The 230686-nt window shown below is 47.3% G+C and carries 242 protein-coding genes, 1 other RNA gene, 2 pseudogenes, 1 riboswitch and 2 other annotated features (1 of these 248 cut by a window edge); of the genes and pseudogenes, 55 read left to right on the plus strand and 190 right to left on the minus strand.

The genetic code is table 11. The features are described from left to right. Positions 1-221: 221 nt before the first annotated feature. Complete coding sequence (locus tag HP570_RS05540) at positions 222-902, plus strand: endonuclease/exonuclease/phosphatase family protein (RefSeq protein WP_173625140.1); 681 nt, start codon at positions 222-224, stop codon at positions 900-902. Here the strand turns inward: HP570_RS05540 and HP570_RS05545 are convergent. The 5 genes from HP570_RS05545 to HP570_RS05565 form a co-directional block, all read right to left on the minus strand. Further along, on the minus strand, positions 856-2340 hold the full coding sequence (locus HP570_RS05545; protein WP_173625141.1) for an alkaline phosphatase family protein: 1485 nt from the start codon (positions 2338-2340) through the stop codon (positions 856-858). The two genes, HP570_RS05540 and HP570_RS05545, sit on opposite strands and share 47 nt — an antisense overlap. Before the next feature lie 130 nt (positions 2341-2470). Further along, positions 2471-3967 (minus strand): S41 family peptidase, encoded by a 1497-nt coding sequence (locus HP570_RS05550; protein ID WP_173625142.1) that lies wholly within the window; start codon positions 3965-3967, stop codon positions 2471-2473. Next, positions 3964-5964, minus strand: a complete 2001-nt coding sequence (locus tag HP570_RS05555) for an S-layer homology domain-containing protein (RefSeq protein WP_012685788.1) — start codon at positions 5962-5964, stop codon at positions 3964-3966. Before HP570_RS05555 ends, HP570_RS05550 begins: the two co-directional genes overlap by 4 nt. A 56-nt stretch (positions 5965-6020) precedes the next feature. Then, positions 6021-7136 carry a Nif3-like dinuclear metal center hexameric protein gene (locus HP570_RS05560; RefSeq protein WP_173625143.1) on the minus strand — a complete coding sequence of 372 codons (1116 nt, stop codon included), beginning with the start codon at positions 7134-7136 and terminating at the stop codon, positions 6021-6023. Continuing rightward, positions 7112-7846, minus strand: a complete 735-nt coding sequence (locus HP570_RS05565; protein ID WP_173625144.1) for a tRNA (adenine(22)-N(1))-methyltransferase — start codon at positions 7844-7846, stop codon at positions 7112-7114. The genes HP570_RS05560 and HP570_RS05565 overlap by 25 nt, the downstream gene beginning before the upstream one ends. A gap of 382 nt (positions 7847-8228) precedes the next feature. On the opposite strand from HP570_RS05565, the gene HP570_RS05570 reads away from it, so the two are divergent. Further along, the gene (locus tag HP570_RS05570) at positions 8229-9509 is read left to right on the plus strand and encodes a S8 family peptidase (protein ID WP_173625145.1); all 1281 of its coding nucleotides are present in this window, start codon (positions 8229-8231) and stop codon (positions 9507-9509) included. A 78-nt stretch (positions 9510-9587) separates the two neighbouring features. Here HP570_RS05570 and HP570_RS05575 read toward each other — a convergent pair whose 3' ends face one another. The 25 genes from HP570_RS05575 to HP570_RS05695 all read right to left on the minus strand — a co-directional run bounded on the left by HP570_RS05575 (position 9588) and on the right by HP570_RS05695 (position 30824). Continuing rightward, complete coding sequence (locus HP570_RS05575) at positions 9588-10727, minus strand: acyl-CoA dehydrogenase (RefSeq protein ID WP_064202900.1); 1140 nt, start codon at positions 10725-10727, stop codon at positions 9588-9590. A 138-nt stretch (positions 10728-10865) separates the two neighbouring features. Continuing rightward, positions 10866-11030 (minus strand): hypothetical protein, encoded by a 165-nt coding sequence (locus tag HP570_RS05580; RefSeq protein ID WP_016742642.1) that lies wholly within the window; start codon positions 11028-11030, stop codon positions 10866-10868. Between the two features lie 75 nt (positions 11031-11105). Next, positions 11106-12020, minus strand: a complete 915-nt coding sequence (locus HP570_RS05585) for a hypothetical protein (protein ID WP_173625146.1) — start codon at positions 12018-12020, stop codon at positions 11106-11108. Positions 12021-12113: 93 nt separating this feature from the next. Continuing rightward, positions 12114-13244 (minus strand): RNA polymerase sigma factor RpoD, encoded by a 1131-nt coding sequence (rpoD, locus tag HP570_RS05590; RefSeq protein WP_012685780.1) that lies wholly within the window; start codon positions 13242-13244, stop codon positions 12114-12116. Between the two features lie 34 nt (positions 13245-13278). Beyond that, positions 13279-15153 (minus strand): DNA primase, encoded by a 1875-nt coding sequence (gene dnaG / locus HP570_RS05595; RefSeq protein WP_064202899.1) that lies wholly within the window; start codon positions 15151-15153, stop codon positions 13279-13281. Between the two features lie 202 nt (positions 15154-15355). Next, positions 15356-16192: a pyruvate, water dikinase regulatory protein gene (locus HP570_RS05600; protein ID WP_173625147.1), complete on the minus strand. Its 837-nt coding sequence runs from the start codon at positions 16190-16192 to the stop codon at positions 15356-15358. 11 nt (positions 16193-16203) lie between these two features. Further along, a complete protein-coding gene (gene ccpN / locus HP570_RS05605) occupies positions 16204-16848 on the minus strand; it encodes a transcriptional regulator CcpN (protein ID WP_012685777.1) in 645 nt (214 codons plus the stop codon). A 122-nt stretch (positions 16849-16970) separates the two neighbouring features. Then, positions 16971-19040 carry a glycine--tRNA ligase subunit beta gene (gene glyS, locus HP570_RS05610; protein WP_173625148.1) on the minus strand — a complete coding sequence of 690 codons (2070 nt, stop codon included), beginning with the start codon at positions 19038-19040 and terminating at the stop codon, positions 16971-16973. After that, complete coding sequence (gene glyQ, locus HP570_RS05615) at positions 19033-19959, minus strand: glycine--tRNA ligase subunit alpha (protein ID WP_012685775.1); 927 nt, start codon at positions 19957-19959, stop codon at positions 19033-19035. Before glyQ ends, glyS begins: the two co-directional genes overlap by 8 nt. Positions 19960-20284: 325 nt before the next feature. Then, the gene (gene recO, locus HP570_RS05620) at positions 20285-21058 is read right to left on the minus strand and encodes a DNA repair protein RecO (protein ID WP_012685774.1); all 774 of its coding nucleotides are present in this window, start codon (positions 21056-21058) and stop codon (positions 20285-20287) included. Then, complete coding sequence (locus tag HP570_RS05625) at positions 21049-21204, minus strand: YqzL family protein (protein ID WP_012685773.1); 156 nt, start codon at positions 21202-21204, stop codon at positions 21049-21051. The genes recO and HP570_RS05625 overlap by 10 nt, the downstream gene beginning before the upstream one ends. Positions 21205-21308: 104 nt before the next feature. Then, complete coding sequence (gene era / locus HP570_RS05630) at positions 21309-22226, minus strand: GTPase Era (RefSeq protein WP_012685772.1); 918 nt, start codon at positions 22224-22226, stop codon at positions 21309-21311. Further along, the gene (locus HP570_RS05635; protein ID WP_064202895.1) at positions 22219-22617 is read right to left on the minus strand and encodes a cytidine deaminase; all 399 of its coding nucleotides are present in this window, start codon (positions 22615-22617) and stop codon (positions 22219-22221) included. Before HP570_RS05635 ends, era begins: the two co-directional genes overlap by 8 nt. Before the next feature lie 123 nt (positions 22618-22740). After that, the gene (locus HP570_RS05640; protein WP_012685770.1) at positions 22741-23112 is read right to left on the minus strand and encodes a diacylglycerol kinase family protein; all 372 of its coding nucleotides are present in this window, start codon (positions 23110-23112) and stop codon (positions 22741-22743) included. 9 nt (positions 23113-23121) lie between these two features. Next, on the minus strand, positions 23122-23601 hold the full coding sequence (gene ybeY / locus HP570_RS05645) for an rRNA maturation RNase YbeY (RefSeq protein WP_007727608.1): 480 nt from the start codon (positions 23599-23601) through the stop codon (positions 23122-23124). Between the two features lie 33 nt (positions 23602-23634). After that, on the minus strand, positions 23635-24606 hold the full coding sequence (locus HP570_RS05650; RefSeq protein WP_064202893.1) for a PhoH family protein: 972 nt from the start codon (positions 24604-24606) through the stop codon (positions 23635-23637). A gap of 56 nt (positions 24607-24662) precedes the next feature. Then, complete coding sequence (yqfD, locus tag HP570_RS05655; RefSeq protein ID WP_064202892.1) at positions 24663-25847, minus strand: sporulation protein YqfD; 1185 nt, start codon at positions 25845-25847, stop codon at positions 24663-24665. 26 nt (positions 25848-25873) lie between these two features. Then, complete coding sequence (yqfC, locus tag HP570_RS05660) at positions 25874-26170, minus strand: sporulation protein YqfC (protein WP_007727617.1); 297 nt, start codon at positions 26168-26170, stop codon at positions 25874-25876. A gap of 206 nt (positions 26171-26376) precedes the next feature. Further along, entirely contained in the window at positions 26377-26547 is a 171-nt protein-coding gene (locus HP570_RS05665; protein ID WP_142495783.1) for a sigma-70 family RNA polymerase sigma factor, read from the minus strand. A 170-nt stretch (positions 26548-26717) separates the two neighbouring features. Continuing rightward, positions 26718-27218 (minus strand): hypothetical protein, encoded by a 501-nt coding sequence (locus tag HP570_RS05670; protein WP_173625149.1) that lies wholly within the window; start codon positions 27216-27218, stop codon positions 26718-26720. An 11-nt stretch (positions 27219-27229) separates the two neighbouring features. Further along, positions 27230-28234 carry a flotillin-like protein FloA gene (floA, locus tag HP570_RS05675; protein ID WP_012685765.1) on the minus strand — a complete coding sequence of 335 codons (1005 nt, stop codon included), beginning with the start codon at positions 28232-28234 and terminating at the stop codon, positions 27230-27232. A 7-nt stretch (positions 28235-28241) separates the two neighbouring features. Beyond that, complete coding sequence (locus HP570_RS05680; RefSeq protein ID WP_173625150.1) at positions 28242-29585, minus strand: NfeD family protein; 1344 nt, start codon at positions 29583-29585, stop codon at positions 28242-28244. 164 nt (positions 29586-29749) lie between these two features. Next, positions 29750-30196 carry a GatB/YqeY domain-containing protein gene (locus HP570_RS05685; RefSeq protein WP_017247738.1) on the minus strand — a complete coding sequence of 149 codons (447 nt, stop codon included), beginning with the start codon at positions 30194-30196 and terminating at the stop codon, positions 29750-29752. 17 nt (positions 30197-30213) lie between these two features. Continuing rightward, positions 30214-30387 carry a 30S ribosomal protein S21 gene (gene rpsU / locus HP570_RS05690; RefSeq protein ID WP_007727630.1) on the minus strand — a complete coding sequence of 58 codons (174 nt, stop codon included), beginning with the start codon at positions 30385-30387 and terminating at the stop codon, positions 30214-30216. A 113-nt stretch (positions 30388-30500) separates the two neighbouring features. After that, on the minus strand, positions 30501-30824 hold the full coding sequence (locus HP570_RS05695; protein ID WP_012685763.1) for a histidine triad nucleotide-binding protein: 324 nt from the start codon (positions 30822-30824) through the stop codon (positions 30501-30503). A gap of 154 nt (positions 30825-30978) precedes the next feature. On the opposite strand from HP570_RS05695, the gene HP570_RS05700 reads away from it, so the two are divergent. After that, positions 30979-32361 carry a UDP-N-acetylmuramoyl-tripeptide--D-alanyl-D-alanine ligase gene (locus HP570_RS05700; RefSeq protein WP_173625151.1) on the plus strand — a complete coding sequence of 461 codons (1383 nt, stop codon included), beginning with the start codon at positions 30979-30981 and terminating at the stop codon, positions 32359-32361. Between the two features lie 48 nt (positions 32362-32409). Here HP570_RS05700 and HP570_RS05705 read toward each other — a convergent pair whose 3' ends face one another. The 8 genes from HP570_RS05705 to HP570_RS05740 all read right to left on the minus strand — a co-directional run bounded on the left by HP570_RS05705 (position 32410) and on the right by HP570_RS05740 (position 42066). Next, positions 32410-33543, minus strand: a complete 1134-nt coding sequence (locus HP570_RS05705) for a TolB-like translocation protein (RefSeq protein WP_173625152.1) — start codon at positions 33541-33543, stop codon at positions 32410-32412. 111 nt (positions 33544-33654) lie between these two features. Further along, a complete protein-coding gene (locus HP570_RS05710) occupies positions 33655-34491 on the minus strand; it encodes a sugar phosphate isomerase/epimerase family protein (RefSeq protein WP_173625153.1) in 837 nt (278 codons plus the stop codon). A gap of 7 nt (positions 34492-34498) precedes the next feature. Next, positions 34499-35482, minus strand: a complete 984-nt coding sequence (locus HP570_RS05715) for a DUF6005 family protein (protein WP_012685759.1) — start codon at positions 35480-35482, stop codon at positions 34499-34501. Between the two features lie 32 nt (positions 35483-35514). After that, a complete protein-coding gene (asbD, locus tag HP570_RS05720; protein WP_016742623.1) occupies positions 35515-35781 on the minus strand; it encodes a petrobactin biosynthesis protein AsbD in 267 nt (88 codons plus the stop codon). Further along, a complete protein-coding gene (locus HP570_RS05725) occupies positions 35778-37022 on the minus strand; it encodes an AMP-binding protein (protein ID WP_173625154.1) in 1245 nt (414 codons plus the stop codon). The genes asbD and HP570_RS05725 overlap by 4 nt, the downstream gene beginning before the upstream one ends. Before the next feature lies 1 nt (position 37023). Further along, positions 37024-38892 (minus strand): IucA/IucC family protein, encoded by a 1869-nt coding sequence (locus tag HP570_RS05730; RefSeq protein ID WP_173625155.1) that lies wholly within the window; start codon positions 38890-38892, stop codon positions 37024-37026. A 25-nt stretch (positions 38893-38917) separates the two neighbouring features. Beyond that, the gene (locus HP570_RS05735) at positions 38918-40723 is read right to left on the minus strand and encodes an IucA/IucC family protein (protein WP_173625156.1); all 1806 of its coding nucleotides are present in this window, start codon (positions 40721-40723) and stop codon (positions 38918-38920) included. A 215-nt stretch (positions 40724-40938) separates the two neighbouring features. Next, on the minus strand, positions 40939-42066 hold the full coding sequence (locus HP570_RS05740) for a D-alanine--D-alanine ligase (RefSeq protein ID WP_173625692.1): 1128 nt from the start codon (positions 42064-42066) through the stop codon (positions 40939-40941). A gap of 234 nt (positions 42067-42300) precedes the next feature. Between HP570_RS05740 and HP570_RS05745 the strand changes: the two genes are divergently transcribed. Together HP570_RS05745 and HP570_RS05750 are read left to right on the plus strand one after the other, a co-directional pair. Beyond that, positions 42301-42792 (plus strand): hypothetical protein, encoded by a 492-nt coding sequence (locus HP570_RS05745; RefSeq protein ID WP_012685752.1) that lies wholly within the window; start codon positions 42301-42303, stop codon positions 42790-42792. Positions 42793-42892: 100 nt separating this feature from the next. Further along, entirely contained in the window at positions 42893-43081 is a 189-nt protein-coding gene (locus HP570_RS05750) for a DUF4177 domain-containing protein (RefSeq protein WP_016742618.1), read from the plus strand. A 64-nt stretch (positions 43082-43145) separates the two neighbouring features. Here the strand turns inward: HP570_RS05750 and HP570_RS05755 are convergent, their stop codons facing one another. Then, positions 43146-44441, minus strand: coding sequence for a class I SAM-dependent rRNA methyltransferase (locus HP570_RS05755; protein ID WP_173625157.1), 1296 nt, complete (start codon positions 44439-44441; stop codon positions 43146-43148). Between the two features lie 90 nt (positions 44442-44531). Between HP570_RS05755 and HP570_RS05760 the strand changes: the two genes are divergently transcribed. Then, on the plus strand, positions 44532-45515 hold the full coding sequence (locus HP570_RS05760) for a Na/Pi cotransporter family protein (protein ID WP_012685749.1): 984 nt from the start codon (positions 44532-44534) through the stop codon (positions 45513-45515). On the opposite strand, the gene HP570_RS05765 is transcribed toward HP570_RS05760, so the two are convergent. The 12 genes from HP570_RS05765 to hemW all read right to left on the minus strand — a co-directional run bounded on the left by HP570_RS05765 (position 45481) and on the right by hemW (position 57090). Then, positions 45481-46146 (minus strand): LrgB family protein, encoded by a 666-nt coding sequence (locus HP570_RS05765; protein WP_173625158.1) that lies wholly within the window; start codon positions 46144-46146, stop codon positions 45481-45483. The genes HP570_RS05760 and HP570_RS05765 overlap by 35 nt on opposite strands. Next, positions 46139-46534 (minus strand): CidA/LrgA family protein, encoded by a 396-nt coding sequence (locus HP570_RS05770; RefSeq protein ID WP_012685747.1) that lies wholly within the window; start codon positions 46532-46534, stop codon positions 46139-46141. The genes HP570_RS05765 and HP570_RS05770 overlap by 8 nt, the downstream gene beginning before the upstream one ends. 101 nt (positions 46535-46635) lie before the next feature. After that, entirely contained in the window at positions 46636-47301 is a 666-nt protein-coding gene (deoC, locus tag HP570_RS05775; RefSeq protein WP_173625159.1) for a deoxyribose-phosphate aldolase, read from the minus strand. A gap of 4 nt (positions 47302-47305) precedes the next feature. Continuing rightward, entirely contained in the window at positions 47306-47734 is a 429-nt protein-coding gene (locus tag HP570_RS05780) for an NUDIX hydrolase (protein ID WP_017247721.1), read from the minus strand. Then, entirely contained in the window at positions 47731-49089 is a 1359-nt protein-coding gene (mtaB, locus tag HP570_RS05785; protein WP_012685744.1) for a tRNA (N(6)-L-threonylcarbamoyladenosine(37)-C(2))-methylthiotransferase MtaB, read from the minus strand. The genes HP570_RS05780 and mtaB overlap by 4 nt, the downstream gene beginning before the upstream one ends. A gap of 102 nt (positions 49090-49191) precedes the next feature. After that, positions 49192-49950 (minus strand): 16S rRNA (uracil(1498)-N(3))-methyltransferase, encoded by a 759-nt coding sequence (locus tag HP570_RS05790; protein ID WP_173625160.1) that lies wholly within the window; start codon positions 49948-49950, stop codon positions 49192-49194. 18 nt (positions 49951-49968) lie between these two features. Beyond that, positions 49969-50910, minus strand: coding sequence for a 50S ribosomal protein L11 methyltransferase (gene prmA / locus HP570_RS05795; protein WP_064202878.1), 942 nt, complete (start codon positions 50908-50910; stop codon positions 49969-49971). 99 nt (positions 50911-51009) lie between these two features. Beyond that, the gene (dnaJ, locus tag HP570_RS05800) at positions 51010-52137 is read right to left on the minus strand and encodes a molecular chaperone DnaJ (protein WP_173625161.1); all 1128 of its coding nucleotides are present in this window, start codon (positions 52135-52137) and stop codon (positions 51010-51012) included. A gap of 150 nt (positions 52138-52287) precedes the next feature. Continuing rightward, the gene (gene dnaK / locus HP570_RS05805) at positions 52288-54117 is read right to left on the minus strand and encodes a molecular chaperone DnaK (RefSeq protein ID WP_173625162.1); all 1830 of its coding nucleotides are present in this window, start codon (positions 54115-54117) and stop codon (positions 52288-52290) included. Positions 54118-54168: 51 nt separating this feature from the next. Next, on the minus strand, positions 54169-54759 hold the full coding sequence (grpE, locus tag HP570_RS05810; RefSeq protein WP_142495768.1) for a nucleotide exchange factor GrpE: 591 nt from the start codon (positions 54757-54759) through the stop codon (positions 54169-54171). A gap of 9 nt (positions 54760-54768) precedes the next feature. After that, entirely contained in the window at positions 54769-55794 is a 1026-nt protein-coding gene (gene hrcA / locus HP570_RS05815; RefSeq protein ID WP_012685738.1) for a heat-inducible transcriptional repressor HrcA, read from the minus strand. 153 nt (positions 55795-55947) lie between these two features. Beyond that, the gene (hemW, locus tag HP570_RS05820) at positions 55948-57090 is read right to left on the minus strand and encodes a radical SAM family heme chaperone HemW (protein ID WP_173604613.1); all 1143 of its coding nucleotides are present in this window, start codon (positions 57088-57090) and stop codon (positions 55948-55950) included. 379 nt (positions 57091-57469) lie between these two features. On the opposite strand from hemW, the gene ycaC reads away from it, so the two are divergent. Then, positions 57470-58102 (plus strand): isochorismate family cysteine hydrolase YcaC, encoded by a 633-nt coding sequence (gene ycaC / locus HP570_RS05825; protein ID WP_064202875.1) that lies wholly within the window; start codon positions 57470-57472, stop codon positions 58100-58102. Between the two features lie 159 nt (positions 58103-58261). On the opposite strand, the gene HP570_RS05830 is transcribed toward ycaC, so the two are convergent. Then, positions 58262-58462 carry a hypothetical protein gene (locus HP570_RS05830; RefSeq protein ID WP_173625163.1) on the minus strand — a complete coding sequence of 67 codons (201 nt, stop codon included), beginning with the start codon at positions 58460-58462 and terminating at the stop codon, positions 58262-58264. Positions 58463-58669: 207 nt separating this feature from the next. Next, complete coding sequence (gene lepA, locus HP570_RS05835; protein ID WP_173625164.1) at positions 58670-60487, minus strand: translation elongation factor 4; 1818 nt, start codon at positions 60485-60487, stop codon at positions 58670-58672. A 191-nt stretch (positions 60488-60678) separates the two neighbouring features. Between lepA and HP570_RS05840 the strand changes: the two genes are divergently transcribed. Further along, a complete protein-coding gene (locus tag HP570_RS05840) occupies positions 60679-60924 on the plus strand; it encodes an HIT family protein (RefSeq protein ID WP_173625165.1) in 246 nt (81 codons plus the stop codon). 48 nt (positions 60925-60972) lie between these two features. Next, entirely contained in the window at positions 60973-61851 is an 879-nt protein-coding gene (locus tag HP570_RS05845) for a GNAT family N-acetyltransferase (protein ID WP_173625166.1), read from the plus strand. 54 nt (positions 61852-61905) lie between these two features. Here HP570_RS05845 and HP570_RS05850 read toward each other — a convergent pair whose 3' ends face one another. From HP570_RS05850 to HP570_RS05890, 9 genes are all read right to left on the minus strand, one after another. Then, positions 61906-62910 (minus strand): hypothetical protein, encoded by a 1005-nt coding sequence (locus tag HP570_RS05850; protein WP_173625167.1) that lies wholly within the window; start codon positions 62908-62910, stop codon positions 61906-61908. Then, complete coding sequence (locus HP570_RS05855; RefSeq protein WP_173625168.1) at positions 62880-63428, minus strand: sigma-70 family RNA polymerase sigma factor; 549 nt, start codon at positions 63426-63428, stop codon at positions 62880-62882. The genes HP570_RS05850 and HP570_RS05855 overlap by 31 nt, the downstream gene beginning before the upstream one ends. Positions 63429-63483: 55 nt before the next feature. Beyond that, entirely contained in the window at positions 63484-64497 is a 1014-nt protein-coding gene (locus tag HP570_RS05860; protein ID WP_173625169.1) for a methyltransferase domain-containing protein, read from the minus strand. A 6-nt stretch (positions 64498-64503) separates the two neighbouring features. Beyond that, a complete protein-coding gene (locus tag HP570_RS05865) occupies positions 64504-66678 on the minus strand; it encodes a CocE/NonD family hydrolase (RefSeq protein WP_173625170.1) in 2175 nt (724 codons plus the stop codon). Between the two features lie 24 nt (positions 66679-66702). Beyond that, positions 66703-67746, minus strand: a complete 1044-nt coding sequence (locus HP570_RS05870) for a dipeptidase (protein ID WP_173625171.1) — start codon at positions 67744-67746, stop codon at positions 66703-66705. 224 nt (positions 67747-67970) lie between these two features. Then, positions 67971-68783: a heme ABC transporter ATP-binding protein gene (locus HP570_RS05875; RefSeq protein WP_173625172.1), complete on the minus strand. Its 813-nt coding sequence runs from the start codon at positions 68781-68783 to the stop codon at positions 67971-67973. Next, positions 68780-69838: a FecCD family ABC transporter permease gene (locus tag HP570_RS05880; protein WP_231850610.1), complete on the minus strand. Its 1059-nt coding sequence runs from the start codon at positions 69836-69838 to the stop codon at positions 68780-68782. Before HP570_RS05880 ends, HP570_RS05875 begins: the two co-directional genes overlap by 4 nt. 24 nt (positions 69839-69862) lie before the next feature. Then, positions 69863-70882, minus strand: coding sequence for an ABC transporter substrate-binding protein (locus HP570_RS05885; RefSeq protein WP_173625173.1), 1020 nt, complete (start codon positions 70880-70882; stop codon positions 69863-69865). 170 nt (positions 70883-71052) lie between these two features. Then, a riboswitch (cobalamin riboswitch) is annotated at positions 71053-71252 on the minus strand. A 13-nt stretch (positions 71253-71265) separates the two neighbouring features. Then, the gene (locus HP570_RS05890; RefSeq protein ID WP_242466803.1) at positions 71266-72360 is read right to left on the minus strand and encodes a M24 family metallopeptidase; all 1095 of its coding nucleotides are present in this window, start codon (positions 72358-72360) and stop codon (positions 71266-71268) included. Between the two features lie 124 nt (positions 72361-72484). Here HP570_RS05890 and HP570_RS05895 point away from each other — a divergent pair, with 124 nt between their 5' ends. Next, positions 72485-73255, plus strand: coding sequence for an alpha/beta fold hydrolase (locus HP570_RS05895; RefSeq protein ID WP_173604623.1), 771 nt, complete (start codon positions 72485-72487; stop codon positions 73253-73255). A gap of 56 nt (positions 73256-73311) precedes the next feature. On the opposite strand, the gene HP570_RS05900 is transcribed toward HP570_RS05895, so the two are convergent. From HP570_RS05900 to gpr, 8 genes are all read right to left on the minus strand, one after another. Beyond that, complete coding sequence (locus HP570_RS05900) at positions 73312-74217, minus strand: ABC transporter permease (protein WP_173625174.1); 906 nt, start codon at positions 74215-74217, stop codon at positions 73312-73314. Positions 74218-74233: 16 nt separating this feature from the next. Then, a complete protein-coding gene (locus HP570_RS05905) occupies positions 74234-75244 on the minus strand; it encodes an ABC transporter permease (protein WP_041749357.1) in 1011 nt (336 codons plus the stop codon). 93 nt (positions 75245-75337) lie between these two features. Further along, a complete protein-coding gene (locus HP570_RS05910) occupies positions 75338-76993 on the minus strand; it encodes an ABC transporter substrate-binding protein (protein WP_173625175.1) in 1656 nt (551 codons plus the stop codon). Positions 76994-77121: 128 nt separating this feature from the next. Continuing rightward, entirely contained in the window at positions 77122-78093 is a 972-nt protein-coding gene (locus tag HP570_RS05915) for an ABC transporter ATP-binding protein (RefSeq protein ID WP_012685718.1), read from the minus strand. Positions 78094-78111: 18 nt separating this feature from the next. Further along, entirely contained in the window at positions 78112-79080 is a 969-nt protein-coding gene (locus tag HP570_RS05920; protein ID WP_173625176.1) for an ABC transporter ATP-binding protein, read from the minus strand. 313 nt (positions 79081-79393) lie between these two features. Then, entirely contained in the window at positions 79394-79702 is a 309-nt protein-coding gene (locus HP570_RS05925; RefSeq protein ID WP_007727739.1) for a YqxA family protein, read from the minus strand. A gap of 5 nt (positions 79703-79707) precedes the next feature. After that, a complete protein-coding gene (gene spoIIP, locus HP570_RS05930; RefSeq protein ID WP_012685716.1) occupies positions 79708-80886 on the minus strand; it encodes a stage II sporulation protein P in 1179 nt (392 codons plus the stop codon). Positions 80887-81031: 145 nt separating this feature from the next. After that, the gene (gene gpr / locus HP570_RS05935; protein WP_064200857.1) at positions 81032-82132 is read right to left on the minus strand and encodes a GPR endopeptidase; all 1101 of its coding nucleotides are present in this window, start codon (positions 82130-82132) and stop codon (positions 81032-81034) included. Positions 82133-82310: 178 nt separating this feature from the next. Between gpr and rpsT the strand changes: the two genes are divergently transcribed. Next, complete coding sequence (gene rpsT / locus HP570_RS05940) at positions 82311-82586, plus strand: 30S ribosomal protein S20 (RefSeq protein ID WP_012685714.1); 276 nt, start codon at positions 82311-82313, stop codon at positions 82584-82586. 64 nt (positions 82587-82650) lie between these two features. On the opposite strand, the gene holA is transcribed toward rpsT, so the two are convergent. From holA to HP570_RS05960, 4 genes are all read right to left on the minus strand, one after another. Beyond that, positions 82651-83688 (minus strand): DNA polymerase III subunit delta, encoded by a 1038-nt coding sequence (gene holA / locus HP570_RS05945; protein ID WP_173625177.1) that lies wholly within the window; start codon positions 83686-83688, stop codon positions 82651-82653. A gap of 241 nt (positions 83689-83929) precedes the next feature. Next, entirely contained in the window at positions 83930-84787 is an 858-nt protein-coding gene (locus tag HP570_RS05950) for an anti-sigma factor family protein (RefSeq protein WP_173625178.1), read from the minus strand. Then, positions 84787-85332 (minus strand): RNA polymerase sigma factor, encoded by a 546-nt coding sequence (locus HP570_RS05955; protein ID WP_012685711.1) that lies wholly within the window; start codon positions 85330-85332, stop codon positions 84787-84789. The genes HP570_RS05950 and HP570_RS05955 overlap by 1 nt, the downstream gene beginning before the upstream one ends. Before the next feature lie 53 nt (positions 85333-85385). After that, positions 85386-87788 carry a DNA internalization-related competence protein ComEC/Rec2 gene (locus tag HP570_RS05960; RefSeq protein WP_173625179.1) on the minus strand — a complete coding sequence of 801 codons (2403 nt, stop codon included), beginning with the start codon at positions 87786-87788 and terminating at the stop codon, positions 85386-85388. Between the two features lie 204 nt (positions 87789-87992). Between HP570_RS05960 and asnB the strand changes: the two genes are divergently transcribed. From asnB to comER, 3 genes are all read left to right on the plus strand, one after another. Next, on the plus strand, positions 87993-89921 hold the full coding sequence (gene asnB, locus HP570_RS05965) for an asparagine synthase (glutamine-hydrolyzing) (protein ID WP_173625180.1): 1929 nt from the start codon (positions 87993-87995) through the stop codon (positions 89919-89921). Positions 89922-90040: 119 nt separating this feature from the next. Then, positions 90041-90745: a ComEA family DNA-binding protein gene (locus HP570_RS05970; protein WP_173625181.1), complete on the plus strand. Its 705-nt coding sequence runs from the start codon at positions 90041-90043 to the stop codon at positions 90743-90745. Between the two features lie 66 nt (positions 90746-90811). Next, a complete protein-coding gene (gene comER, locus HP570_RS05975) occupies positions 90812-91645 on the plus strand; it encodes a late competence protein ComER (RefSeq protein WP_173625182.1) in 834 nt (277 codons plus the stop codon). A gap of 94 nt (positions 91646-91739) precedes the next feature. Here the strand turns inward: comER and leuS are convergent, their stop codons facing one another. The 9 genes from leuS to HP570_RS06020 all read right to left on the minus strand — a co-directional run bounded on the left by leuS (position 91740) and on the right by HP570_RS06020 (position 99692). Beyond that, a complete protein-coding gene (gene leuS, locus HP570_RS05980) occupies positions 91740-94157 on the minus strand; it encodes a leucine--tRNA ligase (protein WP_173625183.1) in 2418 nt (805 codons plus the stop codon). 67 nt (positions 94158-94224) lie between these two features. Beyond that, positions 94225-94469, minus strand: a binding site (T-box leader). A gap of 39 nt (positions 94470-94508) precedes the next feature. Next, positions 94509-95258 (minus strand): class I SAM-dependent DNA methyltransferase, encoded by a 750-nt coding sequence (locus HP570_RS05985; protein WP_012685705.1) that lies wholly within the window; start codon positions 95256-95258, stop codon positions 94509-94511. A gap of 6 nt (positions 95259-95264) precedes the next feature. Then, positions 95265-95621, minus strand: a complete 357-nt coding sequence (gene rsfS, locus HP570_RS05990) for a ribosome silencing factor (protein ID WP_012685704.1) — start codon at positions 95619-95621, stop codon at positions 95265-95267. Further along, positions 95621-96211: a bis(5'-nucleosyl)-tetraphosphatase (symmetrical) YqeK gene (gene yqeK, locus HP570_RS05995; RefSeq protein ID WP_007727774.1), complete on the minus strand. Its 591-nt coding sequence runs from the start codon at positions 96209-96211 to the stop codon at positions 95621-95623. Before yqeK ends, rsfS begins: the two co-directional genes overlap by 1 nt. Beyond that, positions 96195-96788, minus strand: coding sequence for a nicotinate-nucleotide adenylyltransferase (locus HP570_RS06000; protein ID WP_012685703.1), 594 nt, complete (start codon positions 96786-96788; stop codon positions 96195-96197). The genes yqeK and HP570_RS06000 overlap by 17 nt, the downstream gene beginning before the upstream one ends. 14 nt (positions 96789-96802) lie before the next feature. Beyond that, complete coding sequence (gene yhbY / locus HP570_RS06005; protein ID WP_007727776.1) at positions 96803-97093, minus strand: ribosome assembly RNA-binding protein YhbY; 291 nt, start codon at positions 97091-97093, stop codon at positions 96803-96805. Positions 97094-97122: 29 nt separating this feature from the next. Beyond that, entirely contained in the window at positions 97123-97974 is an 852-nt protein-coding gene (locus tag HP570_RS06010) for a shikimate dehydrogenase (RefSeq protein WP_173625184.1), read from the minus strand. A gap of 75 nt (positions 97975-98049) precedes the next feature. After that, on the minus strand, positions 98050-99171 hold the full coding sequence (yqeH, locus tag HP570_RS06015; protein ID WP_012685701.1) for a ribosome biogenesis GTPase YqeH: 1122 nt from the start codon (positions 99169-99171) through the stop codon (positions 98050-98052). Then, positions 99168-99692 carry a YqeG family HAD IIIA-type phosphatase gene (locus HP570_RS06020; protein WP_012685700.1) on the minus strand — a complete coding sequence of 175 codons (525 nt, stop codon included), beginning with the start codon at positions 99690-99692 and terminating at the stop codon, positions 99168-99170. The genes yqeH and HP570_RS06020 overlap by 4 nt, the downstream gene beginning before the upstream one ends. A gap of 213 nt (positions 99693-99905) precedes the next feature. On the opposite strand from HP570_RS06020, the gene HP570_RS06025 reads away from it, so the two are divergent. The 3 genes from HP570_RS06025 (at position 99906) to HP570_RS06035 (ending at position 102221) form a co-directional block, all read left to right on the plus strand. Next, positions 99906-100454, plus strand: a complete 549-nt coding sequence (locus tag HP570_RS06025) for a TetR/AcrR family transcriptional regulator (protein WP_173625694.1) — start codon at positions 99906-99908, stop codon at positions 100452-100454. A gap of 106 nt (positions 100455-100560) precedes the next feature. Further along, positions 100561-101778 (plus strand): MFS transporter, encoded by a 1218-nt coding sequence (locus tag HP570_RS06030; protein ID WP_173625185.1) that lies wholly within the window; start codon positions 100561-100563, stop codon positions 101776-101778. Beyond that, positions 101775-102221, plus strand: coding sequence for a GNAT family N-acetyltransferase (locus HP570_RS06035; protein ID WP_173625186.1), 447 nt, complete (start codon positions 101775-101777; stop codon positions 102219-102221). The genes HP570_RS06030 and HP570_RS06035 overlap by 4 nt, the downstream gene beginning before the upstream one ends. Before the next feature lie 54 nt (positions 102222-102275). Here HP570_RS06035 and HP570_RS06040 read toward each other — a convergent pair whose 3' ends face one another. From HP570_RS06040 to HP570_RS06065, 6 genes are all read right to left on the minus strand, one after another. Continuing rightward, positions 102276-102461 (minus strand): hypothetical protein, encoded by a 186-nt coding sequence (locus HP570_RS06040; RefSeq protein WP_007727789.1) that lies wholly within the window; start codon positions 102459-102461, stop codon positions 102276-102278. Positions 102462-102474: 13 nt separating this feature from the next. Continuing rightward, positions 102475-103527: a DNA polymerase IV gene (locus HP570_RS06045; protein ID WP_142495743.1), complete on the minus strand. Its 1053-nt coding sequence runs from the start codon at positions 103525-103527 to the stop codon at positions 102475-102477. Positions 103528-103600: 73 nt separating this feature from the next. Then, on the minus strand, positions 103601-104041 hold the full coding sequence (locus HP570_RS06050) for a peroxiredoxin (protein WP_173625187.1): 441 nt from the start codon (positions 104039-104041) through the stop codon (positions 103601-103603). 17 nt (positions 104042-104058) lie between these two features. Next, entirely contained in the window at positions 104059-104550 is a 492-nt protein-coding gene (locus tag HP570_RS06055) for a hypothetical protein (protein ID WP_173625188.1), read from the minus strand. Between the two features lie 176 nt (positions 104551-104726). After that, positions 104727-105464: a gamma-glutamyl-gamma-aminobutyrate hydrolase family protein gene (locus HP570_RS06060; protein WP_064200841.1), complete on the minus strand. Its 738-nt coding sequence runs from the start codon at positions 105462-105464 to the stop codon at positions 104727-104729. Positions 105465-105491: 27 nt separating this feature from the next. Next, the gene (locus HP570_RS06065) at positions 105492-107117 is read right to left on the minus strand and encodes a peptide ABC transporter substrate-binding protein (protein WP_173625189.1); all 1626 of its coding nucleotides are present in this window, start codon (positions 107115-107117) and stop codon (positions 105492-105494) included. A 110-nt stretch (positions 107118-107227) separates the two neighbouring features. On the opposite strand from HP570_RS06065, the gene HP570_RS06070 reads away from it, so the two are divergent. Further along, positions 107228-108040: a serine hydrolase gene (locus HP570_RS06070; RefSeq protein WP_173625190.1), complete on the plus strand. Its 813-nt coding sequence runs from the start codon at positions 107228-107230 to the stop codon at positions 108038-108040. A gap of 106 nt (positions 108041-108146) precedes the next feature. Here the strand turns inward: HP570_RS06070 and HP570_RS06075 are convergent, their stop codons facing one another. From HP570_RS06075 to HP570_RS06090, 4 genes are all read right to left on the minus strand, one after another. Next, positions 108147-109442, minus strand: a complete 1296-nt coding sequence (locus HP570_RS06075; RefSeq protein WP_012685689.1) for a phytoene desaturase family protein — start codon at positions 109440-109442, stop codon at positions 108147-108149. A gap of 280 nt (positions 109443-109722) precedes the next feature. Then, complete coding sequence (locus HP570_RS06080) at positions 109723-110853, minus strand: virulence factor (protein ID WP_173625191.1); 1131 nt, start codon at positions 110851-110853, stop codon at positions 109723-109725. Positions 110854-110955: 102 nt separating this feature from the next. After that, positions 110956-111816 (minus strand): GNAT family N-acetyltransferase, encoded by an 861-nt coding sequence (locus tag HP570_RS06085; RefSeq protein ID WP_173625192.1) that lies wholly within the window; start codon positions 111814-111816, stop codon positions 110956-110958. Between the two features lie 22 nt (positions 111817-111838). Next, positions 111839-112597 (minus strand): DUF4931 domain-containing protein, encoded by a 759-nt coding sequence (locus HP570_RS06090; protein ID WP_012685686.1) that lies wholly within the window; start codon positions 112595-112597, stop codon positions 111839-111841. A 200-nt stretch (positions 112598-112797) separates the two neighbouring features. Here HP570_RS06090 and HP570_RS06095 point away from each other — a divergent pair, with 200 nt between their 5' ends. Together HP570_RS06095 and HP570_RS06100 are read left to right on the plus strand one after the other, a co-directional pair. Then, entirely contained in the window at positions 112798-113043 is a 246-nt protein-coding gene (locus tag HP570_RS06095; protein ID WP_012685685.1) for a hypothetical protein, read from the plus strand. A 77-nt stretch (positions 113044-113120) separates the two neighbouring features. After that, a complete protein-coding gene (locus HP570_RS06100; RefSeq protein WP_012685684.1) occupies positions 113121-113492 on the plus strand; it encodes a L,D-transpeptidase in 372 nt (123 codons plus the stop codon). A gap of 44 nt (positions 113493-113536) precedes the next feature. Here the strand turns inward: HP570_RS06100 and HP570_RS06105 are convergent, their stop codons facing one another. From HP570_RS06105 to HP570_RS06120, 4 genes are all read right to left on the minus strand, one after another. Beyond that, positions 113537-113758, minus strand: a complete 222-nt coding sequence (locus tag HP570_RS06105) for a hypothetical protein (RefSeq protein WP_088906829.1) — start codon at positions 113756-113758, stop codon at positions 113537-113539. 90 nt (positions 113759-113848) lie between these two features. Next, positions 113849-115765, minus strand: a complete 1917-nt coding sequence (locus tag HP570_RS06110; RefSeq protein WP_173625193.1) for an ABC transporter ATP-binding protein — start codon at positions 115763-115765, stop codon at positions 113849-113851. Positions 115766-116029: 264 nt separating this feature from the next. Then, positions 116030-116752: an NAD-dependent deacylase gene (locus HP570_RS06115; RefSeq protein WP_173625695.1), complete on the minus strand. Its 723-nt coding sequence runs from the start codon at positions 116750-116752 to the stop codon at positions 116030-116032. A gap of 101 nt (positions 116753-116853) precedes the next feature. Continuing rightward, positions 116854-117609: a cupin domain-containing protein gene (locus HP570_RS06120; RefSeq protein ID WP_173625194.1), complete on the minus strand. Its 756-nt coding sequence runs from the start codon at positions 117607-117609 to the stop codon at positions 116854-116856. Positions 117610-117787: 178 nt separating this feature from the next. On the opposite strand from HP570_RS06120, the gene HP570_RS06125 reads away from it, so the two are divergent. The 6 genes from HP570_RS06125 to HP570_RS06150 all read left to right on the plus strand — a co-directional run bounded on the left by HP570_RS06125 (position 117788) and on the right by HP570_RS06150 (position 122118). Further along, complete coding sequence (locus HP570_RS06125; RefSeq protein ID WP_173625195.1) at positions 117788-118573, plus strand: metallophosphoesterase family protein; 786 nt, start codon at positions 117788-117790, stop codon at positions 118571-118573. Between the two features lie 169 nt (positions 118574-118742). After that, a complete protein-coding gene (locus HP570_RS06130; protein ID WP_012685678.1) occupies positions 118743-119171 on the plus strand; it encodes a disulfide oxidoreductase in 429 nt (142 codons plus the stop codon). Positions 119172-119174: 3 nt separating this feature from the next. After that, entirely contained in the window at positions 119175-119645 is a 471-nt protein-coding gene (locus HP570_RS06135) for a thioredoxin family protein (protein WP_012685677.1), read from the plus strand. Between the two features lie 174 nt (positions 119646-119819). After that, entirely contained in the window at positions 119820-120689 is an 870-nt protein-coding gene (gene ctaG, locus HP570_RS06140) for a cytochrome c oxidase assembly factor CtaG (protein ID WP_012685676.1), read from the plus strand. Between the two features lie 34 nt (positions 120690-120723). Beyond that, the gene (locus HP570_RS06145) at positions 120724-121335 is read left to right on the plus strand and encodes an SCO family protein (RefSeq protein ID WP_012685675.1); all 612 of its coding nucleotides are present in this window, start codon (positions 120724-120726) and stop codon (positions 121333-121335) included. A 6-nt stretch (positions 121336-121341) separates the two neighbouring features. Beyond that, positions 121342-122118: a FixH family protein gene (locus HP570_RS06150; protein WP_173625196.1), complete on the plus strand. Its 777-nt coding sequence runs from the start codon at positions 121342-121344 to the stop codon at positions 122116-122118. Here the strand turns inward: HP570_RS06150 and HP570_RS06155 are convergent. Both HP570_RS06155 and HP570_RS06160 read right to left on the minus strand, forming a co-directional pair. Beyond that, positions 122107-122379, minus strand: coding sequence for a hypothetical protein (locus tag HP570_RS06155; RefSeq protein WP_173604656.1), 273 nt, complete (start codon positions 122377-122379; stop codon positions 122107-122109). The genes HP570_RS06150 and HP570_RS06155 overlap by 12 nt on opposite strands. 272 nt (positions 122380-122651) lie before the next feature. Beyond that, complete coding sequence (locus tag HP570_RS06160; RefSeq protein WP_173625197.1) at positions 122652-123818, minus strand: UDP-N-acetylmuramoyl-tripeptide--D-alanyl-D-alanine ligase; 1167 nt, start codon at positions 123816-123818, stop codon at positions 122652-122654. A 154-nt stretch (positions 123819-123972) separates the two neighbouring features. On the opposite strand from HP570_RS06160, the gene HP570_RS06165 reads away from it, so the two are divergent. Further along, positions 123973-125040, plus strand: coding sequence for a CapA family protein (locus tag HP570_RS06165; RefSeq protein WP_254495096.1), 1068 nt, complete (start codon positions 123973-123975; stop codon positions 125038-125040). Positions 125041-125190: 150 nt separating this feature from the next. Next, positions 125191-126159 (plus strand): GNAT family N-acetyltransferase, encoded by a 969-nt coding sequence (locus HP570_RS06170; protein ID WP_173625199.1) that lies wholly within the window; start codon positions 125191-125193, stop codon positions 126157-126159. A gap of 68 nt (positions 126160-126227) precedes the next feature. On the opposite strand, the gene HP570_RS06175 is transcribed toward HP570_RS06170, so the two are convergent. The 5 genes from HP570_RS06175 to HP570_RS06195 form a co-directional block, all read right to left on the minus strand. Beyond that, positions 126228-126731, minus strand: a complete 504-nt coding sequence (locus HP570_RS06175) for a CarD family transcriptional regulator (protein WP_173625200.1) — start codon at positions 126729-126731, stop codon at positions 126228-126230. A gap of 102 nt (positions 126732-126833) precedes the next feature. Beyond that, positions 126834-127301, minus strand: a complete 468-nt coding sequence (locus HP570_RS06180) for a DMT family transporter (RefSeq protein WP_173625201.1) — start codon at positions 127299-127301, stop codon at positions 126834-126836. 21 nt (positions 127302-127322) lie between these two features. After that, complete coding sequence (locus HP570_RS06185; protein WP_173625202.1) at positions 127323-128021, minus strand: Crp/Fnr family transcriptional regulator; 699 nt, start codon at positions 128019-128021, stop codon at positions 127323-127325. A 23-nt stretch (positions 128022-128044) separates the two neighbouring features. Next, positions 128045-128470 carry a DMT family transporter gene (locus HP570_RS06190; RefSeq protein ID WP_173625203.1) on the minus strand — a complete coding sequence of 142 codons (426 nt, stop codon included), beginning with the start codon at positions 128468-128470 and terminating at the stop codon, positions 128045-128047. 139 nt (positions 128471-128609) lie between these two features. Next, positions 128610-129104 carry a DUF1648 domain-containing protein gene (locus HP570_RS06195; protein WP_173625204.1) on the minus strand — a complete coding sequence of 165 codons (495 nt, stop codon included), beginning with the start codon at positions 129102-129104 and terminating at the stop codon, positions 128610-128612. A 130-nt stretch (positions 129105-129234) separates the two neighbouring features. On the opposite strand from HP570_RS06195, the gene HP570_RS06200 reads away from it, so the two are divergent. Further along, positions 129235-130041, plus strand: a complete 807-nt coding sequence (locus HP570_RS06200) for a DUF2935 domain-containing protein (RefSeq protein WP_173625205.1) — start codon at positions 129235-129237, stop codon at positions 130039-130041. A gap of 208 nt (positions 130042-130249) precedes the next feature. Here the strand turns inward: HP570_RS06200 and HP570_RS29775 are convergent, their stop codons facing one another. Continuing rightward, a complete protein-coding gene (locus HP570_RS29775; RefSeq protein WP_041749352.1) occupies positions 130250-130372 on the minus strand; it encodes a hypothetical protein in 123 nt (40 codons plus the stop codon). A 167-nt stretch (positions 130373-130539) separates the two neighbouring features. Here HP570_RS29775 and HP570_RS06205 point away from each other — a divergent pair, with 167 nt between their 5' ends. From HP570_RS06205 to HP570_RS06215, 3 genes are all read left to right on the plus strand, one after another. Then, a complete protein-coding gene (locus tag HP570_RS06205; RefSeq protein WP_173625206.1) occupies positions 130540-131331 on the plus strand; it encodes a DUF2935 domain-containing protein in 792 nt (263 codons plus the stop codon). A 964-nt stretch (positions 131332-132295) separates the two neighbouring features. Continuing rightward, the gene (locus tag HP570_RS06210; RefSeq protein ID WP_155801080.1) at positions 132296-132448 is read left to right on the plus strand and encodes a hypothetical protein; all 153 of its coding nucleotides are present in this window, start codon (positions 132296-132298) and stop codon (positions 132446-132448) included. 166 nt (positions 132449-132614) lie between these two features. Continuing rightward, positions 132615-132860, plus strand: coding sequence for a hypothetical protein (locus tag HP570_RS06215; protein WP_173625207.1), 246 nt, complete (start codon positions 132615-132617; stop codon positions 132858-132860). A gap of 224 nt (positions 132861-133084) precedes the next feature. Here HP570_RS06215 and HP570_RS29780 read toward each other — a convergent pair whose 3' ends face one another. Beyond that, positions 133085-133213, minus strand: a complete 129-nt coding sequence (locus HP570_RS29780) for a hypothetical protein (protein WP_256436212.1) — start codon at positions 133211-133213, stop codon at positions 133085-133087. Positions 133214-133430: 217 nt separating this feature from the next. Between HP570_RS29780 and HP570_RS06220 the strand changes: the two genes are divergently transcribed. Both HP570_RS06220 and HP570_RS06225 read left to right on the plus strand, forming a co-directional pair. Next, positions 133431-134594, plus strand: coding sequence for a serine hydrolase domain-containing protein (locus HP570_RS06220; protein ID WP_173625208.1), 1164 nt, complete (start codon positions 133431-133433; stop codon positions 134592-134594). A gap of 214 nt (positions 134595-134808) precedes the next feature. Beyond that, positions 134809-135237, plus strand: a complete 429-nt coding sequence (locus HP570_RS06225) for a NucA/NucB deoxyribonuclease domain-containing protein (RefSeq protein WP_012685661.1) — start codon at positions 134809-134811, stop codon at positions 135235-135237. Positions 135238-135385: 148 nt separating this feature from the next. Here the strand turns inward: HP570_RS06225 and HP570_RS06230 are convergent, their stop codons facing one another. After that, a complete protein-coding gene (locus HP570_RS06230) occupies positions 135386-135982 on the minus strand; it encodes a hypothetical protein (protein WP_173625209.1) in 597 nt (198 codons plus the stop codon). 864 nt (positions 135983-136846) lie between these two features. Next, positions 136847-137173 (minus strand): hypothetical protein, encoded by a 327-nt coding sequence (locus HP570_RS06235; RefSeq protein WP_173625210.1) that lies wholly within the window; start codon positions 137171-137173, stop codon positions 136847-136849. A gap of 465 nt (positions 137174-137638) precedes the next feature. On the opposite strand from HP570_RS06235, the gene HP570_RS06240 reads away from it, so the two are divergent. Beyond that, positions 137639-138037, plus strand: coding sequence for a hypothetical protein (locus HP570_RS06240; protein ID WP_064200814.1), 399 nt, complete (start codon positions 137639-137641; stop codon positions 138035-138037). A gap of 488 nt (positions 138038-138525) precedes the next feature. Here HP570_RS06240 and HP570_RS06245 read toward each other — a convergent pair. The 6 genes and pseudogenes from HP570_RS06245 to HP570_RS06265 form a co-directional block, all read right to left on the minus strand. Next, positions 138526-138816: pseudogene (locus tag HP570_RS06245) on the minus strand (sigma factor-like helix-turn-helix DNA-binding protein); the annotation flags it as partial. 179 nt (positions 138817-138995) lie between these two features. Beyond that, positions 138996-139352, minus strand: coding sequence for a hypothetical protein (locus HP570_RS06250; protein ID WP_173625211.1), 357 nt, complete (start codon positions 139350-139352; stop codon positions 138996-138998). Between the two features lie 578 nt (positions 139353-139930). Further along, a complete protein-coding gene (locus tag HP570_RS06255; protein WP_254495098.1) occupies positions 139931-140113 on the minus strand; it encodes a hypothetical protein in 183 nt (60 codons plus the stop codon). Continuing rightward, entirely contained in the window at positions 140106-140411 is a 306-nt protein-coding gene (locus HP570_RS29480) for a hypothetical protein (RefSeq protein ID WP_254495101.1), read from the minus strand. Before HP570_RS29480 ends, HP570_RS06255 begins: the two co-directional genes overlap by 8 nt. 60 nt (positions 140412-140471) lie before the next feature. Further along, positions 140472-140984 (minus strand): phage terminase small subunit, encoded by a 513-nt coding sequence (terS, locus tag HP570_RS29485; protein ID WP_254495103.1) that lies wholly within the window; start codon positions 140982-140984, stop codon positions 140472-140474. A gap of 758 nt (positions 140985-141742) precedes the next feature. Continuing rightward, on the minus strand, positions 141743-141979 hold the full coding sequence (locus HP570_RS06265) for a hypothetical protein (RefSeq protein ID WP_012685659.1): 237 nt from the start codon (positions 141977-141979) through the stop codon (positions 141743-141745). A gap of 158 nt (positions 141980-142137) precedes the next feature. Here HP570_RS06265 and HP570_RS06270 point away from each other — a divergent pair, with 158 nt between their 5' ends. After that, complete coding sequence (locus HP570_RS06270; RefSeq protein ID WP_173625212.1) at positions 142138-142383, plus strand: hypothetical protein; 246 nt, start codon at positions 142138-142140, stop codon at positions 142381-142383. Here the strand turns inward: HP570_RS06270 and HP570_RS06275 are convergent. From HP570_RS06275 to HP570_RS06295, 6 genes are all read right to left on the minus strand, one after another. Continuing rightward, positions 142373-143668, minus strand: coding sequence for a site-specific DNA-methyltransferase (locus HP570_RS06275; RefSeq protein ID WP_173625213.1), 1296 nt, complete (start codon positions 143666-143668; stop codon positions 142373-142375). The two genes, HP570_RS06270 and HP570_RS06275, sit on opposite strands and share 11 nt — an antisense overlap. A 219-nt stretch (positions 143669-143887) precedes the next feature. Next, a complete protein-coding gene (locus tag HP570_RS29490) occupies positions 143888-144058 on the minus strand; it encodes a hypothetical protein (protein ID WP_254495105.1) in 171 nt (56 codons plus the stop codon). Further along, positions 144055-144381 carry a hypothetical protein gene (locus HP570_RS29495; RefSeq protein ID WP_254495107.1) on the minus strand — a complete coding sequence of 109 codons (327 nt, stop codon included), beginning with the start codon at positions 144379-144381 and terminating at the stop codon, positions 144055-144057. Before HP570_RS29495 ends, HP570_RS29490 begins: the two co-directional genes overlap by 4 nt. Before the next feature lie 49 nt (positions 144382-144430). Continuing rightward, complete coding sequence (locus tag HP570_RS06285) at positions 144431-145438, minus strand: YopX family protein (protein ID WP_173625214.1); 1008 nt, start codon at positions 145436-145438, stop codon at positions 144431-144433. A gap of 221 nt (positions 145439-145659) precedes the next feature. Next, on the minus strand, positions 145660-146544 hold the full coding sequence (locus HP570_RS06290; RefSeq protein ID WP_173625215.1) for a hypothetical protein: 885 nt from the start codon (positions 146542-146544) through the stop codon (positions 145660-145662). 291 nt (positions 146545-146835) lie between these two features. After that, positions 146836-147312: an ArpU family phage packaging/lysis transcriptional regulator gene (locus HP570_RS06295; RefSeq protein ID WP_173625216.1), complete on the minus strand. Its 477-nt coding sequence runs from the start codon at positions 147310-147312 to the stop codon at positions 146836-146838. A gap of 226 nt (positions 147313-147538) precedes the next feature. On the opposite strand from HP570_RS06295, the gene HP570_RS06300 reads away from it, so the two are divergent. Next, entirely contained in the window at positions 147539-147925 is a 387-nt protein-coding gene (locus HP570_RS06300; RefSeq protein ID WP_173625217.1) for a hypothetical protein, read from the plus strand. A gap of 216 nt (positions 147926-148141) precedes the next feature. On the opposite strand, the gene HP570_RS06305 is transcribed toward HP570_RS06300, so the two are convergent. Both HP570_RS06305 and HP570_RS06310 read right to left on the minus strand, forming a co-directional pair. After that, positions 148142-148573 carry a hypothetical protein gene (locus tag HP570_RS06305; protein WP_173625218.1) on the minus strand — a complete coding sequence of 144 codons (432 nt, stop codon included), beginning with the start codon at positions 148571-148573 and terminating at the stop codon, positions 148142-148144. 193 nt (positions 148574-148766) lie between these two features. Further along, complete coding sequence (locus HP570_RS06310) at positions 148767-148919, minus strand: hypothetical protein (protein WP_173625219.1); 153 nt, start codon at positions 148917-148919, stop codon at positions 148767-148769. 123 nt (positions 148920-149042) lie between these two features. On the opposite strand from HP570_RS06310, the gene HP570_RS06315 reads away from it, so the two are divergent. After that, complete coding sequence (locus HP570_RS06315; RefSeq protein WP_173625220.1) at positions 149043-149510, plus strand: hypothetical protein; 468 nt, start codon at positions 149043-149045, stop codon at positions 149508-149510. Positions 149511-149733: 223 nt separating this feature from the next. On the opposite strand, the gene HP570_RS06320 is transcribed toward HP570_RS06315, so the two are convergent. Further along, entirely contained in the window at positions 149734-149886 is a 153-nt protein-coding gene (locus tag HP570_RS06320) for a hypothetical protein (RefSeq protein WP_173625221.1), read from the minus strand. A 121-nt stretch (positions 149887-150007) separates the two neighbouring features. Between HP570_RS06320 and HP570_RS06325 the strand changes: the two genes are divergently transcribed. Beyond that, on the plus strand, positions 150008-150202 hold the full coding sequence (locus HP570_RS06325) for a tautomerase family protein (protein WP_012685646.1): 195 nt from the start codon (positions 150008-150010) through the stop codon (positions 150200-150202). A gap of 146 nt (positions 150203-150348) precedes the next feature. Here the strand turns inward: HP570_RS06325 and sigK are convergent, their stop codons facing one another. Continuing rightward, positions 150349-151059 (minus strand): RNA polymerase sporulation sigma factor SigK, encoded by a 711-nt coding sequence (sigK, locus tag HP570_RS06330; protein ID WP_047072702.1) that lies wholly within the window; start codon positions 151057-151059, stop codon positions 150349-150351. 171 nt (positions 151060-151230) lie between these two features. Here sigK and HP570_RS06335 point away from each other — a divergent pair, with 171 nt between their 5' ends. Then, positions 151231-151410: a hypothetical protein gene (locus HP570_RS06335; protein WP_254495109.1), complete on the plus strand. Its 180-nt coding sequence runs from the start codon at positions 151231-151233 to the stop codon at positions 151408-151410. A gap of 20 nt (positions 151411-151430) precedes the next feature. On the opposite strand, the gene HP570_RS06340 is transcribed toward HP570_RS06335, so the two are convergent. Genes HP570_RS06340 through HP570_RS06350 form a run of 3 tightly spaced genes read right to left on the minus strand, consistent with a single transcriptional unit; the run spans position 151431 to position 153709 of the window. Further along, positions 151431-151901, minus strand: a complete 471-nt coding sequence (locus HP570_RS06340) for an ankyrin repeat domain-containing protein (RefSeq protein ID WP_173625222.1) — start codon at positions 151899-151901, stop codon at positions 151431-151433. A 37-nt stretch (positions 151902-151938) separates the two neighbouring features. Continuing rightward, on the minus strand, positions 151939-152367 hold the full coding sequence (locus HP570_RS06345; protein ID WP_173625223.1) for an immunity 22 family protein: 429 nt from the start codon (positions 152365-152367) through the stop codon (positions 151939-151941). Positions 152368-152383: 16 nt separating this feature from the next. Continuing rightward, complete coding sequence (locus HP570_RS06350) at positions 152384-153709, minus strand: SMI1/KNR4 family protein (protein WP_173625224.1); 1326 nt, start codon at positions 153707-153709, stop codon at positions 152384-152386. A gap of 183 nt (positions 153710-153892) precedes the next feature. Between HP570_RS06350 and HP570_RS06355 the strand changes: the two genes are divergently transcribed. The 3 genes from HP570_RS06355 to HP570_RS06365 are packed head-to-tail and all read left to right on the plus strand — an operon-like array spanning position 153893 to position 158357. Continuing rightward, positions 153893-155593, plus strand: a complete 1701-nt coding sequence (locus tag HP570_RS06355) for a molecular chaperone HscC (RefSeq protein ID WP_173625225.1) — start codon at positions 153893-153895, stop codon at positions 155591-155593. Next, a complete protein-coding gene (locus HP570_RS06360; protein WP_173625226.1) occupies positions 155593-157617 on the plus strand; it encodes a J domain-containing protein in 2025 nt (674 codons plus the stop codon). The genes HP570_RS06355 and HP570_RS06360 overlap by 1 nt, the downstream gene beginning before the upstream one ends. Positions 157618-157637: 20 nt before the next feature. After that, entirely contained in the window at positions 157638-158357 is a 720-nt protein-coding gene (locus HP570_RS06365; protein ID WP_173625227.1) for a DUF1266 domain-containing protein, read from the plus strand. Between the two features lie 90 nt (positions 158358-158447). Here HP570_RS06365 and HP570_RS06370 read toward each other — a convergent pair whose 3' ends face one another. Together HP570_RS06370 and HP570_RS06375 are read right to left on the minus strand one after the other, a co-directional pair. Next, a complete protein-coding gene (locus tag HP570_RS06370; protein WP_016739260.1) occupies positions 158448-159014 on the minus strand; it encodes a GNAT family N-acetyltransferase in 567 nt (188 codons plus the stop codon). A 193-nt stretch (positions 159015-159207) separates the two neighbouring features. Next, positions 159208-160272, minus strand: coding sequence for an HD-GYP domain-containing protein (locus tag HP570_RS06375; protein WP_173625228.1), 1065 nt, complete (start codon positions 160270-160272; stop codon positions 159208-159210). A gap of 216 nt (positions 160273-160488) precedes the next feature. On the opposite strand from HP570_RS06375, the gene HP570_RS06380 reads away from it, so the two are divergent. Continuing rightward, positions 160489-160980 carry a Mov34/MPN/PAD-1 family protein gene (locus HP570_RS06380; protein ID WP_049684149.1) on the plus strand — a complete coding sequence of 164 codons (492 nt, stop codon included), beginning with the start codon at positions 160489-160491 and terminating at the stop codon, positions 160978-160980. On the opposite strand, the gene HP570_RS06385 is transcribed toward HP570_RS06380, so the two are convergent. From HP570_RS06385 to HP570_RS06425, 9 genes are all read right to left on the minus strand, one after another. Beyond that, on the minus strand, positions 160892-162718 hold the full coding sequence (locus HP570_RS06385; protein WP_173625229.1) for a peptidoglycan D,D-transpeptidase FtsI family protein: 1827 nt from the start codon (positions 162716-162718) through the stop codon (positions 160892-160894). The genes HP570_RS06380 and HP570_RS06385 overlap by 89 nt on opposite strands. Positions 162719-162824: 106 nt before the next feature. Then, entirely contained in the window at positions 162825-163469 is a 645-nt protein-coding gene (udk, locus tag HP570_RS06390) for a uridine kinase (RefSeq protein ID WP_012685622.1), read from the minus strand. 51 nt (positions 163470-163520) lie between these two features. Further along, complete coding sequence (locus tag HP570_RS06395; RefSeq protein WP_173625230.1) at positions 163521-164156, minus strand: O-methyltransferase; 636 nt, start codon at positions 164154-164156, stop codon at positions 163521-163523. A 105-nt stretch (positions 164157-164261) separates the two neighbouring features. Continuing rightward, positions 164262-165362: an endolytic transglycosylase MltG gene (gene mltG / locus HP570_RS06400; RefSeq protein WP_173625231.1), complete on the minus strand. Its 1101-nt coding sequence runs from the start codon at positions 165360-165362 to the stop codon at positions 164262-164264. Between the two features lie 147 nt (positions 165363-165509). After that, entirely contained in the window at positions 165510-165800 is a 291-nt protein-coding gene (locus HP570_RS06405; RefSeq protein ID WP_005832492.1) for a DUF1292 domain-containing protein, read from the minus strand. A gap of 5 nt (positions 165801-165805) precedes the next feature. Beyond that, entirely contained in the window at positions 165806-166222 is a 417-nt protein-coding gene (gene ruvX, locus HP570_RS06410; RefSeq protein ID WP_064200790.1) for a Holliday junction resolvase RuvX, read from the minus strand. Positions 166223-166231: 9 nt separating this feature from the next. Then, positions 166232-166492: an IreB family regulatory phosphoprotein gene (locus tag HP570_RS06415; RefSeq protein ID WP_007727936.1), complete on the minus strand. Its 261-nt coding sequence runs from the start codon at positions 166490-166492 to the stop codon at positions 166232-166234. 110 nt (positions 166493-166602) lie between these two features. Continuing rightward, complete coding sequence (gene alaS / locus HP570_RS06420) at positions 166603-169251, minus strand: alanine--tRNA ligase (RefSeq protein ID WP_012685617.1); 2649 nt, start codon at positions 169249-169251, stop codon at positions 166603-166605. 312 nt (positions 169252-169563) lie between these two features. After that, complete coding sequence (locus HP570_RS06425; RefSeq protein ID WP_012685616.1) at positions 169564-170628, minus strand: AI-2E family transporter; 1065 nt, start codon at positions 170626-170628, stop codon at positions 169564-169566. A gap of 378 nt (positions 170629-171006) precedes the next feature. Between HP570_RS06425 and HP570_RS06430 the strand changes: the two genes are divergently transcribed. After that, positions 171007-171693 (plus strand): TerC family protein, encoded by a 687-nt coding sequence (locus HP570_RS06430; RefSeq protein WP_173625232.1) that lies wholly within the window; start codon positions 171007-171009, stop codon positions 171691-171693. A 112-nt stretch (positions 171694-171805) separates the two neighbouring features. Here the strand turns inward: HP570_RS06430 and HP570_RS06435 are convergent, their stop codons facing one another. The 7 genes from HP570_RS06435 to cymR all read right to left on the minus strand — a co-directional run bounded on the left by HP570_RS06435 (position 171806) and on the right by cymR (position 178779). Continuing rightward, positions 171806-172000: a hypothetical protein gene (locus HP570_RS06435; protein WP_229088206.1), complete on the minus strand. Its 195-nt coding sequence runs from the start codon at positions 171998-172000 to the stop codon at positions 171806-171808. 27 nt (positions 172001-172027) lie between these two features. Beyond that, positions 172028-172234 carry a hypothetical protein gene (locus HP570_RS06440; RefSeq protein ID WP_012685613.1) on the minus strand — a complete coding sequence of 69 codons (207 nt, stop codon included), beginning with the start codon at positions 172232-172234 and terminating at the stop codon, positions 172028-172030. Between the two features lie 34 nt (positions 172235-172268). After that, positions 172269-172748 (minus strand): PRC-barrel domain-containing protein, encoded by a 480-nt coding sequence (locus tag HP570_RS06445; RefSeq protein WP_012685612.1) that lies wholly within the window; start codon positions 172746-172748, stop codon positions 172269-172271. 74 nt (positions 172749-172822) lie between these two features. After that, entirely contained in the window at positions 172823-175084 is a 2262-nt protein-coding gene (gene recD2, locus HP570_RS06450; RefSeq protein ID WP_173625233.1) for an SF1B family DNA helicase RecD2, read from the minus strand. Positions 175085-175165: 81 nt separating this feature from the next. Next, on the minus strand, positions 175166-176830 hold the full coding sequence (locus tag HP570_RS06455) for a methyl-accepting chemotaxis protein (protein WP_173625234.1): 1665 nt from the start codon (positions 176828-176830) through the stop codon (positions 175166-175168). A 172-nt stretch (positions 176831-177002) separates the two neighbouring features. Next, positions 177003-178148, minus strand: coding sequence for a cysteine desulfurase family protein (locus HP570_RS06460; RefSeq protein ID WP_173625235.1), 1146 nt, complete (start codon positions 178146-178148; stop codon positions 177003-177005). Positions 178149-178359: 211 nt separating this feature from the next. Continuing rightward, positions 178360-178779 (minus strand): cysteine metabolism transcriptional regulator CymR, encoded by a 420-nt coding sequence (cymR, locus tag HP570_RS06465; protein WP_173625236.1) that lies wholly within the window; start codon positions 178777-178779, stop codon positions 178360-178362. A gap of 97 nt (positions 178780-178876) precedes the next feature. Here cymR and HP570_RS06470 point away from each other — a divergent pair, with 97 nt between their 5' ends. Then, a complete protein-coding gene (locus tag HP570_RS06470) occupies positions 178877-179050 on the plus strand; it encodes a hypothetical protein (protein ID WP_016739245.1) in 174 nt (57 codons plus the stop codon). Between the two features lie 16 nt (positions 179051-179066). On the opposite strand, the gene HP570_RS06475 is transcribed toward HP570_RS06470, so the two are convergent. The 7 genes from HP570_RS06475 to HP570_RS06505 all read right to left on the minus strand — a co-directional run bounded on the left by HP570_RS06475 (position 179067) and on the right by HP570_RS06505 (position 186875). Next, positions 179067-180425: a replication-associated recombination protein A gene (locus HP570_RS06475; protein WP_173604921.1), complete on the minus strand. Its 1359-nt coding sequence runs from the start codon at positions 180423-180425 to the stop codon at positions 179067-179069. Positions 180426-180431: 6 nt separating this feature from the next. Continuing rightward, the gene (locus HP570_RS06480) at positions 180432-181187 is read right to left on the minus strand and encodes a tRNA threonylcarbamoyladenosine dehydratase (protein WP_064200784.1); all 756 of its coding nucleotides are present in this window, start codon (positions 181185-181187) and stop codon (positions 180432-180434) included. A gap of 69 nt (positions 181188-181256) precedes the next feature. Then, positions 181257-181438: non-coding RNA, 6S RNA (ssrS, locus tag HP570_RS06485), on the minus strand. A gap of 50 nt (positions 181439-181488) precedes the next feature. After that, positions 181489-183279, minus strand: coding sequence for an aspartate--tRNA ligase (aspS, locus tag HP570_RS06490; RefSeq protein ID WP_173604922.1), 1791 nt, complete (start codon positions 183277-183279; stop codon positions 181489-181491). A 24-nt stretch (positions 183280-183303) separates the two neighbouring features. Beyond that, on the minus strand, positions 183304-184578 hold the full coding sequence (gene hisS / locus HP570_RS06495; RefSeq protein WP_012685604.1) for a histidine--tRNA ligase: 1275 nt from the start codon (positions 184576-184578) through the stop codon (positions 183304-183306). A gap of 495 nt (positions 184579-185073) precedes the next feature. Further along, positions 185074-186597, minus strand: a complete 1524-nt coding sequence (locus tag HP570_RS06500; RefSeq protein ID WP_173625237.1) for a coproporphyrinogen III oxidase — start codon at positions 186595-186597, stop codon at positions 185074-185076. Positions 186598-186704: 107 nt separating this feature from the next. Further along, entirely contained in the window at positions 186705-186875 is a 171-nt protein-coding gene (locus HP570_RS06505) for a hypothetical protein (RefSeq protein ID WP_012685602.1), read from the minus strand. A gap of 206 nt (positions 186876-187081) precedes the next feature. On the opposite strand from HP570_RS06505, the gene HP570_RS06510 reads away from it, so the two are divergent. Beyond that, a complete protein-coding gene (locus tag HP570_RS06510; RefSeq protein ID WP_217366026.1) occupies positions 187082-188926 on the plus strand; it encodes an N-acetylmuramoyl-L-alanine amidase family protein in 1845 nt (614 codons plus the stop codon). 195 nt (positions 188927-189121) lie between these two features. Further along, a complete protein-coding gene (locus HP570_RS06515) occupies positions 189122-189664 on the plus strand; it encodes a DinB family protein (protein WP_202890437.1) in 543 nt (180 codons plus the stop codon). Between the two features lie 73 nt (positions 189665-189737). Here HP570_RS06515 and HP570_RS06520 read toward each other — a convergent pair whose 3' ends face one another. The 8 genes from HP570_RS06520 to HP570_RS06555 form a co-directional block, all read right to left on the minus strand. Next, complete coding sequence (locus HP570_RS06520; protein WP_173604925.1) at positions 189738-190298, minus strand: short-chain dehydrogenase; 561 nt, start codon at positions 190296-190298, stop codon at positions 189738-189740. Positions 190299-190320: 22 nt separating this feature from the next. After that, complete coding sequence (gene dtd, locus HP570_RS06525; protein ID WP_173604926.1) at positions 190321-190758, minus strand: D-aminoacyl-tRNA deacylase; 438 nt, start codon at positions 190756-190758, stop codon at positions 190321-190323. 51 nt (positions 190759-190809) lie between these two features. Further along, complete coding sequence (locus HP570_RS06530; protein WP_173625239.1) at positions 190810-192981, minus strand: RelA/SpoT family protein; 2172 nt, start codon at positions 192979-192981, stop codon at positions 190810-190812. Positions 192982-193364: 383 nt separating this feature from the next. Further along, a complete protein-coding gene (locus HP570_RS06535) occupies positions 193365-193877 on the minus strand; it encodes an adenine phosphoribosyltransferase (RefSeq protein ID WP_012685596.1) in 513 nt (170 codons plus the stop codon). Positions 193878-193889: 12 nt separating this feature from the next. Continuing rightward, entirely contained in the window at positions 193890-196238 is a 2349-nt protein-coding gene (gene recJ, locus HP570_RS06540) for a single-stranded-DNA-specific exonuclease RecJ (protein ID WP_173625240.1), read from the minus strand. 164 nt (positions 196239-196402) lie between these two features. Next, positions 196403-197326 carry a protein translocase subunit SecF gene (secF, locus tag HP570_RS06545; protein ID WP_173604928.1) on the minus strand — a complete coding sequence of 308 codons (924 nt, stop codon included), beginning with the start codon at positions 197324-197326 and terminating at the stop codon, positions 196403-196405. Beyond that, complete coding sequence (gene secD, locus HP570_RS06550; RefSeq protein WP_012685593.1) at positions 197316-198554, minus strand: protein translocase subunit SecD; 1239 nt, start codon at positions 198552-198554, stop codon at positions 197316-197318. The genes secF and secD overlap by 11 nt, the downstream gene beginning before the upstream one ends. A 185-nt stretch (positions 198555-198739) precedes the next feature. After that, positions 198740-198976, minus strand: coding sequence for a post-transcriptional regulator (locus HP570_RS06555; RefSeq protein ID WP_026133908.1), 237 nt, complete (start codon positions 198974-198976; stop codon positions 198740-198742). 88 nt (positions 198977-199064) lie between these two features. Here HP570_RS06555 and spoVB point away from each other — a divergent pair, with 88 nt between their 5' ends. Beyond that, positions 199065-200651: a stage V sporulation protein B gene (gene spoVB, locus HP570_RS06560; RefSeq protein WP_012685591.1), complete on the plus strand. Its 1587-nt coding sequence runs from the start codon at positions 199065-199067 to the stop codon at positions 200649-200651. Positions 200652-200660: 9 nt separating this feature from the next. On the opposite strand, the gene HP570_RS06565 is transcribed toward spoVB, so the two are convergent. Both HP570_RS06565 and corA read right to left on the minus strand, forming a co-directional pair. After that, a complete protein-coding gene (locus HP570_RS06565; protein ID WP_173625241.1) occupies positions 200661-201368 on the minus strand; it encodes a DUF421 domain-containing protein in 708 nt (235 codons plus the stop codon). A gap of 68 nt (positions 201369-201436) precedes the next feature. Beyond that, complete coding sequence (gene corA / locus HP570_RS06570) at positions 201437-202414, minus strand: magnesium/cobalt transporter CorA (RefSeq protein WP_007717563.1); 978 nt, start codon at positions 202412-202414, stop codon at positions 201437-201439. A 130-nt stretch (positions 202415-202544) separates the two neighbouring features. On the opposite strand from corA, the gene HP570_RS06575 reads away from it, so the two are divergent. Next, positions 202545-202952 carry a TIGR04086 family membrane protein gene (locus HP570_RS06575; protein WP_012685589.1) on the plus strand — a complete coding sequence of 136 codons (408 nt, stop codon included), beginning with the start codon at positions 202545-202547 and terminating at the stop codon, positions 202950-202952. A 49-nt stretch (positions 202953-203001) separates the two neighbouring features. Here the strand turns inward: HP570_RS06575 and yajC are convergent, their stop codons facing one another. The 9 genes from yajC to HP570_RS06620 form a co-directional block, all read right to left on the minus strand. Next, positions 203002-203322 (minus strand): preprotein translocase subunit YajC, encoded by a 321-nt coding sequence (gene yajC, locus HP570_RS06580; RefSeq protein WP_012685588.1) that lies wholly within the window; start codon positions 203320-203322, stop codon positions 203002-203004. An 18-nt stretch (positions 203323-203340) separates the two neighbouring features. Continuing rightward, complete coding sequence (tgt, locus tag HP570_RS06585; RefSeq protein ID WP_012685587.1) at positions 203341-204471, minus strand: tRNA guanosine(34) transglycosylase Tgt; 1131 nt, start codon at positions 204469-204471, stop codon at positions 203341-203343. Positions 204472-204588: 117 nt separating this feature from the next. Continuing rightward, positions 204589-205617: a tRNA preQ1(34) S-adenosylmethionine ribosyltransferase-isomerase QueA gene (gene queA, locus HP570_RS06590; RefSeq protein ID WP_173604930.1), complete on the minus strand. Its 1029-nt coding sequence runs from the start codon at positions 205615-205617 to the stop codon at positions 204589-204591. Between the two features lie 43 nt (positions 205618-205660). Further along, positions 205661-207595: a SpoIID/LytB domain-containing protein gene (locus tag HP570_RS06595; protein ID WP_173625242.1), complete on the minus strand. Its 1935-nt coding sequence runs from the start codon at positions 207593-207595 to the stop codon at positions 205661-205663. Positions 207596-207755: 160 nt separating this feature from the next. Next, positions 207756-207974, minus strand: coding sequence for a DUF2905 domain-containing protein (locus tag HP570_RS06600; RefSeq protein WP_012685583.1), 219 nt, complete (start codon positions 207972-207974; stop codon positions 207756-207758). Continuing rightward, entirely contained in the window at positions 207971-208969 is a 999-nt protein-coding gene (gene ruvB, locus HP570_RS06605; RefSeq protein ID WP_012685582.1) for a Holliday junction branch migration DNA helicase RuvB, read from the minus strand. The genes HP570_RS06600 and ruvB overlap by 4 nt, the downstream gene beginning before the upstream one ends. 4 nt (positions 208970-208973) lie before the next feature. Beyond that, positions 208974-209591: a Holliday junction branch migration protein RuvA gene (gene ruvA, locus HP570_RS06610; RefSeq protein WP_012685581.1), complete on the minus strand. Its 618-nt coding sequence runs from the start codon at positions 209589-209591 to the stop codon at positions 208974-208976. Then, positions 209588-210088: a crossover junction endodeoxyribonuclease RuvC gene (gene ruvC, locus HP570_RS06615; protein ID WP_012685580.1), complete on the minus strand. Its 501-nt coding sequence runs from the start codon at positions 210086-210088 to the stop codon at positions 209588-209590. Before ruvC ends, ruvA begins: the two co-directional genes overlap by 4 nt. A 146-nt stretch (positions 210089-210234) precedes the next feature. Next, entirely contained in the window at positions 210235-210426 is a 192-nt protein-coding gene (locus tag HP570_RS06620) for a hypothetical protein (RefSeq protein ID WP_007724527.1), read from the minus strand. Between the two features lie 132 nt (positions 210427-210558). Here HP570_RS06620 and HP570_RS06625 point away from each other — a divergent pair, with 132 nt between their 5' ends. After that, positions 210559-211644, plus strand: coding sequence for a hypothetical protein (locus HP570_RS06625; protein WP_173604984.1), 1086 nt, complete (start codon positions 210559-210561; stop codon positions 211642-211644). Between the two features lie 85 nt (positions 211645-211729). Here the strand turns inward: HP570_RS06625 and HP570_RS06630 are convergent, their stop codons facing one another. Beyond that, a complete protein-coding gene (locus HP570_RS06630; RefSeq protein WP_173604932.1) occupies positions 211730-212302 on the minus strand; it encodes a BofC C-terminal domain-containing protein in 573 nt (190 codons plus the stop codon). 215 nt (positions 212303-212517) lie between these two features. Here HP570_RS06630 and HP570_RS06635 point away from each other — a divergent pair, with 215 nt between their 5' ends. After that, complete coding sequence (locus tag HP570_RS06635; protein ID WP_012685577.1) at positions 212518-214506, plus strand: bifunctional 2',3'-cyclic-nucleotide 2'-phosphodiesterase/3'-nucleotidase; 1989 nt, start codon at positions 212518-212520, stop codon at positions 214504-214506. A 55-nt stretch (positions 214507-214561) separates the two neighbouring features. On the opposite strand, the gene HP570_RS06640 is transcribed toward HP570_RS06635, so the two are convergent. Both HP570_RS06640 and HP570_RS29500 read right to left on the minus strand, forming a co-directional pair. After that, positions 214562-215590, minus strand: coding sequence for a phosphotransferase (locus HP570_RS06640; RefSeq protein WP_012685576.1), 1029 nt, complete (start codon positions 215588-215590; stop codon positions 214562-214564). A gap of 183 nt (positions 215591-215773) precedes the next feature. Further along, positions 215774-216451, minus strand: coding sequence for a hypothetical protein (locus tag HP570_RS29500; protein ID WP_254495111.1), 678 nt, complete (start codon positions 216449-216451; stop codon positions 215774-215776). A gap of 147 nt (positions 216452-216598) precedes the next feature. On the opposite strand from HP570_RS29500, the gene HP570_RS29505 reads away from it, so the two are divergent. After that, a complete protein-coding gene (locus HP570_RS29505; RefSeq protein WP_254495113.1) occupies positions 216599-217018 on the plus strand; it encodes a hypothetical protein in 420 nt (139 codons plus the stop codon). Positions 217019-217143: 125 nt separating this feature from the next. Here HP570_RS29505 and HP570_RS29920 read toward each other — a convergent pair. From HP570_RS29920 to HP570_RS06670, 6 genes and pseudogenes are all read right to left on the minus strand, one after another. Continuing rightward, positions 217144-217266: pseudogene (locus HP570_RS29920) on the minus strand (LysM peptidoglycan-binding domain-containing protein); the annotation flags it as partial. Positions 217267-217345: 79 nt separating this feature from the next. Continuing rightward, positions 217346-218209 carry a prephenate dehydratase gene (gene pheA / locus HP570_RS06650; protein ID WP_012685574.1) on the minus strand — a complete coding sequence of 288 codons (864 nt, stop codon included), beginning with the start codon at positions 218207-218209 and terminating at the stop codon, positions 217346-217348. 22 nt (positions 218210-218231) lie between these two features. After that, entirely contained in the window at positions 218232-219161 is a 930-nt protein-coding gene (thrB, locus tag HP570_RS06655) for a homoserine kinase (RefSeq protein ID WP_173625244.1), read from the minus strand. Next, positions 219158-220240, minus strand: coding sequence for a threonine synthase (gene thrC / locus HP570_RS06660; protein WP_173625245.1), 1083 nt, complete (start codon positions 220238-220240; stop codon positions 219158-219160). The genes thrB and thrC overlap by 4 nt, the downstream gene beginning before the upstream one ends. Further along, the gene (locus HP570_RS06665; protein ID WP_087349661.1) at positions 220240-221541 is read right to left on the minus strand and encodes a homoserine dehydrogenase; all 1302 of its coding nucleotides are present in this window, start codon (positions 221539-221541) and stop codon (positions 220240-220242) included. Before HP570_RS06665 ends, thrC begins: the two co-directional genes overlap by 1 nt. Positions 221542-221577: 36 nt before the next feature. Further along, a complete protein-coding gene (locus HP570_RS06670; protein WP_012685570.1) occupies positions 221578-222021 on the minus strand; it encodes an ACT domain-containing protein in 444 nt (147 codons plus the stop codon). Positions 222022-222206: 185 nt separating this feature from the next. Between HP570_RS06670 and HP570_RS06675 the strand changes: the two genes are divergently transcribed. Continuing rightward, complete coding sequence (locus HP570_RS06675; RefSeq protein WP_007728640.1) at positions 222207-222359, plus strand: hypothetical protein; 153 nt, start codon at positions 222207-222209, stop codon at positions 222357-222359. Between the two features lie 51 nt (positions 222360-222410). Here the strand turns inward: HP570_RS06675 and HP570_RS06680 are convergent, their stop codons facing one another. The 9 genes from HP570_RS06680 to HP570_RS06720 all read right to left on the minus strand — a co-directional run bounded on the left by HP570_RS06680 (position 222411) and on the right by HP570_RS06720 (position 229633). Continuing rightward, positions 222411-223589 (minus strand): NAD(P)/FAD-dependent oxidoreductase, encoded by a 1179-nt coding sequence (locus HP570_RS06680; protein ID WP_064200763.1) that lies wholly within the window; start codon positions 223587-223589, stop codon positions 222411-222413. A gap of 42 nt (positions 223590-223631) precedes the next feature. Beyond that, a complete protein-coding gene (locus HP570_RS06685; protein WP_012685568.1) occupies positions 223632-224087 on the minus strand; it encodes a helical membrane plugin domain-containing protein in 456 nt (151 codons plus the stop codon). 289 nt (positions 224088-224376) lie between these two features. Continuing rightward, complete coding sequence (locus HP570_RS06690) at positions 224377-225042, minus strand: PilZ domain-containing protein (RefSeq protein ID WP_012685567.1); 666 nt, start codon at positions 225040-225042, stop codon at positions 224377-224379. Between the two features lie 8 nt (positions 225043-225050). Beyond that, entirely contained in the window at positions 225051-226328 is a 1278-nt protein-coding gene (gene obgE, locus HP570_RS06695) for a GTPase ObgE (RefSeq protein ID WP_012685566.1), read from the minus strand. 13 nt (positions 226329-226341) lie between these two features. Beyond that, positions 226342-226962, minus strand: a complete 621-nt coding sequence (locus HP570_RS06700) for a Spo0B C-terminal domain-containing protein (RefSeq protein ID WP_234127594.1) — start codon at positions 226960-226962, stop codon at positions 226342-226344. Positions 226963-227034: 72 nt separating this feature from the next. After that, on the minus strand, positions 227035-227328 hold the full coding sequence (gene rpmA / locus HP570_RS06705) for a 50S ribosomal protein L27 (protein WP_005832382.1): 294 nt from the start codon (positions 227326-227328) through the stop codon (positions 227035-227037). A gap of 7 nt (positions 227329-227335) precedes the next feature. Then, positions 227336-227686, minus strand: a complete 351-nt coding sequence (locus tag HP570_RS06710; RefSeq protein ID WP_012685564.1) for a ribosomal-processing cysteine protease Prp — start codon at positions 227684-227686, stop codon at positions 227336-227338. Positions 227687-227699: 13 nt separating this feature from the next. Beyond that, complete coding sequence (rplU, locus tag HP570_RS06715; RefSeq protein WP_007728661.1) at positions 227700-228011, minus strand: 50S ribosomal protein L21; 312 nt, start codon at positions 228009-228011, stop codon at positions 227700-227702. Between the two features lie 10 nt (positions 228012-228021). Next, positions 228022-228100, minus strand: a sequence feature (ribosomal protein L21 leader region). Positions 228101-228157: 57 nt separating this feature from the next. After that, a complete protein-coding gene (locus HP570_RS06720; protein WP_173625246.1) occupies positions 228158-229633 on the minus strand; it encodes an Rne/Rng family ribonuclease in 1476 nt (491 codons plus the stop codon). A gap of 107 nt (positions 229634-229740) precedes the next feature. On the opposite strand from HP570_RS06720, the gene aac(6')-35 reads away from it, so the two are divergent. Continuing rightward, positions 229741-230280, plus strand: coding sequence for an aminoglycoside 6'-N-acetyltransferase AAC(6')-35 (gene aac(6')-35 / locus HP570_RS06725; protein ID WP_173625247.1), 540 nt, complete (start codon positions 229741-229743; stop codon positions 230278-230280). Positions 230281-230290: 10 nt separating this feature from the next. Here aac(6')-35 and HP570_RS06730 read toward each other — a convergent pair whose 3' ends face one another. Continuing rightward, positions 230291-230686, minus strand: partial view of a M50 family metallopeptidase gene (locus HP570_RS06730; protein ID WP_012685560.1) — the final stretch only. It continues 441 nt past the right edge of the window; only the last 396 of its 837 coding nucleotides appear in the window; its start codon lies beyond the right edge, outside the window; the stop codon is at positions 230291-230293.

Consider the following 230686-nt stretch of genomic DNA (forward strand, 5'->3'; position numbering starts at 1 on the left):
ATCAAACTCTCCAATAAAGTTTGAAGATGAATCTGACTTCAAGTAAAACACAAGCTTATTTTCACAGATTAATTCTATTCCGGTTTTCAAGGAGCATTTCATACCATCTGTGCCTCAAGCAGAGGCGACGCTTTTTAATATAGCATAGACTAAAACCTAATGCAATAGGGAAAACTAAATAAGTTAAAAAAATGACGTCAAAACAAAGGAAGTGAACAAGGGTGCGTGTAGTCAGCTATAACATTCATAGCGGACGTGACCTCTGGTGGCGAAACCGGCTGAACGAAATGACTCTGACCTTAAAGGGCTTGCAACCAGACATCATCGGTCTTCAGGAAGTTCATCAAAACGGGAAGTATGGGTATCAAGCGAGCTACATCGCGGATCAATTACAATATCACCTGGCCTTTTCCCCTTCGATCTCGATAGGAGATGGGTATTACGGCAATGCGCTACTATCGAAGTACGCGCTTGAAAATGTCGAGGCTATTGTTTTACCAACCAGAAAAGAACAACGAACCCTCCTGTATGCATCCTTCCAAGGATTCGGACGTACGATTACACTTTGTGTTACACACTGCAGCTTAAATCAAGTAAGCAGACTGGCCCAGCTACAACTCATGTCGACATTGATACAGCAACACGCAAAAGCCCCATTACTCCTAATGGGGGATTTCAACGCGAGTAATGTGTCCTTTACTCCACACCTGATGGACTGCGCCCTTGTCTCAGGTCAGGAAAAAAAACCAACGCTTCCTGCCTTCCGCCGTCGCCTGGACTATATTTTTGTTTCTCATCACTGGAATATCGAGCACTACGAGCTGTTACCTGTCAATTGGTCCGATCATGTCCCGGTCATTGCGGATTTGAGGCTGACGGAATCCCCAGTTCACGGAGAATAAAGTCTTTGACATCTACCAGTCTTGCTGGGAGTGGAAACAACTCCGAAGCCCCTGCAATCACTAACGGAATCAGAGAATCTTGCTTATGCAGGGATCCATGGCTTCCTCCACCTAAATGGGTGGGTGCACATTCCGATAATAATTCATAGCTCTTGGCAGCGGTAACGACAACCACGTCGCCGGTCTGCGAGAACAATGCCCCGTATAGTCGAGAAAAAGCATCCGGATATGTATCAAAAGAAAGACACTCTCCATCATATTGCACATCCAGCACGGTAACATCTCCTTCAACGGACCAAGAAGAACCGTAGGCATCTTGATACTCCCCGTTTCGCCAAAAACACATTTCCTGTTGCGTTCCGCCCCGACGCACCTTTACCTTCGCGCCCTCTTTCCAAGCAATCAAATCAATTCTTTCTTCCACACTAACCGCTCCTACAATAGAAAGTGGATCCGTTCCATTCACTGGATATAAATAGGCCATACGCTCATTATTGCAAATGACTACTTCCAATTCTGATGTCACATCCGTACCAAGCGCATGGACCGAGAAATTCGCCAAAAGATGATCCAGCGGTATATTGTGATCTTCACTTTCTCCGATGACGGTCTGCCCATGATCACTAATCAAAATGCATACATTTCTCTCCAGCATTTGCTCCCATGATGCGAAGCTATCCAGCAAACGAGCCAATTGCTTGTCCACATCTGCCAAGTGCTGTACGGCATCCTCCGGGGACTTGTGGAGTTTATGATCATTCTCTGGCAGATAGACCAGCGTAAAATGCGGCTGATGACCACTGCGAATCACCTCAATCATCACATCGATTGCATAAGTATCATTAATTCCGTAGCCTTCTAAAGCGGATTGCGAGAAGCCCCAGGGGACGGTACGAAATAATGCCGGGCTCACCAGTGTCCCCATACTCATGATCGTTGGACCACTCACCTTTTCGCGCAGGGAAAAAGATGTAATTGTATCAAGCAAGGTTGGCATTTTCACTTTATGCTGCTTATGTCCGCGATGGGCGATCACATTGATGGAACCAGATAAAAGTTTGTTTTCTTCCAGTACCTCATGAATGGTTTTGACATCCTTGCTCAGATGACGTTCATTCAAATCAAAAAGGACGTTTTCGGCACAGCTTGAGATGCCTATTTTTCGGATAGAAGCGACCCCATTAATATAATTCACCATCTGTTTCTGCTCTGCATCATACCAAACTAAACCCGGTACTTTGTGCTGATCGGGGTAGACTCCCGTAATGAGAGAGCAATCTATCGAAGCCGTCATTGTAGGGAAAACGGTCACACAATCTGGTATGTACTGGCTATGCTCCATGAAAAACCGAAGCGCTGGTGCTTTATTGGCAGCAATGCATCGCTCCAGAACATCAGGCATCATAGAGTCGATCAGGAATAATATGACCTTTTTCATCCGGCTGCCACCCTTCTCTTCGTAATAGCAATAGTCATAGTCGCACCTGATAGTGTTCGATTTTGCATGACCGAGTATACGCCTGAAAAAGAAAAAGCCCCTGCTCGCCAAAAGCGTCAGGGGACCATGCTCACGAAGTAAATGTGAGAGTGTTGATACCATTTTTCGTTTGCTGTTTTAGTGCAGGGTGCTTCTTCAAATACGGAGCAAGTGCTACGTAATCTTTCTCGCCAATGGACGGATCACCCAGCAAATGCGAAAGTACAGCAGCTCGGATTTGCAGCCCTTGAGGCGTTTGTTTAAAGAGAGGATCTACCGTAGGGAAAGGAATTCCATTGATGACGGTATCGCCTTCTGCGTCACTCAGTTCCCACGTATTGACGTTCAATGAATGGAGAGCTTCTACTACTTGTGCTCCATAATCCTCCACAACCATATCCGGTTGCAGCCCTACGTGATTCACCACAGTATGCTTAGGGGTAAAATATTCATTCAATGTGAGCTTGAGTGCGTCGCCGTCTGACAAAGGAATAACTTGTTGGGCACTCCCTTTTCCAAATGTCTTGGTACCCACAAGTTTGGCGATGCCATGATCACGCAGCGCACCTGACAACAGCTCAGATGCAGAAGCGGTTCCGCCGTTTACCAAAATTCGCACTGGAATACCGATATCCTGCCCATTTCGTACCCACGTCTCTACCTCTACCCCATTGCGATTCGTGGTATACATGAGCAAGCCTTCTTCCATAAAGAGGCTCGCGATATCCCGCGCTGTGGACAAGTATCCCCCGCCATTATCCCGCAGGTCTAACACCAATCCGGACAACGGCTTTTGCACACGGGATAGTTCAGCAAGCTTATCCCTTACCTGGATGGCTCCTTCTGATCCGAATGTTTCAAGACTGATATAGCCAACTGCGCCCTTCGAAAACATCTGTCCTTCCGCTTCCGGCAAGGTCATCGAGGCACGCTTCAGCTTTATCTGGTGCTCCCGTTTGTCAGATGGACGATATACAGTAAGAACGGCTTCAGTCCCTTCGTTACCCCTCAAATAAGCATACGCTTCTTCAAAAGTCTTTCCGACCAGCGAGGTCTCATTGACTTTGATCAATTGATCGCCTCGTTGCAAGGGAGAAGCTGCTGCTGGAGAATTCGGAACGATTTCACGGATGATAATATGATCATTTTGCCGCCGGAGACGAAAACCAAATCCAACGAATTGATTCTCAACGTCAGATTGGAACAAACGCAATTCATCTTGCGTAAAAAATACGCTGTGCGGGTCGTCGAGTGTAGAGAGCATTCCATCAATCGCCCAAGTGTTCATCGTCGGCGTATCAAACCCGCCTTTTTTCTGCCATTCTACAAGCCTCAATTCCAACTCGTCCCAGGTGTCATCTTCTTCAGAAACTTTGAATTGAAGCTGTTTTTTCTGATTAGCCTGCTCACTGACCACCTCTAAAGCCCCTTTTACCAATTGTTTGGCTGCCGGTTTGCTCAAGTGGCTCTGCATAACGTGCTGGAATACTTCTTCTGTTTCTTCGAAAGGATACTCTGCCGCTTGCACAGGAAGAACAGTTGTGAGTAGCAGTACAGCTGCTACTGCCCATTGACTAAATCGTTTCATGGCGCCACCCCTTTTCGAACATCATCAGGTATCGAGAATGCAACATTGCTTGTAAAGTCGTAATTGTCGGTACCCGAATAGGCTACGTATCCGTCGCCCTCATAAATTTCTTCATAACGCCATGTATGTTTGACAATTTGGTCGCTAGCTCGATCAATATAATACTTGTTCATGAACAAGGGAACCTCTTTCACTTTTCCCTGTCCGAGCGTAACCTTCTTTGATTTCTCTACCAGCATGGAGCCCGGAATCCACTCTGTAATGACATCATACTTCCCGTATGATTGCTTGTAGTAGCGTGCATGAAGCTCCTTGGCACGATCAGCTACCTTGACAGCACCAACCCACTCGTGCAAAAAGTCCACTTTGTCCGTTCTACTCTTGTCCCATGTCTGCCGATCCGTATCGTACGAGTATTGCGTGTTTGTTTTCCCATCTGTATAGGAGAGCAGCTTGTCTGATATTAGTTTTTGCGGAGATTGATAAGAGCCGGATATCCTGCTTATTTGCTTTTCCTTGTTAACATCCTGCGTGTATGAGAACGTCAATCCACTCAACACCGCTTCACCCTTCACTTGATAGGTGTCGGCATTGTCCAACTTCCGCAAAGAGTACCCCAAATCAGAAATAATAGCTGGCTGATCTTTTAACGATGCAAACTCTTGACGCAACATTTTGTGCAACTGATTCATTCTGCTGTCTGACGCTTTCGGTTTCATCGCAGCAAGAACCTCTTCAGCTTCCTGCATACGTCCTTCCTGCAAATAATAGTAGGAAGTATTCAACAATGCCTCCGGGCTCCTGTCGGCAAATCGCTTGTATCGAGCCAGCGCCAGGTCTACCTGACCACTCCTGATTTCCAGTGCCCCCAAATACATGGCGAGCGATTCCCATTCTTTGGAATCCTGCTTCACTTTTTGTTCATAAGCACTAAGTCGGTCAAGCACTTTTTTGTATTGGCTTTGATCCTTGTTCCCTAGCTGCAAGGCGATATCGTACACATTGGCACTCAACAGCCCGAGTGTTTCCGGGAGAATGATTTTGTCTTCGAAGTAAGCGTCGATAGAAAGAAAAGCTTCCTCCAGATTGGTTTCAATCGGTGTTTCAGGATTCCAGCTCAGTAAATAGTGAACACCGACTTGATTGGGGAAGGAGTCATCCGCCAGCTTGCGTAACTGTTCAAATGTCTCTTCACTATCATTTCTACTGCGAATAGCGGCAGCCGCATCTACATAAATCTGTTCTTCTGTTGTTTTGGGATCTGCATAGGTTGCGAATAATGGCAATACCTCTTCGAGATCCGGGACCATGGGGAACTTTTTCCCGTCGTAATCCAGCAGAGGCATGATTCCATCCTGAAGGAAATAATTCACCATGCGATCAGCTGCGACCGCAGCATCTCCTCGCTTCACTCGTTCCGTTTTTTCTCCCTCTAGCCATCCCCACGAACGCACTTCTTCCCACGCATTTTTACTATCTGGAGACATGGTGAACATTTGCAATATCTTGGCAGCTTCTTCTTTGGTGATCGGCTGATTCGGCTTCATCATCTCACCGGGAAAAATGTACTGAATCGCATTTGGGCCGTACAGTCTATCCAAGATCGTGGAGATGCGCAATGTTGGTTTGTACATCCAGGTTAGACGGTCAACGTCTTTATACGGCAAATACGGTTCCTGAAAACCTTCTGCCCGCGCCCACTCCGAATGCTCGGATAAGAAAGTAAGCGGATAGATCTGATACTGCCCCCCGTAATAAAGCCGATCGATCATGACGAGAAATTCCGCACGTGTCATGTCACGATTTGGGTAAAACTTCGGAACATTTGGACCAGCCTCAAACAAACCGAGCTGCACGCCTTGAATGATTGCATTTCTCGCCCAGTGCTTGCTGATGTCATTGTATGGCAATAAGCCCCCAGCCGCTGAAGCGACGCCGGGGGTGAGTAAGCTTAATGTCAGTAATCCACAAGAAATTGTCCGGATTAGTTTTTGCACATAAAATCCTCCTACACTTCATCTGGCAGGCAACAAAAGGTTGGTCCTGCTACGTCTTAAACAAACTGGAACGGATCTGTGTGCACACGCGAAGGAATAACCTCTGTTTCGTAACCATTTGCCTGCAATTGTTCAAGCAAGATAGTCGCCAGCTTTTCCTTCATGATTTTTTCGATATTGTGACCAGCATCTACGATCGACAAGCCTTCTGCTTGCGCATCGTGTGCAGTGTGATAACCAATGTCTCCTGTTAAATAAACATCCGCGCCTTTAAAAATGGCTTTGGAAACAAAGGAGCTTCCGTCTCCACCTACTACCGCTACTTTTTTGACTGTCGCATCCAAGTCACCAACTACGCGTAGACCGTGGAGGGAAAATCGTTCTTTGACGAGCAAAGCAAACTCTCGGAGCGTCAGTGGTGCAGGCAGAGTACCGATTCGCCCAATTCCGTATGCAGTTCCGGACTGCTCCAAAGGAATGATGTCGTAAGCGACTTCTTCGTAGGGATGGGCAGCAAGCATTGCTTTAACCACAGCCGATTGCCTGGACGCAGGAACAATCATCTCGATGCGAACTTCCTCTGCTCTTTCCAATTGACCTGTCGAACCGATATGAGGATTCGTTCCTTCCCCTGGTAAAAAGGTTCCGGTGCCTTCTGTCTGAAAAGAACAGTGGCTATAGTTGCCTACATGCCCTGCACCCGCTTCAGCAAGCGCGGAAAATACTGCTTCCTTATGAGTAGCGGGCACGAATACGACGAGCTTCTTCCAAGCCTCTCTTGAAAGAACATCGAGTACATCTACATTCGTGAGTCCAACCGCTTCTGCGAGCCAATCGTTCATCCCCCCATACGCAACATCCAAATTGGTATGGGCTGTATATACCGCAATGTCATGCTTGATCAGCTTTTCGAAGACACGTCCTGCGGCGAGATCTGTCCTAAGGTGTTTCAGTGGTCGATATATAACGGCATGGTGAGCCACAATCAGGTCTACACCCTCTGCGATTGCTTCCTCCACCACAGATTCCAGTACGTCTAGTGCGATCATCACTTTTTTTACCTTTTTTTGCAAGGTGCCTACATGAAGGCCAATCTTGTCGCCTTCCATCGCCAACGATTTAGGTGCAAGACTTTCTACATATTGGATTACTGTTTGTCCGTGCGCAAGCATGCGATCACCTCATCGATCCATTTTACTTCTGCTTCGATTTCTTTGATTCGTTCTGCTGCTTCCGGCTTGTCCGAACGCTTTAATTGAACGATGATCTTTTGCCATTTTTCATGCTCATGTAGCCACTTCGCTTGTAATACCTCTGATTTTTCCACCCAAAGAAATGGACCAATGCGCAGGAGCTCTTGCTGCGTACGATCTTTGCCCGCATAAGGCAAGGTAGGATTGCCTCGTTCTGCGACGAGAATCTCATAAATCACGCCGTCTTCTTGCAATATGGATTCCGCGATTAACTGCCAACCATTCTCTATCATCCACAGGCGAACCGCTTCTTCCCCTACGTTTGGTTGCAGAATCAGGCGTTGCACACCTTCCAGTTTGTCTTTTCCTGCTTCCAAAATGGAAACGATCAATTGTCCGCCCATCCCAGCAATGCAGATCACATCTGCTTCCCCAGGTTGTAATACCGCGAGCCCGTTTCCTTTACGTACCGAAGCGCGATCTTTTACCTGCAATGTATGTATTTGTTTTTTTGCCGCTTGAAAAGGCCCTTCATTCAATTCGCCAGCGATCACGAAAGAAGCAATTCCTTTTACAAGCAAATAAGAAGCCAACAACGCATGATCCGACCCGATGTCGGCGACGCGGGCTCCTTCTGGACAATAGCGGGCAATTGTTTGTAGCCGCTTGGATATTGATACTGATGTCATCTGTATATTCACCTTCCGTTGCCTCTATTCTACCCTATTTGGCAGCAATTGCGAAATGCAAATTCCCTAACAGATGATCAGCAAAGAACGACAAAATCCTCACTGTTGCACCTAGCAGGGACAAGGTTATTAAGGAGGCCCTTGGGTAGTAGTCGAGAGGCTTACAGATTGCTATTACGTGGATGTAATGTTCGGAATAACAAGCAAAATTTTTAAATACGGCGTTGTTTTATCGTATTTTATGCAATTTGATTTAATTTTCACTGAATTGTGAACTTTATTTTAATAAATAAATATTTACAAAATTTTTACAGATATGTATATTAACGCCATGAACATCATGAACTAACACAAACTAACTATCTTTAAGGAGGAGAAAAGTTTGAAAAAAAGAACCGGCAAGTGGTGGGCAATGGGATTACTCTCTTCAGCGCTAGTGATGAGTGTCTTCACAGGTGTGGGGGCAGCAAGTAACGATTCGCTCAATGAATTTGATACTGAACGGGTATTAATTCAGTCAGATTCTGATGTGAGAACCGGTTATTTTGCTGGACCTTTGGAAGTACGCCATGATTTTGGTGAAGATGGCTTTACCCTCGATGTAAATAGTGATCAACTTGACCAACTGAAAAGCGATCCCAATGTAAAAATCACCGTATTACAAAAATTAAAGATCGCTGAGTATATAGAAGAAGATCAAGTAAGTGCGCTAGAGGTCTCTCCTGCGGCAGTCGTTCCGTGGGGAATTAAAGCAATCTATAAAAACCAATCCCTCTCCGCTACAACTGGCGGTGCAGATGTTCGTGTTGCAGTCCTGGATACTGGCGTGTATACGCAGCACTCGGACCTAACCGCGAACGCAGAGCAGTGCAACGATTTCACGCAATCTTCTTCGCCTGTTGTTACTGGTGCTTGCAATGATGCGCATGGTCATGGAACACACGTCGCCGGAACTGTTCTCGCTGACGGCGGCAATGGCGCAGGTATTTATGGTGTAGCACCAGATGCAAAGCTGTGGGCATATAAAGTACTGGATGACTCTGGATCCGGCTATGAGGATGACATTGCCTATGCTATTCGTTACGCTGCTGACCAATCCGCTCAATTAGGCGTGAAAACGATCATCTCTATGTCTCTTGGCTCTAGCGGTAAGAGTACCCTTATGGAAAGTGCCATCACGTATGCAAACCAAAAAGGTGTATTAGTCGTCGCAGCGGCTGGTAACTCCGGACCGACAGTGAATAGCATTGGCTACCCTGGAGCATTAGTGAATACAGTAGCCGTAGCAGCGTTGGAGAATGTTCAACAAAACGGAACCTACCGTGTAGCTGACTTCTCTTCTCGTGGCAAGAGCGGGCAAGCGGGAGACTACGTGATTCAAGAGCGTGATGTGGAAGTATCAGCACCAGGACGCGCTATTCAGTCTACATGGAATAACGGAGGTTATAATTCCATCAGCGGAACTTCCATGGCAACCCCACACATTTCCGGTTTGGCTGCGAAAATCTGGGCATCCAATCCATCTTGGAGCTCTCAAGATGTTCGTGTAGAATTGCAAAAACGCGCGAAAGGAAATGACATCAAAGGTGGCTCAAACGCTACTGTAGGGGACGATATCGCGAGTGGATTTGGTTTCCCAACTGTACAATCTGGCGATCAATAAAAAGCAATAAACAAAAAAAGAGCCATGGCTGTCAGTTTACGCTGGCAGTCATGCTCTTTCGTTATCAAATACGGAAGGCTAGCACCCGATTTCTCTTGCGATGACATTACGTAAAATCTCTGAAGTCCCCTCGCCGATCTCTAACAGTCGGGCATCGCGGAAAAATCGTTCTACCTGATACTCCCGCATATAACCATACCCACCGTGAATCTGAATAGCCTGATGTGTAGCAGACATGGCAATCTCCGAAGCATACAATTTTGCCATTGCTGCTTCTTTCGTAAATTTGCGACCATGATCTTTCAGCCACGCTGCTTTATACACCATCGTTCTCGCCAGCTCTATTTGCATCGCCATATCCGCCAGCTTGTGCTGGATCGCTTGAAAATGACTCAAGGAATTGCCAAAAGCCGTACGCTGCTTGGAGTATTGCAACGCCTTGTCGTAGGCAGCCTGTGCAATTCCTACTGCCATAGCTCCGATCCCGATTCGCCCACCATCAAGTGTAATGAGAAACTGCTTGAAGCCTTCTCCCCGCTTCCCAAGGACGTTTTCCTCTGGCACGCGGACATTTTCAAGAACGAGCTCCGTCGTATTGGAGCTGTGCAAACCGAGCTTTTCATAGTTCGCCAACACCTGAAAGCCAGGTGTATCTGTCGGAACGATAAAAGCAGTAATACCCCGTGAGCCCTGCTCTTTGTCAGTCACAGCTGTCAAGGCGAGAAACGAAGCATAGGAGGCATTGGTAATGAAGCATTTGGAGCCGTTAATCGTCCACTCCCCGTCTGCTAAGATCGCATTCGTCCTCGTACCACCTGCGTCAGACCCTGCATTTGGTTCCGTCAAGCCAAACGCGCCAAAGCTTTCGCCAGAACAAATTTTGCTTAAATAGTTTAGCTTTTGCTCTTCAGTTCCAAACAAAGCCAGTGGAGCGCCACCTAACGAGATATGCGCCGAATACGTGATTCCTGTAGAGCCACATGCACGACTTAGCTCTTCCACAACGATCGCAAAACTCGTGGAATCAGCTCCTGCACCCCCGTATTTCTCAGAGAAGGGGAGACCCATCAAGTTCAGTTCACTCATCTGCTTGAATATTCCGACAGGAAATTGTTTAGTTTGATCGCGTTCATCTGCTTCCGGTGCCACTACCTCATCAGCAAATTCGCGTATCATTTTTTTTAACATTTGTTGTTCTGAAGTCAAATCGAAGTTCATAATCGCTGCCCCCTTGAAAACGCTTTAGTAAAGAACCATCAAGAAATACACAATTTTGACTGAGCGTTTGTTCAGAATACTCTTACCATTATACACCACGATTTTGGATTCATGTGGAATTTCTCAAAAAAAACACGCCTATGATCGGCGTGCTCCTAATAAAATCGCTCCCAAAAAAGAGACAGATGCTGCTATGAATCCGATGCTATATGTATGTACACCCATAAATTTGGCTACTGTTTCTCCACCCAGAAAAAAAGCCGCCAGCAAAATACCGATTAAAACTTTCCACTTGTTGTTCATTTATTCACCCCGTTTGCTCTCTTCTGAAATTGTATCAGATAAGCATGCAGAGGAGAACGAGAAGTCTCGCATAGTCTACAGTCTCAACCACGCATACCAATATCCACGCGTGAAGAAGAACAAAATGGACGCGATGAACACCTTAATGAACAACAGCAATTGAATCATATCTCGCTTCGCCGCTGGAATATACAGAGCCTGTATCTCTGCACCAAAGAAAAAGGCAAGTCCACATACTGCAAATACTCCCGCCCATTTCGAATTGGCCTTATTCATCAAGAAGCCCATACCTGTGAGCAAGCACGCAAGCGGTACCCAGTACAACTCCGATGTCCACCATGTATAGTCTATCCCTACTCGATGAACGGTTGTAATGCCATACAAGATGGCCAAACCCAGTAACCCTGCATAGAGCAAATAAGCATAGCCGAAAACAATTGCGCTGATGCACAACAGCATGCAAACGAAGCCTAAATAAAACAGGATAAACGGCAAGCTACCATCCATTTTTTGGATACAATAAACGCCTCCCGCGATCAAAATCCCAAAGGACAAAGCCAGGAATAAATGCGTCAATGGCGGGGCCGATCTTCGATAAACGAGTCCCAGAATATAGAAAACGAGAGTGAAACAGGCAAAGATGGTAATTTGCATTGGGGTTTGAAAACGGTTAAAATGAAAAGCAAGTAAGATCAAACCAGCAATGACAAAGGCACCAAGGAGCCATGCCACTACCATTTTCCCCGTCACTGGAGAGACAGTTCTAGGTGCATATGTGTTTGTGACAGATGATGTTGAATTGACTTTTCCTGACAGCACACTCGGTGCCGTTCCCATTCGCTCATTCCCGCCTGCGGACGCCGGTGTATTTGGCCGATCCCCTTCTGTATACAGATTTAACAAGAAGATGCAGTAATGTTCAGGCAGTAAATGGTTGCGCCGCCAGTTTTCAATTTCGGCGATAATCGTGCGCTTGCGCTGGTCGTCCAACGCGGCCCCTCCTAACTACGACAAAAAGTGTATTCCTTCATGAATAAGAAAAGCCTACGTCGGCTAACGTAGGCCACATACTTCTTATATCGGTTATTCTAAGAAATCTTTTAAGCGTTTACTTCTACTCGGATGACGCAATTTGCGAAGAGCTTTTGCTTCGATCTGACGAATCCGTTCACGGGTTACACCAAACACTTTGCCTACTTCTTCTAACGTCCGTGTACGTCCGTCATCTAACCCGAAACGCAGACGCAGTACATTTTCTTCCCGGTCTGTTAATGTATCCAAAACGTCTTCCAACTGTTCTTTCAAAAGTTCATAGGCAGCTGCATCAGATGGCTCCAATGCATCCTGATCCTCAATGAAATCACCTAAGTGGGAATCGTCTTCTTCCCCAATTGGAGTCTCCAGAGATACTGGTTCTTGAGCAATCTTCATGATTTCCCGAACTTTTTCCGGAGTGAGATCCATTTTTTCAGCGATTTCTTCTGGCATAGGTTCACGACCTAGCTCTTGCAGAAGCTGACGGGAAACGCGGATTAATTTATTGATGGTTTCCACCATATGAACCGGAATCCGGATCGTTCTAGCTTGGTCTGCAATGGCACGGGTAATCGCTTGGCGAATCCACCAGGTCGCATACGTACTGAACTTGTAGCCTTTGCGATAGTCAAACTTTTCCACCGCTTTAATCAGACCCATGTTCCCTTCTTGAATCAAGTCGAGGAATAGCATGCCGCGTCCTACATAACGCTTCGCAATCGATACTACCAATCGCAAGTTCGCCTCAGCCAGACGTCTTTTGGCTTCCTCATCACCTTGTTCAATTCGCTGCGCTAGTTTAATCTCCTCTTCTGCGGAGAGCAGAGGAACTCGACCAATTTCCTTCAGATACATCCGTACAGGGTCATTGATCTTAATTCCAGGCGGAACGGAGAGATCGTCAAAATCAAATTCTTCGTTGTCCTCGTCTTTGATGATCATTTGATCGACTTCATCGTCGTCATCTTCATTCTCATTGTTGTTAATCTCAATGCCTTGATCACCTAGATATTCAAAAAACTCATCCATTTGATCAGAATCCTGCTCAAAACCTGCCAGACGAGCAGTAATCTCCTTATACGACAATGCGCCGCGTTTCTTGCCTAATTCGACCAACTGTTCCTTCACTTGTTCGATGGACGTTGCTTCCATGTCGGAAGTAATATTTTGCTTGTTCATCTACTTTCCCTCCTTCCCCGGGAATGATCTGAAGCTACCCTTCTTTTAAAGCATTTTCCAATTCAAGAATCTTCATCCCTGTAACGGCTGCTTGAAGTTCAAGTTGTTTGCGCGCATCCTCGCTGTCCGCTGCGGCCGCTTGGAGGTGTAAGCTCCGCTGCTCATCGCGCAATCGTTCCAACTCGGCACGCTTCGGGTAGTTATTCACTTGTTTGATGTAGTCACCGATCTCTAATTCAGATACGTCGTTGTTGCACTCCATCATGGCCAATCCCGAGGCTAATTGCTTTAACAAATCGTCTTGCACGTAATGTATAAACTTTCCAGGGTCTTCCGGGTTTCCCTCTGCATAGTAGGCGTACAGGTAGGCAGCCAGCGCATCGTGTTCATCCACCTGAAAGTGGGCACTGCATTCCTGCTGGACGCGGGCGGCTATTTCTTCGTTCCGCATCATGTAGTAAAGCAGCATGCGCTCAGCCGTGTGATAAGCGGGTGGCAGTGTTTTCGCGAGCGTAACTTTGCCATTATTTATACTATTATTCCATGCTGGCGTCACTTTATCCCTTTGGCGCTCACTTTTTTGCTGATTGTAGGCGCGTTTGGACTCCCATTTGAGATCACCGAGAGTAAGGGAGTATTCTTCAGCCAATTGCCGTTGATACATGTCCCGTTCCACCGGGCTGCCCAGTTCATTGATGATCTCGACCGCCTTCGCGATTAAGCGAGCTTTGTCCGTCTCATCTTTTATTACGAACTGACTGCGTAAATGTTTCAGACGGAAAGCCGTAATTGGCATCGCCTGTAACAATACCTGCTGGGAAAATGCTTCAGCCCCATGCTGGCGGATGTAATCATCCGGGTCCACTCCTTGTGGAAGCGGAGCTACTCGAACGATCAAACCGGCTTGCTGCAAAACGTGAATCGCTTTGCTCGTTGCTTCTTGTCCTGCAGCATCTCCGTCATAACAGAGTACGACTGACTCTGTATTGCGACGAAGAATTCTGGCCTGCTGCTCCGTCAAGGCTGTTCCCAAAGTGGCAATACCTTGCGTAAAACCCGCCTGCCATGCCGATATGACATCGACATATCCTTCAAACAACAGCGCCTCTTTTCTCTTTCTAATGATGGGGCGTGCACGATGAAGATTAAACAGCGTAGCACTTTTGTTGAACAAAAGGCTTTCCGGGCTATTCAGATACTTGGGTTGAGACTTTTGATTGGAATTGGGCTTCGATCCTTGCAGTAAGCGCCCACCAAATCCGATGGCGTTACCTTGGGAATCCTGAATCGGAAACATGATACGACCTCGAAAGCGATCAAAGATTTTTCCTGCATCGCTTCTAGCCAATAACCCTGCTTCCACCATCAATTCCTGTGAAAATCCCCGCTTTGTCAACTGCTGCGTCACGAAATCCCAGGAATCCGGGGCAAACCCGATTTGGTATTCGGCGATTGTCGCCTCAGACATTCCGCGCTTTGCGAGATACTTCATCGCTTCTGCGCCATAGGGGGTTTTCGTAAGCACGTAGTGGTAGAGGCGTGAAACGAACGTATGCGCTTCTTGCATCACATGCTTCATCCGTTTTTCAGGTGATTCCTCTACTTGCTGCGGCTGGGGCACAGCTATCCCGGCACGCTCCGCCAATTTGTGCAGTGCCTCTGGAAAAGTCAATTGCTCCAGTTTCATTAAAAAGGAAAAGATGTCCCCACCTGCTCCACAGCCAAAGCAATGAAAAAACTGTCGCTCTGCATTTACGTTGAAGGAAGGGCTCTTTTCAGAGTGAAACGGACATAGACCGAGAAAGGCACGACCGCTTTTTCTCAGTTGAACGTACTCTCCTACAACGTCTACGATGTCGACAGCGGCACGCACTTGATTTACAAATTCATCTGAAGTGGGACCAGTCATGTCTTTCCACCTTTATAAGGAGAATCGCACGTGAGAATATTTAGTTCGTCAAAATTCGTCAATTTCCTTCTTTGCATCGAACTTCTTTTCTTCTTTTCTACTTTTCCACATTTCTTAAGGCAATAAACGCTGAGAACTCACGTATGATAAGTACCTCAGCTAATTGAAATTCTACAAAAAACGTCAAAATCCTTCTTTCGGCCTATTTCCTTTCATTCCGGAGATTGTTTTTTCGAATCATCTCCAAAATGATGTTTGCCGTTTCTTCTACTGCCTTGTTGGAAACATCAATAACGGTACATCCGAGGCGCTCAATAATGCGCTTCGAATACGCCAGTTCTTCGGCAATCCGTTCGAGATTGGCGTAATTTGCTTGTGCTGTCAATCCCAGTGCCTTCAGACGCTCTGTCCGAATGCCGTTCAGTTGCTCCGGATTGATGGTAAGCCCAATACACCGTTCGACTGGCAGTTGGAACAATTCTTCCGGTGGCTCTACCTCCGGGACAAGCGGAACATTGGCAACCTTAAGTCGTTTGTTAGCCAAATACATGGAAAGAGGCGTCTTGGAAGTACGCGAAACGCCAATCAAAACCACATCTGCTCGCAACAGACCGCGTGGGTCCCGACCATCGTCGTATTTGACAGCAAATTCGATGGCATCTACTTTGCGGAAATACTCCTCATCCAGTCGGCGTACCAAACCCGGTTTTCCGGTTGGTGGCTCTTTCAACATGCCCTGCAATGTATTCATCAAAGGCCCCATAACATCAAGAGCCGGAATTCCGTGAAGAGCAGCTTGTTGTGTAATATACGCATTCAGCTCCGGAATGACCAGAGTGAAAACGATCATTGCCCGCGATTCTTTTGCCGAAGCAATGATTTCGTCAATCGATTCCTTGTCTTCTATATACGGATACTTTTGTACATCAAACAAAAAACGATCAAACTGACTAGCTCCTGCGCGAACGACAAGTTCGGCCGTTTCGCCGATGGAGTCTGAGACTACATAGATGAGCTGTCCTCGCTGATTACCTTGCATCGCTTCTCCTCCTACACTTTCGGTTCGCTACCCAATTCTACAAATGCTTTCGCGATCGTCGTCTTGGTGACGCGCCCCAACAGCTCCATTTGCTTCGGATCTTCCTCACTAGGCCTTACGACAGGCAGAGAATCGATCTGAAAATCAATCAGCTTTTTAGCGGCTGCGTACAAGGTCTCATCAGGTGCACATGTAATGATATTCGGCATTCTAGACATGATGATGCTGACCGGCACATCCTCCAGCGTCTTATTGCCTAAAGAAGCCCGCAGGAGGTCTTTTCGTGAGATCACGCCAGCCAAATATCCTTTTTGGTTGACGACGAATAACGTGCCAACATCCTCCAAAAAGAGGGTAACAATGGCGTCGTAAGCCGAGGCGGATTCGGATACCACGATCGGTACCGCCTTGTAGTCATTGACGAGAAGCTTGTGAAGCCGTTCACTTATGACTGAGCTTGCGGGTCTGCCGGCATAAAAATACCCGACCCGAGGTCTGGCTTCTAGATATCCTGACATCGTGAGGATGGATAAATCAGGGCGCAGCGTCGCGCGAGTCAAATTCAGTCGCTCCGCGATATGTTCTCCTGTTATCGGTCCGTCATCCTTCACTATCTGTAAGATGTGCTCTTGTCGTTTGGTAAGCTCGATGACCAATCACCCCGGTTCTGTCTTTACCTCTTCCTAGTATTACTCTATTCGACGGGATATTCCTTCTTTCACGCGGAAAAAAGGTGCCCCCGCCTGATTTTCAGACGAAGGCACCAGTGTTATTTGGTTTAGGCGAAAACAATTTTGGAAAAATCTGCGTAGCGATAAAGCACACGAGAAAGCTGCAAGAGAAGTCCAAGACGATTCGCACGAACAGCCTGATCTTCGGCCATGACCATGACTTTATCAAAGAATGCGTTAATCGGCTGGCGCAAGGTTGACAAGGTTGCGAGCACCTTCTCTTGATCCTTCAGACCCTCTACATCCTTCTGAACAGCTTGGAATGCCTGATACAAGGCCCGCTCCACATCTTCTGCGAACAAAGCTTCGCTGACTTGGTCTGCTTCCGCTTTTTGCGCCAGATTGTTCACCCGGTTAAACTGCTCCACAATCAGCTTGAATTCTTCTGTTTGTACCGCCCCCATCAGTGCTTTTGCTTTTGCCAGCACCTCTGGAACCAATGTCAGGTCGGCAGCAAGAACGGCGTCGATGACATCGTAACGAACGCCATGATCCTGCAAAACATTTTTCAGACGGAGTGCGAAGAAGTCTACGAGGTCTTTTTTCACGTCTTCTGCGGCTCTCTTGTTTACGCCTTGCGCTACATAGCCTTCCATCGCGGCATCCCACAGATCGGCAAGAGAAATTTGCCAATCGCGCTCCACCAAAATTGTAACGATCCCCGCTGCCATACGGCGCAGACCATACGGGTCCTGTGAGCCAGTAGGCACAATACCGATCGAGAAGCAGCCTACGATCGTGTCCATCTTGTCAGCCAGACTGACGATCGCGCCTTGAGCCGCAGCAGGCATTTTGTCCCCTGCAAACCGCGGGAGGTAATGCTCGAATACGCCACTTGCGACGACGTCGGACTCACCCGCTTTGCGCGCGTAATCTTCACCCATGATCCCTTGCAGTTCGGGGAACTCACCTACCATGTTGGTCACGAGGTCGAATTTTGCGATTTCTGCAATGCGGTCGACTTGCTTGGTTTCTTCCGCGCTCACGCCTAGCTTGCTTGCTATTTGCGCAGCTGTTTTGCGTACACGGCGAACTTTATCACCAATTGTTCCCAGCTCTTCATGGTAAACGATTGTCTCCAAGCGTTTCAGGCAGCTTTCAATGGACAGCTTTTGGTCCTCCACGTAGAAGAAACGAGCGTCAGACAAGCGTGCGCGAAGAACTTTTTCATTCCCTTTCGCTACGTTTTCCAGAGCGCGGCTGTCTCCGTTACGTACTGTCACAAAATGATTCAGCAATTGACCCTGTGCGTTTTCAACAGGGAAATAACGCTGGTGTTCACGCATGGAGGTAACCAAAACCTCACGTGGAATGGAAAGGAACTCTTGTTCGAACGTACCGTAAAGAGCGGTCGGGTATTCTACAAGATGAACTACCTCATCCAAAAGCCCTTCGTCCATTGGAATTGTCCAGCCATTTTCTTTCTCCAAGCGATGAATTTGTTCTACAATGGTTGCTCTGCGCTCGTCGGGCTTCACCATGACATATTGCTCAGCCAGCTTGCTCACGTATTCGCTTGGGTGATTCAAGGTAACCTCTGTTCCCAAGAAGCGGTGTCCACGAGAAACGCGTCCGCTTTTTACACCTGCAATCTCCAAATCAATCAATTCATCGCCGAACAAAGCTACCAGCCAACGAATCGGACGAACGTATTTCAACTCGCGTGCGCCCCACCGCATATTTTTCGGGAAGCTCATGCCGGTGATTACTTCAGCCAGTTGCGGCAAAAGCTCAGTAGTTGGTTTTCCCGCTTCGGATTTGCGAGCATGAACATACTCGATCCCGTTTACTTCTTTATAATACAGTTGGTCAGGCTCAACATTGTTGCTTCGTGCAAATCCGAGTGCTGCCTTGGACCAGTTGCCCGCTTCATCTTGTGCGATTTTGCGTGCAGGGCCTTTCGCTTCATCATTGCGGTCAGGCTGCTTTTCTGCCAATCCATTGATTAACAGGGCAAAGCGACGAGGTGTCTCCAATGCCGTAATTTGATCAAACGGCACGCGCTCAGCAGTCAGCCACTTTTCTACTTTTTCCTTGAATTGTGCCGCTGCCTGTGCGACAAAACGAGCAGGCATTTCTTCTAAACCAACCTCTACGAGTAGATCGCGCTTACTCATTTGTATCCTCTCCCTTCACCTGATTCACTTGATCCGCAGCGTCTGCGTTGCCTTTTTGCAAAAGCGGGAAACCGAGTCTCTCACGCTCTTTATAGTAGGTTTGTGCTACTTCACGAGACAGATTACGTACACGAGCGATGTAGCCTGTACGCTCCGTCACACTGATCGCTCCACGGGCATCCAGCAAGTTGAAGGTGTGGGAGCATTTTAGTACATAGTCATAAGCCGGGTAAACCAGTCGCTCCGCCATCAGTCTCTTTGCTTCCGCCTCATACGTATTGTAGAGAGAGAACAGCATGTCGACATCAGACAGCTCAAATGTGTATTTGGAATGCTCGTATTCTGGTTGCAGGAATACATCTCCGTACGTATACCCGTTGCACCATTCCAGATCGAACACATTTTCTTTTTCCTGAATATAGGAAGCCAAACGCTCCAGTCCGTAAGTCAGCTCGACTGCCACTGGTTTACATTCCAGACCGCCCACTTGCTGGAAGTACGTGAACTGTGTGATCTCCATTCCGTCCAGCCAAACTTCCCAACCTAAGCCCCAAGCGCCAAGACCAGGGTGCTCCCAGTTGTCCTCAACAAATCGGATATCATGCTCCAGTGGCTCGATCCCGAGTTCGCGCAAGCTCTCCAGGTACAGCTCCTGAATGTTGTCAGGCGATGGCTTCATGATTACTTGGAACTGGTGATGCTGATACAAACGGTTTGGGTTTTCCCCATATCGTCCGTCAGCCGGGCGACGGGAAGGCTCCACATATGCTACATTCCACGGCTCAGGTCCAATGGAACGAAGGAAGGTCATTGGGTTTAGCGTACCCGCCCCTTTTTCAACGTCATACGGCTGGACAATGAGACAGTTTTGCTTTGCCCAAAAGTTTTGCAGCGTCAAAATGATGTCTTGAAATGTCATTTTCATGCTTGATCCTCCTCTAAACTTCGTAGAACTTAGAACTTGGCTTTAAGTCGAAACTAAAAAAACCTCCCGCCTCTACACTGCCTGATGCGACAGTGTAGGGACGAGAGGATTCTCGCGGTTCCACCCTACTTGGCGAATGACTTCTTCGCCCACCTTACAATCAAATTGCTCCAGAACGCCCTTCATCAGCATGGTGACCGGGCTCCCACTATCCCCGATTCGCTACTCACAGCCAGTGGCCGACTACTCTTTTCCTTCACGGCAACATTCGGTATACAAGTTTGGTTCTTATCATAACGAAAACAAATTCGTATGTCAATTAGTCCTGATCTGATTGCGTCATTCTTTCCATACGCTCCAGTTGCTCCAGAAATGACCGACTTTTCAGCCTGAGATCCAGATACTCGTCCATGAAGCTCCGCAGTACATGCTTGAGCTGGTTGCGTGTAGCCGGTTTTACCTCAATGTCACCAAGCCGTTCCAAATCAAATACCTGGAACAGCCGTAACAGCTTCCAGGTCGAGGGTGTAACTGCCATCGCATACGGATCGGAAGGCAGGCAAACTGGGCACAACAGGCCGCCCTGCCCCACACTGATCGCATAGGGTTCGCGCTGTTCGCCACAGTTTGCACACGCTGTGAGCTGCGGGGAGATCCCCGCTACAATAAGCATCTTGGTCTCAAAAATCCGACACAGAATCTCAGCATCTCGTCCTTCATCCAAATGGCGGAACGTATGGAGAAGTAGCTGAAACAAATAGGGATTCGGCTCCCTTTCCTGCGTCAGTCGATCCAAAAGTTCTGCTATGTATGCGGCATAAGCCGTAGCAGTCAGGCTTTGCCGCATATCCCGGAACGAATCCAGCATATCTCCCTGAGAGAGATCAGGCATTCCCGTACCGGGTCCTGCCTTGCATAGATAATAACTATGCGAAAACAACTGGGAGACGGCGGCAAGACGGCTTTTGGTCTTTTTGGCACCACGGGCCATCACGCCTAATTTGCCGTTCTCCCGGGTAAACATTGTCACCACTTTACTGGACTCGCCATAGTCCACACTGCGAATGACAATCCCTTCCCATTTTACAAGCATGCCTGTGTGTCACCCAATTCTTCCTGGGCGAGATCAAACGAGGTCTCCTCGCTGGAAACATCTGTTTGATGGTGATCACGGTAGAGAAGGTAAGCATGGATGTCACCGGTTGAAGCGAAAACTCTCCAAGAAAAGTCACGAAGCAAGGAGCATCATCCTTTCCTATATCGGGTCTATCCACTTCCTTCTTAGAATCACCTTTGCCCGTTATTCTATGCCTTGGAAAAATTAACACATCGCGTTGGGAATATTATTGCTCGTCGTAAAAACCGAAGTTACGCAGCATCCGATCTTGGTTGCGCCAATCCTTTTTCACTTTGATCCAGAGCTCCAAAAATACTTGGTCCCCCATCAGTCGCTCGATATCCTTGCGCGCGCGTTGACCAATTTCTTTGAGCATTTGACCTTTTTGCCCGATCAAAATACCGCGCTGGGAATCCCGCTCTACATAAATGGCCGCGTAAATGTAAAGTGTCTTGCCATTTTCGCCTCGCTTCATTTCTTCAATGACGACAGCAATGGAGTGAGGTACTTCTTCTCTCGTCAAATGCAGAACTTTTTCCCGAATCAATTCAGCTGCTACAAAGCGTTCCGGATGGTCTGTCACCTGGTCAGCAGGGTAATACATCGGGCCTTCTTCCATTTCACCCAAAATAGCCTGCTGCAATGATGCTGTATTGTTACCTTCCAGAGCCGAGATCGGAACAATCTGCTTGAAATCATACAATTTGCGGTAATCGTCAATAATTGGCAACAATGCTTCCGGGTGTACTTTGTCAATTTTGTTGATGACCAAAAATACTGGCGTTTTGACCTGCTTCAACCGCTCGATGATGTAGTCGTCCCCGGCTCCGCGTTTTTCTGTTGCATCGACAACAAATAAAACGAGGTCTACTTCGTTTAATGTATTTTCGGCAACCGAAACCATGTAGTTTCCGAGTTTGGATTGAGGCTTGTGAATCCCCGGTGTATCCAAGAAAATAATTTGACCCTCTTCGGTCGTATGCACCGCTGTAATTTTGTTGCGTGTCGTTTGCGGTTTATTCGACATGATGGCAATTTTATGCCCTACAATATGATTCAACAGTGTTGATTTCCCAACATTTGGGCGTCCCACGATGGAGACAAAGCCAGATTTAAACGATTGCTTGGTCTTGCGATTATCCACGTAAATCCTCCTTGGTGAATGCGCCTGGAAGCAGGGCAGATACTGTCGTTTCCCAAATGTCGCCTTTGAGATTCGTCAAAAATACAGGCATGTCCGGTGGGCACAGCTCCGCGATGACTTGTCGGCAAGCCCCGCACGGTGACACAGCTTGTGGTGTATCGGCAGCGACAGCTAATGCTTTGTAAGTCCGATCACCTTCCGAATACGCTTTAAAAAGAGCTGTACGCTCTGCGCAGTTGCACAGCGAGTACGCTGCATTTTCGATATTGCCTCCCAAATAAACCTTGCCACTCTCAGCTAAAAGAGCTGCTCCGACCTGAAACTTGGAGTACGGTACATAAGCGAGCTTTCTGGCTTCGATTGCTTGTGCTAATAATGATTGTTTATCCATTTTCATCATTCCTCATATGATTGTTCTTTAACATCATTTCACAACAGAATCTGTCCAAAGAGACACGAAGAAACCAGACTGAAAGGTCAACTGGAATGACCCGTCCGGTATCACTAGTAAAAACTATCCCCATACTTTTTGCAACAGTGGCTGTCCAAATACGATGACTCCGATGATAAAAGACAGGATCGCCGCCACAAGCACAGCTCCTGCTCCCACATCTTTGGCAATCTTCGCCTTGGCATGCCATTCCGGGGAAGCTAAATCAACGACTGCTTCGATCGAAGTATTTACCAGCTCAAGGGAGAAGACCAGACCGATAGAAAAAAGGACCAGCAAAACATCGCTGCGGGGTATCTGCAGCCACCACGCTGCCGCCAGCACCACTATGGCTGCGGCTACGTGGATTTGCATGTTTCGCTGTGTCCGTACGGTATAGGAAATTCCTTGCAGAGCGTAGGTGAAGCTGCGAGTCAATCGTCGCCATTCCTTCAACGTAATCTCCTACCTCGTCAAGCCGATTTCTTCCAGTACCTTTTCTTGACGTGAAAACATTTCCTTCTCTTCTTCTGGCGTCCCATGATCATAGCCCAGAAGGTGAAGAAAACCATGAACCGTGAGAAATCCGAGTTCGCGTTCGAATGAATGACCATAGTCTTCGGCCTGCTCATGTGCTTTTGGCACCGAGATGATGATATCTCCAAGCATATTCGGAAACTCGCTGGCCTCATCCTCATCAATGAAGATTTCCATTTCCCCTTCACCTGGCTCGTTCATCGCAAAGGACAGAACATCCGTAGGCCGATCAACACCACGATAGTCGCGATTTAGCTCGTGGATGCGCTCGTTGTTCACCAGCGTGACAACTACTTCTCCTTGTACCTCTTCCAGCTTTGCCGCTGCTTCCAGACAACGGACAAGCAGGTTTTGCAAATTCTCATCGATCGGTTCGATTTCTTCATGAAGGATTTCTACAGATAACACAGGTAAACGATCTCCTTTTTGTGACGCCATTTATTAATAGCCGTGTTCTACTTCTTCCTTGGCATAAGCAGCGATGATTTTTTGTACCAGACTGTGACGAACGACGTCTCCCTCTTGGAAATGAATAAAGGCTACATCGGAAATCGGATTTAAGATGCGCTGTGCTTCGCGCAATCCGGATTTCTTGCCTTTTGGCAAATCCACCTGGGTCACATCACCCGTAATGACCATTTTGGAACCAAAGCCAAGCCTGGTCAAAAACATTTTCATTTGCTCGGGAGTCGTGTTCTGAGCTTCATCCAAAATAACGAAGGAATCTTCGAGCGTACGACCACGCATGTACGCCAAAGGAGCAACCTCAATAAGTCCTCGTTCCATCATTTTGGCGACTTGTTCATTGCCCAGCATGTCGTACAAGGCATCATAGAGCGGACGCAGGTAAGGGTCTACTTTTTCCTGCAAATCTCCTGGCAAAAATCCAAGGCTCTCCCCCGCTTCTACGGCCGGTCTGGTAAGAACGATCCGTTTGACACGCCCATTTTTCAACGCATTTACTGCTGTGACAACAGCCAAATACGTTTTTCCTGTACCAGCTGGTCCAATTCCAAACACAATGTCATGCTTCTTGATCGCAGACAAATAATGACGCTGGCCCAAAGTCTTTGCCCTAATTACTTTGCCACGTTGGGTACGAGCGACTTCTTCATCATACACATCGAGCAGTTGGGCACCTTCTCCCCGTTCAATCAACGACATCGCATAAGAGATGTCTCTCTCGGACAGGGCAATCCCTCTGCGAATCAACTGTAGCAGAATTTCAATTAACGCTGTCAGTTTGTCCACTTCCGGCTTATCCCCGCTAATAACCAATTCGCCTTCTCGGGTCATGATTTTGGCGGAACTTCTTTGCTCGATCAGTGTTAGGTACGCGTCATGTGGTCCGAACAACAGCAAGGCCTCAGATGCGTCTGAAAACGGGATTCTTACCTCATCTTGTACGTGCAACAGGCTTCCATCTCCTTGCAACGGTAATCAGCAATGCGTCATTTGCTTGCCATCCCTCACTGCCCAACGAAAGGCTGTTCAATGGCAATATCTTCAATGACGGAAAAATGAATGCTTACGTAAACTTTACCATTCTCTGTTGTGACGTGCAAAACTTTTTCGTCCTGAATGAACGCATCTTTTCCAGCTTTTTTCAAGATATCCTCCCTGGCGAATTTTTTAGCCAGCTCCGTCGCTTCCTCTACGCTCATTTCTGTTTGAACGGGTTCTGTTTGCGCGTACGTTACTGTCTTCCAGCCAAGTGGTGAGGTATATCCCGCATAGGAGGGCAGAAACCGTTGTTCTGCCATTTCGGCTTGTGCAAAGGACTGTTTTTCAAAGGGCCACACGTATACCGCATAGGGGCCTACGAGCAAGTATTGATGCTGCAGCTTTTCTCCCGTCAAACGGTGCATCGTTTGTTTTAGCGGGACGGATGTGTTACTTATATACCACACTTCCCCTTGCACCTTGCCTCGTGCTGATACGGCTTGTTGACGGTCGTCATTGCCGATGATCCCGGAAATAAGCACTTGGCCTTTTTCTACCAATTGATTGCTCACAACCTGACTGCGACCAACCTCCGGGAGAATTTTATGGACGACAGCCCTCTTTTTCGCTACAAGATGACGGGGACCAGTTGCAAGCGGCTTTACGGGAGCCTCTTTTTCAACCACTTGAAGCATGACCTTGGTTCCTTGAATCTCAATTCCAACCCAGGACGCTTCAGGCAGCAGACTCAACAGCTCTTTTTGCAAAACCAACGGTTCTTTTAGTTTGACCTTCCATGCCCCTTCTTTAATCCCCACTTGTTCAGCGGCTTGAATCACTCGTCGCGGATCAACCATTTTCGTCCCACTCACTTCCACACTCCAAACAAAAGAGGAGAGCATGTACAATCCGATGAAAAAAAGAGCAGCCCCAATTGCCAGTCCAGATCGTCTACGTATACGCAGCAGCCAGAAAGGTAGCCCATCTCTTGCCTCGACGTGACTGCGACAGCCTGTCTCTTTTAAAAGCGGCCGCAAACGAAAATAATCCCGAATCAAAATATCGCAGCGAGTCACCTCTTCTCCTACCCTGCGAATATTCCAGATTCGAATTCCATCCCGTACGGCCATATTCAGCATCCGCTCAAACCGTTTTCCCCGAACGGTAATGGTTACATGTCCATCCACCCACTCCTTGATTCCATACCTCATACGTGCCCCCCCTACCTCAACAAAGATTACGAGCTCTGTGGTCCCGTCTCCAAAAATTTCACGCCACCGATTCTGCCTTCTAACAGAACCTCCTCAGGTAAAATCGCTCGGATGACAAGCTGTTCACCTGAAACAATCATTTGACCGTTCGTCAACAACAGGCGAAGCTCTTTTTCGCTAAAATGCAAGACTCCTCGATGATTCTCTATATACATTTGCAAATGACCGATCATCGTGATGCGCGGGACTTCCAGGACTACATCTTGCGGCAGATCCAACACCCCTCCGGCCAACTGGCGCAGACGACGGCTCCAACGCTTCATGGATTAGCCCCCCTTCTCGTTCTATATATTGGCGAATATGACGATCTCAACTGTTTGCAGGTGCAAAACCATTCTTATCTATGCGTATGCGCGAGCATAAAGTGGCATTCATCAAAAACGGTCACAAAAAAAGAGCCCTCATCGCTCGCGATTTGGCAAGCAGGTGAGAACTCCCTTTTTGAAATACATGTAACAAAATCCATAGATTATTTGCCTTCTTTTGTAAGTGCCTTCCATTTTTTCATGACTCGTTTTACTTTCTCAGCTGAACAACCGCACGCGACCGCTGTTTCATACACTGATTTCTTTTCGAAGATGGCAAGCCGAATCACTTTTTGGCGAAACCGCCCCATTTGTTCGAAAATTTGTTGATTCATCGCTTGACCTCTACTCCTTCTTCTATTCGGAAGAATTTTCTTTACATTCAGGATAGTCAACCGGGATACGAGAAACAAGACAAGTTGTTCGAGATATTTCGACATGAAAACATTGCGTATCATGAAAAACAGGCGAACCGAGGTTCACCTGTTTTGACTTGCTGCTATTATCAAATCTTTCTTTGCCGAACCTGCTGGGCGTACGGAGCTTTAGAGCGCGGCTCTCCAAAAATGAGTGCCCATTTCATCCCATCACGCGGATTGCCGTGTTTCGCTTTGAGGGTACTCGCTCGTTCCGAATCAGCAACCTTCTTCGTTTCCGATTCCTTCACTGTGATGGTCGGACCCGTCGAAGCACGAGCTGGACTGGAAAATGCCCATTCCTGCTCAACTCCAACCCCTTCCATCGATTCTTGCTGAAGTGGCTCGTATTTAGAGGATGCTCGCACCGTCTCTCTGCCGTACTCTTCCGTTTCCATCGGGATTTCCGACGTGCTTACCGGGGTAAGCGGAGGCATTTTCTTGCCTTGAGACATCTTCTTCTTTCCGGTTTTGCCAAGGGCTTTATATCCTAAGTAACCAAGGATGACAAACCAGAACTTGCCAATGAGCGGGATGATCCACTCGACTAAATCCAGTAAATCTACGACGAGATCCATGAGATCTTCCATGGTAATCGCCCTTATTCTTTCTCGTCTGGCAAAGCAGGATCTTGTTTGTCACCTGCATGCCCAAAAGATTGACGCATTTGTGTATCAGCAGCAATGTTTTGCATGTTGTAATAATCCATTACGCCCATTTTGCCGCTTTTCAATGCTTCGGACAAAGCGAGTGGTACTTGTGCTTCTGCTTCTACTACTTTTGCCTTCATTTCTTGTACGCGCGCGATCATTTCTTGCTCTTGGGCTACCGCCATGGCACGACGCTCTTCCGCTTTCGCTTGGGCAATACGTTTATCTGCTTCTGCTTGGTCGGTTTGCAATTGTGCCCCGATGTTCTTCCCTACATCCACGTCCGCAATATCAATCGAGAGAATTTCAAAAGCAGTTCCGGCATCCAGACCTTTGTTCAATACCGTTTTGGAGATCAGATCCGGATTTTCCAATACGTCCTTATGTCCTTTTGACGAACCAATTGTCGATACGATCCCCTCACCAACACGGGCGATGATGGTTTCTTCACCAGCACCACCGACCAATCGATCAATGTTGGCACGAACCGTTACTTTTGCACGAGTGCGCAGCTCGATACCGTCTTTTGCCATAGCTGCAACCACAGGTGTTTCAATCACTTTCGGGTTAACGCTCATTTGTACTGCTTCCAATACATCACGACCAGCCAGATCAATGGCTGCAGCTCGTTCGAAGCCAAGTGGAATATCCGCGCGTTGTGCTGCTACGAGCGCATCTACTACACGGTCTACGTTACCGCCAGCGAGATAATGGCTCTCCAATTGGTTTGTATCCAGCTGCAAACCCGCTTTACGCGCTTTAATCAACGGATTCACGATACGAGATGGTACGACGCGACGCAAGCGCATAGCGACGAGGGTAATAATCCCGATATTTACACCGGAAGCCAGTGCAGAAATCCAGAGCATGACTGGTACGAACGAGAAGAAAACTGAGAGTACAACAATGGCTACTGCCACCATAAAAATAAGGGGAATCAAACCGCCTTCAAACATGAAGAGCTCACTCCTTTTGTTCTAGTTCGGCAACGACGATACGCGTGCCTTCTACTTGCACAACGGTGATGGCGGTACCTGCTTCAATGAACCCACCAACCGATACGGCATCCACACGTTTTCCTTCCACCTTGACGACCCCAGCCGGGCGCAATGGCGTTAGCGCGATGCCTGATTTTCCTTCCAGCTCACGCTGATCGCGCGGAGCTACGTAACCTTCCTCACTGCTTTGCGCCTCACCCAAGACAAACTTGTTGAATAAACCTTTGACCCCGTATTTCTTCACTAACATGAATGCTACAATTACCGTGACCAAAGCGGCTACACCCAAGGATGCGAGCCCTTGCTTCGTATCGTAGGCTGCCATTACGAGACCTGTCACAATGCTCAGGAAGCCAATCGCACCGACAATGCCGCCCGGAAGAAAAATTTCCAGAAGCATCAGTAAGATTCCGACGACAAACAGTCCGATGTGCAACCAGTTGGCAAATCCCGCTACATAATGACCGAAGAAATACAGACTAAAGGCGAAGAGCGAAATCGTCCCCGCAACCCCAAAGCCAGGAGCAAACAGTTCAACTACAATTCCTCCCAATCCAATGATGAGCAAAAGACTCATCACAATGGGACTCGTCACCCATCTAGCTACCAGCTCGCCACCGGTTGGCTCAATGGCCTGAAGGGAATCTGGCTGAATGCCAAGCTTTTTGAGCAGTTCTTCCTTATTGGACACCACATCATCCGCATAACCCAACCGCTTCGCTTGTTGGGCATCGAGAGAAAGCACCGTGCCTTTTGGCTTTAATCCCGGGAATTCTGTATCGATTTCCACCATCGCGCGAGCAACGTCAGGATTGCGATTATTCAGCTCAGCTGCCGCCTTCATTTTATTACTCCAACCGGAAATGAACTTGATATCTGCTGCATTCCCTGCCAAGTCAATCGGTGTGGCTGCCCCCATGCTACTACCCGGAGTCATAATAATTTCATTTGCATTCAGGGCGATGTAAGTTCCCGCTGAAAAAGCCTGGTTATCAATGTAGGCTATCACATGCATGGGAGCCTGACGGATCAACTGCCCAATCTGGTCGGCAGCATTCACTTCTCCACCTGGCGTATTGATATGCAAGATAACAAGATCTGCCTGTTGCTGCTGTGCGTCAGCAAATGCTCTGTGTAAAAAGCTCTCCAGCCCTCGCTCGATCGTGCTATCTACTGGAATCCAGACAGCTTTTTGATAGGTCTTGGCTGTTGTGGACGCGGGAGCAAAAAGCATCGTCATACCCATAATCAGGCAAAGAAGTGAAAAAAGCAATCGCACGCGGCTTTTTACTAGCCTTGTTGCACTCATTGCATGTACCTCCTTTCCTTCTATCAGCTTCAACTTGTGTGCAATAAGGTATACGAAGGAGGTTGGCAATCGTTTCATATTTCTTTCACATTTGGAAAAAAGAAAAACCCAACCTTAATAGGTTGAGTTTTTCTGTTCGTATCTATATGAGGTGTTACTCGCGTCTACGATGGTAGTTCCTCAGATACAATCTTTTGCACGAGGTTTCCGTCTGCTCTGCCTTTCACTTTCGGCATGATCGCACCCATCACTTTGCCCATCTCCTTTTTGGAGGAGGCATTGGTAGCTACGATACCTTCCCGAACGATATCACGAATTTCGTCTTCGCTAAGCTGAGCGGGTAAGTAAGCGGAGAGCACGTCGATCTCTTCGCGCGTTTTCGAGGCAAGTTCCACGCGGCCTGCCTTCTCAAATTCGTGGAGGGATTCACGGCGTTGTTTTAACTCACGAGTCAAGATGGTCAGCACTTCGTCTTCAGACAAAAGTCTGCCCTTGTTAATCTCTTCGTTCTTTAATGCGGCTTTCACCATGCGAATAACAGAGAGTTTTAGAGCAGCTCTGTCCTTCATTGCCTGCTTCATATCTTGATCGAGTCGCTCCATTACACTCATGATGAGCCCTCCGTCAATTAAAACTTGCGTTTGCGAGCTGCTTCGGATTTCTTCTTGCGCTTAATGCTAGGCTTCTCAAAGTGGCGACGTTTACGCAGTTCCGCCATCACCCCGGATTTTGCGCTTTCACGCTTGAAGCGGCGAAGTGCGCTATCCAAAGACTCGTTTTTCTTGACTCGAATTTCTGCCATTTGTCTTCCCTCCCTCCGCTAAAACCGTGGGACGCCTGAGTCGAACGTACGAACAGACTGTCACACTTCATTATAGGATAATTGACTAAAGAAGGTCAACCTTTAGTTCAATTTTATTCGTAAAAACCGGACAACAGGTGATAATGGATGTGGAAAACCTCTTGCCCACCCTCTTTGCCGCAGTTGTTAATCAAGCGAAATCCTGGCAGCTCCAGCTTTTTCGCCAGAAGTTGTGCTACATGGTGGATATGTCCGATCAGCGGCAGGTCCTCGGCGCTTACATCCATTAGCGTCGGAATTGGCTTACGCGGGATGATCAACAAGTGAACGCGTGCTTTTGGTGCAATATCGTGGATGACAATGACGTGCTCGTCCTCATACTCGATACGAGCAGGAATTTCACCGTCCATGATTTTGGTAAAAATACTTTTTTCCATGGGAGACTCCTTTCTTCCTCATGTATGTGGATAGTTATGTATGTAAGGATTGATCGTATCATATTCCCTCACTTTTGTCTTGCGGCGCTACTTAACGCATGGTAGCATGACTTCGAGGTTGAAACAGGATAACAAGAAAAAGGAGTTCGTGCAGATGAAACCAATTGCACTGGATCAGGCAGCAATCAACGCAGAAGGGATTTTGATCGCTGGTTCCCCAGGGCTTGCCTTGTCATCCGTTCACTTTGATACCCGCGAGCTGACTGCGGGATCTTTGTTTGTAGCGCTGACAGGCGGCGCACGGGATGGACATGATTTTTTGTTACAAGCAGCTGAGCAAGGAGCCGTAGCTGCTCTCGTTTCGAATCAGGAGAAGATTCCTGCGGACTTGCCAAACGATTTTGGGTTAATTCTCATCAATGATACACTGCGTGGCTTTCAAAAGCTGGCTGCCGCTTATCGGAAAAGCTTTTCGTTCCCTCGCATCGCCATTACCGGAAGTATCGGTAAAACAACCGTGAAAGACATCGTGGCACACGTACTTGCGAGCCGTTCGCCTGTATACAAGACATATAAAAACTTCAACAACCACATCGGTGTACCTTTGTCGTTATTGCAGATGGAAGAAAAACATCAAGCTGCTGTACTGGAGCTCGGGATGAACCACGCAGGGGAAATTGATTTGCTCGCTTCGCTGGTCCAGCCAGATATTAGCGTGATTACATTTATCGGAGAGTCCCATATTGAGTATTTTGGCACGCGTGAAAAAATCGCTCTCGCAAAGGCGGAACTGCTTCCTCATACCGCTCTTGACGGGCTTGTGCTGCTCAATAAGGACTCGGAGTATCTACGGTTGATAGCCCATCTGTATCCGGGTGAACTCATGTACTACTCTGTTAATGAGAAGGCGGATATTTGGGCAGAGCAAATCGAAACGGTTGAAGGTGGGACTCGTTTCAAAGTATACTTTGCCTCCGGAGAGCATTTCGAGGCATTCCTTCCGCTCCACGGCCGCCACAGTGTCCTGAATGCACTGCCTGCTGTCGCGATTGCCAAGAGGCTCGGAATGGATACGGAGCAAATCGCTTACGCCTTGTCCACCGTTCAGCTCTCCGCCATGCGATTTGAGCAAATCAACGGGAAGCACGGTACTGTGTATATCAGTGATGCGTACAATGCCAGCCCCGTCTCCATGGAGGCTGCCGTACGGACATTTGCTGAGCTATACCCTGAGCGCGCAAGAATCGTCGTGTTAGGTGACATGTACGAGCTTGGACCAGATAGTAGGGCTATGCACGCGGGCGTCGGAGCCTCGATTCAAGACATCGCTGAGCGCTTCGAACTACTCGTGACAATCGGTGAGGATTCACGCCATCTCCATGATGCTTATGCGGGGAACAAGCTGCATTTTGCTACCAAAGCAGAGGCACTGGCTGCTCTACTGCCGCTACGGGATGAAAAACATGCCTTTTTGTTCAAAGCTTCCAAAGGTATGTCCTTATGGACGCTTATCACTGATCTGGAAGGTCACGAATAATAGAAAGGGAAAGCCGCCTCTCGTATCATACGGGAGACGGCTTCTTTTTTATGATCGCAGTTCAATGACATTGTAGGAAGGCCCCAACTTTTCAGGCGAAAAATCGCTATAGTGGATCGATGCGAGATCAGCTACATAGTACGACTTCCCGTCCTTTGCCCAGCCGATGATGCGCTGATTGTCACTTAAGTCGTAATAGCCAGGCATTCCCTTGTCAGGAGAACCGAATGGATAGCTGCATTTCGTGACTTCTTTGCATGATTGCATGTACATATACGAGTCTTGAGAATTAGAAGTACGAGCGTGCTGTTCTACTGCCATCTGATGCCCTGCTGGCGACCAAACAATCTTGTCCAAGTAGCTCTCAGTGAAGATGGAATCCTTCAAATTGACCTTTTTCCCTGTCTGCAAATCCAGCATGTATTCCTCTGTATTGGTTCGCATATAACGGTACTTCATATCGTTGGAGTAAGAAGGGAATGCGGTCATATTGTGATCGTATTTCAGGCCAGTCGGTAAGTCTAATTCCTTGTATGCGGTTTGCGTTTTGTAAAACAGCTTTTTCGAATTCGGCACCCAGTAATACCTTTCTTCTTCTGTTCCACTCGGCCATTCATACTGGTCATTCTTTTTCATTTTGAGTGTAGGCAGATGCTGCAAGATCAGATGACCGCTTACTTTGGAATTGGAAGAGAGCATGTCCATACGGGTGAACACCATGTACTGTTCATCCGGTGAAACGGAAAAATCAAGGACGGGATACTGAGCTGCTGCCGGGACGAGTACCGTTTTTTTCCCATCTGGAAGACTGAGCTTTACGATACCGCCGTTTTCACGAACGTAGAGTGTGTCTTGCTTCGGCGACCATTTGCCATAGCCGGATAGCTGCGTCATCTTTTTGGTTTGCATATCGTACAGATACGGTATGGTTCGGTCTGCCTTCCCGTATCCGATTCGCTCCCCGTATACAAACCTGCCCGATGGCGACATGCTCGCCCGATGAATCAAGGTCATGTTCGTCACGGTTTTTGTCACTTTTCCATCTACCGGTACTTGATAGATGACGACTGGCTCTGGCTTGCGAGGGTCTGCCTTCGCAGGAGCAGAAGCATTGATTTGTCCAGGAACAAGTATGCCCAGCAAGGAAATCAGCAAGCATGAGAGCAATAGGTGTTTTTTCATCAAGGGTCCTCCCGAATAAGTAATCAATACGTAGACGCTCACTGGAAGCACTTGGTTTCCTTTTACACGAAAAAAGATCGGAAGCACCCCTGCGCCCCCGACCTTTTTCACTTACGCACGAACCATCATTGCCTTCCGCAACCACTCTACCTCTTCCGCTAATACACGCTGCGGACTCTGACCAAACCATTCAATCGATGCAAAATAATCCGTATCCGCAATCTTTTCTAAAATAGGCCCATAATCTACAACACCTTCACCGAGCAGTACCATTCCCTCACGATCGCCGTTAGGGGCATATACATTATGCGGAGCGAATACTGGTAAATGATTCGATGAAGAAATATTTTTCAAATGATAATGAGCTACCCACGATCTCAATTGCTCGTACGCATCGATCGGATCAGCACCGGATTCCCAGATATGAAGAAAATCAAGATTCACTTTTAGTGCAGGATGATTGACTTCCTGCAACAAGGCAAGTGTAGAACTCAGCGAATCTGTAAGCGTGTTCGGATGTGTTTCGACCAAAAGCTGAATCCCGTGCTCTTGACACATCTTACATAAAATTTGCAGATGATACACATAGCGTGCACGCTCTTCCCGCCCTACTTCTTGACTTGCCTTCTGTCCAGCAAACGTCCTGATTTGCTTCACATGTAACAGATTCGCCAGTGAAAGGAGTCTTTTTGCTTTTTCCAATGTACGCTGAAATCCAGATGAAGTAGCAATATCCAGATAATCGCTAAGCATGGAGATACTCATGCCTTGATCCCTGACCAGCCTTACCTGTTCCTCCATCTCTACTCGATCATGATCGTACAGATGCTGGGCGTGAGTCCCCCATAACTCGATTCCATCAAAATGATGACGATGAGCAAATTGAACAAGCTGTGCAAACGAAATCAACTGGTGGCGAAAAGTAATTGTGCACAATGAGAGTTTCATATGATCTTTACCTCCACCCTTTTTCGTCGACAGTGACGAGACTTTTATCCATTTGGGTCCACAGAACAAACTGACGTTCCAACTCTTTTTTCACTTCAAGCTCGATCAGATCAATCTCTTCAAGCGCCTCGATAATCGGAGGCAACAACGCCATATTCTTGGTCATCGCCATTTTGACAGACAAGTACTGAGCTGTCGTAAACCCTTGGTAGATGTCCTCCACTTTGTAGGCAATGCGCAAAAACTCATCACGATGGTATTGCAGGTAATCTTGCAGATAGAGAAATGCGTACTCGTAGCTGTATTTGCGGATTGCAATCACTTTCACTTGAGTCACTGCCGCAAGCAACATGTCCAAGTTGTATCCATTGCGTCCTTCTGCCATGTCTGTAATCAATTGCTTTAGCTCAAGGGTGAACGGGTTATGATCACGCTTGAGTGCGTCGTAGAAATAGTCGTGGATCATTTCATAGGTTGGTTCCTTAATTTCACTCGCATCCACCATAAAGCCGCCACCAAACGGATTTTCCAAGAAGGCTTTGATCACCGTCTCCTTCTTCACATTGCCCTCCCAACGAAAATCCGGGTCAAACATAAACCACTCATCCTCATTCTCCGTCTTTGAAATCATCAAAAAATGCGGGAATGGCTTCAACGCAAATTTATTATCTCGTTCTGGAACCAGCGACATGTCTATCTGAACAAGGACAAACTGATCCTCGGTACGCTTATCGATTAGCTCTAAGAACATGTCCAGATTGGAGGCTTTATCTTGGGAATGATCATACCATTCTGTTACTTTCGCTCGGAAAAGTCGCTCATATCCCTTGATAATCTCCTCATGGTTATCAATGTAATAGGTGACCACACCTTGATCTGTAATGGAGTACTCGGCATCCCATATGCCAAAATAATAGGGACGATAATCAATCTTTGTGCGGCGCTTAATCACTTCGCATAGGCAAGAAATGATGCAATGAACCTTAACCATTCTGTATCCCCCACTCGCTGTTTGTATAGACGCTAATTCGATACATGCTGCGGTTCTAACTGTTCAACAAAAGTAAGGAGCGATCCAACCGTTTGGAAGATTCGCGGATCTAACTCATGAGCAGGAACTACCAAGCGCAAATCTTCTTCGATATACACAATCAGTTGCAATAGCATAATCGAATCTATATGTAGATCCTCATTCAATCTCATAGACTCTTCTAGCGTGTGAATATGCGATAATTTTAATTTTTCGGTCATGATCGTATGGATTTGCTCGATTCTTTCTGATCGTGTCATTTACTGATCGTCTCCGTTTCTACTAATCGACGGCTGATTTTTCCTGTAGCTGTTTTAGGAATGCTCTTCACGCATTGGATTTCGAATGGGACTTTATAGCCTGGCAAACGATCCTGGCACCATTTCCTGATTTGTTCAGGCGTAGCTCCTCCCTCTGCAATAACCTGCGCCTTCACAATCTCTCCCATGACCGGATGATGTCCACGATACACGACCACTTCTTTTATCCCACTCATTTTCAAAACGACGTCCTCGACCTCTAAAGGAAATACCTTTAAGCCAGAGACGTTTATCACATCATCCATCCTTGATACAAATTGAATATGTCCTTCTCCTGTCCAGAAACCTAAATCCTGCGTCGCTATTTCGTTCTGTCCATTCCAAATCTTAATTTCACCGGGTTGTTCTTCATTTTCGCCTGTAGTCAATGTTACATGGGAAAGAGGAACTCCCAGATCTGTATGCGTTCGCATCTGTTTACTCATACTGACGCATCCCGCCTCGGAGCATCCATATTGTTGCATTAAGATGTCGCTCATGCCTTGCAGCTTGAGAAACAAGCCTTCTGGCATGGGAGCTCCTGATGTCATCAACCGGTGAAAGCGTACCTGCTCTCGCGTAAAGCTAGATAAGATGTGATAAAAGACTGGCAGACCATACACAACATGTTGGGGAGTATCTTGAATCACCTGTAAAGCAAACTTCGGATTTTTGTGCGTCACAATCGAAGGCTTACTCCCCCGCTCCAAAGCTGCCAAAACTCCACATATCAATCCATACGAATGTGTCACAGATGCCAGCACGATCGGGGTTAACGCTTCCTCTCCCTGAAATAACTGGTTGTAGGCATGAATTTCTGTTTGGATATCCTCCCAACTTCTCCCGATGAGCTTCGCGTCCCCCGTCGTGCCTGAGCTATATTGGTAAAGCGATGGTTTTTCGCTCTGTTGTTTATCCGTAATGGACAAGAAGTGCTTCGTCTCCTGATAAACAAGCCCATAGCATCTTGCCTTCACGGCCATCTGATAAGCTGTTTCCATTGGGGTTTCCCCATGAATTAACAACACGGAGGCATCATGCTCACGTAAATATTGAACAAGACTAATCACGTCAAGTGGGTCAGCTATGCAGACGGCGTACCTCTTTCCTTCTGGCTGTCGAAAATGATCCATACTTTCGAATCCTTGCTTATGTCTCTCCATTTCATGCACAGAAATCTCATTTTGATTCACAATGAACATGCTAGTAACCTCCCACAGCCATGGAATGAATCCTTTTCCTTGCCTCGAACAAAGGATTGGGAACTTCATGTAAATGATAGTTCTCGGTCGTTGTATATAGCTTTTTCTTGGTCAATTTCTCTACTTGCACGCTTGGAATAAACAGATCAAATCGCGTAAATCGCTCCGCCAATTCCGGGAATCTTTGTTGGTGCCCCTCCAATACCTGAACGACCATCTCCCAGAAGCGCTCTTCGGCATATCCGTAATGTTCTTCCAATAGCCGTGCGAGTTGCCCCAGATTGATCAGAAACAAGGTCTCTAACGTCAAATCTCTGACTGTTGAAGTTTCATTCATGTGAAACATCACATCGTCGGGCTTCGTTGCGTAATATTCATGCACTTCCGCGAAGTTTGGGCATTTGTCTGGCTCGCTCAAGAACGGTTGGCAAAAAATCAAATCTTCGTGAAAATCCTTCAATGCTACCCGAGTAGGAACACCATCCCGATGCACCAGGATCATATTCTGTGCGTGGGTTTCCATGGCAATTCCGTGTTTCACCAGAATATGAACGACTGGCAGTACACTGCTTTCCAATAATCGCACAAGCCAATTCTCTAGCCCTTGCTCACGAATCCAGCGATCAATGAACGGCACCTCATCCACCTCTACTGCCGCTAATGCGTTATAAGGAACCGCATCTTCTCCCGCTTCGAGATGAGGGATGAGACTTTCTCTCCACATGCACCCAATTACTCCGAAGGTAACCATTTCCACAAGTTCAGAAGCAGGGGGAGGATCGTATGCCACTGCCGCAAACTCCTGGAGCATGATCACCTTTTGCACGTCTCGTAAATACGCATCTTCGTCCGTAATCTCCTTGAGCCACCTCGAAACAATGGGTGCACTTGCCAGTGAGTGCGGGGTGAGATGACGTGCCGCTGAGGTATTCACCACGTTGATCGAGAGTTTCAGATACGGTTTATGCGGATTACTTTTGTTAGCAAAGGTGCGAATGGATTGTTGTGGACGATGACCATCAGAGCCTACGCCTAGCACAATGATCTCTTTGCGATGGATATCGTCCAGGAATCCAGGCACGATATGATTACGCCACTGCCAAGGATGGACAGGAACGAAGGCATACTGATCCGGATCGCATCCATGATTGACGATGATTTGTTGAAAGGCTTCTTTTTGGTCTCGACCTAATTCATCCAAAAGAAGGTCATCGAAATTTTTCCCTTGATCAATGGACACTTGAGAATATTGCTTATGTATCGCTAGCCATAGAAAATGAACTTCCTGCTTAAATTCAGGACCATAGGCAAAATGATCTACGTAGGTAAATCCAACACGTGATTTATAGCTAGGGTGGTAAGGGTGACCGTCCATCAAATCCCCTTCCAGCTCATCGTACGATTTGCCCTGCATCCGAATATCATTTTGCACCCGATAGTATTGAGCCAATGTATCCTTTAACAACGTTTGCTCCAGATCATTGGCAAATAGCTTCAGTCTTTGTTCATCTACCGTATTCATTCGGAAGACTTCCACTAAAAAACGAGTGAGGGATATCGCTTCTGATTCTTGCTGTGCGACTCCGCTTTGATCGAAAGCAACACGAGTAACGGGATCCTTCCCTAAACGTACCAGCCCAAAACTGGCACTCTTCCGCCCCCGGCAACGATAGCGAACAGGCAGATCTCCCTCATCAAGCCCATGTAGGGTATAAATCGTCTCATCACCCTCTTGGATGGACTCAGGAATCACAATTCCCTCATAGAACAAAGACTCGATGCATTGTCGAAACACCCTTCTTCTCACCTGCACGTACTGTGTCGAGTGAAGTGCCACTTCAATCGAGAAATCTTGTATTGTTAACTCCATACCTTATCCTCCAAGTCTCTTCAAGCTATCCAAAAGCATGCAGCCCTGCCTTTTCGGTCTGCTTTACCTTTGCTAAAGGATTATCTATGTAAACAAAAACAGATGATCTCTCTTCCGGTTGGGTTAATTCATCCAAATCATAGAAGCGCGTGAGCAAATTCGCCTTACACGGAAGCTGTTCGCGCGTAAGTAGATTCTCTAGAAACTTCGACGCCTCTCGATTCATAGGTAAAAACTCCGTCAAAACCTCATGCATCTCTGCCAATAAGATCCGTTCGTCAATTAAACCTTCCGTTCCAAATCCATTAATGAGTCCAAACATATGGTTAAAAATCATATAATAGGTGATTCGCTCATCGACAAGATGGTCTTTGTAAATGTTCCTACTCGCCTTGCCAACCCCAGGCAATTCTGTCTCTAATACTTCTTGCATCGATTCTGAGAAATAGTAGCCTTGATTATCACGATAAAAGAACTGATCGGGGTATCCGTCTTTGAGCGTGACAACACTATTCTGTTGATGAGCTTCCAGGCCGATTCCGTATTTCAGATATAGCCATACCATTGGTTTCAATGAAATGTCTACATACCGCTTAAACCATTCCAGACTAACTACATCCGGTGCCTTGCCTTCCTTTTGTGCTAGATGGTGGATGATCGTTGCCAACCGACTCTTGTAGCCAGGAAGTGGATCTTGCACAAGTGCCGCGATTTGCGTGACTTGTTCTGCATTCCTCCCCATAAAGGGATTATCACGCAGGATTACTTCAAATCCCGTTTCTCCCTCATGCTCCAACATGATCGTGATGTAAGCTGGATCAGAGATAAAGCCAAAGCCCGGATACTTGCGACTTACTTCCCCGATCCCTGTTTCAAAAAGTTGCTTCGCCTCTAAACCGATCTCCATTTCACTTAACTTGTTGATCCGTAATGAATTCGTAACTTTGATTGGGACGGACAGCTTGAGCATGTATTTCTTCTCAGGATGATAAACCGTTCGAAGAGAAGATGTCGCCATATACTCCTCACCCGCTGGCCCTAGGTATAGAAGCAACCCTTTCCGGATCAAGGATTGTACAGCTACCTTTTCGAGCAACCATTCTGCTTGGAGCGGATGAATCGGGACGATTGAAAATGATGGATCAACATCAGCTATCGAAGGAAACTCATCCTTCAGTAATTGCGTAGCGGATTCTTTTTGCCTAGATTTTTCATGAACAATCGATGGATGGGCTGCAAACAAGTGGAGTTGAAACTTCCCGCAACACTCCGGTGCATACAACGCTTGCTTGGCCTCAGGAATTCCTTGCTGACTCTTCGGCGTTGGATGGAACAAGTGACCGAACAAAAGCGCCTGCTCTGCTTCGATGAAGCTTTGTTCCACGCCATATAACATCTCGGTAGTACTTTGGCGCGTCCGAACAAATTTCTCAATGCTTTGGCAACTTTGAATCATCCGCAAGACTAATTCATCCGGAACTGCATTTTCCCCATGCTGGAGCGTTAGTTCTTTGATCAAAAGAACCGCTAATGTCAAATAGTCCGTCTGAACGAAACGAGTGCAGTCACCACTTCGGTAGCATGCTGGGTAATGAAACAAATGCCTGCCTGTCACGGAATGATATTTGACACTGACATAGAGGGAAATCCCCTGATGCGGGAGTTCACAATGAAGGTACATACCTGTTGAACTCGGCTTTATGATTTTCGTTAGCTGCTTCGTAATCTCGTCTTTTCGATTGATCCACTCGCCCCTACCTGTTTCTCGGAGATAACAATTGAGAAAGCTCTGCATCGTTGCATGCTCTGCGATATGCTTGACTACGAACATGTTACCTCTCCTCTTGCTTGATCCAATTTTTTATTCAAGCATTGCGACTTACATAACTGGTAAAACGTCCCATGTATAATGTAAACGATTATCATTCTCATTTCAAGTGATAATATTCATCGGATACAGTTAAAAGAGATACGCAGGCCGAAATTCGTTCCTCCATCCACACACAAAAAAAAGATGCCTATTCATCAGCATCTTTTTTCTCATGATTACTCCAACTCTTCCGCATCTACGACGTTGCGACCTTTATCCGCATGTCGCTCCATAGCGAGTTGTACCAGACTATCGATCAGCTCGCTGTAGCCCACACCCGCAGCTTGGAAGAGCATTGGATACATGCTAAACGGCGTAAAGCCTGGCATCGTATTCACTTCGTTGATATAGAGTTTGTCGTTTTTTTCATCCCAGAAAAAGTCTACACGGGAAAGGCCAGAGCCATCGAGTGCTTGGAATGCCTGCTTGGCTATTTCCGCAATTTGTTCGGATACATGCTCGGGAACGATGGCAGGAATGGAGAGCTCTGTTCCCGCCCCTTTGTACTTGGCTTCATAATCGTAAAATTCTTTAGCGGCAATGACTTCCCCAACGACAGATGTCATCAGTTCTTCATTCCCCAAAACGCCAATCTCCAACTCACGAACCTGAACGAACTCTTCCACGATCAATCTGCGGTCGAATTTGGCAGCTACATCTAATGCGTGCTTGAGTTCCTCACGATTTTTCGCTTTATTAATCCCTACGCTGGAGCCCATATTCGCTGGTTTGACGAAACACGGATAGCCGAGTTCACGCTCGATCCGATCCATGACAGCGTCCTGGCCTTTTTCCCATTGAGAGCGCAGCAAGCCTACATATTTCACTTGCGGTAGTCCAGCCTGTGCAAAGACGGTCTTCATCATCCATTTATCCATTCCGACAGCGGAAGCCATTACTCCGGTTCCCACGTACGGGATATTCGCCAATTCTAGCAGTCCTTGAATCGTCCCATCTTCGCCAAATGGTCCGTGAACCACAGGGAAAACAACATCCATTTGCTCATTCATGGCAAACAACGATCCTGACTTGCTTGTTACTGCCAGCTCTTGCCCTGTCTCTGTTGCCTCGTTACTATCTGGTGTTTTTGCCGATAAGCGCAACGCTTCGATCTTATCCGGCAGTTGACCTGCCAGTGTTTCTCCAGTCACCCAAGAGCCATCCAATTGAACGTACACAGGGGTTACCTCATATTTATTTGCATCTACAGCCTGCATAATGGACATGGCCGTACGCAATGAAACTTCATGCTCTGAGGATTTTCCTCCATAAATAATGCCCAGTCGAATCTTTTGATTTCCCATCTGTGTCATGCTCCTTTCCCCTCCGTACGATACCCGGAGAGTCTACCCAGTTTCTACTCTCTCCTATGCTATGCAAAAGCCCAACATCTGCTCTATTTACCGGGCCGAGCCCGTCATTTAGCATACACAAACCAAACGCCAAAAACAAGAGAAGCAAGTATCACCTGCTCACGTTTTTTCTCATACCATATAAATAAAATTCCTGTCATGGAGCTATTTTTTGGAGGGATTTCCATGAGAGATTATTTACTGTACTGCACGTACTGCTCTTCTTACACTTTATTGCACAGCTATGATAAGGACAGCGGTTCTTTTTTGGGGGAATATTCCCTGCTGCATAACAACTACACCCGTGACCCAATCGTCTTGAACAAATTTCTCCTCGCCCATCTCGGTCACACCATCCGTACCATTCCCTCTAAGACGGATGACTACCGCCATATCATCTGCAATGCCTCGCATTTTTTGGAGGATGATATTGACAAGTATGTGGAGGAAAGTCAACAGCGGGCTAAATTCAAGGAGCGTGATCGGAAAAGCGAACGGGAAATTGGTCAGGTACAGCTATATCTGGTCGAGCATCTCTTGACCCATGAACTTCAGAACTTAAGCCAGGCCCGCGCTTCTACCCCCGCCGAAGGACAAGTCTTTTTAGGCAAGGAGCTGGGGTTCAAGGAGGCACTCGATCTCGTCAGGCGTGTAAAAAATGACAAGCAATTGTCATGAGCACTTATTTCTTCATTCGAAATGATTCACATTCTTTGTGCAACTCTTTCCGCTCGTCGCGCGTATAAAAAGAGAGACGATACAAGCGGGGGGAAAGAACATGTTTGAATACAAATTCGTCCGAGTTGAGCTGTCCTCTTTTCGACGCCAACCAAAAGAAGATTATCAGACCGTTGTCCACGAGCACGCCAAGGAAGGCTGGCGTTTGGTGCAAATCTTTGCTCCAAGCATCGGGGGCGATGGTATCGCCAAATACTTCGAATTGATTTTTGAAAAACCAACTTCTTAAATCAGACTAAAAGCTGAAAAGAAAAACAGCGCCGTTTTAATGCGGACGCTGTTTTTCTTTTTCTCTATCGACGATCTCTTACTTCAAAGATGGCAAATTTCAAGTAATGAGCCTCATCAGCCCCACTGATTTGCGGGTGATCCTTGCCCGCTCCTCGCCATTCAATCAGGCGCAATATCTTTTTCGCATCGACCGCTGCCTCTTGAATCGTTTGCAGGAACAGCTCAGGCGACATATGGTACGAGCAAGATGCGGTAACGAGAAAGCCGCCCTGACGAACGAGCTTCATTCCGTTTAAGTTAATGTCTTTGTAACCGCGGCAAGCGCCTTTCACTGCTCCACGCGATTTCGCGAACGCTGGCGGGTCAAGAATAACTACATCCCAGCTCTTGCCTGCCTCTACATTTTCACGCAAGTAATCAAACGCATTCGCCACCACAAAATCAACACGATGCAAGAAGCCATTGAGTGTAATGTTTCGCTTCGCTGTTTCAATAGCGTGCTCGGAAATATCGAGGGCTGTTACTTTTTTCGCACCGTGCTTGCATGCGTTCAGGGTAAAGGAACCCGTATGTGTAAAGCATTCCAATACCTCCGCGCCATCCCAAAACGGATTTTTGACCACTTTCCCCCGCTTGTCTACAGGCACCTGCTTTGTCTCGCCGTCTACTTCCATGCTCGTCAGGGAAATGCCGTGCTTTTGGCCCCAGCCTTTCATCAATGGCGCGATGGAGGCGCGATTTTCCCGCTGATCATAGAAAAAGCCCGTCTTTTGCCCCTCTACGATATCCACATAGTATTTCAATCCGTTTTCTTCGATCAATACTTCACGCGGACACTCTCCGTACAGGACCTCTTTGCCCTGTGTGAGCCCTTCCAGTTCACGGACAGGTACATCATTGCGCAAATAAATACCAGTCGGAGCAAATACCTCTACCAGTGCATCCCGAATCCAATCGATGCGCTTCTCCATCCCCAATGAGAGGACTTGAACAACCAATGTATCCTCGTAGCGATCGACGATGAGGCCAGGCAAAAAGTCAGCTTCCCCGTAAATCACACGGCAAGCCCGTGGGTTGTCCACAAATCTCGTCCGGAATTCTGCCGCTTCCTTGATTTTCCGCAAGAAAAAGTCGTAGTCGATCTCTTCCTTTTGGTCGTAGCTCAAAATGCGCACGATCATTTGTGAAGCTGGGTTGATGTAGCCCTTTGCCAAGAAATGTCCTTTGTGATTGGTGACCTCGACGATTTCACCTGGTTCTACATCCCCTTGAATTTCTAATACCTCTGATTGAAAAATCCACGGATGTCCTACTTCTAGCCGCTTTTTCCGATGTTGATTCAATAGCACACGTGCCATGCAGCCATTCCTCCTCTTTGTCATGCTTGCCCTAGTACAGGCATAGCGTTATAGTAACTTGCTAAAAATGGACAGGGAGGAACGTATCTTGTGATAGTCTCCATCCTCGCCCCTTTTACCTTTGGGCTCACTTTTTTTCTTTTCGGTATGTATGCCATGCGCTCCGGCTTTCAAAACCTCGCCGGCAAAAAAATGGAAGAATGGATGGGGCGCTTTACTCGCACCCCACTCCATAGCTTCTGGATTGGTCTCTTCGCTACTTTTGTCTTGCAAAGCTCCAGTGCGGTAACCGTCCTGACGATTGGGCTGACGAACGCAGGTATCATCCAGTTCACACAAACCGTTGGCATCATTTTAGGTACCAATCTGGGCACGACCGTGACAACGGAGCTGGTTGCGCTCAAGCTCGAGTCTTTTGCCATCCCCATGCTTCTCATCGGAGTGGCCCTTTGGCTGATGCCGCGCCGAAACATTCGTTGCATTGGTCTTGTCGTCGCCGGCTTCGGACTGATCTTCCTCGGCATCGATACATTGAAAGTCATGGCGAAGCCTTTGGAGCAGTCTGAGACGTTTCGTTCGCTTTTTCTGGAGAGCAGCCATTCCATCTGGATCGGTTTGATTACCGGGGTCATTTTCACCGCGCTCATTCATAGCGGTTCCGCTACAACCGTGATCACGATGGGCCTTCTCAGTCATCAAATTCTTTCGATGGAAACGGCTCTCGCCATCGTATTGGGTGCGAACGTCGGAACTTGCTTTACTGCTGTCATCGCTGCGATTGGCACGAATACGGCATCCAAGCAGGTCGCATGGTGCCATACGCTCTTCAACGTCGCAGGCGCGATTGTTTTTTTACCGTTTCTTTCCCAGCTTGCCCTCGTCAGTGCCTTTTTAACGGATAGTCCTTCTATGCAAATCGCCCATTCACAGACGATCTTCAATCTCGTCTGCTCTCTAGTAGCGCTTCCATTCGTGCCGCAAATAGCCCGGTTTATTCAATGGCTGATCCCTGATAAGCGTCGTCCTACTGACCTCACCTTTAGAAAGAAAATGGTATCAAGTAGATGGAAGTAATGACGCCTGCCACGATCATTGCGACACTTGAGGCTGCCGTTTGAACAGGGGAAACGCGGTTCAAGCTAGCCGTACCAATGGCGTGTGCACTCGTACCGATAGCGATCCCGATTGCCCAATCATCAGTAATTTTTCCCCATTTGAGAACAGGACGGGCAATCATGACACCGACCATCCCTGTCAGCGCGGTAAAAAAGGCTGCAAGTGCAGGCTCCCCGCCTATGGAACGACTCAGCTCCAACGCAATGGGGGTGGTCACGGATTTGCTGAGCATGCTTTTGTATACGAGCTCATCTGAGTCCAGACACCAATGAACCCCCATAACGACGAAGATCGCAACAGCACAGCCTGCACATACACCAAGCAACACACCGCGCCAAATATGAGCAAATTCCTTGATCTGTTTCGCCAGCGGAATAGCGAGTGCCACTGTTGCAGGACCGAGCCAAAAGGAAATCCACGATCCTCCGGCAGCAAACGCCTCCCAATCACCGCTAAATGCCCACCACATAGTCCAGACCAAGATCACAGCCACCAAAAGAGGCTGCAATCGTTGGAATCGAGCGTTGATCATGGTTGCGCCTTTGTACCCTGCTATCGATACTAAAATAGCAAAAAATGGACTAAGCATCCAAAGTCCTCCCCTCTTGCGGCAAGGACGATTCTGATTTTTGTTTATGATGCTTCATATACCATTGCACAACCACGCCAGTCACAAGCATGACTAGTAATGGACCGAGAACCATCGATAGTATGATTGGCAATGGGTTTTGTGTGAATACGTTTAAATAGGAAGCAACTCCGACAATGATCGGTACGAAAAAGAGCAACATGTGTCTAATTAAAAATGTACCCGCTTGTTCCACCCAATCCATTCGTATCCATCCCATACACAGTCCCAGTGTTAATAGCAGCATTCCCACCAGGTTCCCGGGCAGGGGAATATGCAGCCATTTGCTCGCAGCTACGCCTACCCCATAAAAAGCCAGCAGGATGACGATTCCTTTAACAAATTTCATTTTGCTAATCTCCTCCCCGCTCCCTATCCTCTCTCTATAGGAACTTCAGCATGCAGGACGGAAAAAGCCCGGCCTTACCTCGGCCAGGCTTTTCTTTGATATTAGTATCCGCTGCCTGTTGTTTTTGCTCCTGTTACAATGGAAACACCGGAGCTCGTACCGATACGGCTCGCGCCTGCTTCGATCATCGCAACCGCTGTTTCGCCGTCACGAACGCCACCAGACGCTTTTACACCTACATTTGGTCCTACAGTTTTACGCATCAGGGCGATATCTTCAACCGTTGCTCCACCTGTTGAAAATCCTGTGGAGGTTTTTACGTAATCAGCGCCAGCCTCTACGGAGAGCTTGCACGCAACTACTTTTTCTTCTTCGGTCAAGAGGCAAGTTTCCAGAATCACTTTCAAGAGAATATCGCCAGCCGCTTGCTTCACAGCAGCGATGTCTTTTTTGACAGTTTCCAGGTCACCGGATTTCAGGGCACCTACGTTCAGTACCATATCTACCTCAGTCGCTCCGTTTGCAATCGCATCGCGGGTTTCGGCTGCTTTGGATTCGATCGTGCTCGCTCCCAGAGGGAAACCGATAACCGTGCACACTTTTACCTCAGAACCTGCCAAGAGTTCAGCAGAGCGTTTTACCCAATAAGGGTTTACACATACAGACATGAAGTCATGCTCTCTTGCTTCTTGGCACAGCTTGTCAATCATCTCTTGTGTAGCATCAGGCTTCAACAGCGTGTGGTCGATATATTTGTTCATGTTCATAGAACTACACCTCTATCCCTAATTGTTCGAATGCAAGGCGAAAAATGCTGTCATTGTTACGGTATCCCCGTTGCAGTTGCAAATCCCAGGCTTCCTTTGCAGAATGCCAATGGACATCATTGATTTCCTCTAGCTGCACGGTGATCTCCGTGTTGTAAGCTTCCACCAAATAATAATGGACTTCTTTGTCGATGGATTCGCCCGTCACTGGATGTGTATACACGTAGGTGATCATGTCGAGCTTGGATCCCAATCGTCCGGCTACACCTGTTTCTTCCAAAACTTCGCGCAGAGCCGTTTCTTCGATGGTCTCGCCCATCTCCTGCTTCCCTTTTGCGAGTGTTACTTTGCCATAGCGGTCTTCAATCAATAGGAGCATGTACTCTGTGTCTTGCTTCTGGTATACAACGCCCCCAGCCGATATCTCCCTCATATAGCTCGCTCCTTCAGGTAAGGCAGCGCCTCTGTTTCCACTACGCGAACAAAAGTCCCTTTGCAGTATTCCGAGCCTGGTTCATCCAGTCTGACCTTGCAAATCTTGCCGATCATACTCTCATCGCCAGGGAAGACGACGTTCAGGTAGTTGTCCGAATAGCCCATCAGAAGACCGCTATCAGGTGCTTCTTTAAACGGACGCTCTGGAATGACTTCCAGTACATCCCCTACGAATTTCTTGGAGTATGCCAAGGTCAGTTCCTGATTGAGCTCCAGAAGCTTCGCAACGCGCTCGTTCTTTTCCTCTTCAGGAATTTGATCCGTCATACGCGCTGCTGGTGTACCTGTACGCATGGAGTACGGGAATACGTGCATCTCGGCGAAACCGATTTTCTTCATAAACTCGTATCCGTTCCAGAATTGCTCTTCTGTCTCACCCGGGAAGCCTACGATGACGTCTGTCGTAATCGCTGCTCCTGGCAATGCTTCGCGTACTTTGACCATTCTTTCGTAAAACTCAGCAGTCGTATACTTACGGCGCATGCGCTTCAACACTTCGTCATCGCCCGCTTGCAGCGGTACATGCAGATGGCGTACGACACGATCGGAGTTGTTGATGACCTCGATCACTTCATCGGTGATTTGGCTTGCCTCGATCGAACTGATGCGGATGCGCTTGAGGCCTTCCACCTGATGAAGGTCAATCAACAGCTTGGCCAAATTGTAGTCTTCCAAATCTTCGCCGTATCCACCTGTATGAATCCCAGTCAAAACAATTTCCAGGTAGCCCGCTTCCACCAGCTTTTGGGCCTGTTCGACGACGCTCTCCGGTTTGCGGGAACGCATCAGACCGCGTGCCCAAGGAATAATACAAAACGTACAAAAGTTGTTGCAGCCCTCTTGAATCTTGAGGGAAGCACGTGTGCGATCTGTGAAGTTAGGAACATCCAGCTCTTCGAAGTCGCGAGCTTTCATAATGTTGCCTACGGCATTGATCGGCGTGCGTTCTGCGCGAATTTGATCCACGTACTCGATCAGCTTCTCGCGTCCTTGTGTACCAACTACGATATCTACACCGGGAATTTGCGCAATCTCACTTGGAGAGGTTTGCGCATAGCAGCCCGTTACGGCAACGATCGCCTCAGGATTCCGGCGAATCGCACGACGAATCACTTGGCGGCTCTTCTTATCTCCCGTATTCGTAACCGTACAAGTATTAATCACGTAAACATCTGCATCTTCTTGTTCAAAGTCGACTCTCTCATAGCCGTCAGCCTTGAACAATTGCCAGATGGCCTCTGTCTCATAGCTGTTTACTTTGCAGCCCAATGTATGAAAAGCAACGGTAGACATTGCCATTCCTCCTTTTGTGTGAAAAACGTCTCTCCGTTTTTCATAAAAGTGGATGTGACCGCTTGCGGTCAACGAAAACGGTCATAACCGTTTCGTTCCTGCTCATCCTTTGCGAAGTGATGAAGCCTTTCGTTCAAACTGATAGGAAGCACAGGCCAAAACGTACTGGCTTGCTGTTTCCGTGCGCAAAATACGCGGGCCAAGGGAAACTGTCAGGAACCCTTTGCTCTCTGCTTGGGCCACTTCCTCAGGAGAGAAGCCTCCCTCCGGTCCAACGAGGACGAGAAGTGAATCACTCTCAGTCATCTCTTCTAACACTTGATGAATCGTGGTACTGCCCTCTTTTTCATAAGCAATTGCGCAATGCGTATACGACTGGCCAGCTTCAAGTATCTCACGAAATGAAACAGGAGATAAAAGCTCTGGCAAAACAGCACGATGAGACTGTTCAGCAGCCTCTTTAACGATTTTGCGCCAACGCTCCAGTTTTTTCGCTTCTTTTTTGGCGTCCAGCTTTACAATGGTTCGCTCAGAAGAAAACGGGAAAAAGGAGTACGCCCCAAGTTCCGTCCCCTTTTGCAAAATCCACTCCAGCTTCTCGCCTTTTGGAAGCCCCTGACCAATTGTGACCCGGATCGGCAGTTCTCGCTCTTCTTCAAGCATTTCCATTACTTCTGCCCGTACTTCCTTGGCAGAAAGATAGACAAGCTTGGCCCGTGCTGACCTGCCCGCTCCATCAGAAACGATGATTTCTTCGCCTTCCCGAGCACGCATTACATTTACGATATGGTGTACGTCGTCTCCGACAATCGTTAGCTCATTCTCAGTAAAGGAATGTGGCTCGACAAAATATCGTTGCATCTCGTCAACCCCACTATTTTATCGTTTTTTTGCTACAATTGCTACCCAGTCATCGATGAAAATGGTTTCCACGATCTCAAGACCTGAAGCCGCCAACGCCGCTTTCACATCCGCTTCACGCGCAGCAATAATACCTGACGAGATAAAGGTCCCTCCTGGCTTCAACACGCGGAATACATCGTCAGTGAACCGCACGATGACCTCAGCCAAAATGTTAGCCACGACCACTTCCACCTGCTCCTCGATGCCGTCAAGCAAGTTGTTTTGTCTCACGTTGATATGCTCATGCACACCATTCAGTTCGGTATTGGCCTGTGCAGAGCGCACAGCGACTTCATCTAAGTCCATCGCCAGCACATCTTTTGCTCCGAGCTTGATGGCAGCAATACTCAAAATTGCTGTCCCTGTCCCAACATCATACACCTGATCGCCTTTTGCCATATACTTCTCGAGTGCACGCAGACAAAGAATGGTCGTTGGATGTGTACCTGTTCCAAATGCCATACCTGGGTCCATTTCGATAATGATCTCATCTGGATGCTTCGGCACGTACTCTTCCCATACTGGCTTGATGGTCATGCGATCGGATACATGAACCGGTTTGTAGTATTTTTTCCAGGCGTGGGCCCATTCATCTTCATGGACATCGTTTACAGCAATCGATGCCTTGCCGATATCCAAACCGTACTCGATCAACTGCGCCAGCTGCTCTTTCAATTCTTCTACAACGTCTAGCAGCTCGCTGCTGTCAACCGGCAGGTATGCTTTAACGAATACGCCCTCGGCCGGAAAATCATCAGGAGAAAGCTGGTAGATTTCGCCAAAGGGGGTATCCCACTCACGATAGAGCACCTCCGGGTCTTCAATTACGACACCATTGGCACCCAATTCATACAAGAGGCTTGACACCGCCTCCGTAGCCTCCGCTGTAGTATGGATACTGATTTCTGACCATTTCACGAATCTACCACTCCCCACATAAGCTCCCAATCGGGCTTTTCATTTAATCGACTTCGCTACATGAAACTTTAGGCAAAAAGCGGACAAAACCGCGACGGATTACTCGCCGCGGAATGCCCGTTTCATTTTTTCGAAAAAGCCTTCGTCTTCTCCTCCGTGCTGTCCTGGCTTTTCTCCAGACAGTTCGGCGAGCTCACGCAACAATTCCTTTTGTTTATCGCTCAGCTTGGTCGGCGTAATAACGCGCACTTTCACATGCTGATCACCGCGGCCGTTTCCACGCAAATGCGGAACACCTTTTCCACGCAAGCGGAAGAATGTTTCTGTTTGAGTACCTGCCGGGATCTTCAACTTCACGCGACCGTCGACAGTCGGCACTTCGATCTCATCTCCAAGTGCTGCCTGTGCGTAAGTAAGCGGAACCTCACAGTAAATATCATTTCCTTCACGCTCGAAAAACTCATGGGTCTTCACGCGCAATACGACGTATAAATCTCCAGGAGGTCCACCATTTGCACCCGGTTCTCCCTCGCCTGTTACGCGCAATTGTGCTCCATCGTCCACACCTGCTGGGATGTTGAGATGAATTTTGCGGCGTACCTTGACACGTCCACTTCCACGGCAAGTTGAACATTTTTCTTTGACAACTTTCCCTTTGCCTTCGCAGGTCGAGCAAACACGGCGGTTGACGATTCGGCCGAACGGCGTATTCGCCACCACTTCTTGCTGTCCTGTACCACTACAAGTCTTACATGTATCGACACCGGAACCAGGCTTCGCGCCAGAACCAAGGCATGTATCGCATTCTGCTTCTTTTGGAATTTCCACGTCGGTTTCTTTTCCAAAAATCGCGTCGATAAAGTCAATGCTGAGGCCAAATTGCAGATCAGATCCTTTGCGAGGCGCATTTGGATTCGCACGTCTGCCGTTGCCACCGAAGAACATGTCAAAGATATCTCCGAAGCCGCCCATGCCTGATCCGTCAAACCCTCCGCCACCGAAGCCCTGATTCGGGTCTTGGTGACCAAAACGGTCATACTGCGCACGCTTTTGTGGCTCGGACAGGATGTCGTACGCATCCTTAACTTCTTTGAACTTTTCTTCCGCGTCAGCCTCTTTATTTACATCCGGATGGTACTGACGTGCCAGCTTGCGATACGCTTTTTTGATTTCATCCGCGTCCGCATCCTTGGCTACGCCCAGAACCTCGTATAAATCACGTTTCATCTCCTACATCACTCCCATGACAGTCAACTGTTATCATAGCATGTGACAGACTTGAAAAAAAGTCAAAGTCAGCATTCCGTGACTTTGACTTTCATGGGTCACATCGTGGGAAGTGAGGGAAGAAATCTCTCCCCTCACAGTTCCAGCGTGTTACTTTTTATCGTCTACCACTTCGTAGTCAGCATCAACGACATTGTCTTTCTTCGGCTCTTGACCTTCAGCGCCGCCGCCTTGTGCTGCTTGCGCTTGAGCTGCCTGCTCATAGAGCTTCACCGAAATTTGTTGGATGATCTCGGACAGTTCATCTTTCGCTGTCTTGATCTCTTCGAAGTTGCTGCCTTCCAAAGCAGCTTTCACTTTATCTTTCGCAGCGTTAGCGCGATCGATTTCAGCTTGGTCGATCTTGCCTTCTACTTCTTTGAGTGTTTTCTCAGTCGTGAATACGAGTTGGTCTGCTTCGTTGCGAACTTCTACTTGCTCTTTGCGTTGTTTGTCCGCTTCTGCATTCAACTCAGCATCTTTTACCATGCGATCGATATCATCGTCGGACAGACCAGAGTTAGAAGTGATCGTGATACGTTGCTCTTTCCCTGTACCCAGGTCTTTTGCACGTACGTTTACGATACCGTTCGCGTCAATATCGAAGGATACTTCGATTTGCGGGATGCCGCGTGGCGCTGGCGGAATATCGGACAAGTTGAAGCGTCCGAGCGATTTGTTGTCGCCTGCCATTTGACGCTCCCCTTGGAGAACGTGAATTTCTACAGATGTTTGGTTGTCCGCAGCTGTAGAGAACACTTGGGATTTGCTTGTTGGGATCGTCGTGTTGCGATCGATCAGCTTGGTGAATACGCCACCCAGTGTTTCGATACCGAGGGACAGTGGAGTTACGTCGAGAAGAACGACGTCTTTCACGTCACCAGTCAGTACGCCCGCTTGAACAGCCGCGCCCAGTGCTACTACTTCGTCTGGGTTCACACCTTTATGTGGTTCTTTTCCTGTAAATTTCTTGATTGCTTCTTGTACCGCTGGGATACGAGTAGAACCACCAACCAGGATAACGCGATCCAGTTCGCTTGGAGTCAGACCAGCGTCTTTCAGCGCTTGACGAGTTGGGCCCATCGTACGCTCAACCAGCTCAGCAGACAACTCTTCGAACTTCGCACGAGTCAGGTTCATCTCCAAGTGCTTTGGACCTGTTGCATCTGCTGTAATGAACGGCAGGGAAATAGTCGTAGTCAATACGCCGGAGAGGTCTTTCTTCGCTTTTTCAGCAGCGTCTTTCAAACGTTGTTGAGCCATGCGATCCTTGGACAGGTCGATGCCATGCTCTTTTTTGAATTCGCTCACCAGGTAGTTCATCACAACATCGTCGAAGTCGTCTCCGCCCAGTTTGTTGTCACCGGACGTTGCTTTTACTTCGAAGAAGCCATCGGACAATTCGAGAATGGATACGTCAAAGGTACCGCCGCCCAAGTCAAATACGAGAACGGTTTGATCTTCTGTTTTCTCCATACCGTATGCAAGTGCAGCTGCGGTTGGTTCGTTCACGATACGCAGTACTTCCAAGCCAGCAATTTTACCAGCATCTTTTGTTGCTTGGCGTTGGCTGTCATTGAAGTAAGCTGGAACCGTAATCACTGCCTGCGTCACAGATTGACCAAGGTAGGCTTCAGCGTCTGCTTTCAGCTTTTGCAGGATCATAGCAGAGATTTGCTCAGGTGTGTACTGGTTGCCTTCCAGCGTTTCTTTATGGGAGCTACCCATGTGGCGCTTGATGGAGATTACGGTATTGTCTGGATTGGTGATCGCTTGGCGTTTTGCCGCTTCCCCAACGATGCGCTCGCCGTTTTTGAATGCTACTACGGATGGTGTGGTGCGGTTACCTTCCGCATTGGCAATAACGACTGGCTCGCCGCCTTCCATTACTGCTACACAAGAGTTGGTTGTTCCCAAGTCAATTCCGATTACGCGACTCATACAAAATGTCCTCCTAACACTATACGTCTAGTGAATTTTCGTTTTTTGAGATTACTCGTTCACTTGAACCATCGCCGGACGAACGACGCGGTCTTTGAACATATATCCTTTTTGCAGCTCGGCTACCACAACGCCTGATTCAAACTCAGGGTTTTGTGTTTGCATAACCGCCTGGTGGATGTGTGGGTCAAATGGTTTTCCTTGTGCCTCGATTGCAGCCAAGCCTTCTTTATCGAAAACTTGGACCATCTGACGGTATACCATGTTGACACCCTCCAAAAGGGATTCTACTGTCATGGATTCCTTGTCAGCGGCGAGTGCTCGCTCGAAGTTATCGAGGACTGGCAGAAGCTCTTCCACGATTTTCAGTGAAGCGTACTTAGCCAGATCTTCCTGCTCTTTGCGAACACGGCGGCGAAGGTTATCCATGTCAGCCATGGCACGCAGCATGCGGTTTTGGTGATCCTCAGCCTGAGCCTTCCAGTGAGCAGCCTCTTGCTCCCAGTTCATCTCAGTTGCTTCTGCTTGGTCTGCATCCTTTGCTACTTGTTCTTCCTCGAGAGTCGGGTCTTGCGTTACTTTTTCCTCGCTCAACGTCACTACCTCCTGGCGGCTTTTCCAGTCAAAAGACTGTGTTGCCATTCACTCCATTTATTTCTCAAACTGCGAAGTCAGCATGCGCGATAGGCCTTCCGCCAAATGATTGAGTACAGTAATGACCTTGCCGTATTCCATTCGCGTCGGCCCAAGTATCCCCACCATTCCAACTGGCTTGCCTCCAAGCGAATAAGAAGTGGTAATAATACTGCATTGCTTAATCGCGTCTAGCTGGTTTTCCTGTCCGATGCGTACCGTGAGACCATCACCCTGCATGCCGATCACATTCATTAATTGATCGTGCTGCTCTAATAGCTCGAGAATATCCTTGACTTTATCTACATCTCGGAATTCCGGCTGGTTCATGATCTTGGTCGCACCGCGTAAGTATACTCGTTCTTCTTCTTGTGTCAGCGAGTTGTTGAGGAGCTGAAGAATTTCTTCATACTGCTCCGTGTGACGTTGCATTTCACCGGAAATCTCTTGATAAAGACGTTGCCGAAGCTGCCATAGTGGCACGTCGGTCAGCTTTGCATTCAACAGATTGACGAGTTTCTCGATTTCCCCGGCTCCTATGCCTTCTGGAAGATCGATCAGCTTGTTCTCCACTCGCCCGGTATGTGTCACCACAATCGCGACAGCCTGTTCAGCATTGAGAGGAACGATTTGAATATGTTTTAACCGATGCTCAAAAATCTCTGGTCCCAAGACAATCGCCGTGTAGTTTGTCAGCTGAGAGAGAATTTGGGCAGTGTACTCTACCACTTGTTCTGCGTGGAGAATACGTTCGGCAAACAACTGTTTTAGTTTACCCAACTCCGTTTCCTCCAAAAGATGAGGCTGAATCAGGTTATCGACGTAGAAGCGGTATCCTTTTGTAGAAGGAACACGTCCCGCCGATGTGTGGGGCTGTTCTAAGTATCCCAGCTCCTCCAAGTCAGACATCTCGTTGCGTATCGTTGCCGAAGAGAATCCGATGTCGTCCCGTTTGGAAATGGTTCGGGAGCCAACAGGTTCGGCAGAATGAATGTAATTATCGACAATCGCATTTAAAATCATTTGTTGACGGTCTGATAACATGGATGTCGCTCGCCTCCTGTTGGATTGTTAGCACTCATGCTTATCGAGTGCTAAATCTATATACTAAGGTATCAATAGTAGAAGGATTTGTCAACGAACTTGAGCTAGTTCTATAGACAAAAAATCTCATTTTTCGCGAGTTTTACTTTTTCCTTAACGAAGAAAGCGTGCAAATACCTCATTTCCTAGCGGAAGCCCCTGTTTCGTCAGCTTCAAAAAGCCGCCCTTTTCTTCCAGCATCCCTTTGGCTACCTCTTCTTCTATTATTGTCCCAAAAACATCATGAACAGTTGCACCAAAACGGGACGCAAACGCCGAAAGGTCAACTCCTTCTCTCAAACGAAGTCCCAAAATCATTTGTTCCTCCATGGCATCCTCGCGCGGTACCTCGAATTGTTCTACACGCGGCAGCCCTTCCTTGCACTTCTGCAAGTAAATCGCAAGTGGGCCAGCATTCACGTGTCGGTGGCCGCACACATAACCGTGGGCACCTGCACCCAACCCATAGTATTCACGATTGAGCCAATAGGTTTTATTATGTTTGCTCTCAAAGCCCGGTTTTGCAAAATTGCTGATTTCATACTGCTTGTACCCATGCCGCTCCATCTCTTCTATTAATACCATGTACATCTCAAGCTCCGTCTCTTCAGATGGCAGTGGCAGCTGATCCTTTTGGTAAAGCGTGTGGAACAGCGTGTTCTCCTCCACCTTGAGACTGTACGCGGAGAAATGAGTGGTACCTAGCCCAAATGCCTTGTCCAATGTCTGACGGAAAATGTCGAGTGTCTGATCCGGCAATCCAAACATCAGGTCGATGCTGAAGTTGTCGAAGCCTACTTTTTTCGCATTATCGATACTGCGGTACACGGCTTCCTGATCGTGGATTCGTCCCAGTCGTTTTAAGAGCGCGTCGTCAAAGGACTGTACACCAAAGCTCAGCCGATTGACACCCAGCTCACGCATGATCCGCAGCTTTTCCACGTCTGTCGTTCCCGGATTCGCTTCCATCGAGAACTCGATATCATCCGTCCAGTACTTGCCCAATTGCTTTTGTACCATTTCCAAGAACGCGCGCATTTGAGCATGATCCAGAAACGTTGGCGTCCCTCCGCCGACAAAAATCGTTTTCACCTGCTCGATCGGCTGCTGGCTAAAGGTGATCTCCATTTCGCTTTTCAATGCGTCTAAGTAATCCCAAATGAGCTGCGGATTGTTCGTCACAAATGAGTTGAAGTCACAGTAGTAACATTTATTCGTACAAAAGGGAATGTGAATGTAAACCGATTGTGGCATCATGTCCCTTTCCCTCCTTTTAAAATTGGGTTGTTCTAAAGACGACTTTTTGACAACCTCTTTAATAGAAAAGACCTGACACAAGGTCAGGCCTACTTCTTATCATCCATGCGTAAAACAGCCATATACGCCTTTGATCGACCTCGTTATTTTATTGTAACACAGTAAATGAGAGAATCGACTGCAAACATTGATACAGCAAGCATTTGTAACAGCTTGATTATCATAGTGTATTTTTCTATATCGAGTCAAACATGATAGGGAAGCGCAGGAATAAAACAAAATCTATCTTTTTAAGCAGTTTGTTCAAATTCGTGAATGAAACGTTTCAATTCGAATAGACATGTTAGAGTTGTTACTTGTTTTTGAGGAGGATTCTTAAATGACTGATCTCTATTCCCGTATTTCTAAAAATGATGCTGCTGTTCTTCTGATTGATCATCAAACCGGCCTTATCTCTGGACTTGTGCGTGATTACGGGGTTGATGAATTCAAGAACAATGTTCTGGCTTTAGCAAAGACCGCGAAATTTTTCAATTTGCCTGTCATTCTTACCACGAGCTTCGAGAGTGGTCCAAACGGTCCATTGATCAGGGAACTCGTCGAACTCTTTCCAGACGCGCCTAAGATTGCTCGTCCAGGACAGATCAATGCGTGGGATAATGAGGATTTTGTAAAAGCGATCCAGGCAACTGGCAAGAAGCAACTTATCATTGCTGGTGTGGTTACCGATGTCTGCGTAAGCTTCCCCGCACTTTCCGCTCTTCATGCAGGGTATGAAGCATTTGTCGTCACCGACGCTTCTGGCACTTTCAGCAAACAGGTAGCGGAAGCCTCATTAATGCGCATGGCACATGCTGGCGCGCAGCTTATGAACTGGTTTAGTGTAGCGTGTGAGCTACAACGGGATTGGCGCAACGACGTCGAAGGTTTTGGTGCTTTACTAGCTGGTCACCTTCCCGGCTATCAAAATGTAATCGAAAGTTATCAAGCGCAGAACGAACTTGTCAAATAGAACCCACTTCGGGGTACCTCCATATTGTTGGCGGTACCCCTTGCTATTACTTGCGACCCTCATCCATTTGCATAATGTCCTTTCAAATACTTGATACTACAAACAAGTAAAGGAGGTAGTTCTGATTGTCACCAACCAATAATGATTCCCAACTTAATTCTAACTGTCCACCAGATTGTAACTTACCGAATCCAGAATTCCCGCCATCGAATGAAGTCCCTCATCCACCAACTCCTTGGCCACCACACAGCCTCGATCCTCATCCACCAACTCCTGTACCACTCCCCCCAACCAATCCACATCCATCAGCGATACCACCTGTAACCAATCATCCCCAACCACCACATCCTTGGTGACCACTCGATCCTCCACAGGGTCGAGTTTTCATGTCATCAGAACGGAATGTGCCAAAAAGAAAGACGACAGAAGCAGATTTAAAAATCCTGCCTATGTCGTCGCATTCTACATCTCATTTCATACCGTTAACCTTCGAGTAACTTATGTATGAAAAAAAATAAATCCCCCACCATTTCGCCCATTGGTGGCTTTTTGGTGGGGGGAGAGCTGCTACTTCTTATCATCCATGCGCAATACAGCCATAAATGCTTCTTGTGGTACCTCTACGGAACCAACAGACTTCATGCGCTTCTTTCCTTCTTTTTGCTTTTCGAGCAGTTTACGCTTACGCGAGATGTCCCCGCCGTAACATTTAGCAAGAACGTTTTTACGCAACGCACTGATCGTTTCACGAGCGACAACCTTGTGTCCGATGGTTGCTTGAATCGGCACCTCGAATTGCTGACGTGGAATCAATTCCTTCAGCTTTTCGCAAATGACTTTACCGCGAGCATAGGCCGTATCTTTGTGTACGATAAACGACAGAGCATCCACCACTTCGCTGTTGAGGAGAATATCCATTTTCACCAACTTAGAAGCTTTGTAGCCACCCAGCTCGTAGTCAAAGGATGCATATCCTTTTGTTCCGGACTTCAGCATGTCAAAGAAATCATAGACGATCTCGGACAATGGCATGTCGTACTTCAGCTGCACGCGGTTCTCACCCAGGTACTGCATGTCAAGAAACTCACCTCGTTTACCTTGGCACAGCTGCATAACATCACCAACGTATTCTTTCGGCACCATGACTGTAGCCGTAACGTAAGGCTCCTCGACCATTTCGATCTTTTGTGCTTCCGGCATTTTGGACGGGTTGTCGATTTCGAATACTTCGCCGTTCGTTTTGGTAATGCGATAAATAACGCTCGGCGCGGTCGTAATCAAATTAATGTTGAATTCCCGTTCGATCCGCTCCTGGATGATCTCCATGTGCAGAAGTCCCAAGAAACCACAACGGAAACCAAAGCCAAGTGCTTGGGAAGTCTCCGGCTCAAACTGCAGGGACGCATCGTTTAGCTGGAGCTTTTCCAATGCATCGCGCAGATCGTTGTACTCATTCGTTTCGATTGGGTACAAGCCGCAGAAAACCATTGGGTTGATCTTGCGGTAACCAGGTAGCGGTTCAGCTGCAGGGCGATTCGCATCTGTAATGGTATCCCCCACACTGGTGTCTCCCACAGTTTTAATGGAAGCAGCTACGTAGCCTACATCTCCAACCGTTAATTCTTCTACTTGTGTTTGGCGTGGTGTCGATGTACCGATTTCGGTTACTTCGAACGACTTGCCTGTCGCCATCATTTTGATTTTCATACCCTTTTTCAAGGTTCCGTTAATGACACGGATGGAGGCAATAACGCCACGATACGCATCAAAATAGGAGTCGAAAATCAAAGCCTGGAGAGGTGCATCCGGGTCTCCCTCTGGAGCAGGTACTTTTTGCACAACGGCTTCCAGTACGTCTTTAATCCCGATACCTGCTTTGGCAGAAGTCAGAACCGCATCGCTGGCATCCAGACCGATCACGTCTTCAACCTCTTGCTTCACGCGCTCAGGCTCTGCGCTCGGCAGGTCGATTTTGTTGATGACCGGGATGATCTCCAGGTTGCTGTCCAACGCTAAATACACGTTAGCCAATGTCTGGGCTTCGATCCCTTGTGCCGCATCCACGACGAGGATAGCTCCTTCACAGGCAGCCAAACTGCGGGATACTTCATACGTAAAGTCGACGTGTCCAGGGGTGTCAATCAGGTGGAGAATGTACTCCTCACCGTCATCTGCTTTATAGTTCAAACGCACGGCATTGAGCTTAATCGTAATCCCGCGCTCTTTTTCCAGCTCCATCGTGTCAAGAAACTGGGCTTCCATCTCACGTGCAGTCAAAGCACCGGTCAGCTCCAAAATGCGGTCTGCCAGCGTCGACTTTCCATGGTCAATGTGGGCGATGATGGAAAAATTTCGTATCCTTTTTTGTCTTTCACGACGATCCATGTGTTGTTCGTTCCCTCCCACGCGAATCCATTCAAACGTTCAGATTGCGCCTCGCAAAAAATACACTAACAGTAATTATAACAAACCGATGATATAAAGAGCAACCAAAGAGAATCAGGCATTTGCCTCCTTTTTCTCGTATCCAAACTTTCCCTGTGCTAAAGTGGTAAATAGTATGGAGGTGGCTAGGCATGAATGCACAGCAAGCCGACTGTTTGGGCTGTCGGTTGGCCCATAGAATCGTAGAATCGCATATCGTCTTTGAAAACGAATGGGTGGCGTGCCTATTGGATATCGATCCTTTTTCGGAAGGTCATGTACTCATTCTTCCGAAGCAGCATTTCGTAGATTGGACAGACTTGGATGAATGTACGATGCAAAAGGTATGCGAGGCAGTCACCTCTCTGTCCCACGCCCAAAAGTGGCGGCAGCATTGAACGATCTCTTCAGCGATATCGCCGTGAACACAAAGAAGGAAACGGAGAATGATCAAAGTGAACAGCGTTGACTTTTGCTTGCATTCCTTAACGATAGCGGATATTCCCGGACTGATTGCCTTATCTGATTCAGTAGGCTGGGATTACGACGAACCGGAAATTCGCACAATTCTGTCTATCGGAACCGCATTCGGTCACAAAGACGCGAATGGCACCCTACTTTCATGCGCGGCTATCATTCCGTACGATGACAAGCTTGCGAGCATCGGTATGGTGATTGTCCATCCCTCGTCGCAAGGCAAAGGGTATGGTCGCCAGCTCATGAAGGCGTGCATGGCATCTGTTTCTACGGATACATCGATCATGCTCATTGCGACTCCAGAAGGAGAGCCATTGTACAAAAATCTCGGGTTCCAGACGGTGGATCGTATTCGAAAGTTTATAGCTGAACGCTTTGTGCCTGAAGCACCTCCGCAAAACGAAGCGAATGACGAATTTGAAATTGCACCAATGGAGTTGGACAATTTCTCGAGCGTGCTTGAATTAGACAAAACAGCACTGGGTAGCAGTCGCACTCATTTTCTCGAGATACGCATGAGACAAGCAAGTACCTGTCTGGTAGCCAAGAATCCCTCCGGCAAGGTCATCGGATATGGATTCGCCGTTCAAGGCCCAGTCAATCTTATCGCGGGGCCGATCGTCGCAGAGAATGCTGGTATGGCTGAACACCTCCTGTACAAGCTGACACAGCATCATACCGGACGTGTGCGAATAGACGTACCGGAAGAACAAGTAGCGTTTCACACTTATTTGGAGCAAAACGGCTTCACACAGGCTTCCCATCCCCCAGTGATGGTTGCGAATGCGAATAGTCTACCTCGCCGTAACGGAACGTACTGGGCGATAGGTGCTCAAATATACGGATAGACATGAAAAGCGAAAAACGGACCTTGTTTTAGGCAAAGGTCCGTTTTGTCATTCTCAGTTTGTTTTTGATCGATTTTGAACTTGTTTCAGCACTTTTGGTGGAAACAGTTTTTGCAGGCTGCTCTGGTAGTTGCTGCCGTCCTCGGGCATTTGGAAATCAGTAACCCGATAAGCATTTCCATTGTAGACAATTTGAAAGACCATCGGTGCACTGAGCGCGGAAGAATGGCTACCCGTTATTTTCACCCAAGCGTATACGGTTCGCTTCGCAGCATCTGGCGCTTCCACTCCAAGCAGCTCAACGTTTATCTCTCGATATTTTCCCAGCCACCCCAGCTTGACGCTTTCCGTCTCCAAATACTGCTGAATGATAGGCCCAACCAACTGACGGTTCGCAGGTGCTATCCCTTTTTTCACCTCGACAAAAACTTGTCCGAAATGTTTGCCTCCTGATCTTGCTTCCAGCTTCCATTTCCCCGGTTCAGGCAACACAATCCCTGATGGAAAATGACCATCTGCATCGTATAAGGGGTCCATAGCCTCGTAGCTGCCCAATGACAGACGGGTCCCATCGGTGTTGTAAGCAGTTATCTCTACTTCTTGGGCGTAGTCCCCATTCAACAGCCATATCACTCGCTGCGTCTGCCCTTCGTAGAAACCATCCTGATCTGTCATGATGCGGACAGGCTTTTCTCCCAAATAAGAAAAGGACTGATTTTCGTAAGTGGAAGATAAAAAAGGTGACAGCTTCCACAAATCGGCTTCGACGATTTGGCCACCTGGCAACAAGGAAGGTATTTGTGTCTCTTGTTGTGGAGGTATTATCACATGCTGTGCAGATTGTCTCTCCTCCTGAATGGGGAGCCCAAACCACAAGAGCATGCCCATCGTCAGCACAACGCCCGGCAAGGCTAACTTCCTCCAGCTAGTCATCCACCCAGTCCCAGACCTCACCCGCTGCCGCACTCGCTCTTCCATCAATGCAGTGAACTGTACATCACGAAAAATGGTCTGATCTGCCCGTTCCTTTAAATCCGCGAGCCATCGGTTTTCGTCCATTCCCAGTCCCTCCCCTCTCCCATACTCTGCCGTAGTTGCTGTCTTGCCCTATGCAACCGAGTTCTGACTGTTCCCTCCGTTACTCCTAGCACCTCAGCCACCTCTCCGATGGATAAATCCGCATAGTAATGAAGGGCAATCACTTGACGATAGAGCGGAGAAAGCTGCAACACTTCCGCAACGAGCTGGTCCTTCTCGGCTTGATCGAGCACAAGACTCTCTGTAGAAAGCTCCCCATCCTGTCTCATCCACGAGCGGGGAAGGATATGGCGGAACGACCAAGAACGCAAATAACCTTTGCACTCATTAACCGCGATTCGATATAACCACGTATGCACACTGCTCTCCTGCCGAAAGCGTGGAAGATGCCGATACACCTTAACGAAGACATCTTGGGTAATATCCTCTGCCAAGCTGCGATCTTTGACCAGAAAAGTGACGAGTCGAAGCACGCGGGTCCCATATTCCCTCATGATTTGTTCAAAAGCAGCATCTGTCGTTGGCTGCAATTTTTTCAAGGGCGTGACCTCCTTCACTCGCATTCACTGGTTAGATGCAGCAGCAGACGTTTTGTTACAAAGTCGAGGAAGAAATTTTTTTCGCCAAAATTGTCCAGCGTGTAGCTCCACCCGGTGTTCCGACAGGCTCAGAGAACGGATACCCACCATGCTGCCAACGATCCATATCATAGCCCTCGTCCGCTTGACTCGGCTCGAAGTCTTGCTTGTGGAATACATTCTCTCTGCTATAGATAACGCGAAAGCCTGATCCTTCCAATAACAGCTCAAGCTCTGTAGGCAAAAGCAATGCCATCTCGCGTTCTACGCGATACCTCGGCTGCTCAATCTGATCAAGAAAAGTCTCATAAGTAAGCGTGTAGCGGAACTTTTGATCCAAGAGTGAGGTTTCCCCCTCCACCTTTTGATACACCATGCGATCCGGGAAAACGAATTTGCGTTGCATCGTTGCCCATTGATTTTTTACTGGCGGCAACAGTAAGTCAATTGCCACTGTTCCGTCCTCCGTTATGTAATCGTGGATGATCGAAAGCAATTGACGTTGCTTGTCTCTACAGGTGGCCTGCTGAAATATCCCTTCTGGAAGAAGCACATGCGTAAATTGCTGACCTAGCTCCAGCTCCCACATATTCTGTTCTACCAGCTCCAGCAGTTCTTCTTTCCCTTTTAATATGCGCCGTTTCTTTTTGGTGGCCAGCTCCAGCATATCTGGGCTCCAATCGACCCCGCAGACGGGCAAGTCATTCCGTGCCAGCTCAATGGCAATTCTCCCTGTTCCAACACCCATCTCCAGCACAGAAACCGGTGATTGCTCCGCTTCTCGCAGCAACCAGTTTCGATAAAAAGCGATGCTAGCCTTTCCGGCAAACTGATCGTAATACGTAGCTTCTACGTTCGTGTACTTCGTTTCAGGAAGCGGTAAGTGCCGTCCTTCCTCATTCATCTCACATTCCGTACACACAGAACCTGCTAAATGAGGAAAAGGCACTCCAGGCGGGACGCCATTTTTCGTATCACCTAGCCACTCGTCGTAACGGAACTTGCATTTTCTGCAACTGTAAATAGTCATAATGCTTTAATTACCTCCTGAAGATTCCTTACTTCCCCCAGACCGTAAGAGAGGGAGCTTGATATGACTCGGATACTGGCTGTCATGATAGACACGTTGCGAGGCGATGACCGTCTCGGTTTCCGTTGCCAGATCATTGCCTGTATTCGGATTCGGGAACGAGAAGTTCTCAGCACCAGAAGTAACCGAGACGCGAATGCGGTGACCCCTCTGGAAGACGTTGGCGATCTTGGTCATTCGAATTTCATAGCATTCGATTTGTCCTGGAACAAGTAGCTCGGGCTCTGTAAACGAGTGACGGTAGCGCGCGCATATAATCCCGTCCGATAAACGAATCGAATTGCCTTCCTCATCTACATCACACAGCCGCACCAGCCAATCTGTATCCCGCGCTGAGCTGGATGCATAGATAACGGCCGAGATTTCTCCCGCGATGACGACCTCCTCTTCCAATGGCTCCGATGTGTAGACAAGGACATCTGAGCGTTTTTCCACATCACGATAGTTTTCCGGTACGCTGTTTTCATTCTCGGACAAATCCAGCAGATACGGTGCTGCATCTAGCGGATCATAGCTGTACGTATCGACCGCCTGTTCATCTGGGATGGACAGGGTCAGTGTTCCATCTCCGGCGCTCGTATTGGCGTTTCCCCCACTACTCAGATACAGATTCGTCAGTGTCATCTCCGCTGGCGGCCAAGTCTGCGAGGTCTTCCATTCGTTTTCTCCCACCATGTAGTACTCGACACGCGGCTCTTGATCGACGCCATTTTCCACTCCTTTTAAATAGCGGTCAAACCAGCGGAGCTGTGTCACGTCCAGATCGTAACGGATGGCGTTGTTTCCGAAGGGCACATGATGGATTTCTCGCGTCGTATTCGCCTTGTGATACCACGGCCCCAAGATGAGTCTAGCGTGCTCTGGTACATTTCGTGAGACAACCTCCCACGATTCGCTCGTCCCCATCCCGTTGTCGTCATACCAACCTGATACGAGGAAAGCAGGCACCTTCACCTGATCCGCATGCCGTTTCCAGTCTGACATGGCCCAGAAATCGTCTCCGTCCGGATGCTCCATCCATTTTGTCCAAAACGGGATTTCTTTCCCTAGCACTTTTTGCGGGATTTCCTTGATCGGACGCACCTTGATGACCTCCCTCCAGTCATCCCGGGAAAGAGCTGCAACATTTCGCCGTTTCTCTGCCATCATGAAAATCCATGACAGACCACCAAGAATCGTTCCCCCTTTGCGCGGGATGTCCACATAAGGTGTTCCTACTGTCACGTAGCTGAAAATCGCCTTCAAATGTGGATTTCCGCTTGCAGCCGCAGCCCATTGCACATACCCCACATACGATCCTCCGAGCATCCCGATGCTGCCATCCGACCACCCCTGACTCGCGATCCAGTTGAGGCTGTCGTCTCCATCATTGCGCTCGTGAACGAGTGGAACCCACTCTCCCTCGGAATCCTCTCGTCCGCGTGTATCCTGAACAACCAGCGCATATCCGCGTGCTACAAAGGGTAAACGGCGAAAAACGCCATCCATCCGTCCATAGGGAGTGCGCATGAAGATCGTTGGAACTCGCTGTCCTTCCGCCAAGCCCGCAGGCAACCAAACCTCGGTCGCCAAACGAATGCCATCCCTCATCTCTACATCATGCCTACCCAAATGATGTACACCGTAGTTAACTTCAGACAGCAGAGGGTCCTGCCACATGGTAAGTGGCGTCAAATTCTCCCACCCTGTTTTCGCCAATACGACACTATCACCGCGACCTGTCAGCACAAATGCGATGACTTCGTTTTCACAAATGATCAGGTCAATTGGCTGCGCCGTTTCGCGTACTGCCCAGATCCACGCTTGCTTTTGCCCTGCGGGACCCGTTCCTTCGATGGATAGATGTCGTTTGTAGTGCCCTCCGTTTTCCAAAAATACGACTTGTTCGCTCTCCCAGTCGATTCGCTCCCATTCCAGCAGCTTTTGTGCCAGGATGAGGAGAGGCAACTCGTAGGCTGCTTCCCCATCAATCAGTTGTGCAAATAGACCTTCAGCCGCACCACCCTCATCCCACCCTGAGCTTCGATGCCAAACTTCCCCATCCTCAAAACGTATATCAGCTACCTTGATACCAGATTGATAATAGCCAAAAGAAACTAGTGTAAGACCAGTCTGTGCCATCCGGCATTCCTCCTGTTATCTGATCTACTTCCACACTTGCTGATACACTCTGAGGAAATTGCCACCCAAGATTCCTTCGATTTCTGTATCCGTGTACCTACGCTTCATCAGTTCACGCGTAATTTCAGGAAGAGACGCATGACCTTTTACTACGTCAAATGGCATTTCTTCGGTTTTGGCAATCTTGTCCAAGGGCAAATATTTCGTCAAATCATCGCACAGGTCTAGGCCTATACCAATGTGGCTTGCTCCGACAAGCTTTTTCATATAGTCAACATGATCTATCAGTCTCTCAATAGTTGCGTCAGTGCTGTTAGCCGCTGTGAACATGCTAAACGCATTCAACCCGACAATTCCGTCCTTTTCCGCAATCGCTTTGATCTGCTCATCTGTCAAATTACGCATCGTCGGTACGACTGTTCGGCTATTGGAATGAGAAGCAATCACTGGCTTTTCAGCGATTTCCATCACGTCCCAGAACCCTTCGTCATTCAAATGGCTCACATCGATGACGATGCCCAGCTTTTCCGCTTCTTCGATAAGACGCACACCGAAGTCGGTAATGCCGCCTTTTTTCCCTTCGCGCACCGGTGCAAAAAAGCTACCGTCCCCAACGAAATTGCGCCGACTCCAAACCAGCCCCATCATCCGTACTCCGAGCTCATAAAAGACACGCAAGAGACTCAAATCGTTATGCAGCGGCTCTGCCCCTTCCAACGACAGAATAAACGATACTTTTTGCTCCGCTCTTGCCCGTTGCAAATCATCCAGATTTTTGGCGAGGACGATGTGCGCGGGTGACTCTGCCGCCTCTGCATGCATAGCGCTGATCTGGCTGAGCGCCTTGCGCAGACTCATCTCCGGTACAAAAGCATCCTCGACGAACACGGCTGCCACGAGGGAATGCACGCCCCCCTGCTGAAACCGTGGCAAATACTCCGTCTCGATCATTTTGGTTCGACCGTATCCACGCTGAATCTCCACATCCATCAGCAGATCAAAATGCCCATCCAGAACGTGAACACCGTCATGAAATTTGCGCGCCTGTTCTCTCGTTACTTCCGTCATACGGGTCATCTCCCATCTTGTTCTATGGATTTTTCTTACCAACAAATTCGCGACGTATTGCACGGCTCCTTTGATCAATAAGAGAACCTTTTCATCTAACTGGTCAAATCCCGACAGTTGGAGCGAAGTTCTCTTCCGCTTTTACTGCCGTCGGCTTAACAAAAAAGGACGCCAACTAGGCATCCCCCCTTAATGAAAGTCAAAAAAACTCAACTTGCCCCCTGTCAGTTGGCTCCACTTATTACCTTCTTGATAGATGGCTTCACACGGATCGCTTCCGAGTAGAAATATACATGATTTTTTCCAGTAATAGGATGGGTCGTCACTTCTGTCTCTACTCCGAAAACATCCCGGATCAGAGTGGGTGTCAAGACCTCCTCTGGCGTCCCTGATGTAACGATTTCCCCGTCACAGATCACGTACAGACGATCACAGTACATCGCTGCAATATTGAGATCATGCAACGAGGACAACACCGTAATCCCGAGATTTTTGACCAGATCCATCACCTGCAACTGGTATCGAACATCCAAATGGTTCGTCGGTTCGTCAAGGACAAGGAACTGGGCTTGCTGCACCAAAGCTCTGGCAATTAACACCCGCTGCTTCTCCCCACCCGATAAACTGAAAAAGCTGCGATCGGCATATGTATGCATCCCTACACGCTGTAGTGCTTCTTCACAAATTTGATGGTCTTCTGCGTTATCAGACTGAAATAGTCGTTTATGCGGAGCACGCCCCATATTCACGATTTCGGTTACCGAAAAATCAAATTCAACAGAGGACTCCTGCCGTACTGCCGCCATTCGCTGAGCGTTTTGACGCGAGGTTAGCTTGTATACGTCGTCGCCATCCAGTGAGATCCATCCCGAACGCGGCTTCAGTACCCGATAAATACTTTTTAGCAATGTGGACTTCCCACTGCCATTCGGCCCGATCAGTCCCACGAATTCTCCGGAGCGTACCTCCAGACTGACGTTGCGCAGGATTCCCTTTTTCTCCAGTTCGACCGATATATTCTCAACCTGCAAATTCATCGTCCGCTACCTCCAAAGGAATAAGAACTCCGCAACATCAACCAGATAAAGAATGGACCACCACACAGCGCTGTCAAAATACCGATCGGCAGCTCTTCCGGTGCAAATGCGAGCCTGGCGACTACATCAACCCAGATGAGAAATATCGCGCCAAACAAAGCGCTGACAGGCAGGACACGTCTGTGATCTGATCCGACCATCACACGGACAATATGGGGCATCATTAATCCGACAAAACCGATTGATCCCGCGATGGACACGATCACCCCGGTGAGTAGTGCCGTGATCACCAGGAGAAGCTTGCGGAATTGTACCGTATTAACCCCCAGTGTCCCCGCTGACTCCTCGCCCATCAGCATCGCATTGAGCGAGCGGTATTGGGCCATTAAGACGATGAGACAGATGACGACAATCAATGTAGGAATCGTCAGGTACTCCCATTTGCCGCCAGCCAGACTGCCACTTAACCAAAACAGCACCGTCCCAATTCCATGCTCATTCGGCGCTGAAAACACAAGGAGACTGGTAATGGCCGACAAGATCGCAGATATCGCAATTCCAGCCATGAGCAGGCGTACCGTCGAGTTTTGTCCTCCAATACGGGATAGTGTAAAAATGAGAATGATGGACACGAGGGAGCCTGTAAAAGCGCCAAAGGTTAACGCATACTGCCCGTACATGCTGAATGCTCCGAAAATAATTACCGAAGTAGCTCCAACGGAAGCACCTGAAGATACGCCTAACACATACGGGTCCGCCAGGGAGTTGCGAACTAACGATTGGATCGCTACTCCCACGACAGACAGACCTGCGCCGACGATCGCCCCCAAGAGTACACGCGGAAAGCGAATATCCCAAATAATTGTTTGCTCCCCTTTGGACCAGTCCACCTCAATCCATTGGGTCAACATCGGAATTTTTGATAAGGCGATTTTCCATACCGTAGTCGGTTTAATCTCCACCGATCCCAGCGTAACTGCGAACGTAATCGAGAGGAAGAGTCCAACCAATAAAGTAATGATGATAGAAGGTAACTTGATCTGTTGCAGTGCTATTCCCTCCCTTAAAAGGGGCGTACTCTATTTGAATTTATCCGGGTAGAGTCCTTCCGCCAAAATTTTCAGAGCAATCGGTGCTCGAACGCCTTCAGAAGCCGCAGACAACGGCAATACAACCAGTCGTTGATTTTTAATCGCTGGAATATCTGCCAGTTCTTTTTTGGTCAAAAGGAAATTGCGTTTTTGCTCAACAGTTCTGTCCCCGTAGTCTATGACAATAATCACGTCCGGATTGCGACTCACTACTTGTTCCCAACTGACCTCTGCCCACCCCTTTTGAATATCGTCAAAAATGTTCTTGCCGCCAGCCGTCTTGATTAAGGACGTCATGTAATTGTTGGCTGCTGTGAATGGCTTATCTTCCCCGTTGTCGTACACGAACACTTTAAGTGGCTCGTCCACCTTGCCGATTTTGCTAATCGTTTGATCCATTTCACTCTTCATTTTATGGATCAAATCATTGGCTTTGTCCTCCACACGGAAAATGCGTCCGATGTTCGTAATATCCGCGAACACATCGTCGATCGTTGGACCAGGCTTGCTAGACGATTCTTGCAGGTACGATTTGATGCCGACCTTTTCCAAATCCTGCATCGATCCTACGCCCTTTTCGCCGAATCCGCTTTTCCATCCGGCGTACACGAAGTCTGGGTTCGCTGCCAGCAGCACTTCTTTCGTAGGATACTTGTCAGACAGTACCGGAATCTTGTCGTATTCTAGTTTTAACTCTGGAAGGATTTTATCGTCTAGGTAAGCGGTTCCGACCATTTTATCAGCCAGGCCCAATGCCAGCATGATTTCGGTTACGTGTTGGTTCAATGTCACGGCACGCTCAGGTGCTTTTGGATAGGTCATTTCGATACCATTATTGGTTAATGTTACAGGCTTGCTCTCTGCTGCAGGAGCAGCCGCTTGTTCTGTTTTGGCTGGAGCTTGTGTTGTCGTAGTGGAGCCACATGCCGAAACCATAAGCATGACGGCCGTCATGATGCCTAGTCCTAGTCCTTTCATCACTGTTTTTGTTTTGTTTGCCTTCACCATCTGTAATCCCCTTTTCTGTATGTAAATTATGAAATGAGACCAAATGTTCCCACAAAAAAGCACCCCCCATTTCAATCGGGAGGTGCATGACAAACGTAGATATAGCCATAACAGGCGCAAAGGCGCCCTTTCATAGACTGTTTCCACATCTGCCCCATCCTCGTGGGTCGATTGTAAATGATCGCATGGCAGGTCTCCTGGCTTACGGATCAACACACCCAGCTACCTTCCCATTTTTTGTCTCGCAAAAAACAGTGGCTATTCGCTAGGCGCTCCTCGTTACAGTGGCGGGACCGCGCCGGTTTCTCACCGGACTTCCCTTTTAAGCTGACGGCATATGCCATCCAGCACCATTCGATACGTATTCAATTTTTCCAACTTCTTCATTGGTTGATAGAAGTTAGTTTTTTCGGGAACTGCGTGAGTATTTCAACGCCTGTTTCCGTAACCAAGACATCGTCTTCAATTCGCACGCCGCCTACTCCTGGCAAATAGATGCCCGGCTCGATGGTAAAGACCATTCCTGGACGAAGCACTTCTTGGTTCTGGCTGTGAACAGACGGATATTCATGTACATCCATCCCTAGTCCATGCCCAAGGCGGTGCATGAAGTATTCTCCGTAGCCTTTTGCGGTGATAACATCGCGAGCGGTTTTATCCAAATGCGCAAAGGTCACACCCGGACGAATCTCAGCAATTGCCGCTTCGTTGGCAGCCAAAACTGTCTCGTAAATTTCTTGTAGCTGGGCACTGATCTCGCCAACAGCAAAGGTACGAGTAATATCGGATACATATCCGTTCGCAGCTACCCCGATATCAAACAAAAGCAAGTCGCCTTCTTGCACCTGGCGCGTTCCTGGCTTCCCATGTGGCAAAGCGGACTTCTCCCCTGCCAATACCATGGACGTAAAGGATGGACCTTCTGCGCCCAAGCGCTTCATCTGGAATTCCAGCTCAGCTACGATTTCTGTCTCGGTCATGCCTGTCTTGACTTTTTTCAGGGTCTCCCGCAAGGAATCTTCGACCAACTGAACAGCATGCTTCAGACGATCCACTTCATCCGGAGATTTGATCAAACGCATTTCACGCAGTGGCTCTTCCACGTCCACATAGCTCGACGCCAGAACAACTTGTCCAAGTGCTTCATAGCGCTCGACAGTCATATGACTTTTTTCAATGCCGAGCTTCGCCAAGTTCGCTGGCAACACTTGCTTGAGGATTTCATACGGGTTTTGGATATCCGTATGTGTATGGATATCTTGAACGAACGAAGCCTCTGCTGCTGCCTCACGATCAAGAGCAGGTACAATTAAAGAAGGCTTTCCTTCAGCAGGAATAACAAGACCCATAAAACGTTCATGCGGGTCAGTAAAAAATCCGGTCAAATAGTAGACGTGCTTGGGAGAGGTAATCAACACCGCGTTCAGCTCTTGCTCTGTCAAAAACGTGTGGAGCTTCGAAATGCGCTCTTGAAACAACTTCTTCACCCTGCTTTCACCAATTATTCTATTGCGAGAATACCACTTCCCCATCAAAAAAAGAAGAGTTCAATTGCAAAATCTACTTCGGATCGGACAACCTAAGGGTGGGGTGAAAACGAAAATGGAACAAATACTCGTCCATCAGGATGGCAAGCAGTTTGCTTTTCACATATCGGGGAAAGGCCAGCCGTTATTGTGTATCCATGCGCCATGCATCGGCTCTATCAATTTTGTTTATCAGCAAACACTCGCAGATACTTATCAGCTCATTGTCCCTGATTTGCCCGGACATGGTGACAGTTCGCCCATGGAGAAGCCCTATTCTATTGGGGAATTGGCAGAACGACTCCATAAGCTGATCCCGTCTCTCGGCATTGAGCGTCCCTTTATTTTGGGGTACTCCCAAGGTGCTTCTATCGCCCTTGAATATTGCCTTCGTTATCCTGATCATGCGCGAGGCGGTATACTCGTGAGCGGTTTTTCCGAAGTGAATGACCTGTATTTGCATGGACGATTTTGGATGGCACGAGCGTTGTCGATGCTTCACGGAGTCCCTCTTCTTGCCCGTTCCATTGCCTCCTCACATGTCAATAGCCCAGAAATGCGGGAAAAATGGACGGCGCACGCCTCCAAAACAGATCCCACCAGCTTAAAATACCTTTATACTGCCGGACACCGCTATCAATGTACAGAGCGCCTGGGCAACATCCAGCTTCCGATTTTACTTGCCTATGGCGGACAAGATAAACGTATTCATCATTATGCGCAAATGCTGACAATGAAATTGCCAAAGGCAAGACTTGAAATAATCCCAAACGTAAAGCATCAAGTCATTACGAAAGCTGCACCTGCACTCAATCAGTTGTGCCGCACCTTCATGGAAGAAGGGTAAATAAGAAAAGACAGAAGGATGGTATCTCCATTCCCTTCTGTCTTTTTGTGATTGGACTAGCTCTTCATCCGCGGGTCGAGTGCATCACGCAAGCCGTCCCCAATTAAGTTAAAGCCGAGAACTGTCAGCATAATAGAGAGCCCTGGAAAAATAACGGTCCATGGTGCTTTCTGAATGTACTGACGTGAATCAGCGAGCATTTTTCCCCATTCTGGTTCTGGTGCTTGTGCTCCCAGTCCGAGAAAGCCAAGTGCAGCTGCTTCAATAATTGCTGTTGCGATCCCCATCGTCCCGGTCACAATGATTGGTGCGAGGCTGTTCGGCAAAATATGCTGCATGATAATCCGGGAATTTTTCATTCCGATTGCCCGTGCGGCCATGACGAATTCCTCTTCCTTTAAGCTCAATACACGGGCGCGTACTAACCGTCCAAATGTCGGAATGTTAATAATCGCAATGGCAATCAAGGCGTTTTGCAAAGATGGCCCCAAGATGGCAACGACAGCGATTGCCAAAAGAATACTCGGAAAGGCAAGCATAATATCAAAGAGACGCGAAATGATCGTATCGATCCATCTGCCATAGTATCCTGCCAAAAGACCAAGCAAGGTCCCTACGAGAACGGAGCCAATGACAGAGAACGTCCCTACCCACAAGGAGATTTGTGCCCCATAAATAACGCGACTAAAGACATCACGACCATTGTAATCTGTTCCAAACCAATGCGCTTCGGAAGGTGGCTTGTTTTTCATCACGAGCTCGCCTTTGTCGTACGGATACGGAGCAATCCATGGAGCTAGTACCGCCACAACAATGAAAAACAAAATGATCCCGAAGCCCACCAACGCCAGCTTGTTTTTTCGTAGCGTCCTCCATGCATCCTTCCAAGGAGAGACTACTTCTTCTTGCTTCACTTTTAAAGGTACTACCTGATCTTGTGGTTGTAATTGTGGTTGTGCCATTTCTCTTCGTCCCTCCTTAGCGATATTTGATGCGCGGATCGATATAGGCGTACAGAAGGTCGACCAAGAGATTGATCAGGACGAAAATCGTCGCGATTACAAGGATACCGGATTGGATAACCGGATAGTCTCGGTTTCCAATGGCGGTCACAATATAGCGACCAACTCCTGGCCATCCAAAGATCGTCTCTGTCAAAACGGCTCCACCCAGCAGCAACCCTGTTTGCAAGCCAATTACCGTCAAGACAGGGATCAGGGCATTTTTCAGCGCATGCTTGTACACGACCCAAAACTGTGTCAGCCCTTTTGCGCGAGCGGTTCTGACATAGTCGGCACGCATTACTTCCAGCATGCTCGAACGAGTGATACGTGCAATGATCGCCATCGGGATCGTACCTAACGCGATTCCCGGCAGGATCAAATGCTTGATAACTTCCCATAGCTGATCCCATCGACCAGCCATCATCGTATCCAGTATATAAAAGTGCGTAATAGCCTCTATGGGATTACGCGAATTGTCGCGACCAACTGATGGCAGCCATTTCAGTTCTTGGGCAAACACCCATTGCTCCATCAAACCTAGCCAAAAAATCGGCATGGATACACCAACCAAAGCGATCAACATCGCACAGTAGTCAAACCAGGAGTTTTGCTTCCACGCAGAAAGAATCCCTGCATTTACACCGATAAACACCGCAATCAGCATGCTCACAATTGTAAGTTCAGTCGTCGCCGCCAAATAAGGCATGATTTCATCTGAAATCGGCGCATTCGTTTGCAATGATTCCCCAAGATTTCCACTCAAAATATTTTTCATATAATCGAAATACTGTATGTACCACGGATTATTCAATCCCAATGCTTCTCGTATGTCTGCAATCGCTTGTGGTGTTGCCTTTTCTCCCAAAATCGTCAAAGCCGGATCACCAGGGATGGCACGAATAATGGAAAAAACGATGATTGACATGCCCACTAAGACAGGAATGAGCATTAAAATTCTTCGAATGCTGTAAGCTAGCAATGCCATCTCCTCGCCTTCCTGCATAAAATAATGGCTAAATGAATGAAAGGAGGGTAAGAAGAGGTATGCACTCCTCTTACCCTTTTCCGATGAATCAGCTTACTTGAAGTCTACCTTTTCCAAACTTTCAGATCCTTTTGGATGCGGGTTGTAGTCGACGATATTCGCTTTTCCTGCCAATGCTGGTGTAGAGTGTGCCAGCGGAACCATTGGCACATCTTTGAAAATGATCTCTTGTACTTTTTTGTACATTTTTTCGCGCTCTGCTTGGTCTGGGGTGGACTGTGCTTTCATCATCAATTGATGTGCTTCTTCGTTTGCCCAACGTGTATAGTTGTTGCTTCCGATGTTGTTTTTATCGAGCAAGACAGCCAAGAAGTTGTCAGGGTCGCCATTGTCACCTGTCCAACCAAGCATGAACATTTCTTGCTCACCCAAACGAGTTTTTTCCAAATACGTTGCCCATTCCATCGTCACGATCTCAGCATCAACCCCGATTTTCTTCAGGTCTTGCTGGATTGCTTCTGCAATCTTCACACCTTCTGGCATGTACGGACGTGGAACTGGCATTGCCCAAAACTTAATTTTAAAGCCGTTTGGATGTCCTGCTTCGGCCAGCAATTGTTTTGCTTTATCGAGGTTGAACTCACGATCTTTAATATCGTTGTTATGTCCCCACATCGTTTTTGGCATTGGGTTGACTGCTGGTTCTCCAACCCCATCGAAGAAGGCTGTTACGATTTCAGGTTTGTTAATCGCATAAGCAATGGCTTCACGAACCTTTGGATTGTCGAGTGGCTTCTTCTCTACGTTGAAGCCGATGTATCCGATGTTATTAGTAGGACGCAGGAAGAGTTGCAGGTCTTTGTTGTCTTTTACTGCTGGGATATCATCTGTGTTCAGACCATCCATCAAGTCAATCTCACCAGATGCCAAAGCAGTCAGACGTGCCGTGTTTTCCGGAATGACCTTGAACACCAGCTTATCGAGCTTCGGATATCCTGGGCTCCAGTAATCAGGGTTTTTCTCAAGTGTGATCGTGTCGTTGCGCTTCCACTCTACAAATTTGAAAGGTCCTGTACCAATTGGGTGCTCATTGAATTTCTTAACATCCTTTTTCAATGCCTCAGGCGAGCCAATCGCGAAAGGAGACATTGCCAGGTTGGCGAGGAATGGAGCCAATGGACGATTCAACGTGAATTTTACAGTGGTCGGATCGACTGCTTCTACAGATTTGATAATGTGAGTCGCGTCACCCTTGTACCCACCAAACTGGCTCACGTAGTACTCGTAGCCCTCTGGTGAATGCTGTGGATGGCTCTTGTCGCTCCAGCGCTCGAAGTTGTATTTAACCGCCTCTGCATTGAAATCAGTTCCATCGTGGAATTTCACGCCTGATCTCAGTTTCAGCGTATAAACGAGACCATCAGGAGTCACTTCCCATTTCTCGGCCAACGATGGAGCGAGCTCTGTTGAGCCATCCGCGAAGCCAATCAATGTATCCATAATGTTCTCGGTTACCTTAAATGTCTCACCATCTGTTTGCGTAATTGGGTCAAGCCCTTTTGTGTCTGCACCGCGACCAATGATTAATTGCTTCGGTCCAGTTTTTGCAGGCTTATCTGCAGGTGCCGGAGTTTCTGTCTTTGCTTGTTCTGCCGGCGCTTGTGTCGTAGAAGTGCTAGAGCATCCAGCAATTAGCATGGCCAGCGCCACTAGGCTGGTCATGGTTGCGGAGAGAACTCTCTTCTTCATGAAAACATCCCCCTTTTTCTACTATTAGTCGCATGTTCCTTTTTGGTAAATGGCCGATACAATACCTCCTGCTTTGCATCCCCCCTTTACAAGACTTCCTATTCGGCAGGCAAACTCCCTTTTGTCGATTAGGACTTGTATAAGTGACAAGCAACAAAGTGACCATCGCCTGTGTCCGCAAATTCTGGGCGCACAGTACGACACTCCTCTGTCACATGGGGACACCTCGTATGGAATGTACAGCCACTTGGAGGTTTTGCAGGGCTCGGTACATCTCCCTGGAGGATCACTCTTTCTCGTACTGCATCAGGGTCTGGCGAAGGTACAGCCGAAAGTAATGCTCTCGTGTACGGATGGAGCGGATTAGAATACAACTGGCTACTCGTCGTCAGCTCGACAATTCTGCCAAGGTACATCACGCCCACCCGATCGCTGATATGACGCACTACGCTCAAATCGTGGGCAATGAACAAGTATGTAAGGCCGAATTCGCGTTGCAAATCCTGCATGAGGTTGAGCACCTGCGACTGAATGGACACGTCTAGTGCAGACACAGGCTCATCCGCAACGATCAATTTGGGTTTGAGCATCAGCGCTCTCGCAATACCGATCCGCTGCCTCTGTCCACCACTGAATTGATGCGGATAGCGGCTCGCGTGATAGCTGCTCAAACCAACGATTTCCAGCATTTCCTGCACGCGTTTTTTTCGCTCTGCCGAAGAACCCAAGCCATGTACAATCAAAGGTTCTTCCAAAATCTTCTCAATGTTATGTCTAGGGTTAAGCGAAGCAAATGGATCCTGAAAGACAATTTGCATGTCACGTCTCATCTTTCTCATTGCATCTGTGGAAAGTGACATGACATCTGTCCCGTCAAAGTTGATTTCACCAGAGGTCGGTTCAATCAGTCGCAGCAAGGAACGCCCCGTAGTGGACTTTCCACAGCCACTCTCACCTACCAGCCCCAAGGTTTCGCCACTCTTAACGGTAAACGAAACGTCATCTACCGCCTTTACTACACCTACTTCCCCTCCAAGAACACCGCCTGTGATTGGATAGTATTTTTTTAAATTTTTTACAACCAGAAGATCTTCAGCCACCTGCATGCTCCTCTCGGGTTATTCGGCCAGCCAGCAGCGGGAAAGGTGATTGTCCCCTACCACTTTTAAATCTGGCATCTCACTGCGGCATCGGTCTGAAACTTTATCGCATCTAGGGGCAAAACGACATCCGACAGTAAGCGAACCCGGAATCGGGACGTTGCCTGGAATCGAATAGAGACGCTCCTGTGATCCTTCCAGCTTCGGCAACGAATTCAACAAACCGATCGTATAAGGATGCTTCGGATTTTTTAAGATCGTACGAACATCGCCTTGTTCAATCAAGTTGCCTGCATACATCACCACCACACGGTGACACATTTCCGCAACGACCCCAAGATCGTGGGTAATGAGGAGAATGGATGTGTCAGCTTCCCGGTTGAGTTGGCGCATCAGGTCCAAAATCTGCGCTTGAATCGTCACGTCGAGCGCAGTAGTAGGCTCGTCTGCAATCAAAAGCGCTGGATTGCAAGCCATTGCCATCGCAATCATGACACGCTGCCTCATGCCTCCAGAAAGCTGGTGCGGGTATTCATCGACAATCGCGTCCGCTCGAGGAATTCCGACTTTTTTCAACATCTCAATGGCACGTGCTCTTGCGTCCTTCTTGCTCGCTTTCGTATGTAATCGGACTGATTCTCCTATCTGGTCTCCAATCGTAAATACCGGATTTAAAGACGTCATCGGCTCCTGAAAGATCATCGCAATTTCATTTCCGCGGATGTCTCTCATTCGCTTTTCATCGACAGATACGAGATCCTCCCCCTTGAATTTAATTGAACCTCCCACGATTCTCCCTGGGGGATTGGGTACTAGCTTCATGACGGAAAGGGAGGTAACGCTCTTTCCGCAGCCGGATTCGCCTACGATACCGACTACTTCTCCTTTTTGTACCGTGATCGTCACGCCATCAACGGCAGGGATTTGGCCGCGGTCCGTGAAAAAGTGCGTTTGCAGGTTTTCAATTTGTAGGACAGGATGTGACACGTGGCTCACCTCTCTCACCGAAATATACTTCCAAAATAGACCTATCCATAGACATTATGTCATTTATTCAATTTTTTCGCAACACAATAAATTCTAACTATTACCTTTTTACTGACTAAAAAGAATATTTGACTCGCGATTGAAAATTATGTAAAAGAATTTTATGATAGCCCTTTCATTGTTGATGTAGCCTCATATGCACTGTTTAGGCAGATCGTACGAAGCATCAGTGGTCACATGCAAAAGACCCGCCTGTACGGGTCTTTAGTCACTGGGGCTTTCTGCACCCCTTCTTTTTGCGCGTAAACCATTTTCACGGTTCAAAAAAACTCCCTACCCAATCGACAAAACTCTGCGCTCCACTTTTAATGCTTCCACCCAAAGTCAAACCGATCCGACTGACATAGTTGACCATTTCCTTCGGGTTGGCAGTCTGAACCTGCTTGCCCATTACCGCGATCTCTACTTGTCCTTGATCCACTTTTTTGATGGAAAAGGTTTGCGCCTGCCCCTCTGGCACCCCACTCACCTTGGATATTCCACGCTCAGCCGTTTGCAATCCCAAAACTACCCCGACCAGCAAGATGATTAACAGTCCAGTTAGCTTCATCGTCACGTTCATGCCCGTCACCTCTTTGCAGGCTCGTCAGAAACTGGTTTGCCTACTTTTTCAGCTTGCTGATAATAGGCTGCGAAAACATCTGCCAATGCTTCTGCCGTATTCCTGCTTTCCTGCACGCTGTTTTCCGTACCACCTATTTCTATTAACAGGCTTCCCGGGGAGAGTGACTGATTATACTCGCCATGATCCGTTTTTGCGCCTTTTTCCATCACGCCACGCGAAAGCTCTGGGTACATTTTTTCCATCAACTCATGTAGCTCTGTTGCAAACGCCTCATTTTTCTCGTAGCTTTTGTTTCTTTTTCCGATGACGAACAATACTCTTCCATACGTTTTTCCTTTGATCGTGACCGTCGTACGCTCTCGTGGCGCTGTGTCTCGATGCAGATCGAAAAAGTAGTACAGTTCCTTGTTTTTCTCTGTTGCCGCTTTGACCACTTGCAAAGATTCCGCGTAGGAAAAGGAGTAATGCATTTTTTTGTTCAAAAGCTGTTGATAGATGTCGTCGGTGCTCACATCGGAACCAATCCCTCTGTCATTCAACGCTTCTGATAAGTACTTGCTGATTAACGATATATTTCTCGTAGGATGATCGACCGAGGTTCCCACTGACTTCGTCTCACTAAACCACGATTCCCGGTTGTGCGAGTTATAGATGTAGACGATTTTTTTACCGTCCGTGATTGAATTGGGCACAGGAGCTGGCTTTGCTTCACCTGACTTGGTGGTATCCTCCGGCTTTGGCTCTACGATTGGAACTACTTGCGATTGATCTGCTACCTGTTTTGGATGGGCGGGATACTCCAAATAAAAATCTGCGAGAGAAGCTCCCTTTCCCTGTACGACAAATCTGGCATCCTCTGTCGTCACCATCCCAGGCAGCTCCCTGCCTAGCAAGCTGCGCAAGTCTCCCGGTTGTATATTGGTTGCCAAGCGAAAGAGAAAACCCGTTACGCTATTCGTGCGATCATCAGCCTGTGCTTGCACGGTTTCGGACAAAACCGGAATTTCCTGCCCCATCCATCCCAAAATCGCCAGACTGGAAATATGAGAAGCGGCCTGTTGAATGGCGGAGGACGAAATTGCGATTCGATTCCCGCCGAGCGAAAGTACTCCTGTCATGACAAACAGGAAGGCGGTTATAAATGAAAGAACAACGAATTGGCGTTGAATGAGGGTCGCCATCAGTCTCACTCCTCTAGCTGTAGCATGATTGCACGTCGGGAGAACTTTCCCTTCCCTCGTGCTTGTCTATGCTTTAGCTTATGAGGCTCATAGAGACGATAGAACCCTTTTCTAGCTTTTCTCTCTCACTCTAGCTTTTCATGACTTAGTGGGTATACGAGCCGCTATTTTCTTCATTTACGGCACTGTGCAAGGCCCGATTCAGGCCTGTTGCGATCACATTCGCCACGCCTTCAATAAAATCATCAATTTCTTTTGGTGTGACGACCAGATCCTGTCCAAGCGGCCGGAGGACCTCATGAATCAGTTGCCGTTTCTCTTCTTCCGGCAGTGAACCTACCAATCCCATGAATGTCTTACGTGATTCCAAGTCAGGCAAATCCTCTTCGGTATACGGTTCCTTTCGTTCTGGCAGCGTACTCAATGCCAGTTTGTTAAACGCCCGCTTGCTCTCCACCATGGATTGTCCAAAATGCCCCAGCAAGTATGTAATCGCATCATTTACAATCGTGGAGGCAAAAACGACCGTAGGGACTCCTATCGCAATCACAGGCACACCAAGTGTCTCCTGATCAATCGCTTTGCGCTTGTTTCCGACTCCTGATCCAGGATGTATTCCTGTATCCGATATTTGAATGGTCGTGTTGACCCGGTGCAGCGCGCGGGACGCAAGTGCATCGATACAGATGACAAAATCGGGTTTGCTTTTTTCCACGACGCCAAAAATAATTTCACTCGTTTCTATGCCCGTAATCCCAAGGACACCCGGTGATAGCGCACTGACTTCCCGATACCCTTCTCCAACGGTTTCAGGCGCCAGCGTGTACAGATGGCGTGTAATCAACAAATTTTCCACAACCATTGGTCCAAGCGCATCGGGGGTCACATTCCAGTTACCCAGACCAACGACGAGAGCCTTTTTGTCCTCTGTGATCCCCAGTTGCTTGAGAAACATCGCAAATTCAGCGGAAAATCGCTTGGCCACCTGCTCCTCAATCGATGTATCGTTATCCCGCAGCTTGGGCACTTCAATTGTTAGGTAATGCCCCGGGAGCTTGCCGATTTCCTTTCCCGCTTCCTCTGTTTCCACATGCAATCTCGTTACTTTCACATTGGGCTCGCTATCGTCAGCTTGCAGCCAAATGCCTTCAATATCACTCTGGTTTTGCTGCTGAGCAAGCTCGTGGGCCTCCAAGGCCAGATCCGTACGAATCGAATAACCAGACAAGTCAATGTTATGTGCCATGTTCATCAGCTCCTTTGATCCGAAGTGAAAAAAGTACTGACCATTTTGTTCCTGCTACTAGCTTGCTTGAATCCTGCATTTTTATTCCGAATCCTTTCTTGCAAATGGGTTCGCCCCATGCTAGAATTACTTTGTTGTATGACTGTATGTCTATGGTCGTATTAAGGAGGTGACACACATGCCAAACATTAAATCCGCGATTAAACGCACCAAAACAATCGAAAAGCGTCGCGCACACCGCGCTTCTCAAAAGTCTGATCTGCGTACTTCCATCAAGAACTTTGAGAAAGCTGTCGCAGCTTCCGATGTAGCATTGGCGAAATCTACTCTTCTGGTGGCTGTGAAAAAGCTGGACAAGGCCGCTTCGAAAGGTCTCATTCATAAAAACGCAGCAAACCGTCAAAAGTCTCGTTTGATGAAAAAGCTTAACGTTCTGAGCGCTCCTGTAGCGTAAGAGACCAAGCGCCAAAAAACCCCGTGAACATCTTGTTCTAGGGGTTTTTTACTATGAAAAATCGTCACGACCTTTTTGTTCGTTCGTCATGTGCACGTGCAATAAATAATTCGAGGGCGAGGCGCTTGTCCACTTGCCCTGACTTCATCCGGAAATCTTCTTCGGCTAAGATACCTAGCAGTTTTTTTAACGACTCCTCAGAAAAATGACGCGCTTGTTCCATTGCTTTTTTCACTGCGTAGGGATGCATTTTAATCATGCCTGCCACTTGTTGTTGTGAATAACCACGCGGGGCCAATTGCTTGACATGCAACAGCATGCGGAACTGCCTCGCCAAGAGAGCCAGCAGTTTGATCGGCTCCTCTCCTGTTTTCATGCAGTCGTACATCATCCTGAGTGCCTTGTCCAATCTCCCCGAAGCGACCTGTTCAATCAGCGCGAATACATCCTGCTCCAGCGTACGTGCTCCGAGCAGCTCAATGGCGTCATCCGTGATGCTTTCCCCCACCCCGACAAACAGAGCCATCTTTTCGATTTCCTTGTCCAGTAGACGTAGCTCGGCTCCTACTCGCTCCACAAGCTTCATGGTCTGCTGACGATCAATTTTCGCCTGGTATTTACCCACTTGCCGCTCTACCCATCCGTATAAATCCCCGTCTTTTAGCAACGGAAAAGGGATCACTTTCGCTTTTTGCTGCAACGTTTTAACCAGCTTTTTTCGTTCATCGAGCTTGTCCGCTTCTGTATGTAGAATAAGCGTAGTGTAGGGAGGCGGATTTTGCAAATAATCGAGCAAAGCATCTGGGTCACTTTCTACCTTCGTCGAAGGCTTACTTCCTGTTAAAAAGTAGGCTTGTCTGGCAATTACCAATCGATGCTCGCCCATAAACGGCAAGGTTTCCGCATCCTGCAGAATTTCACTCAATCCTGTTTCGGTGCAATCATACATGCTCATATTCAAATCCATAAATTCTGGATCAATCATTTCTTTACGAGCCAACGCCAAAAAATCTTCGGCCAGAAAAGACTCCGGACCGTATAAGACGTAGATCGGCGAGAATTGTTTTTGCCGTATTTCGCGAATAGCCGATAGGAGTGGCATACGTTTTCTCCCCTTTCCTTCTTCTTACCTGCGTTATTATAGCACATGTTGATGAGAGCAAAGCGAAAAAAAACCGCCACCAGTGAATCGGTAGCGGCTTTTTCATCCGTTGGCACCTCTATGTAAACGTTTAGGGAAAAGCCCCGGGATTCCTCCTCCCCAAACGGTAAGCAGGGGGTGCTTGATAATGTACTATACGCAGAATCCCCGCAAGCGGTGCCGGTCCATACGCGGAAAAAAGTTAGTCATTATCTTTATTTTTTTTCTTCTCTTTATTTTTTCCCTTGTCTTTCTCCTCTTGCTTGTCCCCGTCGTCGTCCTTTTTGTCATTAGCAGGTTCTTTGTCTTCTCTGTCCGGATTCTCATCCAGTCCGATCGGCCAGCCCGATGGTTGATCATCTGTCATTACTGGTGGTGGAGGTACAACTTTCTTCGGTGGCTGTGGCGGATTCGTTTTCTTCGGTGGCGGTGTCTGCTTTTGAACGTTCTTTGCCGGTGGCCTTTTACTCTTCGTCTGAGTAGCCGATTTAGTAGACTTTTTCGTCTTGTCCTCTTCCTCTTTTGAATTTGATGATATTGGATTATTGCTTGGAGGAGTGGGAGCATCTGGCTCGGGGGTTTTAGGTTGTTCCACGGCCGCTGGCGTCATGTCCGTTCCGTTTTGGAACGAATCGACTTCTTGCTTCTTACCATCACCGCCAGAGAAAAGCATGCCAACCAATAAGCTGGCTGCGACGGCTGTACTACCAAGACTAGCCATCCACACTTTCATCCGCTTCCACTTTTTTGATTCCGGTAGCGAAGACGACTCACGCTTAACTTCCAGAGTGGGCAGGATTTCCTCGTTCACCATAGATTTCACCGCAGCAGGCTTTGCAGCGGCTGACTCCAGCTTGGGTAGGATAGAATCTACGATGCTGATCGGAGGTACGACAGGGGGTAGATGTTCTAATTGTTGTGACACATCTTTCAAACGGTTGTACATAAGCTGCAGGTCAGTATCTTTCTGGATCAAACGATGGAGTAGTTGCTGCTCTGACTCCGACAAATCTCCATCCAAATCCCGCTGCATGAGTTCAAAAATCTCTTCGTTGGTCATCAACCGATCCCCCCTTTCTGGTAGTCGTACAACAGCTCCTGTAACTGTTGCCTAGCCCGAAATAAGTACGACTTTACCGTGTTAAGCGGCAAATCTAGTGCCTCCGCTATTTCTTGATAAGACAAATCCTCCAGATAGCGGAGTACTACAACCATCCGATATTGCTTTGGCAATCTTCCGATGGCTTCCTGGATGTCATTCGACAGCCCGGTGAGAAGGATTTCTTCCTCTACGTTGTTACGATCAGGAATGATCAACTCGTGCTCGTCAATTGAGACCGTTTCCTTCTTCGCGCGAAATTTATCCATACAGACGTTGCTAACAATGCGTTGTACCCAGGTAGAGAACTTTGCTTTTTCCTGATAGGTGTCCAACTTTCGATAAATTCGAATGAGGACTTCCTGGGAGGCATCGAGCGCGTCTTGTTCGTTCCCTAGAATATAATAAGCGCTTCGGTAAACGGAGGTCTCAATAGATCGAAGCAGTTCGACTAGCGCGTCATGATCCCCGGATTGCGCCATCCTGATCAACTCTGCTTCATGCATATTCTCTTCTCCCCCCTACAGACGGTTCGCTCATTGAAAAAGTTGCAAACAGATTATGTATCCAATATTTGGGCCTGCCAATATAATCCCTTAGGTGTAATAACCAGCGTAATCGCTCCATGAGCATCAGTCCTGTACACGGCGGAACCCGATTTTTTTAGGCGATGCAGCACTTCGGGCGAAGGATGCCCGTACCGATTTTTCACCCCGGCAGAGATTACAGCGGCTTTTGGTGCTGTGACTGCAAGGAGCTCTTCGGTACTCGAGGTATTGCTTCCATGATGGGCTACTTTCAAAACATCCACAGAAGTCAAACCGTTTTGAACAAGCTGACTTTCCCCATCCTTTTCAATGTCACCCGTAAACAATACAGTCTTGTTGAAAGCAGTCAGCTGGAGTATTACGGATGCATCATTTCCTGAAAAAGTCGATTCACCCGGGTGCAGCCACTTCCACTCGATTCCTGGTGCATCTGACCATGATTGACCCGGAAGCCCGGTTAGTATCGGAACTCCTTCTTGTTGGAAAAGTTGGACAATCTCACCCTCCAATTTCGAAGGTGCTGTTCCATTCACCAATACCTCTCCAAAAGAAAAATGAGGAACTAGCGATTTGAATCCCCCAATGTGATCCAGATCGCCATGCGTCATGATGACACGATCGATTTTCTCGATTCCTCTGGCCATCAGAAACGGCAGAACGACGTCTTTCCCCACCTCAAATGGGTCACGTTTTTCCATCCATGGTTCAGCAGCTGGGAACTGCATTGTCCCACCCGCATCCATTAAGTATACCTTCTGATCACCAATTTCGACAACGATGGAATCCCCTTGTCCGACATCAAGGAAGGTAATTCGCACTTCTTCGACTCCTGAGAACGGCTGTCTGGCCGCTACAATGAACGAAAGAAATATAACGAAAGTAAGCATTATATCACGCTTTCGATGATAGCCCAACCTCCATGAAATGGGCAGAGCACCCAAAAAACAGGTATACAAAGCAAGCCACCACCACGAAGGATGCGGCCAATAGGTAAAGGGCAGCCTCATTTTTTCAATAGCAAACAGCGGAAGATGAATCCATTTCAGCATTGCCGTCGATAACCAAACAGGAATCACCGCCAAAAACGAGTGGACGAAATCGAGGACAACTGCAATATACCCGAATGGTAGCGCTATGGCCGAGAGAATCGGTGTCACTACCAAATTGACCAGCCAAGACACAGGTGAGAACAAATGAAAATGGTAGATGAGAAACGGAAAAGAAACAAGCTGGGCTGACAAAGTAACCGCCAGCAGTGTACGAATCCAGACAGGTACCCGAAGAAACACATGCAAGCTGTATGGCACAAAAATGATCAGACCAAGTGTTACCGCAAAAGAAAGCTGAAAACCGACATGCCACAGCTGATACGGATTCATCAGCAGCATTAGGATGAGTGCCCCAGCCCAGACGTCTTTGCCATCCAACTTCTTTCCAACTACCTGGCAAAGAAGCCCCACACTTCCCATCAGTCCAGATCGGATCGCGGACGCGCTGGCTCCCACCAGAAGCACATACCCGATCAAGAACAAAATCGTTACAACAAATGCTAGTCTGCGTCTGATTCCAATCCGCTCCAAACACCACATAAACATAGAGCTGACCAATGTCACATGCAAACCGGAAATCGCGAGGATATGACTTAAGCCCAAATTCGAATACATCGCCGCAAGCTCGGGGTTCACCTCTTGTCCAAGACCAAGCAGGAGCGACTTCATATAACCCGCTGTTTCTGGATCTGTAAATAATGATTCAATTCGCCTTGCACCCGAGTCCTGCCATTCTTGAAAGCTCGCCCAAACAGAAAAAGCAGGTGTCATCTCAACTGCTTGATAGTTTGTTTCCCCTGTGACATGGACACCTTGCCAATACAAATAGCTGGCGTAGTCGAAGGCATGAGGATTGCGCGCAGGAGCTGGTAAGGATAGTCGGATCGGAGCCGCGATAACACTCCCACGTCTCCACTGCTCTATTTGTTTTGCTTCCTGGAAAGAGGCAAGTTTAACACGAAGCGCGATTTTTTCGAGAGACCAATGCTCGTTCTGATCACGCTCGTTTTCACCCCAGGATGTTATCGAGACAAAAAATCGTGCTACATCGCCGTCCCGTCTCACAGGAGAATCAATGACACCTTCTATCCAGATGGTCTGCTCCCTTTCTGCTAATGGTTTCACTTCAGAGCTGTGGAGATTCTCGTACCCATAAAAAAAGAGACCTGCTAGAATAGAAATCAGTGAGTAGCACGCAACGCATTTGCGGTATGGTAACGGGATACATGCAACGACTCCCCCTAATAAGCCTGTAGCCAATAGCAGCCAAGCAGGATGCAAATAGGCGGACAGAATGAGGCCGATCATCATCGCTAGGCTTGCTATCCATACTGACACTGTAATTCCCCCGTCCTGTTCTTTCATGAACCGTTATGTCGAACGATTCATGGTCTCCTAAGGGAGTATATCTAACCGAATGGGGACAAAAATAGAAAAGAAGAAAGGCTAATTCCCTTGTAGAATCAGCGTTTTCGAGGTCAATCACTGGCATTCATAAGAGATTGCGTTGATTGTCGATACATGATAGAGTTAGCAGGAGCAATCCAGTGAGAGGAAGAGTCATTTCTTATGTGCGGAATCGTATCACTCTATAACAAGCGGCAAAAGCCTGTTCAACAAGAAGCGATTAGTGCAATGACGGGTGTCATCCTGCACCGTGGTCCAGATGACGATGGTTTTCACCTTGAAGACAACATCGCCCTGGGCTTTCGTCGTTTAAGCATCATTGACGTGGAAGGCGGACATCAACCGCTGTTTAACGAAACACGTGACATCTGGATTATTGGTAACGGCGAAATCTACAATTACAAAGAGTTACAGCAATGGTTAAAGGACATCGGTCACGTTTTCCATACCGATTCTGATATTGAGACCATCCTCCACCTTTATGAAGAGGTAGGAACAGATGCACCTAAGCATTTACGCGGGATGTTTGGCTTTACGATCTACGACTCCCGTAAAAAACGTCTGTTTGGGGCACGCGACCATTTTGGAATCAAACCTCTCTACTATGTCGAGACGAATGATTCGATCGGGGTTGCCAGTGAGATCAAAAGCTTGCTGGAGCTGCCAGGCTTCAAGCGTGAAGTGAATCCAACCGCTTTTTATCACTATTTGACGTTCCAATATGTACCTGATCCTGAAACGATGTTTGCTGGCATTTACCGTATACCACCTGCACACTCGTTCGTGGTTGAAAACGACCATATTAAGCTGGAAAGGTACTGGGATGTAGAATTCAAGCCTGATGAAAGCAAGCCGTTCTCTTATTTTGTTGAGGGTACGCGCAGTGTCATGCTTGAATCTGTCGACAAACACCGGATTAGTGAAGTTTCTCGTGGAGCCTTCTTGTCTAGTGGTGTTGACTCTAGCAGTATCGTCGGGATGTTGCGTACATTTGAGCCAGTCAAATCTTTTTCTGTCGGGTCGGATATTCCTGGTTATAGCGAGCTCGATTATGCGAAGCGAACCGCAGCATACTTGGGATCGGAGCATTTCGAGCGCGTGATAAACGCCAAGCAGTACATGGATGAATTGCCAAGACTGATCTGGCATCAGGACGAACCGGTAGCAGACCCATCTGCCATCTTGCTCTATTTCGTAGCACAGATGGCGAGTGAACACGTAACCGTTGTATTGTCCGGTGAAGGTGCAGATGAATTTTTTGGCGGATACAATATTTACAGAGAGCCTCATTCTCTCAAAATGTTTTCCGGAATGCCTGGCTGGATGCGGCAATCCATCGGATACATGGCAGAACGCCTCCCTGATCAGGTAAAAGGGAAGAACTTCCTCATCCGCGGGTCGAAAACGGTTGAGCAGCGCTTCTTCGGAAACGCGCTGATTTTCAGCGAAGAGATGAAAAAGCGCGTCGTCATGGAGGATATTACCCGTTCGGAATCGTATGTATCTCCTTTCACCATTACAGAAGAGATTTACAAACGCGCTTCCGAATATGATGATGTGACCAAGATGCAATACTTGGACATTCACACTTGGCTCAGAGGCAACATTTTGATGAAGGCCGACAAGATGACGATGGCCAATTCTTTGGAGTTGCGAGTGCCTTTCATTGATCTGAAGGTATTTGAATTCGCCGCTACCATTCCAACCAAGTACAAAATTGCCAACGGCACGACCAAGCACGTGCTTCGTGAAGCGATGAAAGACTTCTTACCACCTGAGATCCAATCGAGAAAGAAGCTGGGCTTCCCTGTTCCGACTCGTCATTGGCTCAAAAACGAATTTTACAAATGGGCAAAAGAGATCATTTTTGAATCCAAGGTGGATAATTTGATCAATAAGGCCTATGTGCTCTACATGCTCGATGAACACCGTGAAGGCAATGCGGATTACAGCCGCAAAATCTGGACGATCCTGGTCTTCATGCTGTGGCATCAGATCTTCATTGAGCAAAAGCACAATTTTGAGCCTTATGTCAGCCCGAATGTAGACCTTCGCCGCAAGAAAAATTCTTCGCTGCAGCATATCGGCTAACAGCGAAAACAGACTAAATAGATTTGCAGACCCTCTCTTACTTTTCGTAGCATCGTTTATAGAGAACAAGTTCTCTCTATGAACGTATCGCTACGTGAAGGACGGGAGGGTTTTTTGTTATGTTGTTGGAATGGTGGGAGCGTTATCGCCGTATCCTCTTGCTGACTGCGGCTGTTCTGTTTGTCGGTTGTAGCTATTGGCTCTATCAACGCGACCAATCGCATAAGACTGCCGAACTACCGTTGCATACTCCAGCTTATGCAGCATCAGATGTTGAAACAAAAGAACGAACAGATGATTCAGTTGCTGCTCAACCTGCCAAGCCAGTAAAAGCAACGCAAGAAAAAGATAAGGATAAGGAACCACTCCCCCCTCCTCTCTATGTCGATGTGAAAGGGCAAGTGAAAAACCCCGGTTTATACCAATTTGAACCAGGTACGCGTGTCGCAACTGCCATCGAAAAAGCAGGAGGAGCACTTCCTGATGCTGACCTGGTACAGATCAATTTGGCAGCGCCACTCGCAGATGGAGCTGCTCTTGTCATCCCGGCTAAAGGGGCAACCGCACCAGTCTCCTCATCCATTGGCCTTGTACAATCCGCTGCAAGCGTATCCACCACTGGTGCCTCTTCAGTCATAAACCTCAACACGGCAACTGCCGATGAGCTCATGAGCCTTCCCGGAATTGGAGAAGCTCGTGCAAAGGCAATCGTGGATTACCGGTCAAAACAAGGACCATTTCGTTCAGCGGATGACCTGAAACAGATTGAGGGAATTGGCGAGAAGATGTTTGCACGGATAAAGGATCGGCTGGTGGTACAATGAGATCCGGTCATGATCATAGGTGCTCCTACATAGAATGGGAGAAGAATATCGGAGGGAGGTATGCCCATGAATAGAATTGGGTTCATTGGTACGGGCAGCATGGGCAGTATCTTGATTGAATCATTGCTGTCAGCCAAGGCGCTGACACCTGGTCATGTCATTATCAGCAACAGAACCCCTGCGAAGGCGCAGCAACTGGCAGAAAAACATCCTGGGCTCATTGTCGCGCACAGCAATGCCGATTTGGTCAAAGAAGCTACAACGATCGTGCTGTGCGTCAAGCCACTGGAATATAGCGTGATGCTTGAACAAATCGCTCCTGCCTTAACGCCAGACCACCTATTGATTACGATCACCAGTCCGATCAAGCTTGCGGATTTGGAGTCTCAAGTTCCTTGTGCCGTTGCCCGAGTCGTTCCTTCTATAACAAATGCCGTCATGAGTGGTGTTAGCTTATGTGAATTCGGATCACGAATCCAAGAGGAACAGCGTCAATTCATACGAAGTCTGTTTGCGCACATTAGCTCCCCTGTTGAGATTTCAGAGCCTTTTTTACGAATTACTTCTGACATTGTCAGTTGTGGGCCAGCGTTTATCAGCTATATTTTGCAGCAAATGATTCAAGAAGCTGTTGAAGAAACGGGTATTTCCGCAGAAGCTGCTACCTACATGACTACGCAAATGCTAATTGGGATCGCAGATCTTTTACGGGAAGAAGCGTTCACCCTCCCTACTCTCCAAAAAAGGGTCTGCGTGCCCGGAGGAATTACTGGGGAAGGACTGATTCCTTTGCAAGACAGTATTCCTGGTCTTTTCGCCCAAGTATTTCGCCGCACACAAGCGAAATTTGCCGAGGATCAGGAACTGGTTGCACGAAATTTGAACAATCAGCCGCATTAGCGTATGACGTCGTAAGCGTGGATTGACGAAAAAAGGAGTGGATACCTGTCACTCTCAGGTTCCACTCCTCTTCTTATTTCTTGTCGCCCTTTTCTTAACGAACGACGATATTTACCAGTTTGCCTGGAACAGCGATGACTTTGACGATCGTTTTTCCTTCGATCAGTTCGTTAATCATCTCGTTGTTTTTCGCCATCTCTTCCATCTGTTCTTTCGTCGAATCAGAAGCGATGAGCAGCTTTTCTTTGTTTTTGCCGTTAATTTGCAGGACGATTTCTACCTCGTCTTCAACCAGCTTCGCCTCGTCATACGTAGGCCATTCTGCGTATGCCACGCTCTCGCTGTGACCGAGTTTTTCCCACAGCTCTTCACCCAAGTGCGGAGCGATTGGAGACAGCATTTTTACAAAGTCCTCCATGAATTTCTTCGGCAGAACTTCTGCTTTGTACGCTTCGTTTACGAATACCATCAACTGAGAGATACCTGTATTGAAACGCAGGCCCTCGTAGTCTTCTGTTACTTTTTTCACAGTCTGGTGGTACACACGCTCCATGCCAGCTACGTTGGAGGTTTCCACGATTTTTTCGTTCAGCTCACCGTTATCACCCACAAACAGACGATATACGCGATCCAGGAAGCGGCGTGCGCCATCCAAGCCTTTTGTCGACCAAGCGATCGAAGCATCCAGTGGTCCCATGAACATTTCGTACATGCGCAGTGTATCGGCACCATGGCTGTCGATGATATCGTCTGGGTTTACGACGTTGCCTTTGGACTTACTCATTTTCTCGTTGTTTTCACCCAGGATCATCCCTTGGTTAAACAGCTTTTGGAACGGTTCCTTTGTAGGTACGACACCGATATCGTACAGGAACTTGTGCCAGAAACGAGAGTAGAGCAAGTGCAGTACCGCATGCTCTGCACCACCAATGTAAATGTCGATTGGAAGCCATTCTTTCAGTTTGTCTGGATCAGCCAATGCCTTGTCATTGTGTGGATCGATGAAGCGCAGGAAGTACCAGCAGCTACCCGCCCATTGCGGCATCGTGTTTGTCTCACGGCGTGCTTTCATGCCTGTTTCCGAATCGACAGTGTTGACCCACTCCGCGATGTTTGCCAATGGCGATTCACCTGTACCGGATGGTTTGATTTCTTTTGTTTTTGGCAACATGATTGGTAATTCGGATTCTGGAACGACTTTCATCGTGCCATCTTCCAGGTGGAGAATCGGAATTGGTTCACCCCAGTAGCGTTGACGGCTGAACAGCCAGTCGCGCAGACGGTACGTTACCTTGCGATTTCCTTTGCCTTCTGCTTCCAGCCACTCAATCATTTTGCTGATAGCCTGTTCTTTGTTCAAACCATCGAGCATGCCGGAGTTAATGTGCTCTCCGTCGCCTGCATACGCTTCTTTGGAGATATCGCCACCAGCGATGACTTGCTTGATTGGCAGATCGAATGTTTTCGCGAACTCATAGTCGCGTTCATCGTGCGCTGGAACCGCCATGATGGAGCCTGTTCCGTAGCTAATCAGCACGTAATCTGCAATCCAGATTGGCAGACGCTCGCCGTTAACCGGGTTGATCGCATACGCTCCAGTAAATACTCCTGTCTTTTCTTTTGCCAGATCAGTACGCTCCAAATCGCTCTTGCGCTTTGCTTGATCCAGGTACGCTTCTACTGCTTCTTTTTGAGCTGGTACGGTAATTTGTTCAACCAGCTTGTGCTCAGGAGCCAGTACCGCATAGGTTGCCCCGTAAAGAGTGTCTGGACGAGTCGTAAAGACGGTAAAGGATTCATCATGACCTTCGATACCAAAGGTTACTTCTGCCCCTTCAGAACGGCCGATCCAGTTGCGTTGCATTTCCTTGATGCTCTCTGGCCAATCCAGTTCATCCAGGTCAGCGAGCAGTCTTTCCGCATACGCAGTAATTTTCAAGACCCATTGCTTCATTGGGCGGCGTTCTACTGGGTGTCCGCCACGCTCACTTTTTCCATCAATCACTTCTTCGTTCGCTAAAACCGTTCCCAAAGCAGGGCACCAGTTTACAGCTACCTCGTCAATATAAGCCAAGCCGTGCTCATACAGCTTCGTAAAAATCCATTGTGTCCACTTGTAGTAATGCGGATCAGTTGTGTTGATTTCACGATCCCAGTCGTAGGAAAATCCGAGCGACTTAATTTGGCGACGGAAGGTGTTGATATTGTGCTCGGTGAATTCCGCCGGATCGTTTCCTGTATCGAGGGCGTATTGCTCCGCTGGCAAACCAAACGCATCCCAGCCCATTGGATGGAGAACGTTATATCCTTGCATCCGCTTCATGCGGGACAAAATATCAGTAGCCGTATAGCCTTCCGGATGTCCTACGTGCAGGCCAGCTCCAGATGGATACGGGAACATGTCGAGTGCGTAAAACTTTTTCTTGCCTTCATCCTCGGAGGTTTTGAAGGTCTTGTTCTGCTCCCAATATTGCTGCCACTTCTTTTCGACATTACGATGACTGAATACCATGGTAAAGCACTCCCATCTTAAAATAGGTAAAAATTAAAGAAAACCTCACATCCCAGATCGCTCTTGCGAAAGGGACGAGAGGTTGTTTACATTCCCGCGGTACCACCCAGATTGGCAAATGACAAGCATTCACCCACTTGTTTCATCCGTATCGGGGATAAGCCGCTCACCCTTACGCAGTCATGACTTGGATGACCTTGGGGGCAAGTGCTGGGAGGTGAGTTCAGATAGATCCGGGTTGACTTGCACCATCCGTCAACTCTCTGTGAATGCTCGAATCCGATTCCTACTATTCCTCTTAAACGCGTCGAAATCTGTAGTTATAACGCCATTATAGTCAATCCGAACCAATCATGTCAAACTTTTCGGCTTGCGGGCTGAGAAAAATAGGCGCTCACTCGCTTCTTGTGGTGGCAAATCTGAGTAATCAGCGGTGATGATGATATCTGTGAAGCCAGCATCTGTCAGCCAGCGCATCAGTTGGACAGGCTGATAAGCCCTTTGCCAATGCTCCTCTTCCATCCGCTCGTACAATCCGTTTGGCTGACGAATGAAAAACGTTAACTGATGCTCTACCTCTAGTCGCAGTGGGTCGCAAAAACATTGCCAAATGTACGAAACTTCATCTTCTACATGTGTGAACGTCTCGTCTCCGAAAATGTGCAGCATCTTGTACGGGCTATGCACATCAAACAGAAAGCTCCCACCAGGCGCGAGATGGGCGAAAACGCGTTTGAACGTTTCCTGCACATCCGCTTCCTCTGTAAGATAGCTCAATGAATCACACAAGGAGATGACCGCATCCGCTTCTGGCAAGGACAGCTCCCGCATATCCTGTTCCACCCACGCTACTTCTACTTGCTCCTGCCTCATTTTGTCATAGGCGATTGCAAGCATTTCTGTTGAGAGATCCACTCCCGTAACACGGTATCCCCGCTTGGCGAGTGGGATCGCAATCGTGCCAGTCCCACAGCCAAGATCAATGACCCGCACAGGCTTCTCTCCTTTTTTCCAATGACGCTCGACCCAATCGAGCCACTGGTCATAAGGAGTATCCGCCATCAGCCTGTCATATACAGCGGCCATATGTGCGTATGCCATCTGTCCTTACCCTTGTGCGCTGAAGGAAACTTCCTCTGCGTCCTTCCACAGGCGCTCCAGGTTGTAAAACTCGCGATCTTCGCGATGGAAAACGTGAATGACGATATCGCCCAGATCAACCAGTACCCAGCGACCTTCATCTGCTCCCTCGATACCGCGGACGTCAAAGCCGTTTTTGTGGGCTTGGTCACGAATTTCGCGAACAATTGCCTGTACTTGACGCTCGTTGTTTCCGTGGCAAATCATGAAATAGTCTGCGATCACAGACAGCTTTCTAATATCGAGCACCTTCAAGTTCTCTGCTTTTTTGTCCTCTGCTGCCTTCACAACCAACTGGGCCAAATCTTCTACTGTTTTAACCATCAAAACCCTCCTTCTCTCCCTTTGCGGGAAACCAAATCGTTATAGGCCGTCAATGTCAACGGGAAAACTGTCTTTTGCTTCTCTATCAAAAATTGAATGGTGCCTCCCAAGGCAAGTGCCAGGGCGGCATCCAAATCATGCATGGCTTTGGCGCGAATAAAATCGACACCGGGGTAAACCCGGTTTGGTTCTATATAGTCTGCCACACAGACGACTTTTTCTAACAGGGACATGCCAGCTCGCCCCGTCGTATGGTAGCGAACAGCTTGTAAAATATCTGCATCCGTTACACCTAGGTCAGTCTGGATCACGATCGCTGCTGCAAAGGCGTGCCACAGCTCTTTTTCCCCTTCCAAAAGCTCTGTAGGCATATCGTGGCGAACGAGAATCTCAAACATTTTTTCCACAGGCCAGCACTTGCAGTAATCGTGCAACAGACCAGCAAGCTCGGCTTTGTCAGGATCAGCCCCGAATCTCTCTGCCAGCTCGCGAGCCGACGCAGCCACCCCTAGCGTGTGATTGTAGCGTTTTTCATGCATTTGTTGCCGTACGCGAACGAGAAGCTCTTCCCGATTATCCAAAAGTCTCATAGATTCGGTTCTCCTTTATATAGCGCTCCACGGCATCAGGCACAAGATAACGGATGCTTTTCCTGGCAGCTGCCTTCTCGCGAATCATCGTGGAGGATATGTCCCAAACAGGCATCTCCACATATGTGACGTCCTCGCTCGATTTTAGGTCCAGTTCGGTTCCTGGTCTCGCTAGACCTATAAAGCGTACCATATGAATCAGCTCTTGGTACTGGTACCATTTGGGCAAGATTTTTACCATATCTCCCCCCATGATAAAGGAAAACCGGCAATCCGGGAACTGCCTAATGAGCTGAGTCATCGTATCATAGGTGTACGATGGCCCTTTTCTTTCGAACTCTACATCTGTAACACGAAACACCTCGTGATCAGACACGGCCAGCTGAACCATTTGCAAGCGGTGATGCGCCAGCGTCAGACTCTCTCTTTCTTTGTGTGGTGGAACGTGTGTAGGCATAAACCAGATTTCATCCAGGCCCGCTTGCTCTCTGGCTTGTTCGGCCGCCAGCAAGTGCCCACAATGAATCGGGTCAAACGTTCCTCCCATGATCCCTACTTGCTTGATTGGCTGTCTCATTGCATGCAGGTCACTTACGGAAGCTTGATCGTCTTGTTCTCCCGAGACTCTTTGTACAAGACAACTGTATGGCCAATCAACTGCACAAGCTCTGCTCCAGCACCTGCAGCGAGATCTTCAGCCACTTGATGTTTATCGTCATTATTGTTTTGCAAAATCGCTACCTTGATCAATTCACGTACTTCCAACGCTTCTTTGATCTGCGTGATCATATTTTCGTTTACTCCACCTTTTCCAACTTGGAAAATAGGGGTGAGATGATGTGCTTCTGCGCGCAAAAAGCGCTTTTGCTTGCCGGTCAACATCGGCAATGCCTCCTTTTATATCCTGCCAATCAGGTTGTTTTCTTTAATTGTTGCAAGACGACCTCACGCATAACCCCAGTTGGTGCTTGCTCGCCCGTCCACAGCTCGAATGCCAGTGCACCTTGATTCACAAACATGCCGATTCCGGAATGAACAGTGGCTCCTATAGCACGCGCTTCTTTGAGCAGACGTGTTTCGAGCGGGTTATAAATCAGATCGCTAACGGTTAAACCGGAATGAAGCCACTCTGCTGGCACAGGTGTCTCCTGCACGTTTGGCAGCATTCCGATCGATGTCGTATTGATCAACAACGAAGAGTCCGCGATAGCTGCTTCCCCTTCGCCTTGTTCTACGATTTTCGTAGGTACAATCGTTCCGACATGCTCAGCCAATACCGCAGCTCTTTCCCGGGAACGATTGATAATGCGAATTTCCTTGACTCCTTGTTCAGCCAAGGTAAACGCCACAGCTCGCGCAGCGCCTCCAGCCCCTACCATGGTTACCACTTGCTTTTCAAGAACGATTCCCGTCTCTTCCACAAGCGAACGAACATAGCCCATACCATCTGTGTTATAGCCGATCAAGCGTCCATCACGAGAAACGACGGTATTAACGGCACCGATTCGTTTGGCAAGCGGATCGATTTCATCCAGCATCGGCATGATAGCGACTTTGTGGGGAATCGTGACGTTAATCCCCTTCAGGCCTAACGCGCGAATACCCGCGACTGCATCTTCCAGATTTTCCGGTTCCACATCGAACGCAGCATAGGCAAATCCCAACCCGGTCTCTAAAAAAGCTGTATTGTGCATCATCGGTGATTGTGAGTGGGAAACTGGATGCCCAAACAGGCCAACCAGTTGTGTTTTGCTTGTAATCATGGAGCTTTTCCTCCCCGGACGTCTCTCTATAGCATATGGCAAGGGGCAAGGCTAACTCGACTTTTCTTGTTTAAGCTAGATCAGCCCTTTGCGCATCCCAACACTTACGCCTTTAGGTGCATGCACGACAACACTCGCTTCGTGTTTTCCTTGGATGCTGACCCAGCCCAAACCGGAAATTACGATGTCAGTGGTCATGGTGGACTTGTTGATTTTAAAGGTGTGCTTCACAAATGGTGGAAGTGCTTTCGCAGCTTCCTCCCCTGTTGGCGGCACCAGCAAGGTTCCATGGTGCTTTTGCATCACTTCGTCTGCTTTCTCCAGCTTCGTCCGGTGGATGTACAGATCGTTGTCGACATAGACGATGAACGGCTGTCTCTCTCCGCGTACGAAGTCGATACGGGCTAAACCACCCAAAAAGAGCGATTGCCCATCATCGAGCTGATACACCTTGGAGTTAATCCGGCTGGTCGGGGTAATCTTTCTCAGATCAGTCGGGGATACCATATGTCCAATCTGGTCGCGATTAATGATTCCCGGCGTATCAAAAATGGAGCGGCCATCCTCGAGCGGAATCTCGATTTTGTCCAGTGTCGTACCAGGGAATGGCGAAGTGGTAATCTCCAGCTCAGCCGCACCGTAGTCATGCAAGATGCGGTTGATCATCGTCGACTTTCCTACGTTGGTCACACCGACAATGTATACATCACGGCCTTTGCGCAGCTCTCCAATGCGATTCAACAATTCATCGATATGAAGCCCTTTTTGCGCGCTGATCAGTACGACATCCTCCGGGCGCAGTCCGCGTTCTTTTGCTTCGTGCTGCATCCAGTTGCGTACACGGTTCAGGTTGATGTTTCTCGGCAGCAGATCAACCTTGTTACCCACGAGCAAAATCGGATTCTTCCCGACAAAACGTGGCAAACCCTTGAGCCAGGAGCCTTGGAAGTCAAAGATATCGACTACCATTACGACAAGAGACTCCGTAGAACCGATGCCATCCAAAATCTTGAGGAAGTCGTCATCGCCCATTCCTACGGGAGCTACTTCATTATAATGCTTGATGCGATAACAGCGCTGGCAAATGATTACCTTTCTGCCAAGCGCGGATTCAGGTGCATAGCCAGGCTTTTTTGCATCTGCTGTCTGAATGGCAATCCCACATCCAGCACAAGAGCCATGCGATTGTTCCGTCATGCTTTTCTCCTCCACGAAACCATTCCTTTCCTCTCCATCCAAATAAGGGCCACACGCTCCATCTGACGATTAAAGCGCGTCCAAAAACCATCCGTCTGGGCTACAGGAACAACTAGGATCGTATGAAATCCTAATCGATTTCCTCCCAGCACATCGGTAAACAATTGATCGCCAATGACAACAGTCTCAGCGATGGTTACATTCATCTGCCGCACTGCCTGCAGAAAGGCACGGTTTGTCGGCTTTTTGGCCGCATAAATAAACCCGAGATTTAATGGGGCACAGAAGCGGTCTACACGCTCCTTGTTGTTGTTGGAGACAACAGTGACCTGTATGCCTGCCTCATGCATGCGAGCAAGCCAGTTGATGACCTCCTCGGTTGCATGTGGCCTGTCCCATTCCACCAAGGTATTATCCAAGTCTGTAATCACCGCACGGATGTTATTTCGTTTCAATTGATCTATGTCAATGTGATGGATTGATTCGACGAACTGACTAGGCATCAGCTTCTCTAAAAACACGGGGCACCTCCAAATGATGTGAAGCAATCAACCGCGATTTCGGCACTTACTATACCATAATCGACCACTTGGTTGCAAAACAAAAAGCATGATCACCACTTGCATTGCACTCTCATCCTGTGTAAGATAGCGTTACCAAGAAAACTATTTTTGTTTTTATGGTTTTCTATTCCGTTGTTTTGGCTGGGGGCGATTGCAATTAAAAACCGGATCATGAAGGGTTTCATTGAAGAGATTCGCGATAAAGGCATGAAATTCTCCATGGATGATTTGGCGAAGCGGCTCGGGATCAGCAAACGCACGTTATACGAGCACTTCTCATCCAAAGTGGAAATTCTGGAAACAATCATTCAGCAGTCCTTTGAAGAGGGCGATGAAAAAACACAGCAAATTCTCGCAGACGACAGTCTCTCTCTTATCGAAAAAATCAAAGGCGTCATGATGGTTTTACCGACACACTATGAATTTTATGATTTGCGCATCCTCGAACAGATGAAGCGATATTATCCTGAGCAATATGCCCAAGTCGAGGCTTCTCTATCCGAGGACTGGCAGACGCTTCGCGTCCTTCTTGAGCAAGCGATTCGAGAAGGACTCATCGTCAATATGGACGTCACGCTCATGCTGAAGGTCATTGTCGATGCGCTGAATTCTACACTCGACCAGCGCTTTTACATGAAAAACCAGATTACAGTCTCAGAAGCGCTTTCCGCTATTGTAGATGTCCTCTTATTTGGATTGGTACTAGCCGATAAAAGGTAACAAATGACTCGTGGTCATCCCACTAACATTGGAAGACCACGATATCGTTCTTTGCAAGAAAACCAATAAAACAAAAATAGTTTTTATAGTTAAGAGGTGTTCCATCATGTCCATTTTTACACAAATGACCAAACAACAACGAATCGGACTTTTGTTTGTTATCCTGATCCTTTTCATCGATATGCTACTGTATAGCTTATTGATTCCGATTGTTCCTTATTTTACGGAAAAGCTGCAGCCATCCTCTACAATGATGGGCGTGCTGTTTAGCAGCTATGCGATCGCAATGCTCATCGCCACTCCTATTTTCGGGCCGATATCCGATCGGATCGGCAGACGAACCATGCTTTTGATCGGTTTGCTCGGTCTTGCTGCTTCCACGTTATTGTTTGCTTTCTCTGAAACAATGGCCCTGTTGATTACCGCGCGTTTTGTTCAAGGTATTGCTGCTGCGGCTACATGGCCAACTGCCCTTGCCCTCTTGGCGGATTTGTTCCCATCCAAAATGCGCGGAACTGTAATGGGAATTGCATTGACGGCCATTTCGACCGGTACATTGCTCGGAGCGCCAATTGGCGGATGGCTGTTTGAAATCAGTGACCATCGCATGCCATTCTTGGCAGCAGCAGCCTTTACTGTGATCAACATTGTGCTGGTCTACTTGTTCTTGAAGGAAGACGTGACGAAAACTGTCAGCGAAAAGCTTCATGTCGGTGGATTCATCCGCAATCCGCAAGTCATCTTTATCGCTGGAATCGTCCTGTTGGCTGAAATCTCCCTTTGCTTGCTGGAACCGACGTTACCCGTATTTTTTACAGAGAAACTCAGCATGACGCCGACAACGATTGGTCTTTTGTTTGGGGTCATGACACTCGCGTACGGACTGATCGCCCCAGTTGCCGGCTCTCTTTCTGGCCGCATGAATCCGTATAACCTCATGTTTGGCGGAATCATGACGCTGGCTGTGTTTCTGCCATTTTTAGCGTGGGCCGACTCCCTCTGGCAGGCAATGCTCGCAATGGCCCTGATTGGAGCCAGCATTGGTTTCACCTTATCGCCTACCTTGGCTACATTGGGGGCCATCATTGACCAAGGAGGAAGCGGTGCATACGGCACAGCCTACTCTCTCTTTAATATGTTTCACGGGATCGGAATGGTTGCAGGCCCACTGGCAGGGGGAATTTTGACAGATTTACTTCCTGTATCCTCCGCCCTCCTGATCGTGGCAGCATCCATCCTTGGCTTCGGCATTTTCCTTTTTGTGCAATTAAAAGCAAGCAAATCTGCCAGTCTTTACACCAAGGAAAGCGAGATGAAATTTTGAGCTTGTCGATTCGTGAAATTACGAAAGAAAATTGGCGCCAAATTGCCAGCTTGACTGTAACGGAAGGTCAACACGCCTTCATCGAAAGTAACTCTTTTTCCATCGCCCAATCAGGGTTTGAACCGGAATGGGTATCATGCGGTTTGTATGACAAGGACATCGCTGTCGGTTATGCCATGCACGGGATCGAAGTAGAGAATGGCCGAATTTGGCTGGATCGCTTTATGATTGATGGTCGCCATCAGGGGAAGGGTTACGCCAAAAAGTTTCTGCGCGTGCTCGTTGAAGAAATGGGCAGACGCTACAGCTGTACGCGCATTTACTTGAGTATTCATCCTGAAAACGAGTTCGCTCGCAAGCTGTATGAGTCGTTAGGCTTTACCTCCAATGGCGAAATGGATGGACCGGAGGAAGTGATGGTCCTCGACTTGACAATGGAATAGAAAAGCACCTCCTCTGTCGATACGGACGAAGGGGGTGCCTCTTTTTTGTCGTTATCATTGACTTTTCCGTGCTTCCATCAGTCGCTTGACCTTCTCAGTCGGAGTCCAGCATTGGAATCGATAGTCCGGACGCGTCTCATAGGTCAGACGAGAACATCGATAGCTGACTCCTCCCGTACCTTTCTCCACGCGAAAATGAATACAGGTCGCACAGCAATGAAAGGCATTCTCTGTCTCCACTGTTCTCCCTCCCTTACCTCCCCAGCTTCCACGAAAACATCGAGAGCTGTTCGTACCGCTCCCCTTGCTGCTCGGCAAAATTCGAAAAGCCTACACCAACTAATCGAACGCCCGCTGTATAGTCAAAAGCGTCGAGCAAATCATCCAACAGCTCCTGCCAATTAGCCCCAGCCACAGCCTTATGCTGCTTGGTCCGCTGGGTAAAGTCCGCGTACTTGATTTTTAGCGTAATCGTCTGGGGCTCAACCCCTTCTTCGCGGATGTCCTCTTCGACCTCCCGCAAAAGGGAGGTGGCAATCGGCGCAATCGCTTCCCTGTCAAACAAATCAAAGGGCAGAGTCGTTTCACGGCTTGATGATTTCGGCGCGCGGTCCATCTCAATTTCGCGATTGTCTTCTCCTCTCGCCCGGTAATAGAGGGAACGACCGAACTTCCCAAATAATGTAGTGGCCTCATCGAGTGAAAGCCGCCAAAAATCCTCTACCGTCTCAATCCCCTTTTTCGCGAGCAGCTCTTGTGACTTTTTGCCAACTCCGTGCAAGGTACCAATTGGCAAAGACCGCAGCACATCCAATGCCTGCTCTGGTCGGATGATGACAAAAGCATCCGGCTTTTTTAAATCACTGGCAATCTTCGCCAACGACATATTGTAGGAAAGTCCGATGCTGCAAGTAAGTCCGGTCTCTCGTTTGATTCGCCTCTTGATATCGCGGGCGATGGGTACCGCATTCTCATAATGGGACACGTCCAAATAAGCCTCGTCTAGACCCACTGTTTGATAACGCTCTGTATAAGAAGTAAATATCTGTCTGACTTCAGCAGATTTTTCGATATAACGGCTATAGCGGACAGGCAAATAATAGCCTTGCGGACATTTCTTCCTCGCCATGGCGACTGGCATTGCGGAGCGAACACCGTACTTGCGTGCCTCGTAGCTACAGGTCGATACGACACCGCGATTGCCAGTTCCCCCGACTATGACCGGCTTCCCCCGAAGTTCAGGGCGATCTAACTGCTCTACACTCGCGAAAAATGCGTCAATATCCAAGTGAAGAATTTTTTTCATAGGGATACCCACCAAACATACATTCTCATTTCTATTATCCCTGTTTTGTTCCATTGACGCAAGCGAGAACGTCCTAGGCTTGGTTTTCGATTACCTGTAGCAGCTCTGATACTGGAGGATTTCCTTTTTTGGCGTAGATGATCGTTCCGTTTTTGCCTATGATATACACAATGCGTTGCTGGAAAAACAATCCGAGAACCTTGCCGACATCATATGCTTTTCGAATGGATTCGTCTTCATCCACGATCAACGGAAATTCATAACGGAACTTATCAGCAAACGAGCGCTTTTTGTCCATGCCACCGGGATTGACACCAAAAACGACGGTATTTGTTTGTTCGATTTTGGTGTAGTGATCCTGAACCGCACATAGCTGCTTCGTGCAAATCGGGGTATCATCGCCCGGATAGAAAATGAGGACAATATTTTCTTTGCCGATGTGATGTCTAAGATCAATGGTTCCTTTTGTGCTCGTCGCCGTAAAGACGGGAGCCGCGTCTCCGACCTTTAACATTTCTCTCACCTCTATGCTCAGTATACAGGGGCTTCCGGAATGTCAAAATTCATTCGCCCATCCCGATACTTTGTGAACGGATCTTTCTCCTCCCCCATAATCCATACCTTTCCTTCCCATACATGTACGGTTTCAGCATGTTCAAATCTTCGTCCACCCTGCTCAACTTCAAACTTCATTTCAAGAAAGGCAGTATGCCCATCTTCGTATCTAATCTTTGCGATCTCAAAGTCTTTCATTTTATACTGTTGAGCTTGTAAAAAGGCGACCTTTTTCATATAAAATTCTTTCGCTTCCTGGTTACTTAACGTTGTCCCATCAACTGGGTGCCTGCCGTTTGCATCATAAAGATAAAGCATCTCGAAAGCGGTTGCGTAGTCTTCATCGATTAGCGCTTGATAATAATTTGTGGTTATCATTTTCATTTCGCGTTCAGCAAAATACTCTGCGAAGAGAAACCTTGGAAAAACGAGTAGAAAAAGCGAAATAACAACCATTATTTTCTTCAAATACTCACCTCACGCTCACGAAAATCCATTCTCTTACGTGAAGTTCGATTCTGCCTGTCATTTATCCTTGTTTTACTACACTTCTACCATTGGCATGAGCAACCGCACGGGGTAGCCCTCCCGCACGCAAAAAAACCGCTCTGGGCAATCCCAGCACGGTTTCTCTCATTCCGACTCTAACTAGTCGCTTGCAGCTTCAACTGCTTTACCCGAGCAACAAATGCCTCGGCAATCTTCAACATGTCGTCGTCGTGTGCCCACATCCGTTCTGGATGCCACTGTACGCCCACATGTAGCCCGTCGAGGCTTTCCATCGCCTCAATCACACCATCAGCCGCGCATCCTGTGACTTTGAAGCCCGGTGCTATGTCTTTGACTGCTTGGTGATGAGAGGTGTTCACGAGCACCTCTGTCTTTCCGAGGGCATCCGCTACAAAGCCAGGTTGCAGCGTAATCTTGTGCGCCCCGTATTGCCGTGAACCCTTCTGTGCATGCTGTAATGCTCCTGGTACTTGGTTCGGGATATCTTGAATGAGGGTGCCGCCACACGCCACATTCAAAATTTGCATCCCGCGGCAAATGCCCAAGATTGGCTTTTTCAGCTCCAGCGCAATCTTGATAATCTCAAGCTCCGTGATGTCTCTTTCGTAATTGATATCGCCCAACCCTTGCAGCGGGTCTTCGCCGTACAAATGCGGCGCAGGATCTTCACCACCGGACAAAATCAAGCCGTCCAGCGATTCAATCATCTCACGAAACGGAGCATCCTGAATCGTCAGCAGTGGCAAGATCAGTGGAGTACCACCACTGCGCGCAATTCCGTTCACATAGCCTGAACCAACATAGAAAAACTGGTCGAGATCGTTCTTCGGAAAATACATTTTCGTACATGCCACACCAATGATCGGACGCACGCCAGTCACTCCCTCATAGACTCATGATTACTTTTGATTGGAAGCGTACTTGAAATCGATGAACCCGAGTGCATCTACTACCACATCTTTAACGCTATCCTGCTTCACCCACGCATAGGTGAAATAGTAGATTGGCAACGCAGGCATTTCATCCATGACGATTTGTTCAGCTTTCTTGAGGATTTCCTTGCGCTTCGCTACATCCCCTTCTTTGGCAGATTGCGCGAGCAAATCGAGGAATTCCTTGTTTTCCCATTTGGATGTATTCAGTCCACCCTTGAAGACTTCCAGGAAGTTGATCGGATCGTTGAAATCGCCAATCCAGCTACCACGACCGATGGTGAAGTTCCCTTGCTTCATGTCCTCACGGTGAACCTTGTTCTCTTTGTTAACCAGTTTGACTTCGATGCCAAATGCTTTGCGCCATTGATCCTGAATGACTGTCGCAATACGTGAATTAACCTCTGATGTATTGTATGCAATCGTGATCGGTGGCAACTCTTTGATCCCCGCTTCTTTCATACCTTCCGCCAAGAGCGTCTTCGCAGTCTCTACATCGCCGTCTTTGATGTAGCCTTCTGGCGTGAGTGCCATGGTCGGCGGGAGAATACCCGTCGCTGGCGTGCTCTTGTATGGTACGACATTATCGGAGATTTCCTGACGATTGACTGCCGTAGCAAATGCCTGACGAATCTTTTTGTTGTCAAACGGCTTTTGCTTCGTATTAAAAATGTACCAGTACGTACCCGCTGTTGCTTGAGATTGCATCTTTCCGGATTCTTTCAGCGCATCTAGCGCATCCAGTGGCAAATCGCCCAGTGGTGAGCCCGCCCAATCCAGATCACCTTTTTCAAACATCGACAGCTCTGTATTGGCATCCTCGATCATGTTCAACGTCAGCTTGGACAATTTGACAGCGTCCTTATCCCAGTAAGAATCGCTCTTTTCGAATTCGATCTTTGATTTGTGCTCCCAATTTTTCAAGCTGAATGGCCCGTTTGAAATGTACGTCTCTGGCTTCGAAGCCCACTCTTTGTTGCCCTCAACCGCTTTTTTGTTGACCGGGAAATAGGTGACAGACGCAACCAGTCCCGGGAAAAACGGCGCCGGGTTTTCCAGCGTAACCACCAGCGTCTTATCGTCTGTTGCCTTTACGCCGACATCTTCGGCTTTTGCCTTGTTGGCGTTAAAGGCTTGCCCATTTTTCAAATAGTACATCTGATACGCGTAACCGGAAGCGGTCTTCGGGTCGAGAACCCGTTTCCATGCGTATTCGAAGTCATGAGCCGTAACCGGATCTCCATTGGTCCATTTGGACTCCCGCAGATGGAAGGTGTACGTGAGACCATCAGCGGAAACCTCGTACTTCTCTGCGACCGCCTCTTTTAGCTCGCCTTTTTCATTCAGGCGCAGGAGGCCATCAAATGCTGCACGGGCAACAGACATCGAAGGGATATCTTCTGCCAGTCCAGGGTCAATCGTACTTGGCTCACCTGAGTTCAGGTTGACCTGCATTGTTTGGGGGGCGCTACTCTGCTCCTGCTTCGCACCTGTCGTCTCCCCCGTGTTGCTTGCTTGCGGTGCTCCACAACCAGCGAATGCTAAACTGGTTAACAGAACAGCACAAAATGATAGTTTCTTCCACTTATGCAACAGCAAAACCCCCATCTTTGAATAATTCTTCTTGATTGTTAGGAGCATGACTAAATAATATTATCTTGAGAAAATTTTGTCTACATCGAAACAAAAGGAGATGGGTCTACATGTTATCCAGTCTTTTTGCCCAAATATCCAGTCTGATCAAGGACGCTGGCGGGGAATGGGGAATCTTTTTCGAAGATTTGCAAACCGGCGAAACCTTATCCATCAACGAAGATCAGCGCTTCTATGCAGCCAGTGTGATCAAAGTCCCGATCATGACAGCTGTTTTTGCAGAGGCGTATGCAGGCAAGTTTGCCTTTGAGGACAAAATCAAGCTGCGTACAGAGGATCTCGTTGGGGGTGCAGGTGTTCTTCAGCATATGACTCCCGGCACCGAATTTACGATTCGCGACCTGGTTACCCTGATGATCATCCAAAGCGACAATACGGCGACGAACATGATGATTGATCTCGTGGGAACAGAGAACATCCGTAACGCGATGCAAAAAACCGAAATGAAAAACAGTCAATTCCACAACAAGCTTATGGTCGTCCCAGCCGAATTGGAAGGATACAATGAGGTGACGGCAAAAGACATGGGAAGCCACCTCCGCTACTTGGCAACAGGAAAAATCATCTCCTACGACAGCTGTTTAAAAATGGTCGCCATCTTGAAGACTCAGCAGCACCGTGAGCGCATCCCCTTCCTTTTGCCTGACCCGGACGGTGATGTGATCGGGACGATTCCGAAATGGGAATTCGCCAACAAGACTGGCTCTGTAACCAAAATCACGCATGATGTCGGGATCCTCTACATCGGTTCACACGCTGTCACCTTGTCCATTTTAAACAAGGGACTCGAGCAAAAGGATGCTGCCAACGTCATGGCGCAAATCGGCAATCTCGTTTATCACGCATATAGTCAGAAAGCGTAATCCATGTGGCCTGCCATCTCCATTGGCGGGCTTTCTCTTTATAACGTTGAATGAGAAAAAACAAGCAGGCATTCCTTTCTCCAAGGAACACCCGCTCGTCATCGACTTATTCTTTTTCCAAAATCAGCTTGGCAACGTTCATCGCGCTAGAGAAAGACAGCTCAGACAGTTGGCCTTGTCCTTCACACCAGTCACCCGCAAAGAACAGGTTGCGGTAATCCGGCATGAAAATCGGCATTGGCTTCTGATTCATGGTCCATTTGATCTCCTGTACGACTGCACGAGCAGAAACGCGCGGCACAACCAGTTGCTCACGCCAGCCTGGGAAATGCTTGTCATACAGGTTTTCAATCTCTTGTTTGCGGATTTCGGCCGCTTCCTTGTTTCCTACTTCATCCTGACGCATGTAAGCAGTCGCCTGCAGCAACTGCCCGCCTTCAGGTACACAAGTGCGGTCATAATACGAGATATCAGTAATGAAAATATTGTTTGCTTTTTCGTAGATGTAGGAGAACGGTACGTCAATTCGCTCTTTCAAGCCAATGTCATACACCATAACAACCGTTGGCTCGTATTCAGCATGCTGTGCAACCGCATGCTCCAGGCGCGTCTCCGCAAAGACCTTCGCCATCTCCTTCGGCGGGATACAGCAAATAAATTCATCCGCCGTAAATTCGCCCTCCGGTGTCACCACTCCAACCACACGGTCATTCTCTACGTGGAACTTTTCTACCTTGGTTTTGATCAGAATCGTACCCTGATTTGCTTCAATCACACGCACGAATTCATTGATCAGTGCTTGCCAGCCGCCACCGATATACGCTACCGGCTTATTCGTTGTAAACAAACGGCTGTAGTAAGAAAAGAAAACGTCAGAAGGAATCTTTTCAGGCTCACGCGTGAAGAAGTTGGAAGAAGCAAGCGTCAACATCATTTCTCGCACTTCTTCGTTGACTTGCTTTTTCTCCATCCACTTTTGAATCGACATATGTGGATGGCCTTTCTCCATTTTTAGCATCGTTTTCAAAATCTCAAACGTGAACAATACTTTGTCCATACCTTTTAAGAGCTTCGTTTGGAAAAGTCCTTGTACATTCGCCGGAACTGCAGTCAGATCGCTACCAATATCGTACTTGGCTTTTGTCGGATTGAAATCCTGCCAATCGATGTTCAGACCCAATTCTTTTTCAAACGTTCTCAAAACGGAGCTGTCGCGAGCATAAATGGCGTGGGCACCGAAGTTGAAGTTAAATCCTTTGATCTTCAGTGTAACGGCACGTCCACCCAATTGACCGCGTTCCAAAACTGCAACTTTTTTGCCTTTCGACGACAGGTAGGCAGCGCTGGAAAGACCAGCAAGTCCTCCACCTACAATAACAACGTCATAGTGATTGGTTGTCATACACAATCTCCCCTACGCACTAGCGATGTTGAATACATAAACTAAACCCTATCCTAGTCTAAGGGATGGATAAGGTGGAAGTCAACTATTATTGAACTGTGTCTATTTTTATACTGACTTATACCAATATTTACCTAATGGACCAGCTTGTTTACCGCTCTTCTTGAAGCAGTATGCCCCGCTATCCGCTGTATATCCAACCAACGAAAATACCATAAAAAAGCCCTCTCTAGCAGGAATCTGCTTGATAGAGGGCTCAAACGCAACGGGAAGGAGCGAACTAATCGTTTCGCCGAGTCATTTGCTGCCAAACGGTACCGCTTGCCGCCTCGCCGCTTTCAATACGCTGGACAGCCATTTGGACTTGCAAGCTGACCTCGAACTCGGGATCGTTCTGTGCGGCACGCAAAGCATCCAAGGCCGTTTCATCCCCCACCTCAAACAAGTAACGTGCAGCACGCCAGCGTACCAGCTTGTTTTTATCCTTCAACGCCTCACACATCGGCAGAATTGCGCGTGTGTTACCTAAGTCAGACAAGGTATCCCCCGCTGTGCGTCGTACAGAGACGGAATCATCGCGGAGCGCTTCAAATAGCAGTGGGAAAACATCATCCCCGCCAATCATGCCCAAATACACAACGGCCAGCCTGCGAATCGACGGCTTGCCATCACGAAGCGCTTTTTCTAAAACAGGCAAATCCTCTTCAGTAGGCTCCATTCGATCCAGCGCTTCATATCTTTTTTGCCAATCCGGATCATCGAGCATCTCCAGCGTAACGACTTTCTTTTCACGCACGACTGGCTCTGGGGTTTCCCCGGGACCAAGCGCCATGGCCTGTTCCACGATTTCTTCCACGCGGCTCTCCGGATAGGAAGCATCGACTTCCAGTGCGACCTCCTCACCAATCTCGCGCAAATCGCCATAGCGTACGCCATGCTCGACCCATTTTCGCTCCATGATGAGGTTAGGCGACGCAGATCCCGCCCGCACGGCTGCCTGTCCAAAACGCTCTGGCAACGCTGCACGAATCTGCTCCGTCCCCATGGTCACCTTGACCTGCATCGGAACTCCACGGAACATTTGAATGTACACTTGCGCCTCTCCAAATGCCCCCGCATCTTCGTCAGACAGGTCAGGAACAGCCGCTCCTCCACCTGCATGCAAAACCTCGCGCGCGACCGTCAAAATACGTTGCCAATCTGCATTGGACTTTCGCTCCAGCGCTAGAAAATCTGCCGTATGAAAAATGGAGGTAACCCCTTCGATCTCCAAGAGCTTGTTCATGAGTTCTGGTGCTTTACTCGTATCTTTCTTTGTATAGACATGTTGGACCCCATCCGGCAAACGCTCGTCTACATTCAGCTTCATGACGTTTGGACTCGGCGTCGGTTCGATGGACAACAGTTTCATAATGAGTCACTCCTTTTTACAGCACACTTGCTTTCTCTTCTATCGTAGCATGTATCCTGATACGTTTTCCAACCTGAGAGATAGTGAAAAGCAGTTTGCCCCCTACAACGCCAGCTTATAGTAATCATTGGCCGACTTTACGAAAAAGCCGCATGATTCATACAGCCCCAAAGCATTGCTGTTTTCACAGGCTACCTCCAGTGATACGTTCTGGTATCCTTCTTTCCCCAGCATCTCGATCGTTTGCGCCAAAGCCTGGCGTCCATATCCTTTCCCTTGGTAATCCGGGTGGACACAAAATCCATAAATAAACGCCTTTCCCTCATCCTTGTTCACGCTTATTTTGCCAATGGCCTTATCATCGACAATCATCAAATGCGTGGTGGCCTTTGGATCACCCGCCATGTTTTCGGCCATTTCCCTTGCACGTTCTTCCTCCATTTGAAAGCCATGGACGTTTAGCCAAATCAATGTTTCGTAGTCACTGGCGATCTCCGGTCGAAGCAGCACGTTTCCAGAAACCGTTGCTCTTTGCTTCTCTCCCAAATCCATCCAATATTCCGAGAATTGATATTCCCCGCCGATTCGTTCCATAAATGACTTACCGTTTTCCGATTCTCGCTGAACAATAAACAACTGCGCCGGAACGCCTCTTCGTCTGCATGCATCTGCGGCTTGTGCTTGCAACGCTGTGAATATGCCTTTTCTTCTGTAGGCTGGGTGGACCATGCCGCTCACTTCTGCCTCACCGCCATGAAACACGTAGAGGCCCAGAAAGCCAACCAGCTTTCCATCCGCATAACAGACAAAGTCCTCTTCATGCTCTCCCGAACGCTTTTCCAGCATTCCCGGGTTTACTTTGAGATCGATCCCATCCTGCTCATTGCAAATCCCAACCAATTCTTTAATTTGTGCCAGTTCCTCTGAGGTGAGTGTTTTTCTTGCCGAGATCGTATACGTCATCGCGTAAGCACCCTTTCTATGATTAGAAGTATCGTCGTTGCAATTGGGCGACCATATCCTCCAAATTATTGGCGACCTGCGGAATCGAATAGCCTACGTAAAGAGGCGAGGTAACAAATCTCGGAACCACTTTGGCGATCAGCTTTTCTCCCCAATGGTAAAAGAAAAAATTATAGCTTTGATGACGAGGATTGACATGAGTCAGTATCCAATGTGCTAAAATTTGTAAGTAGTCTGCCATTTTCGGCAGTCGATCAAAGTCCGAAAGAATGACATTGTATTCAAAAAAACCTGCACGCGGATGCGTAGACAGATTGCACTCAACCCCCGCCTCTTGATCGATGGTCATGCCAATAAAATCACTGTCTTTTACTTGATCCAGATAGTCAAAGTCGTTTAATCCGACAATTTGCATGTGCGGATGGCGAATGCTCCCTCCGGAATACGGACCGTGGTTCTTGAAAAACAGAACGGAACGATAAGACTTGCTTTGCTCCATTTCAAGCCACTTCTCTACCCCGAATGCCAGCAATGCACGTACATGCTCTTTGGAATAAACAGACCAATCTCCTTGGCATTCATCCGTCTCAATCAAAACAGTCTGATGCGTATCCTCCAGAACAGGGAATTTGTTCATGAGCCAAATCATGGAGCCCCGCTGCTCCAAAACATCGGTGAGACTGTTTCGATCACAAAAAGGACAAGCCGTTTCCGTGTTGTTTACACTCACTGGCTTTTTTCTGCCTATTTGCATGTTAAAGTGCAAGTGCGTCTGCTTCATTCCCTTGTCCCTCCAGTTTGTGCTACTTCCACTTTACACGCATTTTCTGGGAAAATCATGACGTTTTTTGCCTAGACGACACTTTTAAAAATCAATTAGGCTGCCTATTTTTCAATGACTATGGCGTTTGTTTCTTTTTTTATCTCAAATGTTTTACATACAATGGGAAGCAGTGAAACCTGGAAAGGTGTTGGAATTGGATGGAGAGATCATTTTATTATCCTGTTAGCTGGAGTGAGGCTCAACATTACAAAACGTTGCTTGATCAAGAAGGAGTCCCTTATGAAATTCAATCCCCGCTCGATTTGCCTGTCTTGGAAGAAGGTAAGCTCGCCATCGTCTTTCCTTCCATTCCATTACGGATGTACGTCTGGGTGCGAACCTTGTTCTATCGTGACGGACTACGCTATCCAGATACGTTTTCATTAGATTTCAAACTACATTAATCATCAGAGAAAAGGTACCGGTTCCGTTGGTTTTCATAAGATGGTAAAAGCGGCATTTCGTATCGTTTGTGGGGGAGGTGAAGAAGCTGCCGTCCTACAACATCCGCATCTCGATTGCGAAGCTACGGCTCGACCTGTTCGATGGGAACCGACTCATCCGTTCTTATCCTGTTGCCTTGGGCAAAATTGCCACATCGACACCACGAGGGGATTTTACCATCATCAGCAAGGTCCCCTATCCGAATTCCTATCCGGGAGGTCGTTTGAGTGCTTTCGGCACCTTATGGATGGGACTAAGTAAGCCACACTATGGCATTCACGGTACGAACGATCCTTCTTCTATTGGCAAGTATGTATCTCACGGCTGTATTCGCATGTTCAATGAGGACGTGAATGCGCTGGCAAAAATCGTGCCCATAGGTACGCCCGTTCGAATCAGACAGCAATAAATAGAAACAAAAGACCCGCCCTTTTAAACCAAGGCGGGTCTTCTTCACATAAGATGAGTCTTTTTCGTTCTTTCTGCTTCCGTTTCATCCGATTCCAAGTATACAAGAAATCTTCTCGCTTGCTTGTACATGATCGATAACGTCATTTCCCTGATCTTGTTCATGATCACTTCTTTATCCTCTGGATGCACTTCGGAAGAGAGCTGTTGTTCTTGCAGCTCTAGGTAAGACATCACCCATTCCGGGTCTAACTTATAGGCAGGCAACGACAGCGACTCCTCTACTCTAGTAATCTACTCTAGTCTACAGGTGGATGCGTCGGATTCCCAGCCCTCAATTACTGGCTACGTCACTAATTATTTCCCTTGCTCCAATTCCTCTACCATTGCAGATAATTCCGCCCAACGCTCAATAGTTGCTTCCAGCTCTGCCGCCACTTGCTGTTCTTCTGCATAGAGCTTTTCAATTTTGCCGTAATCGCTGCCAGACGCTGCAATCTCTTGCTTTAGCTTGACGCTGCGGTCTTCCAAGGCCGCGATCTTGCCTTCAATCGCATCCCATTCCTTCTGATCCTTGTAGGACAGCTTGCGCGTGCGATTGTTGCCTCGATTAGCCCCGCTGTTGCTTTGCGCCTTTTCTGCCTGTTGATCCGCTTCTTGCACTTGTGTTGCCTTTTCAAGACGTCGTTCTTCCAGGTACTCGGAATAGTTGCCGTAGTAATGACGAATGTTTCCTTGCCCCTCAAAAGCAAACAAATGGTCTACGGTGCGATCGAGGAAATAGCGGTCATGCGATACCGTGATGACTGCGCCGGGGAACTGCTCGAGATAATCCTCCAAAATACTGAGTGTTTGAATATCCAAATCATTGGTCGGCTCATCTAAAAACAGCACATTCGGCTCTCCCATCAACGTACGAAGCAGATAGAGACGTCTGCGCTCTCCCCCAGACAGGCGGGAAATCGGTGTCCATTGCATATGCGGCGAAAACAGGAACCGCTCCAGCATTTGCGAAGCTGTGATCGATTCTCCGTTGCTCGTCTGAATGACCTCTGCGGCTTCCTTTACATATTCGATGACGCGCAGCTTTTCGTCCATCTCGACACTATCCTGCGTGTAGTAGGCAATTTTTACGGTCGTCCCAATTTCCAATGAACCGCTATCTGGTTGAATTCTTCCTGCAAGCATGTTCAAGAGCGTCGTTTTTCCGCTTCCATTTGGCCCGATAATCCCCACACGATCACCCGGCAGGACAATATAGCTGAAATCGTTGATCAGTTTTCGCTCACCGTACGCTTTATGGATGTTTGTAAGCTCAATCACCTTTTTACCGAGACGACTGGCCCCGAGTGCCATTTCCATCTTGGCAGCCGGTCCATCTACAGCTTTATCTCGTAACTCCTCAGCCCGTTGCACACGCGCCTTTTGTTTGGTCGTCCGCGCTTTTGCTCCGCGACGAAGCCATGCCAGCTCGCGTCGAAGCAGATTTTGCCGCTTGCTCTCTACGGCCGCTTCATTTTCTTCACGCTCTGCTTTTTTCTCCAGGAACATCGCGTAGTTGCCTTCGTAGCTATAGAGGTTGCCGCGATCCAGCTCAAACGTGCGGTTCGTCACGCGATCCAGGAAGTACCGATCATGGGTGACGAGCAGCAAAGCGCCCTTGTACCGGGACAAATACTCTTCCAGCCACTCGACTGTCTCGTTGTCAATATGGTTCGTAGGCTCATCCAAAATAAGTAGGTCTGCTGGTTGGATCAAAGCACGTGCCATGGCTACACGCTTTTTTTGCCCACCAGAGAGCTCGCCTACCTTTTGTGAGAAATTGTGCAGGCCAAGCTTGGTCAGGATCATTTTGGCTTGCGTATTGCTCTCCCACGCATCAGCCGCATCCATTCGGTTTTGAACAGCAAACAATCGCGCCTGCTTTTTCTCATCGTCAGGCGATTCCTGAACAGCCTCTAGCGCTGTTTCATAATCACGCAAAAGCTGAATGAGTGGGGAATCGCCGTAAAATACTTGTTCCAGTATGGAGGAGTTTTCGTCAAAATCAGGATTTTGCGGCAAATACTCCACATGGAAATGATTCGCGTGAACAATTTTTCCGCTATCCGCTGTATCCAAGCCTGCCACAATTTTCAGGAGCGAGGATTTTCCCGTACCATTAACACCGATCAGACCAATGCGCTCTTGCTCGGCAATATGAAAGGAAATGTTATCAAACAATTCTTTTTCTCCATAGCCTTTGGAGAGGTTTTCTACTGATAATATTTGCATGAACGTCACCTGTTCTTTTCTATTTGCTTATCGAGAAGCCATATGAATCTTACACTCGATGGTATCATGTTTTTCGCGCAAGCTCTAGGGTGATTCAAATGGATGGACCAAATATTGGAAAACAGCCTCATTAATGGTAAAATATTGAATATTAAGTAATAATGACTCGTAGACAAAAATACAATAGGAAGCGTCACCAGCAGTAAGGCAGGTTAACGAGCCCAAACAGAAGAGGCGTACTCTTTTCATCGAGCACGCCTGCTTTTATTCTCCTAATGACTGTCCTACTCTTTGCAACACGTCGCCGATCCGTTCCTTTTGGATGACCTCATCTGCCCACGCATCCAATGGGGTGGGTTCCTGATTGACAATGACCAGTTTGGCTCCTCTTTCTTTTGCATGCTGCGGAAACCAATTAGCTGGACTCACGGTTAGTGAAGAACCTAACACGATGAACAAATCGGCTTGTTCCGTCCACGCGATGGCCTGATCGACTTGGGCTTGCGGCAAAGATTCGCCAAACAGGACAACACCCGGACGCAAAAAGCCTCCGCATGCGCAAATCGTCCCTTGATCCTCCAGATAACATGTATGGGCATACTCGGTCCCGCAGTCTAGACAGCGGATTTTCGCAAGGGAGCCATGGAGTTCGGCTACTGCCAAGCTTCCCGCCGCTTGATGAAAGCCATCTACATTTTGTGTAATGATCCCATGAACGAAACCACGCCGCTCCCATTCTGCTAACCATTCGTGTCCGGCGTGTGGCTTGCAGGACAGTAGGCCTTGAATGCGCATCTGATAAAATTCCACAAACGCTTCCCGATTCTCCATCATCGCGCGTGTACTCGCGAGTTGCATCGGATCTTTGCCACGCCATAGCCCCGACTGTGAACGAAAGTCAGGCAAGCCACTCTCTGTCGACATGCCTGCTCCGGTGAATACGACGGTAAAGGAAGATGTCCGTAACCAGTGTGCCAGATGATCCATCATGGTCTCCCCTCTTCTTTGAAAATGTTCTTCTTCTGATTGTAATAGAAGAATACCAGATTTAGGAGACCTGCCCATCAGAACACGATCTTTCTTTCTCTTTAATAGGATGGATAAACAGGCTGTGACGGATATCCGGTATGGGAGGGATTCGTGCCATATTGCGGATAACTGGTCTGCTGTTGATAGACTGGGTGCTGTCCATACCCACCCTGCTGCATGTAGTTGGTATCGTAATAACCGTAACTGTCTGGCAAATGACTCGAGTAACCATAGTACGGGTACTGGCTTGAAGTAGTTCTATCTGGCAACGGCCCCTGCTGCTGACACCCTACTGGCGGACCAATCACAATTGTTTGGGTAAGAGGCGCAAATGTTTCTTGTACCTTTGCTTCGTCTAAACAATACGTATGTGCCCACACACTCGCAGGAGTCAAGCGCAATATATCGGAGCCAAAGATCACCTCAGGTACAGGGGCATCAAAAATAGCCAGTAGATGCGTATCGTCTGTCAAGGCCATTTCATAATGCCACCAGCCCTGCGGGATATTGGCAACTTGTCTCGGTTTTATATGGTAGTTGAGCAATTGATTGGTAAAAGGATTGATCAAGGACACAATGGCCTCACCAGCGATGCAATACACCAGTTCTGCTGCATTTTGATGAATGTGTGGCTCGACAACATTTCCGGTTGTCAGGAAAATATCTAGCAGCGAACTGTTGCCCAAAGTATTTAATTGGGCGATCCCCAAGGCATCGATGAAATTCCGATCGTCCTTTTTGAAAAACAGATTATTTCTCATATCGTACGTGAACTGCGTATTTGGCGATGTATAGTCGCGATAAGAAGTAGCCATCTTTCGTTTGTTCCTCCCACCGTATGGGTATTTGACTCATTATGCATCTCTATTCCTATTCACAAAAGATGTGCACCCATTTATACACCTAGGAAAGAGACACACCCTTTCACCCTCCACTTTGCACAAACATATCCTACTAATAGGCAAAACAGGCAATCGAGGAGGGTGATCTTGTTTGGCTACTTATTTGGTCTCGGACATACATGGTCAGAATCAGGCTTTTCAAAAAGCGCTACGGGACGTTTCCTTCTCCCCCCAAGCTGGTGATCGTCTGTTCGTATTGGGGGACATGATCGATCGAGGACCTGAATCAAAGGAAGTATTGCTCGATTTACTCGCTCTTCGGCAGACGTATCCGAACCAAATCTATCTCATAAAAGGCAACCACGAGCAAATGCTTGTAGATTGGCTATCCGGCAACGGCAATCCGGAGTTATACCTGCGCTACAACGGCGGCGATGCCACCATTCGTTCTTTCTTAGAGAATCACCCGCTTCGGCGAGCTTTTCTTAATCGGGTGCCTTCTTTGCAGGAACAAGAAGAAGCACGGCAATTTATCCTTTCTCGCTACCCAGCAATTTTACCAGCCTTGTCGTCTCTTCCTTTGTATATAGAGCTGCCAGCCGATCCGCGAACAGGAGCTCCAGCTGCACTTTTGGTACACGCAGGCATTCGACCCGGCGTCCCCTTGCAGGAACAAAATCCGCATGATTTACTATGGATTCGCGAGCCTTTCTACCTGAATTATGATGGAGAACTCCCAGTCATCTTTGGCCATACCCCTGTGCCTGGATTGCCTCAATACGCTGGCAGCGGTCCTTGGCGCAGAGACAATATGGTCGGCATTGATGGTGGCGCAGGATATTGGCGAGGCGTCATGCTCGTCGAATGGCCTTCGCTACAAACCACTTTCGTACCGATTCGGGAAAGGCAATCCTCTCCACACGTACGGGTCTACTGATTATGCTCGGGAAAACGGAGAGCTTTCGCACTGGTTTCTACCTGCTGCAAGCGCATCGGGTAGTGCAGCCAGTATGATGCAGGAGACAAGCCCATACTTTCAACAAATTATTACTTTTTATAATCTACTTTCGATTTGTAATATGTTAAGATATGGACGAGGTGTTTATATGAAACGTCAGCAAATCGTTGAACAAGCCATGTTTGCCGCATGGGGAGTCTCCCTAATCGCAACAGGAGGCAGTTTGTTTTTTTCAGAGGTGTTAAAGTACATACCGTGTGACCTGTGCTGGTACCAGCGAATCTTGATGTACCCGCTCGTCATCTTACTGGGGGTTGCCTCCGCAAAGAAAGACGACAAGATCGCGTCGTACGCCTTGATTCTCTCCATTATCGGAGGACTCACATCGCTGTATCATTACTCGATTCAAAAAATACCTGCCCTTCAAGATCTCGGCAGCGCTTGCGGCATTGTGCCATGCAACACAGACTATATTAACTGGCTAGGGTTTATCACGATTCCGTTCCTTGCTCTCATTGCCTTCGCCTTGATCAGCATCCTGCTTGTCATCGTTATAAAAAATGCAAAGGAGAAATGATTCATGAAGAAAGTCATCGCTCTATCCATCCTTGTGGCTGCGCTCCTGATCGGTGCGATTGTGTACGCTGACATTTCGAACCGTCAGCTTGCGGAAGGAAACCCTTATGGTAAAGCCAATTTGCACCCCGCTACTCTCGAACAATTGAGTGACCCACTATATGATAATCTCATTATGCCTAATGAGCTTAAAGGTAAGCTCGATAATCAGGAGGACGCGTTTGTTTACTTTTACAGCCCGGTTTGTGAGCATTGCAAAGCAACTACCCCCGTCCTTGTACCGATCGTGAAAAGCTTGGACATCGATATGAAAAAGCTCAATTTGCTGGAATTTAACGCCAGCTATGGTGAATACAACATCGAATTCACTCCGACCCTCGTTCATTACAAGGGCGGTAAGGAAGTGGCGCGACTCGTCGGTGGACGGGAAGCGAGCGAATGGAAAACTTGGTTGGAAGAACAGAAAAAATCATAACGTGTGGTAGCCTCCCTCGATTTGCGGGAGGCTCTTTTCATATTGGACATACGTGACAAATATGTGAAGAATTCCGTTCCCTTGGAAGAAATAGCCCGAACGAGTCATTAGGCTTTTCCAGTTATTTGCCTATAATGGGTACTGGGGATAATCCTTGAAAACGGAGGTAATCGAATGACCCTCACCTATTTCACTGAAACCTTTGGCTTTCGGGCGACATGGAATCCAGAGCTGATTCTATTGACTTTCTTGATTGGTCTGGCTTATTTCTCGCTGACTGGACCATTACGCCAAACGTTTCAAGATTCCACACCTGTCACACGCAAGCAAAAGACCTTTTTCACTCTCGGCTTACTTGGTTTTTACTTTAGTTTGGGGAGTCCCTTGAACGTAGCTGGGCATTTTTTGTTTAGCGCCCACATGCTACAGCAATCATTGCTTTATCTCGTCATGCCCTTGCTGCTCTTGGCAGGTACCCCGTCATGGTTGATTCGTTCCCTATTCTATCGCCGGGGGCTCAAGCTTTTCATGCGCATAGCGAGTCATCCGATCCCTGCTATTCTCATGTTCAATGCCCTGTTCTCGTTTTACCATATGCCTGTTATTTTAGACTTGGCAATGAACAACCTGGCCCTACATAATTTGATTCATTTACTGCTGCTGGTGACTGCGATTTTGATGTGGATGCCCGTTATCGCACCGATACCGGAAATTCACCGTCTGTCAGAACTGCAAAAGCTTGCCTACATCTTTGCTAACGGCGTTTTGATTACACCTGCTTGTGCACTGATTATTTTTTCAGCAACACCTTTGTATACGACATATGTAGACGGTCCTTCCATGCTCTGCGCTCCATTCTTTTCCGCGCCGATCGACAAATCGATGTTCGCCGTTCCCCTTCTCCCTTTGGATGATCAACGACTCGGCGGAATCGTGATGAAGCTCATGCAGGAGCTGACGTACGGAGTTGTCCTGGCTTACATTTTCTCTACCTGGTACCGAAAAGAAAAGAATCAGGAAGAGGACGGCCTCATAACGCCGTAGCCAAAAAGAATGAGAAAGGAGGCGCTACTCACACGTGAATATCGCCCCTGCTACCGCTATCCGAATCAGACGGTTGCTCTTGTTGTTACCCGTCCTCGTCCTTGTTGCTCTTGTCGCTTCTTGGGTTTGGTTCGGGCCCAAAAATGCCCAGGCGAAATTGCCAGATGTAACTCTGCAAACCATCGATGGACAACCCTATTCGCTAGCACCGCAAAAGAAAACCTTTCGCTTGGTGGAGCTAATTTATACCCGTTGCCCGGATATTTGTCCCACGACAACCATCAAAATGGTTCAGCTGCAAAAGCGCTTGCTCGAAGCAAATCTGATGGGGCAAGACGTTGAGTTTTTGACCATCACGATTGATCCGCAAAACGACACTCCTGATGTCATGCGCTACTATGGCAAGCAGTTGGGGATTCAAGAGCACGGTTGGACCCTGCTTCGGGGTGATGACGAAACGATCAAAACGGTTACAAATTCGCTTGGCTTTTTTGCCAATAAGATGGATGATGGATTTATCTCTCATACATCGAGTACGTATCTCGTGGATGATAACAATGCTGTCATTCAAAAATTCGGCATGGGTGACGATTTCGATCCCGATCAAATTTATCAGGAACTGTTGAAATTAAAAAAGGAAGGGTAATCCAACATGAAACGTACGATGATTCTGCTCTTATCCATGCTTCTGCTCCTCTTAGCCGCTTGTGGAAAAGAGAACGAGCAACAAGCTTTTCAACCCGGAGCTCCCGTTGAGGCTGCCTTTACATCGGAACCAAAGGAGCTTGTAGCAGGCGACACCGTTACCTTCTCTGTTAAAGTCACTCAAGATGGCCAACCCGTGGATGATGCCAAGGAAGTGAAATTCGAATGGTGGAAAGATGGGCAAGAAAAGCATGAAACGATCCCGGCTTCGCTGCAAGGGGACGGTGTCTACACGGCTCAACAAACCATGAACGAGCCAGGTTCTTATTTTGTCTACTACCATGTAACGGCACGAGATTTCCACAATATGCAGAAGACGCCTTTTACCGTAACCAACAAAGCGGGTGAAACTCCTGGAGCTGGGGTTACGCCCGCCCCGGAAGCTGGTGCAGATCAATCACACGATCATGGAGCGACAGGCCACGCGAATGCCGAAACAGTAGATTATCATTTCTCCCCAGCCGACAACATCAAAGTAGCAACACCAACTGCCCTCACTGTTCATCTCATGAAGGACAACAAAGCGTTGGACAAAGCGACAGTCAAGTTCGAGTTCTGGAGGGGAACTGACCAAAAGCATAGCTTCGTCGATGCAACGGAAACTGCGGCTGGTCAGTATGACGGCAACGTACAGTTCCCTACTGCTGGGGATTATACAGTCAAGGTCCATGTGGAAAAGGGAGAAATTCATGATCACAAGGATTTTTCCCTTTCAATAAAATAAGAATACAAAATAAAGCGGCCATCCTCCCAAGGAATGGCCGTTTTTCTTGTAAATTTGGTTAGCAAGTAAAATAAGCGATTCGATGCAAGTCTGTCCCGTAATACTCCCAACGATATCCAGTCCATCGGTATCCAGATACAGAGTTACGACTGACATAGACGGGGTAAAACCAGAAAGAACGACCATTTCGCAACCATACGTACGTGTAGCGATATAAGCAGGGATAGAATCCTCCAGCATCAATCCGGCGTGTTCCCCCATAGCCTCTGGCTCCTGGTGCACTTGGCGTCCTGCTGGGTGGAGGACCTGGTGGTGGCGGAGGGAAACCTCCCGGGGAACCAGGGGAGTCTGGAAAACCTGGGGAACCATCTCGGCCGCCAGGGGGAAATTGATATGACATGACGTGTCACCTCCTACTAGTCTCCCTATAGGAAATGCAGCAAACGCACAGATGGTATGTGCGTTTGCCCACCGTCATTCACCTATTTTTTCCGCAATAGCCTGTATATAAATCCGCAGGCGCCCCCACTCTTTCATCCATTCCGAGCACCTAGATTGGCAGTTACCCTGCACAAAAATTGTACAGTCTCTCCCATTTTCAACCGATTCGATCCTTTTACGAGAAAGGCTGTATCTGGTTTCAGCTGTTTTGCTAGACGCCGATGCAAGCCTGCCTTACTCAAGCAATGCCTCACCCGATTTGCCGGAAATCCGGAGCGAATCGCTGCTCTTGCAATATACCTCGCACTATTTCCCAGCGTGTATAAGTAGTCTACATTTTTTTGACTCAAATATATCCCGACATCCTCATGACCTTTTACGTCGTATTTTCCCATTTCTAGCATACTGGCGAGCACGGCGATCTTTGTGGTATGCCCAACCTGGCTTAACACATCAATCGCTGCCTTGGCCGCATCGGGATTCGAACTAAAGGTATCATCCAGCACCTGAATGTTATTTGCGAGTCGATAGCGGGTAAGGCGTTTTCTCTGTCCGCGAAACTGGCTTAACCCGCGACGAATGTCATCGACGGGAATCCCCATCGTATGTGCGACTGCAATAGCAGCTAACGCGTTGTATAAATTATGCTCGCCAGGAATAGGAACAAAAAATGACTCCTTTTCTCCACGCAAAGAACATTCGAATCGAAACCCATTGCCTTCTATTTTCGTTCGCCCCGCCTTATAGTCAGCCTCCTGCTCCTTGCCAAATGTCACGATTTTTCCCGTGAACGACCCCAAGTAAGGCTGTTGAACAAACTCGCGAGAATAGGGACAATCTCTATTCAGAAAAACGGTTCCCGTGGGTTTCATATGACGGATTAACTCCGTTTTTGCTAACGCCAGCTGCTTGGCATCACCGCCAAAATTTCCGATGTGAGCCGTGCCAATATTCGTGATGACTCCCATAGACGGCTGGATGATTTTGCAATGCTGTCGCAAATGACCGCTTCGATAAATTCCATATTCAAGCACTGCGGCTTTGTGCTCGTCCCGAATTCTTTTGGTATGCGCTCTTGTATTTCCCAGGAAGTTCTTGTTATACATCGATTTATATGTGGGCATGCGTAGATTTAAGATACTGTAGATCATTTCCTTTGTCGTGGTCTTCCCTGCGCTTCCTGTCACAGCGATAACCGGCTTGTCGAGAATCAGCGTCTTTACAGGTACAGCAGCTCTTCTCTTCTTTTTCACGGGCATCACCCCTTTGCCTCGTTCTTCTTCTCACGATCAGCTTTCCTATTGTATGAACGGCATAGACAGCCTGTATAGACCATTATCTATGAAAACGTTCCGCTACTATCCAAATCAGAAGGACGACTTCTGGAATAGAGTAGAAGGGGAGGTGAAGCGCATGAAAAAGAAGGCTACGATCGCCGCTGTAGGCGACATCCTGATGTGGAAAGAGCAGGTGGCAACTGCCAGATTGCCTGGTACAGATCAATTCTCTTTTACCGATATGTTTCATCCCGTGGCACCGATTCTCTCAGCGGCGGATCTCACGATTGGCAATTTAGAAACCACTTTTTCCGGGAAAACACAGCCCTATCAAATCGGCTCGGCACGAACCGGTTACCCTCGCTTCAACTGTCCAGATGAATTGGCTCGGGACTTGAAAACATCTGGATTTGACGTATTGACTACAGTGAATAACCACTGTCTGGATGGCGGAGTAACCGGACTATGCCGAACCCTTGATGTTTTGGATCGTTACAAGCTTGCTCATACCGGAACCTATCGAAGCCCCGACGAGGCAAATACCTACCTGATCAAGGAGGTAAACGGCATTCGCATCGCCATGCTTGCTTATACCTACGGGACAAACAAGCAGGTAATCCCCGCTCATACACCATGGATCGTCCGACTTCTTCATCTTGACACGATATTATCCGACCTGAGAAAAGTTCGTCCTCTGGTCGATGTCGTGATCATCTCCCTTCACTTTGGGATTGAATTCCGCTATACACCGACGACGCGCCAGCGGCAGCTCGTACAAAGCCTGCTCGACAATGGTGCTGATGTCATCCTCGGGGCTCACCCACATGTTCTTCAGCCTGTTGTCACTCCGAGTATCATGACTCCTCACGGGACAAAGAGACAAACATTAGTCGCGTATTCTTTGGGCAATTTTACATCAGAGAAAATGCTTTCGTTTGATCAATCCCAGTGCGGGGCAATCCTGCGATTTACTGTCGAAAAAGATGAGAGGAATCAGATTTCACTCGAGCAAATCTCGGTCATCCCGACCTTTTCGCAACGATATGTAAATCAAGGACGTATATGCTTTCGTGTCATCCCCATGCGTTCCTACTTAAAAAGCCCTGATCTGTATGTGCGACCCCTGCTGAGAAAAAAGCTCCAGCTGCTGTGGAGTCGGGCCATCCGCATCATAGGCAGGTCGCGGGGCGTATTGATTGAATAACACAGGAGCAAACGAGGGAGCGGGCAGTTTGCTCCTCCCCTTCCTCTTTTCCTACATAGACCACGATTGACGATTTACAGAACATTTTGGTAAAATCCATTTGTAACTAACAAAATAAATATGGGTAGTTACAAAGGAGAGATGCCTTGCATGATCACTGTTCGCCGTATCGACTCGGAGGATTTACCTGCATTTCTGGCCTTCCCGGATCACCCTGCTTCCGTTCAGGATGATATCGCTGCTTATCTCGATAAAATGTTTACACAAGGAGCCATGCGTCAAGACTGGTGCTTCGTTCTGGAGGTACAGGGTGAGATCGCTGGTCGTCTTGCCTTCTGGACATTGCCTGGCAGTAAGCAAGCGACTGATTTGGTTTTGTGGGAGCTTCCATGGAAAGAAACAGAATGTCCTTCGCTCGGAGCTCATTTTTTACGCGAAGTCTTTACACTCATGGCAGGGGATCTATCGGAGAAAATCGGCTATGTTCTGGATTCCCCTTCCTCCTCTCCCCAATGGCAAACGGATCACCAAGAGCAAAGAAATGTTCTGGAAGCGCTCGGCTTTCAGATTAGCCGGGAAACAAACCGATTCGAATGGCAGGCTTCGAACGAGACAACTGCTATACCGTCAAAAGGAACGCATGATCTGATCGTGTACCGCAGTCTTCCTGAGGTTGGCGAGGCTGCATTTGTGGATGCCATCCTGCGTGTCTCGCAATTCACCCATGATCAACAAATAACAGAGCAGCGCTTGGAAAAAGGCCCTCAAGTCCAAGCGCAGGAAATGTTCCAAGATTTGCAACAAATGAAATACGAACCGGAATGGTGGCAGCTTGCCTATACTAAAAAAAATGAGCTCATTGGATTTTTGATGCCTACAGTCAGCCCTACCTTTGCTACGATTGGATACATCGGTGTTCTCCCCGAGCAAAGAGGACACGGCTATATTGATCAATTGCTGAAGCAAGCCACAGACGTTCTTGTACAAGCTGGCAAAACATACATCCGCGCAGATACCGATGTAAAAAACACGCCAATGGCCAAAGCCTTTTTACGTGCTGGTTATCACCAGTTTGCCAGTCGCCAAGAATTTTCCCTGGATCGCGGCTTGTTGCTCTAACAGACAAACAAAAAAGGGGGCGATTGCTGTAACAATCACTCCCCTTACTTCCCTTATATAGACAATATTTATGGGACAATTTCAGACATTTCTGCTGGGCATACAGCTTGCTTCAGCATTTCTGTTGCCTGTTGCGTATCTACGTCTTTTACCAATTCAATCTCACTAATGAGGAGCTGCTGCGCATTATCCAGCATCACTTTGTCACTCGTTCCCAATACTTTCTCTTTACTCATACCAACCAAATCGCGAATGACCTCAGATTGCTCGTAAATATCGCCACTCTTCATTTTTTCTGTATGAAGCTTGTAGCGCTGTGCTGCATTCAAGGCGGTGTCGCGTTGCCCCTCTAGCATGGCGGCCAAAACATTCTCTAGAATGTCGGCTTCGACCACCTTTCTGATACCAAGAGCGGACATCTTTTCAACCGGGACCATGATGTTTAACTCTTTCAGCGACATGTTGAGCACATAATAGAGGTGTTTTTCACCCAAAAACTCTTTCTCCTCCATCGCCTCGATTACGCCTGCCCCGTGGATCGGATAAAAAACCTTGTCTCCAACTTGAAACATACGTCCACCTCCTTCAAAGCAATCTAAAGCCATTATAACACAAAAATCGAATTTAAAATTTTTTATTTTATCATGACGATCAAAATCAAGTCAATAAAAAATTTACATCTTACTCATTGAGCGTTTCTGTTGCCATTCGCCGCCTAGTTTAAATACGATCACACCCCCCACAATGACCAGAACCCCAAACAATTGCGTAAAAGTAATCGGCACTTGAATCAGCCCTAACCAGCCGATTGAATCCGACCATAAAGCAAAACCGAGCTGGGCAGTGAGAACGATGGAGATGGCATACGTTGGGCCAAGCAGTCTCATCCCTTGCACCAAACAAAAGACCACCCCAACGCCGATCATGCCGCTGAACCAGTACCACGGCTGCATAGTTTGAGGTGAAAACAACTGACTTCCTTCAAATATGAGACCCATTGTTAAAGACGACAGAAACCCCATCCCAAGCACAAGAATCGTCGTAGACCATGTTCCTGCCTGTTCACTTACTTTCCTGTTAAAAATATTTTGCAGGCTGACCAACAAGCCAGCCAGTAACGCGAAAAATAGCCCGACTACCATGTTTTTGACACTCCTGTCTCCTTATTCGTTGGGAGTCTCGCTCGCCATTTTAGCTAAACCTTCCCTATCCTTGATTAGAAGGTATCCATTGGCACGCTCAATCAGTCCCTCCTTGCAGAACTGTTGAATGACCCGATTCAAATGTCTGTAGCTCGTTCCAATCATATTCGCTGCATCCAAGAGATAGCTCGTACTGATCTGTTCTCTGTTGGCAGAATTCCACTCCTCTATCGAAACGGACAACAAATAACGCGCGAAACGTACTTCTACTGGGTACAAAAGGTTGATGCTTAATGTGTTGGACTTCACACAAAATTTATTCGTAATGATTTGCAGTAAAAATTGCAGGAGTGGAGCGTAGTCTGTCCCGTATTTTTTCAACCAGCGATAATGAATCCCGATCATCTGAACAGACGAGGCCGCTTCTACCGAATTCTGGTAAGAAATTCCTCTTACATACTCAATATCTCCGATCACTTCAAGGGGCTTTTTAAAGGATAGGATCAGCGTTTTTCCTTCGGGGGAAGTCGTAAAAACCTTTACTTTTCCCTTCACCAAAACATACAGGTGACAAGCCGCTTCACCTTGGGCACAAATGAGCTCCCCTTGATCAAATTGGTACAAGGTCAAATGCGGCAGAAAAGGCTCATAAAAAACAGACGCTAACTGATGTTCATGGAGATATTGTTGCAAAAGCTCACGATTTTCGATTTCCTTCATCCCTCTGTTTCACCCTCTCGCTATCAGGATCTCAGTATCAGCACACCCAGAATCATCATCCCGATCCCAATAAAATGTGGTAGCCTCATCTTTTGTTTATCGACACCGAACCACCCATTGCTATCAATGAGAAAAGTCAGGCTAAGCTGCGCAATCAAGACAGCTGAAATCGTCATGGTTACCCCGATATGCTGGATAGCCGTAACATTGCTAAAAATGATAAACGCTGCGAGTGCCCCACCTGTCAAATATAACGGTTTCACTCGCCTATATGCCTGCCATTTTCCATCTCGAAAAAACAACAGGAGTATAAAAGCCGTGAGAAAGCCCGTTAACTGCGTAAGTGTCGCGGTTTGCCAAGTACCAATATCTTGACTGATTCTTGCATTCGCTACCCCTTGCAAGGTAATGAAAACACCGCCCAAAATAGCAAAAATAATTCCTTTCATCCCTCTCACCTCACACTGATCTGTTCCTAATTAAAAAGGATGGCAAGGTGGATAGGGAAGGACATATGTCCTCATGATTTTTGTTGCAAAAAACAAAGAAAAGGCCCTTTCCGTTAGAAGGCCCCCTCGCTTACTATTCTCATTGAATCTTTTTTTGTTTCACGATTCCTATCACAAGCAAAACGATCATCCCAATGATCGTGATCGGCAGAAACCACTTCCCAAAGCCGCCTCCCCAGCCTAGAGCAATGGAAACCGACTCCAACAAGATTACGGAAAAAATAATTAAGCAACTATTTTTTATTTGGTTCACGATTTTTCGACTGTGCAAATAAAACTGCTCGGCATTCGATTCAGAGAAGCGTGCTGGGTAGTTATGTAGCTCCGGATGTTTTTCGAGTACCTGCATGAGGAAAATGATAAAGACGCCAATCCCAGGCAAAAGAAGCAACTCCCATTTTGAACCCCAGCGGTCTACTTCCCCCAAGGAATCGTAATGGGCAGGCACCTCGTCAGGAAGCTTATTCCATACAAAGACTAAAAAGAGTAGTGATCCCACAAAAAATAAGCAACCAACTACATCCCATAACCGTTCGCTGCCTGTCTTTGGTATATTTGTGATTGGTCTCTTCATATTCTCCCCCCTACTGCTGCTCCTCCTACAAGCATTTTACCATTTATGTCCATTTGTGAGTCAAGGTCAATCCGTCACACACTTCTGGGCGTTTTTACATATTTTGATGTGGAGTAAGGAGGGAACAACAGTGAATGCTCCTATAAGGGAAAGTATGTTGTTTGAGCATCGTTTCTGGCTACAAATTCTGGGCGATCATGCCCGCTTTATTTTTCAATCACTCGCTCCGAATGAAGAGGAGGAGATTGAAAAAGCTGTATACTTTATTGTGTCATTTGATAACTTACTGGATATCGCCAGGCAGAATCTATCTTCCGATGAACTAGACGCACTCAACCAGCAGGCAAGTGAACTCACGCAACAGCTGCGTGAATTTAAACTCCACATTCTGGAGAGGCATCTCATCAGTAAAATATCGATCAGTCTTCCTCCAACGTTTATGAACCACATGGTCAATGAACTAGAAGAGTATGAACGTATTTTGCATGCCTTCCTCTCCGGAAGCTTGCCACCTGCCAATCACCCGGTAGAGCTCCACCTTCTGTGGCTATCCGATGCGGTCGGGCATGCAGCCACCATCACTTCCCTTTTGGACATGGTGGAAAAAGATTATCAGCGTAAAAGTGAACAATTTACCAAACAGTTCGAGCATTTTTACCTGAAAGCGGTGGAATTAGCTGGGTATCTCCGAACAAACTTGGATAACTTCCCGGCACTACGCCGTTTTAACCATCAAGCAGAAATGGAAATGAAGCTTTTTCAGGTATTCTTGCATGAATTGGAAGAGATGCGGATGCGCGATGAATTGCTTGGCGTTTTCTCCCCTCTCATGGCCGACCATATGTCCCGGGAAGAATGCTACTATTTGATGAAGCTATCTGAGGTTTCCGACGTGCCATCACCAGACTGTTTCCCGACAAGACCGCGAACCGAGTGAAAGATTTTTTCAGAACTGGGCGAAAGCTATAGGCTTTACGCCTCTTTTTCATTCTTTCTTCGCGATATCCACTCATGCATAAGCAAGCAGAAAGCTGTCCTCATATCCTATCAGTACCAACGGTTAAGGGGGTAGTGTTATGGATCCAATTGATCATCATAGACAGCGTATGCATCACCACATGAGGCAAGCAGAACGTTTTCGCTCTTTAGCTTTTGAACATCGTCATGACCGACTGCGTCATCATACCTTTAGAGAAAGAGAACACTTCCATCGCATGAGGGCCCATCACCACAGAATGCAAATGCATTCGATGCGTCGTTTTTGACATGGGAAAACTCCCTTTACCGGGAGTTTTTTTGTGGGACAAGCCAATAATTTCTTAATTCTGTGCTCATGCCCATTCACGAAACTGGGTAAACGCATAGTCATACATCATGTATGATCAAAAGTGGAAATGGGATTTGATCCGCCCAAATCCTTATGCGGAGGTACAACATGGCAGATGTTTTTGTTGATCGATCATTAGAGGAAATACGGTTTTGGTCTCGCATCATGAAAGAACACTCCCTGTTTCTCAAATTGGGCTTTAACTGCGAAGACACAAAATTGATTGAAGAAGCGAATCGCTTTTACAGCATTTTTGAAGAAATTGAAAGCCAAGCACTTGCTTTTCCTTCTGACGTAGACCCTCAACGAATCTATGACTTTAATCAACTCGTTCACAATGCCGTTTCCTATATTTGGGCTTTTAAACGCAAAGTACTCGGACTCATTATTCAATGCAAAATCGGTGGTAACAACTTTCCGCTGTTGGTCGATCATGTGAGCAGGGAGGCTGCTTATTTTCGGAATCGATTAGAACAATTGAATACAGGAAACCTTGATCCCTTACCTGATGCGGTGATTAATGAAAATGTCTTTTTCCTGCGAATCATGGCTGACCATGCGAAATTTATTAACCATCTGCTCGATCCTTCTGAAAGAAAGCTAGTGGACCAAGCTAGAGAATTTAGCCATGATTTTGATCAATTATTGTTCCAAGCTCAGGATCTTGATTCCATGCGTCCCCAATCTCAAACGAAACCACTACTGAATCAATTTGTGGATCAAAATCGCGTATCCGTTCGTCAATTGCGTGACTTCAAAAAAACAGCTCGTGATTTGATTGAGGAATGCAAAATTAAGAGCATAATCCCCCCATTGCTCGCTGACCATGTATTTAGAGAAGCTTCGCATTTTCTTGAAATTTTAGATGCCTTTGAAGTATCCCTTACACACGCAAAGTAAAGAAACAGGAGGAACATCTATCGGATACTTTTAAACCCGACTCAATAATAAGAAGAGGCACCTCCTATCAGACAGGATGGTGCCTCTTCGCATTGATAACCATGAAGCAAATGATTAACTCAGAGAGTCTCTTTAGAATAGGAACAAGTTAAGCAGCAATCCAAGCAAAAACATAATAATTACATACCCTGGTATTACTGCAAGTTGTATATTCGTCTTTCTATCGGTTATAAAATGCGCCCAGTAAAAAGATATTGACCCCGGCACTGACAAACATAAATAAAATCCAAAAGAACTTCCCTGCAATAAAAACCTATCTACCAGATATGAATACATGATGCCCGTTACTACAAAGATCAAAGTTACAAGAAAACGGTTTACTATCTTGGATGTAAAAGAATAGACCAATTCTCCTATCAAGCATCCAACATAGCAAAACGGTAGTAAATAAAAACTCAACATACATGTCAAGAAAGTGAAAACATTAACCACTCCTTCACCTTGATAGGATAAAAAGGAGAGCATACTAATGATATACAACATGGCACTGACAAGAAACGCTACACTTGCTGCACTAAAAAAACGTAAAATCTGCATGGACACCTCATTAAATTGAAACTTGACATTACAACCACCTCGATAAAAAAGCACACAGTCTATCAATTCCGATAGCCATTATTTTAACATATGTTATATCCAATACATTAGGGGCAGAGACTTTTGATCTTCCTCTTCAGAAATTCCCCGAAATTACAATCGAGGTTTCCCAAAACGCCAAACTGTGGGACGTTGGAACCTTATTGGGGTGCCTTTTCATTCCATCCTCAATAAGGAGAGCACACGTCCGTGACCATCCTAACACTATTTTATCGTCCATTTTCGTCACTTGAGAACACTCGTACAATCAAAAGGAAAATTCTGTTAATACTTTATTTTAGATCCATCCTAAAGGAGAAGAGATCCCATGAAAAAGAAGAAATCTCATTCTAAGAAATTCAAGAAAGTAAATGGTCAATTGGTGCAATATTCATCTTATTATCCAGCACAATCTGGAGGCTGTATCTGGCTATGCATGCGTCATGGGTGCGGTTGGTGGTGTCCAGAACGCGAGATGTAATGTGACCTTATTCCAAGAAACATCATGCTAACCACATTGGTTGTGTTTTTACCACTCCCTGTTTATTAGGGAGTTTTTCTTGTTACAATTCCCGGAGCCATTTTAATGTTTCTAGATCGCCTATCTGTTAAAATTATTTGAAAAAGGGAATTATTGGTGATCATTTATGAAAAATAGACCTCTTTGGTTCAATATCTTTTCAGTAGTTGCTCTTGCTATTGCAGTAGTGAATATTTTTACACATGTGGCTTTCTTAAGAATCGTAACGATGATATGCCTTGCCGTTGTCATGGCTTCTTTAGGATCATTTGAATTGAAGAAAAACCGTAAGATGGCCTTTATTCTATTTGGTGTGGCCGCTTTTCAAGTTTTCGTGTCGGCAGAGATATTATATGTCACCGTTACAAAATAATTAAGAAGCTTGTACCTCAAAGCTAACCCGATCAACTTGGCTTCCTTGCGCACTACCTTCTTCGACTCTAATTCTGCTCGTTTGGGACGTTTCCATTCATATTGCACAGGAACAAGACAGCGGCAGCCATTTTTTCGTACCTAATGCTGCTGTCTCACGTAATCCCCACGGTGATCGGACTTCCTTAAAAAACTCCACGTTGACAATGAAGTTCTGTGCACTAATCATCCCCTCGTGAAAACCAGGTTGTCTACGAAGTCGCCAATCTTCATGAACTTATTGTCGTTACCAGGCATGTTATCTTCATTTTGAGGAGAATTTCGAATTAATTGTGTAATTAGCTTTTTCATCATGTGGCTTCCTCCTATTTACTAAATCTAACGATTAAAAACGTTTATGTGTAATTTTTTGTAATGAAATATAATTCGGTATGTATGTAGTGTTTTTGTTCAATCTTACTAGAAAAGTTCATCTGATTAAGTTAATATGAACTTTGGCACATGGAACTAATAAAATGCATAGGCTCCTTTCTTTTTGCTTCATAAAGTTAGCTTACTGGAGATTCAATAGATGATTACTGAGAGAATTAAAATTTTTGTTAATTACTGTATTTCCAACTTTATTTATTTAAAGTACCAGATTTTTAATCGCCCAATTCTGTCATCCGAAACTTTTCAAGAAAGTACCAATGAAACGGATAATTTTATTAAATCAACATTAAAAAAAGATGTTACGAATGAGATTGTTGACGCTGTAAATCAGCTTAGAGCAGAATTTGACGTTCCGAGTATCCAAGTATCGCTTGTTTTGAAAGAAAATGCTGAATTTCATTTTATTTCGGGGTATGCAAATCTAGAATCCAAAAAAAGAGCTACATTAAATACGGTTTACTATTTAGGAAGTATCACAAAAATTTACGTGCAAGCAATCATATTAAAACTAGTTCAAGATAAATTAATATCGCTGAATGATTCAGCTTCAAAAGATATAAATATCTCTTCAGATAATAAAGGTGTCACAATTAAACACTTACTAAATCATACTAGTGGTTTATATGACCCTTTGCTTAACAAATTTCATTTATTTAAACTATATTTTTTAGGTAAAAAGTCTACACCTGATGAGCTTGTAAATAAAGTTAGAAAAAACAAGCCCTATTTTGCTCCTGGTGAGAATCGGAAGTATTCTAATACAGGTTATGTTCTTCTCGGTTTACTAGCTGAAAAGGTAACAAATAAATCATTTTCGAACATACTTAAAGAGTTTTTTTTAGACAACTATAATTTAACGAATACTTTTTATTCTGCTCAGGATAAACTCCCACATGGCCTTGCCACCGGATACGATTTAGATAAATATCACTTAGGTAAAAAAGCGAATATCGATCGATTTCCACTCTTCCTTCCCACTTTAAGCTTTACATCAGGCGGAATTGTTTCAAATGCATCAGATGTTAGTCGGTTTTTATATAATATTTTTAATACCGATGTTCTTGATGATCAAAGTAAACGGAAATTACGATTGTTTTTTAGTGTAAAAAACGAAAGTGGTGTCGTTCTAAGAACCAATATCGGCCATATGTGCGGATACAATCATTTTTCAGGCTACTCGGACAGCAAAAAAGTGAGTATTGTTGTCTTAACTAACCTAACTTTTACTTCCAGTGGGATTTGCATTCCTGAAAAGATAGCTGAAAAAATAATAGATATCATGCTAAAAAAAGGTATAATTTAATTTTTTATAATAGCGAACAGGAAGTTTTTACGTACTTCGATTTAAACCAGCAGATATAAGCGATCCTTTTTGCTTTCGCACAGTAATCACCCGTAAGACGGCTAGCTTAAAGAATTGCCTTCTTACGGGTGATCGTTTTCGTCCGATAAAACTCATTAAACAGCTTCATCAAGAAGTTATTATTGAAAAAGAACTTATATTGGAGGGCAAAAGCATGACACAGAAAAAAATCCTGATGTTGATTGTGGTGCTGCTGATCGGCGCCGCCTATTTCTTTGGACTTGTGCCAAAAGAGAACAAACCAGTCAACAACGGGAACGTAGACCATACGATTGTTTTTCCGTCTGATCGATACCCTCAGACCGCAAAGCATATCAAAGAAGCGATTGCCTCTGGGAAGTCAGCTGTATGTACAATTGACCGCAGTGGGGCAGATGGAAATCGCGAAAAATCACTCAAAGGTATTCCTACAAAAAAGGGATATGATCGAGATGAATGGCCAATGGCTATGTGTGCTGAGGGAGGCACAGGGGCACATATTGAATACATATCACCTTCAGATAATCGAGGGGCTGGATCGTGGATTTCCAATCAACTAGAGGATTATCCCGACGGAACCAAGGTTGAAATCTTGGTCAAATAAAGTTGCCCGCCCATTCAGGATACGAATAAACATTTCTCAGAAAGAACCCGTCTCCGTAAAAACAGGGACGGGTTAGCTATTTCTAGAATACATTCGAGCATATCGTTTATCACGTATTTGCGGTGCCAAGTGGCTAGTGTCATTCATTTTAATCAAGTCCTAATTGACTTTCGTTACTTACCTGCAATCCTTTGGCCACTCCATTAGGAGACTGCAACTTACCTTCTTCTTTGAGGAATTTCCCTTGATAAACCCCTTTAATTACGTACGCGTCTTCGGCAACGGGACCTTCATATTTTTCTAAGTATACATACGCTTTTTCACCTGTTTCGAATACCTCATTACCTTCAAAAGTATACTCTGTTCCATTTTTATATCCACCGGTCTCTAGTATTTTGATCACATTTTCTGGCAGTACATCCCCCTTATACACTTGTTTTACTTTTGCATCACTAAGGGTAAATACGACGTTTTCATACTGGAAGCTCTCCGATTCATTGATTTCAACCTCGGCAATCACTTCAGCGCTTTCAGTAAGCTTTTTGATACTGTCGAAGCCCTCTACTACATCCACCGATACATCCACTTTTTTTATCGTCTGCTTATCACTTTTTGCTGGTTTATGAGATGTTTGGTCGTAAGCACGACTCGTTTCGATTGTATGAGAATCTAAAAATAGATAGCCCGCGCCGACAAGAAAACCTAATGCAAGTGTTGATAATATAATTTGTCTTGTGTTCTTCATTACATTTTTCATCCTTCCCGTACCGCAATATCATCGTCAGGTTCTTTTTTTATTTTCACTCCTCTCTGTTTCTATTTTTTCAAAAGGTAGAATGCTGTAATGCTTTTTAACTGTAAATATATGGAACCACCTTTATTTTGACGAACGATTCTCGCTTTTGTTTCACACGTGCAAATAAAAACCGCCTCATGATTCAAGACGGTTGTTGGCAACGTAAGTAAAAGGTCCACGGCCATAGTCCGGAATGATCCGAATCTAATTTGGAGAGTGAATATATTGACCCTGCTTAAAAAGTTTAGTTTTTGGCTAACTTTGGTCAGTATTTTGATTTGCCTTTTCGATATTTTAGGGAATGATAAAAAGCACATCTTATTTGCAGTGACGAACCCCATCCTCTGTGAACTTGTTTATATTGAACCGTTCAGACATTGGATAATCGAAGTGCATCAGGATGCTAACAGTACCATTCTTTCTGTTGGGTATTTACTGCATGTCATTACTTACTTCTTGTTTGGACTAATGATTGACGTAGCACTTGCATTTAGAAAAAAACAACATCAGCATAATTAATAAAACAGGGGGGACATGTTCAAACAACATGCCTTCTTTTGTTTTTTAAAAAGTGCTTCTATTCCTAAACTTGGACAAAAAAAATGCACCTCCAGCTGTTAGATGTGCCTAACAATTGAGGTGCAGTTCAAGTCGTCGCTTTGCCTTTTGGCAAGCTTTGATCTTAAAATGGAAAATATTAATTTTCGTATAAATTTACATTCATATAAATAGGACCGCTTCCATAATTTACGCACTCTAAATAATAGGTCCCGGGCTCCAGTTCAAAATATTCTTCTTTATATTGATTCCCAATCACTGACATAGATAGAGTCTTTCCATTTGGATTAACGATATAGACCTTGAATCCGGGACCACTGGATAACTTACACTACCGGTAAAAGCTACTACCTTAACTGACGTTTTTGCGTTGATCGTGAATGTTCCAGAGGAAGCTATCCTATCTAATCTCGAAAGATGAAACCAAAAGAAAGGAGACTCACTTTGTACTTCAGCTTGAAGCTTACTCTGCCCCTGGTTAAATGAAGTTTGATTTTGTGTGATTTCACTTGCAAACACAGCTTGCGAACCGAAAGTTAATGCAGAAACAACTGCACCCAAAGTCATTAAACCTTTCATCATAATCCTCACTCCTACAAAATGTTTCGTCAACTACGACGGGATACAAATCAAAACTACAATTACTTCCATTTATTTACAATTTTCTAAAGACATCATAACATGCACCTTAAAACAATACAACTGTATTATTTAGATTCTTCCTGTAATTTTCTTCCTCGATTCACTGGGAGAACGTCTTAAAACCATGACCGCAAAGGAGAAAGAATGAGAATGAGAATGAGAATGAGCATGTCCACATCTACACCGGAATGCACCATCACCCGTACCCTGAATGTCCGTCCTCTTCGCAGAAGATCCCGTCACCTTCTGATACTTTCCAGCCAAGAGCCTTCGCTTCCCTTTTACTGGCACAACGATCATCTAACCGTTCAACATAAAAAAATCCAACCGTGATTGTAACAAATTACCATCACCTCCGTCCTTATAGATGAGACAGTATCGTAAGTGAATCGGAGGTATTTCATTTTGAACAAAAAACTTTTTAAATCTGGAAACATAATAGTTGTTCTGCCTCTCTTATTTGCACTTTTAATTCCTGCAAGTTTCTTACTTGGCCCATCACTAGCCACAAAAAATGAATTTGACTGGAAATTACAAGCAGGTTCTGCCAATGGAATTGTATCCAAAACTCCAATTGATGTAGCGAGCGGTTTGTCTTACAATGGTAGGCCGTTACGGAATGCATTAGTAAAAGTAACTTACTTTGACAATAACCAAAATGTGAGCATTGTAATGCAACCTTATGAGGATGGATATGAAGGGACAGTTTTCTTCCAAGAATCTGGAAAATATACCCTTCGATTTTCTGTAGAGAAAGGAAATATTATAGGCTCAGAAGAATGGGAAATTGATGTAGAAGAGTAATCATTAATTTCACTTTCTACACTTCTCGATGAGAAGTGTTTTTTTATTACTTTATAAAACACTGCAGGGGCCTTTTCGCTTTTAATCATTTGAAAAATTCCTAGTGTGTTAGATAACATCATAGATGGAAAGGATAACTATCGTTACTCTTGAACAACTCTTCAAGGAGGGAACGAATTGGAGAAATATCGCTGTTACTACTGTGAATGTGAGACTGACAGCGTTCGCCAAATCACGTTTTTCCAAGGTAAGCAGGATCGCAATGAACTTTTGTGCAGTAGCTGTCATGCTGATTGGATTGAATCCCTAAAGAGTGAGCCATAGGCAGGGTAACGATTCCCACTCCACCCTTAGTGAATGTGCTATAGGGTGGGGTTATTTTTGCTGATGCTATTCGCACAGCAATCACCCGTAAGACGGCTGGCTTAAAGAATGCCTCGCTTACGGGTGATCTTTTCCCAAATGATTTTCCTTTATTCCTTTACCTTTTATCTACCCTGCGGCTGTTTCGTCCGATAAAACTCATTAAACAACTTCATTAACGCTCGCTTTTCGATACGGGATACATACAAACGAGAAATGCCCAGCTCCCGCGCAATTTCACGCTGTGTTTTTTCTTTGTCCTGATCCAGCCCAAACCTACCGATGATCACCTCTTTTTCACGCTCATCGAGGATGTGTATGTGCTGGTAAATTTTATTGGACTCCAGCTTGAGCTGCACAGCGTCGACCACTTCATCAGTTTCTGTACCAAGGACGTCGATTAAGGTGATTTCATTCACCCTCAGTCTTTATCTGTATTCTGGACTTCATCTTTAATTAAATGTACAGATCACCGTACATATACTTGTGTAACCATTAAGTGATTATAAATCGTGTAAACCCGTCTCCTCAATACAGGGACGGGTTGTTTCTTTAACACCAAAAATAAGGACTTCGTAGAGAGTGAGTGATTAGCCTATCCAAAAAAATCATCACCATATTCAGCTTCTGAGTCACTAGAAACATCATCAATCTTCGCCATAATTGTTTGTAAATCGCCTTCTCGAATAAGCTCATCCACTACTTTTTCAATCGTTTCACGACTCACATCTTCAACAATAACCATATTTATCGACCATAGATAAGTGCCAGACAGGTTCTCACCAGTATTTTTATTCTTCCGTCGTAATGTTTCGATGTTTTGATAAGTAAAAAATGTTCCCCACCATCTTGTTCGATCTGGTAAGGTTACGATTACATCAACATTATTATCATTTTTTTGCTGACTCTCGATCTCAGATAATTCTGTGTTAATCCAAACATGCTTCTTCATAGTTAACGGCTCCCTCCTCAATTGACAATATTAAAACCAATATTTTCTATTTGTATAGTTTTCTCAAACGGTTGATAACGTCTTGCTCATTGTTTTTGTCAGATTTCGCTAGTACCTCAACAGTATCTCCTGACTTTCTCAAGTACACTCTTGCACCTTTTCTTTATCTGAGTTCAAAGATGTCTCCAAAAATATTATTATTATCGATCCCAGGATTATTATTCCCTTCTAGGTATCTTCTTAATAATGCATCAGCATCCTTCTGTATTTTCGAGTCTTTCATAGCCTTCTCAGCTTCTCTAACGAGAAGGCTATCTTCATGTTACGAGACTCTACATAATATTTTCCGACTTTTACTTTTCCCGAAAGAGTACGATCAACAAACTTAGCAACATCTTCGTCAAATTTTTTTAGCACTTCTAGTACTTCTCAACATCAACTGTGCATCGTTTGAAATCTCTACAGTGTCGACATTATTACTCGGTACCTGTAATTTAGTTTCCTTTCCAGTTTTATATTTATCTTGTACACTATTTACGCTTGTCAATGAATCTCTATAGCTAGGCACAGTCTGAAAATTAAAGTTGTTGTCTATCCTTACCACAATACTGTACGCTAGTCCGTGGAAATCGAGCTACGTCCAGCATTGCCTCGCGCTGCCAATCATCTGGATCAAAGCCAAGCATGTCTTCTGCGAAGGCGACTGGATCGTCCCAGTAGAGGTCAATTAAATCAACAACGACATTATACGGTTTATTCATTCGCTTTCACCTTGCGTCTACGATCTGCAATCTCTTTCAACGCATCTGTCCAGCTTTGTGTTGCTCCTGCTCCACCTTGGAGTTTCTGTAGTTCAATACGCATCATCTCAATGCGTATTTGTTTTTCTTCGTCTACCGTCTCCATGCGGTATTTGAAATCAACCCATTTTGATTTTTTATCTTGGACTCTTGTCAGGGCTTCTTCAAGGCGTAATATGTCATCTATTATCCGGCACTCCGTCTCTTCAATTTCTGCTGTTACCAATTCCTCATGTATGAGAACGACTGTTTTGGTCACACCTGTTTTCTCTTCATGAACTGCGATCGGGGTTTTGATGGGGAGTCTCTTTTGCAAGACTCAACGTTGTTTTTCCGTTAACCCTTCCGTCAGTTTACGAATCCTTACCATCATCCGACGTTCCCTGATACTAAAAAAACGAATCTGCTTATTTACTTGAGCCAATGGATCGAGGTCTATTTGCTCGTACAGTTCGCGCTCCTTATCGTCAAGGGTATCAAGCCAGATGGTTTCATATTCACCTGTTTTAATGACGTTCTGATTCCTTAATGGTGCGCCGCCATTGTTGCCAACAGCATACCTGTTTCCTTTAGGGGCACCATGTCCGCCGCGATTGCCCAAGGCGTTTTTGTTACCCTTCGGCGCTCCGCCACGATTAGTAACGTTACCTTTCGATTCATTGGTAACGTTACCTTTGATATTCTCGTCCCACTTGGCTTGATTCTTCCACTTGCGAACTTGAGAGTCAGAGACACCCAGCTTTTGAGCAATCTCTTTCAACGGCATTTCTCCCCCGCTATCCTGCCACAGCTTGAATGCCTTGTCACGGTTTGGGCTTCGTTCTCTTGCCATTACATCTCACCTCACCACCTTTGATTTGGATGGAAACCATAGCTTGTCGAATATGTATATCGCATTCATTTGTGTCCGAATTGGGTTTACATAATAGCCGCTATCGGACTCCGTGCTAAAAAGAAAGAAGCCATGGAAATGTTGAGTTCCCAATGGCTCCGTATAATTTTTGACTCTGTTCCCTACATCACATAAATATGCATCATTGATTTCACTGGCTTTCCGCTTATTTGCCAGTGTCGAAACTGCATAAAAACTTGCATAGAAAAGTTCCAGCTAAGGGGCAAATTCAGGTCGTCGCCAGACCGCCAGAATTGCCTCTTTTTTGCGTTTTGTAGGTTTATTTACCCAAGTGTTAGCCATTCGACTTCCAAACGTATCAAGCGACCTCCTACGCCGTAGAGTCTGAGTTGTTTTCTCTATTGTTGACAAGCATTGTCTGAGTGTCCTTTGGTTCTGTGTAACACAATAACAATGTATAAAAAAATGAAATGGAGGGACATTTAATGGCAGAACAAAGCGAGCGGCTGTATCTGAATTTTTAGAGTCTGGTGGTTCAGATACTTCAGGTCCTTATCGTATTCCATGGGGAGGATTTACTGAAGTATGTTCTCCAGTTCCAGTACCTTGTATGTCAGCAGATCCAAACGCACCAGTGACCCCGGCTAATGGAGGGATTGGTTACTGTCCAGGAGAAACGTGTAGCACTGGGAATAGCAGGCGCACAAGAATACTTCCTCCTAGATAAAATTAGCAATTCATTGACACTCGTCTTTCTGCAATTCGATATCCAATTCGATCAGCTTTTTCAGGTCATCTACTGTTTTTATTTCGATATGGCCTGATTGGAAGTCCTTAACCCACTTTGCAATGGCTGCTTTCACGACTTTCCTGTATTGATCCTTCGATTCCATGATGCCTTCCATCACTTCAATTTGATATTGCAACAGAAGGTCAATAGATTCAGGAGAAGACTGTTCTGTAGTTGTTTTCATTGTGGCACCCTCGGCTTTCCTGTAAAATGGAAAACGAGATAGTGGCTTGAAGCTTCCGTGGCCACGGGTTTCCACTATCTCAGCCGGGGTTACCTGGTTGCATGGGGGGACGTTGACGCGTCTCCCTTTTGCGTATATTTAGAAAGGAAGTGCATGCTATGACGCCTTACACATATGATCAATTCGTTGAAGATATAAAATCAGGTCGTGACATCGAGTTTATTTATAATAGCAACAGATACTCAATAACAAACACTCCGTTTGGTCATTCGTTCACACGTTACTATGACGAGGAGAGTGTCATTACTACACAACAGCCAGATGAGTTGCTCTCTCTTGTTAAGTTAAATGGTCTGCCATTAAAAGAAGCGTGGCCCGATATCAAAATCGACATTATTTTCTAGCGCTTTGTCTCGTTAGTAACACAGGTTCTATTCCCGTTAACTCATAGTACCGTCGCTTGATGACATCACAGAATTTCGGATCAAGCTCCATCGTCCTGCACTCGCGCCCCATTTGTTCACAGGTCATCAGTGTAGCGCCACTACCGCCGAAAAAATCAGCCGTCACGTCACCTTTTTGACTACTGTTCCCAATTGGAATAGCAAGCAGCGCCAATGGCTTTTGTGTAGGATGGACATACTTGCTTACATCCCCTCGCGATACCTCCCAAACTGTCTCTGGTTCTTCGGAGAGTCCTGTTAGATCATTTCTCCAAACCGTAGTCTGCTTACGATCTCCGTACCATGCTGGAGCCTGCCCTTTTAGATGAGCATAGAACACTGGTTCATGCTTGAACTTATATTGAGCAAACGACAACGAAAAAGCGTTCTTAACCCAAATACACTGGGTGCGCGATACTATTCCGGCCTCGTTCATCTTGTTCTCAAATTCTCGCTGATAGCTAGAAGGATGGAAAACATAGATTGCTGCTTTCGGGTCCATGATTGATGCATAATTTGCAAACACCGCTTGAAGGAAGTCCTCGAACTGTTCCATAGGCATATCATCATTTAAGATGCTCTCTCTTCCGTCTAAAGCCAGTCCTGCCGATTCACTTTTGACAGCAACATTATAGGGTGGATCAGTAACTACTAGAGCTGCCTGCTGTCCATCCATCAGCCGTTTTACATCCTGCTCACTTGTGGCGTCTCCGCACATAAGGATGTGCCGCCCGAGTCTCCAGATGTCCCCTGGCTTCGTCTCCGGTTCAATGATATCGTTTAATGCTTTTTCAACATCGAAATCATCTTCCTTAACTGGTTCATCTATTTCAATGTTGACGTGCTCATTGATCAAATCTACAGCTTCCTCCAGATCAAAGCCTGTGAGCTCTACGTCCAAATCGCTCTCCTGCAGTTCCGCCAACACCTGGGCGAGTAATCCCTCATCCCAAGCCCCGTTGATCTTGTTTAGTGCGATATTGAGCGCCTTCTCTCGGATGTCATCCAAATCCACAACTGAAACATTTACTTCCTTGGATCCCAACTCATTGACGAGAATCTTGAATCCTTGATGACCTCCAACAAGGTTCCCTGTTCGCTTGTTCCAGACGAGCAGTTGCACATATCCAAACTCTTCGATAGAACGTTTCAGCTTCTCGTATTCGATGTCGCCCGGTTGCAAATCCACGCGGGGATTATACGGAGCCGGGTTAATTTTAGAGACTGATATTTTCCGTATGTCCAAGCTGTTCAGCTCCTTTGTGGCGATAAAGTAAGAATAAAGAATATTGCCAGCCCTAAAATTGCTGTATGCCTTGATGCTGTTGGGCTGTCGCCGTGTTTTGTAGGTGAAACCAAACGACTACTATTCCAGCGGAAAAGTATATGTATTGTTTCACCGCAAAAAATGAGGTTGAAGCTTAGAGCCTTATGCTTTGGCTGCCTGTTGGCTTCTGGCGACCCCCTAGTCCAAATTGGGGTCTTCGCCTGCCTCTGTGATCTCCTGGCTGAATAGGTGCAGGAGCCACGCCTCTGCTGTCTTCCCGTTGAGAGAATACAGTGGATTGATTGCTAATGCTGACCGTCCATCCAAGTCAGTTCGGCGTATGATGTGCAGCTCAATGAATGTCTTCACGATCTTGCGTGCTGTTGGATAGGAACAGTCTGCAATGCGGGCAAGGTCTTTAACGGTAAGTGGCGTCCCCTTTTGTCCGCGCTCATTGCGCCTTGCAGGAGGTTAGTTCCCTCACTGGCATACGGAGCGATCTTCAACAAAAAGCCAGCCTCAGCGAGTGACAGCTTTCTGAGCCGTCGCTTTGCCTTTTGGCTGGCTTTGATCTTCACGAATTTTGAGCTGCGACCGACTGGACGAAATACTTTTACAATCTCGTCCGACCGGCGCAGCACTTCCTCGGTGTAGTATATTTCTCCTGTTGTGGAGTCGACGTACTGGCCCACTACATTTCACCCACCTCCATGAAAAAAAGCACCGCGCGGGTGCATTTTCTTAGTTTGATGTATCAACCTCTAACATTTCGAAATTACCATGAATATCTCCAACGAATACTTTGTTATCCGCTATTCTAGAAAAACTTTTAAAAAGTTCACCTACTTGTAAATTTAAGCTCATTTGAGAAGCAACCTGGACATTGTTATTTTCATTTATCTTGATTAATTTTGCATTGCCATTATAATCAATTACTACTGCATAGTTATCAGATACACCCACAACCATCTTCCAGTGATGGGATTGGACATCATCTATTAACCCTTCACTAATTTGTTTTCCGTCTTTATCAAAAAGCAAATATTTACTCTTAGATCCAACGGCAAAAATTTTACCATCAGAAAGTCTTGTTAAATCGTAGATGTGAGTCATAACGCCCCATTCACCAGAACCAGAGGAAATTGTTTTTCCCTTTTCATTTATTACTGCATACCTGCCTTGTTGCCCCGACATGAATATATTCCCATTTTCAAGTTCTATTACATCATATATCGAGCTCGTATTGTTACCATGCGACCACGTACCAGACCGAATTACGTTTAGCGAAGAATCCATTATGGTATAGTAACCACTATGCTGCACCATAACAATATTCCCATTTTTAAGTTCCGTAACAGCATTTATTTGAGTCGTCTTAGCTAACTGACCTCGTCTTAGTTCTACACCTGATGATGATACTAGCATCCATTTTCCACTTAAACCTACCAATAAAGTATTTCCATCTTTCAAAGTCTGCGCGTCATGTGCGGAGATGCTCGGTGTGGGTTTTAACTCTCCCCTTGTCATTGTTTGTCCTGTACTTGCGTCTATTATTGCATAAACTCCATTTCCTACTGCAAGAATGTTTCCATCTGAGGTTTTTTCAACCGCAGCGATGCCGGCCCTAGTTCCCCCATGCCCCCAATTCCCACTTGTTACGGAAGATAATGTAGCAGCACTGGCTTCAAACGGAATCGTTAATAAAAAAGTGCAAACAAGGTACTTTACTATTTTTTTATTAAAGCTCATTTCTTTCTCTCCCTCTAATTTAATAGTTTTTTTGGTAAATAATCCGATTTAGCGAAGTAAGTTCGGATCAAATCCTAACCGAATTTCAACACTTGCTTGTCCAATGCGGACGACAAGTGAAAGAGGTCCATACATCTTGAAGGTGTGCCAAGTTTGACGCTTATAGACCTCCCACTCATTTACGAGAAAGGGCCCAATTATACAACTTAGAGATTTTTACTCTAGGGTAAATTATTAAAATTTATTGTTGTGAACAAGTACGTTTTGTTAGAAACGTCATAGACTATTTTTTCCACCTCTGATTGATCGTACTGGGTGTCGTCACAATTTTTTATGTGTGTCCAATTAAATTTGTCCAATGACAATGTTCCACCGGCCTTTTTTACAGGAACAGCAATGGAAAATTCAGCTCCTTGAAAAAAGGCTCGTTTTCCATAATTGTCAGTAGTTTGATGATAATATCCCTTATCACTTTTAGGAACCATATTCAACTCAAAGCCTACTGTTTTTAGACCTCTCCAATAAGGATTCTCTGCTAGCCAACCAAGTTTACCCGTTAAATTACCATTTTTATCATATGTAGGAGTATCCTTGTCAACGAATACAGAACCAAGAGTTTTTCCAGAGGTGTTTATAACATGTAGTTTAACTATATACTCGCCACGTTCATCTATTTCACCTCCAAACTTTAATTTTACCGTTTTTCCAGTTATGCTCGGGAGTTTAATTTCTTTCCAAACACCCCCTCCAAAAATAACTGCTTTCCATTGTTTTCCTTCTAGGATAACCCCTCCATCAAACGTAGAGCCATCCTCAGAGTTAATAGTGATGAAAAATTCCGGATATATTTTTTCGGCAATTGCATTAATATATGAGTTACCTGGGACCTTTAAATTCGCTTCACCACCTACTACGGTTTCACCAAATTCTGATTGTTTTATTGCAGAACGAAAACCATCTCCTTTGTCTTCAACGTCGTCAACTGATTGAGTAGATACACTCTGGTTTTCATTTTGATCTGTAACTGCGTAAGAAACATTTGGAGAAAATAGCAAACTAAGAGTACTAAGAGCCAGAATGGGAAAACTAAGTAGCTTTCTTTTCATAGAATCAACTCCTATATTATTTAATTTCAATAAAATAGTAATGTATCCATATTTTTAGGTATATAGTCTTAATTTCCTAAAATTATCTCAACTGGAAAAATGCAAAAAGTTATGTTCTGAATTTTAAAACTGTGCAAGGTTTGACACTTACCATACTAAAAGCCACCCAGCATTATCACCGGATGGCTCATTCACAATTTTTCATGTTCTCATAATAACAGGGGTGAAGCCTAGTTTTGGTACAAGAAAGGTGCAGGTTTTGTACGAAAAACGCCCAATAGAAAAGACGGCTCAGATAATGGCAGCCGCCTTAAGGATGAATGTCACCCTATCAATTGCTCTGTTCTTGTGAAAGTCATAGGTGCTCTTTGGCAAGCGTAGCTCAAACTCATAGATATGCTTGTCCCTTTTTTGTTCGAAGAAGCATTTCTGGATGATCTCCCGTCCTTCTACATGGAGTGCTCCAATTGCTCTTTCAATTGCCATGCACTTTTGTTCATAGTTGCGGATCATCAATGGTCGTTCTTCCCTGAGAATGATTGTGTTGCCGACAACGTCACGTCGAGTTCCACGCCCATCAATATCCCCTCTCGTGCCATTACCCTCGATATTTGCCATATCTATTTCCGTGAAGTCGTAATGTTCAGGGAAATATTTCTCAACTGTGTAAATCTCCACGGCAGCTTTCATCGATGGGTAGGCTTTTAATAGCGAACGAGCTCTCTCTTTGTCTTTAGCATTAACGAACAAATCTAATTGTGCGCTCATCTTTCCAATTCCCCCTCGTGGCAGCCCATGCTATAATGTTTTTGCCGAACATATAGACGGACTCCCTGATTGGGGGCTTATTTTTTTGTCTCTTTTTTACTCCCGAAATATTGTGATAAAAAGTGAAACTTATAAAAATTCAGTAACCATTTTGTGGAATTTACCGTAATGCTTGTTAGATAATAGTTTCTATTATCCAAATCAATGGCTAGGGAGAGATTCTGAAATGAAGAAATTAGCGTTGCTATCTCTATCAATCTTTTCAGTTTTCACTATCATGTCATCAGCAAGTGCTGCGATGCCTAAACCAGTAGCTGAAGCAAGTGTAAATGCACAAGTAACCGTAACTAAGCTTGAAATAGAAGCTGATATTCCGAGAGTTTTTTACCCTGGTAATACTGCTCCAGTTTGGGTAACAGCTCATTTTTCGGATGGAACATCTAAACTTGTTTCAAATGACGCTAAAGTAATACAACAATCAGCAGGCTTTTACATCAGTCGACCCGGGTTTAAATATGGTATCCTTGAGGCTGCAAGACCAGGTGATGGCTGGATTACTTTTGAATACGGCGGGGTCCAAAAATCATTGTTTTTTACCGTTGCCAATAAATAATAAATTTTGACGAGTCCTCCCTAGTTAGGGAGGGCTCTATTTTGCTTTTTTTCTCTTTTGTTAAGTAACAATAGACTATCCATGTGTGGGACAGTCCTCGCAATCGAAGTTTTGATCGCACTGTTTCTTGGCATGTTCGGCCAATGATTGGAGCTTTCACAAAATCATTAACAAATTCAGCTATTCATTTCATCATCTGTTGCGAAATACCACCCGCTAAGATGTACTACTCTTTGCTTCATTATTTTCAAATACTGCTTTCAGACCGATAAGAGTTGCTATTTTGAAATCTGTCAATCTGGTACTTCCAGGACGGATTTCAAGACTTATGAGCTTGAACATGAAATTGCCGATTGCCAGATTTCGTTCGTGATATTGATATTGTATATACTCTTTTAAAGCGTCATAGATGCAACATATCAATATAGGAAACAATCTTTCCCACTCTGTATTTCCTTTCAAATCATCTTGAATCAATGCTTCATTTTTAAAGCCAATAAGACCTTGACATGGTTCGATTACGAAATCAACGATGGCATAATGGTCTGGCCCTGCCTGTCTAATATATCTAGCTTGTTTTTCAACCCATTCTGTTACAGTAATAATAGATACGTCTTCTACTTCATAAGGTGGATTAATCCAGATCATAGCGAGCCCCTTTCTGTTTTAACATCGGGGATTAAGAAGTACAATATGGCATATCATAACCTCCCGCATTTTCGAGGTAATACCATTTTCTTCATTCAAGGTCCACTATGTGGCGTCCTGAAGGTAATTTAATTACTCCTAATCCTTATCCCTAGATAAACTCCGCTTTATTCTTAACTCCCGTAATGAAATGTTAAGGCGACCATTCTTGCGTGCATATATAATTCCCGTCTTCATCCACATCGATTGAATAGTCCTTACGCAAATCGATTCCAGCTCTTTCAAGAGCATCATCTAAAAACATCACACTAGCAGTTAAACTCCAGTGAATTTTCACTCGTTTCATTGTGCATCCTCCTCATTTATCACATCGTGTGATTTGATTACTTTTTGAAAATTGCATATTTTTTATAGAATGTATGGTAAAATTTAGTAGTATATGGAAAATACACCCAATAAGAGGTTATGTATGAAAAAGATTGCTTTGCTGTTATTTGCAGTTTTCATGATCCAACTCCATTTCACTTCTGCAACATTTGCATTTTGGAATGACCGTCTTAAGCCAAATCAAGAAATGACTGGTTCGCTTATGTCAATTAACGGTAAATACCAATTAGGTTTTAATGTTTATAACGGTCTTCAATTAAAGAACAGATCAAATACCGTTTTATGGAGCGTGAATACCAACCGCGCTGGACATTCTCTCAAGCTTGACTTTTATAGCGGAAAACTCGTTTTACTCCGTGGGAATGGTGATCCGCTTTGGTATTCAGATAACGCTGCATGGAGTAATATCCATTATCAAGGTAAACCACCCGTAAACCTTAGAGGCGACCTTATGATTATGCAAGATGATGGAAATTTAGTTCTTTATAACACCACGGACTTGAATCAAGGTTGGTATCCTGTATGGGCTTCAAATACAGGTGGTCAATAAGAATGTAATAGTTGGAGCCGTGTAAGTGCGGCTCTTTTTTACTTATTGAGAACATTACCGAAGCATGAAATGTTTTGTACACCGTCTTACCTCCGTTCTTCTCAATTACCGTTTTGTTAATCATCTGAATCTAAACCCCAGACCTTTAATTCACCAGTTTTATGGTCTACATAGATGCGAACAAGTACCTGTTCATCCCATGAAATACCTTCACCGTAGAGTGTCATTTCACAATGAGGGCAAGACTCTTTCCAACTGCATTGAGTTTCTGGCGTACAATCTCATTGTTTTTAACGAGGATGTATGGGCTATCTCCGCCATTTATTTCAACTACCTCCAGGTTGTTCAAAACATCCAAAATTGCTTGTCTATTCATCGCTCTTTCCTCCCTAACTATTAAGTTAAAAATCCCTGTCACTCAAACTGTAATATGATTGAAACTATTTGCTACCTTGTCCGTCTACGTTATAAAAGAAACTGATTGGAGATGTGGACAAATGCCATATATCAACCTTCAAATTACAAAAGGTGCAACCCGTGATCAAAAAGCTCAGATTGTGAAAGAGTTCACGGAAACTCTTGTTAATGTTCTTGGCAAAAAGCCTGAACATACTCACATCGTTATTGAAGAGATTGACGATGAAAACTGGGGGTATGCGGGCATTCTCACTGATGATTTCAGAAAACTTTAAGCATGTTTCGTAAAAGTTCCAGTTTGATACTGGGACTTTTTGCCGATGCTATTCGCACAGCAATCACCCGTAAGACGGCTGGCTTAAAGAATGCCTCGCTTACGGGTGATCTTTTCCCAAATGATTTTCCTTTATTCCTTTACCTTTTATCTACCCTGCGGCTGTTTCGTCCGATAAAACTCATTAAACAACTTCATTAACGCTCGCTTTTCGATACGGGATACATACGAACGAGAGATGCCCAGCTCCCGCGCAATTTCACGCTGTGTTTTTTCTTTGTCCTGATCCAGCCCAAACCTACCGATGATTACCTCTTTTTCACGCTCATCGAGGATGTGTATGTGCTGGTAAATCTTATTGGACTCCAGCTTGAGCTGCACAGCGTCGACCACTTCGTCGGTTTCTGTACCAAGGACGTCGATTAAGGTGATTTCATTCCCCTCTTTATCCGTCCCGATTGGGTCGTGCAAGGAAACATCTTTTTTGGTTTTTTTCAGACTTCTCAGATGCATGAGGATTTCATTCTCAATACAACGCGCAGCATACGTAGCCAGCTTGGTGCCCTTATCCACCTGATAACTCTCGATTGCTTTGATCAGGCCGATGGTACCGATGGAAATCAGATCTTCACTGTCCTCACCCGTGTTCTCGAATTTCTTCACAATATGCGCCACCAAACGCAAATTGTGCTCAATCAGCTTGTTGCGGGCGTAAGGGTCGCCTTTGGCCATGAGTCGGAGGTACTTTTCTTCTTCGGTGTCCTGAAGCGGTTGCGGGAATGCATTGTTCTTGACATAAGCCACAAAAACGAGTAGTTCTTTAAAAACAAGGGAAAGCGCCGCGATAATGCTGGACATGGCTGCCACCTCCACGTCTGGAATAGCTTACTTCTATCCTTATGTGGGCAGTCGCCTACGCGTGCCTGTACGCAGGGAGTTGTTGTCGATTAATTCACTGTTGCTTGTATGGTAAAGGATTCACATTTCCACCTATGATTGGAGTGATCACCCATACTAGATTTTGGCGCTGTGTCAATCGAATGGAGTACTTTACTCTTCCAGCTCTTTGTCTTCCTCTTGCCTTTCGCACTTATCATTGCTTGCTGCTTGTTCATCGTAAAGCGCATCGCAATCAAGCAAAAAGCCATCGACGAGCTGGAAAAACGCGTCGCAGCACTCGAGCAAGAAAGAAAGCGTCCGGAATCATAACGGACGCTTTCCTTTTTCCCCTATTCAAATAGAGCCATCATCTCTTCGTCTTCTCTCTCACGCGCTATATCGTATGGTGTTTGCCCATCCATGTCCTTTTTGTTTGGATTCGCACCTCTGGCCAGCAATAACTCTACCACATCCAAACGTTCCTCTCCATCCGCTACCTGTGTGTGCAACGGGGTACTTCCATCATGAGCACTGGCATGTATGTCTGCACCGTGCGCGATGAGCGCCTCTGCAACCTCTGGATAGAGCGTGATATGCAACGGGGTAATACCCTCATCGTTTTTCGCATGAACGTCCGCACCTTGTGCGATCAAATACGCTATGAGGTCAACATCGTCCGTCATCACTGCGCCATGCAGTACGGAAAACTCATACTCATCCTTTTCATGCAGCAATTCCGGCTGTTTCGTAACAATCTTTTTTACGAGCTCGATGTCTCCCAGTTCAGCCGCATCATACAAATCTGCGAAATGGTAAGCCATATCTTTCTCTCCTATCATATGTATTTCTCCCTGCTCCTTATCGCTCTTCTGTTTCAAATACAAGTTTGGCGAGCAGGACTAGCGGTGAATCTTTTTCTTGCCCGCCCTCAGTGAGATCGAACAATTTTTCGTTAATCGGTCCGTACCGCGATTCATTGCCATACAGCAAAATGACATGTGGGTACTTGCCAATTTCCTCTGTTAGCTTTTCCGGCCATTCTTTTCGATCAAGGGTTGCATTCATCGCATATTCGTTTTCCAAATACATGAAAAAGTCCGCTCTCGCCTCTGCATCCTGTACCTCATGTACTTCAAAAAAGTCCTCGTCTATCCATTCAAGACCCGACGCTGTTAAAAAGCCAGACGGTATCACTTCACCATCCTCATCGTAAACCGGAGTCAGAAAATCCGCTAGTTCATCAGCCGATTGCAAGGTTGTTCCCCATACGGTTACTACATTTCTCATTATCTCTCCCCCTCGTCTAATGCTTTACGGTTTCCAAGGAAGAGCGAATACGATCTACACGCTCCTTTTCCTTGCGCAGAATGGCTTTCTCGTATGCTACATCCAGCAACCGATTGATTTCTTGCCAATTCGCTTCACCGGAAGGCGATTCACCACTTGTCAGCATTTTTCCCCAAGCACTTAATGCAATCTGTCGCTGTGCTTCATTTCCGTCCAGCCAGCGAATCAGATCCTCCCATCGTGGACGTGACACCGCGAAAAGCTCATCCCAGCCTTCTATCGGGTACGCCACATGTGGTTCCATCCACAAAATGACTTCTCGGGAGCGAAAGTGATGCAAATGACTGTTGGCAGCATATCCTACCAAACATTCTTTTCTGGCAACGACTTCATCCATTTCAGCCAAAACTCGCTGTAAGCCCTCTTCTTCCGGCAAACAAGCTGCCGTTAGATATGCACGTTGGCTTGATCCTAGCCGTTGATAATGTGGCCCGGACTCCCAAAGCGAGCGCACCCAGCTCTCTGCCTTCTTGCCTACTGTCTCAACAATGAGCTGGCACCAAAGTTGCAGATTACTCGATGAGGTTTCCTGCTCAATTTGTGTTACCCATTTTTGCAAAATTGGCTCCCAATCGTACTGGGTAAATGCCTCTTGGATACGTGAATCTCCTGCACCATGCATTTTTGCAAACAAGACTAGCTTCTCGAAATCTTGCGCTGCCTCTTCAAAGGTTAGCGTCCGATAGATTTCCAGCCATTCTTTCCACTCTTGTGCGACTTGCCCCTCCACATCGAGCCCATCTGCACCGGCGAGTGCTTCATAATTCCAGCACTCTGCCCCAATACAGCCCAGCTCTGTGACTCGCTCTACGAACTCTGTGAAGCTTTTGCAGAGCAATAGGAATTCGTCTGTCTCATGCCCCCAAGAATAAACGGGTGGGTCATCCACGCCTGTCGCCAAATCGATGAGCAGCATGTCGCCATTCCCACCGACGTGAAAACAGAGATACCTTTTCTCGTCCTCACTCTCTTCGTCCCCACCAAAGTACGGCCACTCAAACGCATCCAATGACCATCCCAAATCCCCACTGAGCGAAAAAGGATCTAACGTTCGAGATGGCAACGACCAATTTATTTGAACCTGACTGCTGCCCAATAGTAAAATAGTCCGGATCGTCGCGGGAAAGCTGATCCCGAGACTTACCTCTCTTCTTTCGATTTCTTCCATCGCTGCTGGAGGTTCTATGGTGAGCGGCCAAACCTGAGCACCTTGTCGCTCCATATCATGCATAAGTAACTTCCACGCTTCAAACCACTTTTCCATTCGTTGCTGCATTGGCATAACGACCTCTCTCGTCTGTCGCTTTTATCTTACGAATTCTATATCTATTTTCTTTATCTAAAATTCGATTTCATATCCTACTAAAGCACCAATTATATCCATATTTTTCATGGTAAAATTATCTACAAAGTCGCTTTTTTTGCCGATATTAGTAGAAAAAACACGGAAATGAGGACCTAGCTAATGACCACCATTGGAATTGATTTGGGCACGACGAACAGTCTGGTTGCCTACTGGACTGAAAATGGACCCGCGCTCATTCCAAACGCGCTCGGAGAAACACTAACTCCTTCTGTTGTCAGCGTCGATGAGAACGGCGAGATCTTGATTGGAAAAATCGCCAGAGAGCGCCTGTTGACTCACCCAGATCGTACCGCTTCTACTTTTAAACGGTTTATGGGAACAGAAAAAAAATACCAGCTGGGGAGATATTCCTTTTCTGCCGATGACCTTTCCTCCTTTGTGATTAAATCTTTGAAGGCGGATGCAGAGGCTCATTTAGGGCACCCCGTTCACGAAGCGGTTATCAGTGTGCCTGCCTATTTCAACGACACACAACGCAAAGCGACCAAGCGGGCAGCAGAGCTTGCAGGACTGAAAGTAGAGCGCTTAATCAGCGAACCGACTGCCGCCGCGATCTCATATGGGCTCCATCAAGAGGAATCCGAGACACAGTTCCTCGTATTCGATTTAGGTGGTGGAACGTTTGACGTTTCTATTTTGGAAATGTTCGAAGGTGTGATGGAAGTAAAATCTATCGCTGGAGACAACTTTTTGGGCGGCGAAGACTTTACCGATCTGATCGCCTCTTATTTCATTGAAGCCCATCGACTCGATATCAACACGCTGGACAGCAAAACACGTTCGTCCATCCACAAACAAGCTGAGTTGTGCAAGCGCGCCTTGTTTTCCGAGCAAGAAGGGAAAATGAGTGTCAATATCCAGGGTGAGCTGGTTGAAACGACCCTTAGTCGAAATCAGCTGGAAGAACTCGCATTTCCTCTGCTGCAACGACTGCGTCAGCCGATCGAGCGTGCTTTGCGAGACGCATCCATCTCACCTCGGGACCTAGACGCCATCGTGCTTATTGGCGGTGCGACGCGGATGCCGCTTATCAAATCCATCGTAAGCAAAATATTTGGGCGACTGCCCTATTCCCATATTAATCCCGATGAGGCCGTTGCATTGGGAACAGCGATACAAGCAGCACTCAAGGAACGCAACGAGGCGTTAAACGAGCTTGTATTAACAGATGTTTGCCCATACACACTCGGTACGGGTATTGTTCAAACCATGGCCAACGGCAAACACGAGGATGGCTACTTTTTTCCGATCATCGAGCGCAATACGCCAATCCCGGTCAGCCGGGTAGAACGACTGTACACCGTTCTCGATAATCAACGCTCCATTCTCGTTGACGTGTATCAAGGCGAAAGCCGACGCGTCGAACATAACCTCAAGCTTGGCGAACTGAATATAAAAGTTCCCCCTGCCCAAAAGGGCGAGGAGTCTATCGATGTTCGTTATACATATGACATCAACGGGATTCTCGAAGTCGAAGTGACTGTCGTATCTACAGGAGTCAAAACCAAGGCCGTCATCGAAAAAAATCCGGGGAGCCTTTCAAAAGAAGAAATTGAGGAGCGTTTTCAAGCTCTTCAAAACATAAAGATCCACCCCAGAGAACGAACCGAAAATCGATTGCTTCTGGCAAAAGGCGAGCGTATGTATGAGGAAGCGTTGGGCGAAAACAGGATGATCATTGCGAATTACTTACGCCGCTTCGAAAGTGTCCTGTCCACCCAAAATGAAAGGGACATTGCCAAAGCAGCAGAAGAATTGAAGCAACAGCTGGACATGTTTGAAGGGTGGAATGAGTATTAATGGGGATTTGGGAGATTCTCGGGATTGAACCGACGGACAATCCTGCCCAGATAAAAAAGGCTTATGCCAAAAAGTTGAAGGTGCACAATCCGGAAGTTGATCCTGAAGGCTTTCAGCGATTGCGAGAGGCGTATGACCTCGCCCTGAAGTTCACACGCAATGACAAGCGGAATCCTGAAAAAAGACCGCTGGACGGCGAGGAGAATCACGAAACGCAAGAAGAGCCGATTCACCTCCAGCCGCCGAGACGACTTTATGAGCAGTGGCATTCTGAACCAGCAGAAGAAGAGCAGCCTAGCTACGATCCACCGCAGCGGCTCACCCTGTTTGACAGGTTTTTAGAGGAACCAACGCAAGAAGTAATCTCGCAAGAAGAAATCCCGATTCCCAAGCGGTACGATTTCACGGAGAACGTCGATCATTCCGAACGCTCCATGAACTCCGATGACATGGTGGAGCGTTTTTTCCGCCGTACACAAGAGTTGTACGACAACTATCACGAACGTATCCAGCTTGAAAACTGGCGTGAGTTGCTGAATGACGAGGCCATGTGGAATGTCGGCTGCCATCAACTCATCGATACGCAATTTCTCCACTTTTTAGAAGAACACTATCACTTGCCTCATGAAGTGTGGATGCTGCTCGATTCCCATTTTCAATGGCGGGAGAAATCAGAAAAGCTCGCAAGCCAGCTCTCAGGACGTTTTGTTGCTTACCTGAACGGCCAGCTTAATCAGATTTTCACGCTGCGTTACCACTCTTTTGAGAATCGCGATGACCTCGATATTGAAGCGTTTCTAGAATGGCGCAGCGATGCGTTATTTGCCCTCATGGAAAATGATTGGGAAACGGCTCAAAGCTATTTGGCAAAAGCTCATGCTATGTACGCGCTTGACCCCGATTTGATCCGTTTGCAGGGCGAATATTTTTTGCGAACCGGAAATAAGAATCGCGCCTTTCATACCTTTGATCAATTGATACGTCTTGATCCAGATAACATCGATGCGTATTTGTATCGTGCCCGACTTTTCCTCGAGAAGGGAGATGCCACAGATGCGATCAAAGATTGCGAGGAAATCCTCACTCGCATGCCAGAACTATGGGACGCTCGCAGCTTGCTGGGGAAAGGCTATCTTCAGCTAGGGGAATGGGAGAAGGCTCAAGAAGTTTTTCAGGAGATACTCTCGCATAATCCATCCGATATCGACGCGAAGATATGCCTGACACAAATACACTCACCATTTAACAGGATGACGGAACCACCTGCGAGCAAGCAAGCCAAAGCTGTTAGGAGAAAAAACTTGCAAACGCTTGGACTTCCTGGCAGGCTAGCAAGGTTCAAGCAATTTTTTGCTCTCTACACGAGACGTAACATTTGGACGATTATTTTTCTCCTTCTGCTCCATTACGCAATGTTTGCTGTCGTATCCATGAAGCTGGATATGACTTCGGAGCAAATGTTTGACTCCTTGGTCAATAAATATAAGCCTGTCCAAATCAAGACCGTGGAAGAGATGAAACAAACTCCTCTTGGCTACCAGGTCGAATTTACATTGACCAAAGCGTCTTATATCAATATGCTCCGTGTCTATGACAAAGAGAAGTATCCTGAGCCAAAAGCTGAGTTTATCCCTGCTGCCAAAGCCAAAGAGCGAGATCTATTAAACTCGGACACAGGCTATGTAAATGTGGGTTATATGGGTCAACAATTAATCATTGTCATTACGGACTACGACCATGCCAAGGAAATTCATGACAAGCAATCCATAACGATGCGAGGAACGCTGAAGGCTGTACCGGATGGGGAGATGTTGCCTGTCATTGTGAATGCTTTGGAAAAACGAAAGCATCCCTATCAGTCGATTCTCGTGACAGATACGTATATCAATGCCAAGCCTGACTTAGAAGAAAAAGGATGGACGGGATCATGGCTTCTGGGCATTCTCGCGATGATTGCCATGTTGTATTACATCCGCATCATTCGTGAGTTTCCCAAAACTCGCAAAGCATTGACATTCCACTAAAGGAGGCAGGGAGGACTACCATGACAAAAGAAGCAGAAAACGAAAAAGAGATCGACCCAAAGTTAAGCCGCTACTTGCATGCGCTCTCCTCTGTTTGCCTAAATCAGAAGCGGCTCGCGTATTATTTGGCCATCCACGAATACAACCGCCTGCGCGATACGTTTTTGCGGCTTCGTATTGATAACAGATGGGATACCGGGGATGCCACGAAAACGAAAGAGCGCTTGACTTGGTTTTTGGAGCATGGGCAAAGAACTGAATTTGATCGGCATCGCCACGTATTATCTACACTCAGCGATGCCAATCGTTCCAACTACATCGCGTCCTTAAAAAAAGGCGATCTGGAGTCAGCCCGACAGTTGGTCGTGTACGCGTACATGAACAGGCTCCCACATGCCGGTATCGCCGCCTTTGATTACGCCTGGTATCTCATTATTTGCAAAGCAGGCGCCCAGCAGTCCTATCTTCCCAAGGCAGAGGCCGTAGAAGGCATGCTGGACGTAGCCAAGCGAATCCAACTCGCTTATTCGAGCTGGGAAGAGTATTTGTTTGCTTATGCTTGCGGCAATCTTTACGACGAAGCAGGCGCATCTAAAAATACGAGGAAAGCAACTGAAGCTCATATTTTGAAACTCTTGACGGGTAAGTACAGTCCGATCCGTGAATTTGACTGGAAGTTTGATCTCACACCTTACCTGCCCTCCCCCCATGCAGAAAGCCTCCCTGCTTTTAGCAGCTAAGCTTACAAAAAAACGTTTCCCACGGACTTCTTGCGCTTTGTCCGACGGGAAACGTTTTTTATTCTTGTATCGAGCTTAACAGAGGTCTTCTTACGCCTTCTTCGGTAGATCTTTCACCATGTGGCTCAATTTATGCCCGCTTACAATCACTGTCCCATCCTCGCGATAGCCAAGCGATTCATACAGCTTTCGCGCACGTGGTTTTTCCTCGTCAACGAGCAAAGCGATTCGGTCATGCCCACGCTGAATCGCTTCTTTTTCAAAAGCATCCAGCAGAAGTGATCCGATCCCCTTCCCTCTGCATGAGGAATCAACCGCGACAGAATCCAAATAGAATTCGTCATCCTTTGCTTCTTTTACGAGCGTAATCGTCTCGCCAGTCAAACGTTGGACATGCTCAACGAAGGGGCGATCGAGCACCTCTGTTTGGCTTCCATGATAAAAGAGCGCCAGTCCTACTGGTACATCTCCATCCATGGCAATCACTGCGTTTTCGTAGCTAAGCCGGTTATTTTCCTTCGCAAAAAACTCCTCCATCATGCGAATCGCTTCCGCCGCCTCCGTTGCACCTGTCAACGTATGCGCGATATCGCCAATGGCATCGTAAATTAATGGCGCAGCAAAAGCTGCATCTGTGGGTTCCGCTTTGCGTATCATGTGTTTCCTCCTATCGTTTCGAGCATTCGCACGACACGAATCTTTTCGTTTCTTTGTCTATCATACACACTTTCATTGTGTCACAATCTTCCAAGCTGATCGAGCTTTCCCGACGATCGTTCACAGATCAGCAACAATGAAACCGCTCTCATTTTTTCCAAGAGCGGTTTTTCCTTTTTCGCATCGGGTTTTCTTATCCAATCATTTTTTCAATCGTCAGCTTACGATCATGCCGCAAATCGAGGAATTCACCCATTCTTCTTACCAACGGACGCATCGGTTCATCTTGATGAATAAGAATGACTTCGACTTCTTCCCCGCTGCTCAACCTCGCCTTCGCGCCTACGTACAGCAAGGCAATGTAGCGAACAAACTGTGCAACGATCTCGACGTTCAATATTCCGTTACAGGCTTCCTTCCATAGGAGCTGTGCCGCCTCGAAGGGGGACGTCCTCCCTTTGTACACCCGATCAGAACAGATCGCATCAAACATGTCGGCAACAGCGAGCACCTGACATTCGATTGGAATGCTATCGCCTTTTCTTTGCTCCGGATAGCCAGACCCGTCGAGTCGCTCGTGATGCAGCAAGGCACACAATGCCAACGGCTCAGACCCACCCTTCATTTCACGGATCATTTCATAGCCGAAGACGGTGTGCTTCTTCATGATCGCAAATTCCTCTTCACTTAGCTTGCCTGGCTTCAGCAATATTTCCTTCGGTACTCTCATTTTCCCAATGTCATGCATAAATCCGGCTATCCCCATGAATGCTACTCGCTCTTCATCCCATTTCATCAAGCGAGCTATGAGCGAACAGAGAATGCCTACATTTAATGAATGTCGGTATGTATAGCTGTCTGCCTCTTCCAGCACGTACAAGTTCCGGAACAACCCCAAATGCTTCGTCGATTTATCTGCTACATCAAAAAAGATGTTGGAAAAATGATCAAGTGTTTCTGCCCCGCCAACTGTCAGTTCGTCGAAGAGTAGTCTCGTTTTGTCGAGAGCTTGTACATAAGCAGCAACGGTCTCAGAATCTGCATCCAATTGGAATAGTTGAGAAGTAACTTCCTCACCAGTTCCCTCTGTAAGACTCTGTATGATTTCAACCTCACGGACTCGTTGCTTTTGCAATAGGATCACATGGGCAGGTGTGATCGTCGTATTTTGTCCCAGCAGCAATATTCCTTGTTCGGTGTACAAATCTGCCGCTAATACTTGTCCAATCAGTGAGAGATCAACAGGTGCCAAAGGCATACAATCAACCTTTCCAGTCTCCGTCTTAGTAGAGGTTGTTCAAAAAGCCGACTTTTTGAACTCACACTTTTATTCAAATTATAGAAAGGAAGAAGGTTAGTTACAATCTTTTTTTCGACAATTCCTAACTTTGCTGGACACGGGTCATTTCACCATTCGCATACATATGATAACAAGCAAATGTCAGTGGTTTTATCAAGGAGGGACGAACGTCTCATGACGACGCTGTACATCACACCAAAAGCGTGGAAACAGATTGAGCAGGCCGTACGAAAAAAACCCTCACTGGAAACAGGAGGGGTGATGATGGGATACCCACTTGGTGAGGATAGATGGGTCGTTACGTATGCAAGTGAACCAGGCCCAAATGCGATTCACCAGCCACATTCTATTTTTTTCGATGACACGCATCTCAACAAGCTTGTCCGCAAATTAAGCAGAAATCGACAATGGAAATACATTGGTGATTGGCATAGTCATACGGTGAAACGCCTGTCACCCAGCAAGGGTGATAAGAGAACTATTTGGGCAAAAGCCTCGCAATCCATGTACATGTCTTCCTCTCCCCTCATGCTGATCGTCGGGCTAAGTAAAAACAATCAAATTAACGCAAGAGGATTCATCCTCGGAAATACTCTTCGCGAGGTTGGGAAGATTGAGCTGTATGATCGGCAAGCCCAGCAACAGCTTGGTGAAAAAGCTCCATAGCCTGGTTTTTTCCCCAGCTCGGCTGGTTTTCTGCCACGACACAAATGGCGTAACGTGGCTCCTCTAACGGAGCGTACCCGAGAAACCACAGATGGTTGTTTCCATTCGCATCCCCGATTTGCGCAGTCCCGCTTTTGCCTGCCACCTGCCAAGCGGAATTCATGAGCACCTTTCCTGTTCCCTCTGTGACGACTTTTCGCATCATTTTTCGCAATTTGTTGGCTGTGACGTAGTCAATACCGTCCAAAGTGAGCTGCTGCTCGGGGAATGTATGGAACGACTGACCATTTCGGTATGCGATCTCTTTTACCAGCCGTACTTGAGAACTTTGACCGCCACGCAAAATCGTTACCATCATATTTGCTGCTTGCAAGGGGGTAATGCGTACATCCCGCTGACCGATGGCGCTTTGAATCAGGACGCCTTCATCGTCGCGGGATATCCCCTCAGCAAAGACCCTACCTGGCTCTTCGCCATCCAGCTGCTTGAAGTTTTGGATTTTATATAGATGAGGGGTAAGATGTCCCACCTGAGTGGTCAAGCCCAGCTTTTTTGCATACTCCTCCAACTTTTCCCCGCCTATCATCTTGGCAATATGAGCAATCGCAATGTTGCAGGAATGGGCATACGCTTCTTCCAGTGTCACACTGCCGTGGCCTTCTTTTTTCCAGCAGGAGAATTGATACTTCCCGTATTCCCCTGTACATGAAAAACGGTCAGTTGGTGAAACGATTCCTTCCGCCAGGGCGGCTGCTGCTACCACAGTTTTATAGACGGAACCAGGCGGGAGTTGTTTGAACGTGCGATTCTTCCAATCGCTCGTGTTTCCTGTAACATTCGTTTGATCATAGGTAGGGCGGCTCACAGCTGCAAGAACATCGGCTGTCTGTACGTCCAAAACGACGATACTGCCTTCTTTGAGACCTACTTGATCGGCGGCTGCCTCCATGCTTCTCTGAATCGCTGCATCCAAGGTAGTCGTCAAGGACAACGGATAGTATTGATTCGATTGCTTTGTATAGCGGATATCCAGCCCTCGGAGCGGTTGACCATGCCCATCTACATAATAGGACAAGACAGATGGCTCGACCCCCTGTAAAAAACGGTCAAAGCTTCGCTCCAGGCCCGACGCCCCTAGCGTGCTCTCGGCATTCATTTTGCCGCTTGTCCATTCATCTGGATAAAGCTTCTGCACCATGTTGGGATTTTTATGGATAAAACCAATCAAATGCTTGGCTACTTCATCAGCACGGTATCGCTCTGTCACCGCCAATGCCACAACTCCTGGGATGGCAAGGGCATTGATTTCCTCCGCCTGCCGCTCTGTGAGCATCACCAGCTTTCCGGACGCCTCTCGCATGAGCAGCGGTACTTTCGCCTTTTCCATGGTCTCCGACAGGCGTTCCTTAGATTCTCCGGTTATTTGAGCCAACCGCTGCAAGCCATCTGTTCCTTGCAGGCTCCCACGCGCCAACGGGAACAAAATCAAGGCGAGATGCTCTTCTCCGGTAAAGGCGTACCCATTTCGATCTACGATATCGCCACGCCCGCTATGCAGTACGATGCTTTGCTGTCTTTGCTTTACTGCTGCTTTTACCAAGTCAACGCCATGCCGAGAAAACCGATGGGGTGATCCGAGCTGAATCCACCACAAGCGCAAGATCAAGCCGAGCCATAACAACGACATGGATAGCAATACAAGAAAGTGACGTCTTTTGATTCGTCGATCCAGCTGCATCGAATTCCCTCCCTGGCTTTTTTCACCAGTATTGCCGGAATGTACGCGACAGAAACAACGAACAAAGAAAAAAGCACACCGTACGTCACGGTGCACTTTTAGGTGTCTATGATTGATTGGTGAATTGTTGCTTCTCCAATAAGATATTTCCGATCTTCGTGGATAACAGATCCAATGCTACTCGGTTGTAGCCACCCTCTGGGATGATGACGTCTGCATATCGCTTGGTCGGCTCAATAAACTGCAAGTGCATCGGTCGAACGACGTTTAAGTACTGTGTCACTACTGAATCAAGGGAACGACCGCGCTCTTCGATGTCACGTACGATTCGACGTGCAATACGCACATCCGCATCGGTATCGACGTACACCTTGATATCCATTAAATTACGAATCCGCTCATCCTCCAGAATCAGCATTCCTTCCAGAATGATGACATCCTTTGGGTCGACTTGGATTTGTTCCGGCTTGCGGTTGTGCACCTTGAAATCGTAGATCGGTTTTTGGATCGCCTTTCCTTGCATGAGCTCCTGCAAATGCGCAAGCAACAAATCGTTGTCAAAAGCAAAGGGATGGTCGTAGTTAGTCAGCGCCCGCTCTTCTGGGCTCAAATGGCTTTGATCCTTATAGTAGGAATCCTGCTCAATCATCGTTACACTATCATTTTGGAACTGGCGGTACAGCTCCTTTGCTACAGTCGTTTTTCCAGAACCACTGCCTCCCGCTACCCCAATCAATACGGGGTTACCCATGCTTCATGTCCCCTTCCTCATGATGCTTTACGCATATACGACCCTATGTTTTTACTTCTTTTTCATACTGATGGCCAACCCGTCTCCGACTGGAATAAATGTCGTTTCTAAATCAGGACGCTCCATGAGATGTGAATTATAAGAAAGCAGCTTGTCCACCATCGGACGCTGGCGCTTGCCCGCTTCTTCTGGGGTCGCTACCAGTCCTCGGAACAGGACATTGTCGCTGATTACCAAACCGCCTTCGCGAAGAAGCGGTAGATATAAATCGAGGAACGTTCGATATTGACCTTTGGCCGCATCGATAAACAAGCAGTCAAATTGATACGACTCCGGCAGCCCTAAAGTAGCGTCACGTGAGAGTATTTCCACACGATCTGCACATCCTGCTTCTTTTATATTTTCCCGTGCTCTCACCAATCGATCTTCATCTATGTCCATCGTGACAATTCGCGCTTCCGGTGCAGCTTCTGCAAGCCAAATCGTGGAATAGCCAATTGCTGTACCCACTTCAAGAATCGCTTTGGGACGATGCAGCAATAACAACATCCGCATGACTTGAGCGGACGGGAGCTGCACAATGGGAATGTTTTCCTCTGCCGCCTCCTGCTCCAGTCGCTTGAGCAGCAAAGAACGCTCGGGAACCAGGCCTGACACGTAGTCGTCAATTGCCGGATTGGTAATCATGATTTCACTCCTCTTTCGTTACAACCGAATTATTATAGCACACCAAAGGAAAACTTGGCTACGTCAAGCACTGTTGACCGCAGGCAAAAAAAAGAGGAAACCTGGTTAGTTTCCCCTGCTTTTCTTATCATTTGCTTCATGCTCTTGCAGTGTTTTGGAAAAGTAATGCTCGGACGTTCCGTCTTTTTTCGTCACGTAGAAAAAGTAATCGTGTTTGGCCGGATTGACGACAGCTTCAAGCGAAGCTCTGCCTGGGTTAGCAATCGGCCCTGGTGGCAATCCAGGATTTGTGTACGTGTTGTACGGGCTTTTTACTTTTAGGTCCTCAAAGGTCAGACGGTCACGTTGTTTGCCGAGAATAAATTGGACGGTAGCATCAGCCTGCAACGGCCACTTATCGCGAATCCGATTGTAGTACACGCCTGCTACAAGCGGACGCTCCTTGTCAACGGTTACTTCACGCTCAACGATCGATGCGAGATTCACTGCTTCATCCAGTGTTAAATCGCGCTGCTTCAGCTGCTCTGTCCACTCTGGCTTCCATTCCTTTTGGAATTGAGCCAGCATACGCGAGACGACTTCATGTGCCGTAGTGTCTTTGTCCACCTCATACGTTTCCGGGAACAGATACCCTTCCAGACGGTTTTTTCGGTCTGCTTGCTTCGGTATGGCGGCGACAAAAGGATATTCGGGGAATGCACCTTCATTTACTTCTTTTAAGAATGCCGCTTTCTCTACAATACCTTCTTTATCGAGATGATCTGCGATCTGGTCGACATTCCAGCCTTCTGGGATCGTAAATCGGTTCGCATTGATCACCGTGTTTCCTTCCACCATGGCTGTTAGTATCTCGTCAATGGCTTGGCCAGTCGTGAATTGGTACTCTCCCGCCTTAAGATCAGGAGCCACGCCTTTATACTTCACGTAATAATTAAATACATCGGCATCTCGGATCAGACCTTGTTCTTCCAGTAGCCGACCAATTTTTTGTACGGAGGAACCTGACGGAATTGCCACGTTCTTTACCGTCTGTTCACCTGCAACAGGCTGTAATTGCTGGTACACGTACCACGCTGCTCCCCCCGCAGCCAAAATGATCAACAACAACAAGGCAACCAGCCACATCACAATTCGTCCGCCGCGTCTGCGTCGACGCGTCGCAGGGCGTTCGGGGTTAAAATCAGGCTTCGCTGACATTGGTTTCAAGCTAGAAATCCTCCCTTTAGGGTCTCTTTATCTCCATCCCATTCATTATACAAGAGGCTTATCCAACTGTCACTTCATGGGTGATTTTGGCGAAAAAAGTCATAAAAAAAGAGCCCGCCAGTTGCGGACTCTCTTTCCACGAATCTATTAAATTCCGTCTTTCTCCAAATCAGCAATCAACGTTTCGAAGGTAGCTTCTACTTGCTCCCACTCTTCATCATCCTCGATTGGCTGAAGCATGTCTGTACCGTCATAACGCAGGAAGTGAACCTCGTACTCTTCTTCCTCTTCCTGATCTACTGGTACGAGTACCAAATAGCTGCGGTCTTCAATGTCAAAAATGTACATGATACGAAAATCTCGCGGTTCCTCGGTACCTTCTTCCGTCAGCGCGATCACATCGCCCACTTCGAACTCTTCCATCATCTCTTCACTCATTGTGGTCACCTCGATTTCGCGTCCATATATCCTTGGAGGATTAAAGTGGCCGCCATTTTATCTATCACTGTCTTTCGCTTTTGACGGCTAACATCAGCAGAAATCAGCATACGCTCTGCCGCCATCGTCGTCAAGCGTTCGTCCCACATGTGGACAGGAAGAGACGTGCGTTCCTCCAAAAGCTTGCCAAATGCTTGACACATTTCAGCACGCGGGCCTATGGTTCCGTTCATGTTTTTGGGCAAACCAACGACGAAAGCCCCAATTTGATACTGCGAAACTAATTCGCTCAGGCGGGCAAAATCCTTTTCCTTGGATTGTCGCTTGATGGTCTCTACTCCTTGCGCAGTCCATCCCAGCTCATCGCTGACAGCCACTCCAATCGTCTTGTCGCCTACATCTAACCCCATCAATCGTGTCATCGTTAAGGTCTACTTGCGCTCTGACAAGTAAACGGTCACCAACTCTTCTATGATTTTGTCCCGTTCCAATTTGCCAATCAGGCTCCGCGCGTTGTTGTGGCGTGGGATAAACGCCGGGTCGCCAGAAAGCAAGTAACCGACGATCTGGGTGATCGGGTTGTATCCTTTTTCCTGCAGGGCTTTGTACACCTCTGTCAATGTTTCTTGGACATCCGCCGCATTCGCTTCCTTAGGCACCGTGAATTTCATGGTATTATCCAACGAACTCACAATCAACACCTCGATTTCCTTTGAGACTCTTTTGGTTTCCTACTCTTTTTTGTATTCGACTCGGATTTCGTTTACTCCTGTCGATTATACAAATTTCTCTTACAATCGCATTATTTCGCTACTGATTGACTCTTCACGAAGTCAACCACTGCATCCAGTGCTTCTTGCAGCTTGGATGGGTCCTTACCACCGGCTTGTGCCATATCAGGACGTCCACCACCACCGCCACCGCAACGAGTTGCGACTTCCTTGATGATCTTGCCAGCGTGAATGCCTTGATCCATGAGATCTTTGGTTACACCTGCAACGAGGTTCACCTTGTCGCCATCGACCGCACCCAACACAATGACAGCGGAGCCGAGTTTGTTTTTCAGCTCATCCACCATGCCGCGCAGGTTGTCCATATCGACAGCGGAAACACGTGCAGCGAGTACATTCATACCGTCTACTTGTTGGAGTTTATCCGTCAACGACGCTGCCTCGATGTTCCCCAGTTTTGCACGCAGGGACTCGTTTTCGCGCTGTACTTCTTTCAATTGTTGTTGCAGACCTTCTACACGTGCAGGTGCTTCAGCCAGTACAGGTGCTTTGAGTGCTTGCGCCACTTCTTTGAGTGTAGTGAACTGCTGGTTCAGGAACTGGTAAGCGCCGCGTCCTGTTACTGCTTCGATTCGGCGTGTACCTGCACCGATACCGCTCTCGCTAACCAGTTTGAACAGACCGATTTCTGCGGTGTTGTTCACATGGCATCCACCACACAGCTCAAGGCTGTATTCGCCCACTTTTACAACGCGTACAACGTCGCCGTATTTTTCACCGAACAACGCCATCGCGCCCATCGCTTTTGCCTCAGCCAATGGTTTGTTGGAGATCTCAACACCCAGGTTTGCCCACACTTTTTCATTCACGATTGCTTCAATACGCTCCAGCTCTTCTGGAGTAATGGAGCTAATGTGAGTGAAGTCAAAACGGAGACGCTCTGGTGCTACCAAAGAACCTGCCTGGTTGACATGCGTTCCCAGGACATCCTTGAGTGCTTGATGCAGCAAGTGAGTCGCTGTATGGTTTTGCGTGATAGCCAGACGTGCTTCACGGTTCACTTCCGCGCGAACATCATCGCCTTTACGCAGGGTACCTGCTTCGACGATGACGGAATGTACATTTTGACCCATTGGTCCTTTTTGTACATCTGTCACACGTGCTTTCACGATATCAGAAATCAGGAAACCTTCGTCATTGATCTGACCGCCGCTTTCTGCATAGAAAGGAGTTTGGCTCAGAACGACTTGTACGGTTTGACCTTCTTCTGCTTCTTCTACCAGCTGGTTGTCCAAAATAATCGCTTCCACTTTACCTGTTGCTACCAATTCAGTATAACCAACAAATTGGCTCGTAACCGTCAAATCAGACAATGGACCACCTTGGATTTGCATGCTGTCTACGTCTTGACGTGCTGCACGTGCACGCTCACGCTGTTCTTCCATTGCTTTATCAAAGCCATCGCGATCGACAGTCAGCCCTTGCTCGTCTGCGAAGTCTTCTGTCAAATCAACAGGGAATCCATACGTATCGTACATTTTGAACACATCTTGACCAGACAGTTGTGTCTTTCCGCTATCTTTTGCTGCTTTTACCATGTCAGACAGGATCGCCAGACCATCGTTCAGTGTCTCGTGGAAACGCTCTTCCTCGGCACGAATGACTTTTTCGATAAACGCACGCTTTTGAACAACCTCTGGGTAAAATTCACCCATCATTGTACCTACTGTCTCAGTCAAGCTGTACAGGAATGGCTTTTCTACGCCCAGCTTTTTCCCCATACGTACGGCACGGCGAAGCAGGCGGCGAATGACATAGCCACGGCCTTCATTGGATGGAAGCGCACCGTCACCGATCGCAAACACAACCGTACGTGCATGGTCAGCGATAACCTTCAGGGCTACATCCATCTCCGGGCTTGTTTTATACTTCACACCGGAGATTTCCGTGGTCTTTTCGATCAGCGGGAACAGCAGATCTGTCTCAAAGTTGTTGTCTACGCCTTGGATGACAGACGTCATGCGCTCAAGACCCATCCCCGTATCAATGTTTTTCTTAGGCAGCGGCGTGTAGGTACCGTCTGGATTGTGGTTGAACTGGGAGAATACCAGGTTCCATATTTCCAGGTAGCGCTCGTTCTCCCCACCCGGGTACAGCTCAGGGTCGCTCGGGTCGTTTCCGAACGCTTCTCCACGGTCATAGAAAATCTCCGTGTTCGGTCCGCTCGGGCCTTCTCCGATATCCCAGAAGTTGCCCTCCAGTCGGATGATTCGCTCTTCTGGAACACCGATTTTCTTATTCCACAGCTCAAATGCTTCTTCGTCCTCTGGGTGAATGGTAACGGAGAGCAACTCAGGATCAAAGCCGATCCATTTTGGGCTTGTCAAAAACTCCCATGCCCATTCAATCGCTTCTTCCTTGAAGTACTCACCAATTGAGAAGTTACCCAGCATTTCAAAAAAAGTGTGGTGGCGAGCCGTACGTCCCACATTTTCAATATCGTTTGTACGAATAGACTTTTGCGAGTTTGTGATACGCGGGTTGTCCGGGATGATGCGGCCGTCAAAGTATTTCTTGAGAGTCGCCACACCGCTGTTGATCCACAGAAGGGAAGGATCGTCGATTGGAACCAATGGAGCGCTAGGCTCAATGCGATGTCCTTTTTCTACAAAAAAGTCGAGGAACATCTGGCGGATTTGATTGCCTGTCAGCTTCTTCATCTACATTCTCCTCATCTAAAAATAAAAAAAGCCCCCATCCCCTCAGGGACGAGAACTGATTTCTCGCGGTACCACCCTGCTTACAGGCTCGCTACACTTAACTGAGCCAAGGCCTGTCGCTTAAGTGGCGTCTAACGGTGCCAAGCCGCCGGGTTTTGCCCGGTCTTAGGAGTAGCCTTCTGCTGCTCTTCTTTTGGTCGCCCTCTCAACCATGGAGCGTCCTCTCTGTAAAAGGTCTGCAACATACTCGTTCCCTCATTGATTTCACATAAATCACTTTGTCCATATTATAAATATTTTACCTGATCACTGTCAACTTTCATGCATCATGACAGCGATTCGGCTGACGATCACTTTGCAAACGGCCAGAATCGGGACAGCAACGATTAACCCGATGATCCCCCCTACCGTCTCCCCTACCAGCAGTGCCAAGATAATCAGTAGCGGGTGTAAATGCAAGGAACGACCAACGATGTTGGGAGATAAAATGTTCCCTTCCACGATTTGAATGATGAGATTGACAACGACAACGAGTAGCAGTGTCTTGGTGGAAATCGTAATCGCGATCACAACTGCTGGTGCCGCCCCAATCAATGGTCCGATGTACGGAATGATGTTGGTAAGACATACGAATGCAGCCAATACAAAAGGATACGGCATGCCGATCCACCAATAGCCCAAGTATGCGAAGACGCCTACGATCAGGGCGACCATCATTTGTCCATGTATGTATTTACCCAAGGATTCATTAATATCCCGCAGGACAATCAGCACTTGCTTCCGATAAGCCTTTGGAACAATCGACATCCCCGTCTCATGCAATTGCTTCATATCCTTCAAAAAGTAGAAAGCGATAAACGGCACAATAGCAAAGGCAAACAACTTGCCCATCGAATGCTTGGCATTATCCACGATTTTCGATACGGAATGAGACATTCCCTCATTCGACTGGATGATCACCCGGTCCACACCCTTCGAGATGCTATCCGGCAAAAAATATTTTCGCGCTTCCCACTCACTCATCCATGTATAGTACCAATCCATCAGGCGGGGAATATCGTCTGACAGCTCCACCAATTGTTTCGTGAAAACTGGGATGGCATTAATAATCGCAATCGTAATCACCAATACAAATGATCCATAGATGAGCAGGACTGCCATCAAGCGCGGAACCCTTCTTTTTTCCAGCAATTGCACGATCGGATGGAGCAAGTACGCAATGACTAGTCCCAATATGACGGGAACGAGCACTTCCTTTATGAGCGAAAACAACTGTGACAGGACTGGTCGGAGCAGCCAAAGCAGATTGCCGATGACCAAAAGTGTGATGACCCAAACAGCAGCAGCAAATAGACGACTTCGCCGAAGTTCATCCACGTTCCCCAACTCCTCCCTATTTGCCTACATCTTTTTTAGCTTGTCTCATTCACATTAATTTCATGTAACCTATTGACACACAATTTCGTGTTCAGTACTATGTAATTACAAGAGGATATCTCCAAAGGGGAGTAGCTTTTTCGCAACATAGTCGTCATTACGGGATTTTTCCCCGGCTATGTTGGCAACATTTTCGCGATGTTGTAAGCAAGACCTTTGCCGATCAGGTAAAAGGTCTATTTTTGGTTTTCAAACGACCTTTTCCTGAATCGGGAAAGGTCGTTTTCTTTTTCGCCCCTTTACATACACTATGGGAGGTAACAAGAAAACGGCCAGCGGATTATTCGCTTCTAAAATGGATTAGGAGGAGGAAGAGAAATGGATTTATTGTTAAGCCCTGAGTTTTGGACCGCATTACTTTCTATCGTTATCATCGACCTCGTGCTGGCCGGGGACAATGCCCTCGTCATTGGGATGGCGGCTCGTAACCTGCCCGCTCATCAGCAAAAGCAAGCCATCATCTGGGGAACGGTTGGTGCGATTGTCATTCGTGCATTGGCGACACTCGCTGTGGTTTGGTTGCTGAAAATTCCTGGCCTGTTACTAGTGGGTGGTTTGATTCTCATTTGGATCGCTCTCAAGTTGCTGATTCAGGATAATGGTCATGAGAATATGAAGGCAAGCGGAACACTGGGAGCAGCGATTTGGACGATTATCGTAGCCGACACCGTAATGGGCTTGGATAACGTTATCGCCGTTGCTGGTGCAGCACATGGTGATTTCCTTCTGGTAGTTATCGGTTTGATCATCAGTGTTCCCATCATGGTATGGGGTAGCACATTGATCTTGAAGCTGATCGAGAAATATCCGATCGTTATCTATATCGGTTCTGCAGTATTGGCGTATACCGCAGCGAACATGGTAACAAATGAGAAGTTCCTCACACCATTCTTTGCCACTTACCCTTGGGTAAAATGGGTATTCATCGTGGCTGTTGTGGTTGGTGTCCTGTTGATCGGGCGCACGAAAAGCCAACAGCAAAAACGCTTGGCAGAACAATCTTAATACAACGCAAGCTCCGTCATTTCCAAGACGGAGCTTTTTCATGTATGGCGAAAAAAGCACCCGAACACAGTGTATGTTCGGGTGTTTGTTTACGTTCCAATTCACATTTGTGTTAACGAGTAACGGCACGCATCAGCTTGCGACCTGATTTCCACATACGCGTTACATCACGCATGGAGAAGGGCAACTGATTCCAATTCAATGAAAACCGACTGCGACGTCGCGGAGCCAACCAATAGCCAATGATCGCCACAATTCCGCTTGTGGCCAGAACCCGCAACAGGCTTCGAGTGAACAAGCGTGCCACCTCCATTGGATTTGCCGCTCAAATCCACTACATATTCAAGTGAGCGGTTACTGTCTGTTCCTCAATAAACAGATCGTTGAGCGAATGCAAAGATCCATCTTCCTCAACTTGGTAGACAGAAGCGATCTGCTCATTGGAAACGCTCATTTCTATAAAGCAGTTCCAGCAATAGTATTGATTGGTTCCAATCTTCCCTACGTCTTTGGAACTGCAATTCGGGCATATGACACGCATCACGCTTTTCCTCCCTTTCACGCCTGGCCACGAACTAGTCCGGCACGATCAGGTTTTCTTCCCCGATTATAACGGATGCTGGTGCAGGGAGGCGCTTTCGCCCTTCCGTAATATCTGCAAACCAGCCATTTGATAGTTCGTACCCTACAAGTTTCTCCCAGTTGGCTGAAAAGTAAACATCTTCCAGCCTCCCCAAACACTCTCCGGAAGCGGTAATCACCGCTTTTCCTTTTAACTTTGTCTTTCCCGTCACAATGCCGACAGGCTCTAGTCCGGCGAGATGAGGTAAGGGCGTGATCGCGTCTTTTCCCGATACGGTAAGGCAGGACTCCCCGACCGCATGAATATGTTCGGCAGGAATATAGGTACCTGATTGGAACCAGCCCTGTTCGCTCAGCAAGACTCCTCGTACATGCCAAGTGGAGTCGCAAAGAATGTCACGCACGGTTCCAATCGTCTCGCCTGTTTGAAGGCAAACAACTGGCAATCCGACTGCATCCATTGCCTTGCGCATGTGGGACATCCCCCTTCCGCCTTGTTAGTATCAGGCGAAATGGACGCGCCCATTCGGCGCAAATGGTTCCAACTTCACTCTTGCTTTAGCCGTTCCTCCAGATAACTGTACCGTACCCCTTCCTCATCAGACTCTACAGCAGCACGGAACGCATCCGGCTCTCCACACATGATGAGGAATGATTTGCTCCGGGTGATCCCGGTATAGACCAACTTGCGTCTGAGCATACGGTAGTAACTTTTGACAAACGGCATGATCACAATCGGAAATTCACTACCTTGAGACTTATGAACCGAGCAGCAGTAGGCAAGCGTCAGCTGATGGTAATCCGAACGCTTGTACACCACTTCCCTGTTATCAAAGGCAGCGACCAGCATCTCCTGGTTCTCCGCATTTTCATTCGGGAAAAAGATGGCGACGATCTCACCCATGTCACCGTTAAACACCTGTTCTTCAGCATTGTTCACCAATTGCAGAACCTTGTCTCCTGTACGGAACGTCGTCTCTCCAAAAGTAACTTCACGCTTTTGCGGCGTTTTCGGATTAAACAGCTCCTGCAATTCTTCATTCAACCGGTTCACACCGGCATTACCTTTATAGATAGGGGCTAATACCTGAACATCTTTTGCCGTATATCCTTTTTTTACGGCTCCGAAGCAAATTTGTTTCACTGCTTCCGGAACTTCTTGTGGCAAACTTGTGAAGAATCGCCGATCCGGGGTGGTGTGAAGCAAATCTGCCGGTACATTCCCCTTGCGTACATCATGGGCCAACCGAATAATGGTAGACTCTTCAGCTTGCCGATAAATTTCTGTCAGCTGTACCAATGGAAGCAATCCAGATCGGATCATATCCAGCAGAACGTTGCCCGGTCCTACAGAAGGCAACTGGTCAGGGTCACCTACCATGATGATCTGCATGTCGTCTGGAACCGCACGAAACAATTGATTGGCAAGCCAGATATCGACCATGGACATTTCATCCACAATTAATAGCCGTCCACGGATTGGGTGCTCCGCGTCATGCTCGAAGCTCTCCCCTTTGTAACCGAGCAAGCGATGGATGGTCATTGCAGGTAAACCCGTAGTCTCTGTCATACGTTTTGCTGCACGTCCGGTAGGAGCCACAAGAACGATCGGGAATGGATTTTCTTCGTTGTATTTTTTCAAGTCCAGCGACAATCCATGAAGCTGAGAAAAAACACGACATATCCCACGAATGACTGTCGTTTTCCCCGTACCAGGTCCCCCTGTCAACAGCATCAAACCTGCTTTGATCGCCTGTTCAATGGCATCACGCTGCGTCTGGGCATACGTAATCCCCAGCTCATCCTCGACCGCCCCTAACGCACGGTAAAATTCCGATGTCGGAAACGTACCGAATTCATCCCGTGATGCGAAGTGACGCAGTCTTTTGGCTAGACCAAGCTCGGCAAAAAACAGCGAGGGCAAATAAACCCGCTCTTCTTCCCAGGCAATTTTGCTCGACACAAACAGGGCTTCCACTGCCAGTTGAATATCGTCTCCAGAAAAGACGTGCCCCCCGCACTCTTCGAGAAGGCGCAGTGTTTTTTCACAAAGCTCCTCCACAGGCAAATAAACATGTCCTTCCGAATACGATGCCTCCTGCAACATAAAGAGAGCCGCCGCCTTCACACGTTCTTCTGAGGAAGCAGCAATCCCAGTTGCTCGTGCAATGTCATCTGCTCGCTTAAAGCCGATTCCTACGACATCCTCAATCAAACGGTAAGGCTCTTCCTTCAGCACTGTCATCGTTTCGATCTTGTAGGTCTGATAAATACGCAGTGCCATGTTCACACCAATGCCGAAGTCGTACAAGAAAACCATGGCACTTTCCAAGGAGCGATGCTCGACTACGGAATCATAGATCGTTTTGGCACGTTGTTCAGAAATGCCTGGTACCTCAGCCAATCGCTCTGGGAAGTCCGCGATAATCGACAGCGCATCTACCCCGAGCTGCTCGACAATTCGTTTGGCCATCTTCTTTCCGATCCCTTGAAACAAGCCACTGGCTAAGTAGCGCTCAACCCCTGCCAATGTTTTCGGCGTTTCACGTTCATAGCGTTTTGCTACGTACTGCTGTCCAAAACGAGCATGTGTTTTCCATTCACCGTAAAAGGTGTACAGCTCATCTGGATGTGGACGAGGAAAATTACCGACAATAATGACCTCCGATTCTTTGATCGATTCGGTAGTCTCTTCTATCTTTAGACGGATAACTCCGTACCAGGTTTCATCATTGTAAAAAATTTCTTGAGAAACAAATCCTCGAATGTAGGTTTCCGCAAACAGCGAGATTGACTGCTGCTCGTCCATCTAAACGCCTCCTTACATAAAAAACCGTTCCAGAAAGGAAAAATCCACTTCTCTTGAAAGTGGATTTTTCATATGCTCGTCTTAAATTGTAAATCGTTTTACTTGTTCTGACAACTGCTCCGCCATTTTCGCAAGCGTTTCGGATGCTGCCGTCATTTCCTGAGACGTTGCTGTCTGTTCTTCAGACGCTGCTGCCACTTCCTGTGTATCTCTGGCCGCTGTCTCCGCAAGTCCAGCAATTTTTTCGGAGTGACTCACCAATTGAACTGTATCGCGATGAATCGCTTGGGCTGCATCGTTCATACGATGTACTTGCTGGCTGACGTCTTGAACGGCCACCAAGATTTGCTGGAAGCTGTCTCCTGCCTGCACCACTCCTTCGCGTCCATCCTGGATAGCGACTGCAGTCGTCCCCATTTCCGTTACAGCCGCGAGAATATCTGTATGGATCGTATGAATCAAGCCTGCAATCTCTTCTGCAGCTGCACCCGATTGCTCAGCCAGCTTACGTACCTCTTGAGCCACAACCGCAAAGCCACGTCCCTGTTCCCCCGCCCGTGCAGCCTCGATGGCGGCATTCAAAGCCAACAGATTCGTCTGGTTGGATATTTGACGAATGATCGTGATGATACCGATGATTTGCTCGGATTGAGAGCCAAGCTCGCGGATAACCTGCTCTGTACGACGGGCGTGATCCGTGATTTGATCCATTTCTTGTACGAGCTCGTGCAGCTTGCCTTCCCCAACCTGTGCCAATCGATTCGCGTCTGTCGCATCAGCATTGACTTGGGAAGTCGAGGTCGCAATGAGTTGGATATCTCCACCGATGCGAGATAAAAAGCGTACCGTATCCGTCACCGTTTGTTTTTGTTGTTCGGAACCCGTAGCGATTTCCGAGGAAGCGATGGAAATCTGTTCGGAAGCACGCGCACTTTCTGTCGCACTCGCTGTTAATTCTTCTGACGCTGCCGCGACCTGCTGGGCTACTCGCTGCACCTCGTTGACCATGCTGCGGAATACCCCCATCATCTCATTGTACATCGATGATAATTCCCCAAGCTCGTCCCGGGAACGAACAGTCACTTGCGAGGTCAAATCTCCTGTCTCTGCACGTTTCATTGCCGATACCAGCTCATTTAGCGGTCGTACTAGCTTGTTGACAATAAAAATACCTGTTATCAGCGCTAAGCTAGCACTTATCAGGCTGAGGAGAAACATCATCGGACGACTGCTCTCAATCGTCGTCAGCAAATCATTCTCGTAGCTGCCAATAACAAGAATCCACCCGTTCGGCAGCTGCTTATACGCCGCCACTTTGGTAGAGCCTCCGAATTCATATTCGATCCAGCCGTTTTTTTGAGCGAGCATGACTTGCGTGAATGGTTCATTCGCCAAAGAGGTATTCTCAACTTTCGGGTCTGGATGAAAGATGGCGATTCCACTCGCATCCAAGATATAGGCGTAGCCAACCATGCCATTTGGCTTGTAATATTTTTCGGCCACCTCGCGTGTTATTTCGTTAATGTTCTGTCTGTTCCCCTCACTACTCGTTGCCTCTTGCGTGTAAACAGCCAGCTCGCGTGCCTTTATTTCCGTTATGTATTGCAAGTCAGATACAGCCAGCTTGTATAGCGCGCTGCGCGCATTTTCAAATTGGATATAACCGACGACCATTAATGGAAGCATGGTTAGGATGAGTATTGTAAACACCAGTTTGTAGCGAATAGAGTAGCGTCTGGCCAACATGAAAGTCCTCTCCTTATCGGATGATCCGAATTTTATAGTAGTTCTTCAGGATCAGTACTACAGTATCATCTTACCATCCTCTTCCACAATTCACCACAAACTCCAATAAGAAACCCACTTTGGCCCCAATGAAAAAACCGCTTGGCTTCATCCAAACGGCTTTCATCCTTCGTTATTCGCGTACCAAACGCTTCACAATCGCAGCAACCGCTGTAGCAGCTTGCTTCGCCTCTTCCACTGTATTCGTAATCCCAAAGCTGAAACGAATGGCTGAAAGAGCAATCTTCTCGTCCAAGTGCATTGCTTTTAGAACGTGTGACAGCTCTAGTGATCCGGATGTACAAGCTGAGCCGCTCGCTGCTGCAATTTTGGCGATATCCAGATTCATCAGCATGGTTTCTGTATGGGCACCAGGAAAGGACACATTTAAAATATGTGGCAATACCTGCTCACGATGTCCATTCAGGCAGAACGTAATTCCTGCTTCCTGCCAGACTGCGATCATCGCTGCTTTCATCTGCTTATACTTTTCAACTCGCTCCGCCATTTCCTCGCCAGCGACCCTCGTCGCTTCGGCAAACCCAACAATCCCGGCCAGGTTTTCCGTTCCTGCTCTGCGCTTGCGCTCTTGCGAACCGCCGTGCAAAATCGGGGAAAACGGAACCTTACGCGCTAAATACAAAGCGCCGACTCCTTTTGGCCCATTAATTTTATGGGCGGATACCGAGAGCATATCAACAGGCAGCTTTCGTACATGGACAGGCAGGACACCAAAAGCCTGTACGGCATCTGTATGAAAAACAATCCCTTTTTCACGCAGAAAGGTACCCATTTCCTCGATGGGCTGGATCGTTCCTACTTCGTTGTTGCCGTACATAATAGACACCAGTACCGTATCCGGACGAACCGCTTGTTTCAGGTCTTCCAAACGGACCATGCCTGTCTGGTCAACAGGCAAGTACGTCACTTCAAATCCTGCCTGCTCCAAAAATTCACAAGCATGCAAGACTGCATGGTGCTCGATTTGCGAAGTAATGACGTGACGACCACGTTCGCGCTGTGCCATTGCGGCACCGATGATTGCCATATTGTCCGCCTCTGTCCCGCCACTCGTAAAGATGAGCGATTGCGGATCAGCATCCATAAAGTCGGCAATCGTGTCTCTCGCATGCTCCAACGCTTTTCGTGCTTCGCGACCTGCACCATGGACACTGGATGGATTCCCGTATACTTGAGTCAAATAGGGAGTCATAGCAGCAACTACACGCGGATGCACCGGCGTAGTAGCTGCATGGTCAAAATACATTCGCTCTGACAATGCCGTCACCTTCTACCAACTTATAGTACGTGTTCAAAAAGTCGGCTTTTTAGCACCGAGAGGATGGCGAGAACCGAACGAAGGAGGAGCGGAATGTAGGTAATCTACATGAGCACCGGGACTTCGGAGGTGAACGCCAGATTCGATGTCGAATTAGCTTTCTGAGCTACTTCGTGATCAAAAGACGACTTTTTGAACAACCTCTTACATTCTAGATATAAAACATATAGTTATCAGTAGGACCATCGTCTTCAAAACTGATCAAGTCTTGAAGCGATGTCGAATCCAAAACAGAAGAAATACTATCCCGAATACGCAGCCATAAAAAACGCTTAGCCGGGTCTTCTTCCTCTGCAAATTCCACAGGGCTGATCGGTCCTTCCAACACGCGAATCACATCGCCAGCAGAAATCTCATCCGGCTGCTTCGCCAGAACATAACCGCCATATGCGCCACGGATACTCTTTACCAAACCCGCGTTACGCAGAGGTGCAATCAATTGCTCCAAATAATGCTCGGACAAATCATGTTTTTGGGCGATGCTCCGCAGGGAAGTCGGCCCTTCTCCGCAACGGTTGGCCAATTCCATCATGATCGTCAGCCCGTAACGTCCTTTCGTTGAAATCTTCACGTTAACAACTCTCCTCTTTGTATCGGTAATACGCGCCCGCCCCCTACATGTCTTCTGTATCGAGGGACACACTAACATCTTAGGGGGTGATATGCAGATGACAACGAACAAACGCTCGGAACGAGGTCCCAACCACCCGTCCGAAACCTTGTACGACCAACCCGCAGGCACGATTGCTCACAAAGCCCGTTACGGTGCGAGTGAGCAGAGCAAACAGCCGAATGAAAACGGTGATTTGCCCAATAAACCAGGCGGAAATGTCCGCACTTAACATGTTAGCTCCCCCATTATTCGGGGGAGTTTTTCCTTGGCAATCCACGTTCATCCATCTTCTGTCTTTCTTCCTGAAAGCGGCGAATGTGACGCTCATAGCCGTGATCCTTTGGCTGGTAGAACGAGTAGTTTACACCGTCAGGCAGATACTGTTGAGGTACATACCCATATGGATAGTTATGCGGATACAGATATCCCTGACCGTGTCCCAGCTTCGCAGCTCCCTTGTAAGCAGAATCTCGCAGATGAATCGGCACTTGCTTGTGACCATCTGTTCGGATACGATCCAACGCAGAATTAATTCCGTTGTAAGCAGCATTGCTTTTGGGGGCGGTCGCTAGGTACGTCGTCGCTTGTGCTAAAGGGATACGCCCTTCAGGCATCCCCACCAATTCTACCGCCTGAAAGCAGGACATCGCAACTGTGATCGCTTGCGGGTCAGCATTTCCGATGTCCTCTGAAGCCGAAATAACCAAGCGGCGAGAAATGAACCGCGGATCTTCTCCGGCATCAATCATTCTCGCCAACCAGTAAAGAGCTGCGTCCGGATCAGAACCACGAATGGATTTAATAAAAGCAGAGATCGTGTCATAATGATTGTCCCCACTCTTATCGTAGCGTACTGCCCTGCGCTGAATGGATTCCACAGCGACGTCCAATGTCACCGTAATGCGTCCATCCGCTCCTGGTTGCGTCGTTGTCACCGCCAGTTCCAATGCGTTGAGCAAACGTCTGGCATCCCCTTCTGCGTATTGAACCAAATGCTCTGCCGCTTCCGGTTCTACAGTGACAAATAGCTCCGCCAATCCGTTTTCTTCATCAGTAAGTGCCCGATCCATAACCAGCTTTAATTCCTCATGAGAAAGCGATTGAAGGGAAAATACTTGTGAACGCGACAAAAGCGCCGGATTCACCTCAAAAAAAGGATTCTCCGTCGTAGCGCCGATCAAAATAATCGTGCCTTCCTCCACATAAGGAAGAAGGGCATCCTGTTGTGATTTATTGAAGCGGTGTATCTCGTCTACGAACAAGGTTGTCCGCTGACTGTCCATAACGAGCCGTTCCTTCGCTGCATCTACTACTTTGCGGATATCAGCGACACCGGCCGTAACTGCATTTAACTCGGAGAAATGCGTACGTGTGGTTCGGGCAATGACTTTTGCCAGTGTTGTTTTCCCTGTTCCCGGAGGTCCGTAAAAAATGACAGAGGACACTTGATCTGCTTCAATCGCGCGTCGAAGCAGCTTTCCAGGAGCCAAAATATGCGATTGCCCGATTACATCCTGAATCGTTTGCGGCCGCATCCGTGCAGCCAATGGCTTCTGTTTGCCGCCACCCTGCTGGTCATAGGCAAACGTGAATAAATCATCCATGTTCCACTATCCTTTTACAGGCTGCCACTCCAAAATATCTCTTGCCACTACACTGGCCAAAATTAAACCAGCTACAGAAGGCACGAAAGCATTGCTCGCTGGAGGCATCCGCACTTTACTAATCGGTGAATCCGGGTTAGACACGATCTGTTCGCGTACATCTACACGGACGGTTACGGGAATCTCACGGGAATATACAACTTTTACCCCTTTGTAGATACCGCTTTTCCGCAGCTCACGACGAATGACTTTTGCAATCGGATCATAACTCGTTTGGGAAATATCGGCAACCTCAAAACGGGTCGGGTCCATTTTGTTGGCCGCACCCATGCTAGAAATAATAGGGATATTGCGACGCTTCGCTTCCTTAATCACATGGAGCTTCGCAGACATGGTATCCATCGCATCCACGATGTAATCCAGTTCATGCTCGAACAGCGCATCCGCTGTTTCTTCATTGTAGAACATATGAAGAGTTACGACCTCGCACTCTGGATTGATCGTCGCAATGCGCTCCTTCATAAGCTCAGCCTTTTTTTGACCGACTGTGTTCAGCGTCGCATGGATTTGGCGGTTGATGTTTGTGATGTCTACTACATCCTTATCTACCAAAATGAGCTTGCCTACACCTGTACGCGCCAGTGCTTCCACTGTAAAGGAACCTACTCCGCCAATTCCTAATACAGCAACGCAGCTATTTTTCATTTTTTCCAAACCTTCGGGACCGAAGGCCAATTCACAACGAGAAAATTGATGAAGCATATTTCGTGTCACCTTTCATTCGCAAGCTGGATTATAGTCAATCGGAAAAGTAGGATTGAAATAGAAAAAAGGAGCCCCATTATGTCGTGTTACTCCTTAGTTTTGAACCTGCTCATCGCAGGTGGGTGTCTTGCCGAACTGTTACAGACGTCCACTCTAAGGAGGCATGCCTTTACAATCACGGACGAAAAACTCCCTAAACAAACTTTGTGGCTCAAAACTATCGGATGTCACGAGCATCGCAGGGCTTTCATCATAGTATTACCAATGTATCAAAGAGCAATGCAGTTGCGCAAGTCGATTACGCTTCCACCTTTTCTTCTTCTGTGACAATTGTTGCAATGGACAGCTCTTTCAATTGTTTTCCGTCTACGACATCTGGAGCATTTACCATCAGGTCGCTCGCACTTGCTGTTTTCGGGAATGCGATGACTTCACGCAGGTTGGTGCGTCCAGCCAAGAGCATGATCAAACGGTCCAAGCCAAGAGCGATTCCACCGTGTGGAGGTGTACCGTACTCAAATGCATCCATGAGGAAACCGAATTGTTTCCGCGCCTCTTCTGGTGTAAAGCCAAGTGTGGTAAACATTTTTTCTTGGACTTCGCGCTTGAAGATCCGCATGGAACCTCCGCCGAGCTCGTATCCGTTGAGAACCATGTCGTACGCTTGTGCGCGCATTTGACCTGGATCGGTCTCGAACAGGTGCAGGTCTTCGTCTTTTGGACGCGTGAACGGATGGTGCAGGGCAACATAACGTTTTGCATCCTCATCCCACTCAACCAGCGGGAAGTCTACTACCCACAGGAATGCGAACTGGCTTTGGTCAATCAGACCAAGTTCCGCACCCAGTTTGGAACGAAGGGCACCCAGTGCATCTGCTACTACTTTTGGTTTGTCAGCAACGAACAGGAGCAGGTCGCCTTCTTCTACCGCCAAGCGTGCTTTCATCTCGTTAAGCTCTTCTTCTTTAAAGAATTTCGCAATTGGCCCTTTGACCTCTCCGTCTTTGAAGCCGATCCAAGCCAAGCCTTTCGCGCCATAACGGGAAGCGAATTTGCCCAGGTCGTCTGCTTCTTTTCGGGAGTAGTGCCCGCAACCTTTTGCGTTGATCGCTTTTACTTGTCCGCCGCCAGCTACTGCTGCTGCAAACACCTTGAAGTCGCTTGTGGCAACCAGATCGGATACGTCTGTCAGCTCCATGCCGAAGCGTACGTCTGGTTTGTCAGAACCGTAACGCGCCATGGCATCCGCATACGTGAGACGAGGGAATGGAGTCGGTACGTCTACCCCAACCGTTTGCTTGAATACGTGAGCGACCATCTTTTCCATCATTGGCAGGATTTCTTCCATAGACAGGAAAGAGGTTTCAATGTCCACTTGGGTAAATTCAGGCTGACGGTCAGCACGCAGGTCTTCGTCACGGAAGCAACGAGCGATTTGGTAATAGCGCTCCAAACCGGATACCATCAAAAGCTGTTTGAACAGCTGTGGCGATTGCGGCAGTGCGTAGAACTCGCCTGGGTGTACACGGGAAGGCACGAGGTAGTCACGTGCGCCCTCAGGCGTGCTCTTCTGGAGAATTGGTGTTTCGATTTCCAGGAAGTTGTTCTCATCCAGGTAGTCACGGAAAGCTTTTGCTGCTTTGCTACGCAAAAGCAGGGAGCGCTGCATTTCTGGACGGCGCAGGTCGAGGTAGCGGTATTTTAGACGAACTTGTTCATCTACATCGATCTCATCTTCAATCAGGAACGGAGGCGTTTTTGCATCGTTCAGGATTTCAATTTCGGAGATGTGCACTTCTACTTCGCCTGTTTTCAGCTTTGGATTGACTGCTTCTGGTGCACGGTTTACTACTTTCCCTTTTACAACCAGTACGTATTCGCTGCGAACCTTGTCAGCCGCTTCCCAAGCTTCTTTGTTGTACTCCGGGTTGAATACGATTTGGACGATGCCAGTGCGGTCACGGAAGTCGATGAAGATGACGCCTCCGAGGTCGCGACGCTTTTGTACCCATCCGTTCAGTACGACTTCCTGCCCAACGTGTGCTGTTGTTACTTCTCCACCATGTACGGTGCGATATTGCCAAGACATGATCATTTCCCCCAACGATTTGTTTTATTGATTTGCTTTTGCAGCGAGTACCGCAACGAGTTCCTCGCGTTTCACTTCTTGTTGTTCACCTGTTGCCATTTCCTTTAGAACAACCGTGCCGTTCGTTAATTCAGACTCACCAATGATCGCCGTAAAACGTGCCTGTAGACGATCTGCTTGCTTCAGCTGTGCTTTCATTTTCCGATCTAGATAATCCAGCTCAGCCGCAATCCCTGCTTGGCGCAATTGGTCGACGAGGACGAAAGCTGTTGTTTTCGCTTCTGGTGTCTGCACCACTACGAAGCAGTCGATGCCACCTGAAATCGGCAGTTGAACACCTTGCTTTTCCAGAGCCAACAGCAGACGCTCGATACTGAGTGCGAAGCCAATGCCCGGCATATCATCGCCGCCCAGTTCTGCAACCAGTCCGTTGTAGCGCCCACCGCCACAAAGTGTTTCTACCGCACCGATCTCCGCCATTTTGATTTCAAATGCGGTCAATGTGTAGTAGTCCAAGCCGCGAACCAAACGCGGATTTACATGAAACGGAATATCCAGCGCGGTCAGGTAGTTTTGTACGGCTTCGAAGTGTGCCGCGGACTCTTCACTCAAGTAGTCCAAAATGGACGGTGCGTCCATCGTCAGTCTTTTGCATGTTTCATTTTTGCAATCGAGTACGCGCAGCGGGTTGCGATCGATACGAGACTGGCAATCCTCGCATAGCTCAGAGCGAACGCCGTTCAAATGTGCGAGCAAATGCTCACGGTGACGTGCCCGGTCTTCGACTGTACCTACGCTGTTCAACTCCACAGAAAGTCCGGTCAATCCGAGCTCCTGATACAGACGAATCGCAAGGCCAATGACTTCTGCATCGATTGCTGGATCGCTTGAACCGATCGCTTCTGCACCGAATTGGACGAATTGGCGATAGCGGCCTGCTTGCGGACGCTCGTGACGGAACATCGGTCCTAAGTAGTACAGCTTGGTAGGCTGATTAGGCACACCGTACAGCTTGTTTTCCACGTAGGAGCGAACAACACCCGCCGTCCCTTCTGGACGCAGCGTGAGAGCATCTGTACTGCGCGGATTAGCTACACTGTACATTTCTTTTTCCACGATATCCGTGGTCTCGCCTACACCCCGTTGGAACAACTCTGTGCTCTCAAACAGCGGCGTACGAATTTCCGCGTAATTGGAGCGGCGACACAGATCGCGGGCCTTGGCCTCCACGTAGTGCCACAGCTCTACAGTACCAGGCATGATATCCTGCGTACCGCGTGGGATCTGGATTCTTGTCATTCCTCTCGAACCTCCATGTCTTTTCAAAAACTCGGGCTAAAGCCAAACCTTCAGGATCAAGGAACCTTTCTTTATGAACAAATAAAAAAGCCCCTCGTCTCCTGACATTTAGCAAATCGCCGCATGTCAGGGACGAGAGACTGGTTATACTCCCGTGGTGCCACCCTGTTTGAATAGCCCTATATCTCAAAAGGCTATCCCACTTATTAGCCGTTAACGCCGGCACACGCCTGCCAGTTACTGGGGAAAGAGGTTTCTTTTCTTTCTACCGTTCACTGCGGTCTTCAGGGATGTCATTCACCAAGCCGTTATACGAAAGCACTCTCAGCCACGGCGCTTTCTCTCTGGGCATCCGGTTCCTGGATACTTGTTCCCGTCATCAGATCATTTCTTATTCAATAAAAAAGCTTAATGTGAATCATAGCAAACCCGCCAACAGCCGTCAACAGGCGCTCAAATAAAACTTTTTTTATTATGAACAAGTATATCCATCACTTACTTGCCAGATACCTGTCCAGCCGTTCTCGCACCCGAATAGATTTCATCCAAATCACGGAGCTTGTTTTCAACCAGAACCTTGTACGTGTCATTGTACGTTTTCGGGTCCTTGGGATTCGGAAAACGCGTCAGCTTGCCACTTCCTGGAGCCATCAGCTTGGAGACCGCCCCACAGCCGAGACCAAGGATAGTTTGTACCTCTTCCATGATCATGATGTTGTAGATGCTTTCCTGCCCTGGCTTGGCATACCCGACATTCTCCAGATTTCCCAAAATGTTTTTCTGACGATATAAATAGTATGGGTCATAACCGTTCGCTGCTGTCCAATCGGAAGCCATCTCCATCATCTTACTAATTTCTTCGCGACTGGCGACCTTATAGCGGTCTTTGTTTTGCGTCATCTCAGATGCTCTCTTGAAAGACAGCGTATGCACCGTCAGCGAGGCAGGCATTAGTTTTTCTACCTCTTGGAGACTGTGTGCCAGCTCGGATACACCTTCGTTTGGCAGCCCGATGATCAGGTCCATATTAATATTTGTCAAACCCATCTCCATAGCCAGATGGTATTTCTCAATCGTCTCTTCGACGGTGTGGTGACGTCCGATTGCCTGGAGCGTCTCCTGCGTAAACGACTGTGGATTAATGCTGATCCGATCCACTTCCCACCGCTTCATAACATCGAGCTTTTCGCGTGTAATCGTGTCGGGTCTTCCCGCCTCAACCGTCAACTCACGCACATCTCCCATGTGTGGAAACGAACGATGCATCGTCTCAAACAGCTGATTCATGTCATCTGCGGTAATACTCGTAGGGGTTCCTCCGCCGAAATAAATGGACGTGATCCGTTGGTCATTCGCCCGAAGCCACTCCCCCATCCGCTCCATCTCGTAATGGAGGCCTTCGAGAAACGGATTAACCGAAGCCGTATGACTGCGAATCGCGTAAGCAGGAAACGTACAGTACGCACATTTCGTCGGACAAAATGGGATACCGATATAGACCGATAGCTCGCGGTCAATCTGATACAAATCAGGCACGACGTTCAGCTGCTTGTCTACGATTTCTTGCAAAAGCTTTAGCTTGTATGGACGCAAAATCACATCCTGCTGCAATTTCTTGTGTGCTTCCTGTCTGTCTACACCAGCGGCGTTCAACTGATGCAATAGTTTCGTCGGGCGTATCCCGGTCAAAATTCCCCAGCCTTGCTCCATGCCCGTGTATTCTTCCAGCATCAATAACAACGCATAGCAAAGAGCTTGCTTGGCCGTCTTTTTCATCGCTTTCTCATCACGTGCTACGTAGTCTCGCTCCACCTGATGGGAGATGCTTCGCTTGCCATCGTATAACTCTCCCGAAGCTACGACTCCATTTTCACGCACGGTCAATGCCAGCTTGATTTTCAAATCAGCCTCATCTGTCCACTCGGGCACAAAAGTGAGCGCTGGATCTTCATAAAATAACGCGAGAATTAAGGAGAGTTCCCGCTCGAATGCGTGTCCCTCACATATCATCTGTATCATGGAGTTCACCTGCTTTTTTCAAAAATGCCACTCCTCATCATAGCCGACGAGAATTACTCGGGTCAACTAGACAAGTTGTGGCATCGTGTGCAAGGTGACAAAAACGGTTATTTCCGTTTCTGCCGGGGGTGTTGGATATCCCGTAAGCCCGGATGAAAATCTTGGGCCATTTCCGCATTTTGTAGTGACGTTTCTTTCTCTAAATCGTCTTGAAAATCAACAGACAAAAACTGCCGATTCAATCCTTGCGCGAATGTTTCCTTCTTTGACTGTCTCACGATAAATTCCTCCTGAAAAGCTACGTGCGCTAGCATCTAGTAAAATCTAGTATTGCCTTGCCAGCTGAAAAGCAATCAGGGAACCCATGCAGAACCTTGTCGTATTTTGCAGGAAAAAGCAGGAGAAATAGCGAAGTGATTATTTTGGTAAAAACATGCAAGATCAAGATCGCATTGAATTCAAAAAGCTACGTATTTCGGAAAGGATGTCTATTGTGTTTGTTCGTCAAAAGATCCTGATGAGTCTCCTGACTGTCGTCTGTGCCATTTCCCTCCCCGTTTCTGCAGCCTGGGCCGCCGGTTCTGTTCAGGTCACCGTGGACAAGCTCAATGTCCGTTCAGGTCCCAGCCTCCAAGACGCTATCGTCACTTCACTGCCGAACAAAACTGTGCTGCCCGTCATCTCCACCAAAAATGACTGGATTCAAGTAAAGCTTCCGAACGGTCAAAGCGGTTGGGTAGCGAACTGGCTCGTCAGCACACAGCAACAACAACAGAAACCAGCAACTGTATCTACCAAGCAAGTGGAGAGCACCACAACCAATCTCAATGTTCGTTCTGGACCAGGTCAAACATATGCAGTCGTACAAACCATCAATCCAGGAACACGCTACCCCATCGTGCAAACGAGTGGCGAATGGCTCCAAATTCAACTCAACGCAGGAACAAAAGGCTGGGTCGCAAACTGGCTTGTAAAAGAAGTAGGTACGGGACAAGCAGTTTCTCCTCCCTCTACAGGTAGTACGCCTCCAACGACCAATCCAGCGGGCACTGGCTCACAACCGAAGCCTCCTGCACTACAAGGAACCAGCCTAACCTTGGATTTCGCTCCGTATGTATACGCCACGCCAGATGCCAGTACACCTGCAATCGGTCAACTACATGCGGGCGAGAAAATCACGGTCTTGAACAGACAAAATGGTTGGATTCAATTCCCTTACGATGGAGTCAATGCTTGGCTCTCCACCGATCAAACCAACCCGAACACAGGTCAGCCGACCCTGCCTGAAAATGGAAATGGGGACACGCAACCTCAGACTGGACAACCGTCCTCTTCAAGTCAAACCGCCACAGTAAAAACCGACGGATTGAATCTGCGCAGTGAACCGAACACAAGCAGTGCCATTCAAACTACATTTCCCGTCGGAAGCAAGCTGACCGTTTTGGAAAAACAAGGAGACTGGTACCGCATCAAAGCGGCGGACGGAAAAACTGGCTGGGTGGCAGGCCAGCACATTACGGTGGACCAACCAAGCATGCCTACTCCGAGTGGCCCATATGTGACGGTCATGAATCCAGATACCAATGTGCGTTCTGGTCCGAGTACCGATCACGCTGTTATCAAACAGGTACAGCCTGGCGAGAAATATGGGATTGCCAATAAATCAGGCGAGTGGTTCCAAGTAAACTTCCCTGACGGCTCCACAGGCTACATTGCAGGTTGGCTCGTTTCTGCTAACGGTGCGCAAGCAGTGGTACGCAGTAATGATCTTGTCGGCAAAGTCATCGTCGTCGATGCTGGACATGGTGGCACAGATGGTGGTTCGACTGGCTCCAGCTTCTCTACTTTAGAGAAAACGGTCAATCTGCAAGTTTCTCTGCTCCTACGTAACAAGTTGGAAGCAGCAGGTGCCAAAGTCATCATGACGCGAGCTGATGATCGCAAACTGACCCTGCAACAGCGCGTCGATATCGCGATTCAAAATCAGGCTGATATTTTTGTCAGCGTCCATCATAATACGCATCCAAACTCTGCAACGAATGGCTCGATTATTTTCTACTACAGCCAAGGTAACTCTAGCAAGCTCGCCTCCCTCGTTCAAACAGAACTGGTGAAAGCCACGAGCTACAAGGACATGAATTATCGATACGGAGACTATTTCGTTCTACGCGAAAACCCGGTGCCATCCATTTTGGCCGAGATCTCCTTCTTATCCAACTACAACGATGAGATTCGCGCACGTTCCGAGAAACAGCAGGATCTTGCCGCAGAAGGTCTGTTCAAAGGGATTGTCCAGTACTTTAATACTCAAAGCAATCAGGGAGGCTGATCCCTCTCTTACAAAATCCCCCATCGAAAGAAGCTGGCTCTAGCTCTCTCGTTTGGGGGTTTCTTTTATGGCGCATCTGATCACATCAAGGCAAGACAGGACAGGCAGGAATTCCCAAAGGATTTGCGAATATCATAAGCATCGAAAGGAGTGATGACGGATGAAAAACAATCACACTATCAGTAATCGAACGGTATGGACGCAGGTGATCACAAGTTAACCTTTGAAAATGGAGTGATTTCTATTAAAACCATGTTTGAGTACAATTGGATAGTTCGTGAAGAATGGCTGAAATGGTGTGAGGACGTTCCGATAGAAGAATTGCTTCGTCCGCGCATCGGAGGTGTCGGGGGGATTTTGCATACCCTGTTCCATGTCATTGATGTAGAGTGGAGCTGGATTCAAGTCATGCTGGGAAGGCCTGATTTTCAAGAAAGCTTCAACCTTTACAACCGGTTGGAAAAGGTTTGTGAGCTGGAGGCGACTTTTCGCCCGGATGTGCTTCAATTTTTGCGCAATTGGGATGAAAGCATGGAAACAAGAGCCTTTCAGGACACGAAGCCAGACGGCAGCATCGCTACGTACACATGGGGTGAAATTATGCGGCACATGATCGCTCATGAAATCCACCATGTCGGACAGCTATCGATATGGGCACGAGAAATCGGGAAAAAGCCGATTTCTGCAAATCTAATCGGCAAAAATCTGATCCTCCCAACAGCCAATTACATTCACTGACTCGATTTCGTACTGAAACGACAAAAACGATTGCCGAACGCAATCGTTTTTTGTTTTTGACTTCGCTATTTCGTTATATGGATGAATAAGCAGGACGTTTTTCCCACGGCTCAACCTGACCGACGATTATTTGTTTTTCAGTTGTTTGCAGAGCGTCAATCACCCCAGCCGCAATTTCATCATTCGTCAGCCAGCGTGAATGCTCACCTGCACACGTAAAACCGAGGATGACCCGTCGATATATACAAACTTCTGATGTAGGCTTTGTCGGTGAATTTTTCCAAGCACCGCTCCCACACACATGTAGCAATTGCCAGCTCTTCTCTGGACGCGACAGTTCTTCTACGATCACAGAGAGTGCATGCGGTGCAGTCGAATGAATCCACGCGACAACCACATCCATTGGCCCTCTCTTCTCTACGAGCTCGGCCATAGACTGACGCAAGCTGTCTGTCTGCTGATAGTCTTGAGACAGCAAATGAATCGACTCTGGATGAATGGAACCGTCTCTGATACGACTTAATTTTATTGGATCACGCCCAAGCACCGTTACTTGATAACCTTGGCGAGCCAGCCATCGGGAAACCTCTGTAAGCATGCCACTCGCACCGATCACCAATGCTTCTTGCGCCATGTTTTCATCCCCTTGGTTGTGTTTAGGATTCCACAATCAATGTGACAGGGCCATCATTTAACAGACGCACGTCCATCATTGCACCAAAGCGTCCCGTTTCCACCTGGAGCCCTTTTTCCCGCAGCTTGATGTTAAACAGCTCGTACAGTGGTTCAGCTTGCTCTGGTCGTGCGGCAGCCATAAAATTGGGTCTTCTGCCCTTTCTACAATCGCCATACAGTGTAAATTGTGATACGGACAAAATTTGACCACCCTTGTCTAAAACAGAGAAGTTCATTTTGCCTTCCTCGTCTTCAAAAATACGCAAGTTCGCAATTTTGTCTGCGACAAATTCTACTTCTTTTTCTGTGTCTTCATGTGTAATTCCTACCAGCAGCATTAAGCCGTGATCAATTTGTCCGACAATCTCTCCTGCTACGGTCACACTCGCTTCTCTCGTTCTTTGTACGACAACTCTCACACTGATTCATCCTTTCCCTTCGCTAAACAAGAACACCTAATCCACGAGGGATCAGGTGCTCAGTATCCGGCGAACCGAATAAATATCTTTGATGCGCTTAATGCGCTCTACTACTTTCAACAGATGATCCACATTGCTAATCGAGATGGTCATATGAATCGTTGCCACTCGATTTTTATCGGACTTGCCACTGACAGCCGCAATATTCGTCTTTGTTTCAGCCACAACCTGCAATACATCGTTTAACAGTCCGCTCCGATCATTGCCCGTGATCTCGATCTCTACATGGAAATTATGCTTGAAATCGGTATCCCATTCGACATCAATCAGACGTTCAGTACATTCGTCAGTCAGTACGTTCGGACAGTCCAGTCGATGCACCGATACCCCACGACCTCTCGTGATGAAACCGATAATCTGGTCGCCTGGGACAGGTGTACAGCAACGAGAAATACGGACGAGCAAATTATCCAAGCCACGGACTTTCACGCCAGACTCACTCTTGACAGAGCGATTTGCTGGATTCGGTTTGACCTCAGGAATGGTTGGGTTTTGTTCTTCGCGCTCCCGACGGAGTTTGTCTAGGAGACGAGTCGCAATTTGCGATGCCGTAATGCCGCCATAGCCGACTGCGGCAAACATGTCTTCCGCCCCTTGGAAATTAAACCGGGCTGCCGCTTCCTTCAGGTTCACTTCCGTCATCGCTTCTTTTATGTCAAAGCTGCGCGACTTGATCTCCGCTTCCACCATTTGCTGACCTTTGGCGACGTTCTCTTCCCGCTTCTCTTTTTTAAACCACTGCTTAATTTTATTGCGAGCATGCGCGGATTTGGCCATCTTTAGCCAGTCCTGACTAGGACCGTAGGAATGCTTGGACGTCAGGATTTCGACGATATCGCCTGTTTTCATCGCATAGTCTAGCGGCACAATCTTGCCGTTCACCTTGGCGCCAATCGTTCTGTTTCCTACCGCAGAGTGAATCCGATAGGAGAAGTCTAGCGGGACAGAGCCTTTTGGCAACTCGACTACATCGCCTTTTGGCGTGAAGACGAAAACCGTATCGGAGAAAAGATCCTGCTTGAGACTCTCCATGAACTCTTGCGCGTTCGGAGCTTCTTCCGACCCACCTTCGATAATCTCCCGCAGACTGCCCAGCTTCTCTGCAAAAGATCCTTGCACGATGCTTTTGCCTTCCTTGTACGCCCAGTGAGCCGCGATCCCGATCTCTGCTGTCTGGTGCATATCCCACGTGCGGATTTGCACTTCCAATGGCTCACCTTTTGGCCCAATCACTGTGGTATGAAGCGATTGGTACATGTTCGTCTTTGGCATGGCAATGTAATCTTTGAATCGGCCTGGCATCGGCTTCCACAGGGTATGCACGATACCGAGAACCGCATAGCAGTCGCGGATGTCATTCACGATGATTCGCAACGCAAGCAGATCATAAATCTCGTTGAACTGCTTGTTTTGTCTCGTCATCTTTTTAAAGATGCTGTAGATATGCTTCGGACGTCCCGAAATTTCTGCCTCGATGTTTAACTCGCCCAGCTTTTCTCTGATCGTATCCGATGCTTCATTCAGGTAGGTTTCACGCTCCACCCGTTTCTTTTGCATCAAATTCACAATCCGATAGTACTGTTGCGGATTCAAATACCGAAGCGCCGTATCTTCCAGTTCCCATTTGACGGAAGCGATCCCCAAACGATGAGCGAGTGGCGCAAAGATTTCCAGCGTTTCATCAGAAATCTCGCGTTGCTTCTCCTCCGACATGTGCCGAAGTGTCCTCATGTTGTGCAGACGGTCTGCCAGCTTGATCATGATGACGCGGATGTCCTGAGCCATAGCAACTAGCATCTTGCGGTGGTTTTCGGCGAGCTGCTCTTCTTTGGACTTGTATTTAATTTTTTCCAGCTTGGTCACTCCATCTACCAGGAGAGCTACATCCGGTCCGAACTGCTCACGGAGATGATCAAGCGTAATCTCGGTATCTTCCACGACATCATGCAAAAATCCAGCCGCAATCGTAACGGCATCCATGTGCAGGTTTGCAAGAATACCCGCCACGGCGATTGGGTGCATAATGTAAGGAACGCCTGATTTGCGTATTTGCCCTTCATGCGCTTTTTCTGCTAGCTGATAGGCACGTGTAATCAGGTCCATATCCGTTTGTGATAAATATGTGCTTGCTTTTTTTACTATCTCATCAATGCCGGTAATCATAGTTCCCTTCCCTTATCCTCTCAGTAAAATAACCTCGATCGAGGCCTTCTCACGGAGGAGCGACCGCATTATAGCGGAAAGTTTCACCGAAGTATTGCCGGAAGCAGACGCTGGGGCACTTCGTGATGCGCTCCGGAAAGTTTAAGCCTGGACGCATTTCGCACTGTGAAGCACTTGAACTTTCCTATACGTCTAGAAAACTTGGGCGTTGCCAAGTCTTTTGGCGCAGGCGAAGGCTTACTTGCACGTATCATGTCTGTCTATTTCATACTATTATCTTGTATGTCGTTCGTCTTGTAAAGCTGAATTCCCCTGTAAAGTATGTACAGCCGCAGAAAAAAGAAAAAAACGGGCATTTCACCCGTTTTTCCTTGTTGCATCAATTAATATTGAACGAGCGATTTGATAGGAATTTCACCTATTTTGCTACGTCCATCCAAGTAGGACAGTTCGATGAAGAAGGCAGCTCCTACTACTTTGCCACCGAGTTGCTCAATCAAATTGATTGTTGTCTCAATGGTTCCACCTGTCGCCAGCAAATCATCTGCGATCAGAACACGCTGACCTGGCTGGATAGCGTCCACGTGTACAGCCAGCGCATCTTTTCCATACTCCAGGTCGTAATTCGCCTTGATGGATTCATATGGCAGCTTGCCAGACTTGCGGATCGGTACAAAGCCAATTCCCATTTCGTACGACAATGGCGCACCTACTACGAATCCACGAGCTTCTGGACCCGCAATTACGTCTGCTTGTACTTCACGAGCGAAGACAGCCAAGTCTTGGATCGCAGCTTTGTAAGCAGGGCCATCCTTCAAGAGAGTAGTGATGTCCTTAAAACGGATACCTGGCTGTGGAAAATCTGGGATAACACGAATGTATTGTTTAAAATCCATGAAAAATTCCTCCTAAACGGTGGTTGGTTCCACCAATTGATGAAGCGCTTGAATCATTGCATCGGAAGAAGAAAGTAATAAATCCGTCGCGAGCTGTGCCTCTTCCTTCCAATTCGCGTAGAGCACAGAGCTCTCGAGTGGCCTTTTGGCAGTGTTGGCCTGCAGCGTGTACTGCTCGGCCTCCTCCGCTAAAAACTCCAGCTCCATAAAGATGGCGATCATGCCGTCCAATAAATTTCTTTTCCATTGCAGCTTTCTGGCCAATGCATCCATATGGATTTTTTTAACAGTTGGCACTTGCACGAAAAACTGGTACAACTGTTTAAAATGATCCCGGCCCGGACAGGAAAGCCGCTCCATTCCTAAATCCGGATCACCAAACAAACAGTATATGCGCTCCGCTTGTTTGAGCAAGACACGAACCACTTCCAATTCGGAACGGCGCGTCGGCAAATCATACAAAATCACGTTGGAAGAGGCTGTGATATTCGTCCCCTCTCGACCAACCACGATCAAGGAATTCACCTGTTCGCTTGTCGCCTTCGCTGCCAATGGTTCATAGCTTTCCTCGCGAAACAGAATCGTCACCGAATTGGACTCCGTCATCACTTGCTGCCATTTCTCTATCTTGTCACGACTGCCTCGCCAGTCAAACACTTGCTGGTGTCCAACAGACAAATCACGAATCGTCAGCTGAGGCTTTCGATTTCCGTTCCATTCGTTTACAGACAATTCTCCCAATACGTGAAAACGTGCCTTGGGCGTTACTCTCTTTGTTACATGTGCCCAGTTGAAGCCAATTGCATCCAAAGAGGTTCCCGCTTTGTTCAATGTACACTTCAAATGATTGTCATCTCGCCCAATGGTGCGCATCCCTTGTGTTTCTACTTCTTCTAACAAAACGAGCGGTGTTGGATTCCCCATGCCATATGGGGCGAGCTGTTCGAGTTGCTCCGCTGCGGTCAAGCTGATCTCTTCCATACTCATCGCAACGTCCACTTTGGTCATCGGTGTGAAGTCTTCGGTGGACAGCCACTCTCCAGCGAGCTCGTTCAATTTTTGGCGTAATAAATCGAGATTTTCTACAGGCAAGGTCATCCCTGCTGCCATTGTATGACCGCCATAGTGCGGTAACCATTCCTTGCAAGCAGTCAAACCTTCATACATATCAAAACCTGCAATGCTCCTCGCCGAGCCTTTTGCCGTTCCTTTTTCCGGATCGATGCCAAGCACAATCGTTGGACGGTAAAAAAGCTCGACCAATCGGGAAGCTACAATCCCTACCACGCCCACGTTCCAGCCTTCTTTAGCCAGAACGAGAACATTGTTCTGGTCTGGCGGATACAGTTCATTCACCATCTGGACAGCTTCCTCAGTCATCGCTGCGACGATTTCCTGTCGTTCGCGGTTTAAGTCGTCCAGCGCCTGGGCACATTTCTCAGCTTCGTCCATATCCGAAGTCGTCAGCAGTTTCACAGCGGATTCAGCCGTCTCCAGCCTTCCACTCGCATTCAGACGCGGTCCAAGCGCAAAGCCTACATGTCCAGCAGACAGCTCAGTATCGGCCAACCCACAAACTCGGATTAAGGCTTGCAGACCAAGGTTCCTTGTATGATTTAAGCGCTTTAATCCTGCTCGAGCAAGAATGCGATTTTCATCTACCAACGGCACCAGATCCGCTATCGTCCCCAATGCAGCCAAATCAGCCAAATGCAAAGGCGGCTCCTTCAGTAAGGCATGCCCTACTTTAAAGGCGACCCCCACTCCCGCCAACATATCAAACGGGTACGAACAACCAGGCTTCTTGGGGTTAATCACAGCAAATGCCTCCGGGATGACTGCCGGAGGTTCGTGATGGTCGGTTACAATGACGTCAAGACCCAACTGGTTCGCGTACGCTACCTGTTCGACTGCACTGATCCCTGTATCAACAGTGATGATCAGTTTATAGCCGCTTTGATGCAGATGCGCCAAGGCGTCTTTATGTAACCCATACCCTTCTGTAAAACGGTTGGGAATGTAGTAGTCAAAAACAGCGCCGAGTTGGCGCAGTAGATGTACCATTAGCGATGTGGAGCTAACCCCATCGGCGTCGTAATCGCCGTATATGCAAATCGGTTCTTGCCTTTGAATGGCTTGTTGAATGCGATGCACGCTTTGTTCCATTCCATCCAGCAAGAAAGGGTCATGAAACAATTCTGGACCGGCTTGCAAAAAATCACGAGCCTTTTGTGATGTATCAATGCCACGTATCACCAGTAGCTTGGATACGAGCGGAGTAAGCTGGCAATCTGCGGCGATACTAGCAGCAAGCTGCTCATCATAGGTGGCCAGTTTCCAGCGTGTTTTCGCTTTCAGCATGGGCTTTCCTCCAATCCTCATTCATTATAGTGGATGGAGCAGGAAGCTGACAACTGCATAAAACATACCGTTTTATGCAAAACTCTCATACGGCTTCAAACTGCGGCAAATACAGAAACAGAGAATAGAAAAACCGCAGGGTTCACCTGCGGTTTCGTCCACCGTTACATTACTTCTTTTTTCTTTTTCATATTCCGTTCTTTCAAATTCACCCATACTTGGGCTGCAATAAAGATAGAGGAATACGTACCACTCACTAGACCGAACAGCAGGGCTAAGGAGAAGTTCTGAATGCTCTCGCTTCCCAAAACAGCCAGTGCAAGAGCTGTGAAGAATACAGTCGCTACCGTGTATACAGAACGGCGCATCGTTTGCCACAGCGACACGTTCACCAGATGTTCCAGTTCAGGAATTGTCTTGGATTTCATCGTTCTCAAGTTCTCCCGAATCCGGTCAAAAATAACGATTTTATCGTTAATCGAGTAACCCAAGATCGTCAGAAGCGCGGCGATAAAGGTAATGTCTACCTCCAACCCGAGGATAGAGAACAACGCAATCGGAATAAACACGTCATGCGCAAGCCCCACGACACACGCAATACCGAACAGCCATTGGAAGCGGATCGCGATGTAGATGGCAATTCCCACAGCAGCAATCGCAACCGCAATCGCCGCTTTTTGCACCATCTCTTGCGCAATACTCGGATCAACCGACGAAACCTGCTTCGAGACCTGCTCACCGTATTTTGCTTTGAGAGCCATTTCCACTTTCATCAGTGTGTCGGATGAAATAGTTTGGTCAAAACGTGTATAGGCCTGACCATGGTTTTCCCCGTACGGAGTGACCGCGCTGAAATTCACATTAGGAACCTCTTTCTTGATCACTGCTTCTATATCTGTCGGATTGAATGCTTTTCCAATGTAAAGATCCAAGCGAGTTCCTGCCTTGAAGTCAACGCCAAGGTGAAGCCCTTGAAATAGCGTAAACAGAAGGCCGATGATAATAATCACAGAGGAAGCGATGAAAAACTTCCTGCGATTTTTCACGATGTCAAATCTGATTACAGTATGGTCTTTATCATAGCTCACGGATCTCACTCTCCTTTACCCCGAACCAGAACGGCTTTTTAAACATGTTGGAACGGACAACCAGCCAGAGGAGGAAGCGGGACCCAAACACGTTGGTAATGATACTTACGATAATCGTCATCGCTAATACAACAGCGAAGCCTTGTACGGAGCTCGTCCCGAAGAAAAACAGAACGCCCGTTGCAATCAGTGTCGTTACATGAGCATCGATAATCGTAATCAAGGAACGACGTTCACCTGCACGGAAGGCAGAGAGGACTGTCTTGCCAGAACGGATTTCTTCCTGGATGCGCTCATAGGTAATGATGTTGGCATCCACGGCAATCCCTACGGCCAAAATAAATCCAGCAATACCTGGCAGCGTCAGCGTTGCATGCATCCAGTCGAGTACCACCATACAAAAATAGGTAAATCCAGCCAAGGTAATGTTTGCAATCATACCTGGCATACGGTAAACAACTAGCATGAAAATAAAGATCAACGCAGCCCCGATATACCCTGCATACATGGTTTTCTCCAGAGCCAGGGTTCCCAAGGAAGCACCCACGGAGGTTACTTGCTTCTCAACCAGTTTGGCTGGCATCGCACCGGAATTCAGCAGATCAGCCAATTCCTGTGCCGATTCCTGTGTGTAATTTCCAGTAATTTGCGCGCTACCACCAGAAATGACCGATTGAATGGTCGGATTAGTTTGCATCGTCTCATCCAAAAAGATCGCCATTGGCTTGTGCAGGTTTGCACGTGTAGCTTCTTCTAGCTTCTTCGGGTCAGAGAATTTCAGGGTAACGAGCGGGCGTTTCAGGTCGTCATAACCAACTGCTGCCCCGTTTGGAGCCAAGTCACTTCCCTGCAACATAATCTTGCCATTTTCATCACGGAATGTCAGATGAGCAGGCTTCCCGATCAACTCGCGAAGCTTGTCCTGATCTGCTGATTGTGATGCGATTTGAACACGAATCCGGTTTGGCAATTCGGTAGTGGTGACTGGCTCAGCTACGCCACCGATGTTAATCCGTCTTTCAATCATGTGAGCTGTTGATTTCAAAAGCTCGATATCAACTTTGTGCCCAGCCTCAAGAGGCTCTACCTCATACAGAATCTCAAACCCGCCCTGCAGGTCCAGACCGAGTGTGATGTTTCCTGCCACCTGCTTGGTCGTAGTTGCTACAAGCGTAGCCAAAAGCCCTACAACGACCAGAAACAGGAGGAATCTTCCCCATTTAACCATAGTAGTAATACCCCTCTTTCCTAACAGGGTCCCGTCCTAGACGAGAAACCAATATGCCCATTATAACGAAGTACAAAAAAACGTGTCAATTATTGCTGGGAATGTAAACCATGGTAACCAACCCCTTGCGTTTTTCGCGACATGTACGTATACGATGAGGGCGGCCGGAAGTTTCTATAAAATCACTAAGAATTTTTGTACATTTGAATCATGAGGTAATTCATGTACTTGTTAGTCTTCAAGGACAAAATGTCGTTGACAAGCTGGTGTATCGGTGGCATTTCTTTATAGCTATTCGTGACGCATTCCCAAACGTCTTCAGGCGCAACGTTGTCGTACCCCAAAAGAGCAAATTCCTCTGCCTTGCTTACACAGAGACTTACGACTTGCCCATACCATTCCTGTTTTTGCGCTTGGTCCATCCCAATTTTCCCCCTCAAAGTAGTCATGCCGACAGCGGCACGTCCATATTCTTTACTGAGTGAATTTATCCTTGCAAAGGAGCCTTCCATGAAACAATCCTTCTTTTACGGAACGGTCATCCTCATTATTGCTGGTGGCATTACCAAAGTGTTTGGCTTTGCTCACAGGATCGTGTTGTCGCGCATTATCGGAGCGGAAGGAATGGGGCTTTATCAGATGGTTGTGCCCCTTTTATACTTTCTGATTACGGTGACGACATTCGGACTTCCGGTTGCCATTGCAAAGCAAGTGGCAGAGACGGAAGCAGCTAATAATCCGCGGCTGACTCGCCGATTTTTGTTACTAGCCTTGTCGGTTGCCGGCGGGATTAGCCTCTTCATTTGCGTCCTGCTTCTCTTGTTCTCACAATGGATTTCCGGAATGCTATTCGCTGACCCTCGTGCACACATTGTTCTGCTTGCAGCCATTCCGGTCATCCCGATTTCCGGCATTTCCCTTGTCCTGCGAGGATACTTCCAAGGCAAGCAAAACATGATCCCTACTGCCGTCTCTCAACTTGTGGAGCAAGTCGTCCGAATGGCACTGGTCGTTGTCATGACGATGTCGTTTCTTTCTGAAGGCATTGAGTACGCCACAGCAGGGGCTGTCGCCAGTATTATTTTTGGAGAAGCCGCCGGACTCTTGTACATTCTCTGGCAGTATCGCAAAGGCAGCAAAAAAGCAGCAGCTCAGCTTCTGGATAAGCCTCTACTCATGACGGTTTCCGCAAGCAAAAAGAGCTTGTCGCAACTCATTCATGTCGCACTCCCTGTTACGCTTAGCCGCGTCATCGGCTCCATTGCTTACGTGCTTGAGCCGATGCTCGTACCGTACGCGCTCGTTATTGCAGGCTTTACCACCTCGACTGCTACTAGCTTGTACGGACAGTTTGCCGGAATGGCCGTTCCTTTGGTGCTTTTCCCCACTTTTTTAACGTATTCCTTGTCCGTTTCCCTCGTTCCTGCCGTAGCGGAAGCGGCCTATCAAAAAAATGCTCCACTCGTGCATCGCCGCATTTATCAAGCCATGCGGATAACACTCGTCATTGGAGCACCTTGTACCGTCTTACTCACTATTTTTGCAGAACCCTTATGTGTCCTGCTCTACGGCAATGAGTATCGGGAGGTTGGCGTGCTGCTAAAAGAGCTGGCACCGTTCTCCGTCTTCCTGTTTTTCCAAGCCCCTCTTGCCGCCGCTTTGCAAGGTCTCGATTACGCTCAGGTCGTCTTTCGAAATACACTGATCAGTGCCATCATCAAAACTGTCGCCATGTTTTTTTTCACGGCACATCCATCATTCGGTATTCACGGCGCTGTCATTGCTCTTAATATCGGCATTACGCTTGGGACGCTATTGCATTTTGCCAGCCTGATCAAAAAAATTGGTTTTACGGTCGACCTTCGGGAATTCGGCAAAATCGCGGTTGCCATGCTGCTCATGGGTTATTCTGGTTCCTACATTGCCAAGCACTGGTTTACGGACATTTCGATTGGACAGCTATTGACCGCAAGCACCTTCATTAGCATGTTGCTGTACATTGTCCTACTCGTCGCCATGCGCGTCTTGGGCAAGCAAGACGTCCGGCGCATTCCGTGGATAGGCGAACAACTCGCCGCATTCTTCCCTCGCCGTTAGCACTTATTGCTACGGCTTGTCTTTTTTGTCCAAATATATGATGCCACGCTCGTCAATGCTGCAAAAAGAAACTTCTCGAATGTCTTTGATTCCGTATTTCCGGATTTCTCGTTTCAGCCATAGCTCGTTTTGTCCGATCTTGCTCAATGCCTCCGTTCGGACCTTGCCATCGAGAATCAATGGGATGGGCAGGCCTTTGTATGAGACAGGACCGACCTGTAGCTTCTTCATCAACGCGAGATCTTCCCTCGTAACCTTTTCTTTTTGCTCCTTTAAAAACACACTCATCTGTCCGGTTGGCTCCAACAACGCAAATTCAACATCGGCAATGTTTTTTACGTCTTTTTGCCGCAGATGTACCATCAAATCATCCATGTTCAAGCGATTGCGACGCATCGCCTGCTCCCTGATTTGCCCATTTTCTATAATCAAATCGGCAGAGCCGTCCACAGTATCGCGGAATTTCTTGCTTTTTAATGACACATAAGCGAAGGCGACTTCCAATAAGGCAATCAACAGCATCGGCAAATAAAACCGAAGAGCAGGCTTATCGACATCCTCAATCGCCAGTGCAGCCATTTCTGCAAGCATAATCGAAATGACCACATCAAAAACGGACAGCTTTCCCAATTCCCGCTTTCCCATTAACCGCACTAAGATCAGGAGGAAAAAATACGAGAAAAGGGTGCGAAGTAACACCATAGTAAGATCATCCACTTACGCTGCCCCCCAAAGAACATTTGATACTAGTGTTCAACAGGGGGCAGGGAAAGTATTAGCACCAATTACAGCCACTTTCTCTTGCGGAAAATGTGAAGCATGGCAAACGTCATGGCTAGCATAATTACGAGTGCCACGATCAGCATATATGGTTCTGCTTCTTCACCCAGCCATGCGAAAGTATTCATCCCGAATAGTCCGGTGATAAATGTCAACGGAAGGATGATTGTGGAGATGATGGTAAGAACCCGCATCGTCTCGGTTGTTTTGGCGCTAATGATGGTGTAGTACGTATCCAACGCACCGTTAACCAGATCACGGAAGGTTTCCGTTGAATCCGAGATCCGTTCCAAGTGGTCTGTTAGGTCGGTGTAGAACGGAACGTTTTCCTCGGAAATGTCGAAGGAGTAACGGCCGTTGACGTTCGCGAAAATTCTTTTTTGCGGCATGATCACACGCCTGATTAAAATAATCGTTCGCTTCAACGCCAGGAACTCTTCGGTAATTTCCTCCATCTGATGTTCATAAATCTCGTCCTCCAGCTCGTCAATCCGCACACTAATCCGATCAATAATGGGAAAATATTCATCGGTAATCCCGTCTACAATGGCATACAGCAAATAGTCAGGACCTCTGTTCAAGTATGAAATGTTACGGTGACACATGGCAGCGATCCGACCGATGGTATTCATCGGGGACTTGTGGATCGTCACGATGTAGTTAGGGCCGAGAAAAACGTTCAGTTCTACCGTTGTGATCTCGTCGTCACTTTCTTCATTGTAACGCAGGGCGTGAAAAACGAAGAAATAGTAGTCATCGTACTTGTCTACCTTGGCACGTGGACTGACGTGCAGGCAGTCCTCAATTGCCAGCGGGTGAAAGTCGAAAATCTTGGCAATATAGGGCAGTTCATTGTTTCCCACATCATACAGATCGATCCAGAGCAAATCCTCTGGTGATTTCAGCCATTGATCCTTCGTTGCCAGATCAACGTCGTGAAACATCTTCTGTTCAGAGTGGTTATAAAAGTACGTTTTGATCAATCTTCCTCACCCCCGTCTCGTTCCCCATCCATCATACGAAAATTCCTTTCAATGTTCAACGCGAAGATGAATACGTGAGCCAAGCCTCTCATATAGATGTACAAACACTTCCAATAAGGGGGTACATACCGTGCGAAGTGCATCCACCTCTGTACTGACCGGTCTATTGTATACGACATGTCTTGTTTTAATTGGAGCGTTGCTCGCGACCCTGCTTCTTAGCTTCACCTCGATACGAGAAGGCACGCTGCCCTATTTTACGTACGTAATCAATGCCATTGCCCTCTTGGTCGGGGGATACGTTACTGGACGTCGTTGCGGCGGCAAGGGCTGGTATTATGGCGGACTTACCGGACTCACGTACTTCCTCTTCATTCTCTTGATTGGCTTCCTCGGCTTTGACGCCCCGATGCAATGGGGAACCTTCCTGTTCTTGTTCGGTGCTTTTGGAGTGGCTGCATTAGGTGGGATTCTCGGTGTGAATTCGGCAAATTCCAACAACAAGCATAAACCTAAAGTTATCAAGCCACGCCGCTAAAACAAGACAGAAAAAAGCAGGTGGATCACCCACCTGCTTTTCGCATGTATTATTTGGATTCTTCTTTTGTTTCTTCGCTCTTCGTTAGTTCAGTCTTAGCAGGTTCGTTGCTGGAAGAAGCTACGTTGTTGATCGCTCCACGATCGAAAGTAACGTTTACGTTGTGAGCAATACGCAACGTAACAGTATCATCAGACAGTTCTTGGATTGTTCCATGCACTCCACCGATTGTTACGATCTTGTCGCCTTTTTTCAGAGCACCAAGCATAGCGTTGCGCTGTTTTGCCTTCTTTTGTTGCGGACGAATCAGCAAGAAGTAAAAAATCGCAAACATGATGATAATCGGTAAAAACTGAGTCAAGCCATCCATGAAAAAAATCCCCCTCGATTAAAAAGATCTATCTTCACCCAATCCATATTGAGCGAAAAACTGGTCGCGGAAATCTTGCAAGCGGTCTTCGGCAATCGCCTGACGCACCTGTTCCATTAACTTCACCAAGAAGTGCAGGTTATGGTAAGTAGTTAATCGGATACCAAAGGTTTCCTCCGACTTGACCAGGTGTCGGATGTAAGCACGTGTGTAATTTTTGCAGGTGTAGCAATCGCAATTTGGATCAAGCGGGGTAAAGTCGCGCGCGTATTTTGCATTACGGATGACCAGTCTTCCCTGGCTTGTCATGCATGTCCCATTGCGGGCAATTCTTGTCGGCAACACACAATCAAACATGTCGATGCCGCGGATCGCTCCCTCGATAAGCGCATCTGGTGATCCAACCCCCATCAAATAGCGGGCTTTGCTTGTCGGAAGCAGCGGAACAGTATGCTCCAGCACTTCGTACATCAAAGGAAACGGTTCTCCCACGCTCAAACCGCCGATCGCATATCCTGGGAAATCCATGGAAACGAGATCTCGTGCACTTTGTGCGCGCAAGTCGTTGAACATTCCACCTTGAACGATCCCAAACAGCGCTTGCTCGTTTGGACGAGTGTGCGCCTTCAGGCAACGCTCTGCCCAGCGGGTTGTTCGCTCCATTGATTTTTTTACGTAATCGTACTCAGCAGGATAAGGAGCACACTCATCGAATGCCATGAAAATATCGGCACCCAACGCGTTTTGAATCTGTGTCGCCTCTTCAGGACCAATAAACAGCTTCTCTCCGTTTAGGTGGGAACGGAAGGATACTCCTTCCTCCGTGATCTTGCGGAGGTTACTAAGGCTAAATACTTGAAAACCGCCGGAATCAGTCAGAATGGCACGGTCCCAATTCATAAAACCGTGCAGTCCGCCTGCCTCGCGAACAATTTCATGCCCTGGACGAAGAAACAAATGGTACGTATTACTGAGGATGATGCCCGCACCAATCGCTTTTAACTCCTCGGGGCTCATCGTCTTTACTGTCGCTTGTGTACCGACAGGCATAAAGACAGGGGTGTCAATCGTCCCATGAGGTGTATGTAGCTTACCGAGACGTGCACCAGTTTGTTTGCATGTTTTGATTAACTCGTAGCGTACAGCCAAATCTTTGCACTCCTCAAGCTATGTATGTAAGTCTTACCTATTATAGAAAAACTTCCGGGTGAAGTAAACCCACCTGACTAATAAGTATACACTTATACAGGTGGGTTGTTCACATTTTTATAAAATTAGCATCGCATCGCCAAAACTGAAGAAGCGATACTCCTCTTCGACAGCCGTTTTGTAGGCACGCATCACATTCTCTTTTCCAGCCAATGCACTTACAAGCATGACGAGCGTAGACTTCGGCAAGTGGAAGTTTGTCAGTAGCCCGTCCAGGATGGAAAACGTGTAGCCCGGATAAATGAAAATATCCGTCCAACCAGAGGTTGCCACCAGCTTTCCTCCATTCGCGCGCCCTACTGTCTCCAATGTTCGGCAGGATGTCGTCCCGACAGCGATTACTCTTCTACCTTCTACTTTTGCCTGATTCACCAGCTCTACTGTTTCTTCGGGAATCTCATAGTACTCCGCGTGCATGACATGCTCTTCCACGGAATCCGCTGATACAGGGCGAAAAGTCCCAAGTCCAACATGCAGTGTCACATAAGCCAGCTGTACCCCTTTGGCAGCGATTTGCTCCAAGTATGGCTTTGTGAAATGAAGCCCGGCTGTCGGAGCTGCCGCTGAACCGCGCTCCTTCGCATAGACTGTCTGGTAACGCTCGCTGTCCTCCAGCTGCGCGTGAATATACGGAGGCAAAGGCATCGAGCCTAATTGGTCGAGAATCTCATAAAAGATTCCCTCGTACAAAAAGCGCACGATTCGTCCACCTGTCTCTGTCACGTCTTCACAAACACAACGCAAAAGGCCGTTACCAAAAACCACTTCTGTCCCCGGCTTCATCCGCTTCCCGGGCTTCACCAGCGTCTCCCAACGATCCTCACCAAGTGATTTCAACAAAAGGATTTCTATTTTCGCACCAGTGTCAGCCTTTTCACCTATCAATCTGGCAGGTAAAACGCGGCTGTCATTCATGACGAGTACGTCCCCTGCCTGGAGGTGATCGATTAGATTGGTAAATTGCTGATGAACGATATTGCCTGTTTGTTTCTCTAACACGAGCAATCTCGATGAAGTTCGGTCTTCTAGCGGGTGCTGGGCGATCAAATGCTCCGGCAAATCAAAATCAAATTGTTGCACGTCCACGAAATCGTTACTCCTTTTTGCGGTAGATCTTGTGGCAAACGACTTACTTTTCGATTGTCACATCCTGGTAGTAGTGTTGCAAGATATCTTTGTAGTCATACCCTTCCTCTGCCATCGCACGTGCTCCGTATTGCGAAACACCAAGTCCGTGCCCAAAGCCAGTACCACGGAAGATGAATTGCGAACCATTGATCTTTTCTACTTCAAACTTCGTGCTGCGAAGAGGGGAGCCACCTTGTTGAAAAACAGAACGGAAAGCATCCGGTGAAGAAACGACGATTGGCTTCCCGTTTGCTTCCATCGCGATCACACGTCCAGATGGACCGCGCTCTGTCACTTTCAGGCTCGTTACGTTTCCTGAAATGCGTGGAGCTTTGTTCTTGTCATGCGCGGCATTGATCATGGCTGCGATCTCTGTAGCGGTAAACGGACCACGCGTCCACGAATACGCATTTTCTTCTTTTACTTCTGAGAGGATCGTTACCTCTGCACCAGTAGGGAGTACGGACAACACCCGATTCGTCGTTGTACTTGGACCCGAGCGCAAATTGGTATTCTCGGTCGAAATGACCGCCATTCTTTGTCCGGCTGAATTGCTCTGGCCTGTTTCGGTTACCAGATCATTTCGTACATAGCCGCTCGTACCATCCGCTAAAGCCACACGATACCATAAGCTTGCATTATCCATTGGATAGGTGTCTTTACTCTCGACAGATCGCAAATAAGGAACGGGATTGCCCCATACTTCTGTGCCATCCGCTGTCATACCGCCTGCGTTGGAATAGAAGAGCGACTCGGCTGGTTTGCCTTGGTAGTAAATGACTTCGCCTTCCGTCTCGTCGACGGCCTCACGCACATCATCAGACTCTTTTGTATAGCCATAATACGCCTGTTCGAAAACCGTATCGGACACATTGGCAACACCATACTTATTGCCTTGCCACACAGCACGAGTTCTCGACAGGACTGCCTGCGTTTTCAATGCTTCTATTGGCCAGCCTGGAGCCATTTCAGAGCCAACGACGCCATACAGATACTCTTCCATCGGAAGCTCATTTACTAGCGTCAAGTGACCATTGTATTCCGACAGCTCCATCTCACCACGATATGTGCGCTGCTCTCGTTCCACAACGCCAATCACCGCTTCATCGTCTGCTTTATTCGCTTCAACAGTCAGCTTAACTTGAGGGGAGAATACATACTTCCAAATCACTTCATCCGGTGATCCGTATACATCCTGCTTCAATATAACATATGAATGGCTGTCTGGCTCCTGATAGGAGAAAGAAGGGAATGCAGCGTTTGCTCTTCGTTTCAATTCTTTCACAGCATCAGGACTAACCTCATCACCGATCCAAACCGCATACTTTACTTTATCCCCCTCTGATACCATTACGGGATAAGCAGGAATACCCGTTGCTTCAAAGGACGCTTGCCATTCTTGCGCTTCCTTTAAGCTTTTGAATTTACCCGCTTCGAGTCGATGCGGGCCTTTTACCAGCGGATTCTGCCCGATTGCTTGGGCAACTGTTTTTGCCTGATTCGCAGCAGCCTGATACGTGTCGTACGTTCCGCTTACAACCTGATAGACGGTCTGACCGTTACGTTTTGCCACCTGGATCGAACCCTCGTATTTTCGTTGGCTCAATTGCTGTGCAATCTGCTGTGCGCGATTCCAGTCACCTGTTTCGGCAACGATCAGATGATATTCATCAACTCGGTAACGAGCTGCATCTCCCTTTAATTCGGGTAAATCTGTCTTGCCTTCGGGTCCATTGAGCACGACCTCCATTCCATTTGCAGCAGTTAGCGTAACGGAAGGAACTACTCCCCGATAGCCTTGTCCTGTATCCACAAATAGCGCAACCCTAATATTGTCGCCGGCTGCCTGCGCTGGTTCATGTCCTCCTACGAGAACTACTGATAGCAGGCCCACCGAAAGGACTTTCCCCATCCATTTCTTTCTCATGTCGTCCATTGTCCTTTCTTCACCTGATTTTCAACAAAAATTGGCATGTCTTCCCATGTTTTTTCGACAATCGTCGGCTGATCTCCTGCCTTTTTCGTAAAATGGGACCAAACGCCCGCACACACAAAAAACCACCGGAACGATGAGCTCCGATGGCCTACACACTTGCTTATTTAAACAACCGAAATAGATACATGCCAAGAGACAGGACGATGCTAATCACAATACAAGTCACAATCGGAAAGTAGAATTTGACGTTTTCCTTTTCTACCACGATATCTCCCGGCAAACGCCCCAAAGGCAAAAATCTGCCTCCTACCTGCCACAACAGACCGATTACGATTAAAGCAGCACCACCAATAATAAGTAGCTTGGCTACAGGATTCACGATTTCATCTCCCGACCAAAGTGTTGATACGCACTTGGGGTGAGTACACGCCCCCGTGGCGTCCGCTGCATAAAGCCAATCTGCATGAGGTACGGCTCGCAAACATCTTCCACCGTCTGTGACTCTTCTCCGATTGTTGCTGCGATCGTATCCAGTCCAACCGGTCCACCGTCAAAACGATCAATAATCGCTAGCAACAGTTTGTGGTCGATATGATCGAGACCGCAGGCATCTACTTGCAATCTTTCCAGCGCTTCTTTGGCAATCTCTGTCGTAATGACGCCTTCGCCTTTTACTTGGGCAAAATCGCGAACCCGCTTCAGCAAACGGTTTGCCACCCGGGGTGTTCCCCGTGAACGTCTGGCAATCTCCTCTGCCCCGCCTTCTCGAATGACGACCTGCAGGATGTCGGCTGCCCGTGAAACGATAAAGGTCAGTTCCGGAACAGTATAGAATTCCAGGCGATTGACAACCCCAAAGCGATCTCGAAGCGGCGCGGAGAGCATTCCAGCCCGCGTCGTAGCCCCGACCAGTGTAAATGGCGGCAAATCCAAACGAACACTGCGAGCGCTTGGCCCTTTACCGATAATGATGTCCAGCGCAAAATCCTCCATTGCCGGATACAGAACTTCCTCGACGCTTCGGTTAAGTCTGTGAATCTCGTCAATAAACAGGACATCGCCTTCTTGCAAATTCGTCAAAATCGCTGCCAAATCACCGGGGCGTTCAATTGCTGGACCAGAAGTCGTGCGGATATTCACACCCAGCTCATTTGCAATAATTTGCGACAGAGTCGTCTTCCCCAGACCAGGAGGACCGTACAGCAGTACGTGGTCCAACGACTCTTTCCGCATTTTGGCCGCTTCAATAAAAATTTTCAGGTTTTCCTTCACATGCTGCTGACCGATGTATTCGTTTAAATAGCGAGGACGGAGGCTCAGCTCCGCCGCATCTTCTTCCCAATTCATATGCGTCGTGATGATCCGAGAATCCAAAATCCTACCCCCTCATGAGCAACGCAAGCCCTTGTTTGATGAGCTTTTCTACACCATCGCCCTCTTTTGATTTCTCAGACAGCGTGTTTCTGATTTTTTGCAGTTCACCATCAGAGTAACCCAGTGCAGTCAACGCATCGAGCGCTTCGTTCAGTGCAGACACAGCTTGCTCGCCTGCTGTCAAATCACCCGCTGCAACAGTCAAAATCGCAGATGGTGTGTACCCTACCAATTTATCCTTCAAATCGAGGATAATTCGCTGGGCTGTCTTTTTCCCAATCCCCGGAAATTTCGTCAAATAGGTAACATTCTCCTGTTGAACCGCCATCACTAGCTGCTCAGGCGTTGCAGCGGCCAGAATAGCCAATCCGCCCTTTGGACCAATTCCGCTAACATCGAGCAGCTTGCGGAACAAATCGCGTTCGTCACGGGTAGCGAAGCCGTACAGCAGGATGGCATCTTCCCGCACGTGGTGGTGGGTAAACAATTTGGTTTTGTTGCCTTCATACCGAACGAATTGGTACGGGTTTGGGCAAAACAGTCGATAACCAATTCCACCCGTTTCGATAACTATGTATTCCGAATCGAGATAACTAAGTGTACCTTCTACAAAATCAATCATTTCTTGACCCCTTCCGAAATGGAAATGAACGCTCGAAACTGTGCGTGCGTAATCGCAATGCCCAATGCGTCCGCCACGTCGTCAGGCTTTGGTACTTCCTTTAACCGCAATAGGAGCTTCGTCATTTCCTGTATTTGCTTCTTCTCTGCCCCCCCGTATCCAGTCACAGCTTGCTTGACCTGCATCGGGGTATATTCATAGACCGGCACACCAGCCAGCTCTGCTGCAAGGATAATAACCCCTCGCGCTTGACCAACTGTAAAGGCCGTCGTCACGTTTTTATTAAAGAAAAGCTTTTCGACGGACATTTCATCGGGACGATAGGTTTCCAGAAGGCTCTGCATTGCCTCAAAAATCTGTTTCAATCTAAGCGGTACTGGCAATCCAGCTTCTGTTTGAATGCTTCCATATTGGACGGGACGCAATTGGCTGCCCTCTTTATCCACAACCCCGAAGCCAACAATCGCAATGCCAGGGTCAATTCCTAAAATGCGCATAGTCCACTCTCCGTGAGCAAAGATTCTACTCTCTACTGTAACACAAAGCACCCAAAAAGCGAACGTGTATTTCCATTTCATATCCAAGTCGACTTTTGAACAAAAAAACCCGCTCCCTATAAAAGGAACGGGTTATACGGCGTCTGTTAGTGTTTGTTCATTCCGAATGAATCCGACACATCATGCTGCATGTGGGCATAGTCGTCTACGCCACTTTGCATGTGCTCTTTGATCTTATTGATCTGTTGGTAATTGAGCTTGTTGTGCCCCTGGTTCAACTGAACGTACAAACGCTGATGGAACTGGTCTTTGTAGCTACCTCTAGGCATGGTAGACATGGTCTAAAGACTCCTCCTTCGATCACCGTATGAAATCAGTATGGCGTAAGCGCAATGGTGTTATGATACCAAGATTTACGCCACATATGTCAGACATCTTATTGAAACGATAAGCTGTGGAGGTGTTGGTTGTTGCGCAGTAAAGTCCTTATTTTTTGTATCTATTTTCTCGCAATCGCACTGTCCATGCCATACAATGCGCTTGCCAAGATCAAGAATGACATCATGGTCACCGTATCGGTATCACCCGATTCCTCCTTCCAAACGACCATGTCCTTCCCTGATCAAAAGCAATTTACGAAGCGGATATTGGGCTCTGCTATCGAAGTTGCTTCCTATAACCCACACTGGGTACGCGCTACATTGACCGTAAAAAAACGAATGTATGTATATGATCACGATGGTCAGCTTTATGAAAAAGAAATGCCGCGTCGCTATGTGTTGGCAAATGATGTTCGCCAGCAGATCGAAGAAATGGTCAAGTCCGTAGAGGCAGTCCATTTTGCACAAGCCATTCCTTGGGAACAGGTGAAAAAAACGTTAAAACGGATGGAATTCGGTACGGTAATTGATTTAGAGACAGGACAACGTTTTGATGTCCAGCGCAGAGCAGGTAGTCGCCATGCCGATGTTCAACCGTTGACACGCAAGGATACACAGATCATGAAGAACATTTATCAGGGAAAATGGTCGTGGAAGCGCAGAGCCATTCTGGTAGAGGTAGACGGCACTTATTTTGCAGCGTCTATGCACGGAATGCCTCATGGTGCTGGTGCGATTAAGGGAAATGAATTCCCTGGGCATTTTTGCATCCACTTTTTTGGCAGCTCCACCCATCGACGCTCAGAGCCCGATCCCAGTCACAGCATGATGATTCTCAAAGCCTCCGGAGCACTTGCCACTACACTAAAAGGGGCGTCACCTGAAGAATTGGTCGGCTATTTCCTCACCGCTCTGCATGAGCACGACACCCATTCGATGCGAATGACAACAGACGGTTTCACACTTCCAGAAGAACTGTCCGCGATCGAATCTGTGCGAACGTCAGAAATCGTCATCCCTTCAGACGAACGTGGTCCCCTCTTGATAGAGGTTCCTGTTCGGCTCGCGTACATCGCAGAGGAAGGCGGGAATTTTCGACGAACATGGAAGTTTCTTTTGCGCCGTGAAGTCCCGGGGGAACGCTGGCGAATCATTGCGGTTGAACTAAATCCGTAGCCATGGAAACAAAAATCCCTTTCCAGTCCATACGCGCTTGTTACACGAAAGGCTCGAAAGGGATTTCTTTTCGGTTTACCCGTATTCATTGTCCGCTCCATTGGTATTCGCCATAGGTAGACAACACACTGTTATATTCTGCCAAGTTCCGAATGCGAATCCCCCGTTTCAGATTCTCCCATTCCTCTTTTGGCAGACTCGCTTCCATTTTTGCCGTATCGATTCGATAAAAGGTTTGCACGACATCTTGTTCAGCAGGCAGACCATGAAACAGGGCAAGCATGCCGTCCGCAGCTATTCCGATATGTCCATTCTCCTTGCACGCTGGCGCTATATCCTGCTCGCGTTTCATTAAGAGCATCTTGACGGGCTCGGCTTGTACAATTTCCCATCCAGTATAGTTGCCCATGGCGTCTGCCAGTTGATTCGGACGAACCGATACATGTTCTTCATCTCGCACCCCACACAAATAATGGCGGGCTAAAACCAGTTCGTACGAATTACCTGCGACTACATCCGCTTTACCAGTATGGTTCAGTAAGCGTGTAAGACCTGAATCACTTCCATTTTTACCCAGAAATACAATACCGGCTACGACGCCTGTAACGAAAGCTACACCCCAGGTCGCGTAAACCATCCACTTTTTCTTCTCAGTCAAATAGAACCCCTTCTTTTATAGGCTTTTCTTCCTATCATTGCCACAAAGAAACAGGGGCATACGCGACTAAAGTGGGATTGACGTTATATTTTTTTACTTTTGTCAATACAAAAAATTAATATACTATTTCATCTAGCTATCTATCCAGCCTTCAAATCTAATGATAAACTATTTTTGCTTGGCATTATTGTAAACTTATGGAGGTCATTTCAAACATGAAAAAAACGAACAAAAAAATGCTGACTGCTTTTCTCCTCAGCACTTCTTTGGTTGTTGGCGCACTCTCTTTTCCTCTTACTCCTGTAAGCGCGCAAACAGGTTCTGTCCTCAAGCTCCGCCTTTTGGAAACGACAGATATCCACACCAACATCGTGAACTATGACTACTATCAAGACAAAAACACAGACGAGTTTGGCCTCGCAAAAACAGCGACATTGGTCAAAAAAGCAAGAGAAGAAGCGAAAAACAGCATCCTGATCGACAACGGTGACTTGTTGCAAGGAAACCCATTGGGCGACTACGTGGCAAAAATTGACCCGTTGAAAGCCGGAGATACTCACCCTGCTTACAAAGCAATGAACCTGATGGACTATGATGTTGCCAATATCGGTAACCACGAGTTCAACTTTGGTTTGGACTTCTTGGGCACCAGCTTGAAAGGTGCGAAATTCCCTTATATTAACGCCAATGTCTATGTAGACGACAAGGACAAAAACCCTAACAATGACAAAAACATGTTCACTCCTTACGAAATCCTGGAGCGTACTTTTAAAGATGAGAACGGCAAGGATGTAAAACTCAAAGTAGGTGTAATCGGTTTTGTTCCTCCACAAATTATGCAGTGGGACAAGGCCAACCTGGAAGGAAAAGTAATCGCGAAGGACATCGTGGAAACTGCCAACAAATTCGTACCTGAAATGAAGAAAAAAGGTGCGGACATCATCATCGCAGTTCCTCACTCCGGAATTGGCCCTATCGAGGGTGGTCCTCAATTGGAGAACGCTAGCTACCAGCTGAGCAAAGTAGATGGTATCGACGCGATCTTGTTCGGACACTCCCACTCCGTATTCCCTGGTCCTGGATTCGATAAAATTCCAGGCATTGATGCAGAAAAAGGAACGCTCAACGGTAAACCAGCTGTTATGCCTGGCTTCTGGGGTAACCACCTCGGCGTGATCGACCTGACGCTGAAACAAGAAAACGGAAAATGGAAAGTAGCTGAGTCCGCTACAAAAGTTGTTCCGATTTATGACAAAGCAAACAAAGCATCCTTGGCTGATGCAGACAAAGCTATCGTAGAAGCAGTAAAAGAAGATCACGATAAAACAGTTGACTGGGTTCGCTCCGCTGTAGGGAAAACATCTTCCCCGATCTTCAGCTACTTTGCACTCGTGCAAGATGACCCATCTATCCAAATCGTAACCAATGCACAAAAATGGTTCGTGGAGAAAAACGTGAAGGGTACAGAATACGACGGCATTCCAGTTCTGTCTGCTGGTGCACCATTTAAAGCGGGCGGCCGTAACGGAGTGAGCTACTACTCCAATATCCCAGCTGGTACAATCGCCATCAAAAACGTATCTGACCTGTACATCTACCCGAACACATTGAAAGCGGTTCTGGTCGATGGTGCTACGGTGAAAGAATGGTTAGAGCGCTCCGCTGGACAGTTCAACCAAATCGATGCGAAGAAAACAGATGAGCAACCACTCATCAACGAGTCTTTCCCAACGTACAACTATGATGTAATCGACGGTGTTACTTATCAAATCGATGTTACGCAACCATCCAAATACGCTGTAGATGGAAAAGTAGCAAACAAAGATGCAAACCGCATCAAAAACCTGTCTTATAACGGCAAACCAGTAAAACCTGAAGACAAGTTTATCGTCGTAACCAACAACTACCGTGCAAGCGGCGGCGGTGCGTTCCCAGGTCTGGATGGCAAAAACATCGTAATCGATTCTCCAGATGAAAACCGTCAAATCGTAATCGACTACATCCTGAACCAAAAAAATATCGATCCAGCAGCAGACAATAACTGGTCTTTCGCTCCAGTAGATGCGAAGCTGAACGTTACCTTCACTTCTTCTCCTGACGCGAAACCATTCGCTGAAAAAATGTCCCATATCAAGTTCATCAACGTATTGGAATCTGGGTTTGCGAAATTCTCTATTGATCTGTCCAAGCCTGCTTCCAAGTAAGCTTGTCAACAACACAAACATCCCTCTTGAAAGAGGGATGTTTTATTTTATCCGACTATCCAACAAAATGGTAATGCCCCCACGGAGAGCGCTGGAAGATTCGTTCTCCGTCGTTTAAAAAGCGTTGGCGATTTGCCATCACTTTGCCTTCCATTTGGATCAGCTGCATGACGCCCTTCATGTGGTAGCCTGGGCGCTGACTATACAAGCCCGTTACCTCCCGCAAGAAATTATCCGGATAGCGAAGCAATTGATGAACAGCCCAAATCTGCGTATCAGACAAATAGTTGACGTTACTATAGGCTTCCATCGCTTCTACAAAGGAATCCATGCGGTACTCCTGCATCAATAGCATCCGCGACATCAATTGTACAAGGTCAACAAGCTGAAGATCATGCCCTACGGTATCAAGGTCGATCAAATAGCAATTGCCTCGCTCCGTAAGCAAAAAGTTATGACTCGCCACGTCTCTGTGAGCGAGTGTCCCCCTCTCCATGGCTAAAAACATTTCTGGCGTCAAAGGCAGCTTGTAGGCAGATTGCAGCAGCTCCTTGCCATCCCGAAGGACATGATCTGCCTGTTGGGAAATGAGTTGCTCCAGTTTTGTCTGTGGTCCCTTCTGTTCAAGCGACCACATCAATCGCTCAAAGTATTCCAAGCGGCTCTCCCATTTATCTAAAAGAGCAGGTTTTCCTTCATACGCATAGGAATGAGCAATAGGAAAACCCTGTGCTGCAACATGAAAACGTGCCAATGTCTCTGCTGTTTTTTTCACATCGAAAAGAGAACCGTTATCTGCTTCATGCCCATCAATCATTTTCATGATGGTGTAATGGCGGTCTTCAAATGTAAAAATTTTTGCCCCTTCCTGACTCTCCACATACTGCACCGTATGATGAAAGCCCTTTTGGTATAGGGCATCTGCTAACTCTGTCACCCACACAGCTTTTTCGACCTGCTTATATCCTTTGAGTATCCAATGGCCCCGGTCTGTTTTTAACAGGTTGACGTTTCGCTTCGGCTTTACCCCGTAGATTTGACAGCGAAAAGCCTTTTCAATGGTGGATAAGATTCCTTTGTTCATCCCATACCCTCTCAGTAAGAAGAGGATTCTTCATGCCCATCTCCCCAGTTCGGCCAAACCCCTTGTTCAGGCATGGAAGCCATACACGGGGAAGGCGGGAACATCATGTTATTGTGAATCCCCTGTGGAGAACGATTGTACTTGCCTTTTCGGCCTCTGTACTCCATGACTTCAGAAGAACACTCACATGATGATGACTCCACTGGTTCCGGGCACACAGGCTTCTTCGCTCGTGGCCGCTTTAATGGCATGGGTGGAAATGGTGGTGGGCATGGATAAGGAAACGGCATCGGTCTGATCGGTGGTGGGACCATTGGAAATGGATGAATAGGTCGAATTTGTTCGGGACTTACAATCGGTCGGCGACTTGGATAAAATGGGCCATTCCACGGGTTCACGAACGGTGGGCAGGGCGGAAATGGCGGGCATGGTGGTGGGAATGGTGGCATGAACGGCGGTCGGAATGGCGGGAATGGGCGCACCTGTGGCATCGGCCTGCGCTCTTGCTCTGGACTTACCCTCGTTGTTGGTTTCTGCTTCTGTTGCGGGCTCACTTTTGAAGGTGGCTTGAGCTGCTGTTGTGGGCTCACCTTTGAAGTCGGCTTCTGCGGCCGCAACGGACTTACTCGTGGTGGGTAGGTAGGCTGCATCGGTTGTAATGGACTTACCCGCGGTGGGAAGTTTGGCTGCATCGGTTGCAATGGACTTACCCGTGGCGGTGGATAGTTTGGCTGCATCGGTTGCAATGGGCTTACCCGTGGCGGTGGATAGTTTGGCTGCATCGGTTGCAATGGGCTTACCCGTGGCGGTAGGTAATTTGGCTGCATCGGTTGCAATGGGCTTACCTGTGGCTGCGTGCAAGGCGGGCATACATTTGCTGGCGGTCGTATAGGCTGTAAGGGCAAGACCTGAGTCGGTGGTCTATATGGAATGTAGGGAACATTTTGATTCGGTGGAATCGCTGGTGGATAAATATACGGACTCACTCCGGTTGGAGGTGGAGTCGGTATGAGTGGACGTATAGGAACAGGCGGAACCGGAGTCAGCACATTTGGATTACCTGAAATGTTCGGTGGTTTATACGGTGTTGGCTTTTCAATCGGTTTTTCGATCGGTTTTTCACTTGGCTTCTCGATTGGTTTTTCGATCGGCTCCGTTGGTGGTGGAGGTGGTAATGTTGGTGGTTCCGTTGGCCTGACTATCTCTGGTGAAACAGAAGGGACTGGTGGTCTTGGCATTTCTTTGGGAGGTCTAGGCATCTCCTTGGGTGGCCTCGTAGGAATGGGAGCCGGTGGTAGAGTAGGTCTGATCTCCTCTCTGGATTCGATTTCCACTTCTCCTGATTCTTCCGGCTCAATGGGCCGCCTTTCAATTTGTTGCGGAACCTCCATCTCTTCCTCTTCCGTAATCGGTCTTTCTTTCACATAAGGGGCCGCCTCACTCATTGGATGCGGGGGCGTCGTTCTTTGTGGTGGTCGGACAGGAACTTGTTTCGCCGGAATCTTGATTCTCGCTCCAGGATAAATTGTATCGGGAGTTTTTAATTGACTATTAAGGCGTAACAGTTCTTTGTAATCGACGCCGTATCTTTTGGCGATCTTCCACATCGTATCGCCTTTTTGGACGATGTGTATTCTCAATGTTTTTCTCCTCCCTTGCACCAAACTCCCTAACATCGTATGCAGTCATGGGCGTTTTGCTCCTTGACGTCATTCCTTTGTTGGGAGGGAGTAGAAAAAGAAAAAACCAATCCCTCTAGGAATTGGTCTGATGCATATAAAACGGATACGTCCCGAGCTGACGAACTTGACAACCAATGGCTTCAATCTCAGCAAATGCTCCTGGCAACAAGACATCGTCCATCTTCTGCTCAATGTCGATGACAAAATAATAGCTTCCGAGTGCTTTCTTCGTCGGACGTGATTCGATGCGAGACAAGTTGACCTTTCTCCAAGCAAAAGCAGCAAGTACTTGATACAACGCTCCCGGGAAATCTTCTGGCAGCGTGACCAGTATCGTCGTCTTTTCCTTGCGGGAAACCGGTAGATCAAGACTTTCCCGACCGACGAGAACAAAGCGCGTATAGTTATTCGAATAATCTTGAATTTGTTCACGCGCAAACTCCAATGGATAGATCTCTACATTTAATCGAGTACCAACAGCAGCCCATGGCTCTTCTGGATGCTCACTCACCATTTTTGCAGCTAATGCCGTACTGTTTACTGTTTCGATCGCTGCTTCCGGCAAATTCTCACGCAAAAAGTTGTGGCTTTGTGCAATCGCTTGAGGATGTGACAGCACTCTCGTAATCGCGGACAAAGGAAGTGGGTGCTCTCGTTTTGCCACAAGCAAATTTTGCGTAATCGGCAAGGCGAGCTCTGCCAAAATAGGCAGCTCTACTTCGTGAATGAGCCAATCCAGTGTAGAATTGACCGTTCCTTCAATGGAGTTTTCCATCGGTACGACACCGTATGCCACTTCCTCTTTGGAAACACCGTCTAGTACTTCAATAATACCTGGGTACGGAACGAAAGATAGATTTTGTCCGAGCGACAGTATCCGTGCTGCTTCTTCGGTAAACGTTCCACGCGGTCCTAGAAAAGCAAGTTTCTTCTCCATGGCTACTCCTATCCACTATGGTCTATCTCTGATGGATTTCTACCTGTACGCCATTTTCGTCCGGTTGCAAGATCATCACGCGGTACGAGATGTCGTGCCCTTTCATTACTCTGTCCACAAATGCACGCAGCTTCTCTAATTCTTCATCTGAGGAGAAGAAACAGAGGATCGTCGGTCCAGCGCCGCTTAAAGCAGCTCCCAGTGCCCCGTGTTCAGTCGCTTTGTCCAGGATTTCGTTCAAGCCAGGTACAAGCTTTGCTCGATACGGCTGATGCAGCCGATCCGACATTGCCCGTCCCATCAGGTCGAGTCTGCCTTGTGCTAGTGCAGCAACTAGCAAACTACTATGACCCACATTATATACAACATCCTCTCTGCTGTACACCTGTGGCAAGACGTTCCGCGCTTTTTCTGTCGAAAGCATGAATTCCGGGATCACAACGAGGGTCTGCAATCCAGCCGGAGCAGAAAACCGCACATAAGGAACGAGGTCTCCTGGTACTTCAGGCATCGTCGCAACAATGATACCTCCAAACATCGACGCACCTGCATTATCCGGATGCCCTTCCAGGCGTGTTGCCTTTTCAAACAACTGCTCACGCGTAAATGGTTCGCCAGCGAGATGATTAGCCGCTACGAGTGCACCTACAATCGCAGCGGCACTACTTCCCAATCCTCTCGTCAGGGGAGCCTCACTGGAGGCACGGATCGCGAGCTCAGGAATGGCGAGACCTGCTTCTTGAAACAATCCCGCTGCAACCTTGTACAGAAGATTGTTTTTATCCGTCGGTGTTCCTTGTAGCTCCTTGCCCATCATCTCTACTGTCGTATGATCACTGATTTCCATTTCTACGACAGAATACAACTGGAAAGCCATTCCCAGCGCATCGAATCCCGGTCCCAGATTCGCTGTCGTTGCCGGTATGGTTACTTTTACACGTCGTCCATTCATGATACAAATTCTCTCCCACTTTGACGAACCAGCTCCATTACAGCTTCATGTGTCGCCGGAACAGAACGCGGCTCTTCACCTACCAGCTTCAAAGCGATATTGGGATCTTTTAGTCCGTTTCCAGTCAGTACGCACACGATCTGGCTTCCAGGTTGGAGCCTTCCAGCCTCATGCAGCTTGATAATCCCCGCCAGTGATGCTGCCGAGGCAGGCTCACAAAACACGCCTTCACTCTTCGCCAGCAAATGATAAGCATGTAAAATTTCTTCGTCTGTTACACTATCGACAAGACCGTTTGATTTCGAAATGGCATTCAAAGCGCCATCCTTGCTCGCTGGGTTGCCAATTCGAATCGCTGTCGCAATCGTTTCAGGGTTGGATACGGGTTCGCCGTGAACCAACGGAGCTGCTCCGGCTGCCTGAAATCCGTACATCTTAGGCAAGCGAGTCGATTTATTGGCTGCGAAATATTCCTCGAAGCCCTTCCAGTATGCCGTAATGTTACCTGCGTTACCAACTGGAATAGCCAAAATGTCAGGAGCGTCTGTCAACGCATCGCACACTTCAAATGCCGCAGTCTTTTGTCCTTCGATCCGGTAAGGGTTCACGGAATTCACCAGTGTAATTGGCTCTTTCGCTGTGATTTCCCGAACAATATCCAGTGCTTCATCAAAATTACCGTCAATCGCGATGACTTCTGCACCATAGGCGATGGCCTGTGCCAGCTTGCCCAGTGCGATATTGCCGCTCGGGATCAGGACGATGCAACGCAATCCTGAACGTGCCGCATACGCCGCTGCTGCTGCTGATGTATTCCCCGTCGAAGCGCACATGATTGTGTTGCTTCCCTCTTCAACCGCTTTGGCGACAGCCATGACCATGCCTCTATCCTTGAAAGATCCGGTCGGATTGAGCCCCTCGTACTTGACGTACAGCTCCACCCCCAATTGTTTGGATAGGTTCGGGGCATGGATCAGCGGAGTGTTTCCTTCATGCAGGCTGACCAGCGGAGTTTTTTCCGTAATCGGGAGAAATTCCCGGTAACGTTCTAAGATGCCAGACTGTCTATTAAAAGCCATTATTTGTCTCCCCCTTCTACACGGTAGCAGCTCTGCACAGTTGATACGATATCCATCTGTTCCATGTACGCCAGTACTGCATCCATGTCACTTTTTGAGGACATGTGTGTAATCATGATAATCTCTGCTTCACGTCCGTTGTTGAACGGTTGCTGGATCACCTGCTCAAGGGAAATATTTTTGTCAGCCAACAGCTGCGTAATTTGAGCAAGAACACCGCGTTTATCTGCAACGACTATACGCAGGAAGTATTTCGAGAATTTTTCACTGTCTTCTTTCAATACTTTTTCTTTGTATGGAGCAACCATTCCGCGTCCATTCACTCCTAGCTTTCTGTTTTTTACGACAGTAACCAGGTCAGACACAACGGCGGTAGCAGTCGGTAATTCACCTGCACCCGGCCCGTAAAACATGGTTTCTCCTACTGCTTCCCCATGTACGTACACGGCATTAAAGACACCATTAACAGAAGCGAGTGGATGAGATTTCGGAACCAGAGTCGGCTGCACACTTACCTCAATCGCCTCTTCGTCACGACGAGCCAGCCCGAGCAGCTTGATTTCATAGCCCAGCTGCTTGCCATAGGCGATATCTTCCTTGCTCACAGAACTGATCCCTTTTACGTCCACATCTTCGAGCTTCATCGGTACACGGAAGCCCAGCGTTGCCAGAATCGCCATTTTGCGGGCGGCATCAAAGCCTTCCACATCGGAGGTTGGGTCCTGCTCCGCATAGCCCAATGCTTGCGCTTCTTTCAATACCTCGCTGTATTCTGCGCCCTCTTGACTCATTTTGGTCATGATGTAATTGGTCGTCCCGTTGACGATCCCCATCATTTTCGCGATACGGTCTGAGGAGAACCCTTCTACCAATGCACGTAATATCGGTATCCCACCTGCCACGCTTGCCTCGTAGAAAACGTCACAGCCTTTTTCTTGCGCTTTCTCTAAAATTTCGGCTCCGTGCAACGCCATCAGATCTTTGTTGGCTGTTACAACGTGCTTGCCTCGTTCGAGTGCACCCAAAATGTATTCCTTTGCAGGGTGAATGCCACCAATTACTTCCACAATGACTTCAATTTCTGGGTCATCCAAAAGACTAGCAGGGTCAGTGGTGAGCGTGCCCTCCATGAATGAAATATTGCGGGATTTTTCCGCGTCCTGAACAAGAATACGGGAAATCTCAATGCTGAGACCGGTTTGCTTTTGCAAATCCTCCTGATGCGCTTGAATAATGCGTACGACACCAGTCCCGACTGTTCCAAACCCCATTAATCCCAATTTAATGCTCTGCTTCTCCATGTCTCTCTCCCCTGCCTTTTCTTTGATTGTTTTTTCTTAGCCCCTACCGACGATCATCGCTTTGCGAACGCCCGGGATCAGCTGCAAGCCATCCAAAAACTCCGTGCTAGATACGCGAAGATTAGCCATATCGACTGACATGGATATGGTAGCAATCCCTTGAAGTGGAATCGTTTGATTGATGGTCAATACGTTTCCACCTTGATCTGCTACATATGTGAGCACTTTGGACAAGTAACCTGACATGTGATCCAAAGAGAAAGTAAACGTCATAATTTTTTCGCTCATCATCGCATTGAACGGAAAAATGCCATCTTTGTACTTATAAAAAGCACTGCGACTCAATCCCACCCGTTCAACCGCTTCATTCACGGTATCCACTTCGCCGGATTCCAGCATCTTCTTGGCTTCAATCGTTTTGGCAATCGATTCTGGCAGGATGTCAGATCGAATCAAGTAGAATTTTTCTTCCTTCTTCATGCGTTGTGTCCTCCTGAGAAAAACAGTTGTTTCTTCATAGAGGACATTATAACGGAAAGCATGGAATGTGACAATCCTTATCCGCCACTTTTTTTCATCCGATCCTTTTTGGTTTACTTTGATTACATGAGGGGGAGCTTCTTCGCGCACAATAATGCGTATCGTATGGAGGAGGTGAAAGGCAAATGGCCGGACGTGGAAAGTCAGATAAATCGGAGCGCCGTAACAATCACCCAGCGGGTAAGCCAAGCAGTCTCGAACAGTTTGGCAATGACATGCGGGGCAAAAAGATGGCACAATCCCCAAACGTGATTGAAGATCCGAGCGGAAACGGATAAACAAGCACAAAAAAACCCGGGACATCATGATCCCGGGTTTTCCTGATTCGATTAGTATGCCAAAGACGACAGACCGTTGATATGAGTCAAGTAGCGAACGTTACTCGCTTCTTTCATCAAGGTTGCAGGCAGACCTTTCAGCTTCAATTGGCTTGCACCAATTGTACCGATTGCGTCTTTACGGCCCAGACTACCCAATGTTCCGGAGAATACCGGCTTGAAGGTATCCATTTTAGTGCCGTTGAAGTGTGCGAAGAGGTTGTAACCTACTACTTCGCCCATTTGCCATGCCAGTTGAGCAGTTGGAGGGAATGGACGACCTTCTGGCCCCATTACGACCGCACTGTCACCTGCAAGGAATACATCAGGGTGAGAAGTGGATTGCAGGAATTCTGTAACAGTTGCACGCCCGCGGTTTACTTCCACGCCGCACTCAGCTACTACGCGATTTCCTTGTACGCCACCTGTCCATACCATTGTTTTGGTTTCAATGGTACCGCCATCCTTCAGACAAACTGTGGTTTCTTTCATTTCCGTTACAGGTACGCCTGTCAGGAACTGAACGCCGCGTTTTTCCAAGCTTGTTTTCGCACGCTCAACCAGGTCAGGAGCAAAACCAGCCAAAATGGATGGACCTGCTTCTACGCAGTAGATGGAAACGTCTGCAAAGTCTACGCCGTGCTTATGGCACAGATTTGGCAACATATCAGCGAATTCCCCAACCAGCTCGATACCTGTCAGACCGCCACCGCCTACAACGAAGGTAGCATCTGCTTTATTTTTGCTCGTCTTGTATTCAATCACGCGCTCTTCGAGGTGTGCACGCAGACGATTTGCTTCTTCTACAGACTTCAGTGTAAAGCTGTGCTCTTGCAGACCTGGGATTCCAAAGAATGCGGTTTCACTTCCCAACGCAATGACCAAAGCATCGTATTTGATGGACTCGCCGCTCGCCAATGTTACGCGTTGGGACTCGAGACCAATGTTTTCTACCGTGTCTACTACAAGGTTAATCTCCTTGCCACGCAGCAATCTTTCCAGAGGGAGCGCCACGTTTTGTTCAGACAGGTTTCCTACTGCCAAGCGGTGCAGTTCCGTAATGATTTGGTGAGTAGGAAAACGGTTTACTACCGTGATCGACGCTTCTTCAGCCGTCATGTATTTACGTGCAGTCAATGCGCTGAGCAAACCGCCATAACCGCCGCCTAGAATCAGAATATGCTTCGCCATGCCCAATCCTCCGTCCTTGTCTTCCATTCCATAATAAAAAAACTATCGTTTTTGTTGTTGACGTTCTGCAGTTACTTCCAGGAATGCTTGTGCGAAACGCAATGTTTTTTGTACTTGCGGATCCTTGAGCATTTTGAGAATACCGAACAAACCGATCGTAGACTCTTCTACATGAACACGGTCATTGGCTTCAATGGCTGCTTGCGCAATACCTTTTGCTTTATCAGAGATCGGTTTTACGAACTCTTCCATTCCGCCTTTGATGTCGTCGATCAATACATGATCATTTGCTACCGTTTGTACCAAATCATAGGTTTTGGTCAAAAGAGTTGTCAGTTCCGCCAATTTAGGCAGGTTCGCCACCAATATGTTCAGTGACTCTTGAATTTCGGGTTTCATCAACTGATCGAGTACATCTTGTTGCTGCGCTGGTGCCAGAGTAGCAGTGCTTGCTACTTCAGCAGCAGCTTGAGCTTGTTGCGTAGTTGTTTGAGACATAAAAAAACGTCCTCCTTTGCTTTGGAATAGAGGCCTTCCATTCTCGATGCCTGTTCATACGAGTAACGGCCGCTATTCTCCCTGAAAATCCGGTAAAAAATTGCATGTAACATTTTTCACAAAGTAAAGCAAACAACGGATTCTTATAATAAAAAGTGAATGATTTCACAAATATTTATTCAGGAAAGCGCACACAACAAATCATGAAGTGAACAGGCTCGATTGAGAACTCTATGTACTCTACTATATACCTTCTTCACGGGAACAGCAAAGGAAAAAAACCGCTTCCTTAGGAAGAAGCGGTAGTTGAGAGCTTTTTATAGTAATCTTTGATGAGTTCATGGTGCTTTTCATTGATATCCGTAAAGATTAATTCAATGATTGTTTGGTTGTCTTGGAACGTTTTTTCCACGATTTTCGCCATCATGACGATCTCCTGCGCTTGCTTCGGTATCTTGAAAGACAAATGGAGAAAATCGCCCTTTGACACATAACCGTCCGTTCCCAAAACAAGACGGGTAGGAGAGAATTTCAGCAACACTGCCTCGCCTTTTTCTTCGATCGGTCTAGCTCCCATCACCTTGTAAGGGACAGAAATACCGAGATCTGGGGAAATCGGATCCTGCTTGCGCTTTTGGGTAATTTCTACCCCTACACTAATCGGAATCATCCCTAAAAGCTTGATCGGCCAAATCGTTTGCTCCGAAACTACTTCCAAATCAATGGTGTTCACTGCCGCATCTGTTTCCCAACGAATGCGTACAGTTGTTCCGAGCAGCTCTGCTTTCGTTTCAGGCTTCATCTCATAGGAAACTACGAGATAATTGCCCTTTGCATGTTCAACCAAAACTTGGACAGGTGTCTGCACCTGCTTGGAGATGATTAGCGGTAGCGATGCACCGCGTTGGAGTCGTTTATCCCCCATAAATGGGTTCAGTGATGGGATATCAATCATGGTTTTTGTCACTCCACAAAGTCAAACTCTAATTTGCCGATCCGAACGGTATCCCCGTCTTTTGCTCCCAGCTTGCGCAGAGCATCATCTACACCCATGCTACGCATTTGTCTCGCAAAACGCTGGGCTGCATCATAGCTGTTCAGATTCGTCATGCGTACGAGCTTCTCGATCTTCTCACCGCTGACGACAAATACTTCGTTATCACGCGTAATCTCGAATGCATCTGGTTCTTTTTCTGCTCGGAACACTACGCGCTCTTCCACTTCCGCAACTTCTTCGACAGCAGGCTTGTCCGGAATCGTCGCCAAGGTATCCCCGATCGCATACATCAATTCTTGTACGCCTTTACTGGTTGCAGCGGAGATCTCGTACACCTTGACATCTGGAGCCTTTTCCTTGAATATACGCAGGTTTTCCTCTGCTTCTGGCAGTTCCATTTTGTTCGCGACTACAATTTGCGGACGATCTTCGAGCTTCAGGTTATACAGCGTCAGCTCTCGGTTGATCTGCAAATAGTCCTCGTATGGGTCGCGTCCATCTACTGCTGCCATGTCAATCACATGGACGATCAAGCGTGTACGCTCTACGTGACGCAGGAATTGGTGACCAAGACCCACACCTTCATGCGCGCCTTCAATCAATCCTGGCAAGTCGGCCATTACAAAGCTCCGCTCCCCTAAGTCCACAACACCCAGATTCGGTGTCAGCGTCGTAAAGTGGTACGCAGCAATTTTTGGCTTCGCCGCTGTTACACTGGACAGCAACGTGGATTTCCCTACACTCGGATAACCAACCAAGCCCACATCTGCAATCAGCTTGAGCTCCATGACAATGTAACGCTCTTGCCCTGGCTCTCCATTCTCCGAGATGTGTGGGGCTGGATTCGAAGAGTTGGCAAAACGATTATTGCCTCGTCCACCACGTCCGCCTTTTGCGATCACAGCACGTTGACCTTGCTCCACAAGATCGGCAATCACTTCTTTGGTATCATCATCAATGACAGTTGTTCCCGGTGGCACGCGCACGACCATGTCTTCCGCGCCTGCTCCGTGCTGAGATTTGTTGCGGCCATGCTCTCCGCGTGGTGCTTTGAAATGTCGTTGATAACGGAAATCTACCAGTGTACGCAGACCTTCATCCACGACAAATACGACATCTCCACCTTGACCGCCATCTCCACCCGCTGGACCACCCAGCGGTACGTACTTCTCCCGGCGAAAGGAGACGGCTCCGTTACCACCGTCCCCGCCTTTTACATATACTTTTACCTGATCGACAAACATGGTGTCACCTCTTTCATTCCGCGAATGGAACCACCAATTTCAGGACCCATTCCTCTTCCGTATGTATCCACTCGGTGACTTCCACCGTACTCTGTTCGCTTTTACGTATCAGCTTTTCCAATTCTTCCATTCCGGATGCACGAAGTACACCGGCCAGGTCAAAACGAAAATGAACGCCACATTCATCCATCTGCAAGCTTACTTGCATGCTGGCCGCTTCGTACCCGCTTTGGTCTACATGATCGTTCACTGTGCATAATATCTCTGACACCAACTGAAACAAGTCTTGCTCGTTCAAGACTACTCGCGTGAGATCCACATGATTGCACACGTCTACTTCTAAAAGCAATTCATTGTTCAGTGCGTTAAATGTCAAGAAGAAGACGGACAACAAGGAGCTATTCAATCGGGCAACCATCGATTCCTGCATTGCCATCTGTGCAATGCGCTTCAAATGGGCCTCTCCTTGTTCAGTACGGTTCAAATGCAAATAGCCGAGCAGAACCTGAACATGGTTCAACCAGTCATGCCGCTGCCTGTTCAGAACGGTCAGCAGTTGGTCTGTCTGATGCGTAAACAGCCTCCGCTCGTCCCCCATCACATTCACCCAAGTCGATAAGAATATCTTTCCCATCTATTGTACCACAAAAAAGAGCCGGACAAAAAGAAAACCCAGCTATATCGCTGGGTTTTTCTTAATAAATATTTACGCTTCGGAAGCAACTGGCTCGATCACAACTTGTTTGCGATCACGGCCCAGACGCTTGAAACGAACAACACCATCTGCAGTTGCAAACAGAGTGTCGTCTCCGCCTTTCATTACGTTCGCACCTGGGTAGATCTTAGTTCCGCGTTGACGAACGAGAATGTTACCAGCAGTAACGAATTGCCCGTCGCCACGTTTCACGCCCAGACGTTTGGAAATGGAATCGCGACCGTTCTTTGTAGAACCTACCCCTTTTTTCGATGCGAAAAACTGAAGGTCCAAGTTAAACAGCATGTTCATATCAGACACCTCCCTGCCATTTACGATCATTTACTTTTACGTATTTACCGTAATTCGCCTCAACTGACAAAAGAGCAATGACCATGCTCTCTGCCAAAAGCTGTTGTTTCTCGCGTGCAGTCTCATCATCCGAAGAAGAAAGACTCCACTTCAAGAACCCACCGCCTTCTTGTGCGACAGCGACATCAGGGGTGATGCCGGTCAAAGGTTGGATGGCGTTTAATATACCAAAGCTGATGCCTGATACAGCAGAACAAACGATGTCTGCCCCATAGGCACCTGCATTGGCATGTCCGGAAATACTAATTTCATGGATACCGTGCTGCGCACGGCTCACGATCACTTCAATCATAACAAGTCACCAATTAAGCGTTGATCTTTTCAATCACAACTTTAGTGAATGGTTGACGGTGACCTTGTTTGCGACGGTAGTTTTTCTTGGCTTTGTATTTGTACACGATAATTTTTTTCGCTTTACCGTGTTTTTCTACTTTACCAGTTACCGTAACGCCAGCTACTGTAGGAGCTCCTGCAGTAACTTTGCCGTCTTTGCTTACGAGAAGAACCTTGTCAAAAGTAACTACTTCACCTTCAACGTCAGCCAATTTCTCGATGAAGAGAACTGCTCCCTCTTCAACTTTGTATTGCTTTCCACCGGTTTCGATAATTGCGTACACTGTGTGCACCTCCTATACTCAGACTCGCCTTTACAGGTGCGTCGACGAGCGACGGCTTATGTACCTGATTCGTGCGGTTACAGTATGCACGAGGCATATCTGCATGACAACCATTAGGTTATCATAGCTACAATAGCCCAGTCAAGTTATTTCGAGTGTAAACGCTCCGCCTCTGCCCGATTTCCGACGTATCCAATTCGAAACTCGTCTGGGCTCATAGAAGGAACAAGCCGCTTATAGACATGGACAGGCCATGTAACTGCTTCTGCTTTTTCCCACTCGTCTATCATGTCCAACAATCGTGGCGGCATGTCTACGAGAACAGCCTCCGCATCTTGGCTCTTTGCCAATGCAGTAACTTCGATGTACAAGTGCCGTAACAGCTCGTCTACTCGCCAAACTCTCCCTCGACCCGCGCATGCCTCACATGGCTCCGTCAACCGCTCCATCAGGCTCGCACGAACTCTTTTTCGCGTCATTTCGACTAATCCGAGCGAAGTCATCCCGAGAACAGTCGAAGGCACAGGGTCCTTTGCCAGCTCTTGTTTCAATCGCGAGATCACTCGCTCCTTATTGCCCTGCTCTTTCATGTCAATGAAATCAATGATCACGATGCCACCGATGTCCCGCAAGCGAAGCTGCCGGGCAATTTCAGCTACTGCCTCCAGATTGGTTGCGGTTACTGCCTGCTCCCGCTGTTGCCCTCCCGCACCAGTGAATGAACCGGTGTTTACATCGATGACCGTCATCGCTTCTGTCCTGTCAATGACCAAGGACCCTCCACTCTTAAGCGGCACCTGTCGATCACGAGCACGAATCAACTCCGCCTCGACACCCAAGTAGTCAAAGAGCGGCTGTTTCCCCTGATACCAGCGAAGCTTCTCTTGTACTTCCGGAGCAAAAGCTGCCAACGCCGCTTTTACCTGCTGATGAGTCGCCGCACCTTCTACCAACAACTCATCCATTCCGTTCGCCAAGCCATCTCGTAGGGCCACCTCGATCAACTCGGCATCCTGAAAAATCCGCCCGGTTGAGCGCAGTCCTTCCGCTGTTCGCCGCATGTCCTGCCAACGATTGCGCAAATAGGTAAGTTCACGAATGAGTGTCTGCTCCTCTGCTTCCGCTGCTTCTGTGCGCAAAATACAGCCTTCCCCTTGCTCTACTGTCGAAGAGATCACCTGTTGCAGTCGTTTTCGTTTGGTATCATCAGATATTTTACGCGAAAGTGAAATGCTCTCTTCAGTCGGAAGGTACACCAGGTAACGCCCCTGCAAGCTGATCCGCATTGTGATTTTGGGCGCCTTCATTTCCATCGCCTCTTTACTCACTTGAACCAATACCTTTTGCCCAACGTGAACGCGTTCTGCAATATTGGGTTTCGCTGTTCCACCCGACTCCACACCGACCGTGTCATCTACATACAAATAAGCATTTTGACCTGTACCAATATCAACAAAAGCGGATTGGATACCAGGCTTTACATCTGCGATCCGTCCTTGATAAATGTCACCCACGCTTGCGTGTGACCTCACATCCTGTGTACGCCATTCCTGCAATTTCCCGTTTTCCATAAATGCGATGCGGATGCTGCCACCTTGTGTACTGATCGCTACTTGCTTCACTGCCTTCACTCCTTATTCCCCGTACAAACATTGCCCCAAAGAAGGATAACCGGGCTCATAGGAAGTAATCTAACATAGCTACCAAGTCAAGGTAAAGGAGATAAACCATGATTCATGCTGGTGATCTTACCATTCGAGCATTAACCCCCAATGATACCGCTCACTTAGTCAAATTGCTTTCTGACGAACGCGTTTTGGCCTACTATGAAGGTCGCGATCGGCCATATGACGAGTCCCTCGTGCAGCAAAGCTTTTTTCCGGAAGATGACGGTGAAACCCGCTGCCTGATCTTGCACGCGGACAAACCTATTGGCTATGCGCAATTTTATCCGCTCGATGCCCCGGAAAAACAACGGTATGGTTATGCAAATGACGATGTTGTCTACGGCATGGACCAGTTCATCGGAGAGCCTGCTTACTGGAATCGCGGTATTGGAACTCAGCTCGTTACAGCCATCCTCCACTACCTCCAAACGGAAAAACGGGCACAAAAAGTAGCGATTGACCCGCAAGCCTGGAATGAACGAGCCCTCCGTTGCTACGAAAAATGTGGCTTTCGAAAAGTAAAAGAGCTTCCTCTGCACGAATGGCACGAAGGAAGCATGCGTGACTGCTGGCTGATGGAATGGATCGCTCCTGCTGATTAAGGTCTAAAGACTAAAGGAGCTTGCCCACTGCGGCGTCGTGCTTTTGTTCAAACAAAAGGGCATACAAAAGCTGTTCCTCAGCCAAGAGACCCGCACCTTGGACGTAGAAAAGATGGGAGCATCCCCGTCGCAGCTTGTGCGAGACAGCTAGTACCGTTTCCTCGGGATGCACCCGTATCGCTTGAACGGCAGCTCCGTCTAGCTGCCGATCGTATTTTTCGACCAGGAAACGAAAAAATTGATAAGGAAATCGCAAAAATGCCTGAATGTTCAACGTCAGTAAATAAATCCCGATCACTGCTAAGTTGTACTTCAACTCCAAGCTGGACATCCCCACCATGATCCCCGCAAACAGCGTACTCCCTGTCATCGATATCATCGTCGCTTGCCTATATGACATAAACCA

Source organism: Brevibacillus sp. RS1.1 (assembly GCF_013284365.1).
GTDB lineage: Bacteria > Bacillota > Bacilli > Brevibacillales > Brevibacillaceae > Brevibacillus > Brevibacillus brevis_D.

Coding starts and splice junctions, on each gene's coding strand:
- HP570_RS05545 (WP_173625141.1), bottom strand. CDS start 2,340: ATGAAAAAGGTCATATTATTCCTGATCGACTCTATGATGCCTGATGTT.
- HP570_RS05550 (WP_173625142.1), bottom strand. CDS start 3,967: ATGAAACGATTTAGTCAATGGGCAGTAGCAGCTGTACTGCTACTCACA.
- HP570_RS05560 (WP_173625143.1), bottom strand. CDS start 7,136: ATGCTTGCGCACGGACAAACAGTAATCCAATATGTAGAAAGTCTTGCA.
- HP570_RS05565 (WP_173625144.1), bottom strand. CDS start 7,846: ATGACATCAGTATCAATATCCAAGCGGCTACAAACAATTGCCCGCTAT.
- HP570_RS05575 (WP_064202900.1), bottom strand. CDS start 10,727: ATGAACTTCGATTTGACTTCAGAACAACAAATGTTAAAAAAAATGATA.
- HP570_RS05580 (WP_016742642.1), bottom strand. CDS start 11,030: ATGAACAACAAGTGGAAAGTTTTAATCGGTATTTTGCTGGCGGCTTTT.
- rpoD (WP_012685780.1), bottom strand. CDS start 13,244: ATGAACAAGCAAAATATTACTTCCGACATGGAAGCAACGTCCATCGAA.
- dnaG (WP_064202899.1), bottom strand. CDS start 15,153: ATGACTGGTCCCACTTCAGATGAATTTGTAAATCAAGTGCGTGCCGCT.
- HP570_RS05600 (WP_173625147.1), bottom strand. CDS start 16,192: ATGCAAGGTAATCAGCGAGGACAGCTCATCTATGTAGTCTCAGACTCC.
- glyS (WP_173625148.1), bottom strand. CDS start 19,040: ATGAGTAAGCGCGATCTACTCGTAGAGGTTGGTTTAGAAGAAATGCCT.
- glyQ (WP_012685775.1), bottom strand. CDS start 19,959: ATGACATTTCAAGACATCATTTTGACGCTGCAAAACTTTTGGGCAAAG.
- recO (WP_012685774.1), bottom strand. CDS start 21,058: ATGCTTGTAAAATGGGAAGGGATTGTCATTCGCAGTGTGGACTATGGC.
- HP570_RS05635 (WP_064202895.1), bottom strand. CDS start 22,617: ATGGATAAACAATCATTATTAGCACAAGCAATCGAAGCCAGAAAGCTC.
- yqfD (WP_064202892.1), bottom strand. CDS start 25,847: ATGAGGTATGGAATCAAGGAGTGGGTGGATGGACATGTAACCATTACC.
- yqfC (WP_007727617.1), bottom strand. CDS start 26,170: ATGAAGCGTTGGAGCCGTCGTCTGCGCCAGTTGGCCGGAGGGGTGTTG.
- HP570_RS05665 (WP_142495783.1), bottom strand. CDS start 26,547: ATGAATCAACAAATTTTCGAACAAATGGGGCGGTTTCGCCAAAAAGTG.
- HP570_RS05670 (WP_173625149.1), bottom strand. CDS start 27,218: ATGGAAGATCTCATGGATCTCGTCGTAGATTTACTGGATTTAGTCGAG.
- floA (WP_012685765.1), bottom strand. CDS start 28,234: ATGTTTGAAGGCGGTTTGATTCCCCTTATTTTTATGGTGGCAGTAGCC.
- HP570_RS05680 (WP_173625150.1), bottom strand. CDS start 29,585: ATGAGTGCAACAAGGCTAGTAAAAAGCCGCGTGCGATTGCTTTTTTCA.
- HP570_RS05685 (WP_017247738.1), bottom strand. CDS start 30,196: ATGAGTGTAATGGAGCGACTCGATCAAGATATGAAGCAGGCAATGAAG.
- rpsU (WP_007727630.1), bottom strand. CDS start 30,387: ATGGCAGAAATTCGAGTCAAGAAAAACGAGTCTTTGGATAGCGCACTT.
- HP570_RS05695 (WP_012685763.1), bottom strand. CDS start 30,824: ATGGAAAAAAGTATTTTTACCAAAATCATGGACGGTGAAATTCCTGCT.
- HP570_RS05700 (WP_173625151.1), top strand. CDS start 30,979: ATGAAACCAATTGCACTGGATCAGGCAGCAATCAACGCAGAAGGGATT.
- HP570_RS05705 (WP_173625152.1), bottom strand. CDS start 33,543: ATGAAAAAACACCTATTGCTCTCATGCTTGCTGATTTCCTTGCTGGGC.
- HP570_RS05710 (WP_173625153.1), bottom strand. CDS start 34,491: ATGAAACTCTCATTGTGCACAATTACTTTTCGCCACCAGTTGATTTCG.
- HP570_RS05715 (WP_012685759.1), bottom strand. CDS start 35,482: ATGGTTAAGGTTCATTGCATCATTTCTTGCCTATGCGAAGTGATTAAG.
- asbD (WP_016742623.1), bottom strand. CDS start 35,781: ATGACACGATCAGAAAGAATCGAGCAAATCCATACGATCATGACCGAA.
- HP570_RS05725 (WP_173625154.1), bottom strand. CDS start 37,022: ATGTTCATTGTGAATCAAAATGAGATTTCTGTGCATGAAATGGAGAGA.
- HP570_RS05730 (WP_173625155.1), bottom strand. CDS start 38,892: ATGGAGTTAACAATACAAGATTTCTCGATTGAAGTGGCACTTCACTCG.
- HP570_RS05735 (WP_173625156.1), bottom strand. CDS start 40,723: ATGTTCGTAGTCAAGCATATCGCAGAGCATGCAACGATGCAGAGCTTT.
- HP570_RS05740 (WP_173625692.1), bottom strand. CDS start 42,066: ATGGGAAATCAAAAGATTCGACTGGGCATTATTTATGGAGGAAAATCC.
- HP570_RS05745 (WP_012685752.1), top strand. CDS start 42,301: ATGAGAGATTATTTACTGTACTGCACGTACTGCTCTTCTTACACTTTA.
- HP570_RS05750 (WP_016742618.1), top strand. CDS start 42,893: ATGTTTGAATACAAATTCGTCCGAGTTGAGCTGTCCTCTTTTCGACGC.
- HP570_RS05755 (WP_173625157.1), bottom strand. CDS start 44,441: ATGGCACGTGTGCTATTGAATCAACATCGGAAAAAGCGGCTAGAAGTA.
- HP570_RS05765 (WP_173625158.1), bottom strand. CDS start 46,146: ATGCTTAGTCCATTTTTTGCTATTTTAGTATCGATAGCAGGGTACAAA.
- HP570_RS05770 (WP_012685747.1), bottom strand. CDS start 46,534: ATGAAATTTGTTAAAGGAATCGTCATCCTGCTGGCTTTTTATGGGGTA.
- deoC (WP_173625159.1), bottom strand. CDS start 47,301: ATGAACATGAACAAATATATCGACCACACGCTGTTGAAGCCTGATGCT.
- HP570_RS05780 (WP_017247721.1), bottom strand. CDS start 47,734: ATGAGGGAGATATCGGCTGGGGGCGTTGTATACCAGAAGCAAGACACA.
- mtaB (WP_012685744.1), bottom strand. CDS start 49,089: ATGTCTACCGTTGCTTTTCATACATTGGGCTGCAAAGTAAACAGCTAT.
- HP570_RS05790 (WP_173625160.1), bottom strand. CDS start 49,950: ATGCAACGATATTTTGTCGAGCCACATTCCTTTACTGAGAATGAGCTA.
- dnaJ (WP_173625161.1), bottom strand. CDS start 52,137: ATGAAACGTGATTTATACGAGGTTCTGGGCGTAGCCAAGGATGCGGAC.
- dnaK (WP_173625162.1), bottom strand. CDS start 54,117: ATGAGTCGCGTAATCGGAATTGACTTGGGAACAACCAACTCTTGTGTA.
- grpE (WP_142495768.1), bottom strand. CDS start 54,759: ATGGCAACACAGTCTTTTGACTGGAAAAGCCGCCAGGAGGTAGTGACG.
- hrcA (WP_012685738.1), bottom strand. CDS start 55,794: ATGTTATCAGACCGTCAACAAATGATTTTAAATGCGATTGTCGATAAT.
- hemW (WP_173604613.1), bottom strand. CDS start 57,090: ATGATGCCACAATCGGTTTACATTCACATTCCCTTTTGTACGAATAAA.
- ycaC (WP_064202875.1), top strand. CDS start 57,470: ATGACTGATCTCTATTCCCGTATTTCTAAAAATGATGCTGCTGTTCTT.
- lepA (WP_173625164.1), bottom strand. CDS start 60,487: ATGGATCGTCGTGAAAGACAAAAAAGGATACGAAATTTTTCCATCATC.
- HP570_RS05840 (WP_173625165.1), top strand. CDS start 60,679: ATGAATGCACAGCAAGCCGACTGTTTGGGCTGTCGGTTGGCCCATAGA.
- HP570_RS05845 (WP_173625166.1), top strand. CDS start 60,973: ATGATCAAAGTGAACAGCGTTGACTTTTGCTTGCATTCCTTAACGATA.
- HP570_RS05850 (WP_173625167.1), bottom strand. CDS start 62,910: ATGGACGAAAACCGATGGCTCGCGGATTTAAAGGAACGGGCAGATCAG.
- HP570_RS05860 (WP_173625169.1), bottom strand. CDS start 64,497: ATGACTATTTACAGTTGCAGAAAATGCAAGTTCCGTTACGACGAGTGG.
- HP570_RS05865 (WP_173625170.1), bottom strand. CDS start 66,678: ATGGCACAGACTGGTCTTACACTAGTTTCTTTTGGCTATTATCAATCT.
- HP570_RS05870 (WP_173625171.1), bottom strand. CDS start 67,746: ATGACGGAAGTAACGAGAGAACAGGCGCGCAAATTTCATGACGGTGTT.
- HP570_RS05875 (WP_173625172.1), bottom strand. CDS start 68,783: ATGAATTTGCAGGTTGAGAATATATCGGTCGAACTGGAGAAAAAGGGA.
- HP570_RS05885 (WP_173625173.1), bottom strand. CDS start 70,882: ATGGTGAAGGCAAACAAAACAAAAACAGTGATGAAAGGACTAGGACTA.
- HP570_RS05895 (WP_173604623.1), top strand. CDS start 72,485: ATGGAACAAATACTCGTCCATCAGGATGGCAAGCAGTTTGCTTTTCAC.
- HP570_RS05900 (WP_173625174.1), bottom strand. CDS start 74,217: ATGGCACAACCACAATTACAACCACAAGATCAGGTAGTACCTTTAAAA.
- HP570_RS05905 (WP_041749357.1), bottom strand. CDS start 75,244: ATGGCATTGCTAGCTTACAGCATTCGAAGAATTTTAATGCTCATTCCT.
- HP570_RS05910 (WP_173625175.1), bottom strand. CDS start 76,993: ATGAAGAAGAGAGTTCTCTCCGCAACCATGACCAGCCTAGTGGCGCTG.
- HP570_RS05925 (WP_007727739.1), bottom strand. CDS start 79,702: ATGAACGTGACGATGAAGCTAACTGGACTGTTAATCATCTTGCTGGTC.
- spoIIP (WP_012685716.1), bottom strand. CDS start 80,886: ATGGCGACCCTCATTCAACGCCAATTCGTTGTTCTTTCATTTATAACC.
- gpr (WP_064200857.1), bottom strand. CDS start 82,132: ATGGCACATAACATTGACTTGTCTGGTTATTCGATTCGTACGGATCTG.
- rpsT (WP_012685714.1), top strand. CDS start 82,311: ATGCCAAACATTAAATCCGCGATTAAACGCACCAAAACAATCGAAAAG.
- holA (WP_173625177.1), bottom strand. CDS start 83,688: ATGCCACTCCTATCGGCTATTCGCGAAATACGGCAAAAACAATTCTCG.
- HP570_RS05950 (WP_173625178.1), bottom strand. CDS start 84,787: ATGACCAACGAAGAGATTTTTGAACTCATGCAGCGGGATTTGGATGGA.
- HP570_RS05955 (WP_012685711.1), bottom strand. CDS start 85,332: ATGCATGAAGCAGAGTTGATCAGGATGGCGCAATCCGGGGATCATGAC.
- HP570_RS05960 (WP_173625179.1), bottom strand. CDS start 87,788: ATGAAAGAACAGGACGGGGGAATTACAGTGTCAGTATGGATAGCAAGC.
- asnB (WP_173625180.1), top strand. CDS start 87,993: ATGTGCGGAATCGTATCACTCTATAACAAGCGGCAAAAGCCTGTTCAA.
- HP570_RS05970 (WP_173625181.1), top strand. CDS start 90,041: ATGTTGTTGGAATGGTGGGAGCGTTATCGCCGTATCCTCTTGCTGACT.
- comER (WP_173625182.1), top strand. CDS start 90,812: ATGAATAGAATTGGGTTCATTGGTACGGGCAGCATGGGCAGTATCTTG.
- leuS (WP_173625183.1), bottom strand. CDS start 94,157: ATGGTATTCAGTCATCGTAATGTCGAAAAGAAGTGGCAGCAATATTGG.
- HP570_RS05985 (WP_012685705.1), bottom strand. CDS start 95,258: ATGGCATACGCACATATGGCCGCTGTATATGACAGGCTGATGGCGGAT.
- rsfS (WP_012685704.1), bottom strand. CDS start 95,621: ATGGTTAAAACAGTAGAAGATTTGGCCCAGTTGGTTGTGAAGGCAGCA.
- yqeK (WP_007727774.1), bottom strand. CDS start 96,211: ATGAGACTTTTGGATAATCGGGAAGAGCTTCTCGTTCGCGTACGGCAA.
- HP570_RS06000 (WP_012685703.1), bottom strand. CDS start 96,788: ATGAGACAGCCAATCAAGCAAGTAGGGATCATGGGAGGAACGTTTGAC.
- yhbY (WP_007727776.1), bottom strand. CDS start 97,093: ATGTTGACCGGCAAGCAAAAGCGCTTTTTGCGCGCAGAAGCACATCAT.
- HP570_RS06010 (WP_173625184.1), bottom strand. CDS start 97,974: ATGATTACAAGCAAAACACAACTGGTTGGCCTGTTTGGGCATCCAGTT.
- yqeH (WP_012685701.1), bottom strand. CDS start 99,171: ATGACGGAACAATCGCATGGCTCTTGTGCTGGATGTGGGATTGCCATT.
- HP570_RS06025 (WP_173625694.1), top strand. CDS start 99,906: ATGAAGGGTTTCATTGAAGAGATTCGCGATAAAGGCATGAAATTCTCC.
- HP570_RS06030 (WP_173625185.1), top strand. CDS start 100,561: ATGTCCATTTTTACACAAATGACCAAACAACAACGAATCGGACTTTTG.
- HP570_RS06045 (WP_142495743.1), bottom strand. CDS start 103,527: ATGAAAAAAATTCTTCACTTGGATATTGACGCATTTTTCGCGAGTGTA.
- HP570_RS06050 (WP_173625187.1), bottom strand. CDS start 104,041: ATGTTAAAGGTCGGAGACGCGGCTCCCGTCTTTACGGCGACGAGCACA.
- HP570_RS06070 (WP_173625190.1), top strand. CDS start 107,228: ATGTTATCCAGTCTTTTTGCCCAAATATCCAGTCTGATCAAGGACGCT.
- HP570_RS06075 (WP_012685689.1), bottom strand. CDS start 109,442: ATGACAACCAATCACTATGACGTTGTTATTGTAGGTGGAGGACTTGCT.
- HP570_RS06080 (WP_173625191.1), bottom strand. CDS start 110,853: ATGAAACTGTTGTCCATCGAACCGACGCCGAGTCCAAACGTCATGAAG.
- HP570_RS06085 (WP_173625192.1), bottom strand. CDS start 111,816: ATGACGTATACGATCTCGGCAAGAAAAACACTCACCTCAGAGGAACTG.
- HP570_RS06090 (WP_012685686.1), bottom strand. CDS start 112,597: ATGAAGCAGACGCACTTGCACTTTAACATGCAAATAGGCAGAAAAAAG.
- HP570_RS06095 (WP_012685685.1), top strand. CDS start 112,798: ATGGAGAGATCATTTTATTATCCTGTTAGCTGGAGTGAGGCTCAACAT.
- HP570_RS06110 (WP_173625193.1), bottom strand. CDS start 115,765: ATGCAAATATTATCAGTAGAAAACCTCTCCAAAGGCTATGGAGAAAAA.
- HP570_RS06115 (WP_173625695.1), bottom strand. CDS start 116,752: ATGGATCATCTGGCACACTGGTTACGGACATCTTCCTTTACCGTCGTA.
- HP570_RS06120 (WP_173625194.1), bottom strand. CDS start 117,609: ATGGCTACTTCTTATCGCGACTATACATCGCCAAATACGCAGTTCACG.
- HP570_RS06130 (WP_012685678.1), top strand. CDS start 118,743: ATGAAACGTCAGCAAATCGTTGAACAAGCCATGTTTGCCGCATGGGGA.
- HP570_RS06135 (WP_012685677.1), top strand. CDS start 119,175: ATGAAGAAAGTCATCGCTCTATCCATCCTTGTGGCTGCGCTCCTGATC.
- ctaG (WP_012685676.1), top strand. CDS start 119,820: ATGACCCTCACCTATTTCACTGAAACCTTTGGCTTTCGGGCGACATGG.
- HP570_RS06150 (WP_173625196.1), top strand. CDS start 121,342: ATGAAACGTACGATGATTCTGCTCTTATCCATGCTTCTGCTCCTCTTA.
- HP570_RS06155 (WP_173604656.1), bottom strand. CDS start 122,379: ATGGGGGAACACGCCGGATTGATGCTGGAGGATTCTATCCCTGCTTAT.
- HP570_RS06160 (WP_173625197.1), bottom strand. CDS start 123,818: ATGCCCGTGAAAAAGAAGAGAAGAGCTGCTGTACCTGTAAAGACGCTG.
- HP570_RS06165 (WP_254495096.1), top strand. CDS start 123,973: ATGAAAAAGAAGGCTACGATCGCCGCTGTAGGCGACATCCTGATGTGG.
- HP570_RS06170 (WP_173625199.1), top strand. CDS start 125,191: ATGATCACTGTTCGCCGTATCGACTCGGAGGATTTACCTGCATTTCTG.
- HP570_RS06175 (WP_173625200.1), bottom strand. CDS start 126,731: ATGTTTCAAGTTGGAGACAAGGTTTTTTATCCGATCCACGGGGCAGGC.
- HP570_RS06180 (WP_173625201.1), bottom strand. CDS start 127,301: ATGGTAGTCGGGCTATTTTTCGCGTTACTGGCTGGCTTGTTGGTCAGC.
- HP570_RS06185 (WP_173625202.1), bottom strand. CDS start 128,021: ATGAAGGAAATCGAAAATCGTGAGCTTTTGCAACAATATCTCCATGAA.
- HP570_RS06190 (WP_173625203.1), bottom strand. CDS start 128,470: ATGAAAGGAATTATTTTTGCTATTTTGGGCGGTGTTTTCATTACCTTG.
- HP570_RS06195 (WP_173625204.1), bottom strand. CDS start 129,104: ATGAAGAGACCAATCACAAATATACCAAAGACAGGCAGCGAACGGTTA.
- HP570_RS29775 (WP_041749352.1), bottom strand. CDS start 130,372: ATGTCAAAAACGACGCATCGAATGCATTTGCATTCTGTGGTGATGGGC.
- HP570_RS06205 (WP_173625206.1), top strand. CDS start 130,540: ATGGCAGATGTTTTTGTTGATCGATCATTAGAGGAAATACGGTTTTGG.
- HP570_RS06210 (WP_155801080.1), top strand. CDS start 132,296: ATGAAAAAGAAGAAATCTCATTCTAAGAAATTCAAGAAAGTAAATGGT.
- HP570_RS06215 (WP_173625207.1), top strand. CDS start 132,615: ATGAAAAATAGACCTCTTTGGTTCAATATCTTTTCAGTAGTTGCTCTT.
- HP570_RS29780 (WP_256436212.1), bottom strand. CDS start 133,213: ATGATGAAAAAGCTAATTACACAATTAATTCGAAATTCTCCTCAAAAT.
- HP570_RS06220 (WP_173625208.1), top strand. CDS start 133,431: ATGATTACTGAGAGAATTAAAATTTTTGTTAATTACTGTATTTCCAAC.
- HP570_RS06225 (WP_012685661.1), top strand. CDS start 134,809: ATGACACAGAAAAAAATCCTGATGTTGATTGTGGTGCTGCTGATCGGC.
- HP570_RS06230 (WP_173625209.1), bottom strand. CDS start 135,982: ATGAAGAACACAAGACAAATTATATTATCAACACTTGCATTAGGTTTT.
- HP570_RS06235 (WP_173625210.1), bottom strand. CDS start 137,173: ATGATGAAAGGTTTAATGACTTTGGGTGCAGTTGTTTCTGCATTAACT.
- HP570_RS06250 (WP_173625211.1), bottom strand. CDS start 139,352: ATGAAGAAGCATGTTTGGATTAACACAGAATTATCTGAGATCGAGAGT.
- HP570_RS06255 (WP_254495098.1), bottom strand. CDS start 140,113: ATGAATAAACCGTATAATGTCGTTGTTGATTTAATTGACCTCTACTGG.
- terS (WP_254495103.1), bottom strand. CDS start 140,984: ATGGCAAGAGAACGAAGCCCAAACCGTGACAAGGCATTCAAGCTGTGG.
- HP570_RS06265 (WP_012685659.1), bottom strand. CDS start 141,979: ATGAAAACAACTACAGAACAGTCTTCTCCTGAATCTATTGACCTTCTG.
- HP570_RS06270 (WP_173625212.1), top strand. CDS start 142,138: ATGACGCCTTACACATATGATCAATTCGTTGAAGATATAAAATCAGGT.
- HP570_RS06285 (WP_173625214.1), bottom strand. CDS start 145,438: ATGAGCTTTAATAAAAAAATAGTAAAGTACCTTGTTTGCACTTTTTTA.
- HP570_RS06290 (WP_173625215.1), bottom strand. CDS start 146,544: ATGAAAAGAAAGCTACTTAGTTTTCCCATTCTGGCTCTTAGTACTCTT.
- HP570_RS06295 (WP_173625216.1), bottom strand. CDS start 147,312: ATGAGCGCACAATTAGATTTGTTCGTTAATGCTAAAGACAAAGAGAGA.
- HP570_RS06300 (WP_173625217.1), top strand. CDS start 147,539: ATGAAGAAATTAGCGTTGCTATCTCTATCAATCTTTTCAGTTTTCACT.
- HP570_RS06305 (WP_173625218.1), bottom strand. CDS start 148,573: ATGATCTGGATTAATCCACCTTATGAAGTAGAAGACGTATCTATTATT.
- HP570_RS06310 (WP_173625219.1), bottom strand. CDS start 148,919: ATGAAACGAGTGAAAATTCACTGGAGTTTAACTGCTAGTGTGATGTTT.
- HP570_RS06315 (WP_173625220.1), top strand. CDS start 149,043: ATGAAAAAGATTGCTTTGCTGTTATTTGCAGTTTTCATGATCCAACTC.
- HP570_RS06320 (WP_173625221.1), bottom strand. CDS start 149,886: ATGAATAGACAAGCAATTTTGGATGTTTTGAACAACCTGGAGGTAGTT.
- HP570_RS06325 (WP_012685646.1), top strand. CDS start 150,008: ATGCCATATATCAACCTTCAAATTACAAAAGGTGCAACCCGTGATCAA.
- sigK (WP_047072702.1), bottom strand. CDS start 151,059: ATGTCCAGCATTATCGCGGCGCTTTCCCTTGTTTTTAAAGAACTACTC.
- HP570_RS06340 (WP_173625222.1), bottom strand. CDS start 151,901: ATGGCTTACCATTTCGCAGATTTGTATGATGCGGCTGAACTGGGAGAC.
- HP570_RS06345 (WP_173625223.1), bottom strand. CDS start 152,367: ATGAGAAATGTAGTAACCGTATGGGGAACAACCTTGCAATCGGCTGAT.
- HP570_RS06350 (WP_173625224.1), bottom strand. CDS start 153,709: ATGCCAATGCAGCAACGAATGGAAAAGTGGTTTGAAGCGTGGAAGTTA.
- HP570_RS06355 (WP_173625225.1), top strand. CDS start 153,893: ATGACCACCATTGGAATTGATTTGGGCACGACGAACAGTCTGGTTGCC.
- HP570_RS06360 (WP_173625226.1), top strand. CDS start 155,593: ATGGGGATTTGGGAGATTCTCGGGATTGAACCGACGGACAATCCTGCC.
- HP570_RS06365 (WP_173625227.1), top strand. CDS start 157,638: ATGACAAAAGAAGCAGAAAACGAAAAAGAGATCGACCCAAAGTTAAGC.
- HP570_RS06370 (WP_016739260.1), bottom strand. CDS start 159,014: ATGATACGCAAAGCGGAACCCACAGATGCAGCTTTTGCTGCGCCATTA.
- HP570_RS06375 (WP_173625228.1), bottom strand. CDS start 160,272: ATGCCTTTGGCACCTGTTGATCTCTCACTGATTGGACAAGTATTAGCG.
- HP570_RS06380 (WP_049684149.1), top strand. CDS start 160,489: ATGACGACGCTGTACATCACACCAAAAGCGTGGAAACAGATTGAGCAG.
- HP570_RS06385 (WP_173625229.1), bottom strand. CDS start 162,718: ATGCAGCTGGATCGACGAATCAAAAGACGTCACTTTCTTGTATTGCTA.
- udk (WP_012685622.1), bottom strand. CDS start 163,469: ATGGGTAACCCCGTATTGATTGGGGTAGCGGGAGGCAGTGGTTCTGGA.
- HP570_RS06395 (WP_173625230.1), bottom strand. CDS start 164,156: ATGATTACCAATCCGGCAATTGACGACTACGTGTCAGGCCTGGTTCCC.
- HP570_RS06405 (WP_005832492.1), bottom strand. CDS start 165,800: ATGAGTGAAGAGATGATGGAAGAGTTCGAAGTGGGCGATGTGATCGCG.
- ruvX (WP_064200790.1), bottom strand. CDS start 166,222: ATGACACGATTGATGGGGTTAGATGTAGGCGACAAGACGATTGGAGTG.
- alaS (WP_012685617.1), bottom strand. CDS start 169,251: ATGAAGAAGCTGACAGGCAATCAAATCCGCCAGATGTTCCTCGACTTT.
- HP570_RS06430 (WP_173625232.1), top strand. CDS start 171,007: ATGGATTTATTGTTAAGCCCTGAGTTTTGGACCGCATTACTTTCTATC.
- HP570_RS06440 (WP_012685613.1), bottom strand. CDS start 172,234: ATGCGTGTCATATGCCCGAATTGCAGTTCCAAAGACGTAGGGAAGATT.
- HP570_RS06445 (WP_012685612.1), bottom strand. CDS start 172,748: ATGCGCAAGGCAATGGATGCAGTCGGATTGCCAGTTGTTTGCCTTCAA.
- recD2 (WP_173625233.1), bottom strand. CDS start 175,084: ATGGACGAGCAGCAGTCAATCTCGCTGTTTGCGGAAACCTACATTCGA.
- HP570_RS06455 (WP_173625234.1), bottom strand. CDS start 176,830: ATGTTGGCCAGACGCTACTCTATTCGCTACAAACTGGTGTTTACAATA.
- HP570_RS06470 (WP_016739245.1), top strand. CDS start 178,877: ATGACAACGAACAAACGCTCGGAACGAGGTCCCAACCACCCGTCCGAA.
- HP570_RS06475 (WP_173604921.1), bottom strand. CDS start 180,425: ATGGATGATTTATTCACGTTTGCCTATGACCAGCAGGGTGGCGGCAAA.
- HP570_RS06480 (WP_064200784.1), bottom strand. CDS start 181,187: ATGCTTCATCAATTTTCTCGTTGTGAATTGGCCTTCGGTCCCGAAGGT.
- aspS (WP_173604922.1), bottom strand. CDS start 183,279: ATGTCTTGGCAATATCGCACCGTACATGGTGGAGAAGTAACAACAGCA.
- hisS (WP_012685604.1), bottom strand. CDS start 184,578: ATGACAAGAATCCAGATCCCACGCGGTACGCAGGATATCATGCCTGGT.
- HP570_RS06500 (WP_173625237.1), bottom strand. CDS start 186,597: ATGATACAGATGATATGTGAGGGACACGCATTCGAGCGGGAACTCTCC.
- HP570_RS06510 (WP_217366026.1), top strand. CDS start 187,082: ATGTCTATTGTGTTTGTTCGTCAAAAGATCCTGATGAGTCTCCTGACT.
- HP570_RS06515 (WP_202890437.1), top strand. CDS start 189,122: ATGGACGCAGGTGATCACAAGTTAACCTTTGAAAATGGAGTGATTTCT.
- HP570_RS06520 (WP_173604925.1), bottom strand. CDS start 190,298: ATGGCGCAAGAAGCATTGGTGATCGGTGCGAGTGGCATGCTTACAGAG.
- HP570_RS06530 (WP_173625239.1), bottom strand. CDS start 192,981: ATGATTACCGGCATTGATGAGATAGTAAAAAAAGCAAGCACATATTTA.
- HP570_RS06535 (WP_012685596.1), bottom strand. CDS start 193,877: ATGGATTTTAAACAATACATTCGTGTTATCCCAGATTTTCCACAGCCA.
- recJ (WP_173625240.1), bottom strand. CDS start 196,238: ATGCTGAAAGCGAAAACACGCTGGAAACTGGCCACCTATGATGAGCAG.
- secD (WP_012685593.1), bottom strand. CDS start 198,554: ATGGTTAAATGGGGAAGATTCCTCCTGTTTCTGGTCGTTGTAGGGCTT.
- HP570_RS06555 (WP_026133908.1), bottom strand. CDS start 198,976: ATGGACCAAGCGCAAAAACAGGAATGGTATGGGCAAGTCGTAAGTCTC.
- spoVB (WP_012685591.1), top strand. CDS start 199,065: ATGAAACAATCCTTCTTTTACGGAACGGTCATCCTCATTATTGCTGGT.
- yajC (WP_012685588.1), bottom strand. CDS start 203,322: ATGGATGGCTTGACTCAGTTTTTACCGATTATCATCATGTTTGCGATT.
- HP570_RS06595 (WP_173625242.1), bottom strand. CDS start 207,595: ATGGACGACATGAGAAAGAAATGGATGGGGAAAGTCCTTTCGGTGGGC.
- ruvA (WP_012685581.1), bottom strand. CDS start 209,591: ATGATTGATTTTGTAGAAGGTACACTTAGTTATCTCGATTCGGAATAC.
- ruvC (WP_012685580.1), bottom strand. CDS start 210,088: ATGCGCATTTTAGGAATTGACCCTGGCATTGCGATTGTTGGCTTCGGG.
- HP570_RS06620 (WP_007724527.1), bottom strand. CDS start 210,426: ATGTCTACCATGCCTAGAGGTAGCTACAAAGACCAGTTCCATCAGCGT.
- HP570_RS06635 (WP_012685577.1), top strand. CDS start 212,518: ATGAAAAAAACGAACAAAAAAATGCTGACTGCTTTTCTCCTCAGCACT.
- HP570_RS06640 (WP_012685576.1), bottom strand. CDS start 215,590: ATGAACAAAGGAATCTTATCCACCATTGAAAAGGCTTTTCGCTGTCAA.
- HP570_RS29505 (WP_254495113.1), top strand. CDS start 216,599: ATGAGTGGACGTATAGGAACAGGCGGAACCGGAGTCAGCACATTTGGA.
- pheA (WP_012685574.1), bottom strand. CDS start 218,209: ATGGAGAAGAAACTTGCTTTTCTAGGACCGCGTGGAACGTTTACCGAA.
- thrB (WP_173625244.1), bottom strand. CDS start 219,161: ATGAATGGACGACGTGTAAAAGTAACCATACCGGCAACGACAGCGAAT.
- thrC (WP_173625245.1), bottom strand. CDS start 220,240: ATGGCTTTTAATAGACAGTCTGGCATCTTAGAACGTTACCGGGAATTT.
- HP570_RS06665 (WP_087349661.1), bottom strand. CDS start 221,541: ATGGAGAAGCAGAGCATTAAATTGGGATTAATGGGGTTTGGAACAGTC.
- HP570_RS06670 (WP_012685570.1), bottom strand. CDS start 222,021: ATGAAGAAGGAAGAAAAATTCTACTTGATTCGATCTGACATCCTGCCA.
- HP570_RS06675 (WP_007728640.1), top strand. CDS start 222,207: ATGGCCGGACGTGGAAAGTCAGATAAATCGGAGCGCCGTAACAATCAC.
- HP570_RS06680 (WP_064200763.1), bottom strand. CDS start 223,589: ATGGCGAAGCATATTCTGATTCTAGGCGGCGGTTATGGCGGTTTGCTC.
- HP570_RS06685 (WP_012685568.1), bottom strand. CDS start 224,087: ATGTCTCAAACAACTACGCAACAAGCTCAAGCTGCTGCTGAAGTAGCA.
- HP570_RS06690 (WP_012685567.1), bottom strand. CDS start 225,042: ATGATTGATATCCCATCACTGAACCCATTTATGGGGGATAAACGACTC.
- obgE (WP_012685566.1), bottom strand. CDS start 226,328: ATGTTTGTCGATCAGGTAAAAGTATATGTAAAAGGCGGGGACGGTGGT.
- HP570_RS06700 (WP_234127594.1), bottom strand. CDS start 226,962: ATGGGAAAGATATTCTTATCGACTTGGGTGAATGTGATGGGGGACGAG.
- rpmA (WP_005832382.1), bottom strand. CDS start 227,328: ATGCTGTTTAACTTGGACCTTCAGTTTTTCGCATCGAAAAAAGGGGTA.
- HP570_RS06710 (WP_012685564.1), bottom strand. CDS start 227,686: ATGATTGAAGTGATCGTGAGCCGTGCGCAGCACGGTATCCATGAAATT.